The 230,686-nt window shown below is 63.0% G+C and carries 204 protein-coding genes and 5 tRNA genes (1 of these 209 only partly in view); 85 read left to right on the top strand and 124 right to left on the bottom strand.

Annotated features, from left to right (window positions below; genetic code table 11):
- On the top strand, positions 1 to 1,142 hold a 1,142-nt coding region (locus tag C1717_RS01500), incomplete at its 5' end, for an IS110 family RNA-guided transposase (protein ID WP_102371485.1).
- Between the two features lie 44 nt (positions 1,143 to 1,186).
- Here C1717_RS01500 and C1717_RS01505 read toward each other — a convergent pair.
- Entirely contained in the window at positions 1,187 to 3,700 is a 2,514-nt protein-coding gene (locus C1717_RS01505; protein WP_102371486.1) for a Sau3AI family type II restriction endonuclease, read from the bottom strand.
- 118 nt (positions 3,701 to 3,818) lie between these two features.
- Between C1717_RS01505 and C1717_RS01510 the strand changes: the two genes are divergently transcribed.
- Complete coding sequence (locus C1717_RS01510) at positions 3,819 to 4,229, top strand: peptide deformylase (RefSeq protein ID WP_102371487.1); 411 nt, start codon at positions 3,819 to 3,821, stop codon at positions 4,227 to 4,229.
- Positions 4,230 to 4,350: 121 nt separating this feature from the next.
- Here the strand turns inward: C1717_RS01510 and C1717_RS01515 are convergent, their stop codons facing one another.
- Positions 4,351 to 4,668 carry a hypothetical protein gene (locus C1717_RS01515; protein ID WP_146003643.1) on the bottom strand — a complete coding sequence of 106 codons (318 nt, stop codon included), beginning with the start codon at positions 4,666 to 4,668 and terminating at the stop codon, positions 4,351 to 4,353.
- 242 nt (positions 4,669 to 4,910) lie between these two features.
- Here C1717_RS01515 and C1717_RS01520 point away from each other — a divergent pair, with 242 nt between their 5' ends.
- Entirely contained in the window at positions 4,911 to 5,471 is a 561-nt protein-coding gene (locus C1717_RS01520; protein WP_102371489.1) for a ferritin family protein, read from the top strand.
- A gap of 337 nt (positions 5,472 to 5,808) precedes the next feature.
- On the opposite strand, the gene C1717_RS01525 is transcribed toward C1717_RS01520, so the two are convergent.
- The 7 genes from C1717_RS01525 to C1717_RS01555 all read right to left on the bottom strand — a co-directional run bounded on the left by C1717_RS01525 (position 5,809) and on the right by C1717_RS01555 (position 13,986).
- Positions 5,809 to 6,864: a hypothetical protein gene (locus tag C1717_RS01525; protein ID WP_102371490.1), complete on the bottom strand. Its 1,056-nt coding sequence runs from the start codon at positions 6,862 to 6,864 to the stop codon at positions 5,809 to 5,811.
- 199 nt (positions 6,865 to 7,063) lie between these two features.
- Positions 7,064 to 7,576: a hypothetical protein gene (locus C1717_RS01530; protein ID WP_102371491.1), complete on the bottom strand. Its 513-nt coding sequence runs from the start codon at positions 7,574 to 7,576 to the stop codon at positions 7,064 to 7,066.
- A gap of 237 nt (positions 7,577 to 7,813) precedes the next feature.
- A complete protein-coding gene (locus C1717_RS01535; RefSeq protein ID WP_102371492.1) occupies positions 7,814 to 8,284 on the bottom strand; it encodes a deoxycytidylate deaminase in 471 nt (156 codons plus the stop codon).
- 402 nt (positions 8,285 to 8,686) lie between these two features.
- Positions 8,687 to 10,318 carry an aminotransferase class I/II-fold pyridoxal phosphate-dependent enzyme gene (locus C1717_RS01540; RefSeq protein ID WP_102371493.1) on the bottom strand — a complete coding sequence of 544 codons (1,632 nt, stop codon included), beginning with the start codon at positions 10,316 to 10,318 and terminating at the stop codon, positions 8,687 to 8,689.
- Positions 10,319 to 10,401: 83 nt separating this feature from the next.
- Positions 10,402 to 10,962, bottom strand: a complete 561-nt coding sequence (gene thpR / locus C1717_RS01545; protein WP_102371494.1) for an RNA 2',3'-cyclic phosphodiesterase — start codon at positions 10,960 to 10,962, stop codon at positions 10,402 to 10,404.
- Between the two features lie 106 nt (positions 10,963 to 11,068).
- Positions 11,069 to 12,460 (bottom strand): zinc ribbon domain-containing protein, encoded by a 1,392-nt coding sequence (locus C1717_RS01550; protein WP_180965795.1) that lies wholly within the window; start codon positions 12,458 to 12,460, stop codon positions 11,069 to 11,071.
- Positions 12,461 to 12,555: 95 nt separating this feature from the next.
- The gene (locus C1717_RS01555; RefSeq protein ID WP_102371496.1) at positions 12,556 to 13,986 is read right to left on the bottom strand and encodes an amidophosphoribosyltransferase; all 1,431 of its coding nucleotides are present in this window, start codon (positions 13,984 to 13,986) and stop codon (positions 12,556 to 12,558) included.
- A gap of 249 nt (positions 13,987 to 14,235) precedes the next feature.
- Between C1717_RS01555 and C1717_RS01560 the strand changes: the two genes are divergently transcribed.
- Entirely contained in the window at positions 14,236 to 15,063 is an 828-nt protein-coding gene (locus C1717_RS01560; protein ID WP_180965796.1) for an HAD-IIB family hydrolase, read from the top strand.
- A gap of 90 nt (positions 15,064 to 15,153) precedes the next feature.
- Positions 15,154 to 16,092 (top strand): D-2-hydroxyacid dehydrogenase, encoded by a 939-nt coding sequence (locus C1717_RS01565; protein WP_102371498.1) that lies wholly within the window; start codon positions 15,154 to 15,156, stop codon positions 16,090 to 16,092.
- A 270-nt stretch (positions 16,093 to 16,362) separates the two neighbouring features.
- Here C1717_RS01565 and C1717_RS01570 read toward each other — a convergent pair whose 3' ends face one another.
- The gene (locus tag C1717_RS01570) at positions 16,363 to 17,958 is read right to left on the bottom strand and encodes a DUF2130 domain-containing protein (RefSeq protein ID WP_102371499.1); all 1,596 of its coding nucleotides are present in this window, start codon (positions 17,956 to 17,958) and stop codon (positions 16,363 to 16,365) included.
- A gap of 255 nt (positions 17,959 to 18,213) precedes the next feature.
- Here C1717_RS01570 and C1717_RS01575 point away from each other — a divergent pair, with 255 nt between their 5' ends.
- From C1717_RS01575 to C1717_RS01605, 7 genes are all read left to right on the top strand, one after another.
- Positions 18,214 to 18,960: a response regulator transcription factor gene (locus C1717_RS01575; RefSeq protein WP_102371500.1), complete on the top strand. Its 747-nt coding sequence runs from the start codon at positions 18,214 to 18,216 to the stop codon at positions 18,958 to 18,960.
- On the top strand, positions 18,953 to 20,587 hold the full coding sequence (locus tag C1717_RS01580; protein WP_102371501.1) for a sensor histidine kinase: 1,635 nt from the start codon (positions 18,953 to 18,955) through the stop codon (positions 20,585 to 20,587). The genes C1717_RS01575 and C1717_RS01580 overlap by 8 nt, the downstream gene beginning before the upstream one ends.
- 195 nt (positions 20,588 to 20,782) lie before the next feature.
- Positions 20,783 to 22,453, top strand: a complete 1,671-nt coding sequence (locus tag C1717_RS01585) for an amino acid adenylation domain-containing protein (protein ID WP_102371502.1) — start codon at positions 20,783 to 20,785, stop codon at positions 22,451 to 22,453.
- A gap of 102 nt (positions 22,454 to 22,555) precedes the next feature.
- Entirely contained in the window at positions 22,556 to 23,839 is a 1,284-nt protein-coding gene (locus C1717_RS01590; RefSeq protein ID WP_102371503.1) for a diaminopimelate decarboxylase family protein, read from the top strand.
- 78 nt (positions 23,840 to 23,917) lie between these two features.
- Positions 23,918 to 24,151, top strand: coding sequence for a phosphopantetheine-binding protein (locus tag C1717_RS01595; RefSeq protein WP_102371504.1), 234 nt, complete (start codon positions 23,918 to 23,920; stop codon positions 24,149 to 24,151).
- A gap of 115 nt (positions 24,152 to 24,266) precedes the next feature.
- Positions 24,267 to 25,868 (top strand): MBOAT family O-acyltransferase, encoded by a 1,602-nt coding sequence (locus tag C1717_RS01600; RefSeq protein WP_102371505.1) that lies wholly within the window; start codon positions 24,267 to 24,269, stop codon positions 25,866 to 25,868.
- 108 nt (positions 25,869 to 25,976) lie between these two features.
- Entirely contained in the window at positions 25,977 to 26,936 is a 960-nt protein-coding gene (locus C1717_RS01605; protein ID WP_102371506.1) for an SGNH/GDSL hydrolase family protein, read from the top strand.
- Positions 26,937 to 27,078: 142 nt separating this feature from the next.
- Here C1717_RS01605 and C1717_RS01610 read toward each other — a convergent pair whose 3' ends face one another.
- The gene (locus C1717_RS01610; protein WP_102371507.1) at positions 27,079 to 27,804 is read right to left on the bottom strand and encodes a copper homeostasis protein CutC; all 726 of its coding nucleotides are present in this window, start codon (positions 27,802 to 27,804) and stop codon (positions 27,079 to 27,081) included.
- Positions 27,805 to 28,010: 206 nt separating this feature from the next.
- Here C1717_RS01610 and C1717_RS01615 point away from each other — a divergent pair, with 206 nt between their 5' ends.
- The gene (locus tag C1717_RS01615) at positions 28,011 to 29,039 is read left to right on the top strand and encodes a 3-deoxy-7-phosphoheptulonate synthase (RefSeq protein ID WP_102371508.1); all 1,029 of its coding nucleotides are present in this window, start codon (positions 28,011 to 28,013) and stop codon (positions 29,037 to 29,039) included.
- A gap of 231 nt (positions 29,040 to 29,270) precedes the next feature.
- Here the strand turns inward: C1717_RS01615 and C1717_RS01620 are convergent, their stop codons facing one another.
- From C1717_RS01620 to groES, 12 genes are all read right to left on the bottom strand, one after another.
- On the bottom strand, positions 29,271 to 29,927 hold the full coding sequence (locus tag C1717_RS01620; protein ID WP_102371509.1) for an HAD family hydrolase: 657 nt from the start codon (positions 29,925 to 29,927) through the stop codon (positions 29,271 to 29,273).
- Positions 29,928 to 29,993: 66 nt separating this feature from the next.
- Positions 29,994 to 31,715 carry an ABC-ATPase domain-containing protein gene (locus C1717_RS01625; RefSeq protein ID WP_102371510.1) on the bottom strand — a complete coding sequence of 574 codons (1,722 nt, stop codon included), beginning with the start codon at positions 31,713 to 31,715 and terminating at the stop codon, positions 29,994 to 29,996.
- Positions 31,716 to 31,866: 151 nt separating this feature from the next.
- Complete coding sequence (locus tag C1717_RS01630) at positions 31,867 to 32,793, bottom strand: patatin-like phospholipase family protein (protein WP_245859347.1); 927 nt, start codon at positions 32,791 to 32,793, stop codon at positions 31,867 to 31,869.
- 143 nt (positions 32,794 to 32,936) lie between these two features.
- Entirely contained in the window at positions 32,937 to 34,175 is a 1,239-nt protein-coding gene (locus C1717_RS01635; protein WP_245859348.1) for an MFS transporter, read from the bottom strand.
- A gap of 190 nt (positions 34,176 to 34,365) precedes the next feature.
- Positions 34,366 to 34,845, bottom strand: a complete 480-nt coding sequence (locus tag C1717_RS01640) for a universal stress protein (RefSeq protein WP_102371511.1) — start codon at positions 34,843 to 34,845, stop codon at positions 34,366 to 34,368.
- Between the two features lie 100 nt (positions 34,846 to 34,945).
- Positions 34,946 to 35,533 carry a flavodoxin family protein gene (locus tag C1717_RS01645; RefSeq protein ID WP_102371512.1) on the bottom strand — a complete coding sequence of 196 codons (588 nt, stop codon included), beginning with the start codon at positions 35,531 to 35,533 and terminating at the stop codon, positions 34,946 to 34,948.
- A gap of 150 nt (positions 35,534 to 35,683) precedes the next feature.
- Entirely contained in the window at positions 35,684 to 36,877 is a 1,194-nt protein-coding gene (locus tag C1717_RS01650) for a M20 family metallopeptidase (RefSeq protein ID WP_102371513.1), read from the bottom strand.
- A 268-nt stretch (positions 36,878 to 37,145) separates the two neighbouring features.
- Positions 37,146 to 37,895 carry a 2-C-methyl-D-erythritol 4-phosphate cytidylyltransferase gene (gene ispD, locus C1717_RS01655; RefSeq protein WP_102371514.1) on the bottom strand — a complete coding sequence of 250 codons (750 nt, stop codon included), beginning with the start codon at positions 37,893 to 37,895 and terminating at the stop codon, positions 37,146 to 37,148.
- A gap of 27 nt (positions 37,896 to 37,922) precedes the next feature.
- Positions 37,923 to 38,984, bottom strand: a complete 1,062-nt coding sequence (gene disA / locus C1717_RS01660; RefSeq protein WP_102371515.1) for a DNA integrity scanning diadenylate cyclase DisA — start codon at positions 38,982 to 38,984, stop codon at positions 37,923 to 37,925.
- A 282-nt stretch (positions 38,985 to 39,266) separates the two neighbouring features.
- On the bottom strand, positions 39,267 to 42,020 hold the full coding sequence (locus C1717_RS01665) for an ATP-dependent Clp protease ATP-binding subunit (protein ID WP_102371516.1): 2,754 nt from the start codon (positions 42,018 to 42,020) through the stop codon (positions 39,267 to 39,269).
- A 246-nt stretch (positions 42,021 to 42,266) separates the two neighbouring features.
- Positions 42,267 to 43,904, bottom strand: coding sequence for a chaperonin GroEL (gene groL, locus C1717_RS01670; protein WP_102371517.1), 1,638 nt, complete (start codon positions 43,902 to 43,904; stop codon positions 42,267 to 42,269).
- A 51-nt stretch (positions 43,905 to 43,955) separates the two neighbouring features.
- The gene (gene groES, locus C1717_RS01675) at positions 43,956 to 44,243 is read right to left on the bottom strand and encodes a co-chaperone GroES (protein WP_102371518.1); all 288 of its coding nucleotides are present in this window, start codon (positions 44,241 to 44,243) and stop codon (positions 43,956 to 43,958) included.
- A gap of 489 nt (positions 44,244 to 44,732) precedes the next feature.
- Here groES and C1717_RS01680 point away from each other — a divergent pair, with 489 nt between their 5' ends.
- From C1717_RS01680 to C1717_RS01740, 13 genes are all read left to right on the top strand, one after another.
- Entirely contained in the window at positions 44,733 to 45,713 is a 981-nt protein-coding gene (locus tag C1717_RS01680) for a phosphoglycerate dehydrogenase (RefSeq protein ID WP_102371519.1), read from the top strand.
- 449 nt (positions 45,714 to 46,162) lie between these two features.
- Positions 46,163 to 46,789, top strand: a complete 627-nt coding sequence (locus C1717_RS01685; protein ID WP_102371520.1) for a bifunctional 4-hydroxy-2-oxoglutarate aldolase/2-dehydro-3-deoxy-phosphogluconate aldolase — start codon at positions 46,163 to 46,165, stop codon at positions 46,787 to 46,789.
- Between the two features lie 2 nt (positions 46,790 to 46,791).
- Positions 46,792 to 47,250 (top strand): PTS sugar transporter subunit IIA, encoded by a 459-nt coding sequence (locus tag C1717_RS01690; protein WP_102371521.1) that lies wholly within the window; start codon positions 46,792 to 46,794, stop codon positions 47,248 to 47,250.
- Between the two features lie 87 nt (positions 47,251 to 47,337).
- A complete protein-coding gene (locus C1717_RS01695) occupies positions 47,338 to 47,619 on the top strand; it encodes a PTS sugar transporter subunit IIB (RefSeq protein ID WP_102371522.1) in 282 nt (93 codons plus the stop codon).
- A 53-nt stretch (positions 47,620 to 47,672) separates the two neighbouring features.
- Complete coding sequence (locus C1717_RS01700; RefSeq protein WP_102371523.1) at positions 47,673 to 49,088, top strand: PTS galactitol transporter subunit IIC; 1,416 nt, start codon at positions 47,673 to 47,675, stop codon at positions 49,086 to 49,088.
- Positions 49,089 to 49,212: 124 nt separating this feature from the next.
- Positions 49,213 to 50,208 carry an NAD(P)-dependent oxidoreductase gene (locus C1717_RS01705; protein ID WP_102371524.1) on the top strand — a complete coding sequence of 332 codons (996 nt, stop codon included), beginning with the start codon at positions 49,213 to 49,215 and terminating at the stop codon, positions 50,206 to 50,208.
- Between the two features lie 59 nt (positions 50,209 to 50,267).
- Entirely contained in the window at positions 50,268 to 51,362 is a 1,095-nt protein-coding gene (locus tag C1717_RS01710) for an iron-containing alcohol dehydrogenase family protein (RefSeq protein WP_102371525.1), read from the top strand.
- Positions 51,363 to 51,504: 142 nt separating this feature from the next.
- Positions 51,505 to 53,145 carry a dihydroxy-acid dehydratase gene (gene ilvD / locus C1717_RS01715; protein ID WP_102371526.1) on the top strand — a complete coding sequence of 547 codons (1,641 nt, stop codon included), beginning with the start codon at positions 51,505 to 51,507 and terminating at the stop codon, positions 53,143 to 53,145.
- 9 nt (positions 53,146 to 53,154) lie between these two features.
- Positions 53,155 to 53,985: an HAD family hydrolase gene (locus tag C1717_RS01720; protein WP_102371527.1), complete on the top strand. Its 831-nt coding sequence runs from the start codon at positions 53,155 to 53,157 to the stop codon at positions 53,983 to 53,985.
- 2 nt (positions 53,986 to 53,987) lie between these two features.
- Positions 53,988 to 54,284: a UxaA family hydrolase gene (locus C1717_RS01725; RefSeq protein ID WP_219722247.1), complete on the top strand. Its 297-nt coding sequence runs from the start codon at positions 53,988 to 53,990 to the stop codon at positions 54,282 to 54,284.
- On the top strand, positions 54,277 to 55,455 hold the full coding sequence (locus C1717_RS01730; protein ID WP_102371528.1) for a UxaA family hydrolase: 1,179 nt from the start codon (positions 54,277 to 54,279) through the stop codon (positions 55,453 to 55,455). The genes C1717_RS01725 and C1717_RS01730 overlap by 8 nt, the downstream gene beginning before the upstream one ends.
- Positions 55,455 to 56,186, top strand: coding sequence for a ribulose-phosphate 3-epimerase (locus C1717_RS01735; RefSeq protein WP_102371529.1), 732 nt, complete (start codon positions 55,455 to 55,457; stop codon positions 56,184 to 56,186). The genes C1717_RS01730 and C1717_RS01735 overlap by 1 nt, the downstream gene beginning before the upstream one ends.
- A 452-nt stretch (positions 56,187 to 56,638) precedes the next feature.
- Positions 56,639 to 57,880 (top strand): amidohydrolase, encoded by a 1,242-nt coding sequence (locus C1717_RS01740; RefSeq protein WP_102371530.1) that lies wholly within the window; start codon positions 56,639 to 56,641, stop codon positions 57,878 to 57,880.
- 159 nt (positions 57,881 to 58,039) lie between these two features.
- Here the strand turns inward: C1717_RS01740 and C1717_RS01745 are convergent, their stop codons facing one another.
- Positions 58,040 to 59,215 (bottom strand): iron-containing alcohol dehydrogenase, encoded by a 1,176-nt coding sequence (locus tag C1717_RS01745; protein ID WP_102371531.1) that lies wholly within the window; start codon positions 59,213 to 59,215, stop codon positions 58,040 to 58,042.
- 300 nt (positions 59,216 to 59,515) lie between these two features.
- On the opposite strand from C1717_RS01745, the gene C1717_RS01750 reads away from it, so the two are divergent.
- The 4 genes from C1717_RS01750 to C1717_RS01765 all read left to right on the top strand — a co-directional run bounded on the left by C1717_RS01750 (position 59,516) and on the right by C1717_RS01765 (position 62,234).
- Positions 59,516 to 60,151: a TetR/AcrR family transcriptional regulator gene (locus C1717_RS01750; protein WP_102371532.1), complete on the top strand. Its 636-nt coding sequence runs from the start codon at positions 59,516 to 59,518 to the stop codon at positions 60,149 to 60,151.
- Between the two features lie 81 nt (positions 60,152 to 60,232).
- Positions 60,233 to 60,976 (top strand): zinc ribbon domain-containing protein, encoded by a 744-nt coding sequence (locus C1717_RS01755; protein WP_102371533.1) that lies wholly within the window; start codon positions 60,233 to 60,235, stop codon positions 60,974 to 60,976.
- Positions 60,977 to 60,984: 8 nt separating this feature from the next.
- Positions 60,985 to 61,281: a hypothetical protein gene (locus tag C1717_RS01760; RefSeq protein WP_102371534.1), complete on the top strand. Its 297-nt coding sequence runs from the start codon at positions 60,985 to 60,987 to the stop codon at positions 61,279 to 61,281.
- Positions 61,282 to 61,427: 146 nt separating this feature from the next.
- The gene (locus C1717_RS01765) at positions 61,428 to 62,234 is read left to right on the top strand and encodes an AIM24 family protein (RefSeq protein WP_102371535.1); all 807 of its coding nucleotides are present in this window, start codon (positions 61,428 to 61,430) and stop codon (positions 62,232 to 62,234) included.
- A 94-nt stretch (positions 62,235 to 62,328) separates the two neighbouring features.
- On the opposite strand, the gene C1717_RS01770 is transcribed toward C1717_RS01765, so the two are convergent.
- From C1717_RS01770 to C1717_RS01790, 5 genes are all read right to left on the bottom strand, one after another.
- On the bottom strand, positions 62,329 to 63,801 hold the full coding sequence (locus C1717_RS01770; RefSeq protein WP_180965798.1) for a lipase family protein: 1,473 nt from the start codon (positions 63,799 to 63,801) through the stop codon (positions 62,329 to 62,331).
- A 151-nt stretch (positions 63,802 to 63,952) separates the two neighbouring features.
- Positions 63,953 to 64,645, bottom strand: coding sequence for a vWA domain-containing protein (locus C1717_RS01775; protein WP_219722248.1), 693 nt, complete (start codon positions 64,643 to 64,645; stop codon positions 63,953 to 63,955).
- A gap of 111 nt (positions 64,646 to 64,756) precedes the next feature.
- Positions 64,757 to 65,887, bottom strand: coding sequence for a macro domain-containing protein (locus tag C1717_RS01780; protein ID WP_102371537.1), 1,131 nt, complete (start codon positions 65,885 to 65,887; stop codon positions 64,757 to 64,759).
- A gap of 30 nt (positions 65,888 to 65,917) precedes the next feature.
- Positions 65,918 to 66,541: a DNA-3-methyladenine glycosylase I gene (locus C1717_RS01785; RefSeq protein WP_102371538.1), complete on the bottom strand. Its 624-nt coding sequence runs from the start codon at positions 66,539 to 66,541 to the stop codon at positions 65,918 to 65,920.
- 14 nt (positions 66,542 to 66,555) lie between these two features.
- Positions 66,556 to 66,999 carry a hypothetical protein gene (locus C1717_RS01790; protein ID WP_102371539.1) on the bottom strand — a complete coding sequence of 148 codons (444 nt, stop codon included), beginning with the start codon at positions 66,997 to 66,999 and terminating at the stop codon, positions 66,556 to 66,558.
- A gap of 225 nt (positions 67,000 to 67,224) precedes the next feature.
- On the opposite strand from C1717_RS01790, the gene C1717_RS01795 reads away from it, so the two are divergent.
- On the top strand, positions 67,225 to 67,380 hold the full coding sequence (locus C1717_RS01795) for a rubredoxin (RefSeq protein ID WP_102371540.1): 156 nt from the start codon (positions 67,225 to 67,227) through the stop codon (positions 67,378 to 67,380).
- Positions 67,381 to 67,405: 25 nt separating this feature from the next.
- On the opposite strand, the gene C1717_RS10445 is transcribed toward C1717_RS01795, so the two are convergent.
- Complete coding sequence (locus tag C1717_RS10445; protein WP_146003645.1) at positions 67,406 to 67,717, bottom strand: hypothetical protein; 312 nt, start codon at positions 67,715 to 67,717, stop codon at positions 67,406 to 67,408.
- A gap of 182 nt (positions 67,718 to 67,899) precedes the next feature.
- Here C1717_RS10445 and C1717_RS01800 point away from each other — a divergent pair, with 182 nt between their 5' ends.
- From C1717_RS01800 to C1717_RS01820, 4 genes are all read left to right on the top strand, one after another.
- A complete protein-coding gene (locus tag C1717_RS01800) occupies positions 67,900 to 68,772 on the top strand; it encodes a tetratricopeptide repeat protein (RefSeq protein ID WP_180965799.1) in 873 nt (290 codons plus the stop codon).
- Between the two features lie 44 nt (positions 68,773 to 68,816).
- On the top strand, positions 68,817 to 69,515 hold the full coding sequence (locus C1717_RS01805; RefSeq protein WP_180965800.1) for a CpXC domain-containing protein: 699 nt from the start codon (positions 68,817 to 68,819) through the stop codon (positions 69,513 to 69,515).
- Between the two features lie 22 nt (positions 69,516 to 69,537).
- On the top strand, positions 69,538 to 70,497 hold the full coding sequence (gene gluQRS / locus C1717_RS01810; protein WP_102371543.1) for a tRNA glutamyl-Q(34) synthetase GluQRS: 960 nt from the start codon (positions 69,538 to 69,540) through the stop codon (positions 70,495 to 70,497).
- A gap of 559 nt (positions 70,498 to 71,056) precedes the next feature.
- A tRNA-Ser gene (locus C1717_RS01820) sits at positions 71,057 to 71,147 on the top strand.
- Between the two features lie 53 nt (positions 71,148 to 71,200).
- On the opposite strand, the gene C1717_RS01825 is transcribed toward C1717_RS01820, so the two are convergent.
- The 8 genes from C1717_RS01825 to rplM form a co-directional block, all read right to left on the bottom strand.
- Positions 71,201 to 73,666, bottom strand: a complete 2,466-nt coding sequence (locus C1717_RS01825) for a tetratricopeptide repeat protein (protein ID WP_102371545.1) — start codon at positions 73,664 to 73,666, stop codon at positions 71,201 to 71,203.
- 362 nt (positions 73,667 to 74,028) lie between these two features.
- Positions 74,029 to 74,487, bottom strand: coding sequence for an IS200/IS605 family transposase (tnpA, locus tag C1717_RS01830; protein WP_077071246.1), 459 nt, complete (start codon positions 74,485 to 74,487; stop codon positions 74,029 to 74,031).
- A gap of 292 nt (positions 74,488 to 74,779) precedes the next feature.
- Positions 74,780 to 75,238 carry an IS200/IS605 family transposase gene (gene tnpA, locus C1717_RS01835; RefSeq protein WP_077071246.1) on the bottom strand — a complete coding sequence of 153 codons (459 nt, stop codon included), beginning with the start codon at positions 75,236 to 75,238 and terminating at the stop codon, positions 74,780 to 74,782.
- A gap of 199 nt (positions 75,239 to 75,437) precedes the next feature.
- Positions 75,438 to 75,514, bottom strand: a tRNA-Glu gene (locus tag C1717_RS01840).
- Positions 75,515 to 75,543: 29 nt separating this feature from the next.
- Positions 75,544 to 76,272: a glucosamine-6-phosphate deaminase gene (nagB, locus tag C1717_RS01845; RefSeq protein ID WP_102371546.1), complete on the bottom strand. Its 729-nt coding sequence runs from the start codon at positions 76,270 to 76,272 to the stop codon at positions 75,544 to 75,546.
- A gap of 58 nt (positions 76,273 to 76,330) precedes the next feature.
- Positions 76,331 to 76,828 carry a PTS sugar transporter subunit IIA gene (locus C1717_RS01850; protein ID WP_102371547.1) on the bottom strand — a complete coding sequence of 166 codons (498 nt, stop codon included), beginning with the start codon at positions 76,826 to 76,828 and terminating at the stop codon, positions 76,331 to 76,333.
- A gap of 281 nt (positions 76,829 to 77,109) precedes the next feature.
- Positions 77,110 to 77,505, bottom strand: coding sequence for a 30S ribosomal protein S9 (rpsI, locus tag C1717_RS01860; RefSeq protein WP_102371549.1), 396 nt, complete (start codon positions 77,503 to 77,505; stop codon positions 77,110 to 77,112).
- A gap of 3 nt (positions 77,506 to 77,508) precedes the next feature.
- A complete protein-coding gene (gene rplM, locus C1717_RS01865) occupies positions 77,509 to 77,952 on the bottom strand; it encodes a 50S ribosomal protein L13 (RefSeq protein WP_102371550.1) in 444 nt (147 codons plus the stop codon).
- Positions 77,953 to 78,217: 265 nt separating this feature from the next.
- Here rplM and C1717_RS01870 point away from each other — a divergent pair, with 265 nt between their 5' ends.
- The gene (locus C1717_RS01870) at positions 78,218 to 79,357 is read left to right on the top strand and encodes a hypothetical protein (protein ID WP_102371551.1); all 1,140 of its coding nucleotides are present in this window, start codon (positions 78,218 to 78,220) and stop codon (positions 79,355 to 79,357) included.
- 572 nt (positions 79,358 to 79,929) lie between these two features.
- Here the strand turns inward: C1717_RS01870 and C1717_RS01875 are convergent.
- Positions 79,930 to 82,776: a phosphoenolpyruvate carboxylase gene (locus tag C1717_RS01875; RefSeq protein WP_245859351.1), complete on the bottom strand. Its 2,847-nt coding sequence runs from the start codon at positions 82,774 to 82,776 to the stop codon at positions 79,930 to 79,932.
- Between the two features lie 200 nt (positions 82,777 to 82,976).
- On the bottom strand, positions 82,977 to 84,290 hold the full coding sequence (gene hisS / locus C1717_RS01880; protein ID WP_102371552.1) for a histidine--tRNA ligase: 1,314 nt from the start codon (positions 84,288 to 84,290) through the stop codon (positions 82,977 to 82,979).
- Between the two features lie 189 nt (positions 84,291 to 84,479).
- On the opposite strand from hisS, the gene C1717_RS01885 reads away from it, so the two are divergent.
- Entirely contained in the window at positions 84,480 to 85,565 is a 1,086-nt protein-coding gene (locus C1717_RS01885; RefSeq protein WP_102371553.1) for a threonine aldolase family protein, read from the top strand.
- Positions 85,566 to 86,104: 539 nt separating this feature from the next.
- Here C1717_RS01885 and pyk read toward each other — a convergent pair.
- The 4 genes from pyk to C1717_RS01910 all read right to left on the bottom strand — a co-directional run bounded on the left by pyk (position 86,105) and on the right by C1717_RS01910 (position 90,557).
- The gene (gene pyk, locus C1717_RS01890) at positions 86,105 to 87,565 is read right to left on the bottom strand and encodes a pyruvate kinase (protein ID WP_245859353.1); all 1,461 of its coding nucleotides are present in this window, start codon (positions 87,563 to 87,565) and stop codon (positions 86,105 to 86,107) included.
- A 346-nt stretch (positions 87,566 to 87,911) separates the two neighbouring features.
- Positions 87,912 to 88,544, bottom strand: coding sequence for an HAD family hydrolase (locus C1717_RS01900; RefSeq protein ID WP_102371556.1), 633 nt, complete (start codon positions 88,542 to 88,544; stop codon positions 87,912 to 87,914).
- 126 nt (positions 88,545 to 88,670) lie between these two features.
- Entirely contained in the window at positions 88,671 to 89,606 is a 936-nt protein-coding gene (locus C1717_RS01905) for an AraC family transcriptional regulator (protein ID WP_102371557.1), read from the bottom strand.
- A 99-nt stretch (positions 89,607 to 89,705) separates the two neighbouring features.
- A complete protein-coding gene (locus tag C1717_RS01910; protein WP_102371558.1) occupies positions 89,706 to 90,557 on the bottom strand; it encodes a class II fructose-bisphosphate aldolase in 852 nt (283 codons plus the stop codon).
- Between the two features lie 317 nt (positions 90,558 to 90,874).
- On the opposite strand from C1717_RS01910, the gene C1717_RS01915 reads away from it, so the two are divergent.
- Complete coding sequence (locus C1717_RS01915) at positions 90,875 to 91,660, top strand: DeoR/GlpR family DNA-binding transcription regulator (protein WP_102371764.1); 786 nt, start codon at positions 90,875 to 90,877, stop codon at positions 91,658 to 91,660.
- A 131-nt stretch (positions 91,661 to 91,791) separates the two neighbouring features.
- On the opposite strand, the gene C1717_RS01920 is transcribed toward C1717_RS01915, so the two are convergent.
- From C1717_RS01920 to C1717_RS01935, 4 genes are all read right to left on the bottom strand, one after another.
- The gene (locus tag C1717_RS01920; RefSeq protein ID WP_102371559.1) at positions 91,792 to 92,727 is read right to left on the bottom strand and encodes a hexose kinase; all 936 of its coding nucleotides are present in this window, start codon (positions 92,725 to 92,727) and stop codon (positions 91,792 to 91,794) included.
- 160 nt (positions 92,728 to 92,887) lie between these two features.
- Positions 92,888 to 93,415, bottom strand: a complete 528-nt coding sequence (gene lacB / locus C1717_RS01925; RefSeq protein WP_102371560.1) for a galactose-6-phosphate isomerase subunit LacB — start codon at positions 93,413 to 93,415, stop codon at positions 92,888 to 92,890.
- A gap of 12 nt (positions 93,416 to 93,427) precedes the next feature.
- On the bottom strand, positions 93,428 to 93,856 hold the full coding sequence (gene lacA, locus C1717_RS01930) for a galactose-6-phosphate isomerase subunit LacA (RefSeq protein ID WP_102371561.1): 429 nt from the start codon (positions 93,854 to 93,856) through the stop codon (positions 93,428 to 93,430).
- 79 nt (positions 93,857 to 93,935) lie between these two features.
- Positions 93,936 to 94,700, bottom strand: a complete 765-nt coding sequence (locus C1717_RS01935) for a DeoR/GlpR family DNA-binding transcription regulator (protein ID WP_245859356.1) — start codon at positions 94,698 to 94,700, stop codon at positions 93,936 to 93,938.
- 288 nt (positions 94,701 to 94,988) lie between these two features.
- Here C1717_RS01935 and C1717_RS01940 point away from each other — a divergent pair, with 288 nt between their 5' ends.
- Complete coding sequence (locus C1717_RS01940; protein ID WP_102371562.1) at positions 94,989 to 95,327, top strand: PTS lactose/cellobiose transporter subunit IIA; 339 nt, start codon at positions 94,989 to 94,991, stop codon at positions 95,325 to 95,327.
- A 73-nt stretch (positions 95,328 to 95,400) separates the two neighbouring features.
- Here C1717_RS01940 and C1717_RS01945 read toward each other — a convergent pair whose 3' ends face one another.
- Positions 95,401 to 96,447, bottom strand: a complete 1,047-nt coding sequence (locus tag C1717_RS01945) for a LacI family DNA-binding transcriptional regulator (protein WP_102371563.1) — start codon at positions 96,445 to 96,447, stop codon at positions 95,401 to 95,403.
- A gap of 375 nt (positions 96,448 to 96,822) precedes the next feature.
- Here C1717_RS01945 and C1717_RS01950 point away from each other — a divergent pair, with 375 nt between their 5' ends.
- Entirely contained in the window at positions 96,823 to 98,697 is a 1,875-nt protein-coding gene (locus C1717_RS01950) for a lactose/cellobiose PTS transporter subunit IIB (protein ID WP_102371564.1), read from the top strand.
- Positions 98,698 to 98,826: 129 nt separating this feature from the next.
- Entirely contained in the window at positions 98,827 to 100,257 is a 1,431-nt protein-coding gene (gene lacG / locus C1717_RS01955; RefSeq protein ID WP_102371565.1) for a 6-phospho-beta-galactosidase, read from the top strand.
- 240 nt (positions 100,258 to 100,497) lie between these two features.
- On the opposite strand, the gene C1717_RS10950 is transcribed toward lacG, so the two are convergent.
- The 11 genes from C1717_RS10950 to C1717_RS02010 all read right to left on the bottom strand — a co-directional run bounded on the left by C1717_RS10950 (position 100,498) and on the right by C1717_RS02010 (position 110,725).
- A complete protein-coding gene (locus C1717_RS10950) occupies positions 100,498 to 101,007 on the bottom strand; it encodes an AAA family ATPase (RefSeq protein WP_425430936.1) in 510 nt (169 codons plus the stop codon).
- Between the two features lie 123 nt (positions 101,008 to 101,130).
- Complete coding sequence (locus tag C1717_RS01965) at positions 101,131 to 101,844, bottom strand: SIS domain-containing protein (RefSeq protein ID WP_102371566.1); 714 nt, start codon at positions 101,842 to 101,844, stop codon at positions 101,131 to 101,133.
- A gap of 187 nt (positions 101,845 to 102,031) precedes the next feature.
- Entirely contained in the window at positions 102,032 to 103,198 is a 1,167-nt protein-coding gene (gene nagA, locus C1717_RS01970) for an N-acetylglucosamine-6-phosphate deacetylase (protein WP_102371567.1), read from the bottom strand.
- A gap of 15 nt (positions 103,199 to 103,213) precedes the next feature.
- Complete coding sequence (locus C1717_RS01975; protein WP_102371568.1) at positions 103,214 to 104,380, bottom strand: SIS domain-containing protein; 1,167 nt, start codon at positions 104,378 to 104,380, stop codon at positions 103,214 to 103,216.
- Between the two features lie 80 nt (positions 104,381 to 104,460).
- The gene (locus C1717_RS01980; protein ID WP_102371569.1) at positions 104,461 to 105,192 is read right to left on the bottom strand and encodes a GntR family transcriptional regulator; all 732 of its coding nucleotides are present in this window, start codon (positions 105,190 to 105,192) and stop codon (positions 104,461 to 104,463) included.
- 112 nt (positions 105,193 to 105,304) lie between these two features.
- Positions 105,305 to 105,733 carry a PTS sugar transporter subunit IIA gene (locus C1717_RS01985; RefSeq protein WP_102371570.1) on the bottom strand — a complete coding sequence of 143 codons (429 nt, stop codon included), beginning with the start codon at positions 105,731 to 105,733 and terminating at the stop codon, positions 105,305 to 105,307.
- A gap of 101 nt (positions 105,734 to 105,834) precedes the next feature.
- Positions 105,835 to 106,449, bottom strand: a complete 615-nt coding sequence (locus C1717_RS01990) for a hypothetical protein (RefSeq protein ID WP_102371571.1) — start codon at positions 106,447 to 106,449, stop codon at positions 105,835 to 105,837.
- Between the two features lie 197 nt (positions 106,450 to 106,646).
- Positions 106,647 to 107,477: a PTS system mannose/fructose/sorbose family transporter subunit IID gene (locus tag C1717_RS01995; protein WP_102371572.1), complete on the bottom strand. Its 831-nt coding sequence runs from the start codon at positions 107,475 to 107,477 to the stop codon at positions 106,647 to 106,649.
- Positions 107,458 to 108,357 (bottom strand): PTS mannose/fructose/sorbose/N-acetylgalactosamine transporter subunit IIC, encoded by a 900-nt coding sequence (locus tag C1717_RS02000; protein ID WP_102371573.1) that lies wholly within the window; start codon positions 108,355 to 108,357, stop codon positions 107,458 to 107,460. The genes C1717_RS01995 and C1717_RS02000 overlap by 20 nt, the downstream gene beginning before the upstream one ends.
- 99 nt (positions 108,358 to 108,456) lie before the next feature.
- Positions 108,457 to 108,921, bottom strand: a complete 465-nt coding sequence (locus tag C1717_RS02005) for a PTS sugar transporter subunit IIB (RefSeq protein WP_102371574.1) — start codon at positions 108,919 to 108,921, stop codon at positions 108,457 to 108,459.
- Between the two features lies 1 nt (position 108,922).
- Positions 108,923 to 110,725, bottom strand: coding sequence for a glycoside hydrolase family 35 protein (locus C1717_RS02010; protein ID WP_102371575.1), 1,803 nt, complete (start codon positions 110,723 to 110,725; stop codon positions 108,923 to 108,925).
- Between the two features lie 541 nt (positions 110,726 to 111,266).
- On the opposite strand from C1717_RS02010, the gene C1717_RS02015 reads away from it, so the two are divergent.
- From C1717_RS02015 to C1717_RS02035, 5 genes are all read left to right on the top strand, one after another.
- Positions 111,267 to 112,415, top strand: a complete 1,149-nt coding sequence (locus tag C1717_RS02015) for an aldose epimerase family protein (RefSeq protein WP_102371576.1) — start codon at positions 111,267 to 111,269, stop codon at positions 112,413 to 112,415.
- Between the two features lie 43 nt (positions 112,416 to 112,458).
- Positions 112,459 to 113,646 carry a galactokinase gene (locus C1717_RS02020; protein ID WP_102371577.1) on the top strand — a complete coding sequence of 396 codons (1,188 nt, stop codon included), beginning with the start codon at positions 112,459 to 112,461 and terminating at the stop codon, positions 113,644 to 113,646.
- The gene (locus tag C1717_RS02025; protein ID WP_102371578.1) at positions 113,637 to 115,295 is read left to right on the top strand and encodes a UDP-glucose--hexose-1-phosphate uridylyltransferase; all 1,659 of its coding nucleotides are present in this window, start codon (positions 113,637 to 113,639) and stop codon (positions 115,293 to 115,295) included. Before C1717_RS02020 ends, C1717_RS02025 begins: the two co-directional genes overlap by 10 nt.
- A gap of 160 nt (positions 115,296 to 115,455) precedes the next feature.
- Positions 115,456 to 115,531, top strand: a tRNA-Thr gene (locus tag C1717_RS02030).
- 553 nt (positions 115,532 to 116,084) lie between these two features.
- Positions 116,085 to 116,330, top strand: a complete 246-nt coding sequence (locus C1717_RS02035; protein ID WP_102371579.1) for a type II toxin-antitoxin system RelB/DinJ family antitoxin — start codon at positions 116,085 to 116,087, stop codon at positions 116,328 to 116,330.
- Positions 116,331 to 116,470: 140 nt separating this feature from the next.
- Here the strand turns inward: C1717_RS02035 and C1717_RS02040 are convergent, their stop codons facing one another.
- Positions 116,471 to 117,874: a hypothetical protein gene (locus C1717_RS02040; protein WP_102371580.1), complete on the bottom strand. Its 1,404-nt coding sequence runs from the start codon at positions 117,872 to 117,874 to the stop codon at positions 116,471 to 116,473.
- A gap of 265 nt (positions 117,875 to 118,139) precedes the next feature.
- Between C1717_RS02040 and C1717_RS02045 the strand changes: the two genes are divergently transcribed.
- Positions 118,140 to 118,769 carry a helix-turn-helix transcriptional regulator gene (locus C1717_RS02045; RefSeq protein ID WP_102371581.1) on the top strand — a complete coding sequence of 210 codons (630 nt, stop codon included), beginning with the start codon at positions 118,140 to 118,142 and terminating at the stop codon, positions 118,767 to 118,769.
- A 316-nt stretch (positions 118,770 to 119,085) separates the two neighbouring features.
- On the top strand, positions 119,086 to 120,567 hold the full coding sequence (locus C1717_RS02050) for an ATP-binding cassette domain-containing protein (RefSeq protein WP_102371582.1): 1,482 nt from the start codon (positions 119,086 to 119,088) through the stop codon (positions 120,565 to 120,567).
- Positions 120,568 to 120,589: 22 nt separating this feature from the next.
- Here the strand turns inward: C1717_RS02050 and C1717_RS02055 are convergent, their stop codons facing one another.
- The 6 genes from C1717_RS02055 to C1717_RS02080 all read right to left on the bottom strand — a co-directional run bounded on the left by C1717_RS02055 (position 120,590) and on the right by C1717_RS02080 (position 125,748).
- On the bottom strand, positions 120,590 to 121,261 hold the full coding sequence (locus tag C1717_RS02055; protein WP_102371583.1) for a phosphate signaling complex PhoU family protein: 672 nt from the start codon (positions 121,259 to 121,261) through the stop codon (positions 120,590 to 120,592).
- On the bottom strand, positions 121,261 to 122,055 hold the full coding sequence (pstB, locus tag C1717_RS02060; protein WP_102371584.1) for a phosphate ABC transporter ATP-binding protein PstB: 795 nt from the start codon (positions 122,053 to 122,055) through the stop codon (positions 121,261 to 121,263). The genes C1717_RS02055 and pstB (C1717_RS02060) overlap by 1 nt, the downstream gene beginning before the upstream one ends.
- An 11-nt stretch (positions 122,056 to 122,066) precedes the next feature.
- Positions 122,067 to 122,876 (bottom strand): phosphate ABC transporter ATP-binding protein PstB, encoded by an 810-nt coding sequence (pstB, locus tag C1717_RS02065; RefSeq protein ID WP_102371585.1) that lies wholly within the window; start codon positions 122,874 to 122,876, stop codon positions 122,067 to 122,069.
- On the bottom strand, positions 122,873 to 123,808 hold the full coding sequence (gene pstA, locus C1717_RS02070; protein ID WP_102371586.1) for a phosphate ABC transporter permease PstA: 936 nt from the start codon (positions 123,806 to 123,808) through the stop codon (positions 122,873 to 122,875). The genes pstB (C1717_RS02065) and pstA overlap by 4 nt, the downstream gene beginning before the upstream one ends.
- Positions 123,801 to 124,700 carry a phosphate ABC transporter permease subunit PstC gene (pstC, locus tag C1717_RS02075; RefSeq protein ID WP_102371587.1) on the bottom strand — a complete coding sequence of 300 codons (900 nt, stop codon included), beginning with the start codon at positions 124,698 to 124,700 and terminating at the stop codon, positions 123,801 to 123,803. The genes pstA and pstC overlap by 8 nt, the downstream gene beginning before the upstream one ends.
- A gap of 91 nt (positions 124,701 to 124,791) precedes the next feature.
- Positions 124,792 to 125,748: a phosphate ABC transporter substrate-binding protein gene (locus C1717_RS02080; RefSeq protein ID WP_102371588.1), complete on the bottom strand. Its 957-nt coding sequence runs from the start codon at positions 125,746 to 125,748 to the stop codon at positions 124,792 to 124,794.
- Positions 125,749 to 126,102: 354 nt separating this feature from the next.
- Here C1717_RS02080 and C1717_RS02085 point away from each other — a divergent pair, with 354 nt between their 5' ends.
- The 3 genes from C1717_RS02085 to C1717_RS02095 all read left to right on the top strand — a co-directional run bounded on the left by C1717_RS02085 (position 126,103) and on the right by C1717_RS02095 (position 128,612).
- Positions 126,103 to 127,263, top strand: coding sequence for a hypothetical protein (locus C1717_RS02085; protein ID WP_102371589.1), 1,161 nt, complete (start codon positions 126,103 to 126,105; stop codon positions 127,261 to 127,263).
- Between the two features lie 121 nt (positions 127,264 to 127,384).
- Complete coding sequence (locus C1717_RS02090; RefSeq protein WP_102371590.1) at positions 127,385 to 127,609, top strand: hypothetical protein; 225 nt, start codon at positions 127,385 to 127,387, stop codon at positions 127,607 to 127,609.
- Positions 127,610 to 127,613: 4 nt separating this feature from the next.
- Positions 127,614 to 128,612 (top strand): VanZ family protein, encoded by a 999-nt coding sequence (locus C1717_RS02095; RefSeq protein WP_102371591.1) that lies wholly within the window; start codon positions 127,614 to 127,616, stop codon positions 128,610 to 128,612.
- 96 nt (positions 128,613 to 128,708) lie between these two features.
- Here C1717_RS02095 and C1717_RS02100 read toward each other — a convergent pair whose 3' ends face one another.
- Entirely contained in the window at positions 128,709 to 129,530 is an 822-nt protein-coding gene (locus tag C1717_RS02100) for a ZIP family metal transporter (protein ID WP_102371592.1), read from the bottom strand.
- Positions 129,531 to 129,697: 167 nt separating this feature from the next.
- On the opposite strand from C1717_RS02100, the gene C1717_RS02105 reads away from it, so the two are divergent.
- The 3 genes from C1717_RS02105 to C1717_RS02120 all read left to right on the top strand — a co-directional run bounded on the left by C1717_RS02105 (position 129,698) and on the right by C1717_RS02120 (position 132,377).
- On the top strand, positions 129,698 to 130,561 hold the full coding sequence (locus C1717_RS02105) for a putative RNA methyltransferase (protein WP_180965802.1): 864 nt from the start codon (positions 129,698 to 129,700) through the stop codon (positions 130,559 to 130,561).
- Between the two features lie 13 nt (positions 130,562 to 130,574).
- Positions 130,575 to 131,447 carry a LysR family transcriptional regulator gene (locus C1717_RS02110; RefSeq protein WP_102371594.1) on the top strand — a complete coding sequence of 291 codons (873 nt, stop codon included), beginning with the start codon at positions 130,575 to 130,577 and terminating at the stop codon, positions 131,445 to 131,447.
- A 627-nt stretch (positions 131,448 to 132,074) separates the two neighbouring features.
- Entirely contained in the window at positions 132,075 to 132,377 is a 303-nt protein-coding gene (locus C1717_RS02120) for a hypothetical protein (RefSeq protein ID WP_102371596.1), read from the top strand.
- A gap of 174 nt (positions 132,378 to 132,551) precedes the next feature.
- Here C1717_RS02120 and C1717_RS02125 read toward each other — a convergent pair whose 3' ends face one another.
- The 6 genes from C1717_RS02125 to C1717_RS02150 all read right to left on the bottom strand — a co-directional run bounded on the left by C1717_RS02125 (position 132,552) and on the right by C1717_RS02150 (position 136,437).
- Positions 132,552 to 132,776 carry an aldo-keto reductase family protein gene (locus C1717_RS02125; protein ID WP_102371597.1) on the bottom strand — a complete coding sequence of 75 codons (225 nt, stop codon included), beginning with the start codon at positions 132,774 to 132,776 and terminating at the stop codon, positions 132,552 to 132,554.
- 48 nt (positions 132,777 to 132,824) lie between these two features.
- A complete protein-coding gene (locus tag C1717_RS02130; RefSeq protein WP_219722250.1) occupies positions 132,825 to 133,649 on the bottom strand; it encodes a transporter substrate-binding domain-containing protein in 825 nt (274 codons plus the stop codon).
- Positions 133,650 to 133,808: 159 nt separating this feature from the next.
- Positions 133,809 to 134,615 (bottom strand): amino acid ABC transporter ATP-binding protein, encoded by an 807-nt coding sequence (locus C1717_RS02135; protein ID WP_102371598.1) that lies wholly within the window; start codon positions 134,613 to 134,615, stop codon positions 133,809 to 133,811.
- A gap of 2 nt (positions 134,616 to 134,617) precedes the next feature.
- Positions 134,618 to 135,292, bottom strand: coding sequence for an amino acid ABC transporter permease (locus C1717_RS02140; RefSeq protein WP_102371599.1), 675 nt, complete (start codon positions 135,290 to 135,292; stop codon positions 134,618 to 134,620).
- Entirely contained in the window at positions 135,285 to 135,563 is a 279-nt protein-coding gene (locus tag C1717_RS02145) for a hypothetical protein (protein WP_102371600.1), read from the bottom strand. Before C1717_RS02145 ends, C1717_RS02140 begins: the two co-directional genes overlap by 8 nt.
- Positions 135,564 to 135,702: 139 nt before the next feature.
- On the bottom strand, positions 135,703 to 136,437 hold the full coding sequence (locus tag C1717_RS02150; protein WP_102371601.1) for a zinc ribbon domain-containing protein: 735 nt from the start codon (positions 136,435 to 136,437) through the stop codon (positions 135,703 to 135,705).
- A 129-nt stretch (positions 136,438 to 136,566) separates the two neighbouring features.
- Here C1717_RS02150 and C1717_RS02155 point away from each other — a divergent pair, with 129 nt between their 5' ends.
- The 4 genes from C1717_RS02155 (at position 136,567) to C1717_RS02170 (ending at position 140,608) form a co-directional block, all read left to right on the top strand.
- Positions 136,567 to 137,292 carry a response regulator transcription factor gene (locus C1717_RS02155; RefSeq protein WP_102371602.1) on the top strand — a complete coding sequence of 242 codons (726 nt, stop codon included), beginning with the start codon at positions 136,567 to 136,569 and terminating at the stop codon, positions 137,290 to 137,292.
- A gap of 238 nt (positions 137,293 to 137,530) precedes the next feature.
- A complete protein-coding gene (locus C1717_RS02160) occupies positions 137,531 to 138,532 on the top strand; it encodes an ABC transporter ATP-binding protein (RefSeq protein WP_102371603.1) in 1,002 nt (333 codons plus the stop codon).
- An 84-nt stretch (positions 138,533 to 138,616) separates the two neighbouring features.
- Positions 138,617 to 139,492, top strand: a complete 876-nt coding sequence (locus tag C1717_RS02165; protein WP_102371604.1) for a hypothetical protein — start codon at positions 138,617 to 138,619, stop codon at positions 139,490 to 139,492.
- Between the two features lie 189 nt (positions 139,493 to 139,681).
- Complete coding sequence (locus C1717_RS02170; protein ID WP_102371605.1) at positions 139,682 to 140,608, top strand: sensor histidine kinase; 927 nt, start codon at positions 139,682 to 139,684, stop codon at positions 140,606 to 140,608.
- A 5-nt stretch (positions 140,609 to 140,613) separates the two neighbouring features.
- On the opposite strand, the gene C1717_RS02175 is transcribed toward C1717_RS02170, so the two are convergent.
- From C1717_RS02175 to C1717_RS02195, 5 genes are all read right to left on the bottom strand, one after another.
- Positions 140,614 to 141,867, bottom strand: coding sequence for an ATP-binding protein (locus tag C1717_RS02175; RefSeq protein WP_102371606.1), 1,254 nt, complete (start codon positions 141,865 to 141,867; stop codon positions 140,614 to 140,616).
- Between the two features lie 103 nt (positions 141,868 to 141,970).
- Positions 141,971 to 143,569 carry an ABC transporter substrate-binding protein gene (locus C1717_RS02180; protein WP_102371607.1) on the bottom strand — a complete coding sequence of 533 codons (1,599 nt, stop codon included), beginning with the start codon at positions 143,567 to 143,569 and terminating at the stop codon, positions 141,971 to 141,973.
- Positions 143,570 to 143,759: 190 nt separating this feature from the next.
- Positions 143,760 to 145,532: an Asp-tRNA(Asn)/Glu-tRNA(Gln) amidotransferase subunit GatB gene (gene gatB / locus C1717_RS02185; RefSeq protein WP_102371608.1), complete on the bottom strand. Its 1,773-nt coding sequence runs from the start codon at positions 145,530 to 145,532 to the stop codon at positions 143,760 to 143,762.
- Complete coding sequence (gene gatA / locus C1717_RS02190; protein ID WP_102371609.1) at positions 145,533 to 147,068, bottom strand: Asp-tRNA(Asn)/Glu-tRNA(Gln) amidotransferase subunit GatA; 1,536 nt, start codon at positions 147,066 to 147,068, stop codon at positions 145,533 to 145,535. It lies immediately after the preceding gene.
- Positions 147,069 to 147,374, bottom strand: a complete 306-nt coding sequence (locus C1717_RS02195) for an Asp-tRNA(Asn)/Glu-tRNA(Gln) amidotransferase subunit GatC (RefSeq protein ID WP_102371610.1) — start codon at positions 147,372 to 147,374, stop codon at positions 147,069 to 147,071.
- A 402-nt stretch (positions 147,375 to 147,776) separates the two neighbouring features.
- On the opposite strand from C1717_RS02195, the gene C1717_RS02200 reads away from it, so the two are divergent.
- Complete coding sequence (locus C1717_RS02200; protein WP_102371611.1) at positions 147,777 to 148,856, top strand: M24 family metallopeptidase; 1,080 nt, start codon at positions 147,777 to 147,779, stop codon at positions 148,854 to 148,856.
- Positions 148,857 to 148,943: 87 nt separating this feature from the next.
- Here the strand turns inward: C1717_RS02200 and C1717_RS02205 are convergent, their stop codons facing one another.
- Entirely contained in the window at positions 148,944 to 149,675 is a 732-nt protein-coding gene (locus C1717_RS02205) for a sulfite exporter TauE/SafE family protein (RefSeq protein WP_180965803.1), read from the bottom strand.
- Between the two features lie 222 nt (positions 149,676 to 149,897).
- Here C1717_RS02205 and C1717_RS02210 point away from each other — a divergent pair, with 222 nt between their 5' ends.
- A complete protein-coding gene (locus C1717_RS02210) occupies positions 149,898 to 151,004 on the top strand; it encodes an IS110 family RNA-guided transposase (protein ID WP_102371612.1) in 1,107 nt (368 codons plus the stop codon).
- Positions 151,005 to 151,385: 381 nt separating this feature from the next.
- On the opposite strand, the gene C1717_RS02215 is transcribed toward C1717_RS02210, so the two are convergent.
- Positions 151,386 to 152,600, bottom strand: coding sequence for an iron-containing alcohol dehydrogenase (locus C1717_RS02215; RefSeq protein ID WP_102371613.1), 1,215 nt, complete (start codon positions 152,598 to 152,600; stop codon positions 151,386 to 151,388).
- Between the two features lie 352 nt (positions 152,601 to 152,952).
- Here C1717_RS02215 and C1717_RS02220 point away from each other — a divergent pair, with 352 nt between their 5' ends.
- Both C1717_RS02220 and C1717_RS02225 read left to right on the top strand, forming a co-directional pair.
- Positions 152,953 to 154,032 carry a SirB1 family protein gene (locus C1717_RS02220; RefSeq protein ID WP_102371614.1) on the top strand — a complete coding sequence of 360 codons (1,080 nt, stop codon included), beginning with the start codon at positions 152,953 to 152,955 and terminating at the stop codon, positions 154,030 to 154,032.
- Positions 154,032 to 155,144: a hypothetical protein gene (locus C1717_RS02225; RefSeq protein WP_102371615.1), complete on the top strand. Its 1,113-nt coding sequence runs from the start codon at positions 154,032 to 154,034 to the stop codon at positions 155,142 to 155,144. Before C1717_RS02220 ends, C1717_RS02225 begins: the two co-directional genes overlap by 1 nt.
- Here C1717_RS02225 and C1717_RS02230 read toward each other — a convergent pair.
- Positions 155,141 to 155,764, bottom strand: coding sequence for a DUF3841 domain-containing protein (locus tag C1717_RS02230; RefSeq protein WP_219722251.1), 624 nt, complete (start codon positions 155,762 to 155,764; stop codon positions 155,141 to 155,143). The two genes, C1717_RS02225 and C1717_RS02230, sit on opposite strands and share 4 nt — an antisense overlap.
- Positions 155,764 to 156,345 carry a DUF3841 domain-containing protein gene (locus C1717_RS02235; protein WP_180965804.1) on the bottom strand — a complete coding sequence of 194 codons (582 nt, stop codon included), beginning with the start codon at positions 156,343 to 156,345 and terminating at the stop codon, positions 155,764 to 155,766. The genes C1717_RS02230 and C1717_RS02235 overlap by 1 nt, the downstream gene beginning before the upstream one ends.
- Positions 156,346 to 156,689: 344 nt before the next feature.
- On the opposite strand from C1717_RS02235, the gene C1717_RS02240 reads away from it, so the two are divergent.
- Positions 156,690 to 157,409 (top strand): TetR family transcriptional regulator, encoded by a 720-nt coding sequence (locus C1717_RS02240; RefSeq protein ID WP_180965805.1) that lies wholly within the window; start codon positions 156,690 to 156,692, stop codon positions 157,407 to 157,409.
- 853 nt (positions 157,410 to 158,262) lie between these two features.
- Here C1717_RS02240 and C1717_RS02245 read toward each other — a convergent pair.
- The 15 genes from C1717_RS02245 to C1717_RS02315 form a co-directional block, all read right to left on the bottom strand.
- On the bottom strand, positions 158,263 to 159,351 hold the full coding sequence (locus C1717_RS02245) for a C45 family autoproteolytic acyltransferase/hydrolase (RefSeq protein WP_102371619.1): 1,089 nt from the start codon (positions 159,349 to 159,351) through the stop codon (positions 158,263 to 158,265).
- 48 nt (positions 159,352 to 159,399) lie between these two features.
- A complete protein-coding gene (locus tag C1717_RS02250; RefSeq protein WP_102371620.1) occupies positions 159,400 to 160,989 on the bottom strand; it encodes a YfcC family protein in 1,590 nt (529 codons plus the stop codon).
- A 290-nt stretch (positions 160,990 to 161,279) separates the two neighbouring features.
- Positions 161,280 to 161,519, bottom strand: a complete 240-nt coding sequence (locus C1717_RS02255; RefSeq protein WP_102371621.1) for a putative Se/S carrier protein — start codon at positions 161,517 to 161,519, stop codon at positions 161,280 to 161,282.
- 9 nt (positions 161,520 to 161,528) lie between these two features.
- Positions 161,529 to 162,170, bottom strand: coding sequence for a sulfurtransferase-like selenium metabolism protein YedF (gene yedF / locus C1717_RS02260; RefSeq protein WP_102371622.1), 642 nt, complete (start codon positions 162,168 to 162,170; stop codon positions 161,529 to 161,531).
- Between the two features lie 95 nt (positions 162,171 to 162,265).
- Positions 162,266 to 164,173, bottom strand: coding sequence for a selenocysteine-specific translation elongation factor (gene selB, locus C1717_RS02265; protein WP_102371623.1), 1,908 nt, complete (start codon positions 164,171 to 164,173; stop codon positions 162,266 to 162,268).
- Positions 164,170 to 165,576 (bottom strand): L-seryl-tRNA(Sec) selenium transferase, encoded by a 1,407-nt coding sequence (gene selA / locus C1717_RS02270; protein WP_102371624.1) that lies wholly within the window; start codon positions 165,574 to 165,576, stop codon positions 164,170 to 164,172. Before selA ends, selB begins: the two co-directional genes overlap by 4 nt.
- Before the next feature lie 90 nt (positions 165,577 to 165,666).
- Positions 165,667 to 165,761: transfer RNA gene (locus tag C1717_RS02275), tRNA-Sec, on the bottom strand.
- Between the two features lie 218 nt (positions 165,762 to 165,979).
- Positions 165,980 to 167,023: a selenide, water dikinase SelD gene (selD, locus tag C1717_RS02280; RefSeq protein ID WP_102371625.1), complete on the bottom strand. Its 1,044-nt coding sequence runs from the start codon at positions 167,021 to 167,023 to the stop codon at positions 165,980 to 165,982.
- A gap of 108 nt (positions 167,024 to 167,131) precedes the next feature.
- Positions 167,132 to 168,283, bottom strand: coding sequence for a glycine/sarcosine/betaine reductase complex component C subunit alpha (grdD, locus tag C1717_RS02285; protein ID WP_102371626.1), 1,152 nt, complete (start codon positions 168,281 to 168,283; stop codon positions 167,132 to 167,134).
- A 9-nt stretch (positions 168,284 to 168,292) separates the two neighbouring features.
- Positions 168,293 to 169,834, bottom strand: coding sequence for a glycine/sarcosine/betaine reductase complex component C subunit beta (grdC, locus tag C1717_RS02290; protein ID WP_102371627.1), 1,542 nt, complete (start codon positions 169,832 to 169,834; stop codon positions 168,293 to 168,295).
- Positions 169,835 to 169,945: 111 nt separating this feature from the next.
- Positions 169,946 to 170,416: a glycine/sarcosine/betaine reductase complex selenoprotein A gene (gene grdA / locus C1717_RS02295; RefSeq protein WP_102371628.1), complete on the bottom strand. Its 471-nt coding sequence runs from the start codon at positions 170,414 to 170,416 to the stop codon at positions 169,946 to 169,948.
- 91 nt (positions 170,417 to 170,507) lie between these two features.
- Complete coding sequence (gene trxA / locus C1717_RS02300; protein ID WP_102371629.1) at positions 170,508 to 170,825, bottom strand: thioredoxin TrxA; 318 nt, start codon at positions 170,823 to 170,825, stop codon at positions 170,508 to 170,510.
- Positions 170,826 to 170,840: 15 nt separating this feature from the next.
- Complete coding sequence (gene trxB, locus C1717_RS02305) at positions 170,841 to 171,788, bottom strand: thioredoxin-disulfide reductase (protein WP_102371630.1); 948 nt, start codon at positions 171,786 to 171,788, stop codon at positions 170,841 to 170,843.
- 21 nt (positions 171,789 to 171,809) lie between these two features.
- The gene (gene grdH, locus C1717_RS02310) at positions 171,810 to 173,129 is read right to left on the bottom strand and encodes a betaine reductase selenoprotein B (protein ID WP_102371631.1); all 1,320 of its coding nucleotides are present in this window, start codon (positions 173,127 to 173,129) and stop codon (positions 171,810 to 171,812) included.
- A 14-nt stretch (positions 173,130 to 173,143) separates the two neighbouring features.
- On the bottom strand, positions 173,144 to 174,472 hold the full coding sequence (locus tag C1717_RS02315; RefSeq protein WP_102371632.1) for a glycine/sarcosine/betaine reductase component B subunit: 1,329 nt from the start codon (positions 174,470 to 174,472) through the stop codon (positions 173,144 to 173,146).
- A 431-nt stretch (positions 174,473 to 174,903) separates the two neighbouring features.
- Here C1717_RS02315 and C1717_RS02320 point away from each other — a divergent pair, with 431 nt between their 5' ends.
- A complete protein-coding gene (locus C1717_RS02320; protein ID WP_102371633.1) occupies positions 174,904 to 176,016 on the top strand; it encodes an IS110 family RNA-guided transposase in 1,113 nt (370 codons plus the stop codon).
- A 397-nt stretch (positions 176,017 to 176,413) separates the two neighbouring features.
- Here C1717_RS02320 and C1717_RS02325 read toward each other — a convergent pair.
- Together C1717_RS02325 and C1717_RS02330 are read right to left on the bottom strand one after the other, a co-directional pair.
- Positions 176,414 to 176,490, bottom strand: a tRNA-Arg gene (locus C1717_RS02325).
- Between the two features lie 96 nt (positions 176,491 to 176,586).
- Positions 176,587 to 176,940: a hypothetical protein gene (locus tag C1717_RS02330; protein WP_102371634.1), complete on the bottom strand. Its 354-nt coding sequence runs from the start codon at positions 176,938 to 176,940 to the stop codon at positions 176,587 to 176,589.
- Positions 176,941 to 177,095: 155 nt separating this feature from the next.
- Between C1717_RS02330 and C1717_RS02335 the strand changes: the two genes are divergently transcribed.
- Positions 177,096 to 178,109 (top strand): dipeptidase, encoded by a 1,014-nt coding sequence (locus C1717_RS02335; RefSeq protein WP_102371635.1) that lies wholly within the window; start codon positions 177,096 to 177,098, stop codon positions 178,107 to 178,109.
- A gap of 116 nt (positions 178,110 to 178,225) precedes the next feature.
- Here the strand turns inward: C1717_RS02335 and serS are convergent, their stop codons facing one another.
- The gene (serS, locus tag C1717_RS02340) at positions 178,226 to 179,509 is read right to left on the bottom strand and encodes a serine--tRNA ligase (protein ID WP_102371636.1); all 1,284 of its coding nucleotides are present in this window, start codon (positions 179,507 to 179,509) and stop codon (positions 178,226 to 178,228) included.
- Between the two features lie 165 nt (positions 179,510 to 179,674).
- Here serS and C1717_RS10550 point away from each other — a divergent pair, with 165 nt between their 5' ends.
- The 3 genes from C1717_RS10550 (at position 179,675) to C1717_RS02350 (ending at position 181,761) form a co-directional block, all read left to right on the top strand.
- Positions 179,675 to 179,845, top strand: coding sequence for a DUF6724 family protein (locus C1717_RS10550; RefSeq protein WP_180965806.1), 171 nt, complete (start codon positions 179,675 to 179,677; stop codon positions 179,843 to 179,845).
- A gap of 90 nt (positions 179,846 to 179,935) precedes the next feature.
- A complete protein-coding gene (locus tag C1717_RS02345) occupies positions 179,936 to 181,090 on the top strand; it encodes a hypothetical protein (RefSeq protein ID WP_102371637.1) in 1,155 nt (384 codons plus the stop codon).
- Between the two features lie 134 nt (positions 181,091 to 181,224).
- Complete coding sequence (locus tag C1717_RS02350) at positions 181,225 to 181,761, top strand: biotin transporter BioY (protein ID WP_102371638.1); 537 nt, start codon at positions 181,225 to 181,227, stop codon at positions 181,759 to 181,761.
- A 148-nt stretch (positions 181,762 to 181,909) separates the two neighbouring features.
- Here the strand turns inward: C1717_RS02350 and C1717_RS02355 are convergent, their stop codons facing one another.
- Positions 181,910 to 182,875 carry an SPFH domain-containing protein gene (locus tag C1717_RS02355; protein ID WP_102371639.1) on the bottom strand — a complete coding sequence of 322 codons (966 nt, stop codon included), beginning with the start codon at positions 182,873 to 182,875 and terminating at the stop codon, positions 181,910 to 181,912.
- Between the two features lie 326 nt (positions 182,876 to 183,201).
- Here C1717_RS02355 and C1717_RS02360 point away from each other — a divergent pair, with 326 nt between their 5' ends.
- Positions 183,202 to 184,977, top strand: coding sequence for a 1-deoxy-D-xylulose-5-phosphate synthase (locus C1717_RS02360; protein ID WP_102371640.1), 1,776 nt, complete (start codon positions 183,202 to 183,204; stop codon positions 184,975 to 184,977).
- A gap of 330 nt (positions 184,978 to 185,307) precedes the next feature.
- Here the strand turns inward: C1717_RS02360 and tnpA (C1717_RS02365) are convergent, their stop codons facing one another.
- From tnpA (C1717_RS02365) to C1717_RS02380, 4 genes are all read right to left on the bottom strand, one after another.
- A complete protein-coding gene (tnpA, locus tag C1717_RS02365; protein ID WP_077071246.1) occupies positions 185,308 to 185,766 on the bottom strand; it encodes an IS200/IS605 family transposase in 459 nt (152 codons plus the stop codon).
- Positions 185,767 to 186,058: 292 nt separating this feature from the next.
- On the bottom strand, positions 186,059 to 186,517 hold the full coding sequence (gene tnpA, locus C1717_RS02370) for an IS200/IS605 family transposase (RefSeq protein WP_077071246.1): 459 nt from the start codon (positions 186,515 to 186,517) through the stop codon (positions 186,059 to 186,061).
- A gap of 236 nt (positions 186,518 to 186,753) precedes the next feature.
- Positions 186,754 to 187,872, bottom strand: coding sequence for an aminotransferase (locus tag C1717_RS02375; RefSeq protein ID WP_102371641.1), 1,119 nt, complete (start codon positions 187,870 to 187,872; stop codon positions 186,754 to 186,756).
- A gap of 84 nt (positions 187,873 to 187,956) precedes the next feature.
- Positions 187,957 to 189,402, bottom strand: coding sequence for a basic amino acid/polyamine antiporter (locus C1717_RS02380; RefSeq protein WP_102371642.1), 1,446 nt, complete (start codon positions 189,400 to 189,402; stop codon positions 187,957 to 187,959).
- A gap of 503 nt (positions 189,403 to 189,905) precedes the next feature.
- Here C1717_RS02380 and C1717_RS02385 point away from each other — a divergent pair.
- Complete coding sequence (locus C1717_RS02385; protein WP_102371643.1) at positions 189,906 to 190,871, top strand: helix-turn-helix transcriptional regulator; 966 nt, start codon at positions 189,906 to 189,908, stop codon at positions 190,869 to 190,871.
- A gap of 62 nt (positions 190,872 to 190,933) precedes the next feature.
- On the opposite strand, the gene C1717_RS02390 is transcribed toward C1717_RS02385, so the two are convergent.
- Positions 190,934 to 191,146: a hypothetical protein gene (locus C1717_RS02390; RefSeq protein ID WP_102371644.1), complete on the bottom strand. Its 213-nt coding sequence runs from the start codon at positions 191,144 to 191,146 to the stop codon at positions 190,934 to 190,936.
- Positions 191,147 to 191,280: 134 nt separating this feature from the next.
- Here C1717_RS02390 and C1717_RS10555 point away from each other — a divergent pair, with 134 nt between their 5' ends.
- The 4 genes from C1717_RS10555 (at position 191,281) to C1717_RS02410 (ending at position 194,070) form a co-directional block, all read left to right on the top strand.
- Positions 191,281 to 191,823 (top strand): hypothetical protein, encoded by a 543-nt coding sequence (locus tag C1717_RS10555; RefSeq protein WP_180965807.1) that lies wholly within the window; start codon positions 191,281 to 191,283, stop codon positions 191,821 to 191,823.
- 240 nt (positions 191,824 to 192,063) lie between these two features.
- Complete coding sequence (locus C1717_RS02400; protein ID WP_102371645.1) at positions 192,064 to 193,143, top strand: 6-phosphofructokinase; 1,080 nt, start codon at positions 192,064 to 192,066, stop codon at positions 193,141 to 193,143.
- 370 nt (positions 193,144 to 193,513) lie between these two features.
- A complete protein-coding gene (locus C1717_RS10965) occupies positions 193,514 to 193,741 on the top strand; it encodes a LysR family transcriptional regulator (RefSeq protein ID WP_146003650.1) in 228 nt (75 codons plus the stop codon).
- Entirely contained in the window at positions 193,738 to 194,070 is a 333-nt protein-coding gene (locus C1717_RS02410) for a hypothetical protein (protein WP_102371646.1), read from the top strand. The genes C1717_RS10965 and C1717_RS02410 overlap by 4 nt, the downstream gene beginning before the upstream one ends.
- 45 nt (positions 194,071 to 194,115) lie before the next feature.
- On the opposite strand, the gene C1717_RS02415 is transcribed toward C1717_RS02410, so the two are convergent.
- Positions 194,116 to 194,661: a TetR/AcrR family transcriptional regulator gene (locus C1717_RS02415; protein WP_102371647.1), complete on the bottom strand. Its 546-nt coding sequence runs from the start codon at positions 194,659 to 194,661 to the stop codon at positions 194,116 to 194,118.
- Positions 194,662 to 194,980: 319 nt separating this feature from the next.
- Between C1717_RS02415 and C1717_RS02420 the strand changes: the two genes are divergently transcribed.
- A complete protein-coding gene (locus C1717_RS02420) occupies positions 194,981 to 195,682 on the top strand; it encodes an ABC transporter ATP-binding protein (protein ID WP_102371648.1) in 702 nt (233 codons plus the stop codon).
- A 12-nt stretch (positions 195,683 to 195,694) separates the two neighbouring features.
- Entirely contained in the window at positions 195,695 to 199,393 is a 3,699-nt protein-coding gene (locus tag C1717_RS02425; RefSeq protein ID WP_102371649.1) for an ABC transporter permease, read from the top strand.
- Between the two features lie 139 nt (positions 199,394 to 199,532).
- Here the strand turns inward: C1717_RS02425 and C1717_RS02430 are convergent, their stop codons facing one another.
- Both C1717_RS02430 and C1717_RS02435 read right to left on the bottom strand, forming a co-directional pair.
- Entirely contained in the window at positions 199,533 to 200,558 is a 1,026-nt protein-coding gene (locus tag C1717_RS02430; RefSeq protein ID WP_102371650.1) for an aspartate-semialdehyde dehydrogenase, read from the bottom strand.
- A 499-nt stretch (positions 200,559 to 201,057) separates the two neighbouring features.
- Positions 201,058 to 202,455 carry an aspartate kinase gene (locus tag C1717_RS02435; protein WP_102371651.1) on the bottom strand — a complete coding sequence of 466 codons (1,398 nt, stop codon included), beginning with the start codon at positions 202,453 to 202,455 and terminating at the stop codon, positions 201,058 to 201,060.
- A 96-nt stretch (positions 202,456 to 202,551) separates the two neighbouring features.
- Here C1717_RS02435 and thrC point away from each other — a divergent pair, with 96 nt between their 5' ends.
- From thrC to C1717_RS02455, 4 genes are all read left to right on the top strand, one after another.
- Positions 202,552 to 204,171 (top strand): threonine synthase, encoded by a 1,620-nt coding sequence (gene thrC / locus C1717_RS02440; protein WP_102371768.1) that lies wholly within the window; start codon positions 202,552 to 202,554, stop codon positions 204,169 to 204,171.
- A gap of 113 nt (positions 204,172 to 204,284) precedes the next feature.
- Complete coding sequence (gene thrB, locus C1717_RS02445) at positions 204,285 to 205,166, top strand: homoserine kinase (protein WP_102371652.1); 882 nt, start codon at positions 204,285 to 204,287, stop codon at positions 205,164 to 205,166.
- 190 nt (positions 205,167 to 205,356) lie between these two features.
- A complete protein-coding gene (locus tag C1717_RS02450) occupies positions 205,357 to 206,580 on the top strand; it encodes a YitT family protein (RefSeq protein ID WP_245859366.1) in 1,224 nt (407 codons plus the stop codon).
- 45 nt (positions 206,581 to 206,625) lie between these two features.
- Positions 206,626 to 208,854, top strand: coding sequence for a YgiQ family radical SAM protein (locus C1717_RS02455; protein WP_102371653.1), 2,229 nt, complete (start codon positions 206,626 to 206,628; stop codon positions 208,852 to 208,854).
- Positions 208,855 to 208,961: 107 nt separating this feature from the next.
- Here C1717_RS02455 and C1717_RS02460 read toward each other — a convergent pair whose 3' ends face one another.
- The 7 genes from C1717_RS02460 to pflB all read right to left on the bottom strand — a co-directional run bounded on the left by C1717_RS02460 (position 208,962) and on the right by pflB (position 215,292).
- Entirely contained in the window at positions 208,962 to 209,459 is a 498-nt protein-coding gene (locus tag C1717_RS02460) for a PIN domain-containing protein (RefSeq protein ID WP_102371654.1), read from the bottom strand.
- Complete coding sequence (locus tag C1717_RS02465; protein WP_102371655.1) at positions 209,443 to 209,766, bottom strand: type II toxin-antitoxin system RelB/DinJ family antitoxin; 324 nt, start codon at positions 209,764 to 209,766, stop codon at positions 209,443 to 209,445. Before C1717_RS02465 ends, C1717_RS02460 begins: the two co-directional genes overlap by 17 nt.
- Before the next feature lie 170 nt (positions 209,767 to 209,936).
- Positions 209,937 to 210,527 carry a ribosome biogenesis GTP-binding protein YihA/YsxC gene (gene yihA, locus C1717_RS02470; protein ID WP_102371656.1) on the bottom strand — a complete coding sequence of 197 codons (591 nt, stop codon included), beginning with the start codon at positions 210,525 to 210,527 and terminating at the stop codon, positions 209,937 to 209,939.
- 106 nt (positions 210,528 to 210,633) lie between these two features.
- Positions 210,634 to 211,452: a 5'-methylthioadenosine/S-adenosylhomocysteine nucleosidase gene (locus C1717_RS02475; protein ID WP_102371657.1), complete on the bottom strand. Its 819-nt coding sequence runs from the start codon at positions 211,450 to 211,452 to the stop codon at positions 210,634 to 210,636.
- Between the two features lie 63 nt (positions 211,453 to 211,515).
- Positions 211,516 to 212,322: a pyruvate formate-lyase-activating protein gene (gene pflA / locus C1717_RS02480; protein ID WP_102371658.1), complete on the bottom strand. Its 807-nt coding sequence runs from the start codon at positions 212,320 to 212,322 to the stop codon at positions 211,516 to 211,518.
- Positions 212,323 to 212,808: 486 nt separating this feature from the next.
- A complete protein-coding gene (gene grcA3 / locus C1717_RS02485; protein WP_102371659.1) occupies positions 212,809 to 213,060 on the bottom strand; it encodes an autonomous glycyl radical cofactor GrcA3 in 252 nt (83 codons plus the stop codon).
- Between the two features lie 150 nt (positions 213,061 to 213,210).
- On the bottom strand, positions 213,211 to 215,292 hold the full coding sequence (pflB, locus tag C1717_RS02490; RefSeq protein WP_102371770.1) for a formate C-acetyltransferase: 2,082 nt from the start codon (positions 215,290 to 215,292) through the stop codon (positions 213,211 to 213,213).
- A gap of 480 nt (positions 215,293 to 215,772) precedes the next feature.
- On the opposite strand from pflB, the gene C1717_RS02495 reads away from it, so the two are divergent.
- The 4 genes from C1717_RS02495 to C1717_RS10565 all read left to right on the top strand — a co-directional run bounded on the left by C1717_RS02495 (position 215,773) and on the right by C1717_RS10565 (position 217,880).
- Positions 215,773 to 216,807 carry an SPFH domain-containing protein gene (locus C1717_RS02495; protein WP_102371660.1) on the top strand — a complete coding sequence of 345 codons (1,035 nt, stop codon included), beginning with the start codon at positions 215,773 to 215,775 and terminating at the stop codon, positions 216,805 to 216,807.
- Between the two features lie 143 nt (positions 216,808 to 216,950).
- Positions 216,951 to 217,151, top strand: a complete 201-nt coding sequence (locus tag C1717_RS02500) for a type II toxin-antitoxin system antitoxin (protein ID WP_102371661.1) — start codon at positions 216,951 to 216,953, stop codon at positions 217,149 to 217,151.
- Between the two features lie 66 nt (positions 217,152 to 217,217).
- Positions 217,218 to 217,409: a hypothetical protein gene (locus C1717_RS10560; protein ID WP_180965808.1), complete on the top strand. Its 192-nt coding sequence runs from the start codon at positions 217,218 to 217,220 to the stop codon at positions 217,407 to 217,409.
- 15 nt (positions 217,410 to 217,424) lie between these two features.
- Positions 217,425 to 217,880 (top strand): hypothetical protein, encoded by a 456-nt coding sequence (locus tag C1717_RS10565; RefSeq protein WP_180965809.1) that lies wholly within the window; start codon positions 217,425 to 217,427, stop codon positions 217,878 to 217,880.
- A gap of 623 nt (positions 217,881 to 218,503) precedes the next feature.
- On the opposite strand, the gene C1717_RS02515 is transcribed toward C1717_RS10565, so the two are convergent.
- Entirely contained in the window at positions 218,504 to 220,702 is a 2,199-nt protein-coding gene (locus C1717_RS02515) for an ABC transporter permease (protein ID WP_102371662.1), read from the bottom strand.
- A complete protein-coding gene (locus tag C1717_RS02520) occupies positions 220,692 to 221,552 on the bottom strand; it encodes an ABC transporter ATP-binding protein (protein WP_102371663.1) in 861 nt (286 codons plus the stop codon). Before C1717_RS02520 ends, C1717_RS02515 begins: the two co-directional genes overlap by 11 nt.
- A gap of 233 nt (positions 221,553 to 221,785) precedes the next feature.
- Here C1717_RS02520 and vsr point away from each other — a divergent pair, with 233 nt between their 5' ends.
- The gene (gene vsr, locus C1717_RS02525; protein ID WP_102371664.1) at positions 221,786 to 222,718 is read left to right on the top strand and encodes a DNA mismatch endonuclease Vsr; all 933 of its coding nucleotides are present in this window, start codon (positions 221,786 to 221,788) and stop codon (positions 222,716 to 222,718) included.
- A 452-nt stretch (positions 222,719 to 223,170) separates the two neighbouring features.
- Here vsr and C1717_RS02530 read toward each other — a convergent pair whose 3' ends face one another.
- From C1717_RS02530 to C1717_RS02550, 5 genes are all read right to left on the bottom strand, one after another.
- Complete coding sequence (locus tag C1717_RS02530; protein ID WP_102371665.1) at positions 223,171 to 224,382, bottom strand: zinc ribbon domain-containing protein; 1,212 nt, start codon at positions 224,380 to 224,382, stop codon at positions 223,171 to 223,173.
- Positions 224,383 to 224,409: 27 nt separating this feature from the next.
- A complete protein-coding gene (locus C1717_RS02535; protein ID WP_102371666.1) occupies positions 224,410 to 225,051 on the bottom strand; it encodes an FHA domain-containing protein in 642 nt (213 codons plus the stop codon).
- Positions 225,052 to 225,063: 12 nt separating this feature from the next.
- On the bottom strand, positions 225,064 to 226,227 hold the full coding sequence (locus C1717_RS02540; protein ID WP_146003651.1) for a hypothetical protein: 1,164 nt from the start codon (positions 226,225 to 226,227) through the stop codon (positions 225,064 to 225,066).
- A 166-nt stretch (positions 226,228 to 226,393) separates the two neighbouring features.
- Entirely contained in the window at positions 226,394 to 230,149 is a 3,756-nt protein-coding gene (locus tag C1717_RS02545) for a hypothetical protein (protein ID WP_102371668.1), read from the bottom strand.
- 8 nt (positions 230,150 to 230,157) lie between these two features.
- A protein-coding gene (locus C1717_RS02550) for a hypothetical protein (RefSeq protein ID WP_102371669.1) crosses the window boundary here: on the bottom strand, positions 230,158 to 230,686 show its 3' portion. It continues 380 nt past the right edge of the window; only the last 529 of its 909 coding nucleotides appear in the window; the start codon falls outside the window, past its right edge; it ends in the stop codon at positions 230,158 to 230,160.

The raw sequence follows: 230,686 nt of genomic DNA on the forward strand, positions 1-230,686 counted from the left end.
GCCCTGCCGTAATAGGCCTCGACGTCGGGAAGTTCTCCCATTGGGCGTGCCACGTGACCAGGCAGGGCGAGATCCTCGCCAGCGGCCCCGTGGCCAACACCGAGCATGACCTGGACAGCCTGTTCGCCCGAGTGGATGCAGGGACGCTGGTCGTCGTCGACCAAGTGCGCAACATCGGGTCGCTGGCGATATCGAGGGCAAGGCTGGCCGGGCTGCCCGTCGCCTACCTGCCGGGAATCGCCGCCCACGGAGCTGCCAAGCTGTTCGCGGGCGACGCCAAGACCGACGAGCGCGACGCCGCGGTCATAGCCAAGACGGCGCTCGGCATCCCGGATTCGCTGCTGCCCGTGCCAAGGCGCGACGAGAGGCTCGAGGCCGCAAGGTCGATGGCGGCGCAGAGGAACCACATGGTCACCTGCTCCACCCGTGACAAGAACAGGCTCAGGAGCATACTCCTGGAAAGCTGCCCCGCGTTCGAGGCGCTGGCCGACCTGGCCGATCCCCATTGGCTGAAGATGATGGAGTCCCTGGGCGGCCCCTGGGGCATCCTGGATGCCGGCAAGCCTGCCGTCGGCGCCGTGACCCGCGGCGCGAACAGGGCGCGCATCGACGCCGCGCTGGCGGCGATATCGTCGTCGACGCGCCCGTCCGAATACCAGGTCATGGCAGAGAACCCGCAGGTCAGGATGCTTGCCAGGCGTATCAGGGAGTCCGCCGAGGAAGCCGCAAGGCTCGACACGGAGATAACGGCGCTGCTCGTCGAGGACGGCACTTACGAATGCCTGCTGACCATCCCAGGAATCGGCCCAAGGACCGCATCGGAGCTGGTGATAAGCATCGACATCGACGACTTCCCCGACCACGACCACCTCGCATCGTATTGCGGAATCGCTCCCAGGAACCGCCAGTCAGGCAAGTCGATATCGTCGGTGAGCGCCTCGCGCCAGGGAAACAAGAGGCTGAAAAACCTGCTCATCTTCTCCTGCAACTCGCTTAGCAGGAGCAGGGGCCGGTTCGGCGACTACTACCGCAAATGCAGGGATCGCGGCATGTGCCACGGAGAGGCATTGAAGGCGGTCGCCAGGAAGAGGATGAAGGTGATCTACGCGATCATGAGGGACAAGGGCCCGTACTCGGCCTAGCTAGCCAGAGCCATAGAAAAACGCCAGCCCGACAAGGGCTGGCGTCAGCATGCTCGAAAGCAGTGATCTTTGCCAACAAAATCAGTTGACAAAACTATAGGAACACCCCCCTCACTTGTAAGGATCGTGCGGGCAGGCGCATCAACCGGATCCGGAAACGCCATGGCCCCTTCCGAATATAGATATTCGAAGCCAGTTCGCTTGTTTACGCGAGGCTCCTTTTTCCCTCCCTTGAAGTATTGCCACTTCTCGAGTTTCTCGTCATCAACGTAGTATTCCTCAGGCACTTCCTCATCAGGCACAAGCACATCGCCCAAGGTCATCTTCGGGCCATCAAATACAGGGCTCATCGCGACCGTGACAACGGTCCCGCCCTGCATGCAACCGGCATTCTCGAAGGGAGACTGTTTGAGGCCTACACCAAATCTTTCTGAGTTCTCGTATGGATCGGAAAGCAGCTCTATGCACCGCATATCCCCAGAAATCTCCGCTGGAAACGCCTCGGCGATCACACCGTGCTCAATGCGGTCTTCCAGATTCCAGCCAGAATCAGCCTTCTCTGCATAGATGTAGACGCGGCGGCGCTTTTGCGGGAATCCGTACTGGGCGCCATTGACCACACGCCATTCGACTGCATAGCCAAGCGTTGCGAAGCACGAGAGGATGATGGCAAAGTCGCGGCCACGTTGCGAGGCGGGGCTCTTAAGCAAACGATCGACGTTCTCCAGCAAGACGAATCGAGGACACCCCTTCAGCTGCAAGAAGCGGTAGATGTCCCACCAAAGAACGCCTTTCTTGCCAACGATGCCCTCTGCTTGAGCAAGCGGTTTGGCAACGGAGTAATCCTGGCACGGGAAGCCTCCGACAACCATATCGACATCCGGAATGTCGATCGCGCCATCCTCGTATGCATCTAGCACAGCATGGATGTCCTGGTTCACAACCGAATCGTCACCGAAGCGCTTGCGATAGCAGCGAGCGGCAAACTGTTTGGTGAACGCTCCCGGCGGTTCCCACTGGTTTGCCCAAACCGTGGCGAACGGACCGGCGGCAGGCATATCGAACTCCGGATGATCCGGGTCTTGATAGCCCTCCAAACCAAGCCTGAATCCTCCAACGCCCGCGAAAAGCTCGGCTACCCTTATCGTATTCTTCGCCACTTCATCCCCTAAACCATGAGCGCGACGGTTCCTCGCGCTTCTTGAATCCGCCCGCTTAACTCTATCGATCTCTTCGCCGATGTAGCGCGCATTGATCCAAAAACATTTCTTTGTCGCTTCAGATCCATAGGGCGTGGGCAGTGTGTCTGCCTTGTTTCTGCCGTGCGGACGCACATGGCAGCACCGGTTTTCAGTCGAGGTTACCGAGCGCTCTGCATGACCGGCACGAACCCTGCGCTGCATCTCCTCGTAGCAGCGCTTCGCTTCGACGATATCAGCGTCGGGCATCTGCCAAAACAAGACCTCAGAAAGGTGAAACGTGCCGTGCTCGCGCCTGTCTTCTCGATAGATGACGAAGAGGTACTTTTGCCGCAGGTATCCCAAAAAATCGCTTTCCTCGAACGCGCGCTCCGCAAGATCGAAGTAGCTGAACGCCGGGAAGGAAATGGACTCCTTTGGAACACCGTTCCGCTTGAGCCTCATGGTCTTCGCCTTGATTCCCGCTTTCTCGAATTCCGCGATCTTAAGGTCTTCATCCACGCCAAGGATGTGCTTGGTTATAAGTGCGCAGAGATTTTTCGGCTTACGCCGACCTGCCCAAGAATAGCCGCAAACCTCTGCCAGCTCCTCCTCCGTCAAGCCGGAATATGGCTCGAAGCGACGCTTGACCAACTCGAGCAAATCGAGTGTTCCCTCATCACGCGTTCGACGAATGCTCTGGACGTGGAGCAGGTGGTTGAATGTCACCGTCATATAGGCCTGCTTGATCGCCCAGGCACGCGGCTTAGCCGGAATCGGCGAGTACGGCTGAGGGCGCCGATCTTTCGATGACGACGCCTTGGTCGCAGCTTCCAGATACAACGTATCTGAACCCGACAGCTCATGAGCTCTACCAGCTCGAATTTTATCGACGACCGTGTCCCAGTCGTGCTTGAACGTTGGTAAGTCCTCTTCGGGGATACCCCACAGCTCGACGATCTTTATGAGAAAGTCGACTGGATTAAGATCCTTATCGTATTGATAGGCCACGAGGAGAATGTGTCGAAGCTTCTTCTGCAAAGAGCTTGTTTCCCAAGTCTCACCCACCACGCTCATATAGTTAATGAGGCTGATGACCAGGCGTTCTTTCGCCGAGTAATCCCCGTTTCGCTTCACCTTGAGCGGTGTGGACTTGAGCTCAGTCGACACTTCGGCGAAATCGGGGTTTGGGTCGCTATTGTTGGCGTAGTGGAAGTAATACTCCTCAAGTGCATCGCCAAACGAGCCCTTGCGCTTATGCGAATCTTCAATATCGTCTAGATTGCATGCTTCGCGGAGCGTTTTGCCTTCGAGCTGCTTCGCATACTCAAGAATAGAGGCCAACGATGAGGCATCATAATCGGTATGCTCAACATGCATGATTAACTCCATAGAACATATGATCGATCAAGAAATTGTATCGATCGATCATATGTTCTATGTGGATCGCTCGTTGGATATGCTGCGAGGTACCACATGAAACCGGAAAGGAAGACCTATGATCAGGCCAATTGTCACTTCACCGATATTCCTGCGTCTTCCTAGCGAGGAGGCTACGCCGGAAGACGTAGCCCTTGGGCAAGATCTACTCGACACCCTTGCCGCGCATGCGCATGAGTGCGTGGGGATGGCAGCCAACATGATTGGCGTGCGCAAGCGGATCATCGTCGTTCAGGACGGCAGCGTCCCTCGCTTGATGTTTAACCCCAAGATTCTCGAACGCGCACAGGAATACCAGACCGAGGAAGGCTGTCTCTCGCTGACAGGCACACGGGTGGCGACGCGTTTCCAGCGAATCAAGGTGTGCTACCTCGACAGCGCCTTCAACGCGGAGACAGCGGTATTCACGGGTTACACCGCCCAGATTATCCAGCACGAAATCGATCACTGCGATGGGATCGTGATTTAGCTTTTCTCCGACCTTTATTCCATGTCCTTGAAAGAGATAATCTGTGGATGACGCCGCGCCGCATCCATCTTCGACATTCACTGCCTATCTGATAATCTGCGAATTAATTCGGGAGTCGCGCCTAGACGAAGAGGTTTACGCAGCCTACAAGCGCGACGCCCAGCACAACGGTGAATCCGAGCAAGAGCGCGCATCCAAACGCCACATTGCCGCAGCCAGATGATTGGCGAGAAGGCCTGCCGCCTAACCGCCTGCGCTCTTCTGTATGCCACGCATCGACCGCAGCGCCCTCCCACATGCTCACTTTGCGATCGTTGTTGATGTCGGGCAACATCGCAACCTCCCCGTTCGACTTATCCAGACTCTTTACCATGGCATGAGGACAGCTCTCGTTTATCGCCATGACCGGGAGACGAGTAAACGGAACCATCTCTGTCATGGCGGGCGCCCCGAGCGTGAGTAAAATCCCCATAGATGCTATTTGCAGCGAGCGGCATCCCCTTCTCCGATTCAGTAAGCGAGTTATCAATAGCAAACTTACTGTGAAGGAACTGCGCTCTTTTAGGAAACTGTCCTAATATGATGTCGGACTAGAAACATTTCGGCATAATGGCATCAACCCGCGACGCGATTCGGAAAGGTCCGAATACGTCGCATCGCCAACGTACAAAGGAGTACACCATGAAGTTCGTTTGCCCCGTTTGCGGTTATGTTGAGGAGTTCGACGGCGAGGAGCTGCCCGAGGGCTTCAAGTGCCCCCAGTGCGGCGTCTCCGGCGACCGCTTCATCAAGCAGTCCGAGACCGAGATGACCTGGGCCGCGGAGCACATCGTGGGCGTCGGCAAGCTGCCCGAGGTCTCCGAGGATATCGTGAACGACCTCCGCGCCAACTTCGAGGGCGAGTGCTCCGAGGTGGGCATGTACCTGGCCATGGCCCGCGTTGCCCATCGCGAGGGCTATCCCGAGATCGGCCTGTACTGGGAGAAGGCTGCCTACGAGGAGGCCGAGCACGCCGCTAAGTTCGCCGAGCTCCTCGGTGAGGTCGTGACCGACTCCACCAAGAAGAACCTCGAGATGCGCGTTGAGGCCGAGAACGGCGCCACCGCCGGCAAGTTCGACCTCGCCAAGCGCGCCAAGGCCGCCGGCCTCGATGCCATCCACGACACCGTGCATGAGATGGCCCGCGATGAGGCTCGTCACGGCAAGGCGTTCGCCGGCCTGCTGAAGCGCTACTTCGGCTAAGCAACTGCGCGGGGCATATGCCTCGTCCATCCGCAAAAGGAATACCGGGGCGCGCATTCCATACGGGATGCGCGCCCTTTTCTTTCCCGTGGATGAACCGCCGGCGCCTTCTGACCGTGCAGGCGCACTACCCCAGCTTTATCGCCTTGCCCTGCCACAACACACAGCCGATTTCCCGGCGCCTCCACGTGCGCGCAGACGAGAGCCCGTGCACGTCCTCGCGGATTAGCAACTATGCATTGTGGCAGAGCCTATTTCATAAGGCAGAAGGGCCGCTGCGCTTGCAACGGCCCTCCCTTATCAAGCTATGTTGAGGCGATGCGCCCGACGAAAGGGCTTACCAGCGGTTGCCGCCGCGATCGCCGCCGCGACCACCAAAGCCGCCGCGCCCGCCGCGGTCATCACGACCGCCGAAGCCACCACGGCCACCGCGCCCGCCGAAGCCGCCACGGCCACCGCGGTCACCGTAACCGCCGCGACCACCACGGTCGTCACGGCCGCCGAAGCCACCGCGCCCGCCGCGGTCACCAAAGCCGCCGCGGCCACCGCGATCGTCACGATGACCAAAGCCACCGCGATCGCCACCACGGCCACCTCGGTCGCCGCCGAAGCCGCCGCGTCCACCACGGTCGCCACCGCGTCCGCCGAAGCCGCCGCGTCCGCCGCGGTCGCCACCGCGACCGCCGCGATCGTCACGACCACCAAAGCCGCCACGGCCACCGCGATCGCCACCGCGGTCCTCGCGCTCCTTCTCGCAACCCATCTCGACCAGCGGGTCAATGACCTCGTCGAGCACCGAGATGAGCATGCGCGCAGAGTCGGAGGAGAGCTGCGGCACGAGCTTCTTGCGGCGGTTGCCGCGAGCCTCGGCCATCGCAACCGCGTCCTCGCTCGCGAAGACGACGATCTTGCGCATGTCGCCGTCCTCGGGCTCGATGCGGCCCACGATATCGTTCTTCTCGGCCTCAATCAGCAGCTCGTTGAGCACGCGCAGACGCATGCCCAGAAGATCGGCCATCTCCTTCTCCTCCATACGGGGCTTGAGGTCGAGAAGCCTAAGAGCGCGGACCAGGTCCTTGGTGCGCTCGGCCTCCTCGGCAGCCTCGTCGGCAAGGGATGCCTTGCGGTTGCGCAGCAAACGGGCAGCGCGGTTAATCTTGTCGAACAGTAGGTCATCGAGGTCCTCGGCAGGGATTTCCTTTTCCTCGCCGTCATCCTCGGCAGCATCCTCGAAGTCATCGTCGAGGTCCTGCTCGGCGTCATCATCGAACTCGTCGGTCTCATCCTCGATGGGGGCGACCTCCTCGAGCTCCTCGGTCTCGACGGCAGCTTCCGCGACCGTCTCCATTACGTCGTTCTCTTCCATGTTCTCGATCTCGCTGTACTCTGACATGCGTTCCTCCTGCGCCTTCCGGCGTCTCTCATGGGGCGTCCGTCGCCCCGCCATCTCAGGCCTCTCGGCCGTGCACCGAATTGTGCGTTCCTCAGTGTAGAGGTCGCGCACGTAAACGCCGGCAACAATCTTTTTGAACACGAAAGGAGAACAATCTCGGCAACCTCGAGCAAGCCCGCCGCCAAGAAGCGAAGCCTGCTTAGAAGGGCCGCACTACGATCATGAAGACGAAGGCCGCCGCGAACACCGCGATGGTAGCCACGTAGAGATTCCGACACATGCTGTAGGCTCCGTCGCGACCGAACCGCGCGATGACCTCGTCTGTGCCCTCCGCGCGCATCGCCGCAACGAGTTCATCGCGCTCGAGCACGGCGGCGCGCTCCGTCTGCACGCGCTCCGCCTCATCGCGACCGTAGAGGGCGAGCACAGCACCCGCGAGCTCGAACGGCTCGCCGGAGCGATACGCCGCCGTCATCTTGGCGAGGTGCCGCCAGCAAGTCACCACCGGGTACAACGATACCGCGCACGCGAAGAGCAGGTCCGAAAGCGGATCTGTAGCAGCTGCGATCAGCTCATGCCGGTTGCCCGCAGCCTCCACGAGGAGGGCGAAGACCGTGAGGAAAAACGCCGCGCCCACGTACCGCAGCACCTGACCTTTGAGTCCGGTGAACTCGCTCTCGCGCGGACCGATGATCGCGTTCAGCGCTTCCATACCTCATCCCGCCTTCTCATCTCAACCCGGCGCCCTTCCCACAGGCACCCTACGACCGCCGTCTTGCCCAACGTGCACCTTGCCTGGCGCGCCTCGGTTGACGCCCACCTTGCCCGGTACGAGCATTTGTAAAGAAATTACCCTGCTAGAGCCACCGGGACGTCACCGTATTGTCAGGTTTGTGTAAAGAAGCGCAGCCGCTCGTTCGGCAACTGGCGCGATGAGGCACCTCGATCGCTAGAGCTCCAGGTGCATGGGCCGGTATGAAATGCCGCAAGAATCGATGATCCGCTTCGAGATGAGGTTGTCCTCGGTGCCCTCGTACTTATCGTCGAGGTAGACCACCTCGCCGATGCCCACTTGCGCAAGGATCTTGGCGCACTCGTTGCAGGGAAAGAGGGTCACGTAGATGGTGGCGCCGCTCATGTCCTTGAGCGAACCACGGTAGTTGAGGACCGCGTTGGCCTCGGCATGCACCACGTAACCGTGCTTGTCGTTGAGCGGATTCTCCGAGACGCCCCACGGGAAGTCATCGTCATCCAAAGCGGAAGGCGTGCCGTTGTAACCCACCGAGAGGATGCGGTGGTTGGTGTCGGCGATGCAGGCACCCACCTGCGTGTTGGGGTCTTTGCTGCGCATACTCGCCGCCACAGCGACCCGCATGAAGAACTCGTCCCAGGAAATGACGTCGTTGCGCTTCTCCGACATAGCTTCCCCTTCGCTCCAGGCGGCAGATCGCCGCATTGCGTCAACTATGACGCATGCCGAGCCGCGATACAAGCACCGAATCCCATTTCGAACCCCGTCTCGAATCCCGTCTCGAATCCCGTCTCGAACCCCGTCCTACGAGCGCCTCCGTGGCGGGAACGCAACGGATCTTCCTCCATAGAAATCCGACTGGGATAGGAATCTAATTGGGACGGGAATCCGATTGGAATCTGCGGGCGCAATTTAGCAAGAAAAGGCCCCGTGAGGAGCCCTCTCTTGCTATTTCCTGCCCGCAGATTCTCTTTGGTCCAAACAATTCCTGATCCAAACGGCGCCTGGTCCAAACAGCGCTTTGCTCCCAGCAACACCTGGTCCGGACAACGCCGAGGCAGCGTTCTCCGCTTAGCTCTGGCGATAATGCTCGAAGAAGTCGGCGAGGTCGTCCATGGCCTCGCGCAGGACCTCCATGCGCGGCAGGTACACGATGCGGAAGTGATCGGGTTCGCCCCAGTTGAAGCCGCCGCCGCGAGTGATGAGGATGCGCTTCTCGTGCAGCAGGTCGAGCGCGAATTGCTCGTCGTCGGTGATATTGAACTTCTTGACGTCCATCTTGGGGAAGATGTAGAACGCAGCCTTGGGTTTCACCGCGGTGATGCCGTCGATGGCGTTGAGCCGCTCGTATACGAAGTTGCGCTGCTCATAGACGCGGCCACCGGGCACGACGTAGCCCTTCACGCTTTGATGCCCGCCGAGTGCCGTCTGCACGATGGACTGCGCAGGCACATTCGAGCACAGGCGCATGTTGGAAAGCATGTTGATACCGTACACGAAGTCGCGCATGCAACGCCTGTTGCCCGAAAGGATCATCCATCCGATACGGTACCCTGCGATCATGTGCGACTTGGAGAGGCCGGAGAACGTCACGCATGGCAGATCGGGCGCAAGCGAGGCGATCGAGGTGTGCTCGACCCCGTCCATGCACAAACGGTCGTAGATCTCGTCCGAGAAGATCATGAGCTGGTGGCGCCGAGCGACCTCGACGATCTGCTCCAAGATCTCGCGTGGATAGACGGCGCCGGTGGGGTTGTTGGGGTTGATGATAACAATCGCCTTGGTTCGCTCGGTGACCTTCCTCTCGATATCATCGATGTCGGGATTCCACTCTGCCTGCTCGTCGCAGATGTAGTGCACGGGCGTGCCGCCGGCGAGCGTGGCGCACGCGGTCCACAGCGGGTAGTCGGGGCTGGGAATCAAGATCTCGTCGCCGGTGTCGAGCAGCGCGTTCATGCAGAGCTGGATGAGCTCGGAAACGCCGTTGCCCGTGTAGATGCCATCCATGGAAACGTTGGGCAAGCCCTTGATCTGCGCGTACTGCATGATGGCCTTGCGTGCGGAGAACAAGCCTCGCGAGTCGGAGTAACCCTCGCAGTCGGGCAGCTGCTGGCGCATGTCCTGCACGACCTCGTCGGGTGTGCGGAAGCCGAACGGAGCCGGATTGCCGATGTTGAGCTTGAGAATGCGCAGGCCCTCGTCCTCCATGCGGGCAGCCTCGTCGGCCACGGGACCGCGGACATCGTAGAGGACGTTATCGAGCTTGGATGATTTATTGAACTGACGCATGGTGGTACTCCCTGAATTTGAACGCATGGACGCAGGTGCCTGAGGTGCGGTCGCAGACCGCGCGCTAGCTCGCGCGGACTCCGCCGCCGAGGGCATCGCTCCACCGTCCCACTCGGCATCATCGACGGGCCGCATCGCTGTACCGCTCTGGTACGTCGAACCATCCTCGGCAGTATCGGGGGCAGCCAGCCGGCCCTCCCCGCTCGCTAGCCAGCGGGCATCGACGCTAAGCAAGGCCGCGAGCAGCTCCATGACATCGCGGCGCGGCACGGTCTTGCCGCTCGCATATTGGCTCACCTGGCTTTTCCCAAGTTTCTTTCCACGCAGGGCGGCGGCATGGATCAGGTCCGCCTGCTTCATGCCGGCGTGCCCCATCGCATGCACCAATCGCTCAGAGAATCGCTGATCTGCCATGGCGCCTCGCTTCGCAAAAAGTTCAATTTGAACTGACATTGAACTACATGGTATCAGGAGTTCAATTTAATAGTTCAATTTAACTATTCTCCATTGAACCTCTGGATGGTGAGGCGCGCCTCGAGAGTCTTCGTGTAGAGCGGTTTGTACTGCGCGCCTCCAGGGGTGAGGGAGCTTTTGAAGAGCGTGACCGCAACTGCTTGGGAAGCTTCGGGAAAGACGAGCTCCGGCAGGGGGCCACGCGGGAGTTTGGCACGGCGCGCGAGCGTAATGTGGGGTCTGAACGCCTTGCGATCGAACGGGAGGTCGCGGGCGGCAAGCTCGGCGCGAACCGCTTCTGCCAAATCCATCAACTCCTGCGCAGTCGAGATACCGAGCCAAAGCGTCGCGTCGTGCGGTTTACCGAACTTGCCGAGCCCATCGGGTACGAGGGGAATGGCAGCGCGATCCACGGCGGCGTCGTCCAGCGCCGCCATGGCATCGCGCACCTGCTGCTCGTCCAGCTCGCCTAGAAACGCTAAGGTCAGATGATAGGTGTCGGGCTTCATGAGACGCCCGGAGATGCGGTCGCCAAGCTGGCGCGCGAGCACGGCAACCTGCGCGACCATATGATCTGGCAACTCGAGTGCGATGAACACCCTCATGCGATCCCCCTGAAACGCACGAGGCGGCGGGGACACGGAGCCTCCGCCGCCTGCTGGTGAACTATGCCGAAGCTTGGCGTAGATACGTGCGCGCCGCGTCTCCGCGTTAGTACGGAGCGTTGTAGCTAATGTACATGTCCGTGCCGTAGCCGTAATTGGAAACGCTCACGTACCAACCGCCCTCAGCGCCGTAGAAATCACAGGGGCCGGACACGGTGAGCTCGGAGAACTCGAAGTCGTACTGTTCAGCGTCGTTCAGGTACCCTTGGTCGGATTCAAAGCCGAACGCCTCAACAGCAGCATCCAGCAGCTCCTGGGTGGAGGCCGTACCATAGTCGGTCCCGGTCAGACCGAATGCCTGGGTAACGCCCAGGACCTGGGCAATGTAGTCCGCCTCCGCGATGTTTGTGGTGTAGGAGATGTTCACCCTCGAAACCGTGGCATCTGCCGGAACCTGATCGATCGACTCAACGTAGCTCAGGTCCGCATCGTTGGGCGTATCGAGGCCCACCGTGATGAACATGTCCGCCTCTCTCGCATTCGACGGCATCGCGGCCGGCGTACCGGAGAACGACACGTCGCAACTGCCGCTCTCGTACCCGTAGACGCTCGCGATCTCCAGTCCCAGGCCTTCGAGCTGGGTGCGGATGTCGGCAAGCGATTTGCCGTTGTAATACGTCGGCCCGCAATAGTCGGGCATGGTCACGTCGGCAGGGGAGGTCGTCACGGCACCCTGTGAATCCTGGGGCTCCTCCCGGGGCTGCTCCTCCTGTGTGGCGGGCTCGCTCGAGGAGCTGGTTGAGGAGGCATCGTCCGCCGGCTTGCCGATGCCGAGGGCGAAGAGGGCGATCGCGACCACGGCTAAGACGGCGATGCAGCCGGCAACGATCGCGATGATCTTGCCGGTGTTGCCCTTGGAACCCTGCTGCTCGAAGGTGGGCGGCTGCTGGGGCTGATCGGGCCACGATGCAGGCGGCTGCTGGGGCTGCTGGGACTGAGATGCCCATGGAGCGGGCTGAGTGGGCTGGTCTTGCGGGGCCCAAGGTGCGGGCTGCTCAGGCTGGGCAGGCTGTCCCTGCGGAGCCCAAGGTGCCGGCTGCTCGGGCATAGATGGCTGGGACGCCGTTTGGGCAGGCTGGTCCTGCGGCGCCCACGGTGCGGGCTGAGCTGGTTGCTCGGGAGCAGGAGCGGCAGGTTCGGGCTCGGGGGCAGCGAAGGGCGTCGGCTCGGCAACGGGTTCAGGCTCGGGTGCGGGCTCAGGCGTGGGCCGCGCCTCGGGCGAGACTGGCGCGACAGGTTCGGGGATGACCTGCGCCTCTGGCGCGGCAGGCGCAGGCTCGGGCGTGGGCTGCGCCTCAGGCTCGGGTGCGGGCTGAGGTGTGAACTCGGGAGCGGGAGACGGGGTGCCCATCGGGCCCGCTGCCGCAAGCGGCGCTCCGCACGTCGTGCAGAACTTGGCGCTATCGTCGTTGGGCGCTCCGCATCTTACGCAAAACATTGCTCCTCCTTGCATTCAGCCAGCGGCAGTGCGCCAGCACGGAACCGACTGATGCGCTCCGCCGCCTTATGACCGGGCAGCGGGGCACAGGAATCCTACTCTTTGCCGTCCCAACAGTACGTGCAGACCTTCGACGGGTCGATGCCGATCGCTTCGAGCATACCGGGCAAGCTCTGATAGCCCAAGCTGTCGAAGCCCAGCTGCTCGCAGATGCTCTTAAGCAGGCACTTGCCGCGCTCGGTCGAGCTGTCGGCGTACTCGTCGAGGTGCTCGTCCCCCTCGGGTCCCTCGAGCTCGCGCACCACGCGCCGCGCGATGAGGTCCTGGTCGGACTTGCCGCGCGAGAACGAGAGATATGGGCAGCTGAACATGATGGGCGGGCACGCAGAGCGCATGTGCACCTCCGCGGCGCCGGTCTCGTAGAGGAAGTCCACCGTGTTTCCCAGCTGCGTACCACGCACGATCGAGTCATCCACGAGCAGCAGACGCTTGTCGCGGATGAGCTCCGGCACGGGAATCTGCTTCATCTCGGCGATGCGGTCGCGCACCTTCTGGTTGGTAGGCATGAACGAGCGCGACCACGTGGGCGTGTACTTGATGAACGGACGCGCGAAGGTGCCACCGCACTCGTTTGCGTAGCCGATTGCATGCGGGGTGCCAGAATCGGGCACGCCGGCAACATAGTCGACCTCGGGCAACGTGCCGGCCATCGCCTCGTCACGCGCCATGATGTGACCGTTCTTGTAACGCATGACCTCGACGTTGACGCCCTCGTAGTTGGAGTTGGGGTAGCCGTAGTACACCCATAGGAAGGCGCAGATCTTCATCTGGTCGCCCGCCGGAGCGACGGTCTCGAAACCCTCGGGCGACACGCACACGATCTCGCCGGAGCCGAGCTCGTAGGCATCCTCGTACCCGAGCTTGTGGTAGACGAACGACTCGAGCGACACGCAGTACCCGTCGCCGTTCACATCGCGGCCGATGATCACGGGCAGGCGGCCCATCCGATCGCGCGCGGCATAGATGACGCCATCCTCGGTCATCACGAGCAACGTGAGCGACCCCTTGATGGCACGTTGCGCAAAGAGAATACCCTCTACCAGGTCTTCCTTTTGGTTGATGAGGGCGGCAACGAGCTCGGTATGGTTGACCGCCCCCGAGCTCATGGCCATGAACTGGGCACCGCCGCGCTCGAAATACTCCTCGATCAGCTCATCGGCGTTGTTGATCGCACCCACCGTAGTGATGGCGAACGTACCGTGATGCGAGCGGACGAGCAGTGGCTGGGGGTCGGTATCGCTGATGCAGCCGATACCGCTCGTTCCTTTGAACGTCTCGAGGTCCTTATCGAAACGCGAACGGAAGGGCGTGTTCTCGATAGAGTGGATCTCGCGGTTGAAACCACCCGTGCCATCGCAGAACACCATGCCCGCACGGCGCGTTCCCAGATGCGAATGGTAGTCGACACCGAAGAACACGTCCAGAACCACGTCGCGCTTGGAGGCCGCGCCAAAGAAACCGCCCATCGGACTCCCCTCATCGGAGTTGCAGTTGCTTGTCATTATACGTACACTCCAGCGGTTTTCGGTCGCACAAGTGAATCTGAAGCGGAACGCATGGCGACCAGTTGTCGCAGCGCATGGCCAGCAGCAATCGACCCGCTCAGCAAGGCAGCCGGCCGGGCTCTCCCCTGCTACACCTCGTGTACCTCAATGTCCGAACCGCACCCACGCGCTATAATCCCGCATGCCAGGCAACGCGGGAAAGGGAACGGCATGGCGGTATTCGACCGAGGGAGACGCATCGAGCTGGTGGCGTCAGACATGGACGGCACGCTCATCCACGAGGCCGGAGGGCTGCCCAGCGCACATGCCATCGAGCTCATCGAACGGCTCATGGACCACGGCGTGATCTTCGTCGCAGCGAGCGGCAGGCGCCAAGTCAACCTCGAGCGGCTCTTCGCACCCATCGCCGATCGCATCGGTTACGTGTGCGAGAACGGCGGCTTTGCCCAGTTCCGCGACCATCGACCCATGATCCGCGAGTTCGAGCAGGATGATATAGAAGAGATCTGCCGGCTAGGCGCCGAGCACGCCTGCCAGGCGCTCATCGAAGGGCCCTACACAAGCTATGCCCCCTCTTCCGATACGGACCTTCTGCGCTACATGCGCGAGGAAGTGGGCTACGAGATGCGCGCCATCGAGCACTTGGAGGACATCGACGAACCGATTATCAAGATCTCCTACTTCGTCGATCCAGCACGAACCAAGTCCGTCTGCGAGTTCTTCCAGCGCGAGTTCGAGGGGCGCTTCTCCGTCATGACCTCGGGGCCCATCTGGATCGACCTCGCACCGGAGGGCGTGAGCAAGGGCAGCGCCCTACGCGACCTGGGTCGGACCCTTGGCATCGACGTGGCGAACATGCTTGCCTTCGGCGACGAAGCGAACGACCGGGTGATGCTCGACACCGTGGGCCACCCCTACCTCATGGAGGGAGGCAACCCCGAACTCCGCGGGCTTAACGACCGCATCCGCCTGTGCTCGTCTGTCGAAGATGAGCTCGAACGGCTGCTCGCCGAAACCGAAGCCCGCGCAAACGCCTGATCCGACACCCTGCTCACAACCGGTTATCACCAGGTCGACCGAACGAACCGGCAGCTGGTCGGTACCCGCCTTCCCTGCGATAGGAGCCTCATGAATATCCTCGTGATCCCGCCGTTCAACACCGCGCAGAAGACCGTGCTCGAAGCGGGCGCGCCCTCGGCGACGTTTACGTATGCCGCGAAACCCGACATCACGGACGAGCAGGTCGCCGAAGCTGACGTCATTGTGGGAAACCTCCCGCCCAAACGCCTCGCCCACGCACGCCGCCTCCGTCTGCTGCAGCTCAATTCCGCAGGTTATGATGCCTATATGGCACCTGGGACCATTCCGGACGGAGCAGTGCTCGCAAGCGCCGTGGGCGCCTACGGTCAGGCGGTCTCCGAGCACATGTACGCGATGCTGCTTATGCTCATGAAGAACCTTGCCGGCTACCGAGACGACCAACGTGCGCACGCGTGGACGGACCGAGGCACCGTGGACACCATGGCGGGCTCGCAGGTGCTCGTACTCGGGGCGGGCGATATCGGACAGCACTTCGCGAAGCTTGCAAGCGCGCACGGCGCACATGTGACGGGCGTTCGCCGCCATGTAGGTACCGTGCCCGAGGGCTTTGAACGCATCTGCACCATGGGCGAGCTCTTCGACCTGCTCCCCCATGCAGACGCCGTCGTCTGCTTCCTACCCAGCGCACCGGAAACCCGCGGCCTTGCGGACAACCGGTTCTTCTCTACCTGCAAACACGGGGCATACTTTGCAAACGGAGGCAGGGGCGATCTCGTCGTACAAGCCGACCTCATCGCCGCGCTCGAATCCGGCCACCTCGCTGGAGCTGCGCTCGACGTGACGACACCTGAGCCCCTGCCCCAGGACGACCCCCTGTGGGACGCCCCGAACATCCTCATAACGCCGCACGTCTCCGGCCAATTCCACCTCTACACCGTACTCGACAACCTTGCGCGCATCGCCGCCGAGAACATCCGTCGTCTTTCTGCTGGCACGCCCCTGCTCAATGAGGTCACGCTCCCGTAGCGCTCAACCGCGCGTCGCGACGGGGCCTTCCCCGAAACAGCCATATTCCCGCATCTCGGCGCGCCGTATCTGGCCTCGTCCCATCGAGATCCCCCTGGATGGACAGAAACGGCTTCTCAAGGGCCGAAACCGTCCGAATAGCGGGATCTCGATTTCTGGGCCCGCCTCGAGATGCGGGAATATGGACATTCCGGACCCCCGGGAGCCCCCGGGCGCGCCCTCCCCGGCGGCCCCTGGGGGCACCGCCGCCCGAGATGGGCTCCCTGCGAATCAGTCGTCAAACTGCTCAGACCGCCGAGCTTCCTCGAAGGCGGCCTTCATGGTGGGGTTGCCGCGGGTGAGCTTCTTGATGGTGAGATCCTGTGCCTTGTCGTTCGCCAGGCGCAGGTTGCGGTCGCTCGAGAGCAGCGCGTCCTTGGTCTTTTGCAGATGGTCGATCGTCTTATCGATCTCGTCGATGGCCGTCTGGAACTTGCGGCTCGCAAGCTCGTAGTTCCGCGAGAATCCCTGCTGGAACTTCTCGAGCTTGGACTCGAAGTTGGTCACGTCCACGTTCTGCTGCCGAACGATGGCGAGCTCCTGCTTGTAGGTGAGCGCGTTCAACGCGGCGTTGCGCAAGAGCGTGATGAGCGGGATGAAGAACTGCGGGCGGATGACGTACATCTTGGGATAGCGGTAGCTCACGTCCACGATACCGGCGTTGTAGAGCTCGCTCTCCGGCTCGAGCAGGCTCACGAGCACCGCGTATTCGCAACCCTTCTTCGTGCGGTCGCTGTCGAGCTTCTTGAAGAAGTCCTCGTTCTTGTGCTTGGTGGCCGTGGTGTCGTTCTCGTTCTTCATCTCGAACATGATCGAGATGATCTCGTTACCCGCCTCATCAGCTTCGCGGTAAATATAGTCACCCTTGGAGGCGCGCCCGTCATCACCCACCACGGCGTCGTTGTCCTTCTCGAAGTACGCGTGCGGGAACGCGGTCATGCGCAGACGGTTGAACTCGGTCTCGCAGTGCTGTTCGAGCGTCTCGCCCACCATCTTGGTGGAAAGGCGCGCCTTCATGTCGCGCAGGCGCTCGATCTCCTCGTCCTTGTAGCGGATGAGCTCCTCGCTCGTCTTGCGAGCCCGGGCGAGCTCGAGCGCGTGAGAGGCCTCGAGCTGCTGGCGCTCGCTTTCGCGGAGGGTCTGCTCGCTCGCGAGCTTGGCGCGCGCCTCGTCGCGCTCGCGTTCCACAGCCACCACAGCCTGGGTCACTGCGAGCTTCTGAGCCGCATCACCTGCAGCAATCTGCTCCTTGAGCCGGGCGATCTCCGCATCCTTGGCAGAAAGCCCTTGCGCGAGCTCGCTGCGGGCAGCCGCGCGGGCGTTCTCGAGTTCGAGCGCGCCCTGCTGCGCCGCCGCCTCCATCTGCGCCTTCAGGCGCGCAATCTCGGCATCTTTGTCCGCAACGCCGCGGCTCAGCTCCTCGCGAGCCTTCGCCTGCTCGAGTTCCGCTGCAGCAGCCTGAGCCGCAAGCTTCGCCTCGAGCTCATCGCAGGCGCGCTGCAACTCGGCAAGGCGCTCCTGTGCCTCCTGTTTTGCCTCGGCCGCAGCCTTCTCCTGCGCAAGTTCCTGCTCGGTCGCCGCGGCGGCAAGCTTGGCCTCGAGCTCCGCGATGCGCGTCTCGCGCGAAGAGACCGTCTTCTGCAACTCGTCGCGCACCTGTTGCTGGGCGAGCTCCACCGCAGATGTCCGCTCGCGCTCCATGATCTCCTGGCGTTCGGCGAGCTGCCGGGCGAATTCCTCGTCGCGCACCTGGCGCACGATGTCGGCATAACCGCGCTCGTCTACCTGAAACACCGTGCCGCATTGAGGGCATTTGATCTCGTTCATGCCATCCTCCGTTCCCGCCCGCGGCGTGCACCGCGAGCGCCACTTCTCATCACGGCAAGCATACCGCGCCGTGCGGACTTCGCCTACGAACCCGCCCGCCGCTTCTCCACATCTGCTTAAGCATTCCTTCACCCGTCATGGAAAGCGGATGGCGCTCAATGGGGCAAGGAGGTGTCGCCGGTACAATCGAGGCGGGGAGATGGGGCAGATGCAGGGAGACGCAGATGCCGAACTACGGCTGTACGAGGAGGCATCATGGCAGAAACCGTGCTCATCGTTGAAGATGACCGTGATATCGTCGAGCTGCTGACGCTCTATCTATCGGGCAGTGGATACGAAGTCCTCACCGCTTCAGACGGCGAGGAGGCGCTCGAACGCCTTGCCAGGTCATCTGCGGATATCGCGCTCGTGGACATCATGATGCCGCGCATGAACGGCTACGACTTCATCAAAACCCTGCGCCAGACGAGCGACATCCCCGTCATCATCATCTCCGCGCGCTCGCATCCTGCCGACAAGATCGTGGGTCTCGATGCGGGCGCCGACGGCTTCATCAGCAAGCCGTTCGAGCCGCTCGAGGTCACGGCATACATCCGCGCGATGCTGCGCCGACACGCCGCAAGCGAACGGAGCGAAGGCGATGCCGGCAGCGAGGAGGGGCAGCAGCCCCACGCCGGTGCCGCACGGCAGGACGCTGGCGAACAGACCATGCGCGTCGGTGACCTCACCTTCGACACGAAGCGCCTTGTGCTCAGCAAGAACGGCGCACCCATCCCCCTCACAGCGGCAGAACTCAAGATCATGGCCGCCCTCATGGCAGCGCCGGGGCGCGTGTTCAGCAAGGGCCAGCTGTACGCATGCGTGAATGGAGAAGCGTATGCCGGCAGCGAGGGGAGCGTCATGGTGCACATCTCTAATATTCGCTCCAAGCTGGAGGACGACCCGCTGCGCCCCCGCTACATAAAGACCATCCGCGGCATGGGGTACCGGCTCGATGGCTAACGCGACACCGGACACCAACATGGGACTGCGGCATCGGATCTCCCGGCTTTGGCACGGCGTGCGCTCGAGCATCGCCGTGCGCTGCCTGGCATGCATCCTCGTCTACGCCGCTCTGCTGGCGCTCATACTCTGGGGCATCAACCGTGCTACCGAGCAGCTCTTCGACAACGCCTTCCCCTCGATGGAAACGGTCCTCGCATATTCGGACGACCTCGAGCGAGACCGCTTCGACGCGCTGCAGTCGAGCGACCTCGAGAACTGCAGGATCGTCATCTTCGATAGCGAGGGCACGCGCCTGTACGCATCGAACACCAAGGCGGCGGAATCCATCCGCGTGAGCGACCTCGCCCTCATCAGCGAATATGACGAGCGCATCTTCTACGAGGTGTTCCAGGAGACGACTGTCGACGGGGTGCATTACCGCATCATGCAGTGCACGTATGACGTGGACGATGGCTTCTCGAAGCGCATCACGGCATGGTGCGAACTCGACGAGGAGCTCAATATCATCGCGGGCACGCTCTTTGCCGATCGAAGCGCGCTCTCGCAGCGCGAGTTCAATTTCCTGCAAGGCGTATACAACGCGAAGATGTCCGTCGAGCGCGTGAGCTACCAGACGGTCGAAGGCGAGGACCGCATCCTGGTGCTTGCCGCGCCACTCGTAAGCGGAAGGCGCTATCAGCAGGTTGTGGACGACGCCAGCCGCCTGCCTCTCATCGCCGCACCCCCCGCGTTCATCGTCACCGTCGCCTGCGCTTGGTACCTGGTGCGCATCGTGAAGCGCGCGACCCTTCCGCTCGACCAGGCGATCGAGGCGTACCGACGCGGCGAGAAGCACCCGGAGGCGGCTGCGACCGTCCCCCTCGAGCTCTCCCCCATTTACGCCAACTTCACCGACCTCATGGACGAGCTCGATCGAGCGCGCGATGACCAGCAGCGCATCATCGCGGACATCTCGCATGACCTCAAAACGCCGCTCACGGTGATCTACGGCTACGCCACGGCCTTCCGCGACGGACGCGTCCCGCCCGATAAGACCCCGGAATACCTCCGCGCCATGAGCGACAAGGCCATCACGGCGAACGAGCTTATCGACACGCTGTTCGCCTATGCCAAGATGAACCACCCCGAGTTCGCGCCGCATCTTGAGCGCCGGCGCGTCGACGACGCGGTGCGTGCGATCGCGAGGGATGCGATGGATCAGGTCGAGCAGGCGGCGTGCACCCTGGAGGTCGTCGAGCCCGATGGGAGCGAAGACGCCCCGGCACCCTACGCGCTCATCGACGCATCGCTGCTTAGGCGCCTGCTGCTCAACCTCATCGGTAACGCGTGCACGCACAACCCGGAGGGCACCACGGTGTACGTGAGCTGGCGCGTCGACGAGGGCGAGGGACGTGCGATCGTAAGCGTCGCCGACACGGGAGCAGGCATCGCACCGGAGGTGGCCGACCGGCTCTTCGACCCCTTCGTCACCAAGAACACCGCGCGCACCGCAAAAGGAGGCACCGGGTTGGGTCTTGCCATCTCCCAGCGCTGCGCCGAGCTCATGCATGGGCAGCTGAGCCTCTCGACGCATCCTCCCCTACCGTGCGCAACCGAGTTCATCATCGAGCTGCCGCTGGCATAGGACGCGCTGAGCTGGAGAGCGCCGAGGACGAACTCGAAGCCGGAGCGGCGGCGTTGCCAGCAGCACGGCAGAAAGCAATCCCCGATGACGGACCGGCGCCGTGCAAGCTAAAGAAACCTTTAGCTTGCGCTCAGGGTTGCTGAAGCTTCGCCTTCCATACTGGGAACCAATCGAGGCCCAGAAAGGAAGGAAACTATGACCACGCATGCAGGCGGATCCGTTCGGGCAGCCCATCAGCCCGAACGCTACCGCGCAACGGCCCTGGAGCTCCTTGAGCGGAGCGCACGGCGAACGCCCGATGCAATCGCCGCCGTAGACGAGAAGCGGTCCTGTGCCTATGGCGAGCTCTTCGAGATGAGCCAGCGCGCAGGCAGTGCCCTCATCGCGCGGCGGGCGGGCGCGCCGGCCGAGGAAACCGCAGCGGCCGCACAGCTCGGCAGCGGTGTTCCGCGCGCCGTCATCCTCTTCATGGAGAAGCGCGTGGACGCCCTCGCCGCCATGATGGGTGCCCTCATGGCAGGCGGCTTCTACGTACCCGTGGACCCCATGGTCCCCGAGGAGCGTGCCGCGAGCATCTACGAGACAATCAGCGCCGGCAGCCCGGCTCCCATCGTGGTCACCTGCGCCGACACGGCGGAGCAGGCCCGTCGCGTATTCCCCCGCGCCACGATTCTGCGTGCCGAAGAGCTCGTCCGCCACGACGTCGATGATGAGGCGCTCGCCCGAGCAGCAGCATCGATCATGGGCAACGACCCTGCGTACGTGCTCTTCACCTCGGGATCCACGGGCACGCCGAAGGGCGTCGCCGTGAGCCATCAGGCAATCTTGGGGTTTATCGAGCCGTTCGTGGAAACCATGGGAATCCGCGCGCAGGACATCCTCGGCAATCAGGCACCGCTCGACTTCGACGTCTCGGTCAAAGACATCTACGGGTCGCTGGCCGCCGGTGCCACCATCCTCCTGTTGCCGCGCCGCCTGTTCAGCGCTCCCGCCGAACTCGTGGAAACCATCCGCACACGGCACGTGACCGTCATGATCTGGGCGGTCGCGGCACTCTGCCTGGTAAGCGGCCTGCGCGCACTCGAGGGCGCCGACCTGCCCGAGGTGCGCCTCGTGGGGTTCTCGGGCGAGGTCATGCCGCTCAAGCACCTGCACCGCTGGATGGCGTGCGCGCCGCACGCGACCTTCGTGAACCTCTACGGCCCCACCGAGGTCACCTGCAACTGCCTCTACCACGTGCTCGACCGCGAGCGCGGCTATGAAGACGGGATCCCGCTGGGCACTCCCTTCCCCAACCGGCGCGTCGCCGTGCTCGATAGCGAGCAGCGCCCCGTAACCGAGCCAGGCGGCGTGGGCGAGCTCTACGCGGGAGGCCCCTGCAACGCGCTCGGCTACTTCGCCAACCCCGAGCGCACGAGCGCGGCGTTCATACAGAACCCGCTCACCGATGCGCTGCCCGACACCGTGTACAAGACCGGCGATCTCGTACGCCTGAACGAACGCGGCGAGCTCATCTTCTGCGGAAGGGTGGATAACCAGATCAAGCATCAGGGACACCGCATCGAGCTCGAGGAGATCGACGCGGCCTTTGAGCGACAGCCCGGCGTGGACCGGTGCCGCTGCGCCTATGACGAGAAGCTCAAGCGCATCCATGCCTTCTTCGAGGGCACATCGGATGCAGGCGAGCTGCGGCGCGCCGTGGCGCGGCTCCTGCCCGTCCCCATGCTGCCGGCTTCGATCACCCCGGTCGATGCCATGCCGCTTACCAAGAACGGAAAGGTCGACCGACGCGCCCTCCTTGCACTCAAGCAGGGAATTAACCGCGGCGGAAGGCCGGCGCGCCACGAGGGGTGCGGCGTCGCATGATGCCGCACCCGCCCAGCCCCCGAACGTGCGCCGCACCGTTCGCCCACCACGCAAACCGTCTCCCCGGCGCCCAAGCGCCCGCGAAAGGAGCAAGAGACCATCATGACGACCGCGACAATCGCACCGACCATCACGTCCCCGGCAGACGACACGCTACGCGAGCTTGCCGGAAGCTTCGGCACACCGCTCTTCGTCTTCGACGAGCGAGAGCTCGCGCAGCGCGTCTCCCACCTGCGCAGCATGCTGCCCGAGCGCACCGGACTCTGCTTCGCCGCGAAGGCCAACCCCTTCGTGCTGCCTGAGCTCACCCCGCTCATCGACCGCCTCGAAATCTGCTCGCCGGGAGAGTACCGCATCTGCCAGGCGCTCGGCCTGCCGCACGACAAGATCGTCGTATCGGGCGTGCATAAGAGCGAGGAGATCGTGGATGCGGCCCTCTCCAATCCCACGCCGCCCGCCGCGATCACCATCGAGTCCACCGCGCAGCTCGACCTGGTGATGCGCGTCGCCATCGCCCGCGGCAAGCGCGCTCCCATCCTGCTGCGCCTCACGAGCGGAAACCAGTTCGGCCTCGACCGCGCCGAGCTCATATCGACCGTGCACAAGCTTCGCAAGGCCTCCTGCGTGGACCTGCTTGGCATCCAGTTCTTCTCGGGCACGCAGAAGACCTCGCTCAAACGCCTCCAGCGAGAGCTCGACGGGCTCGACAAGCTCGTGGCAGAACTCGGCGAGGAGCTCGGCTGGACCCCGTGCGAACTCGAGATCGGCCCCGGCCTGCCCGTCTCGTATTTCGAGGGCGATGCCTTCGACGAGGCGGCATTCATCGAGAGCTTCTCCGGCATGCTCGAGAACATGGCGTTCAGCGGCTCCATCACGCTCGAGCTGGGGCGCAGCCTCACGGCATCGTGCGGCACCTACCTCACGCGCGTGGTGGACACCAAGGTGAACGCCGGTCAGCGCTACGCCATCGTGGACGGCGGCATCCACCAGCTCGTGTACTACGGCCAGTCCATGGCCATGAAGCAACCGCCGTGCCATCTGCTCGACGCGGGCACGGCAGCGGGCGCGGTGACGGGTGCGACATCGGCGGGCGCGGCGGCGGGCGCAAGCGCGCCAGACAACGCCGCCGAGCCCTGGAACATCTGCGGCTCACTCTGCACGGTGAACGACATCCTCGCCAAGCAGCTCCCACTCGCCGGACTCGACACGGGCAGCATCCTTGCCTTCCGCTTTGCCGGCGCGTACTGCATGACCGAGGGCATCTCGCTGTTCTTGAGCCGCGACCTGCCGAAGGTGGTCGTCCTCAAGCACGACGGCGAACCGGTGCTCGTGCGCGAAGGCCTGCGCACCGACATCATCAACACGCCGCTGCACCCGCTGGGGTAACGGCGCCTGCAACAGCCAGGGCGCCCGCACGGCACCCCGCCATCAAACCTGCAAGCCATGAGTTGAAAGGACCTTATCATGGACGCGATTCTGGACATCCTGAACGAGCTCAATCCCGACGTCGACTACCGCGACCGCACCGACCTCGTCGATAGCCGAACCCTTGACTCGCTCACCATCATCACGCTCGTATCCGAGCTGGAAGACGCCTTCGACATCACCATCCCCGCCGTCGAGGTGGTGCCAGCGAACTTCAACTCGCTGGAGGGCATGTGGAAGATGGTCGAGCGCATGCGCGAGTCCGGGCTCTAGCAAGCTACGGCGGCTCTTCCCGCGCTTCGATGTGCGGGGCGCATCGCTGCCTGAACCCGCCGGATCGACCCCATCGCCCCTCCTTGCACCACAAACCCTTAGAAAGCCCGATGCCATGAAATCGTATTTCTCCCTCACCGTCCTGGCGCTGTTCCTGCCGGCGACCATGCTGTGCTATCAGCTCATGCCGCGCAGGCTGCGCTGGCTGGTGCTCCTTGCTGCGAGCTATATCTTCTTCTGGAGCATCAGCGGAAAGCTGCTGGTCTTCCTTCTCATCTCGACCGGCACCATCTGGCTCGCGGGCATCGGGCTCGACCGTCTGCTCCGCGAGCGCGCGAGCCGGCTCCGCGCCCCCGGGGCGAACCGCCGCGACATCAAGCGCCGCTATGCGCGGTACATGCGGTTTGTCCTCGCAGCGGGCCTCGTCGTGAACCTGAGCATGCTCTTTGCATTCAAGTACCTCAGCTTCGCCCAGCGCCTCCTGGCACCGCTCGCCACCCCGCTGCTCGCCCATGCGGGCATCACCTTCCCGCAGGAGGCGGTCGCCCTCGCCGCGCCTATCGGCATCTCGTTCTACACGCTGCAGGCGGTCTCGTACCTTATCGACGTGCACCGGCAGAGCATCTCTGCCGATCGCAACCCCGCACGGCTCGCCCTCTTCCTCTCGTTCTTTCCCCTCATCATGGAGGGACCCATCTGCCGTTACGGCGACACGGCGCAAGCGCTTTGGGCTGGCAGGCCCATCACGGCGGAGAACATCTCGCGCGGCGGCATGCGCATCCTATGGGGCCTGGCCAAGAAGGTCATCGTCGCCGACCGCGTCAACCTGCTCGTGAAGACGGTCTTCGAGCAGTACGGGTCATACGACGGCGGCGTGATCGCGCTCGCTGCCGTGCTCTACACCGTCCAGCTGTATTGCGACTTCTCCGGCACCATGGACTTCGTGATGGGCTGCGGACGCATATTCGGCGTGACGCTGCCCGAGAACTTCAAGCAGCCGTACCTTTCGCGTACCGCCTCCGAGTTCTGGCAGCGCTGGCACATCACCTTGGGCACATGGTTCCGTGATTACGTGTTCTATCCCCTCTCGCTCAGCAAGCCGGTGAAACGCCTGACCAGCGCGGCGCGCAAGGCGTTCGGCAACCGCATGGGACCGCTCGCGGCAAGCGGCGTTGCGCTTCTCGCCGTCTGGCTGGGCAACGGCCTGTGGCACGGTGCCGGCGGACAGTACGTGCTCTTCGGCTTGTTCTGGTTCGTCGCCATCTGGATCGGCGGGCTCACGGAACCGTTTGCTCAGGCTCTCTGCGAGCGGCTTCGCATCGACCGCGCGAGCATGCCGTACCGCGTGCTCCAGCATGTGCGCACCCTCGCCATCATATTCGTGGGAGAGCTCATCTTCCGTGCCCAAGGGGGCTCGGCTGCGCTCGGCATGCTCGGGAAGCTCCTCGGCGGGTTCACGCTCGAGTCGTTCGCCAACGGCACGGTGCTCGGCCTCGGCATGGACGCTGCGGACTTTGTCTGCGTGGGCATAGCCGTAGCGGTGATCGTTGCCGTCGGCATCCTGCGCGAGCGCGGCGTATCGCTTACCACATGGTTCTGGAGCCATAACGCCGTGACGTGGAGCGCCGCCGTATGCGCGCTCGCCATCATCGCGGTCATCTTCGGAGCATATGGTGCGGGCTATGTACCCGTCGATCCCATGTACGCCTCGTTTTAGGGGAGCACCCGCCACCGCCCCCGCGCGGGCCGCGTCCCGCGATGTCCCGTCCGCCCCGGCGCGGCAACGAGCCGCGTCCGCTAGAAACCTGCATCAAGGAGCCCTTCCATGCGCCTCCCCCAGCCTTTGCGCTTCGTGCTGCGCCTCTGCATAGCCGTCGCCATATTCCTCGGACTGCTCGCCATCACGTCGCGTATCGTGATGCCCAAAAACAACCAAGACGAGTTTGGCCAGATGGATTCCGCCGCGAACGGAATTCTCGGCGAGCCCGCCGATTCCATCGACGTGGTCTTCCTTGGAGACTCGGAGTCGTACACCGCCTTCTCGCCTTTGCAGCTATGGCACGAGCGCGGCATCACCTCGTACGTGTGCGGCACGGCGGGGCAACCGCTTCCCTATACGTACTCGCTCCTCGGCAAAGCGCTCTCCAAACAGAGCCCGAACGTCGTCGTGCTCGAGACGAACTGCCTGTTCAGGGATTTTACGCCCGGCTTCGCGCTGCTGCGCGCCGCACAGGATGCCTTCCCGGTGCTTGAATACCACAACCGCTGGAAGAGCCTGCGCGTCGAGGACCTCACGACCGCACCCCGCACCACGTGGACCCATAGCCTCAAGGGATTCTCCATCAAGAGGGACACCGTCGCCGCAGACGCCTCTGGCTGGATGGCTCCCTCCGACGAGCTTGCCGACATCCCGATTCTCAATCGTTGGTACCTCGAGCAGATCAACAGGCTCTGCCGAGAACATGGCGCGACGCTCGTCCTCGTGAGCACGCCGAGCACCGTCAACTGGAACACGCCGCGGCATAACCGCGTGGCGCAGCTGGCAGCCGACCTGGACATTGCGTACTACGACCTCAATACCGGCTCGACGAGGGTCGATATCGATTGGACCCAGGACACCTGCGACGGAGGCGACCACCTGAACATCAGGGGCGCTCAGAAGGTCACCACCGCTATGGGCTCGATTCTCGGCGAGCGAAGCGAGTTGACGAGCCATGCGGGCGACGGCGCGTACGTATCATGGGATGAAGCGTATGCGGTATACGCTCGGCAGCTGGAGCAATAGGGGCGCCTCCTCGGAGGCACCGCGGTATTCTTGGCGCTGCCGGGCTTGGCGACCTCGGTCAGGCACGCGTCGTTCGCGCTCCGCTGCTCCGAGGCTTCCTCGCCATGGCGCCGCCGCCTAACGGCCCGGCGGCCACGCCCCCTTACTGCTCGATCTTCACGATGCGCGTGCCGTGCACCTCGTCTACACCGAGCGCATGCGCCACATCGAGCGCGTTCTCGTAGCTGATTCCCGCACCGGGAAGGATGATGATGCGGCCATCCGCATAGGCGATGAGCTCGCGCAGGTGGTCGAGGTTCTCCTTGATGGTCGCGCTCTTGGGACCACCGTGCGTGAGGATGCGCGCGACACCCTCCTGCGCGAGAAAATCGATGGCATGAAGCTGCTCGTCATGATCGAGCTCGTCGAATGCCATATGGAACGTCACGTCGATGTTAGAACGCGCCGGACTACCGTCGCCAGCGAAGCTCCAGCTGCGTCTGTCGCGCATCCAGCGCACCGTGTTCATGAGGTAGCTCACCGCCGCGGTATCCACGGTATAGCCCTGGCCGTCCTCACGTTCCTTGAGGCATCCGAAGACAACGCCGTCGGTGCCGCACCGGCACGCCTGCTCGAGGTCGGTGCTCATCATGCGGAGCTCGTCATCGGTATAGACGAAATCTCCGCCGCGCGGGCGGATCATGGTCATCACGCGGGCGCCGTGCTCGTGCACATAGGCGACCGCCGCCTGGATCACACCGACCGTTGGGCCCGTGCCGCCCACCGCGAGGTTGTCGCACAACTCGATGCGCGCGGCACCCGCCGCGATCGCAGCCGGCACGGAGGTGAAGTTCTCGGCGCAAAACTCACGCAAGAGGCGATTGGACATGGCATAGCTCCTTGTCGTAGGTGGTCGCCCCTCAGGTTACCACGGTGCGCGGCGTTCAGCGCGCGGTCGCGTCGCGCGCCCCCGTACGATCTGGCGGCCTCGTTGGCGAAGTGCGCGAACTTCTTTGTTACAGATAGCGCATTCGTTTGCGACGCCGTAGACGCTCCCGCATAATAATGCTCCGTAACCGAAGCTAAGGGGTCTATATGTCCATGAAGTTCAAGCGCCTGCTGCCCATCCCCAAGGAAATCCGCGAGGAGATGCCGCTCTCCACCGAAACCGCAGCGAAGAAGCCTGCATTCGATGAGCAGGTTGCCAATATCCTCACTGGCAAGGACGACCGGCGCCTGCTCATCATCGGACCATGCTCGGCGGACCGCGAGGACTCCGTGCTCGACTATGCAGTACGCTTGGCAGATCTCGCCGAGCGCGTCAGCGACCGCCTCTTCATCGTCCCGCGCGTCTACACCAACAAGCCGCGCACCAAGGGCACCGGCTACAAGGGGCTGTTGCACAATCCCGATCCCGAGGGGCCCAGCGATCTGCTCGGTGGCATCAAGGCTATCCGCCGCATGCATCTGCGCGTTGCCGAAGAGACCGGCATGTTCACCGCAGACGAGATGCTCTACCCCACCAACTACCAGTACCTGATCGACGTGTTGGGTTATATCGCCGTCGGCGCGCGCTCCGTCGAGAACCAGGAGCACCGTCTCGTGGCGTCCGGCGTGACCATGCCGGTGGGCATGAAGAACCCCACCGGCGGCTCGACGAGCGTGATGCTCAACTCGATCTATGCTGCCCAGCAACCCCAGACGTTCATCTTCCGCAACTGGGAGGTTGAGACCACCGGCAACCCGCTCGCGCATGCCGTTCTGCGCGGATACATCGGCGACGACGGTCTCAACTACCCCAACTACCACTACGAATACCTCGAACGCCTTGCCGAGAAGTACACCGAGACCGATTTTGCCAACCCTGCGGTTATCGTCGATTGCAATCATGACAACTCCGGCAAGCGACCGTTCGAGCAGATTCGCATCAGCCACGAGGTCGCCGACTCAATGCGTCGATCCGAGACCATTCGCCATATGGTGCGCGGCTTCATGGTTGAAAGCTATCTTGAAGACGGCAACCAGCCAATCGACGGAGGAGTGTACGGCAAGTCCATCACCGACGCGTGCTTGGGCTGGGAGAAGACAGAACGCCTGGTGCTCGACCTTGCCGAGCGCGTGTAGCACCTGCCAGGCAACGCCCGCGCGCGACGCGCGTCGCTTAAGCGCGCGTCGCGCAGGCTTCCGCCTCGCAACTTTTCCAGAAGTGAGTGACTAAATCTCAAACCGGCGAGAAGCCATACTTTTGCTGACAACGAAATCGCAGGTTTCCGGTCATTCTGGTCTTGGCTTACTTAAGCATCCCGCGAAAAGTCACTCACTTCTGGATTCTTTGGCACGCGGCACGCGATTCCCTTATCCAAGCTCGCCGGTGCGCAGCAGGTCACGCACCTCAAGCAGACTCGAGCAGATGCGATGCGCGATGCGACGCATCTCTTCGCTGGGAGCTGCGAGGTCGGGAACCATAACGGTGCAGAATCCACCCGCAACGCCCGCGCGCACGCCATTGTAGGAGTCCTCGAGCACCAGAGCTTGGGACGGCTCGACGTCGATGCGGTGCGCCGCTTCCAAGAAAACATCGGGCGCGGGTTTGGCGTGCTCGACTTCCAAACTGGAAAGCACCACCGTAAAGTAGGAGCGAATTTCCGCCATGTCGAGGTGATGGATGATGTCTCGGCGCGTCGATGAGGAGGCGACAGCCATGGGCACATCCTGCTCATCGAGATACGCCAGCAGCTCATCGAGGCCTGGCTTCTTCTCGATCCCATGCTCGAAGCACTCTGCAGCCACCTCATGCCACACGTCCCAGATGAGCTGGGCATCAGCCTTCTCGCCAAACCACTCGCGCACCACGTGGGCGAACTCCGGTCCGGCAGTACCGCGTGCAGCGTCGGCTATTCCCTCCTTCATTGGCAGGCCCAATCGCGCCAGCGTAGGCTCCCAGCAAGCGCCCCAAACCTTCTCGGTATCGAACATGAGGCCATCCATATCGAAGATGACGCCAGAAAACATGGTTACCTCGCTCTCGTCATGCACCGAACCGCGACGCGTCCAGAATCGAGCGCACCGCGGCCTGCGCTAGATTCCACCCGCATCGCGTCGCCAGCGGTCGATGCACGCCCAAAGCTCCTGTACGCGCGGCAGCGCAAGCCCGCAAGGAACTTCCGCACGCGGGGCAATCTCCTTCCAACCCCGGCGCGCAACCCGTTCGAGCAGCGATGCGGCGACGTCCTGGGCAGAACGCGTCCCGTCGGCGAGCCTCCGCTCGATGATGACGCGCATAAGCTGAGCCAGGGCACGCACTTGCTCCGGGTCGACGAGCTGCTCGACGCGGCGGAGGTCGACCGATCCGTTTCCGACCGAGAAACCATCTAACCCCTGCGTGCGCACCTTAAGCGGCTTGCCTGTTCCACCGCGCCCAGCGCCGATTCGCGCTGCATGCCCGCGACCACCCACGAGCACGTCGCCTCCATCCAAGGTCGCCGCCGGCACCACACCACGCTCGCTGCAGACCTCGCGAACGCGCTTCGTGACATCGTGCGCGCGATATCGATCCATCTGGATCACGGTATCCGCCATCGGGAAGAACGCCCCCGAGCTCCCGACCACGATGATGCAGCTCACGCCCTGGTGTTCCCACAAGCTACGGACGCGCTCCACGAACGGGGTGATGGGCTCGTGGTCGGCAGCGACGACGGCTTCCATGAGCTCGTCGCGAACCATGAAATTCGTTGCCGAGGTATCCTCGTCGATGAGCAGCACGCGAGCGCCGGCATCGATCGCCTCTATGGTTGCCGCCGCCTGCGAGGTGCTACCGCTCGCATCGAGCGTCGAGAACCGTCCGGTATCGCTCCCATCGGGCAGGTTCGTGATGAACGGGGAGATATCGACCCCGGCAACTGGCCGGCCATCCTCTGAGCGCACCTTTACCGCCGTAGCGTCGGTGATGACGAACTCGCGGCCGTCACCGCCAACATGGTCGTATACCCCCTCTTGCAGCGCCTTGAGCAGAGTGGATTTGCCATGGAAGCCACCACCGACCACGAGCGTGACGCCGCAGGGGATACCCATGCCGGTCGTCGGGCCACGATGGGGCAAGTCAAGCGTGACGCGCAGGCTCTGGGGCGACTCGAACGGCACGGCGCCCTCAAGCGGCCGGCACGAAATGCCGCTTGCCCGCGGAAGAATCGAGCCGTCCGCCACGAAGGCCACGAGCCCGCGGCGGGCAAGCTCTGCACGGGCCCGAGCGCGGTCATCGGCAAGGTCGGCGGCCGCACGGGCGGAGGCAAGGGCCGCGCGGTCGCACACGAGCGCACGCTCGGCACAGCTCGGAATCAAATCGAATAGCATACGGTCGAGCGCACGGGCGTCAATCGTCCTGCCATGCGCGGGAAATCCCGCCTCGAGCCGTACGATCACCGCGCCATCCGCTGTCACCTCGCACGCCGAACGTGAAAATACCTCTGGCCCGGGCACACTCGTCGCTATGAGTCCGCTTTTACCCGAGCCCCGCACAACGTAGCTTGCCCGAGCAACCTCGGCAGCGAACCGACGCAGCAGCAAATCCTCAAGAGCCACCCTTCGATGCGACGCATCGAAAAGCTCGGGCGGGAAGGCAGCCGTCTCGGCATACACGCAGATGCTCACCTGCGAAGGAGCTGCAAAGGGATCGCCTTGCACATGGTCGATGGATAGCGCAAACGGTCCAAAATCGTACGAGCCTTTGAGCGACTTGTACGCCGGATAGCCGCAGCCGTCAATCGCTCGCAGCCGCCGTTCCAGATCCTCATCGGTCGCCATCACAATCCCCTGTCGACGCGCTGCGCCCCATCCAAGGCGCACCAACCGGTACCATGCAGTGCGTACCCATCGTACCCGATGCATCCACCCGCATCGGCGGGGCGGGCGCGGGACCCAGCGACGCGAACGGAAGCCTGCCTACGCGGATCCCTTAAGCTAGGTACCGCTTCAGCGCCGCGAACGTCGCCTCGCCGTCGCGCCGGCCCACCTCGTACACCTTATCGAGCACCGAGGGGTCCTTGAGCGAAATGGGAACCGCCACCGACTCGCTCGGCTTTATCACGAAGACCTTGCCCGCGCGCTCAAGTTCCGCCAGCTCATCCAACTGAGCGTTGTAGCGCACGTGACGATTCGCGAGCAGCTCGACAAGGCGCGGATAACGCCTGAGCAGCACGCGGAGCGCCGGCATGAGGCTATTCGGCTCCTTGCGAAAACCCGCGGGCTGCGTGCACACCACTACGCAGCGCTCGCATCCCTGGTCGAGCATCCAGCGGAACGGAATCGAATCGGCGGTGCCACCATCCAAGAGCTTGCGTCCTTCGAGCTCGACCGGTCGAGAGAGCGCGGGGATCGCCGACGAAGCGCGCATCCATTCGACGTCATCGCGGTCTCCCTGGTTGACGTCGTGGTAGATCGGCTCACCCGTCTCGATGTCGGTCGCAACGACCGTGAAGCGCATGGGGTTCGCAACGTAGGTTCCCGTGTCGAAGACGTCGAGCTCCCACGGCAGCGTGTCGAACGCGAAATCCTTGCTAAAGAAGTTCCCCGTGTGCAGAAGGCTCCCGAATCCGGCATAGCGCGGATCATTGCAGAAACGCTTGTTGTAACGAAGTGCACGCCCTACCTGGCACGACTTGTAGTTGCAGCCAAAGGTCGCGCCCGCGGACACACCCACGGCATGCGTAGCCCAGATCCCCTGCTCGATCCACACGTCGAATACGCCCTCGGTGTAGACCCCTCGAAAGCCACCGCCTTCGAACACCACGCCCGTCGTATGCGCGGGCGGAACGAAAGCCGGGCGCTCATCCGACGTGCGCACATCGGCGATTCGCAGATCCGTCGACTTGATGCCGCTCATTTCTCACTACCCATCTGGTTCCGCACCCTGGCCGCATGCACTGCCTGGATGCACACTCGATTGCCTGCGCAATCCCATCTCGATCCCGCTCGCCAGCGAAGCGGCTCGCACGCCATCGGTTGCAAAGCCGCCTCGGAGATCTCTCAGCCCTGCTCGCGCGCGCTGCGGGCACGCCGGCGTTCCAGCATGTAGGTAAGGCCCGCAAGACCCCATGCTGCCAGCGAAAACGCCGCACCCACAGCACCTACGTGCGCTATCCCCGGACCCGACACGACCACGCCGCCCATCGCTGTTCCAAAGGCGATGCCCATGTTGAAGGATGTCGGCTCGAGCGAGCTCGCGAGCGTGAGCGCCTTGGGGTGCCAGCGCATGGCCGAATGCATGAAGACCGAGACGCACGGGACCGACACGAGGTACATCGAAAGCCCCACGAGCAGGATCATCGCGACCCCGCCCACCGCGCTTCCGCGCAGCAGCCATACGGCAAGCAGGAGCAGCGCCTGCATGGGAAAGGTCACCGTGAGCGCGCGGATGCCAAACCGGGTATCCAACCAGCCGGAAAGCAGGTTGGAGAAGAAGCACGCCACGCCGTATGCCATGAGCACCGCACTTGCCGCGACGGCATCGAGCCCCAGCACCTCCTCGAGGTAGGGCGTCACGTAGCCGTACAGCACGTATACCGATCCCACGCCGAACAAGAAGATGAACACCGCGCAGGCGACCTGCGGCTCGCGGAAGAGCTCGATCTGCTCGCGCATGGTCGCCGGCGCATCGGTCGAGCCCGTGCGGGGTAGCACGGCGAGCAGCGCCACCGAGGAGGCCACCGCGAGCCCAAGCGACGCCAACATGATGAGCCGCCAATCGAGCGCGTGCGCGACGATCTTGCCAACCGAAGTGATGAACACCATCGCCACCGCAAACGACGCATATACCACCGAGATGGTCATCGACGAACGCTCTGCCCCCACAAGCTCGGGAATGTAGGTGATACCGAGCGCGAGCAGGCCGCCCGACACCGCACCGAGCAGCACGCGGGAAGCAAGCAGCAGCTCGAAGGTGGGCGCGAACGCCATAACGACGTTGGCGAGGCAGAAAAGCGTTGCGTAGGCAACGAGCAACGGATAGCGGCGAAAACGCCCGGTCACGATCGCGAGCGTAGGCGTGAGCACCGCATATGCGATCGAGAAGAAGCTGATGAGCTCGCCGACCCGAGCAAGCGGCACCCGGAACGCCTCGGCAAGCTCCGCCTCGATCCCGATCACCACGAACTCCGAGCAACCAAGGGAAAAGCCGATCACCACGAGCAGCGCCACGCATGCCAAGGCGCGACCGCGTGAGACGTTCGGCGTAGTGGATGCTGCGGAAGCAGATGATGTCGTCACAGATAATCCCCCCGATCGAAGATGGACCGAGGGGATTGTACAACGGAGAAAGCCGCCGCGAAACCGCGTTCTTCATGCGAGCGCCGGCCATAGCGCAGCGCGGGCGCAGCAAGCATTCCCGGCTTGCCGCGCACGAAGACCCGCTCGCAGCGACATGCGCCATGAGTCCCGCAAAGCTGCGCTCGACAGCCTACTTCACGGTAAGCACCGGAACATCGACGGAGCGCAGCACGCCGAAGCTCACGCTACCCAGCATACCGCGTAGAGCGCCGAGGCCGCGGCGCCCCATGACCACAAGGTCGATTCCGTGCGACTCGACGTACTCGGCGATACCCTCCACCGGAGAGGATGCCACGCCCGCGGTGACGACAACCTTGCAGGTAGCGCCATCGAGCGCATCGTCGACCGTTCCCTCCATATCGGTGCGTGCGCGATGCACGAGCGCGCCCATGATGTCATCGCTCTCGGTACGGTCGGGGTCGGAAAGGTACGAAAGGTCATCAAAGGCGTTCCCGGTAAGCGTCGGCGAGGTAAACGCGCCCGTGGCGACGATCGCCAACACATGCACCGTCGCCGTGGGATCATCCCCCACCATGCCCAACGCGATGTGCAACGCGCTCTTGGCGTGCTCGGACTCATCGTAGGGAACCAGGACGTTCTTGAACAACATAGCCGCTCCTTTCCCTCGCGGCGACCATCTTGTTCCGCTTATACCCGCATGCGGTCACGGCGCACGCGGCGCCGGACCGGAGCATCGACAGCCAGCGAACCTACAAGGGGTAGATGCCTTTGCCGAATTCGTACGCCTTCTCCAGGTGGTCCGTCTTATCGATCTGGGGCCCGTCGTTCGTCGAGCCGCAACCCCCAGCGAGCAGCATCCCGCGGTCGTTGAACCCGATGTAGTTGACAATTGCCTGGCGATAGTACGCAACGGCAAGCTCAAACGTCCAGAAGTTGTCATCCGCCGCAGTCATGAGCAGTGCGCTGTCATGGACGGGGTACTTCTCGTACCGGCCGTACGGCGGGTTGGGATCGCGCTGCGCGATGCAATAGAACCGCTCGATGAACGCCTTGAGACGCGCCGGTATGGTCCAGAAGTAGAGCGGTGCCGCAAAGACGATCAGGTCAGCTGCACGAATCTTGGGCACGAGGTCGTTGAACGCATCCTTCTGGATGCATGGCTTCTCGAAGCGGCACGCATTGCATCCCAAGCAACCGCGCACCTCGTTCTTGATAAGCGAAACGACCTCCACCTCATGCCCCGCGTCACGCGCGCCGGCACAGAAGCGCTCAACCAGCTGGGCGGTGTTTCCGTGCGCCCTACCGCCGCCTTGAACGACGAGGATGCTCTTCGCCATAACCCCTCCCTTGTCGATACCGCCATGTAGGGCGCGTACCACCAAGACCACCAATACCCCGGCATCCTGCGAACCGGACTGTGCCCAGGTTTGACGGACAAGAAGCAACCAGCCGACCTTAACCTAGGAGCGGCTGCCCATCTCGGTTGCCTACGAAAGCGCTTTGACCAAGAGCGCCATGAACAGCTCGATGTTCATGAGGTATCCGTCGATGGACATTTTCTCATTAGGCATGGTCGATTCGCCGTATTCGTCACCCATGGAGAAGTTCGGCATCGGGATGCCCGCAGCCTCCACGATATCCGAAGCATCCGACGCGCCGCCACGCGAGTAGGCCTCGGTCGTGCTGCCGGTTACCGCATGGAACGCCTCTTTGCACAAGCGCACGATCTCTTCGTCCTCATCGACCACGAGCGGCGGGTACTCCCCCATGATCTCGTACTCGTAGGTGTAGTCCTCCCCCGGATGCCGCACCGCGAGCTCGTCGAGCGCATGCTTGATCTGCGCATGGGCGTCAGCGATGGCTTCACCCGGCACGAGCCTGCGGTCGATTACCAGATGGCCCTCCGAGGGGTACATGTTCACCGTATTGCCCGAACCCATCATGGTCACCGAGAGCTTGGACCAAGCCTGGGTCGACTCGTCGAAATAGCTCACCTTCCGGCCAAACTCGATGAGAGCCTGCGCCGCGTTCACGGTCTTCTCGAGCGCATCGATATTCGGATGGGGCAAGGAGGTATGCTCGGTCTCGGAACGATACGTCACCCTGACGTTGATTCCACCGCAGTGCCGCACGAGGACGCGGCCTGACGTCGGCTCGGGATCAAGACCAAAGTCCCCTTGGATCAGTCCCTTCTCGAGCAGGAACTTCGTTCCAGCGTTGCCGGTGTTCTCTTCATCGGAAACCCAGGTCATAAGGATGCTGCCGACAGGGTCGAACCCCATGCGCTTAAGAAAGGTCGTCGCCATGACCGCTGCGCACACGCCGCTCTTCATGTCCACAGATCCGCGACCATACAGGTAGCCATCGACGATTTTGCCTGACCACGGTCCATAGAGCCCGGGGTCGCCTTCGACCGGCGGAAATACATCCATGTGACCGTTCCACACGAACCGCTTGCCCGGTTTGGAGCCCACCCATTCCGCAACGACGTTGGGACGGCCCGCCTCCTTCTCGTACACGCGCGGCTCGAACCCCTCGCGGTCCAAGAAATCGACCATCACCTCGCCCATCGCAGCCTCATCGCCGGTCACACTGGGCGTCTGCACGCACGCTTGAAAGAACCCGATCGCTTCATCGCGATTCCTCGCGACCATGTCCTTGATTTCTTCAACCGTTATCATGCTACCTCCCGATACCCATCGTCACCCTATCAGCCGGCATGCAGCAAAGCATCTGATAACAGCTTGCACCAATCCCGCCACCCATTTTTCCAGAAGTGAGTGGCTTTCTTCACACTCTCCCGAGTATGCCGCAACAAGACATCCTGTTTTCCTGCGCGTTTGCGCGCGTCACCACGATTGTACTTGGCACGCCCCGAAAAACGCACTCACTTCTGGACAAAATTGCTTCAAAGCGCGAAACAGGGCCCAGCAGCAGTGCCCGGCAGGATTATCGTGCGTGTATGCGGGCCTTGAGCATCGCGGTCACCAGCAGCAGGTCCTCCGGCACGGTGACCTTGATGTTGTCGCGCGACGTCTCGACGCAGCGCATCCGACCGCCGAAGCGTTCGACGAGTGATGAATCATCGGTCCCCACGAAGCCGGCCTCAACCGCCGCGGCATGTGCCCGTCGCATTGCATCGAGCCTGATGATCTGGGGTGTCTGCACCGTCCAGAACCTGCTACGCGGCGGCGTATCCTCGATGCCCCCGTCCGCGCCGACCACCTTAAGCGTATCGATCGCGGGCTGGCCGCAGACCACCCCATCGAGCCCCGGGTCCGCCAGCAGCTCCTCGATGGCGTGGTCGATCGCTTCGGGCGTTATGAGCGGGCGGGCGCCATCGTGAATCGCCACGATATCGAAGCCCGCCGGCACGGCATCTACTCCGGCATCAGTCGAATCCTGGCGTGTCGCCCCAGCGTTAGCAAAGGTCACCGGCGTCGTGAACGCAAACGGCGCAACGGCAAGGCGGCGCATCTCCTCGCGCCGTTCCTCCGGGCACACCACCACGATATGGCCCACATGCGCGGCGCGGTCGAACGCCTCAAGGCACCAAGACACAAGGGGGCGCCCCGCCACGTCGATGAGCTGCTTGCCCCCGGGATTGCCAAAGCGCTGGCCCGAGCCGCCGGCCACAACCACCGCGCAAACGCGCTGCGAGGACAAGCCGTCCCCATAGCTGGAATGCTGACCTCTCATAGGTATCACCAACCGTTCCGGCGTCGTCTATGCCCCCCGCTTGCCCTGCATGCGGTAGAGCGAATCCGCGAGGATAGTCGGGTTGTTCACGCCAAAATCACCCAAGCGCTCGGGGTTGTCCTTGATGTTGTCGAGCAGCTCCTGGAGCGAGCCGTATTCGTCGACGATGCGCTCGGCCACGCCATCGCGAACCACCGAGACCTGCGAAAGCGTGCGCAGGCCAAGCGGCGTCATGACAGCGTCCTCGTCGAGGTCGTCGTATCCCAACACCTCGGCCACCCGGTGCGGATTGGTAAGATCCTGCGCAGTCATCTTAGAGAACTGCTCGCGAATGCGCGCCGCGTTCTCCTCCGAGGAATCCGAAGCGTAATCGCGAATCATAAGGTTGTAGTCGTTTTCGATGGCGCTGCCCGCGAGCTGCTCGAGCTGCATGCGCACGAGCTTGCCCTGGCTGCCGAGCTTGACGATGCAGAACTGCAACTCCTCTTTAGCCTGCTGTAGGATCTCGAAGCTGGAGAAGATGTCCGTGATGTCGGCAAGCGTCACGTAGTTGTCGAGCTCAAGGGCGGTGAGGCGCAAGAGGGCGCGGTCGAGCGAGGAGCGCGTGGTCTGCAGCGTCGAGACGAGCTGGTTGACCTGCCCCATGACCTCGGAGACGGTCTGGATCTGGTACGACTTGCCGTGCACGTACACATTCACCACGCTGCGGCGCTCGGAGACCGAGATCACGATCGCATCGGTGAGGACGCTCATGCGCGCTGCGGTGCGATGCCTCATGCCGGTCTCGCTCGTCGCAAGCGACGGGTCGGGATTGAGGTGGAAGTTGGCTCGCAGAATCTGCGAGAGGCTCTCATCGATAACGATGGCGCCGTCCATTTTAGAAAGCTCGAACAGGCGGTTGCTGGTGAAGGAGATGTTCAGCGGGAAGCCGTCGTTGCCGGCGGCGAGCACGTTCTCCGTGTCGCCCACGCAGATGAGAGCGCCAAGATGACCTGCGATGATCATGTCGAGTGCGGTGCGGACGGGCTGCCCGGGAGCGGTAAGGCGAATGGCCTCGTTCATACGCTTCTGGATCTCGTTCTTCTCCAATGAGCTACCCCCAAACTGCTACGCAAACACACAGACAGTGTTATTTTCCCACGAGAGCAAGACCGGCAGCAGCTTCAACCTCATTTTCAACAGAAAGCAAGAACTAGCACCTCCCGCAGAGCGGAGAAGGGAGCCCGAGAACGGCGCCGCCGCGGTAGGTCGACCTATCGCGGCGGCGCGACAACATTCTTGACGTGGGCTCGCCGCCCACGGTGCGATGCGCCTGACGCGGCGGGCGCGCAGAGTCCAACGCGACCGATTACCGCCACCCGCAAGCGATCGCTACCGATGCGAGCCGCTGCCCACCTGTATGGCACCGCCGGGGCCACCACCCGCAAGCGCAGGCGTGCCGCCCGAGGAACGCGGGGCGGCCTCGAAGCTCTGCCCCAGCACGCCCGTCGGACGCGGCGCGGGGATCTCGCCCGTGCCATGGCTGAACACGAACGCACCGTCCACCACGTCGCAGAGCACCGTGTCTCCAACGCCCCATTCGCCCGCGAGCAGCTCCTCGGAAAGCGGGTCCTCGATGAGCCGCTGGATCGCGCGGCGCAGCGGGCGCGCGCCGTTGGTGAGGTCGGTGCCCTCAGCCACGATCTTGGCGATGGCGGAGTCGGTGAGCCGGATGTTCATGCCGTTGGCGATGAGCCGCTGGCGCAGATCGTCGACGAGCAGCTCGGCGATCTTGGTGAGGCTCTCGCCGGCAAGCTTCTGGAAGACCACGATGTCGTCCACGCGGTTTAGGAACTCGGGACGGAACAGGCGCTTGAGCTCGGACATCGCGCGGCTGCGGATCTCCTTGCCGGAGAGCCCCGCCTCGCCGGTGGTGCCAAAGCCCACGCTGGATTCCTGCGAGATCTCGCGTGCGCCCACGTTCGACGTCATGATCACCACGGTGTTGCGGAAATCGACCGTCTTGCCCTGGCCATCGGTGAGGCGACCCTCATCGAGCACCTGCAGCAGGATGTTGAAGATGTCGGGGTGCGCCTTCTCGATCTCGTCGAACAGCACCACCGAGTACGGGTGACGGCGCACGGCCTTGGTGAGCTGGCCGCCCTCCTCGTGGCCCACATAGCCCGGAGGGCTACCGATGAGCTTCGAGACCTCGTACTCGCTGGCGAACTCGCTCATGTCGAAGCTGATCAGCGCGTCCTTGCTGCCAAAGAGGTACTCGGCGAGCGTCTTGGCCAGCTCGGTCTTACCCGTGCCGGTGGGGCCGAGGAAGATGAACGAGCCACCAGGACGGCGCGGGTCCTTGAGCGGCGACCGACTGCGCCGGATGGCCTTCGCCACGGCGGAAACGGCTTCGTCCTGGCCGATGATGCGCGTCTTGAGCACCTGCTCGCAATTGAGGAGCCGGCGGCTCTCGTCCTCGGTAAGCGAGGAGACCGGCACGCCCGAGGTCACGGACACGATGTCGGCGATCTGTTCGATGCCGATGGTAACCGGCGCCGAATCGAGCTCGGCGTTCCAGGCAGCGCGCGCTTCGGAGAGCGCGATCTCGGCCTGCTGCTGTTGCTCTTTGAGCTCGGCAGCGCGGTTCATGTCGTCGCCTTCGGTCGCTTCTTCGACCGCAGCCTTGAGGCGCATGACCTCGGATTCAGCCGAGCGCACCGGCTCGGGGGCGCGATTGCGCGCGATCCGGGCGCGGGCCCCCGCCTCGTCGATGAGGTCGATGGCCTTGTCGGGCAGGTAGCGGTCCTGGATGTAGCGGGCCGAGAGGCGCGCTGCCGCCTCGACCGCCTCGGGCGCGTAGCGCACGTGGTGATGCTCCTCGTAGCGCGGCAGCAGGGCATTCAGGATCTTGACGGTGTCCTCGACGCTTGGCTCCTCGATGTCGATCGACTGGAAGCGCCGCTCGAACGCAGGGTCTTTGGAGAGGTACTTGCGAAACTCCTCCGCCGTGGTGGCGCCGATGATCTGGAACGCGCCCCGCGCGAGCACGGGCTTGAGCATGGAGCTCGCGTCGATGGATCCCTCGGCGGAGCCGGCGCCGATGAGCGTGTGCATCTCGTCGATGAAGAGGATCGCGTCATCCGCCTCGGTGCACTCCTGGATGACGCCCTTCAGGCGCTCCTCGAACTCGCCACGGTACTTCGCACCGGCAACAAGGCCGGGCAGGTCGAGCGACCAGATGTTCTTGTCTATGAGGTTCTCGGGCACGTTGCCTGCGGCGATCTCCTGCGCGAGGCCCTCGACGATGGCGGTCTTGCCCACGCCCGGGTCGCCCAAGATGAGCGGGTTGTTCTTGGTGCGGCGCGAGAGGATCTCCATCATGCGCGCGATCTCGTGGTCGCGGCCGATCACCGGGTCGAGCTTGCCGTCGCGCGCCTGCTGCGTGAGGTTGGTGCTGAACTGCTCGAGCAGCGATCCGTTCTCGCCCTTGCCGTGCGCGGCCTCACCCGAGAAGAACGGCAACCCAGCACCGGGCCGTCCAGACGCGGAACCTGCCATGGGGCGCTTGCCCTGGTCCTTGGAGGTGAGCCGCTCAACCGCCTGGCGCACCGACGCGGCCGTGACGCCTAGGCGCATGAGGATATCCATGGCCATGCAGGACGACTCATCCACGATGCCGAGCAGCAGGTGCTCGGTGGAGACATAGGTCTGGTTGTTCTCCCGCGCATGGCGGAAGCTCTTCTCCATGACGGTGATGACCTGTGGCGTGAACGCGAGCTTGCCGCCCTCGCCCTTGCTGTCCGCCGGAGCGGCGCCGGAAGCGGGGGCATCGGCGGGGGCTGCCGCCTGCCCGTCGGAAGCTGCCGCGTCGGGCGCGGCAGTGCCCTCGGCATCCGCCTGCGCATCGGGCGCGGCGGCGCCGGAGGCGGCGCCCTTCTTGGCCACGACCTCCTTGAGCTCGTCCATGATGTCGTCGTAGGAGATATCGAGGACGCGCAGCGCCTCCGCGGCGATGCCCTCGTCCTCCTTGGCGAGCGCGAGCAGCAGGTGCTCGGTGCCCACCTTGTTCGTGGAAAGCGCGATCGCCTCTTCCTTCGCCAGGGACATGACGCGACGCGCGCGGTCTGTGAATCTGTCTAACATGCTCGTACCTTCTGTCGTGCTGAACCGTGCGGGACGGCTCGACCGCGCGCCACGGCGCGTCGAACCGCATCAAACCCGTGTACCCATTGCCTATCGATACTAACAGGTCGCGCCGGAACGATACATGCCTCGAATGCAGGGGAGCCCCCGGCGGATTCTCCTGGGCGATTCCGCAGCCGCGAAGCGGCGAGGACCAGCGAAGAAGAACCGCCGGGGGCTTCCCGGTGAGAGTTTACAGCTCAGGGCTTAGTACATGCCGCCGCCCTGCGCGTTGGCCGTGGCGGACGCGATGGCGTCCTCAAGCGCGGTGTTCTTCGGCACGTCGGTCACCGTAGCCTCGGTGATGAGGATGAGCGAGGCGACGGACGCGGCGTTCTGCAGCGTGGTGCGGGTGACCTTGACCGGGTCGAGCACGCCCATCTTGATCATGTTGCCCCACTCGCCGTTGGCGGAGTTCAGGCCCTCGCCCGCGGGCAGGCTGGCGACCTTGTCGACCACCACGGCGCCCTCGAAGCCGGCGTTCTGGGCGATGGTCGCCACAGGAGCGGTCAGCGCCTTCTTGACGATGTCGATGCCGATCTGCTCCTCGGGGTCGGAGATCTCGATGCCCTCGAGCGCAGGAGCAGCATCCATGAAGGCCACGCCGCCGCCGGCGACGATGCCCTCCTCGACGGCAGCGCGGGTCGCCTGCAGGGCGTCCTCGACGCGGTGCTTGATCTCCTTGAGCTCGGTCTCGGTGGCAGCACCCACCTTGATGACGGCCACGCCACCGGAGAGCTTGGCGAGGCGCTCCTGAAGCTTCTCGCGGTCGAAGTCGGACTCGGTGTGCTCGAGCTCGGCCTTGATCTGAGCGACGCGGGCCTCGATGGCGGCCTTGTCGCCACCGCCGTCGACGATGGTGGTGTTGTCCTTGGTGACGGTAACGGACTTGGCGGTACCGAGCATCTCAGCGGTGATGTCGGCAACCTTGATGCCCAGCTCGTCGAGAGCAGCCTGGCCACCGGTAAGGGCGGCGATGTCCTCGAGCATGCGCTTGCGGCGATCGCCGTAGCCAGGGGCCTTCACGGCGACAACGGAGAGCGCGCCGCGGACCTTGTTGAGCACGAGGGTCGGCAGGGCCTCGCCCTCGATGTCCTCGGCGATGATGAGCAGGCTCTTGCCGGCGCGCGAGACAGCCTCGAGCACGGGCATGATGTCCTGGACATTGGAGATCTTCTGGTCGGTCATGAAGATGTAGGGATCCTTGAGCACGGCCTCCATGCGATCGTTGTCGGTCACGAAGTACGCGGAGACGTAGCCCTTGTCGAACTGCATGCCCTCGACCGTGTCGATCTGGATATCGAAGGTCTGGCCGTCCTCGACGGTGATGACGCCGTCCTTGCCCACGACGTCCATGGCGTCGGAGATCTTCTCGCCGACCTTGGGGTCGCCAGCGGAGATGGTGCCCACGGAAGCGATCTGCTCCTTGGTCTCCACAGGCTGAGCCTGCTTCTTCATCTCGTCGACCGCAGCGTTCACGGCCTTCTCGATGCCGCGACGGATGGCAAGCGGGTTAGCGCCTGCTGCCACGTTGCGCAGGCCGTCGTTCACGATGGCCTGGGCGAGCAGGGTTGCGGTGGTGGTGCCGTCACCCACGGTGTCGTTGGTCTTGGTGGCGACCTCCTTCACCAGCTGAGCGCCCATGTTCTCGATGGGATCCTCGAGCTCGATCTCCTTGGCGACGGAGACGCCGTCGTTGGTGATGGTCGGCGCGCCGAAGGAGCGCTGCAGGGCAACGTAACGGCCCTTGGGGCCCATGGTCACGGTCACGGCGTCAGCAAGCTTGTTCACGCCCTTGGCGAGCTTGGTGCGCGCTGCGGTGTCAAAAGTGATGTCCTTAGCCATCTTATATATCCTCCAGTACTAGTAAGTGATTCCGAATGCTCCGGCTGCGAGTTACTCGACGATCGCGTAGATGTCGTCGGCGCGCATGAGAAGGTAATCCTCGCCGTCGATCTTGACCTCGTTGCCACCAAACTTGCCGTAGATCACGGTATCGCCAGGCTTGACATCGATCGGCAGACGCTCGCCCTTGTCATTGAGCTTGCCCTCGCCCACAGCGATGACCTCGCCGCGCTGCGGCTTCTCCTGGGCATTGCTGGCGATGTACAGACCGGAAGCGGTCTTCTGCTCGGCAGCCTCGGGCTTGATCAGAACACGATCACCAAGCGGCTTAAGACTCATAGAAGGTTCCTCCTTCACCGGTTGCGCAGGCACCTTGCCTACCGCACCTCTGACTTACGTACGCCCTGAATAGTACCCATCTGTCTGAACTTATACAACGCAGGAGCAAAAAATCTTATTATTCGACACTTAGATTTTGTGAGTCATCTCGTTGCGTCTGGCACGAACGTCCGCGCGGCGCCATCGGAGGCCGTAGCTGCTCCCATTCGATATGGTCGACTGCTCGCCGCATTTTGCATGAGATACCGTCGCCTGCGTTCAAAAATTGAAAAGCCATTCGGGACATCGAAACGGCCCTGATCCCCTGCAGCCGTAATCAGCAAGAGTTTAGTAAGTCCAGAACGATCGCCGAGGTTTCAATCAGATAACAGCCCACTCTAGTAAATAATCCATCCCGCATTCATCGATAACATGCTACTGTACTTGCTTACAGACTCGCCGCGTCCGCGGGTAGTCATCTTCCCCACATCATTTTGAAAGACCCAAGCGATGGAAACCGATTCGTTCAATGTTGTCTCATTCGCCGCAACGTTCGGCGTATTCACGCGCGAGCCGCTCGAGCGCCTCGAGGCCGCCGGATGCAACGTCACCATCGTCGAGCACGACCACCCCCTCTCGCCCACCGAGATGATCTACCATGCGCACGAGGCCGATGCGGTCATCCTGGGCGGCGGGGGCATGAAGCGCTCCGTCATGGAGCGCCTCCCGCGCCTCAAGCTCATCGTGCGGCATGGCCGCGGCATCGACGGCATCGACTACACCACCGCCATGAAGTGCGGCATCACCATCGCCAACACCCCCGGCGTGAACACCGAGGAGACGGCCGACCTCACCTTCGGCCTCATCATCGACCTCGAGCGCCATATCACGCAGATGAACAACGAGTTCAAAAGCGGCATCTGGAAGAAGCGCGCCGGCCACAGCCTCTACGGCAAGACGATCGGCATCGTCGGCGTGGGCGAGATCGGCAAGGCGGTCGCGCGGCGCGCGATGGGCTTCGGCATGGACATCCTCGGCAACGACATCTGCCCGCAGGAGGACGCCGCCGCGACCGGGCTCATCTTCACGAGCCTGAACGACCTGCTCAAGCGGAGCGACATCGTCACCCTGCACGTACCGCTGACCTCCTCGACCGTCAACCTGATCGGTGCCAAGGAGCTCAAGATGATGCGGGAGAGCGCCATCCTCGTGAACACGTCGCGTGCCGGCATCATCCGCGAGACCGCGCTCGAGAAGGCGCTGCGCAGCGGCAGCCTCTACGGCTACGCGACCGACGTCTACAAGAACGAGCCCGGCCCCGCGCCGAGCATCGCCGAGCTCCCCAACGTGATCGTCACGCCGCACGTGGGATCGGCGACCTATGAGACGAACCTGCGCATGGGCATGGCGGTCGCGGACAACATCATCGCGGTCAAGAACGGCATGACCCCGCCGAACGTCGTGACGCCTTTGAGCCTCCTGTACGGATAGCGCACCCGCAGGCCCCATACCAATATATAGCGCCCGTCGCAGCCCACCGCGGACGCGCCCGGGCCATCCCGTCGAGCGGACTGCGATGACCTTTCTTCCCGATGCGCGAAGCAATGCGCCATCTTTCTAACTACTTAATTGTGTGCATTATGTGTACAAATTCTTATTCGTTCTAGTTTTATGCGTTTTTGACTCTTTTTTATGCAGTTCTGATTTAGCATTTTTAGTCTCCCGTTTTCCATCTTCATGATAAACGGTCAAATCTAATCGGTGAACGGTATCTTGCATTTTCATAAACTCGGCTACTAGCTGCGGTCTCCATATTCATTAAGGCAGTTACCTACCGTTCACGGATACCCAGTTGCACTTGTTCCCAAAAGTGTTGAAAATATGTGGTCATCTTCAGATAGTGAATGTAATTATGCATTTACTCAGAGAGAGGAGATGGCATGCTCGAAGAAGCGAGCAATTTCCCGAAGGTGACCGTCATCTTGCGCGGCTACACCTACGACCAGTGCCGTTGCGTGGTGCGCCAGCTCGTCGGCAGCAAGCTCAACGCCGTCGAAGTGGCCATGAACACGCCGGGCGCGGCCGAGACGATCGCCAAGCTCGTGCAGGAGTTCGGCAGCGAGGTCCACATCGGCGCCGGCACCGTCACCACGGTCGAGCGCGCCCAGGCGGCCGCCGCGGCGGGGGCGAAGTTCATGCTCTCCCCCATCAACTTCACCGAGGAGATCTTCGAGATCGCCCGCAAGGCGGGCGCCATCACGGTCCCGGCGGCCTACACCCCCACCGAGGTCATCAAGATGTTCGACATGGGCGCCGACATCGTGAAGATCTTCCCGGCGGCGTGCGCCACCCCGCGGTTCTTCTCCGACATCCAGGCCCCGCTCGACCGCATGCCGCTCATGGCGGTCGGCGGCGTCAACGGCAACAACGTCCAGGACTACTTCGACGCGGGCGCCGAGTTCGCCGGCATCGGCTCGGGCATCTTCGAGAAGGATGATATTCGCGCCATGAACGAGGACGCGCTCGCCGAGCAGATCAAGGCATTCGAGAACCGGGTTAGGTGGTAGACATGGCAGGACTGTTTTTCTCCGAGGACCTCGTGACGATCCTCGATAAGCCGGGCGACTTCGCCGCCGTCGAGAAGAGCATGGCCGACCGCATGTTCGAGGTCGGCGTGGTCAAGGACACCTACGCCGGCGCGATCGCCGAGCGCGAGAAGGGCTTCCCCACCGCGCTGGCCGTCGGCGAGGTGAACGTCGCCATCCCGCACTGCGACACCGAGCACGTCAACAAGGACGCCGTGTGCGTGGGCATCCTCAAGAAGCCCGTCGCCTGGCACCGCATGGACGACGCCGCGGCCACCACGGACGTGAGCCTCGTCTTCATGCTCGCCCTGAGCGAACCCCACGCCCACCTTCAGATGATCCAGAAGGTCATCGGCATCATCCAGGACCAGGAGCTCGCCAAGCAGCTCGTCGCGTGCGATCAGCACGGGGCCTTCGAGCTGCTGAAGGACCGCCTGGCCTAAGCGCCGCGCCCCCGCGGCACCAGATCGGCATATCCGGCTGGAGACCCAGCCGATACGCAAGGCAGACGCGACAAGAAAGGAAATGGCATGAAACGCGTACTGTTTGCCTGTGGAAACGGCATCGTGACCTCGACCATGGTCGCCCACAAGGTCGCCGACTACCTCGAGGAGAACGGCGTCGAGATCAAGTACGACCAGTGCAAGGTGCAGGAGGTCGCCGCCATCGCCGGTGATTATGACCTGGTCGTCACCTCGGGCCAGTTCAACGAGAACGAGATCAAGACCCCCGTCATCATGGCGATCAACCTGCTGACCGGCATCGGCGAGGACGAGACCCTCGAGGAGATCCTCGAGGCCTGCAGGGAGTAGCCCTAAGGGCTCAACGGCCACCCCATTCGCATCGTAACTAGAGGAGGAAATGCATGGACGCATTCGTCAACGGCTTTTTCGCTGCGTTCCAAGCGGTCATCGATGCCGGCGCCTACGTTATGCTGCCGATCATCATCACCGTGCTCGGCCTGGTCTTCGGCCTTAAGTTCAGCAAGGCGTTCAAGGCGGGCATCACCATCGACATCGGCTTCGCCGGCATCAACCTGGTCACCCAGCTCATGAAGGACCAGCTCGGCCCCGCCGCCCAGGCCATGGTCGAGAACTTCGGCGTGCAGCTCGACGTCCTCGACGTGGGCTGGAGCGCGCTTGCCTCCGTCGCCTGGGCGTCGCCCATCGTCCCGCTCATCGTGCTCGAGGTCATCGCCATCAATATCATCATGCTCGCGGTGCGCATGACCAACACGCTTGACGTCGACATCTGGAACTACCATTCGATGCTCACCTGCGGCGGCCTCGTGTTCTTCGTGACCGGCAACATCGTGTGGGCACTCGTGGCCTCCGGCCTCATGGCTGTCATCACCTTCAAGTTCGCCGACTGGTCGCAGCCGCTCGTGTCCAAGTTCTTCGGTATCCCCAACGTCTCGCTGCCGCACGTCCCCTCCGTGAGCTCGCTGATCATCGCCGCGCCGATGAACTGGCTGCTCGACCACATCCCGGGCGTCAAGGACATCGACCTCAACCTCTCCGGCGTCAAGAAGTACCTCGGCTTCTTCGGTGAGCCCTGGATGCTCGGCCTGATCCTGGGCTGCATCATCGGCGCCCTCGCCAAGTACGACATCGCCGGCATCTTCACCCTCGGCGTCTACATGTCCGCCGTCATGGTGCTCCTGCCCCGCATGACCGTCCTGTTCGTCGAGGGCCTCATGCCGGTCTCCAGCGCCGCCAGCAAGTTCTGCAAGAAGCGCTTCAAGGGTCGTGAGTTCAGCATCGGCCTCGACGCCGCCGTGGTCGTGGGCAACGACTCCGTCATCACCCTCGCCCTGCTCATGGTGCCGATCACCCTGCTGCTCGCCGTGATCCTGCCCGGCAACCACATGCTGCCGTTCGCCGACCTCGCGGTCATCACCTTCCGCGTCTGCATGATCGTGGCCCTCTGCCGCGGCAACATGTTCCGCTCGCTGATCATCGCCTGCGTCGTCATGACCGCGATCCTGTACGCCGGCACCGTTGCCGCCCCGTACATGACCGCCTTCGCCTCCAGCGCCGGCCTTGACTTCGACAGCCTGATCGCCTCCACCTGCGGCCCGTCGCTCACCATGAGCGCCATGCTCTTCTGGAGCTGCATCACCAACCCGGTCGTCTTCATCCCTGCCATCGTGGTCGTCTTCGCCGCCGTGTACTTCTTCATCGAGAAGAAGGTCGGCATGAACCGCATTCAGGCCTACGCCGAGGGCAAGACCCTCGAGGAGTACGAGGCCGAGCAGGCCGAGGCCGCTGCCGAAGAGTAGTCCCTCCTTCGAACGCATGGCCTAGCGACACACTCTCCCCAGTCAGCTCGCCATGCATCGGGCGGGCATCTGAATCCCAGGATGCCCGCCCGTTTTTTATCCGCAGACCGCAAGAAAGGCTCCCATGGACCAGCAAGCAAAGCACATCAGCATCGCCATCACCAACTCGTCGTCGTTCGGCTACGCGGTGCCCGAGCACATCGAGCGCCTCGAAAAGCTCGGAGCGGTGAAGCGCGTCGACGTCCCCGGTGACTGCCACGGGGCGGAGCTCGCGGAGGCCGTCGGCGACGCGAACATCATCATCTCCTCGGGCACCCCGCAGTTCGACAAGGAGTTCTTCGCGTGCAAGCCAGACATGCTCCTCGTCGCCCGTGACGGCCTGGGCTTCAACAACGTCGACGTCGACGCCGCCCGCGCCTGCGGCTGCTACGTCACCAAGGTGCAGAAGGTCGTCGAGCGCGAAGCCGTCGCCGAGTGCGCGGTCGGCGAGATGCTCGACCTCATCCGCCAGTTCAGCGCCGCCTCGCGTGCCGCCAACGAGAACCGCTGGCTCGACCGCGGGCAGTTCGTGGGCATGGAGCTGCGCGGCCGCACCGTCGGCATCATCGGCTGCGGCAACATCGGCTCGCGCGTCGCCGAGATCCTCCATCACGGCTTCGGCATGCGCGTGCTCGCCAACGACCCGGTGCATGACGACGAGTGGGCCCAGAAGAACGACGTGACCTACGTCGACCTCGACACCCTGCTCGCCGAGTCCGACGTGGTCACCTTCCACGCGACCCTGAACCCGACGTCGTTCCACCTCGCCGACGAGGACTTCTACAAGAAGATCAAGCGCGGCGCCTACGTGATCAACACTGCCCGCGGCGACATGCTCGACCAGGCCGCGACGGTCGCCGCCCTCGAGGACGGCACGATCTCCGGCCTCGCCATCGACGCCATGAGCGTAGAGCCGCCCGCGCCGGACGACCCGTTCCTCAACAACCCGCGCGTGCTCGTCACGCCGCACATCGGCGCCTACACCGTCGAGGCCCTCGGCGGCATGGGCGAAATCTGCGTGAAGAACGCCGAGCTCGTCGCCCGCGGCGAGAAGCCGGTGAACATTGTCTGGGAGCAGTAGGGGCTTTTTGTGGCAGACGGCCGCGACGCTGCCGTACCGACCTTTGGAGGTAATCCGACATGGCAGATCTATCAGCACGGGATTCCGCGATCAAGTTCGGCGCGGGCAGGTACCGCCAGGAGCGCAACCTCCTGCCCGAGCTCGGCGAGGAGATCGCCCGCTTCGGCAAGCGCGTGCTCATCATCGCCGGCACCCGCTCGTGGGCCGCAGTCGAGCCCAAGCTCGCGCCCAGCATGAAGGAGGCGGGCATCGACTGGGATCTCGTGATCTGGAAGGGAGCCTGCTCCGCCCAGGCGGCCAACGAGCTCGCCGAGCGCGCGCATGAGTTCAACGCCGACGAGGTCATCGGCATCGGCGGCGGCAAGAACATGGACCTCGCCAAGGCGACGGGCGAGCTCGCCGGCATGGGCGTCATCAACATCCCGACGTCCATCTCGCAGTGCGCCCCGTTCGCCTGCACGAGCGTCATGTACACCCCCGAGGGCGCGAAAGACGTCACCTGGCGCTACGCCCACGAGATCGACGCCTGCTACCTGGACCTCGATATCGTGGCCAAGTGCCCCGTGCGCTATGCCGCCGCGGGCATCCTGGACGCCATGGCCAAAAAGATCGAGATCTTGAACGGCCGTCCCTCGCTCGATGTCACCGACACCGACATCGACCTGTTCACCGCCTACAAGTTCGCCGAGTACACCTCAGACGTCCTCGACCGGCGCGCACAGGAGGCCATCGAGGCGATCCGCGCCGGCGAGGCCAACAAGGCGCTCGCCGACGTCGCGTTCATCAACGTGCCGGTGACCGGCATCATCTCCAACACCACGCGCGGCTACAACCAGACGCAGCTCGCGCACGTGTTCTACGACTGCACGCGCACGCTGTTCACGCGCGAGGTGGCAGACGTCGTCCATGGCGAGATCGTCGCCGTGGGCCTGTTCCTGCAGCTGCATTTCAACGGCCTTGAGCACCAGGAGGACGAGCTGAGGAAGCTCCTCGCCGACTGGAAGATGCCGCGTAACCTCTCCGACCTGGGCATAGAGCCCACCGAGGAGAACCTCGACGCCATCGAGGAGTACATCGTGAACTCGCGTCACTACAACAGCACGGACCCCGCCGACCGTGCACGGCTCCATGAGTCGATCCGCCAGATGATCTAGCCACATGGCTGCAGGGTGGCCGCGCGTCGCCCTGCAGCCCGCTGCCGGAGGGGCACGCGCCCGCGCGTCCCTCCGGCAGCGCCGCCATCCGCACAGGCCGGGTGGCGGCGGACTCTGGAACACCATTCGCACGGAGGTAGACATGAAGCGATCCATAGACAAGCTCGAGCCGTTCCAGCGGGCGATATCGAAGGCGCACCTGGCGTCGGCGGGTATCTCAATCGATTCCCTGCTCGACAGCGACCGCCCGCTCATCGCGGTGGCGAACAGCTGGAACGAGCTTTGCCCTGGGCACGAGCCCTTGCGCCAGCTCGCCCAAGAGGTCAAGAAGGGCATTCTCGAGGCCGGCGGCGAGCCCGTCGAGTTCAACACCATCGCGATGTGCGACGGCGTCGCGCAGGGGCACGCCGGCATGCGTTACTGCCTCCCCCACCGCGAGATCGTGACCGATTCGTGCGAGGCCATGATCGTGGGCGAGGGCATCTTCGACGGTGCGGTCTTCCTCGGTAGCTGCGACAAGATCATCCCCGGCATGCTCAACGCCGCGGCCCGCATCGACCTCCCCGCGGCGATCGTCACTGCGGGCCCCTGCTACGACGAGATCAAGCCCTCGGAGTCTAAGGCGCTGCGCGCCCGCTTCCTCGCCGGCGAGGCGACCGAGCGCGAGGTCATCGAGGGGACGCTGCGCTACTACACCGGCCCGGGCGTGTGCCCGTTCCTCGGCACCGCGAACACCATGGCCTGCCTCTCCGAGGCGCTCGGCATGATGCTGCCCGGCGGGGCGCTCCTTCCCTCCTCCACGAGCCAGCGCCGCTTCTGCGCGCGCCGCACCGGCGCCGCCGTCGTCGATATGGTCCGGCGGGGCATCAGGCCCTCGGACATCATGACCGAGCAGGCCATCCACAACGCGGTCGTGCTCCTTTCCTGCATGGGCGGCTCACTCAATGCGATGCTGCATCTCCCCGCCCTCGCACGGGAGCTGGGCCTCGAGCTCACCTGGGACGACATCGCCCAGGTGAGCTCATCGGTGCCCGTGATCACCAACATCGTACCCAACGGCGACATGAGCTGCATCAACCTGTACAAGGCGGGCGGTGTCCCGGCGCTGCTCAAGACCGTCGAGGAGCTCCTCGAGGGGGGCTGCATGACCGTCACGGGGAAGACGCTCGCCGAAAACCTCGACCGCGACATCGCGATCGACCGCACGGTGATCCGCACCATGGACGATGACGCCTCGGTCGCCAGCGGCATCCAGGTGCTCTACGGCAACCTCGCGCCTAAGGGCGCCCTCGTCAAGACCAGCGCGGTGCCCGAGGACCTGCATGTCTTCACCGGCACCGCGCGGGTCTTCGACTCCGAGGACGCCTGCTACGAGGCGTTCGGCCAGGGCACCATCGAGCCGGGATGCGCCGTGGTCATCCGCTACGAGGGCCCGGTCGGCGGCCCCGGCATGAAGGAGCTCCACCGCGTGACCGAGATTATGCGCGGCATCCCCAACTCGGGCGTCATCACCGACGGCCGCTTCTCCGGCGCGTCAGGCGGGCTCTCCATCGGCTACCTCTGCCCCGAGGCGGCCGCGGGCGGCCCCATTGCCCTCGTCCAGGACGGCGACCGCATCCACGTCGACCTCATGCGCAACCTCATCGAGCTCGAGGTCCCCGCAGACGAGCTCGAGCGGCGGCGCGCGGATCTCGAGCTCTCCGGGCACACCGTGGACCGCGGCCTGCTCCCACGCTACGCGCGCATGGTCGGCAGCGCGCGCACGGGCGCGGCCGTGCGGTAGAGGGCGGCCATGAGACTGATCTTCTCCGATATGGACGGGACGTTTCTCGCCGACGACAAGACCATCCCCGAGGGCAACCTGCGCGCCCTCGATCTCATCGCGCAGGCCGGCGACCGGTTCGTCCCCTGCACGGGGCGACTGTTTGACGGCATCCCCGCGTGCGTGCTCGAGCGCCCGGACGTCGAGTACGCGATCAGCGCGAACGGCGCCTGCGTGTCAAGTAAGACCGCGCAGGGCTGGCAGCTCGTCCATGCGCACGAGATGGCGCCCGAGACCATGCTCGCGGTCGCGCATGCCGTGGAGTCGATGGACCTGCTCGTCGAGTTCTTCACCGAGCACGCCATCTTCATCACGAGCGACCGCTTCGCCGCGTTCGACCGCTACTTCAAGGACACGCCGTTCTACGAGTACGCGCAGCGCACCCGCCGGCCGTATCCCGGCACCGTCGAGGAGCTGGTGGCCGCCTGCGCGCCCATCTTCCGCATGAACCTGCGCACCTACACGCCCCAGGTGAGCCGCGAGGCCATCCGCGCCCTCGCGGGCATCGGGGGCCTGCACGTCACGTCCTCGATCCCGCGCGCGGTCGACATCACCGTCGCCGGGGCGACCAAGGGGACGGCGGCGGCATGGCTCGCCGAGCGCCTGGGCGTCTCACTCGCCGATGCCATCGCGTTCGGCGACGCCAACAACGACAGCACGCTCCTCGCCGCCGTGGGCGACGGGGTGGCCGTGAGCAACGCCGATGACGACGCCGTCCGCGCGGCGCGCCATAGGACCTGTTCGAACAACGAGGCAGGAGTCGGGCGCTATATCGCCCGCCACTACGAGAAAGAGGACTGAACATGAGCAAACGAGGCCTGCGCATGGCCGAGGCCGACGACGTCGTGACCCTGCTCGGCGAGACCTGCGCCGGCGACACCGTCGACGTCATGGACAAGAAGACCGGTGCGTGCGTCGCGCACGTCGTCGCCAAAGACGACGCCCCGGTCTACCACAAGCTCGCCCTGCACGACATCGCCCGCGGCGACGAGGTGCGCAAGTACGGCGAGATCATCGGCGTCGCGACCGCCGACATCCCGCAGGGCGCCTACGTCCATGTCCACAACATCGAAAGCGCGAAAACGAGGAACCATGACTGAATTTCTTGGATACCCACGCCCGGACGGCACGTACGGCGTGCGCAACTATGTACTCGTGCTCTCCACGGTCGGGTGCGCCAACGGCACGGTGCGGCAGATCGCCGCGCAGGTGCCGGGCGCGGTCGGCGTCGAGAATGTCAAGGGCTGCGGGCAGATCGGCAAGGGCATCGAGATCATGAAGCGCTGCCTTGAGAACCTGCCCCGAAACCCCAACGTCTACGGCACGCTCATCGTGGGCCTCGGCTGCGAGAGCACCAAGCCCTACGAGCTGGCTGACAAGGTCCGCTCGGTGAGCCCCAAGCCGCTCGAGGTCCTCACCATCCAGGACGAGGGCGGCACCGATGCCTGCGTGGAGAAGGGCGTCGAGATCGTGCGCCGCATGGTCGAGGAGGCCCAGAAGGTCGAGCGCGTCGCCGTGCCGATCTCCGAGCTCATGCTCGCCACGAACTGCGGCGGCTCCGACGCCACCTCGGGCCTTGCGGCCAACCCGTCGCTCGGCTCGTGCAGCGACCGCATCGCGCGCGAGGGCGGCACCGTGCTCCTCGGCGAGACAACCGAGCTCATCGGCACCGAGCACATTCTCGCCGCCCGCGCGAAGGACGAGAAGGTCGCGCATGACGTCCTCATGATCATCAATGACCTCGAGCAGCAGTTCATCGATAACAACATCGATGTCCGCGGGGCGAATCCCACGCCAGGAAACATGAAAGGCGGCTTGTCCACGCTTGAGGAGAAGGCGCTTGGCAGCATGCAGAAGGGCGGGACCTCCCAGGTGAACGAGGTTATCCCCTATGGCTGCGTACCCACAGAGCACGGTCTCGTCATCATGGACACCCCGGGCTACGATATCGAATCCGTCTCGGGCATGACCTGCGCGGGCGCCCAGGTGTGCATCTTCACGAGCGGCCGCGGCACGCCGGTGGGCAGCGCACTCGTGCCGATGATCAAGCTCACGGGCAACCACCAGACGTTCGAGAAGATGGAGTCCAACATCGATATCGACACGTCGCCCGTCATCGACGGCACCTGCTCGGTCGACGAGATGGGCGAGCGCATCTTCGACGAGCTCATCGTGGTCTGCAACGGCAAGCGGACCAAGGCCGAGGAGCACGGCTTCGAGGACTTCGCGATCTACCACAACCAAGAGATCTGGTGCTACTGCGAACCGTAATGATTTCGCCGGCGCATGGCTTACACAAACGTTGCCATGCGCCGGTTTCCTTTTTTGGGGGTCTCATCATGCTCGAAACCGTTCAAATCAAGCCCTCGCTCACTTCGGCGGATCAGCTCGAACTTGGTTCCGCCATCGCCCGCATATCGCGCGCAGATGCTATCCATCTCAATATCACCGACGGACACTTCTGCCCGAACCTCGCCTTCGGGCCCGCCTTGATACGCGCTGTGAAGCGGCGCTCGCCACTTCCCGTCGAAGTGCATGTAATGGCGACCAACCCTGAAACCATCGTCCAATGGGCTCTTGACGCCGGCGCCGATGCCGTCATCTTTCCCATCGAATCGTGCACGAGCCCGCTTAGGCTTGCAAACCATATCAAGAGCACGGGAGCGCGGGCGGGAATTGCGCTGTCACCTGGCACATCGCCATCTACCATCGAGTATTGCATCGGACACTTCGATATGGTGCTGATCATGGGGGTGGAACCGGGCTTTGGCGGACAGGCCCTGATGGATACCACCTACGGAAAGGTATCCCGAATATACGAGTTGGCGCGCAACACCAATCCGCAACTCGACATCGCGGTCGATGGCGGCGTCAATAGGGGAAACATTGCACGTCTCGCCGCTTGTGGTGCCCGATCATTCTGCGCCGGCTCTTCGGTCTTTGGAACTGAGAGCCCCAACGGGGCGATTGACCGTCTCCGCGCCCTCGCCATGGGACGTTGATCGACAGAAATCCTATTCATTCCGGGTTACGGTGGTCGGTTCTCTCATCGGGGGGTAGACCCCTCTCGTCCCCCTGAGAACACGCAGGTAGGGACGACTCTCATTATCGGTCTACTCGAGTATTCCACCATCGACCACCGTAACTCGATGCGAGCAATTCAGCACTTCGTCGGAGCGGCTTAATTTGTGCATAGAACATGGATATCGGCCTCCAACCATGCATACGGCCCGGCGAAGCGCCGCAACCGGGCGAGCAATCCTTTGCGTTCGGAGCGGAATCGCAGCCTAAGGAGCTTGAATGCCGAAGCTGGCGACAGACATCGAGCCGCAGCGAACGGGCAACGGGTTATGCTGGCTGGCATCGAACAGGTTGCCTACAGGCGGAAATCCCATCTGAGGACTGCGAGCGTACAATACACTTAAGAACGATTAACGAACGAGGGGCGCAGCAAATGGACATCCATGCAACTAGGACCGACCAAGAGCCCGGGAGCGCAACGCGGCACATCCAGGCGCTCGGACATGCAGCCGAACCCTATGTCATCGAGCAGCGGCGATACTTCCACCAGCATCCCGAACTCAGTCTCCAAGAAGTCGAAACCACCGCAGCCATCGCCCGCGAGCTCGAAGCGATGGGGATCCCCTTCGAACAGCCGCTCGAAACCGGCTTGGTCGCGACGCTGCGCGGCACCGCGCCCGATGCCTACCTGCCCAACGGCGAGGCGCGCAGGCGCCTGCTCATCCGCGCCGACATCGACGCCCTTGCGGTTACCGAACGCACCAACGAGCCATTCGCCAGCGTGAACGATGGCGTCATGCACGCCTGCGGGCACGATTGCCACATCGCCATGCAGCTCGGCGCACTTAAAATCCTTTCGCAAATGACAGACGACCTCCATGGCGAGGTGCGCGCCGTGTTCCAGCCGTCGGAGGAGAACGGCGGCGGATCCAAGCTCATGATCGGTGCGGGCGTCTGCGACGGCGTGGACGGCGCCTACGCGGCACACATCTGGAGCGAGGTCGAGGCTGGCACCATATCCTGCGAACCAGGGCCCCGCATGGCCAACACCGATTGGTTCCGCATCGACATTAATGGCACCTCATGCCATGGCGCCATGCCGCAACGGGGCGCGGATGCCATCATCGCGGCGGCCGAGATCGTGAACAACCTCCAGACCATCGTGAGCCGCGACCTCAGCCCCTACGAGCCCGCCGTCGTAACCGTAGGCGAGCTCCATGGCGGCACGGCGCGCAACGTTATCGCGGGCACAGCATACCTAACGGGCACGGTGCGCACGTACAGCGACTCCGCCCACGAGGCGATGCCCCGGCTCATCGAGCGCATCGCTGTGCACACCGCCTCCGCACTGGGCGCCGAGGCCGAGCTCACCGAGTACACGGTCGCCCACGGCGCCGTGGTGAACGACGAGCAGGCGGCCAGACGTTGCCGGAACGCGATCGAAAAGGTTCTTGGCGAAGAGGCAATAGGGCACTACCGCGGCACGCTTTCCGGCGAGGATTATTCCGAGTACCTGCGCATCGTGCCGGGCGTGCTCGCCTTCGTGGGTACGCGTAATCCGACGATTGGCGCCACCTTCGCGCAGCACTCGTGCTATTACAAGGTCGATGAGTCGGTGCTTGCCAAGGGCTCTATGCTGGCGGCGCAATACGCCGTCGATTTTCTTGCGGAATGACGCGGCGGGCGAGGTTTCGGCCAATTCGTACCGGACTAGACTTCCACCAATTCATAGGCCTGCGACCCAAAGCCGATCGCCTCGGCGTGCTCGAGCGTATGCGCACCGTTGCGCCGCCCCGCCGGAAAACTGGTAGACAGGACGCAACAATAGCTTTATCTACAGGCTCTCGCGCAACACCTGGACGACCTCGTCGCGCGTGAGCGCATGGTAGCCGCCCTGCATGATGAGCGTGCTGTCGGCCACGTCCTCAACCATGTCCTCGGTCATACCGAGCTCGCCCGCGCTCATCACGCAGCCGATCTCGCGCATCCAGGCCTCCATGGCATCGAGGCCTGCGACCGCCAGCTCCTCCTCGGTCTTACCAGCCGGGTCCACACCCCACACGGCGGTCGCAAAGCGCGCGAACTTGGGCAGACCGTACGTCATGATGAAGCGGTAATACGGCAGCGCCACGGCGGAGAGCGTCATACCGTGCGTGGCGTCGGTGTGCGCACCGATTGCCTGACCGAGCATGTGGACCTCCCAGTCCGTGCTCTTGCCCATGGCGACGAGCGTGTTGAGCGCCCACGTGGCGCACCACATGATGTTGGAGCGCGCCTCGTAATCCTCGGGATTCTTAACCGCTGCGCGGCTCGCCACGATGAGGTTGCGCATGAGGCCCTCGGCAAGGTAATCGCTCGTGTTGTCGTCCTCACCAGAAAAGTACTGCTCGGTGATGTGGTTCATGATATCGAAGATGCCGGCTACCATCTGGTATTTCGGCAGCGTGAAAGTGAACGTGGGATTGAGCACGGCAAAGCGCGGGTACGCCTCGGTACTTGCGAACACGTGGCCAACCTTCATGTGCGTCTCGTGATTGGTGATGACCGAGCCGCCGTTCATCTCGGAGCCGGTTCCCACCATGGTGAGCACGGCGCCCACGGGCACGATCGGGCAAGCGGGCTCCTCGAAATCGACCCAGTAGGTCTGCCACGAATCGCGGTCGGCAGGAAGGTTGACGCTCACAGCTACGCCCTTGGCGTAGTCGATACACGAGCCGCCACCCACGGCGAGGATGAGGTCCACGTCGTTCTCGCGCGCGATGGCAATGCCCTCGTTGAGCTTCTCGACCGTGGGATTGGGCATGACGCCCGCGTCCTCCACCACGGTCTTGCCAGCTGCTTCGAGCGCGGCGATGACCTGCTCGTAGATACCGTTCTTCTTGATGGACCCGCCGCCGTAGACGAGCTGCACCACGGGACCGTACGCTTTGAGCTCCTCGGTAAGGGCATCCATGGCCTTATCGCCAAAGATGAGCTTCGTGGGGTTGTGGTAGGTGAAATTGCCGAGCATGATCTTCCTCTCGTTGCTATCGGGCGCGCGACGAGGCGGGATTTGCGTCCGCGGGGCGGATGCCTCGCCGCGCTGGGACTGCAGCCGACGACCATGCGGAAGCAAGCGAGGTCGGGATGCCTAGTTCCCGCATACTACGGTTCGTCGTGCTGCTCAGTAATAAAATACGTAACGTCACGTTAATTATAAATAGATTTGTTAACATTACTTCATTTAATTTACGGTTAACAAACGATATAATGACGTGCAAGCAGATCCCAGCATGCCCGCTGGGCATAGGAGAACCATAGAGAAGGATCCATGGCCGACTTCATTCGCGCGCGCAGCGACGAGCAAAAGGAACAGCGCCTTGCCGAGATCAAACGGGCGACGAGCGAGCTCTTCGAAGGTCACCCCTACCACGAGATAACGCTCACCACCATCGCAGATCGGCTCGGCTGGTCGCGCGCGAACCTGTACAAGTACACCAGCACCAAAGAGGAGATCTTCCTTCTGCTTGCCCAAGACCAGATGGACTCGTACTTCGATGCGCTCATGGCGGCGTTTCCCCAGGGTTGCGGCCTGGATGCGCCCGTCATCGCGGAGGTGTGGGCCGGAATCGCCAACGCACACCATCTGTATTTCCGCATTGGCGATATCCTTCTGACCATCGTCGAGACCAACGTCACGATCGATCGGCTCATCGCGTTCAAGGGCGACTACTACAAGCGCCACGATGCGCTTGCCGTGCGGCTGGCAGACCTCCTACACGAGGACGAAACGCGAAGCGCGTGGACGATCGAAGCCGTCTACACCCACGCAGTCGGCCTGGTATCGAGCTGCGCTAACAACCCGTTGGTTACCCAAGCGCTCGAAGCGCTGGGTATCGAGCGTCGAAACGTCGATTTCCGCAGCGAGATGCGCGACTTCATCCTCATGTGCCTCGAGCGGCGATAGCACGCCGGCGTCTCGCATGTGAGCGCCACAGGTTCGCGCTACACTGGAAAAGTTGATATACCTGCGACGAGCGGAGGATCCATGTTCTGCACCAACTGCGGGGCGCCGCTCACTCCAAACGCCCGTTTCTGCGTCACCTGCGGCGCACCGATTGCTCCTGCACCCGGCGGCATGGGCTCCCCCGCCCGCAGCGGAGGCAGCCCGGCGTATAGCAACGCCGCCGGCGCGGCATCCAGCAGCGCCTGGCAGGCGCCCGCTCCCGTGCCGCAAGCACCGGCAACGCCCGCTCCCGCCCCTCAAATCCAAACCCCCGCAGCGACGAGCCCGGCACCCGCCGCCCATGGCAGCGCAGCCATACTTCCCAGCTATCTGCAGACGGTCGCGTCGCGAATCGGCCAGGCTCCCCAGTTCATCCCCGAAGCCGGGGCATACCTCCTCGTTGCCGATCAGCGCGGAGCCTTGGCGGTGCAGATGCACAGCTACTTCTTCTTCGCCGCCAACGACCTCGCGGGCTACGCCCAGATGCAGGTCTATGCCGAAGCGTGCATGGCTTGGGCACGCAAGAACTACGAGGGGCTCCCTCGCGGCATGCAGAGCGGCCTTGCCGTTTACCCTGTCATGTTGCAGCATCCATTGCAGCCGGACGCACTCGCCTATGTGAAGCAGATCCCGGACAAGCATTGGGCCGCCTTTGAGCTGCCCGTGCTCTTCGACCCCATGACCGGTCAGCTCGAGCATCTCGACAAGACGCCCGTATGGGGCTTCGCCATGTGGCGCGGCATCAAGGCGTCCGCGCGGATGGTTCTTACCGGGTCACAGGGATAGGAGAGGCCATGGCGAGCAGAAAGCCCTCGGCGCGGGCACGCAAGATCGCCGCGTTCAAGGAAGAGCGCGCATCGAGCATGGACGATATCTTCGGTCGCGAAGAGCAGCGGCGGCGCGAGCGCGCCGCACAGCACGAGGCAGCCCTGCGCGAGAAGGCCTGCCTCTCCAAGAACCGCTACGCCACACGCGGCGAGGCAGAGGCCGCGATCCTCTCCTGCGCCGAGAACGGGCGCCGCGGCCTGCATTGCTACCGCTGCGACTACTGCGGCGGCTGGCACCTGACATCTAAAGCCCAACGCGACTAAGCGCTTCGACCCAACACGCCGCGACCGCACCCTAAACCCTCGGCAGCGCCATCCCGACCGTACGCCGCCCGAGGTGCTCGACGCCCCGCCCTCACACCGCGCCGTTGCTATACTTGAGGAACTTGCACCCGGGGATAGGAGCCTCAATGTCGTTTACCGTCTACAACTTCACCAATAATGACGATGTGAAGATCCTCCACCAGATGGGCCAATTCCAGGTCCTCCAGTGGGATCGCGACCTCTCCTTGGCGCCTTGGACCGCCCAGCAGGCATGGTTCGCCTCGCAAATGGACGTGCGGCGCCGTCAGCTCATCGCCAATCTCGACGGGCGCACCGGCGTGACGCTGCAGGCGGGCGCCATGCAGTGGACCGCCGGCCAAATCCAAGCCACGACCGGCGTGAAGGGCGCGGGCGACCTCCTGGGCAAGATGGTCCGCGGCGCGGTGAGCCAAGATTCCATGATCAAGCCCGAGTACACGGGCGTGGGCATGCTCGTCTGCGAACCCACCTGGCAGCACCTCTTGCTCGTGGACGTGGCTCAATGGGGAGGCTCGATCGTGCTCAACGACGGCTTGTTCCTCGCCTGCGACAGCACGCTGCAGCACGCCCTCGAGCGCCGTTCCAACCTCAGCTCGGCGGTTGCAGGCAACGAGGGCCTGTTCAACCTGCGCCTTAACGGCCAGGGCACGCTGGTGCTCGAATCGCCCTGTCCCCAGACCGAAGTCCTCTACATCGACCTGCAAAACGACGAGGTCAAGATCGACGGCAACTACGCGCTTGCATGGACGGCAGGGCTCCAGTTCTCGGTCGAGCGCTCCGGCAAGTCGCTCATCGGCTCCGCCATGGGCGGTGAGGGCTTGGTGAACGTCTACCGCGGCACCGGCCGCATCATGATGGCGCCGATGCAGGCAGCAACCAGCTACAACACGCTGGCAAGCCAGCCCACGAGCTAAACGCGGAAACGCACGGCTTCGCGATCTGAAACAAGGGACGCTACGGCAACCGATCGGTACCGTAGCGCCCCTTTTCCTTCTGGCATGAGCGAGGCTACTGCGTCTGGCGCAAGTCCCCGCCATCGATCGTTTGCATCCATGCGATATAGACGCCCGGGTAGTGACCGTACAGGATCTGCATGAGGTCAACGCCCGAGGTGAGGTCGTGTACGAGCGTTGCGAACGTCCCTACCGATACAAGGTCATCCTCGGTGGGCACCTCGCGGCTCAGGTCATCGATCAGGCGGTCGACGTTCTCGCGGTCCTCGGGCACGTAGGGACACGGCGCCCCTACGTTCTCCTCGAACGCAACCGCCATCTCCTCGTACATCTCATCGAATCCATCGTCACCATAGCCCGGCAGCCACAAATCATTGCCATAGCGAGAATATCCCCAAGACGCGAGCGGCATGCGCGGCACCATGTCGCTGGGGTTCATGATGTTGAAGATGTTGTCGTAGATGGGATCGGTGACGTTGGTGAACTCGGTGACCTCGGGGGTAGCAAAGGTATAGCAATAGATGCTGCCAAGCGGCGCGAGCGGGCGGAGACCCTCGGTCATGTCGTCGGCGTAGGATGCCGCAAGGTTTGCCGTCGCCGCACCGCGCGAGTGGCCACAAAACAGCAGGGCGACGTCATCCGTACCGCGATCCTGGGCGTCTTCGGTGATGCGGTCGGCGAGCTGCTCGACGATCTCGTTCGCAGCTTCCATGAACCCCTGGTGGTCGATGGCGTCCATCTGGTAATCGGCAGCGTCACCCATGTTGAAGTCACTCAACCATTCCGCCCCGTAGCTGCCGCGAACCGAGACCACATAGAGCGTTTTCTCGCTGCCATCCGGCCCCGCGATGCGCTTGCTCGCGATGGAGTAGGCCACCACGTCATCCGTTCCTGTGATAAAGTCGACGACCTCGTCGAAGATCTCGCTGCGATACTGGTAGGACGCCGTCGATATATCGTCGAATCCCAGCTGGGCAAAGGCGTTCTCCAGGTAGGCGGGCGCATCGGATCCGGCTTGGTAGTAGGAAGACTCCGCGTTCGCCACGGCAGAAAGCACCGAGCAGGTGGTCGCCAAATCGTGGTTATAGACCGTGGGGTCTTGGAAGAACCAGGCGTCATCCCAGCTGATCTCGGTCGAGACATGCTGTCCCTCGGTCGCAGCCAAGCTGGTAAAGTCCACGTGCGCGGTGAAAGCGCCCGCTCGCCCGGTGGAACCCTCGAGCTCGTGCGGAGTGCTCGGTGCGCTCATCGCGATGGTGCCGGCACGCTCTTCCTCGATCCTGCGATGCACCGCGATCGCGAGGATGGCACCGCCCGCAACGACCGCGACCAGGACTGCGAGGAGAGCGATCTTGAGCTTACGGCGACCTTTGTGCGGGCGCCGCGGATCGCCTCCGCCCGCATCATGGCGAGCCTCGGCGTTTGCAGCACCGACCTTGGAACCCGCTATATCGAAATTCGCCTCGCCTGCCGGCGAATCCATCGCATCGTCTTCGACGGGCAGGTTCCCATCTCTGGTCATCGTCATTCCACTCTCCAACGTCATCCCAAGGGGTGGCACAAAGCGCTCGATGATTTCCCCTACCAGAATACTGGATGGAGCCGAACGACGCACGTGACGCATCTTGCGCATTCGGCTCGGTTGCTGCCAGCGCCCGGGGCCGCGATGGCGGGCCGCGCTACCTGCCGCGGCGCTTGACGTCCTCGTCAAGGCCTATGCGCCAGCCCGCTTCATCAAGGTCGGCACCACGGCGGCAGGCACCCACCGCAATACTCGCTGCCTGATATACGGTTTCTGTGCCAAATCCGTCAGGCACGTACCCTGCCGCGCGCCCACGATCGATACCGAGTTTCTCCGCCTCCGCCACGACATCGATATTCGCGCCGATGAAGATGAACTCCCAGCCCATCTCCTGATGGCCCTCGATCATCTTTTTGACCCTGCGGTACGTATAGTCCCTGCTTGCGTTTTCCATGCCATCGGTCGTGATGGCAAACAGCACCTTATCGGCCTCGTAGCCCTTTGGCTGGACCTTCTGCACAAGATCGATGTGCTCGATGGCGGCGCCCACGGCATCGAGCAGCGCCGTGCACCCGGAGCACCGATACTGCTTGCGCGTGAGGCGCGGCACCTCGTCGATCGGCACGCGATCGAGCAGCACGTTCGAACGATTGTTGAAGGTTATGACCGAAACGGTGGCCTCGCCCGGCTCCTCGCGGTTCTCGGCGATCATCGCGTTGAAGCCGCCGATGGTATCCGCCTCAAGCCCCGCCATGGAACCGCTCGCGTCGAGGATGAACACGAGCTCCGCACGCAGCCCCGCGTCTTTTTGCTCCGATTCCCAAGCATTCATATTGATCCGCTTGCTCATGTGATGCCCTTTCTCTCAAGGTCCAGCTTGCACCTTGGAGATTACGCGGCTCGACCGCCCTCGAGGTAAACCGCCGAGCGACATCCGAGTATGCTGGGGGAGAGGCTGGATCTAGAACGATCCCACAAGCGGCTGATCGTAGGCGAAGAGGGCCTCGTTCAAACGGAAGATGTCGTAGATACCGCGCTCGATGAAGAAGCGTACGATCACATCGAACTTGCTGGTATTCGAGAGCGCGAGCCCCGCGCGCGCGAGCAGGTCCTGCGTCGCAGGCAGATCGAGCTCAAGCGCCAAGGCGAGAGCCACCGCCGTCGGCTTGGTCGGCCGGTAATCGGCCTTACTGCGGATCTTGGAGAACAACTGACGGCTCAGATTGGCACGGTGGTACACCTCGGCATCGGTCATACCGCTTCGATCGATGAGGGCGAGCACCGTCTCTGAGAACGAAGCATCGAGATGGTCGAGCAGAACATCGAGCTCACCATCTTCCAGGGATGCGGCACGGGACCCTCGCTTGCCAGCAGATGCGCCAGCCGCAGCTGGTGCCGCCGCTGCAGCTGGCGCCGCCGGTGCCACGTGTTTAGAAGCAGCGAGGAACGCCGCCCCATCACTGCGGAAGAACTCGGGCGCGGCAGCCTCGACGAGGGCGTCGAGTTCCCTTGCCACGTAAGATCCCCGCGTGGCGCCATGCCTTCTATGCGGGTTCCGCTCGACGTACTCATCATCTATGTACTCGCGGATGGCGTGTCCCAGGTCTGAACCCAAGCGCACGGCAGAGCGATCGAACACGACGAGCGTGACCTCGACGTCATCGTGCTCGGCAAGGAATGCCCGGGTCTCCTCGCGGGCGACGGCAAGTGCGCGATCCTGCGGGTATCCGAAGATGCCGGCAGAGATGAGCGGGAATGCCACCGAGCGCGCACCCAGCTCAAGCACGCGCTCGAAGATGCTCTGGTAGCAACTGTGCAGCGCTTGCTCCTCGCCATGGCCGCCACCCTGCCAAACGGGACCGACGGCATGGATGCACCAGCGCGCCGGCAAATCGAACGCGGGCGTGACCACGGCACCACCCGTGGGGCACCGGCCGATGGCATCGCAGGCGGAGCGCATCCGCTCGCGCCCGGCAGCGGCGAAGATGGCACCGCACACACCGCCGCCTTCTTGGAGCCCGGTGTTCGCAGCATTCACCACGGCATCCGCATGCACGCGTGCTATATCGTTCCTCACGATGGAAAATGGCATGGTCTACCTCACACTTTCTCGCGCTCCGCCTCAGGCGCCAAAGTAGCGGATGTCCTTCTCTAGGTACCGGCGCTTCTTGACCGTAGGATACGCTTCGTTGATCTCGCGGTAGCGCGGGCAATCCTCGCCATGGTCGTTGATGATGCCGCATGCCTGCAGATGCGAGTAAATCACCGTAGGACCCAGGAACTTGAAGCCGCGATGCTTGAGGTCGCGAGCGACACGCGCTGAAAGCCCGTTGCTCACCGGAATGTATCCTTGCGCATGCTTGTTGTAGAGGATAGTCTTGCCGCCGGAATAGCTCCACAGGTACGCGTCGAACGTGCCGAATTCCTCGCGAATTCGCTGGAAGCAGCGAGCGTTGCCAACGATCGCCTCGACCTTGCGACGGCTGCGAATCATGCCCGGCGTCTCGAGGATGCGCTCGATATCTGCCTCATCATAGGTGGCGATGCGATCGAACTCGAAGTTATCGAGGCACGCACGGAAGATCTCGCGCTTCTGGATCATCATGTTCCAGTTGAGCCCGCACTGCATGACTTCGAGCGTGAGGAACTCGAATTGGCCACGATCGTCGTGGAGCGGCGTGCCCCATTCCTCGTCGTGATAGCGGATGTTGAGCTCGCTCGTCGCATCCCAATCGCAATAGGCCATGGAATATCGCCTCCCTACGCGAACGGGTCGCGTCCCGCCCGTAGCGCATCGAGCCACGCGGAGAACGCCGCCCCCGGCGCCACGGGGTCGACCGCGCGCGTCGCCATGGGCTCGTACACATACCGGGCGTCGTAGCCGCCGCCCGCGACGTAGCGCCCGTAGAGCTGCGTCGGGCACGCGCGGCCGTGCTGCGCGCAGAGCGCCTCGAGCTCCGCGAGGTCCTTTGAGCCCAAGCCCATCACCTGGAAGAGCACGCGCCGGTCCGCGACCAGGGCATCGAGCCTCTCGATGCGCCCGGCCAGCTCGGCGCACGCGTTGAACGAGGTCATGCCGCCCTCGATGGCGCCGAAGATGAAGACGCGCGCCACGCCGCCTGAGCCCTCGAGCGCCTCGAGCACCAGGGACACAAGCCCGGTCTGGATGTCCATGAACGCGTCCTCGAAGGTCGTCTCAGCCATCGGTCCCCCTTTGCCGGCAGCACGCGGCGCCTCAGCGCACCTATCTGTTCATACCCCCGAGCGGGCCGGTTCACGCACGCAGCCGCCCGCGCGCGGGAACCGCCCGCCGCGCGAATCGTCCTTGACGCGGACCGACGCATCCTATGCACTTAGTAATGAGTATCGATAAGCGACCGCACGCCCTATCGCCGGGGCGCCCGCGCGTGGCCAGAGATTGGAGGGGCCATGAGATACGTCTGCTCGATATGCGGATACGTCTACGACGAGGAGCAGAAGGGGACGCTGTTCGCCGAGCTTCCGGAGACCTGGACCTGCCCGCTTTGCGGAGCGCCCAAGGCGCTCTTCGAGCCCGAGGCGGCGCCCGCGCGGCGCGCCTGGTGAACGAGGACCTGCTGCGCGAGGCCGGCTACATGCTCCCGCAGAGCGGCAACGCCCACGCCCTGCTCGAAGAGCTCGCAGCCCATCCGCTGAGCGCGGACTTCCCCGTCGAGGCTGCGACCAAGCTGCTCGAGCTCGTGCCCGACAACGACGCACCGGAAGCAGCACCCGATGCGGCGGGTGCCGAGCATCCCGCTCCGGACGCCCCCGCACCCGCCGATGCCCCCGCGGCCGATACGCCCCCGCCGCCGGCACCACCACGTACCGCTGCCTGCTCTGCGGGGCCGTCTTCGACTTCGAGGACGGCGTGGAGCCCGTCTGCCCCATGTGCGGGGCACACGGGGAGTTCCTCGAGGCGATCTAGCCCGCACGGCTCCACAGCGAAACCGCCACAACCAAGACGCCCCGGCCGGAGCAGCTCCGCCGGGCTCTGCCGTTCGCGGAATGCCGGCACCCGGTGCGCATTTTGTCCGCGCGGGACGGTATCGTTACCTCAAGGAATCGACCACCCGGAGGTGCACGATGAGCGAGGTCACCTATGCCGTCAGCCGCGAGGAGCTCGAGCGGCTCTCAAAGTTCGCAGATGTCCCGATGATCTTCCACGAAACGCCCGACAGCTACCATGACGAGGCGGAAATCGGCAACGCCCAGGACCTGCTCACCGAGCTCGCGCGGGCGGCGCTCTCCAGCGTCGGCGACGGGTTCGCACGGTTCGCGCAGGCGAATGCCGCGCGCATCCACGAGGCAGCCCGCTACAGCAACGGCATCGCCGAGGCACTGGTTCTCGGCTACCGCCTTGGCATCTCCGCCGGCAGCGCCGCCTGCATGAACGATCTTGGCGCCCTGTACTATATGGGCGAGCTTGTCGAGCAGGATTACGCCAAAGCTGCTGAGCTGTACGAGATGGCGATGCGCCACGGGTGCTTCCAGTCCGTCATCAACCTCGGCTACATCTACGAGTACGGCCGTACGGGCGAGCGCGACTTCGGCAAGGCGTTTCGTTTCTACGCACTCGCCGCAGCGCTCGCGCCTTCCTGCGAGGCAACCTACAAACTCGGCGACATGTTCAGTCGAGGCCAAGCGACCGAAACCAACCTGACCTTTGCCAAAGCGCTCTGGGAACGCAGCCTTGAGCTTGCCGAGAGCCCCGCGCTCGCCGCCCAGCCAGCGATACGCATCGCGCGCCTGCTCATAGACCCCAACTCGGCAGGGCTGGGCATCGAGCTCGACCCGTTGCGCGCGCTTTCGCTGTTCCAACGAGCCGAGGTGGGCTTGAGAATGGATATCGCAGATGGCCTGTACTACTACCGCAAGCGCTTGGCCGAGGCAATCAAAGGCCAAGCTCAGGCGCGCGCTATGCTCGACAGCGATTCGATTGAGGTTACGACGCAGTAGCAACTGAATAGCTGACCCAGCAAAGGATGCAAAAGGAGTCTCCAATGTCCCGCCCCTACCGAAGCGACATCACCTGCCCCGCCTGCGGCACCAACGGAGAAATCATCCTGTGGGAGAGTCTGAACAACGTGCTCGACCCCGATGAAGCGCAACAACTCATCGACGGGTCGCTCTTCAAGTACCGCTGCCCCCACTGTGGCGTCGAGACTGATGTGTTCTACCCATGCCTCTATCACGACATGAAAGGGCATGCGATGGTACAGCTCGTTGATGAAAGCAGCATCAAGCAAGCCATCGACATGCTCGATCACCTGCAATCGGATGTCATGTTTAGGAAGATGACCACAGAGGCGAATTACCAACATCGCCTAGTCACCTCACAAAATAGCCTGCGAGAAAAAGCGCTGATATTTAGAGATGGCCGCGACGATCGAGCCCTGGAGATTCTCAAACTCCTGGTACTCAAGCAGTTGGCGCAAAACGAAGCGGAATTCGAAGCGCTTGCAAATGATGCGGAGCTGTTATACCTCTGTCAGACCCCCGCTGGAAAGCTTGAGCTCGCGCTGTTCATCGTTCAGAAAGACGGGTCGTGGTCCAAGCCGCAAACGGTAGAGGTGCCACAGGATCTTTACACACGGGCAAACCAAATCGTCGATAGGCGCTCATGCCGCATCGAATCGACCTATATCATCGACCGAAATTGGGCATCCCAGATCCTACTCGCCAGCGAGGACGACGATTAACCTCTCGGCTATACTTGCGTTCATGGATACCGCTGAGAACAACTCGCGCAAGGTCGTCGGCAGGTTCGCTCCGTCGCCCTCCGGCCGCATGCATCTAGGCAACATCTACGCGTCGCTCGTCGCCTGGCTCTCCGCCCGCTCTGCAGGCGGCCTCATGGTGCTGCGCATCGAGGACCTGGACCCGCGCACGCAAAGCGGACCGTGGACGGAGCTTTTGATCCGCGACCTCGACTGGCTGGGACTTACATGGGATGATGGCCCGTTCTACCAGCACGATCGCATAGAGCGCTACGAGGAGGCCGCGCGCTCCCTCGTCGAGCGCGGCCTTACCTACCCCTGCTTTTGCACACGCGCCGAACTCCACGCCGCGAGCGCTCCGCATGCAAGTGACGGTACGCCCGTGTATGTAGGCACCTGCCGAAACCTTTCCCCCGACGAGGTCGCCCGGCGCAGTGCGGAACGCTCCCCGGCGACGCGCCTTATGGTCCCCGCCGCAAGCGACCCTGCAGGCGTCATCACCTTTACCGACCGCGTCTTCGGGCAGCAACGCCAAGAGCTCGCCCGCGATTGCGGCGACTTCCTGATTCGCCGCTCGGATGGCGTGTTCGCCTACCAGCTCAGCGTTGTCGTCGATGATGCCGAGATGGGTGTGAACGAGATCGTCCGCGGGTGCGACCTGCTAGCGTCCACGCCGCGTCAAATCTACCTGCAGCGGCTGCTTGGCCTCCCCGAACCCGCGTATGCCCACGTTCCCCTCCTCATGGCACCCGATGGCCGCCGTCTCTCAAAGCGCGACCGCGACTTGGACATGGAGGGCCTGCGCGAGCGCTTCCGCACGCCCGAGCGCCTGCTGGGATGGCTCGCAGGTATAACGGGAATCGCCCCAGATGCCGAACCGCGTACAGCAGAGGAGCTTGCGCGGATCTTTAGCTGGGACTCCATACGCGCTCATCGCGGGAACATCGCCATCGACCTCGCCTAGCGATACGGCCTCGTCGCCTATCCGAGACATTCCGCCGTGGGAGCTCATAGCCCGCCGCCAAAAGCGAAAGCCCTCCCTATCAAATCGCACCCCGAATCTTGGACAAACGGGACCAAGATTCGGGGTGCGGATCAACGAGGAGGCTTTCACAAATGCAGCGAGGCTTTTTTATTTCAACGAGCCAGCGGATCGCAGCAAAACTCGCAGCGGATTCCGCCTCGGCGAGCCAGTCGGAGCCCTTCTTCAACAGTTCGAGCGCCTTGGCGGTGGTTACATCTGGGATCGTCGTAGACACAAGGTTTCGGCAATCATGAACCCGCAGGTATCTGACTTGAACACCTTCGGTCTACTTGACGGGAAGGAAATGGACCACCGCCAAGACGTCCGAGAGTCCCGAACGACCCGTTTCAGCCGCGCCGGAGCTCGAGGTCATCTACGCGTAGCGCACGGCACCCGCCGGCATCACCTGCGTACGTTGTTCGACTTACGTAGTTCGCGTAAGTTCAAACTTCAATCTTGTGCGGACACGCCCTTATACGGTAATATGAGTGACTGCTACGGAGAGCTGACCGAGAGGCCGAAGGTGCTCGCCTGCTAAGCGAGTATTCCCCACAAGGGAATCTGGGGTTCGAATCCCCAGCTCTCCGCCAGCTGCGCTTTATACGAACCCCGCCTGGACCCATCCAAGCGGGGTTCGCGCGTTTTAGGGCTTGAGCGAGCGAGCAACCGCACCGAGCTCGTCGCTACCAAGCAGGAGCCACACCACGTACACGCACTCATACGCGAGCGCATAGAACCCGTTGTCCGTGAGGAGCACAGCAGCAGACCCGAGCTGCTCGACCGCCTCATGGCTCGGAGGCACGGGTATCCCCGCCGGCTCTATGATCTTGCGAGCCTCCTCGGCAGATGGCTTTTCGGTGCGGCCCATCTCGGCAAGCAGCTGGCCGAGCTCGAGCTGGGCCATCTCGCTCATCGTCTCCCCGCGCGGCACCGTGCGGTAGCACGCCATCGCCACGTCGAGCTGGCCGATGCGCCAGTAGGCAAACGCCATGCGGTACAGCAGATACGAGATCGAATCACGGTCCACGGCAACGCGCAGGCCGTGCTTCGCGACCTCGATCACCTCGTCGAAGCGCTCAAGGCGCGCTAGCACGTTCACCACGGCAGCATGCGCCAGCGTGGAGCTGCCGGCCATGTCGAGCATGCACCGGGCCTCCTCGAGCGCTCGATCGAACGCGCCGGCGCGGAAGTACATCGTCTCGAGCTCATGGTGCGCGAAGAACAGGGCATCGGGCACGCGGTGTATGCGCGCGACGCGGTCCTCCTCCCAAAGCGGAAGCAGCACCCTCCCCACCCTGCTCTGGCAGAACCTGCTGATGAGCGGTACGTCGCTCAAAAGCTCCTCGGCAGCACAGCCCGCCTCGAGCTCCTCGATCAGCTTGATGAAACCCTGCTCCGCTTGCGCTGGATCGCTTTGCACGAGCTCCTTGAGCTCCGCGAGGCGCTCGGAGCGGGCATCGGGTCCCGTCTCCATGACCTCGAGCTCACCGATGCGGTCCGCCATGAGCAGCTCGCGCAGCTCTTCTGGCAGCTCGCGGTCGTCCTCGGCAACCGCCGTATAGCGCATGCTGTCATCCGGGATCTCGAACGGGGCCTCCGTCTTAAGACCGCCGATGCGCTTGAGCGCTGGCTGCTGCTCGAGCGACGCTCCATCCACCTGCTTGGCAAACGGCACCAGCGATGCCAAGAACCCTGCGCGCTCGAAAAGATAGCGCTCTTCCTCGCCGCTCACGAGGTCTCGCACTGCGACAGTACAGCGGCGCATGGTGATTTTGGACGCAAACGCAGCCGCGGCGAGCGCAAGCACCATGCGGGCTGCGTACTCGGCAGCCATGGCCGCGCACTGCGGAGCATCGACGTCGACCCAACGCCCCTCGTCCAACTGATACAGCTCGTGAGGCATGGCACGACCGTCCGGGGCCGTGAAGCGAACGTTCAGTACCCCGTTCGAAGCATCGCAAACGAACTCATACTCTAGACGCACGATCGTGACGAGCTCCTCGACGAGCGTCGCGAAACGCGTGCGCGTATCCCACTCGCCACCCGGGCGGCATGAGACCTCGGCAAAATCCGCCCAGCCGTTACGCGTGACGGTACGGTCGATGCTGGTACCGACCCATGAGGTCATACCGCGCATCATGTGCTGGTCTATAAGCGAGCAAGCCTCCTCCGAAGGCGACGCCTCGACGCCCTCGGGTACCGAGCCGAACCTGTGCTCGACCGCGCACAGGCGGTTCAGAACGGCTTCCACCCCGAAGAGGAACAAGGTGTCATCCACCGTGATGCTCTCACGCGAGAAGTTGAGGTAGAAGCTATCCGTTCCGCGAATGTAGGCGAGCGATACCCACGCGGCTTCGGTGAGCTTGCGCAGGCGCTCAAGGTCTATGGCGGAAAGGAGGCGGCGGGCGAAGCGTTCCAGGCCGGAAGGTTTGGCTGCGCCGTCGATGCGGAACAGGGCCGCCTCGATGGCATCTGGCAGAGCTAAATCGTTAAAGCCCTCGAACAGCTGGACCGGCTCCGAGAGCGGCGTCGCGGCAAGCGAGATCGCGGGCGCATGGCCCCCTCGTGCCGCGCTGCGCCTGCCCTCGGGCCCGGACGCCTCATCTCCCGGCATGCACACCGGAGTCAGCCGGCTCGCGTCGATAACGCAGTAGCGCAGGTACAGCGAGGCAGCAAATGCACGATACCCCATGGTCCGGGAGGAGTTCCAGGTCTCGGTATCGCATACCTCGCGCATCACGCCCTTGAAGGAGCCGCGGTAGCGACTGTACGGCTCAAGCGCCTTGCTCCCATTGCGCACGAAGATCGTTCCGGAGAATCCGCGCTCATCAGGCACCAAGGCGAGTTCCGGACGCGCGGTCGGCTCCAAGGTGATGGGACCGCTTGCCGCGAACACCTCACCGAATTCGCTTACATACGCAAGTATTCTGGCACTCGTGTCGCCCTCGAACCGAACGATATAGCAAGAACCGTTCGCCGGAAGCGGGCAGGCGCCCCAGATCATGCCATAGCTTATGCCCTCGGGCTGCCCCGGAAGCACCGGTAAGCGCTTGCGCCGCGCAAGCAGCGGGATCTTATAGAGCTCTGAACCATGAGGTATGGAATCCATCGCGCCTACACCTCCTCGCCAGAGCGCTCCGGGCGGTGGCCGCCTCGCATTCCGGAAAGGCACGCGCCGCTTGCTCCATTGTGAACCCCGAGCATGGTCGCGCCGGCGACTATTTCGCGCTAGGTAGCTTTGGGCCGATGAACGCAGGCGGGCAGGGAGGCACGAGGCGCGCTGCGGGCACGAGATGGGCTACCGAACACGAGGCGAACCGAGCCTGAAATCAGGACCACCCGCATAGCGGGTGGTTTGCTCTTAGGGTGTAACCCTAGGGGCCCAGGCCAGGGACTCAAGTCCCTGGCCTGAACGAAGTTCAGGCCCGATAGCCCCTTGACTCGTGGCACGCCCGTCGAACGGGCGGGCCGCTACCCCCTACCGAACGGGTCCTCGTACTCCTTCACGCTCAGCCTGTCCAGCGCGATGTCGGCGGCCTCCTGCTCCCTGATGTACTTGGCGATCGTGGCCTCGTTCAGGCCGACGGTGGACACGTAGTAGCCCTCCGCCCAGAACTTCCTGTTCCCGAACTTGTACTTGAGGTTCGCGTGCCGGTCGAACATCATCAGCGAGCTCTTCCCCTTCAGGTAGCCCATGAAGCTCGACACGCTGATCTTGGGCGGGATGCTGACCAGCATGTGCACGTGGTCCGGCATCAGGTGCCCCTCTATGATCTCCACCCCCTTCCAGCGGCAGAGCTGCCTGAGGATCTCCCCGAGGTCCTTGCGGTATTGGTTGTATATCGCCTTCCTTCTATACTTCGGTGTGAACACGATGTGGTACTTGCAGAGCCACTTCGTGTGCGCGAGGCTGTTGGCCTTCTGCGCCATGGCTATCACCCTCCTCTTGGGGCTGGCGACCTGAACAATCACCATCCTAGGAGGAGGGCGGCCCGTTGCGTAGCATCAGTGGGATCCACCCGCGTAGCGGGTGGTTTTCAGTGGCGCGCTGCGCGCGCCACAGGGTTGATGACCCTTGAATCAGGACCACCCGCATAGCGGGTGGTTTGCTCTTAGGGTGTAACCCTAGGGGCCCAGGCCAGGGACTCAAGTCCCTGGCCTGAACGAAGTTCAGGCCCGATAGCCCCTTGACTCGTGGCACGCCCGTCGAACGGGCGGGCCGCTACCCCCTACCGAACGGGTCCTCGTACTCCTTCACGCTCAGCCTGTCCAGCGCGATGTCGGCGGCCTCCTGCTCCCTGATGTACTTGGCGATCGTGGCCTCGTTCAGGCCGACGGTGGACACGTAGTAGCCCTCCGCCCAGAACTTCCTGTTCCCGAACTTGTACTTGAGGTTCGCGTGCCGGTCGAACATCATCAGCGAGCTCTTCCCCTTCAGGTAGCCCATGAAGCTCGACACGCTGATCTTGGGCGGGATGCTGACCAGCATGTGCACGTGGTCCGGCATCAGGTGCCCCTCTATGATCTCCACCCCCTTCCAGCGGCAGAGCTGCCTGAGGATCTCCCCGAGGTCCTTGCGGTATTGGTTGTATATCGCCTTCCTTCTATACTTCGGTGTGAACACGATGTGGTACTTGCAGAGCCACTTCGTGTGCGCGAGGCTGTTGGCCTTCTGCGCCATGGCTATCACCCTCCTCTTGGGGCTGGCGACCTGAACAATCACCATCCTAGGAGGAGGGCGGCCCGTTGCGTAGCATCAGTGGGATCCACCCGCGTAGCGGGTGGTTTTCAGTGGCGCGCTGCGCGCGCCACAGGGTTGATGACCCTTGAACGAAACGAACCCGCGAAGTCGCGCTCCGCGGGTTCGTGCTTCTTGCATATGGTGCCCCCAGCGGGATTCGAACCCGCGATATCCACCTTGAAAGGGTGGCGTCCTAGGCCGCTAGACGATGGGGACAGCGCAGATGAGTATACCAGACTCACACGCTACTTGCACAGCGAAAGGGCAGCTTCATCGGCAACGACGATCACGTTGGGATGGAGCTGCAGGATGGAGGCGGGGCACTGCGGCGTGACGGGACCGTAGCACATGTCGTGGAGCGCCTGCGCCTTGTTCTCGCCCGACACAGCCATGACGATGAGGCGGGCGTTCATGATCGTCTGGGTACCCATGGTGTACGCCTGGCGCGGGACGTCCTCCTCACGCTCGAAGAGGCGTGCATTGGCCTCGATGGTGCTCTGGGTCAGATCGACGCAGTGCGTACCCTTGGAAAAGACCTCGTCGGGCTCGTTGAAGCCGATGTGACCGTTGCGGCCGATACCGAGCAGCTGCAGGTCGCAGTAACCGGCCTCTTCGACCATGCGGTCGTACTCGCTGCAGGCGGCGTCGGCGTCGGGGTTGGCGCCATCGGGCACATGGACGTTGGACGGGTCGATGTTGACATGGTTGAAGAGCTGGTCATACATGAAGTAATGGTAGCTCTGCGTATCCTCGTGCGTGAGTCCGCGATACTCGTCGAGGTTGTAGCTGCGCACCTGCGAGAAGTCGAGGTCGCCGTCCTCATAGCCCTTGATGAGCCGCTGGTAGGTGCCAATCGGGGTGGTGCCGGTAGCGAGGCCGAGCACCGTCGTGGGCTTCAAGATGATATGCGCACCGATGATATTCGCGACTTTCCGGCTCATGTCCTCGTAGTCGCGTACACGAATAAGCTTCATTCTAGGGTCCTTCCTATAGCCTTTCCACGGTCCTGCGGCCGCCTACCCAACCGATGCGTCATCGCTCCCGAGCGGTGAGGAGCTTCCCGAGCTCAGGGACCGTATCGCCCACGTTCCCCTTGATGCTCGAGAACTCAACCGAGTTGCAGATGAGAATGGGAGCAGTGATATCGTAGCCCTCCGAGCGGATCGCGTCACGGTCGAACTCGATGAGCACGTCACCCTTCTTGACGGAATCGCCCTCGGCAGCGCGCACCCTGAAGTGCCTGCCGTCGAGCTTGTAGGTATCGAGACCGATGTGGATGAGGACGTCGAGGCCCTCATTGGTGTGCAGGGCCACAGCATGGCCCGTGGGGAAGACCGCCTTCACCTTGCCATCGGAAGGTGCGACCACCTTGTTGCCGGTGGGCTCGATGGCAACGCCTTCGCCAAGCGAGCCAGAGGCAAAGGTGGGGTCGTTGACCTCCGACAACGGGATCACCTTGCCGGCTAACGGCGAGAGCAGCACATTGCGACGCTCGTGAAACCCCAGCGAATGTAAGAACGATTTAAACATGATCTCCCTTGACCGGACGATGCACGACGATGCAAGCCCACAGGTGCGATCGTTACCCCCTATCCTACCGCAAATCGGTGCGTCCGGCACCCTTGCCGCGAAGAGGCGGATCGAGCCTGCGGCAGTCCATCGGGACGCCGAATATGCGACCGTCATCCCGATCGATGCACGGGCCCGATCCCCGTTAGCAGCATGCAGAAGGCAGGACCAGCAGATAGAAAAACGGGGCCTGCCATAGGCAAACCCCGTTGGAACGCAAGGAGCGGATATCCCGCGAAACCTTAGCGCTTGGAGAACTGAGGCGCGCGACGAGCCTTCTTGAGACCGTACTTCTTGCGCTCGACCACACGAGCATCGCGAGTCAGGTAACCGGCCTTCTTGAGGTCGGCACGATAGTCGCCAGCGTTGAGCAGCGCACGGGCGATGCCCAGGCGGAGCGCACCGGCCTGGCCGGAGATGCCGCCGCCGTCGCACAGCGCGACGACGTCGAAGGTGCCCATGGTGTCGGTCACCTTGAAGGGAGCAAGAGCGCCGTCGAGGAGCTGCTGACGGCCGAAGTACTCGGCAGCATCGCGCTTGTTGACGGTCACCTTGCCGGTACCGGGAACGAGACGGACACGGGCCACGGCATTCTTGCGGCGCCCGGTGCCCTGGTAGACAACGGTGTTCTCAGCCATGGTTTATGCCTCCAACTCGATCTTGACGGGGTTCTGCGCCGCATGCGGATGCTCCGGGCCGGCGTAGATCTTGAGCTTGCCGAGCTGCTGGCGACCAAGGGTGGTCTTGGGCAGCATGCCGCGGACGGCACGACGGATGACCTCCTCGGGGTGCTTCTCCATCGCCGTGCGGAAGCTCTCAGCCTTGAGACCGCCGTTGTAACCGCTGTGGCGATAGTAGGTCTTGTGATCAGCCTTGTTGCCGGTAAGCTGGACCTTATCGGCATTGATGACGATCACGAAGTCGCCGCAGTCGGAGTTGGGGGTGAACTGGGGCTTGTTCTTGCCGCGCAGGATCATGGCGATCTGCGTGGCCAGACGGCCCAGCACCTTACCCTCGGCATCGATGAGGACCCAGTTGCGGGAGACCTCACCCTGCTTGGCGTAGTGAGTCGACTTTGAAATCACTTCGGACTCCTCCAATAAAACGTGTCGTAACAGAGATTCACGGGGCTCTGCAAATGACCGTAGAAGTATACCGCATCTAGCTGCCCGGTCAACGGTATTTCGCAGAGTTTCCGCATCCTGTGCCGCGCGGGACGTTCACCAATCACCCCCGTAGAATGGTCGATATTTCCCCATCTTCATATCGCACGATTTCTTAGTTTTTCTGCCATCGATTGCATTATTATTGCGATATCCCTTGTACCGCTGGTTTGCGGTAGAAGCCACCATGGACCTCCATGCGAACGATTGGACCGCCATGAGCAAAGCGAACGACCAAGTCCTGGCAGACCTCTTCAAAGTTGCCGAACAGGAGGGCTCGTGCCTGGTTAGCGACGATGCTGCCATCCGCGCTCTTTTGAACCGGCGCGTCTCCTCGGGCTCCGTCGTCCGCCCGATGCGCTCGCTCTTCGCGCGGCCGGAATATTGGAACGCTCTCAGACCGGATCAGCAGGCTCTCCACATCGTGCGCGGCCTGCAGAAGCTCCACCCCGACATGGTCTTTTGCCATGAGACTGCTGGCTTGGTGTGGGGGCTGCCCATCTCCTACCCGCGCCTCGCGACTATTCACGTTGCAACCACGCTGGAGAAGCGCCGTAGGTCGGAGGGGAGCATCGCCCGGCATATCGTTGGGGACGATGTCCAAGTGGTCGACGGCATCACGGTCACGCCGCTCGCGCGCACCACGTTCGACTGCTTGCGCACCAGCCCCTTCACCGAAGGGCTCGCCATAGCTGACCGAGCCCTCGCACTCAGCGGATCGAACCGCAGAGCCATGCACGCCGCGTTCCGCGAGTTCGGCACGCACCGCTTCGGCATCAACCGCGCCATCGGGATCATGAGCTATGCCGACCCGCGCAGTGAGAGCTGGTTGGAATCCGCTGCACGTGCCCTCATGATCACGCAGGGTTTCGCCCTTCCCGACCTGCAGGTCGAGCTGCCGCGTCCCGACGACCCGCAGCGCACCTACCGCGTCGATTACCTCTGGACCCTCCCAGGCGGCAGCAAGGTCATCGGCGAGGCAGACGGCATCAGAAAATACAACGATAATGCTTTTGGCCTTGGGCGCTCGGCCATCCAGATCCTTGCAGACGAGCAGCACCGCGAGGCGGAGCTCACGCTCTACGGTGCTCCAATCCTGCGCATCTCGCCTGAAGACGTGCTGAAACCTCAGCAATTCGTTGATAAGCTGACGCGCTACGGCATCCCCCGCTCTGAACGAGTCGCCACGGAGATCAAGCGTCTTGCATCGGTCAGCCCCCAATCCAAGCTCACCTATACGGAAGTGGCGGTATCACAGGAAACCATCGAGGGGTTCCTGCGGACCCAGCAGATCTGGAATGGCACCCAGTTGGAAGAGCGCGCTTGATGCCTAACGGTTTAGCCGCTGCTGACGTATGGCGGGGTGCATTCCCCGCCATTACGCCGACTCGCGTTCGCAGCCAGTTGACCCCGATATCGTCCGCCTTGATTTGATCTGCCCGTCTCTATTTCATATCTCTCGTAATTACTATTCATTTTTCACAGCTCATCGTATGTTTTCTCCATTTTTTATCTTCTTATCGTAACATATCTTTATTTTTTAATAAAATAATTATGATTCTTTACGATTAGGTTCTTGGATTTGAAGATTACTTACGACTCGATTGCCAATTCCGCAGAAATCCTACGATATCATTGCTAACAAATGCATTATTTTTACGACTTGATCAAAGAGCTTTGCAGATTTCCTACGATCACAATTCCAATACGTCGGCTTTGAGGATTCACAGATAGAAGACTGCAGAATTCCTACGATCGCCCGTGAACTCGCTGCGTTTCGAACGACAGAAGATCCTAAACGCAAGAAAGCCGCCTGCACGGATGACAGGCGGCTTTCAACGATCGAACGAAGCGAGCCGGCACCGAGCTAACGGCCCCGACCACGGTCGGTGGCGCCGATTACCCCGTATTCTGGAGCCCCGCGGAGACTCCGGTCACGGTCGAGAGGATGAGCGTCAGGTAGGCGGCTTTCTCCTCGGCGGAAAGCTCGTCTTGCTCAGCTCGGACTACGCGCAGGGCACGCACCTGCGCAAGCGAGAGCACATCGACATAGGGATTGCGCACGCGCACCGCACGCCCAAGCACGCGCCGGTGCTCGAGCGGCCAAGCATCGTCTACGATAGCGAGCACCCAGCGGCGCGTGAGCTGCATCTCGTCATAGACCTTGCGAGCCAAATCCTCGCGATCACCGAGTGCAAGGTACATCTTCGCGATGCGCCCATCGGTCTTGGCGATGGACATCTCGATGTTGTCGATGAACGTGGCGAACAGCGGCCATTCGCGATAGGCACGGCGTAAGAGCTCCAAGTCGCCCAGAGCCTCGCAAGCGCTGCCCAGCCCATACCATGCGGCAAGGTTGATACGCGCCTGCGACCAGGAGAACACCCACGGAATGGTGCGCAGGTCATCGAGGGACTGGGCGCCAAGCCCGCGCTTGGCCGGACGGCTTCCGATGGGCAGAAGACCCACCTCGGTAAGCGGCGTCACGATGGAGAACCAAGGCGCGAACTCGTCCGTGTTGAGGAGGTCGAGGTAGCGCTTATGCGAGACCTCGTTCAGGCGGTCTGCCATCTCGGCGTAGCGCTCGGTGGTCTCGGTATTCAGGCGCTCCACTGACGGCGCGGAGTTGAGCAGGGTCGCGGCTGCGACGCTCTCGATGTGCCGGCGCGCCAAAAGCGGGTTGCCATAGCGCGCAAAGATGATCTCGCCCTGCTCCGTCACCTTGAAGAAGCAGTTGACCGAACCCGCCGGCTGCGCGAGCACGGCGCGGTTCGCGGGACCGCCGCCGCGTCCCACAGCGCCTCCGCGGCCGTGCATCAACACCAGATCGATGCCGTTGCGCTCAGCCCATGCGGCAATGCGCGCCTGGGCACTGTGAAGCGCAAGCGTGGCAGTAGTGGGGCCGGCATCCTTTGAGGAGTCGGAGTAGCCGAGCATGACCTCCATGCGACGACCGGTCTTCTGAAGACGGTCCTGCACGGGCGGCAGCTCAAGCATCGCGTCGAGCACGTCCACGCAGCCCTCGAGGTCCTCGAGCTGCTCGAACAGCGGGATCACGTCGAGCGCAGGGACGTCCTCGGCATGCGCGAAAGCAAGGTTCGCCAGCTCGTAGACGTCAGCCACATGCTGAGCGCTCTTGGTAAACGAGATGATGTAGCGGCGAGCCATCTTCTCTCCGTAGCGCTTCTGGATCGACCCGATCGCGCGGAACGTGTCGAGCACCTCACGCGTCATGGGCGCGAGCTCGCCTTGTTCACCATGCAGTCCGTGCTCGCGAATATCGGCGAGCGCACGCTCGTGCACGAGGGAGTGCTGGCGGAACTCCATCTCCACCATATGGAAGCCGAAGGTCTCGACCTGCCAGATAAGCGTCTGAACCGGTCCGTATGCCGCGCGGACGGCACCGGCGGCGGCGAGCGAGCGCTGCACCACGCGCAGGTCCGCAAGGAATTCCTCGGCGCTGTGGTACATCGTGTCGGCGTTGCGGCGGATAGTGGCGTTGAGCCTGTCGGCCATGACGAGCATCACGGCGCGATGCGGCTCAGATGCAGAGATCCCTCGTGCGCGGGAGGTGAGCACCTCGCTCATCTCGACCTGATGATTCCAGAGGTTCAACAGCTCCTCGGAGGGTGCGGTGTAGCGCGCTTCGAGCGTGAGGTTGCGCCCCACGCGACGGCACTTGTCCTCGAGTTTCTCGAGTATATGCGTAGCATACTTCGCCGCAACCTCGCGAGACACCTTGGCCGTCACGTTGGGGTTGCCGTCGCGGTCCGACCCAATCCAGCTGCCCGGATGGAAGAACGCCGGGCACACAGGCGGTACCGTGCCCGCATACTCGCCGAGCACCCAGTCATCGAAGCGCCGATAGACCTCGGGAATGATGTCGAAGAGCGTGCTGTCGAAGATGTCGAGGACGGTGTCTGCCTCCTCAAGCGGCGTGGGCTTGCTCACCGATGTGGGCGAGGTCCGCACGAGCGCGTCGATCTCCTGCAGCAGGTGGCGTTCGTTCTCCACGAGCGCCGACCCGCCGAGCTCCCGGCGCTCATCGAGCAGTCGGGCGATGCGGCGAATCTTGCCCTCGACGGCCTTACGGCGCGCCTCGGTGGGATGCGCGGTAAAGACGGGATGGAACTCGAGCTTGCTGAGCAGCTGCGTAGCCGGACCGCCTCCCATCTCGTCGACGAGGCGGCTGTAGGCGACGGTGAGCTCGTTGGAAGGATCCACGAGCGCGTTGGGCGAGACCTCGCGCTCGCGCGCGCGCATGCTCTCGACGCGGTAATTCTCCTCGGAAAGGTTGGCGAGATGGAAGAACGACGTGAAAGCGCGCACCACTACCTGAGCGCGGTCGAGCGTAAGGTTGTCGATAAGCGCGACCGCATCGCGGAAGGCGTTCGCGCTCGAGGTGTCCTCCACGGGAATGCCCTCGTCATCGACGCGCTCGCCCGCGGCAGCCGCCCCCGGGTCCCCCTCATTCGCTTGGATGACGCTGTTCAGCAGCTGGTCGAAAAGGTTGCAGAGCTCAGGATCGTACTCGCGTAGCACCTTGCGCTCCAGGCGCAGGAAGATCTCCAAGCTCTCGCGCAAGCGGTCGGGAAGCTCGATCTCGGCATAGCTGCGGATAGCCGCGGCGGTCTCCTCGGAGCTCAAGATACGTACCGGTGGCACCTGCGCTGTGCCACTGCCAGCGCCACCGGCAAGCGTCTCGCGCCCAACCGTGCAGCTCCCTGGATCCATCGATTGTGACATAGGGTCCCCTTCTATCGAGGCGCACCCGGCGAGCGCGCCTCGCCACATTATAGGGAACCCAATCTAGCGGTGTATGAAGATACGCTGAGCAACACGGCAGTTACCGGAGCGTTATCGGCTGGAAACCTCAAACCAGCCGATGTTGCGCCCGGCGAACAGCGGGCACCCAGCAAGCGGCGATGCTCGCGACGCCGCCCTGATCACTGCGCGGCGCGCACCGCCTCGACGATTCCGTCGAGCGGCACCAGGCACTCCTCATGGCTCACCATGTCGCGGAGCTTTACCGCGCCTTGCGCGAGCTCGTCCCCACCAACGACGATCATCAACGTGGCCCCGAGCTTATCCGCCTGCTTGAACTGGCTCTTGAGGGAACGGCTCTGGTAGTCCGCCTCGGTGCGTATGCCCGCCCGACGCAGCTCGTGCGTGATCGCGAACACGCGCTCGCGCAGGTCGGCGCCGGCATTTGCAACGTAGACGCAAGGTTCCGGTTCGTCACCGAGCTCGACGCCGAATGCCTCTAGAGCAAGCATGGCACGCTCGAAACCCACGGCGAACCCTACGCCCGGGGTGGGTTTTCCGCCCTCGAGCTCCACGAGACCGTCGTAGCGTCCGCCGCCGCCGATCGAGCCCACGCCGGCACCCGGTGCCTCCACCTCGAAGACGGTGCGCGTGTAGTAGTCGAGACCGCGCACGAGCGTGGGATCCTCCACATACGCGATGCCTGCCGCATCCAGGTAACGCTTGACCTGCTCGTAGTGGGCGGCGCACTCGTCGCAAAGGTTGTCGGGCGCGAGCGGGGCATCCTTCATGACCTCGCGGCAGTGGTCGTTCTTGCAATCGAAAGCGCGCAACGGGTTGAGCTCAGCGCGCTCGCGGCACTCCTCGCAGATCTCGTCGGCGTGATCCAGGATGAACTGGCGCACCTTGTCGCGGTACGCCGGGCGGCATGCCGGGTCGCCCATGCTGTTGATGAGTAGGCGCAGCTTGGAAAGATCGAAGCCCAAACGCTGATAGAACTCCATGAGCATGATGATGCACTCAGCGTCGGCAGCGGGATCGGGCGCGCCGAGCCACTCGATACCCACCTGGTGGAACTGGCGCAGGCGCCCCTTCTGCGGGCGCTCGCCGCGAAACATCGCCTCGGCATAGTAGAGCTTGACAGGACTCGCACCCTGCGGCACCAGGTTGTTCTCCACCACCGAGCGCACCACGCCGGCCGTTCCCTCGGGACGCAGGGCCAGACGCTGCTTGGCCTTGAGCTTGGCATCCGTTCCCTCGGCAAGCACGCGCTCCAAATTGGCGCCGGAGAACACGCGGAACATCTCCTTGCGCACAACGTCGGTCGACTGGCCGATGCCGTGCACGAAAACGTCGACCTGCTCGATCGCGGGCGTCTCGACCGGTTCGAATCCGTAGGGACCGAACACCTCGGCGGCAACGTCCTGCATGCGCTGCCATGCGCGCATCTCCCGTCCGATTAGATCCTTGGTACCTTCTGCCTTCTGTGCCTGCATGGCTCGCCCTTTCCATCAGCGCGCGCAGCCGCCGGTATATCGGCCCGCTCATCCACGCCCGCGATAAGCCGTTTGGGCATCCATTATATGGAGCGGCACGCAGACCCGCAAACGAATAGTCCCATCGCGTCGCCAGGGCGCATGGTCGGTATACTGGAATGGAATGAACGCGCCATCCGAGGAGCAACCATGCAGCAGTACCGCAATGACTACAGTGAGGGTGCAGCGCCCCAAATCCTCAATGCGCTGGTGGCCACCAATGCCGAGCAGACGCCGGGATACGGTACCGACGAGCATTGCGCTCGCGCGGCCGAGCTCATCCGCGCTGAAATCGGCCTTTCCGATGCCGTAGTGCGCTTCGTACCAGGCGGCACGGCTGCAAACATCATCGCCATCGCATCGCTGACCGACGAGTTCGAAGGCCCCATCTGCGCCGCTGACGCACATCCCATGAACCATGAGGTCGGCGCGATCCAAGCCACGGGCCGCCGGCTCATCCCAACCGACGATGCCCTCGGCGTGGTAACGCCAGACGGCGCTGAGCGCGCCTGGCGCGCGTGCACAGCCACCGGCACGCACAACACGCGCCCAGCGATGGTCTACGCCTCGGACACCACGGAGCTTGGGCACGTGTGGACCGCTTCCGAGTTCGACGCGCTCTGCAACTGGGCAGACGGGCGCGGGCTTGCGGTCTACGTCGATGGAGCGCGCATGGCGAGCGCTATCGCCGCCGCAGGCAGCGATCTCGACATCGCGCACATCGCACGCCGCGCGACGGCATTCACGCTCGGCGGGACGAAAAACGGCATGCTCTTCGGCGAAGCGCTCGTCATCCGCACCGACACCGCGCGGGGAGCACGCGCGGCGGATCGGCTCCCCTACCTCATCAAGCGCACGGGCTCGCTCACTGCGAAGGGCCGTCTCATGGGCGTGATGTTCGAGGCTGCATTCGATTCTGCAAACGCCAACGATGCCGGAACGGTACTGTACTGGCAGCTCGCCCAATATGCCAACCGCTGCGCCACCATGCTCGCCGATGGCTTGGAGTCGCTCGGCTGGGATCCGGTCCTAGCCACCACGGGCAACCAGCAATTCTTCTGGGTCAATCCCGATACAGCCCAGCTTCTTAACGAGCGCTTTGGCTGCGAGCCGATGGACATGCCCGATCCCACCGGGCAGGGCAGAACCGTCGTGCGCTTTGTGACCAGTTGGGCAACAGACCCCGCCCTCATCGAGCAGGAGCTCTTGCCCGCCTGCCGCGAGCTTATAGCCTAGCCAAGCACCGGTTCGTCAGATTGCGGATCGCGACGGGATGCGCAAAGGACCTCAGACGGGAGACCGAGAGGCCAGGCAACGGAAAGGGCTTCATGCGCGCCGATCTCCTGCCTGGCCTTCTTCTAACGCTTCGGACTGGTCATCCAGCCCGCTTGCGATGCCCCTATCGACAAATATTATGTCAGGTATCGTAGGATATATTAATTCTTGTTGAGCATTACGTAAGATTTCTGCACTATTCTTCTAATATTTAAATTATTTCTACGATTTCATATCTATTTCTGCATTAGTTCTACGACTACCCATGACTGAATGCATTATTTCTACGACAACCACTTCTGATAATGCGCTTTTCTTACGATCCCCAATCTTGCGCACCCATCTCCTGCATGAGCCCTGCAGGGATGCATCCGATAGCCCCATCGAGGGCCCCATATGACGAAACGGAGCCCCTTTCGGGGCTCCGTCGGGTCTGAGCGCATGCTGTTGCAGTTTTTGCAACAGCACCGCCCGTGCATCGCCGAGTCTGTGGACGCAGCCTAGATCACCTGGGCGACGTAGACGACGTTCGTCGAGACCTCGCTGTGCTTCATATCGATCTTGAAGGCGGGGTCACCGGCGGTGACAACCACGAGGTCGCCCTTGTGCGCGGCACCCGTCTCGCGCGCCTCTGCCATGGCGTTGTCGACCACGTAGGCGAGGCTGCCCACGGTACGACCGTTAAGACGTGGCTCGACGCCCCAATAGACCGTCATCTTGCGCTGCGCCCACTCGTTGGGCGTCGTGGCCTGAATGGGAAGCATCGGGCGGAAGTTCGAAACCAGGCGCGCGGACTTGCCGGAGTTCGTGGGCGTGAGGATCGCCTTTGCGCCCACGTTGAAGGCCGTGGTCACCGCAGCGAGGCCCACGGCAGCGTTCACGATGTTGCGACCGGGTTCGACGGCGCTGAAGTCGAACGGCTTGTGCGCCGGGATGGTCGCCTCGGTGGTGAGCGCGATGCTCGCCATCATCTTGACGGCCTCGAGCGGGTACTTGCCCGCAGCGGTCTCGCCGGAGAGCATGGTGGCGTCGGTGCCGTCGTCGATCGCGTTCGCTACGTCGGTGACCTCGGCGCGCGTGGGGCGCGGGTTGCGGATCATGGAGTCGAGCATCTGCGTAGCGGTGATGACCGGCTTGCAGGCCGAATTGCACTTGGCGATGATTTCCTTCTGGATGGTGGGGCACACCTCGGGTGCGACCTCGACGCCCAGGTCGCCGCGGGCAACCATGATGCCGTCGGAGGCCTTCAGGATGTCATCGAAGTGGTAGACCGCGAGCGCGCACTCGATCTTGGAGAAGATGTCGACGTGCTCGCCACCGTTCTCCTTGCACAGCTTGCGAATCTCGTTCACGCCCTCGGCGCTGCGCACGAAGGACGCGGCGATGAAGTCGATGCCCTCCTCGAGACCGAAGAGGATGTCCTTGCGGTCCTGCTCGGTGATGGTCGGAAGCGAGAGCTTGGCGTTGGGGACGTTCACGCCCTTCTTCTCGCCCAGCTCGCCGCCGTTCTCGACGAGGCAATGGATGTCCTGCCCCTCGATCTTCTCGACCGTAAGACCGATGAGGCCATCATCGATAAGGATGGTACTGCCCTCGTGCACCTCGCGCGGGAGCTCGAGGTGGTCGAGGTAGAAGTGCTCGGAGGTGCCCAGGAGCTCCTCGGAGGTCTCGGCCGCGGTGACGACCACGTGCGAGCCGGCCTCGAGCGTGACCTTAGCGTGGCCCTCGAGGAAGCCGGTACGGATCTCGGGGCCCTTGGTGTCGAGCAGGATGCCCACGGGGATGCCGAGCTCGCGCGAGATGCGCTTCACGCGCTCCATGCGCATGTGGTGCTCCTCGTGGCTGCCGTGGCTGAAGTTGAAACGGGCGACGTTCATGCCCGCGAGGATCATCTCGCGCAGGATGTTCTCGTCGTCGCAAGCGGGGCCCATGGTGCATACGATCTTCGTGCGCTTTTTCATCCAATCCTCCATCTCGAGAAAAGCGTTGCAGAATCGAAGGCTTACAGAACACGATCACCACTGCCGCGTGCAGGACGCGCAGATGCAATCAGTGTAGCAAAAGCCAAAGGAGGGTGGCGCCGTATGGCAATATGCTGGGCCTATTCAAGCATATTCGCATGTTGTATGGCATTTTGGGTAGGCAGCGCCGGCAGAGAGCCGCCGGGGTGGGGCGGAACATGAGGGGAGCCCCCGCAGCGCCCTTGCCCGCGGAACCCATCTGGAGCAAGAGCGCTGTGGAGGCTCCCGGTTCGAAACCGTGCCGCGCGAGCGAGACCGCTCCCCACAAGAGGACGGCCCGCACCCGTTAGGGACGCCCCCATCCGGCCACCGCGAGCACATCGGCCGGGGCCTCAAGCACGAAGTCCGCGCCCTCGACCGGGTTTGCCGCACCCCACGTGGCGAACGCGAACGCAACTCCGGCGCGCTGGGCACACTGCCGGTCGTAGTCCGTGTCGCCCACATACAGCGCCTCGGATGCCGGGATACCCGCCCGGCGCAGGTACTCGAGCATGGGAGCCGGCGTCGGCTTGTGCTCGACCGTGTCCTCGACGAGGACCTTGATGTCGAAGAACCCGTCCAGCCCGAGGGGCGCCACCTCGTCGCGATACTCGCCGTGGCTGCGCGATGAAACGATGCCCAGCTCGGCACCGGCCGCATGCAGACGCTCGAGCGCCTCCCGCACGCCCGGGTACACGGTGATCGTGTCCGCCAGGGCACCCGAAAGCTCGGCCCACCGGTCGAGCGCCTCGGCGCTGTAGATGCCGAGACGCTCGAGAGTGACCTTACCGGCGAGCCCCATCGAGAATCGCAGCTCGTCCCTCTCCGGGACGGCACCGGTCATCTCCTCCACGAGCTGCTGAAGCGACCGCAGGGCGGATTCAGCCGAATCGATGAGCGTGCCGTCCACATCGAACACGATATGCTTGAAAGCTGCCATGCGCACCCCTTCTCGGTGGAAACCGGCATCGGATGTGCGCCGCGATCGACTCGCAGCACCATATCCACCTGCTGTATCTGCCAGTATGAAGGGTATGCCGACCGCCAACTAGGCACTATCCTGCCGCTAGCTATCCAATTCCCGCCAACGCGCGCGATATGCCGAAGGCGTGCAGCCCATGGCCGCACGAAACGCCGCGCCGAAGCGACTCGCCGTGGAGAAGCCGCAGCTCCGCGCGATGGCGGCAAGCGGCCTCGTCGTGAACGCGAGGAGCCTGCACGACTGCTCGATGCGATAGTCCCTGAGGTAGCGATGGGGGCTTGTGCCCATGCAGCTCTTGAAGGTCCGGTAGCAGTCGCGCTCGCTCGTCGCGGCGGCGCCCGCGATGTCGGCCACGCCAACGGGCTCGGCGAAATGCTCGTGCACGAAGCCCACCATCTGCTCGAGGCGCACGTCGCGCGGGGTGAGACGCGTCACGGACGGGCAGCCGAACAGGGGCCGCGCGCGCTCGAGCACCTGGCACCACAGCTCCGAGAGGACCGACCTCAACCGCAGTTCCTCCATCTGGAAGGGGGCGTCCTCGGCTCCCGCATCATACGGCGTGGAGAAGGAGCGGGCGATGAGCTCCAGAAACGCCGCGTCCTCCGGGCGGTCGGGATACCAGGCGAGCACGTCCACGCGGCGCTCCCCCACCAGGGGATCGATCGCGCGCGACCCGATGCGGCCACCCGGGTCGGCGAGCAGCTCCGGGCGGAAGATATGCAGAAGCTGCACCGTCCCCGGCTCGAGCGCCGTGGTCATATGCATGTAGCCGCTGTTCACGAAGCCCGCGGACCCTGCGGGGAAGACCGTCCGCTCGCTGATGGCGCGCGTCCGGTACTCGAGCGCGCCGCTCACCACGTAGAAGAGCTCGACCTCGCGATGCCAGTGCCAGGTGCACGAGCGACCCGGATAGCGGTCGAGCTCGGCGCGCTCGGCCACATAGGGCCAGTCGGCGGGCATGTCGGGAAAGAGCTCCTCTCTGCCGCCGCGTTCGAGCACGATGTGATCGGTATTCCTCATGGGGCAAGTATAGCAGCCGGCCGGGCGCGCCTGCACCCGGCCGGTATGCGCCCGGTGCCCGCATGGGGCGCCGGCTATCGATGCTTCAGGGACCCGCCTTTACGCGCGGCCAACGGAACCGAGGTTCTCCATGCGGACCTTCACGATCTTGGTGATCTCAGCCATGCCCGCCTTGCCCGGCTTCTTGGGATCGAACACGCCGGGGTTCTCGGCCATGAAGCCCTGATAACCCTTGGTGTAGGCCTGGCGCAGCTCGGTGGCGTAGTTGACCTTGCAGATGCCGTTCTTCACGGCCTCTGCCACCTGCTCATCGGGCACACCGGAAGTACCGTGCAGCACGAGCGGCACGTCCACGGCGGCACGAATGGCGCGCACGACATCCTGCTCGATGTGCGGGGTCTCGGTGTAGACGCCGTGCGCGGTGCCCACGCCGATGGCGAGCGAGGTGCAGCCGGTGCGCTCGACGAACTCACGCGCCTCCTCGGGATCGGTGTAGGGGTTCTCGCCCTCGACCGCCGGGCCATCGTCCTCCTTGCCGCCGACCTTGCCGAGCTCGGCCTCCACCGGCACGCCCATGGCGGCACCGGCGCGAGCGACGCTCGCGGTAAGGGCGATGTTGTCCTCGAAGGACTCATGGCTACCGTCGATCATGACAGAGGTGTAGCCGGTGCGGAAGGCCTGCATGCAGCGGTCGTAGCCGTCACCATGGTCGAGATGCAGCGCCACGGGCACATCGGTGCGGGCGGCAGCGGCGGCTACCATGCCATAGAAGTAGTCGAGGCCGGCGGTCTTGATGGTGCCGGGCGTGGTCTGCATGATCACGGGGGACTTGGTCTCCTCCGCGGCGGCGAGCACCGCCATGACGAACTCGAGGTTCTCGACGTTGAAGGCGCCCACGGCGTAGTGGTTCTTCTGCGCGTCGAGCAGCATCTCCTTAGTGGTTACCAGCATGGTGTCTCCTCTCTTCCCCGCACCGGGCGGTAGAACTTCAAGCGGTATTCTACGTGGGGCGCCTGCCGGCTGTCGACCGGATGCACGTCCTCGCAAGGGGTCGAAAAGCAAGAAAACGCAGGAGGTCTGCTGCCGCATGCGCCGGTCACCTGCGCCGTCCGGTGGGCATACGCCCGCAAGCGGCTGATACCGGATACATGGGGTCTGACACCCGCTGCATTTTCCAAAAACACAAGGAAAAGAAAAGCGTTATCTTGCTATTATCGAAAGCAAAGGAAACATATTATCTGCACATCTTGCGTATGGATTGGAGATGCATGCCCATTCTCTCTTCCGAGGAGCGCCGCTCCGCCATCCTCGAGCTTCTTGCCGGCGAAGCCTCCGTCCAGGTGGCGCAACTCGCCGAGATGTTCGGCGTATCGCGCGTGACCATCCGCTCCGACCTCGATGCGCTCGCACACGACGGCAAGCTGCGGCGCACGCACGGCGGCGCGATCTCGCTCTCCAAGACGCTTACCGTCTCGGTCCAGGACCGCCGCGTCAACGTCAACGCTGCCGCGAAGCGCGCTATCGCACGCACCGCTGCGCGCTTTGTGCACGACGGCGATTCGGTGCTCGTGGACTCAGGTACCACGGCGCTCGAATTCGTGCGCGCGCTTTCCAGCCACACCGGGGTGACCATCGTGACGGACGATTTCACCATCGCTGACTACATCGACCGCGCTTGCCCCGCACTCGACGTGCTCATTCTGGGCGGCAGCCTACGCAAGGGACACCGCTACATCACCGGTCCCCTCACTCTGCGCATGCTCGACATGCTCCGCCCTGACAAGGCGTTCGTCACGCCCACATCCTTCATCCCCGGGCGCGGCCTTATGACCAACAACCAAGAGATGGCCGAGCTCAAACGCGCGTTCCTCGGCTGCGCGGGCGAGACCTACGTCCTCATGGACGCCTCGAAGGTCAACGCCCCGGGCCTGCTGTGGTTCGGCACGCTGGCGGGCGTGGAGGCGGTCGTGATGGAGGCGGACCCCGACGGCTCCGTGGCGACCGCTGCCGAGGAGGCCGGCTGCCGGCTCATCATCGCACCGTCGGAAGCTTAAGATCACTGCGGGAGCACCAGCTTGTGCAGGGGTGCGGCAAAAAGCAGAGCGGCCCGCCGCGTCGAACAGCAAGCCGCCCCATCATTGTCCTCATCTATTATGGTTTCGCCCTAACGCTGGAGCCTCGCAGCCTAAAGCTCGACGACCTCGACAGCGCCGTAGACCGCATCCCACTGCTCCATGACCAGATGCCCCGTGCGCGGGTCCATGGCGTTCAACGTGCCGCAGGTATTGCCGCAGCGCAGGACCTCAGCCGGGCCCGCACCGGCAGCGATCGCGTGCGCAAAGCCGGCGATCGTTGAATCGCCGGACCCGGTCGCGTTCACGCACTCGATGCGCGGCGCCGTCACGCGCCAGGTCGTCCCCTCGTGGAAGGCAACTGCCCCGGCGGCGCCCATGGTCACGACGACCCAAGGAATGCCCGTGAAGCGCGCGTCGTTCTCAAGCGCTTGGCGCAGCGCCGGGAGGTCATCGGGCGTGAACGACGCGCCCAAAAGACCATTGACCTCGGTGAGATTCGGTTTGATGAGCGTGGGCTTGGTCGCAGCGGCAAGCGAGGCATCGAGCGCGGCGCCCGAGGTGTCAAGCAGCACGGGCTTACCCGCGTCGCGCGCGACCTTCACCATGTTCGCGTAGCAGTCCGCCGGAACCCCCTTGGGCAAGCTACCGGAGATCGTCACGCAATCCGCCTGCGCTACGAGGTCGGCGTAGTTCCCCATGAAGGCCTCGAGTTCCTCCGCGCTCACGGTAGGGCCGCTCTCAAGAAGCTCCGTCTGGTTGCCCTCGTGCAGGATGTTCAGGCAGATGCGGCTTTCACCGGCGATGGGCGTGAAACGGTGCGCGATGCCGTCTGCATCCATAAGCTCCCCGAGGTAGGCACCCATATGCCCGCCAAGGAGACCCGTCGCCACGACATCGTCGCCCAGCTGGACGAGCACGCGCGACACGTTCAGGCCCTTGCCGCCGGCGGTCTTGGCGGGGGTAACGCGGTTCACGTCATCGATGACGAGCTTATCGAGTTGATAGGCGGTATCGATGGAGGGGTTCATGGTAACGGTAAGGATCATGGGTGCTCCTACTTCCAAGCGGTTGGCATTCCACTCTGTTAGCTCAATTGTACCGTCGAGAACGAATCCCGCTGTCCGGAAGGAGCGGCGGGACGTCGGCAAAGCGCAAGAAAACGCAAGCGGTCCCCTGTGATAGTGCAGGCCTACGGCGATCTCTCGGTCAGTCGTGATACTCTCCGCGATCCCACTTCTCGATGAACTCGTCGAAGAAGTGCGGATCGGCCTGGGCCTCGGCGTCGGCCTTGTTCACGGCGTCGATCTTGGCCACGAGGGCGTCGCGCTCGGGGGTCGGCTCGTACCCGGCCTCGAGGAACGCGAGCATGATGTCGGCCATGAGGAACTCGCCGGTGATCTTGCCGCCGAAGCCGACCACGTTGGCGTTGAGCTCGCGGCGGGCGTAGAGCGCACTCGTCATGTCGCGGACCAGGGCGCAGCGGGCGCCGGGCACCTTGTTGACGGAGTTGGTGATGCCGATTCCGGTGCCGCAGAGGACCACGCCGAGGTCGGCCTTGCCGGAGGCCACGGCCTCGCCCACGGCCTTGCCGTAGATCGGGTAGTGGGTGCGGGTGTGGCTGTAGGTGCCGAGGTCCAGCACCTCGTAGCCCGCCTCCTCGAGGCGGTCGTGCAGGTACGTCTTCTCGTCGGTGACGATGTGGTCGCAGCCGAGCGCGATGATCTTCTTAGTCATGATTCGTTCCCCCTAGGCCATCTTGTTGAGCATGTCGACGCGCACTTGGTGACGGCCGCCGGCGTAATCGGCCTTGAGGAACTCGCGGGCGATCTTCTTGGCGACCTCGGGGCCCACCACGGCGGAGCCCAGGCAGACGATGCGGGAGTTGTTGTGCTCGCGGGTCATGTAGGCGCTGCGCTCGTCGGAGATGTTGGCGGCGACCATGCCCTTGACGCGGGTCGCGGCCATGTAGCTGCCCACGCCGTACGCGTCGAAGCAGAGGCCCTGCGAGCCCTCGTTCTCCAGCAGGTCGGCGGCGACGGCGCAGGCGGAATCCACGAAATCGGCCGCCGGGGTCTCGGACAGGTCCACGACCTCGTGACCGTCCTCGATCAGCGTCTCCTTGACGAGTTCCTTGAGCGGCATGCCAGCCGCGTCAGAACCGATGACAACCCTCATGTTGCCCTCCTTTACGTGCGCGCACCCGATATGCGCGCTTGGTTACCTTGCCCAGACACCGACGCCGCCCACAAAGAAGCTAGCAGATCACCTTAGTGAATTCCTCGACCTGCTGGCGCTTCTCGTCCGTAATCGAACCTTCGCAGATGAGCGCGTCGATGTTTGAAAGCCTGTAGAACGTGTAGAAGTCCCGCTGGCCGATCTTGCTTGAATCCGCCACAAGATACCTGGTATCCGCCTGGTCGAACGCGAGCTGTTGGAAGCGTCCCTCGTCCATATTGGAGGTGGAGACCGCGTCAAAGCAGATGCCGTTGGCGCCTATAAAGGCGACGTCTATGCCCAGAGTCGAGATGGCGTCCTCCGCCACGGGGCCCACAAACGCGGTGGTGCGCCTGCGGTACATTCCGCCGATGAGGCAGAGCTCATAGGTCTCGCTGGGTTCCAGCAGGGTGAAGATGGACTGCGAGTTGGTGATGATGCGCAGGTGACACGAGGGCAATAGCGGAACCATCTGCTCGATGGTGGTACCCGTGCCCAGGAAGATAGTCGAATCCTCCTCGACCAGGCCCGCTGCCGTACGCGCTATATCGATCTTCTCGCTCGCATGGCGGGCGCGCTTCTCGATATGGCTGTACTCGTGGCGGATCATCGAGCGGCGCTGCGAAGACGCGCTACGGGCTCCCCCGTGGACGCGAATCACCTCGCCGGTACCCGCCAGTTCCTCCAAATCGCGGCGAACAGTCATGTCCGACACGCCAAGGGCGTCCACGATCTCCTTGACGGAAACGGTGCCCTGGCTCTCGATAAGGCGCATGAGCCTATCCTGTCGTTCAGCTTTGATCACCACGTCCTCCTTTCACAGTTTCCAACATAGTCAAACATTTTTCAACATGCAAGAACTTTTTCAATTTTTGTAAAAAAATAAACGATTTCCCACGTAAACAGCCATACAAGACCGTTTACGGCAGTTTTTATGCCGCTCACACTGTAAATATCACGTATCATCTTGTTTGGCTTTGTTGAGATGGTATTGTTCGACTTGCCCGGATATTCCAACAGCAAGCAAAATTGCGCAACAAAATGAGCACGTGCTCATACTACGGGAGGAACTGCTCATACCACGGGAGGAACCATGGCATCAAAAGAAGAGATCTCGATGATCGGCTTTGAGATTGTCGCCTACGCTGGCGACGCCCAGACCGACCTAATCACCGCATGCGAAAAGGCAAGCCAAGGCGACATCGATGGGGCGCGTGCCCTTCACGAATCTGCAAAGCAAGCTCTTATCGACGCCCACGACGTCCAGACCAGGCTTCTCTCCCAGGAAGCCGGAGGCGGCGAAATGGAGGTCACCTTCATCATGGTGCATGCCCAGGACACCCTGATGACCACCATGCTGCTTGAGAAGCAGACCAAGTTCACCATCGATGCCTACCAGCGCATCGCCCAACTTGAAGCCAGGCTCGCCTAGCGCAAGGCGCCATCAAGCTTTTGAGACAACCCAACTAATGAGGGGGGCCGCTTCCGAGCGGCCCCCTCTTCATCTATATGCGATCAGCCACGGTGCCGCGCTCGACCAGCTCGCCCGGCAAACGCACCGCCTCGACCTTTGATTCTCTCGATAGCTGGGAGAAGAAGTAGTCGAACGTCTTTCGACCACGCTCGCGCATGTCGAAGCGCACAGTGGTCAGGTCATTGTGGGGCACCATGCCCTGCATGGAATCGTCCACGCCTATAACGCTCACGTCTTCCGGTACACGCCTGCCATGGGCGCGCAGCGCCATGATGGCACCCATGGCCATTTGATCGTTGGCCGCGTAGAGCGCCGTCATCTCAGCGTCTTGGACGAGCTTCTCGCCAAGCTCGTAGCCGCTGTCCGCAGTCCAATCCCCGTGTAGGGGCTCAACGACTTCGAGCCCCGCGCGCTCCAGCGAGTCTCGCCAACCGCGCGTCCTGAAATCCGCCGTAATCGAGTCTTTGGGACCGGCCAGGTGCCTGATCTGCGTATGGCCGCGCGAGCGAAGGTGGTCGACCACAAGCTGCGAACACCCGTATTGATCGGAGTCGATAGTGGTGCAGCGCGGGTGCTCCTTCATGGAGATGATGATGGTGGGCAGGCCGTTGAGCGGCTCGAACTCGTCAAAATCCTCGATGGTCCTGTTGGTGTTGAACACCATGCCGTCCACGGGGAGTTCCGCCAGGCGGCGCGCGGTGTCCCGCAGGCGCACGGACTCGCTCTCATCAAACTCGATCAAGGTGACGGCGTAACCGTACTCGCGGGCGGCCGACATAAGCCCCTCCAGCGTAGCGACGTTACCCGTATGGGTGATATCGAACATGCACAGGCCGATGCAGCCGTACTTGCCGCCGCGCAGCGACCTACCGGCAAAGCTGGGGTAGAAGCCAAGCTGGTCCATGGCATCCATAACGCGCCTTCGAGTCTCCTCGACCACGCACGCCTGCCCGTTGACCACGCGCGACACCGTCTGTCGGGAGACGCCGGCAAGCTTGGCGACGTCTGCCATGGACACCGCCCTGCCAGGCTTGTGCACTGCGGAATCTACCGCCGTCATCTTGTTATCCCGTTCCATCCAACGGCTCCCCTCGCATTGCGCATGCTCTCAGATTGATGCTCGAATTGCTGTTCTGGTAAATGTAGCATCAACCGAGCGCAGACTGAAGAGCACGTGCGCATTGGACGCAGGCTATCGTCTTTTCCGCGCACCTCTGTCTACGTCTATCCCGCCGCTTGCCGCCGATAATCGACCGCTCGCATCCCTTTACCCCCAACACCCTTTGCACCGCTATCAACTCATGTTAACGTGCTCATTGTAGAAATGAGCACGTGCTCATAACGAGTAACATCCGGGCAAACATACTCGTAAGCAGCGCAAGCTCGCCCTGGCAGCCATCTCTATCAGCACGTTTAGTGGCTGCAAAAGCAAAACCATGCAAACGGAGGGTCCATGGAAAAGCTCATAGCGTTCATCGAGAAAGGCAAGCCTTTCTTCAACGCCATCGCGCGCAACAAGTACCTCAAGGCAATTCGCGACGGCTTCATTTCCGTCATGCCCATCATCATCGTCTCCAGCATCTTTCTTTTGGTCAGTGCCGTCCCCAATGTCTGGGGCTTCTACTGGCCGGCAGAGATCAACGACGTTCTCATGAAGGCCTACAACTACTCCATGGGCATCGTCGGCATCTGCGCAGCGGCCACCACGGCCAAGCACTTCTGCGATGCGCAGAATCGCGACCTGCCCAAGAACAACCAGATCAACTTCATCTCGGTCATGATTGCATCGCTCATCGGTTTTCTGCTGCTCTCCAGCGACGCCATCAGCTTCACGGATAACGGCGTCTCCATCTCCGGCCTCGCCAACGGCTACATGGGTTCCAAGGGCCTGCTAACCGCCTTTATCTGTGCGTTCGCCACCGGCATCATCTACAAGTTCTTTATCAAGCGCAACATCACCATCAAGATGCCCGAACAGGTGCCGCCCAATATCTCCCAGACCTTCAAGGACATCATCCCCTTTGGCGTCTGCCTGCTCTTCTTCTGGGGCTTTGACTTTGCATTCCGCAACATCTTTGGCTTCTGCTTCGCCCAAGGCGTTATCCAGGTGTTCCAGCCGCTCTTCTCCGCGGCAGATGGCTATTTGGGCCTCGCCATCATCTACGGCGCCATGTCTCTCTTCTGGTTTGTAGGCGTCCACGGCCCCTCCATCATCGAGCCCGCAATCTCCGCCGCCCTCATCTCCAACCTCGAGCTCAACATGGCCATGTACCAGGCCGGCGAGCACGCAACCGCCGTCCTCACCAAACCGCTTCAGGATTTCGTCGTCGCCATGGGCGGCACCGGCGCCACGTTGGTGATCTGCTTCATGTTCGCCTTCCTCGCCAAGTCCAAAGAGATGCGCGCCGTGGGCCGTGCCTCAGCCGTGCCGGTTTGCTTTGGCGTCAACGAGCCGTTCCTCTTCGGCGCTCCCATGGTCTTGAACCCCATCTTCTTCATCCCCTTCATCTTCGCGCCCATCGCCAATATCTGGATCACCAAGTTCTTCATCGACGTCTTGGGTATGAACGGCTTCATGTTCAGCCTTCCCTGGACCACCCCCGCGCCCGTGGGCATCGCCATGGGCCTGGGACTTCAGCCCCTTGCGTTCCTGCTCATCCCCGCCCTGCTGATTGTCGATTTCCTCATTTATTTCCCCTTCTTCAAGGTGTACGACCGTGAGAAGTGCGCCGAAGAAGCCGAGGCCGATCAGGCTGAGGTCGCACAGCGCGCCGCCCAGAAGCAAGCAGCCATGAACGCGGCGTTCCGGGGCAAGGCAGACACGGCAAGCGTCGCCACCGGTGCCGTCGCCCAAGCTGCCGCGAGCATGGCAGCAGAGAAAAAGCGTGCCGCTGGCCAGCCTATGGACGAGGAATCTGCGGGTAACACCACCCCCGCTGCATCTGATAACGCCGTTGCCAGCGCCTCGTCCAGCACTATCGCCGCTGCGAGCGACCCCTATGCAGCGCTCAACGGCCGTCGTGTCCTGGTCCTGTGCCAGGGAGGCGGAACCTCCGGCCTGCTCGCCAACGCGCTGGCCAAAGCTGCCCGCGAGCACGGCATCGACCTTGAGACCGCAGCGGACGCCTACGGCAGCCATCTGGACATCATGCCGGACTTTGACCTTGTTATCCTGGCACCCCAGGCAGCGTCATACTTCGATGACCTCAAGGCCGACGGCGAGCGTATGGGCGTTGCCTGCTGCGTCACCCGCGGCAAGCAGTACATCGACCTCACCCGCGACGGCGAGGCATCGCTGGCATTTGTAGCCCAGCAGCTGGGCCTCTAGATCCCTGCGCGTGCAGTAGCGCACTCGAATAGAGCCCCCATTTCCGCGGTTCGGGAGCAGCACGCCCTGCCGTCTTCTCCCGAACCGCCCCTAACCCCTTTCAGCCCTTCAAACAAGATTGGATTCGCCATGAGTCACATCTCCCCCGCCGATACCTCCCAGCGCTTTCCCGACAACTTTGTTTTTGGTGGCGCCACCGCCGCCTACCAGGTAGAAGGCGCTTGCCAATCCCATGGCAAGGGCAAGGTCGCATGGGACGACTACCTCGCCCAGCAAGGCCGCTTCTCGCCCGAGCCCGCCTGCGACTTTTACAACCGCTACGATAGTGACCTCGAGCTGTGCGAGCGCTTCGGCATGAACGGCATCCGCGTCTCAATCGCCTGGAGCCGCATCTTTCCCAATGGCGGCGTGGGCGAGCCTAACGCTGAAGGCGTGGCCTTTTACCACAACCTCTTCGCCAGCTGCCGCGCCCACGGAGTCGAGCCATACGTGACCCTGCACCATTTCGACTCCCCCGCCGCGCTCTACGCCAACGGAGACTTCCTCAACCGCGACACCATCGACGCCTTTGAAGCGTATGCCCGCTTCTGCTTTGACGAGTACCCCGAGGTGACCCGTTGGTTCACGTTCAACGAGATCGCAGCGGCCACGCTCAACCGCTATGTCGAAGGCACCTGGCCGCAGGGCAAGAAGGGCTGCCTGCACGAGTGCCTGCAGGCCCAACACAACATGATGCTCGCCCACGCCCGCGCCGTCTTGGCCTACAAGCAGGGTGGCTATCCCGGAACGATCGGCGTCATCCACGCACTGGAATACAAGTACCCCTATGACCCCACCTGCCCAGGCGACATCCAGGCAGCCAAAAACGACGATGTTTTGCAAAACCGCCTGCTGCTCGACGCCACCTTCCGCGGCGACTATGCGCCCGATACGCTCCAGATCATCGAGCACCTCTGCCAGGCGAGCAACGGCTCAGTCGAGTTTTTGGACGATGACCTCTCGATTATGCGCCGCGCCGCGCAGCTCAACGACTGCCTGGGCATCAACTATTACCAAAGCCGTTTTCTCAAGGCGTTCGACGGTGAGACCGACCTTCATCACAACGGCACTGGCGACAAGGGTACCGGTCGCTGGCGCGTGGCGGGCGTGGGCGAGCGCGCCGTACGCCCCGGCATTCCCACCACGGACTGGGATTGGATTATCTATCCCAAGGGTCTGTTCGACCTTATGATGGATATTTCACTGCGCTATCCCAATTACAGGCAGCTGTTTATCACCGAAAACGGCATGGGTCGCAAGGACCAGCTTGTCGATGGCACCGTGGACGATTCCGAACGCATCGCATACGTCGAAGACCACCTGCGCTGGATCCTCAAGGCCATCGAATGCGGTGTCGACGTTGGCGGCTACTTTATGTGGAGCCTGCAGGACCAGTTCAGCTGGACCAACGGCTATAACAAGCGCTACGGCTTCTTCTATGTTGACTTTGAAACCCAGCAGCGCACGCCCAAGGCCAGCGCGTACTGGTTCAAGCGCGTCGCCCAGAATCACTGCCTGTAGGCATCGAATCACCTGTTAGTGCCGCATATCATTAAACGCATGCGCCCCCTGACGGGACGCGGGCGCAGTCGCTCACTTCGTGAAGGGAGGGGCTCGGCCCCAAGGGTCCGGATCGAGATGGACGCATCCCCATCACGGACGCGATATGGTCGCGGCTATATCGCGCGCAGGCTAGTCGTGGTACTCGCCGCGGTCCCACTTCTCGATGAACTCATCGAAGAAGTGCGGGCCGGCTTGCGCCTAGGGGTCGGCCTTGTTCACGGCGTCGATCTTGGCCACGAGGGCGTCGCGCTCGAGGGTCGGCTCGTACTCGGCCTCGAGGAACGCGAGCATGATGTCGGCCATGAGGAACTCGCCGCAGATCTTGCCGCCGAACCCGACCACGTTGGCGTTGAGCACGCGACGGAGCCAGGCACCCCAGCCCTTCATCTCCTGAAGCTCATCAAAAAACAGATAGATGCCCTGGCTGTTCTCTTCATCCGGATACAGATACCGGAATGTCTCGAGAACTCGGTCTCCTGTTTCAGGAGTAACCGGAGACAGACGGTCATCTTCGAAATCGAAGTAGCAGATGCGCTCCTTTGGAACGCCGCTCGCAACCAAGGCATCCATTTCTTGGAAAAGCCGATATGACTTTCCACTTCCGCGCATACCGGTGATGACCTTTACTAAATTCCCGCTCGGGGAGGCAGGATTCCACCTAGGGAAAGACGTCGCGGAACAATCGGTCGAAATAGATCGAGATCGAATTCCAAAAGTATGCTTGCTATGGTCTCATCCATGGCAGGCTCCACACGGTGCCAAATTGGTAACTTTGTCTTTCCACTTTACAATCATATTGGCAAGATAAAGTTGCCATTTAGTGAGTAGCCTCTAGTACTCGGCCAGACGATCCTTGAACTGGTCGAGGAGCTTCTGGTTGAACTCGGGGCCACCGTCCACGTTGGCGCTCATGTACAGAGGCGGTTGCACCCCGCGCTCGAGCAGGATGTCGAGCGACTCCATGACCGCGCAGTCTAGAAGCAGGCAGCCGGTGTAGAGCGAGGTGCCGCCCACCTTGGTGGCGATGCCCTCTACGTCGAGCGCCGCGTCGCCGAACGAGCTCTTGTTGTCGAGCACCACGTCCGCGCACTCGAAGAGACGCTTGCCGGTCTTGCTGCGTGAAGTTCCCGCTGCGGAGACCTCGACAGCGGTGACCGCGATCACCTTGATGCCCGCCTCCCGCGCGTGCAGGGCAAGCTCGACCGGCAGGGGATTGCGGCCAGAGTTGGAGATGAGCACCAGGCAGTCCTCGGGCCGGACGTCGAGCTTCAGCCAGAATTGATCGCCCACGCCGTCGAGCATCTCGTAGATGCCGAGCGCGGGCTCTCGGACGATCTTCGTCTGGATGTAGCCGCCCGCGCGGCCGCAGATCTCGAGCGCATTGGCATGGCTATGGCCCGAGCCGAACGCGCGGATGATGCCTCCGCGCTCGATGGTGTCCGCCATGATGAGGCCGGCCTCATGAATCTTCTCGTCCTGTCCCTCGGTCACCTCGTTCAGACGGCGGATGATCTCTGCCTTGAAGCGCTCAGCGATCTTGTTCATGTTCTCCCTTTCATGCCCTTCATAAGAATGCGGGACCCGGACGCTCCGGGCCCCGCGTGCTAGCGTTGGTTCTTTGCGCAGACGGACATGATGAGAGATGCCGCCGTGCACCGGACCCAGCCGATACAGCCATGCGCCGCCATGTGCGAGCGAGCCGCTGGACCCGCCCAACTGGCGATGCGCGACCCTATGCGACGAGCTTGCCGCCCACGTAGGTGGCCGCGAGCGTCATGTCGGCATTGAAGATGGTGAGGTCGGCGGCGCGGCCCGGCTTGATGAAGCCGCAGGCGCCATCGATGCGCGCCGAGCGAGCCGGAACCTCCGTCGCCATGCGGATCGCTTGGTCCGTAGTGACGATCTGCCAGTCGACCATGTTCTTCACGCCCTCGGCGAGCGTGAGCACGGAACCGGCGATGCCGCCCGTCGTGCCGTCCTCGTTCAGGAGGTAGCACAGACCGCCCTTCATGACGACCGGCAAGCCGCCGGACATATACTCGCCCTCGGGCATGCCGCCGCAACCGAGGCAATCCGTGATGAGGACGGTGTGCTGCCAGCCCTTGGCATCGACGAGTGCCTTCACGGCTTCGGGCACCACGTGCCGTCCGTCGCAGATGATCTCGGCGTACGTCCCGTTGGTGGTCATAGCGGCGCCCACGCAGCCCGGATCGCGGTGGTGAAGCGCGCTCTGACCGTTGTAGGTATGGACGAAGCAGGTCGCGCCCGCGTTGACCGCGGCGAGCGCCTCGTGGTAGCTGGCGGCGGAATGACCGATGCAGGTGGTCACACCCATCTCGTCGAGGGCGGCGCAGTACGCCTCCGCGCCTGCGTGCTCGGCAGCGAGCGCGCTCTTTACGATGCGACCGCCCGCGGCCTCCTGCCAGCGCTTAAAGACCTCGATCGAGGGCTCGATGAGGTACTTCGGGTTCTGGGCGCCCACCTTCTTCAGTGAGAAGAACGGACCCTCGAGATAGATGCCCCCTATGCGAGCACCCATGAAATCGTCCCCGCGTGCCTCGTCAGCCGCCGCAATGGCCGCACAGGACGCTTCGATCTCGTCAACCGCCTCGGTGAACGTCGTCGGCAGCCACGTCGTGGTTCCCGCCTGCGCCAGCGCGATGCTCGAATCGTCGATGCTCGCCGGATCGCGGTCCGTCGTGGCGTGGTTATGGAAGCCATGGATGTGCGTATCCACAAGACCGGGGCCCACCGTCGCACCGGGATACGCAACGATCTCGCATTCGGGACGCTCCGCGGTCCAAGTGCCAAAGGCGCCGTCCTGGATCTGGAGGTAGCCGCCCTGCGCCGTCGCGCCCGGAAGCACGAACCGGTCAGCGGAGATAGCGAAGGTTGCCATACGGCATCGCCCCTTTTAAGCCTCAAACGGATGGATGATGACGCCCTTGACCACACGGTTCACGGTACCGGTGGGGCTCGGGGTATCGGGCGTGTTGCCCACACGGACCGAGTTCAGCAGCGAGACAACCTGCGCGACCATGACGAAGGGCAGGGCGAGGTAGGCCTCGGGCAGCGCGGGCCTGCCAGCGAAGGTGAAGGACTCGCCGCAGAACAGCTCGCCTGCATCCTGCTGGACGGCGATGGTCTTCTGGGCGATCTCGTCGCCGGCAATCTCGTTCAGGATATCGAGATCGTATTGGCGGGTGTACGCATCGTTGTTCACGAAGACGAAGGCGAGCGTCTTGTCATCAACGAAGCTCTTGGGTCCATGGCGATAGCCCATGCAGCTATCCCACGACGTGGCAACCAGGCCGTGAGCAAGCTCGAGAATCTTGAGCTGAGCTTCCTGAGCGAGACCCACATACGCGCCAGAGCCCAGATAGGTGACGCGGTTGAAATCGCCCGCGAGGTACGCAGCGATCTCGCTCTCGCGCTCGACGACCTCGCGGCCCATCGCGGCAGCCTGCTCGACCCAGCCGCGCTTCTCTTCATCGGACGCCGGATCGAAGATGAGGGTGGAGAGCAGCGCCATGCAGCTGTAGCTGCCGGTCATCGCGAAGCCCTTGTCGTTCGCGCGCGGGATGAGCAGCGTCAGCGCATCGGGGTCGTCGGCGCTCTCGACGGCAAGGCGACCTTCGGGCGCGCAGGTGATGTTCAGGAACTTGATGTCGTTCACATAGGCGCGGGCGACCTCGACGGCAGCGAGGCTCTCGGGGCTGTTGCCTGAACGCGCGAACGAGACGAGGATCGTGGGATCCTCGGGACGAAGGAAGTCCCGCGGGGCGGAGACGATGTCCGTCGTCGCGATGGGCTTGAAGTCGTAGGCGCCCGTATCGCCAACATGGCGCAGGTAGGGCGCTACGGTGTCGCCGACGTAGTCGGACGTGCCGGCACCAGTGAAGATCACCGAGACGCGGCCATCTGCCATGGCCTTCGCGGACGCCAAGAACGCCTCGATGGCCTCCTTGTTATCGGTATAGATCTGGAAGGTGTCCTCCCAGAGATCGGGTTGCTGGAGGATCTCGCCGGTGGTGATATCGGCACCGAGCGCCTTGAGCTCCTCGATATCCTTCTCGAACATTGTCATCCTTTCTAGATGCTCACCGATCGCATGCGGACCGCGCTTCTCGCTGCCGCCCCTCGTGCCGGGATGCCCCGACCCTAATCGGTGCGGTGGTGGAACACCTTGTATTTGAACTGGTCGGCACGGGCAACTGAGAGCGTGTACTCCACGATCTCGTTGCTCACGTTGTAGGTTGTCCTCACGAGGTCGAGTACGGGAGCGCCCTCGGCAATCCCCAGGAGATGGGCATCGCCGGGTCGCGCGATGCTCGCGAAGAATTCCTCTTCTGCGACCTTGATCGTCTCGTGGTAGTCCTGCTCGATGATCTCGTAGAGCGGTTTGCTATCGAGAAGCGGTCGCTTCAAGGTGAGGAATTTGCGCATGGGCAGGTAGGTGCGCTCCACCATCATGGGGACATCGTCTGCGATGCGCAGGCGCTTGAGCTTGAACACCTTGTCGCCAACGCGCGCGCCCATGTGCTCGGCGATGTTGCGGTCGGCGACGAGCTCCCTGAACTCTAGTATGGTGGTGCGTGGGTTGCGCCCCATCGCGTTCATCTGGTCGGTGAAGCTGTACTGCTGCGAAAGGTTGGTGCTGCGTACGGAGCGGTCGGTGACGAACGTGCCGCGGCCGTGCTTCCTTACCACGAGTCCGAGCTGCTCGAGCTCTTGCAGCGCCAAGCGCACCGTGGTGCGAGAGAGCCCGTAGCGGCTGGAGAGCTCGCGCTCGGAGGGCAACAGGTCCCCAGGGCTGCACTCGTGCTCGATCTTCTCGGACAGGATATCGACAAGCTGGTCATACAGGGGCTGCCTGCGCAAAAACCCTGACATGCGGCCCCTCCTTCCTTTGCCCCGCGTACGCGGGGACCCTATCTAACATCCCATCCAAACTGAATCGAAAGCGTTGTGCACGTCGACGTTTCCGCACGCGGACCGAGGCGAGCTACATCTCGTCGTCCTCGTCATCCCCGACGGGCTCGAGCTTCTTGTGGCAGACAGCGGCCTGGCCGACCGTCACGGCCTGCTCGACCATCTCCGCAAGAGAGGCGGTCGAGAAATCGCGGGTCATGATGAGCTCGATGAGCATCGGCAGGTTGGTGCCGGCGATGACCTCGACGTCAGCGACATCCTGGGAGATGAGCATGGACTGGTTGAACGGGGTGCCACCGAGCAGGTCGGTGAACACGATCACGCCATCGGTCTCGGCACGCATGGCGGTGATGGCGGCACGGAGATCGTCGCCGAACGTGGCGGCCTGCGAGCCCTCGAAGGGCACCGCTTGGAAGGCCTTCTGCTGGCCAGCGACCATATCGACCGCGCTCTTGAGCCCCAGGGAGAAGTCCCCGTGTCCGGTGATGATGAAACCGATCATCTTAGTCCCCTTTCTTATCGTTTCTCCGATGGGCGGGGGCGCCCACCTTAACTGACCTTACGCCCGCGTTGCGACAGGTACGGCTCCTAGACGCGATGCGGTCACGAAGCGCTGGGAGATGCCGGTCCACCGGCATCGAGCTCCTTCATGAGCTCGACATAGCGACGGGCCGCCTTGCCATCGCCTGCGTTCTCATACTGCTTCGAGAGGAGGAAGTAGAGCTTCGCCTTGAGCGGCTTGTCCGCCTTGGCGAGCATCTGCTCCATCTTCTCGATGTAGTCGTGTCGTTTGCCGAAGACGATATCGTACGTGAGCTGGCAATCCTGGATGACCTGCTTCTCGCAGCGCTGCTTGACCTCGACCAGAAGCTCTTTGGCGCGAGTCTTATCCTCGATGGTGGCGAAGTAGTTGAACGCCATCACCACGAGCGCCGCCTGACGCTTCTTGGAATTGCGCATGCGGAGCATGATCTCGATCATGCGCGTGGCCATCTCCTCCTCGCCGCGGGCCTCGTGGACCATGAAGCGCAGGTAATACTGCTTGAAGGTGGTCATGAGCACGCGGGCGGGAAGCTTGTTGAGATAATCGAAGCACTCATCGTACAGGCCTGCGGAATAGAGCGCCTCGATCTTCATCTCGAGATAGCGCCTCAAGCCCTCGCTCAGGAGGAAGTAGACGACAAGGACGATGATGAAGACGAGAACCTCGGGTGCCACGTTACAACCTTTCAGACGACGAACGCTTTAGCGACATTGTAGGGAAAACGGGTACGCACCTCAGGGAGAATGTGGCATGGCTTTCGCCTTTGCCGTGAGGATGCGCACCCGTTTCACACGGATCTACGTGCTATGGCAACGATGCGGCGCCCGCGCCTTGAGCTCAGGCGCCGCATTGGAGGGAAACCCTTCGAGCCTTAGCCCTTCATGGCCAGGCCAAGGGCGCCGAGGACGATGCCAATGACCAGCACGATGAAGATTGCCTTGGTCGAGGTCATGCCCTTGCGGCCAAGGAGCCAGTACACGAAGCCGACGAGGGCAGCGGGCACGAGCTTGGGGCAGATCTGGTTCAGGATGTCCTGAACGTTCATGGTCACGCCACCGATGTTCGGCACGATGTTGAGCACGACGCCCACGTTCGTGGAGATGAGCGCGCCCACCATGAAGACGCCCATGACGGTCGCGGCATCGGTGATGGCGTTGAGCTGATCGCTCATCGTGGTGACGAGCTTCATGCCCTGATCGTAGGCGACATAGGTCTGCTTGCAGCGGAACCAGTCGACCACGATGTTGACGGCGATCCAGATGAAGATGCCGATGGGGTTGCCCTGCATGGCCATGTTGGCAGCGAGTGCGCCGAAGATGGTCGGAAGCAGCGAACCGAAGATCGAGTCGCCGATGGAGGCAAGCGGGCCCATGAGACCGGTCTTAAGGGACGCGACGGTCTCCATGCCCTCGAGACCCTCGGTCTCCTCGATGGCCAGGTCGACACCGGTGATGATGGTGTTCAGGAAGTTCGAGGTGTTGAAGAACGGCGAGCACTGGGTGCGGCAGGCGGTCTTCAGGGCCTCGGTGTTGTCCCCGTAGATCTTGCGAAGCTGGGGCAGGATAATCCAGAGGTAACCGGAGTGCTGCATGCGCTCGTAGTTCCAACCGGCCTGGAAGCCGATAAGGTTACGACGGTTGATCTGCTGGAAGTCAGCCTTAGTGAGCTTGTAGCCAGTGGTATTAGAGCTCATCTTCGTCATCTCCCTCCGCGCCAGCAGAGACAGCCGCAACGGGGGCGTTCTGATGCTGCTGATAGTAGATGTAAGCCAGAGCGAAGCCGATGAGGGCGATCGTCAGCATGGACAGGCCCTTGTAGGAGCCACCGACAAGCGCGGTTCCCTCGGGGAGGGTAACGGCGCCACCCAGGATCGCGACGTCGCCGGCAACGGTAACGATGCTGGAGAACGCGGTGCCGAGCAGGGCGGCGATCACGAAGCCGAGGATCAGGTAGGCGATGTGCTTCTTGACGGGCAGGTAACGCAGCAGGATGGCGAAGCCGACCGCGGGCAGCATGCCGCCAGCGAGGGTCAGGCCGTCGCCGAGCCACTTGAGGTCGCCGTCAAGTGCAACGGTGATGGCTTCTACCAGCGGCTGACCGAAAGCCAGAGCCAAGAAGACCGGGAGCATACGGCTGAGGCACCAAGAGACGGCACCCATCCAGTAATGGAAGTTGTACGCGCTCCAGTTCATCTTCTCAATATCGGCATCGCACGCATGGCCCCAGAAGGTGTTGGCCATACGGCCGGCGATGTCGGTGTAGACCAAGATGGCAGCCACGGGCACACCAATGACGGAAAGAGCAACCTGCCAATCCATATTGGCGCTTACCGCAAATGCCGTGGCGATGAGGGTGCCGGAGTTAGCGTCGATGCGGGACGCGCCACCGAAGGTGCCGACACCGAGAATTGCCATCTGCATGCTACCGCCGATCAGAAGACCCGTAGCCAGGTCACCCATGATAAGGCCCGTGATGAAGCCGGAGAACACGGCGGAGCCGGCGCTGGAGTACCAGTGCAGCTCGTCCATGATCTGGAATCCAGCGTAGATCGTGAGCAGAATGATCTGCCACCACTGAATCATGGTTTTCCTCCTTCTAACTAAAACCTCGAAACGTAACGTTCCTTAAGCTATGCGAAGCCGCGCATCTCCCCTCACGGCAAGGCATCAAAGAAAAGATGGTTAGAGCTTGAACTCGACCGGGTTGTCCTGCGGGGTGAGCTGGATGACCATGGGGATCCCCATGTTCGCGAGCTCGGCCAGGGCGTCTACGTCGTCCTGCCCGCAGTTGATGTTGCGGTTGTAGCTCTTGACGATGTCCATGCTGGTGATGTTGCCGAGGATGATCTGGTCGAACTTGACGCCAGCCTGGGCGAGCTTCAGATAGGTCTCGGGCTTCTTCACCACGATGAACAGACGCTGGGCGTCGTACTTGCCGGCGAGGATGTTCTCGGCGGCCTTGGCAACGGGAAGCACCGAAAGCTTGCAGGAAGCGGGCGTGGCCATGCGGAGGACCTGCTTCTGGGTGGCGTCCTCGGAGATCTGGTCGTCCACCACCATGAAGCGGCTCACCTGGCGAGCGTTGGCCCAGAGGTTGCCGACCTGGCCGTGGATGAGACGGAAGTCAATACGTGCACCTACGATCATGTCACTCAACTCCTTCTTGATCTAGATGACGAATGAGGGGCTCGGAGCGCAGGGAGATCGTGCCCTCGTACACGCCCTCGGTTTCGAACAGAACGAGCTCGTTCGTGCCGGCGTGGGTGAACCCGTGGGGAACGTAGAGCGTCATGATGGGACCAACTTCCCAGAAGCGCCCGACGTTCACCCCGTTCACGAACGCGCAGCCCTTGCCGAAGCCCGTGGTGTCGATAAAGGTGTCTGCGGGCTCATCGAGGTTGAACTCGAAGCGATGGAAGGCGGGCTGGCCCTCCACGAACCCGGCGGAGTAGTCGATGCCGGAAATATCGGTGAGCGGCAGGCAGCGCTGCTCCCATCCGGTGATGAAGTGCAGATCGACGCAAACGCCCGTGCGGATGCCCTTGTGCTGCGTGTCGGCCAAAAGCTTGTGGCCATAGCCCACGCGGCCCATGTTCTCCATGAGAATGTCCAGGCGGTTCTGCTCGGCGGGAAGAACGCACTTGATGTCCTCGCCGATATGCTCCTGGTACTGGGTGGCAACGCAGGTACCCTCCACGTAGACCTTGGCGCGGTCGCGGCCGTCGATCACGCGGATGCGCTCCTCGGCGTCCGGCGCGGTGTCGCGCTCGATCGTGGTGGTGTAGAGGGTGTAGCCATAGCTCTGACCCAGGTCCTCCATGGGCTGCGGATGCTGCGAGCAAACGGGCTCGGACAGCGCATCGAGCACGTTGAAGAGGCCCACGCGCTCCTTGCACGCGATGTCCTCGATGGCAACGGCCTTCTTGATGAGCGGTTCGGCCTGCCACGCGTCCGGATACAGCTCGTGGACCATGCGCTTAAGGCCGTACCACTTGTCGGTGGGGTTGCCCTCCTCGTTGAGCGGCGCATCGTAGTCGTATGAAGTGACCTGGTGGATGTCGTGCGTATGGCGTGCGGAGCAGGCGTTCATGAACCCGAAGTTCGTGCCGCCGTGGAACATGTAGAGGTTCACGCCGTCACCGATCTCCAGGCACTCGCGCACGCAGTCGACGAGGTCCTGGGCGTCGCGGCGAATCACGTTCTCGCCCCAGCGGTTGAACCAGCCATCCCAGAACTCCATGCACATGAGGGGCCAGTTCTTGCCATGCTCCTCGTGGAAGGCCTTGAGGGCGGCGAGGTTCTCGGCGGAACGCGAGCCGAAGTTCCCGGTGGCGAGCACGTCGTCCTCGACGAGCGTGCCGGCGCGCAGGCACCCGCGCCACGGGCCGTCGGAGGTGCAGAGCGGCACGTCCACGCCGCGCTCGACCATGAGGTCGCGGATGGCGCGCAGGTAGTCCTTATCCTCGCAGTACGAGCCGTACTCGTTCTCGATCTGCATCATGATGATGTTGCCGCCGTGCGTGATCTGGCGCTCCACCAAGATGGGCATGAGATGGTCGTAGTAGTTTGCCACGCGCTCGAGGAACTTGGGATCGCGCGAGCGCGGGCGCATGGTGTGGTCGCGCATGAGCCACGCCGGCAGGCCACCCCACTCCCACTCGCCGCAGATATAGGGCGAGGGGCGAGCGATGAACCAAAGGCCGAGCGAGGCCGCTTCGTCGATGAAGGCGGCGATGTCGTTGAATCCCGTGAAATCGAACGCGCCAGGTTCGGGCTCGATGGTATTCCACGTGAAATACGCCTCAACCGTGTTGAAGCCCATGGCCTTGAGATTGTAGAGGGAATGATGCCAATCCGAGGGGTGCACGCGAGACGGATGGATGGCACCCGAGAGAATCGTGAACGGCTCACCATCGAGCAAGAACGTATCACGTACCTCGAACGTATGCATGGTCCTCCTGACGACGCTCCCCGCCCCTCGCCCGGTATGCGACCGGGCATCGGAGAGAGCTAGATATCTCACGATGAGCCAGTATACACGTTCTCGTCATAAATATTGATAGATTGTGAAGAAACCTGTGAACGGTCTGTTTTGCGATGCGAACGGTAGTTTACGTTTCCGCAGTTAAACGTTAGGTATTAAGACATCATAAGACAAGAGTGAGTCATTTAGAGATGTCTAACTGGTAGTAACCACTCAACCACTCACGTCCTGCGATCGTCACAAAGCTGTAAGTACACGCGGCGCATTACCCCAGCGGACGTGCGCGGTTGCTCGTTGTCGGCGGTCGCGAGGCGCCCGCGTGCCTCGGAATCCCAAGAGGAGAGAATCCCGCGCCGCTCATCCCCCTACGCCTGCCGCGCGCCCTTCTCCCCCCGCCGTCTCGGCGCTACCGCGCTCATCCTCGCTATGAAGTGCGTTATCCTACTCCAATAACTGTCGGGAGAAGATCGGGGCGGATCGCGCCGCCTCGGGGTGGGAGGCGCATACCATGGTCGAATCGCAGCCGTTTGGACGCTACTTCCGGCCAGATACCTCCCCCACCGATGAGGACGGCAGCGAAGCGATCCTCTACACGATGCGCAACGATAGCCTCGTGGTGCGCATCATGGACCTCGGAGCAACCATCGTGGGTATCGAGGCACCCGATCGAGATGGCAACCCAACAGACGTGCTCCTCGGTTTCGACAGCGCGTCATCCTATTTCCCAACCGCTCAGGGCGCCTACTTCGGCATGACCATAGGGCCGAGCGCAAATCGCGTCGCAGGCGGCCGCGTGCCCATCGGCGATACCGTCTTTTGGCTCCCGCCCAACGAGGGGCCGAACAACCTCCATACCGACCCGCTTCTTGGTCTCCACGCGCGCCGATGGGACGCAGAGGTCGATCCTCATGCCGATGCCATCACGTTCGCAATCGCCCGGGACGAGGACCTCGGAGAGTTCTGCTGGCACGATGCGGACGGCAAGCTAAGGCGGGGCGGCCTTCCCGGCAACCGCGTCTTTCGCGTGCGCTATGAGCTCGAGGGCGCGTGCCTGCGCGTGAGCATGAGCGCCGACACCGATGCGCCGACGTTCATCAACCTCACGAACCATAGCTACTTCAACCTCGCGGGCGAGGGCTCGGGCACGGTGCTCGACCAGGAGATCCAGATCTTCGCCGAGCGATTCGTCGCGATCGACGACGCCTCGCTTCCCGACGGGGAGCTCCGCCCGGTAGCGGGCACGCCCTTCGACTTCCGCTCTATGAAGCCCATCGGCCGCGACATCGCATGCGACGACGACCAGATCGCGCATGGCGGCGGCTATGACCACTGCTTCTGCATCGACGGCTACGACGAGGCGGGTCTCGGTGCGCCACGGCGCGCCGTGAGGGCGGTCGACCCGGCAAGCGGACGCGGCATGGAGCTTTGGACGACGCTTCCCGGCGTGCAGCTCTACACCGGCAACTTCCTCCCCGCCTGCGACGGCGTGGATGCGCCGCAAGGCAAAGCCGGCCACGCGTACGGTGCACGCAGCGGGTTCGCCTTGGAACCGGAGTACTACCCCGACACACCCTCCCATCCCGGGTTCCCCAGCGCCATCTTCAAGCCCGAGCACCCGTACCGGGCGGTGAGCGAGTATCGCTTCTTCACGGTATGAACCGCATGCGCCCCAAACGGCGCATCGAGGAAAGGATGAGAACATGCCCGCATCGGAAAAAACCCTGGAAGATCTGTTTAGAGACCGGTTCGGCGGCGGTCGCGACCTGCTTGAGGCAACCGTCCCCGCCCGTTCCGAGATCGCCGGCAATCACACCGACCACGAGGGCGGAGACGTGATCGGCGGGGCGCTCGATGTCCAGGTGCATGCCGTCTGCGCGCTCAACGGCACCAACACGGTGCGCATCGAGAGCCTAGGCTACCAGCCCTTCAAGATTGACCTCGGCAAACTCGCCCCGCAAGAGAGCGAGCGCGAATCGACCGCTTCGCTCGCCCGCGGCATGGCGAGCGAGCTCGTGGCGACCGGCCGCGAACCGCTTGGATTCGACCTCCTGATGGAGAGCTCCATTCCCAGCGGCAGCGGGCTTTCCTCGTCAGCAGCCGTCGAGCTCGCTTTCGGCCGCGCGATGGAGGGGCTCTGGGAGGGTGAGCCCCTCGACGCCGTGACGCTCGCCAAGATGGCGCAGCGCACGGAGAACAACTTCTTCGGCAAGCCCTGCGGCCTGCTCGACCAGCTCGCCGAGGCGCTCGGCGGCCTCGCCCACATGAGCTTTACCAACCCGGAGACTCCCGCCACCGAGAAGCTCGCCCTCGACTTCGAGGATTACGGCTACGCCCTCGTACTCGTAAACGTAGGCAGCGACCACAGCGCGCTCACCAACGAGTACGCTGCCGTACCGAACGAGATGAAGCAGGTTGCCGCCGCCTTTGGCAAAGAGCGCCTGTGCGAAGTCGATCCTGCCGCCTTCGACGAGCGCGTAAACGAGCTGCGTCGCGACCTCGGCGACCGCCCGATGCTCCGCGCCCTGCACTATTGGTATGAGAACGACCTCGTTGCCCAGCGCTGGGAGGCGCTCAAGGGCGGCGACATCGACGCCTTCCTCGCGCTCACCCGCGCGAGCGGCGCGAGCTCGGCCATGTACCTGCAGAACGTCTCCGTGGGCGGTGCGCCCGAGCAGCCCGCCATGGTGGCGCTCGGCCTTGCCCAGCGCCTGCTCGAGGGAACCGGCGCCTGCCGCATCCACGGAGGCGGCTTCGGCGGCAGCATCCAGGCCTTCGTGCCCGTAGAGCGCGTCGAGCGCTTCATTGCCGGCATGGACGGCTGGCTCGGCAAGGGCGCGTCCCGTCATTACCGCATCGTGAGTGAGGGAGCTGGATACCAATGGCTGTAGAGACCGATACCCGCACCGCGCCCGCCCTCGTGGAGGACGTCGAGGCGCTCGTGCGCTATGCCGTGGCGAGCGGCATGCTCGCCCCCGAGGACGAAACCTGGGCGTATAACGCCGTTCTGGAATGCGTGGGCACCACCGGCCCCGGTGCGCCGCATGCCGCCGAACTGCTCGCCGACCAGTATGCCATCGCCCCCACGCGCGACCTGGGCGTGGACGAGAGCGTGACCATGTTCGAGCTGCCCGATTGCGAGGGCTTCGACCTCGAGGCCACGATCGAGCGCGTAGCCGCCGCCGGCGTGGCCGCTGGCCGCGACGAGGACACCCCGTCGGGCCGCGACCGCATCGCCACACGCGTGATGGACATCCTCATGCCGCGCCCGTCCGAGGTGAGCAACATGTTCGCCGAACTCTACGACGAGGAAGGCCCTGAGGCCGCGACCGACTGGTTCTACCGCCTGTGCTGCGACGCGCGCTACGTGCGCACCGCCGCCATCGCCAAGAACATCGCCTGGACCTCCCCCACCTCCTGGGGCGATCTGGAGATCACCATCAACCTCTCCAAGCCGGAGAAGGACCCCAAGGCCATCGCGGCGGCCGGTGCCGCCCCCGCTACGGGCGACGTCTACCCCGCCTGCCAGCTCTGCATGGAAAACGAGGGCTACCGCGGCCGCGGGGCGGGCGAAGCGCATGGGAGCCATCCGGCTCGCCAGAACCTGCGCATCGTGCCCGTCACGCTCGGCGATGAGCACTGGGGCCTGCAGTACAGCCCGTACGCGTACTTCAACGAGCACTGCATCGCCATGAGCGCCGAGCATCGCCTGATGCACGTCGACCGCGAGAACATGGGGCGCCTGCTGGACTTCGTCGACCTGTTCCCGCACTACTTCGTGGGCTCCAACGCCGACCTGCCCATCGTGGGCGGCTCGATCCTCTCGCACGATCACTTCCAGGGCGGGCGCCACGTCTTCCCCATGATGAAGGCGCCGGTCGAGGATGCGTTCGAGCTTGCCGGGTACCCCGGGGTGAGCTGCGGGGTGCTGCGCTGGCCGCTGAGCGTGCTCAAGCTCACGGGCACCGGTCGCGAGCAGCTGCTCGACGCCGCCGCGCACGTGCTCGACGTATGGCGCGGCTGGACCGACGAGGCCGTGGGCGTCATCGCCGAGAGCGACGGCGAGGCGCACAACACCATCACGCCCGTCGCGTGCCGCGAGGGCGACGGCTACGTGCTCTACCTTGCGCTGCGCTGCAACATCGCCACCGAGGAGCATCCGCTCGGCGTGTTCCACCCGCATGCGGAATGGCACCACATCAAGAAGGAAAACATCGGCCTCATCGAGGTCATGGGCCTGGCCATCCTCCCGCCGCGCCTGGTGGAGGAGCTCGGCGCCGTGGAGCGCATGCTCGTCGAGCATGCCGGCGAGCCGGAGGCGCTTGCCGCCGCGCTCGATGCCGACCCGCTGACCGCCTCGCATGCCGCATGGGCGCGCAGGCTCGCCGCGACGCACCCCGAGGTCTCCGCGGAGAACGTCGAGGAGATCGTGCGCGGGGGCGTGAGCGACGTGTTCGGCCACGTGCTCGAGGACGCCGGCGTGTACAAGTGGGATGCCGCGGGCCGCGCCGGCCTCAAGCGCTTCATCGACGCGCTCTGAGCTCGCGATGAAACGCTAACGCCCAGCTGCCCTTACCGCGTGCAGCTTCCCTAGTCGAATCTGCACGCGGTTCTTTGTATTTCTTTGCTACCGCCCTTGCGCGCGGGGCCGTTTCCACGTAATATTATCGGTCGCAGGCGATTATGTCTGCCCGTGGAACGCCAGCATAGCTCAGTTGGTAGAGCACCGCTCTCGTAAAGCGGGGGTCATCGGTTCGAGTCCGATTGCTGGCTCCAGTTGTTCGCCAAAGCCCGGTTCCGTTTGGAGTCGGGCTTTTTGCTACCGAACGCCTGCGGGCGGCGACTCCGCCTGCAAGGGCCTCTTTAGAAGAGTAAAGACGAGGATGCGCCACGGCATCAGGTGGAGCAGGGTCAGCGACCTTGAATCCACAACCGTTGCGCAAACCGATTGATCCCATCGAATACGAGCCTTGCCACCGCGCGAAGCTGGAGCGTCGCATCGTCTAGCGGAGTCGTCGCGTGTAGTTGCCACTAGAAAGCCGTACGCGCTTGCACCGATTGAAGGACAGAGCAGGAGATGGTTGGTGCGCGCATGTACCAACGCAAACGTTTTCGTGCTCATTTCCGCAGGTTCCGCATTCTCAAAGCCACAAGCTGGACGTTAGCAACCACATCTGAGAAACCGTCTTCAGGAGGCTCGTGCCGAACACGGCCGTCCCTACGTCCCTGCAAGGTTGGTTGCCGTCTTTTTTTCATCCTTCAGTTGTATATGAATTCACCAGTTTGGAAACAATTGATAACATAATTCAACATATTGTTGGAGGCTGTTATGAGCATACAACTTGCCACGCGCATTGAAGACGACGAGGCTGCGCGCTTTCGCGAGACGACTCGCTTGTTGGGCACGACGCCTGCCGATGCTATGCGTATCTTCATATCTGCGTTTAACGCCCATCGAGGTTTTCCGTTTGAGGTGCGACTTCCTGAGCCTAAGATCGAGGCTTTCGCTTCCGAGCGGGAGGCAGCAGAGTTCTCCGATCGCCTTGCGTTAAGGATGATGAATGATGCGCGGTGAGATCACTTTAGGACTCTTATAACTCGTTGCCGCAAAGCACAGAAGAAGCATCGTCTTGAACATCTCATGCTTAGACGCCAGCCTGCTCTCACATCCCGGAGTCACGAAGGCACTCCATGAGAAGTGGAGCAGGTTCAAATTCAGCTCGCAGTGATGAAGAACGTGTCTCCGTTCCCTTCGATAACGAGGCTCGCACCCGGCATCAGCCCGTCAAGACCCGTTCCCGTGAGGGGCAGGCGGCCCCTCCCATCGAGTTCGACAAGGTCCCCCTCGATCGAGAGGAGGGCGAACTCCTCGTCGAAGCCGGCCGAGAAGCCATCGGGGACGTCTCCGGGCGCACCTTCACCGATATAGCCCCACGCATAGCCCTCGAGCTTCTGCTCGTCGTCGATGAGCTTGGCGAGCAGGTTCATGCGGCGGGACTCGCCGACGCAGCGGAGGCAGCCCCCGTGCTCGTCGAACTGCCTGGCGACGTACACCGCCCGGTCGTTTCCAAGAAAGCGCGGCGGCACGGCGACCGTAAGGTCCTCCGCCACGATTACCTCGTCGGTCCCAAAGGGAATGTCTCTGGGACCCTTTCCTCTGCGAGAGAGTTCTGCGAGAAGTTCGCAGGCCGGCCCCGGTTCCTCCTCCCCGTCATCGTAACCGTAAACCGCCGGGCCTGGCCAGGCGGCGCCGAGCGCTGCAAAGTTTAGCTCGGATTCGCTGTGCTCCATCGCCCATTTCGTCACGTATTGGCCGAACCGAGAGTACGGGAGGATCCACGAGCCGTCTGCCGAGGCGCGCTCTGGGAGTTGCTCCGCGACGTCGATCCCCTCGGTGCGGAGGGCGAGCTTGGAGAGCGCCGAGCCGATGCGGCGCGCAGAACCCCCTTGTGCAACCCGCCAGATTCCCACGGAGGACACCAGACCGGGGAGATCGTAGTGGTCGATGGTTGCGGCGCCGAGCTCGTCGATGGCTCGTCCGGCAGCGAGGAGCAGGCGCCGGAAGAGCTCGAGCATATCTACGAGGGCGTGTAGACCATCGATGCTCCGGAGCATGTCATCCAAGCCGAAGCGCGTGGAACGCCTAGGTTTAGCAAGGAACTCGTCAAAGGCGTCAGCCGTTTTCCCCCATGCAGAAAGAGAGGCAAACACGTCTTCTGCCAACTGACCATCCTCGCCAACGCTCGCTACGGCCTGTGAGAACGGGAGGCCGAGCAGACGCAAGTCCCCATGGTCTTCCTCGTCGAACTCCGCCAGTCGCTTGAAAACGATCGATTCAACGTCCCCATCGAGCACCATGAGCTCCTTCCCGTCCGAGGCGCGAAAGACGCACGCCGAAGCGGCGATCTGCTCACGAAGCGGAAAGAATCGCTGGTCGGTGGGCGCAGCCTGCTCTGCTCGGCCAAGCAGATAGCATGTGAACCCGTTGATCATGTCCGGATCGATGAAGTGGGGGCGTTCGCAGCGGCTCCCCCTCCACGACTCAAGGGAATCACGCTCGTCCGGCCCGAAATCTTCCAAGCGGTATGATGTAAGGCCGATTGATGTCCGAATGCCCATGCTGCTTCCTCTCTCCCATGCCCGCTCTTTAATTGTTGCATCCCTGTCAAGGGCATGTCCCAAACGGAAGCCCTGCCGCCCCGCTTGCGCGCTGCGCTTCAAACAGCTTGTCATTTCCGCAGGTAGTGAGCACGTCAAGAACATTTGACGGCGTGATATGGCCTCGCCGTGCGCCATGTCCGCCCCTTTTGATGGTAGGCTTGCATGCGTCGTGGCACGCTCCTTCCTGACAGGGTCGCGCCGAAGACCTGAAAGGAGGGGCGCCATGGAGATCGGGCACCGTATCAAGAGCTACCGCACGCAGCTTGGCATGTCGCAGGACGCACTGGCCGAGCGCGTGTACGTGAGCCGCCAGACCATCAGCTCGTGGGAAAACGACAAGACGTACCCGGACGTCCAGAGCCTGCTCATCCTTTCCGAGGTCTTTGGGGCGACCATCGACGACCTCGTCAAAGGAGATGTGGAGGCCATGACCAAGACCCTCGATACCGATGCCAAGACCATGCTCCGTCTGGGCTTCGTGATGCTCGCGTTTTTGCTGCTCATGATCTTGGCGCTTGTGTGGGTAAGCGTGCAGCTCATCGTGTGGGACTGGCCCACCGAGCAGACCGTGCCCACCATCGTGCTCGCCCTTGTGCTGTGGGGCGTCGCCATGTTCGCCGCCGTGTGGTCAGAGCGGCTCAAGAAGGAGCACGACCTCGTGACCTACCAGGAGGTCCTGTCCTTCATGACCGGCAAGGACGTGGACCGTGCCACCGAGAAGGGCCGCCGCGAGCGCCTGATCCCCACGTGGATGAAGGTCATCCGCGCCGTCGGCACCATGCTTATCGCAGCCGCTATCGGCGCATTCGTTGGCTACAACGGCGCCGCCCTCATGGATCTGCTCCTAGGATAGAGAACGCCCTGGCGACCCGACCACACGCCGCTGCGAGGCAGCACGTCGCAGCGGCGTTTTACATGCCACGGCTCGACAAGCTGCCGGCACGCGCCTATACTGGCTGCGTCGACCGAGTAGGGCACACGCCCTGCAGCGCGTGTGGCGGCGCCATCGGATCGACGGAAAGGAACGTGAACGTGCGCATTCGCTAGACATCCTCGGTAGCATCAACCAGGCGACAAGCGGGCTCTCGCCCGTGCCGTGACGGCATCTGTCATCGCTTTCGGCACCCACGAAGCGGGCAGGCAGTCGCCCCGCATTCAAGGAGTCCAGCATGCAGCTCGCGCTTTCCCAGATCACGTATACCTATCCCTCTGCCGTCGAGCCCCTCTTCACCTCGCTATCCGTTACCTTCCCGCAAGGCTGGACCGCGCTTCTGGGCGACAACGGCTGCGGCAAGACCACGCTCGCCCGCATCGCCTGCGGCGAGCTCGTACCCGACTCCGGCTCCATCACCGGCGGCCTATTCAGCGTCCTCTGCACGCAGGAGACCGCGATCCCGCCCGAAGCGCTCTACGACTTCGCCACGAGCTACGACCGCGAGGCCCGCGAGCTGCGCGAGATCTTTTCCCTTGAGGACGACATGCCCTGGCGCTACGGAGAGCTCTCCTGCGGAGAGCAGAAGAAACTGCAGGTCGCGACTGCGCTCTGGCAGCGGCCGGACGTGCTCGTGCTCGATGAGCCCACCAACCACATCGACCACGACGCCCGCATCCAGCTAGCACGCGCCCTCAAGCGCTTCCGCAGCATCGGCATCCTCGTGAGCCACGATCGCGAGCTCATCGACGAGCTGGTCGAGCGCTGCGTATCGTTCGAGGCGGGCGGTCTCGTGGTGCGGCGCGGCGGCTACACGGCGGCGCACGCGCAGGCGGAGCATGAGCGCGCGACCGTCATGCGGGAGCGCGCCGCAGCGAAGGACGAGCTCGCACGGCTTTCGGTTGAGAGGGACCGGCGCGCCCACGAGGCGGCGCGCGCAGACGCCCGCCGCAGCAAGCGGCATATCGATCCCAAGGACAAGTCGGCGAAGGCGAAAATCGACCTCGCCGTCTACTCAGGTCAAGACGGTGCGCGCGGCCGGCTCGCAGCGCAGATGGATTCGCAGCTCGCGGCTGCTCAAGAGCGCCTGAACGCCGCCTTCGTGCACAAGCGCTACGACGGCGACCTCTGGATCGAGACGAACCCGAGCCCCCGCAAGACGCTCCTGCGCATCCCCGAGGCAACCATGCCCTGCGGCCCCGGCACGCTCGAGCTGCCCGAGCTCTACGTGGGCAACACCGACCATATCGGCATCGTGGGGCCCAACGGCGCCGGCAAGTCGACCTTCCTCGCACATGTGCGCGGCATCCTGGCCGAGCATGCCGCGGACCTCAGCGTCCTCGACATCCCACAGGAACTCAGCCCTGCCGACACTGAACAGCTCTTCGCGCGCATCAAGGGGCTCTCGAGCGCCGAGCGCGGGCGCGTGCTCTCCACGGTAGCGCAGCTCAACTCCGACCCTGACCGCATCCTCGAGGGCGGCCGCACGAGCCCCGGCGAGGCACGCAAGCTCATGCTCGCCACGGGTATCCTCGATGAGCCCGTCCTCATCATCATGGACGAGCCGACGAACCACCTCGACCTGCACTCCACGCAGGCGCTCGAACGAGCGCTCGCCGCCTATCCCGGTGCGCTCCTGCTTGTGAGCCACGACCGGGCGTTTCTGGCGGCATGCACCACGGCGACCTGGACGGTCCGCAACGGCAGGCTGCACGCGTAGGCACACCGCCCGCTTGTGTGAGCTATTCCGCCTCGGTCTCCACGGCGCGCTCGCGCGTACCGGTGGCGCGGAAGATCGCCCAGTCGGCGATGCGGACGGCGTCGTCGCCCATGCGCTCGAAGTACTTGGCAACCATGAGCAGCTCGGGCAGGTACTTGGCGCGCGTCTCGCTCGCCTTGATGAGGTCGATCACCACGCCCTCGGCAGCAAGGTACACGTCATCGATGTCGTCATCCATGGTGAAGACGCCATGGGCCTTGTCGACATCGCTGGTACGGAAGGCCTCGACAGCGTCTTCCACCATGGTGGCAACGCGCTCGGAGGCGAACTTCAGATGGTCACCGAGATTCGCAACGACCTCGGTAGGCAAGCTCTGCGCGAGTTCGGCAACGTCGCTAGCCTTCGCATCGATATGCGCGAGGTCGGAGACCATGCGGAACGTACCGGTGAGGAAGCGCAGATCGCCAGCGACCGGCTGCTGGAGAAGCATGGCGTCGAGGCAGGCATCCTCGATGGAGCCGCGCAGACGGCGCCCGGTCGTGCCGTTGTCGAGCACGTCCTGCGCAACGCTGGCGTCGCCGGCGAGCGCCTGCGCGAGCGAGCGGACATCCTCCGCCGTCTGGGCCGCGAAGCGGCCGAGGTTGCTGTCGATCTCGTCGAGCTGGTTGAAATACTTGGTACGAGTGCTGCTCATTAGCTGAACCTTCCCGTCAGATAGTCATTGGTGAGCTGCTCCTTGGGGTTGGAGAAGAGTTCCCTGGTGGGACCCGCCTCAATGAGCTCGCCCAAATAGAAGAAGCACGTCTTGTCAGCGACGCGCGCAGCCTGCTCCATGTTGTGGGTCACGACGACGACCGTGTGATCCTCAGAGAGCTGCATCATGAGCTCCTCGACCATGCTCGTGGAAATGGGGTCGAGAGCGGAGGTCGGCTCATCCATGAGCAGGACCGCAGGGTCGGTCGCGAGAGCGCGCGCGATGCACAGGCGCTGCTGCTGGCCACCGGAAAGGCCGAGGCCGCTCTTGTTGAGGTCGTCTTTAACCTCGTCCCACAGGGCGGCACGGGTAAGGCAGCGCTCGCAGATCTCGTCGCCCTCGGCCTTGGACAGGCGCTTCATGCGCTTGGGGCCGTAGAGGATGTTCTCGCGGATGCTCATCGGGAACGGGTTCGGGTGCTGGAACACCATGCCCACGTATACGCGCAAGGCGTTGGCGTCCATCTTGAAGATATCCTCGCCACCGAACTCGATCGTACCGTCGACCTTTACCGTCTCGACGAAGTCGCACATGCGGTTGAACGTACGCAGCAGCGTGGACTTACCGCAACCGGAGGGACCGATGAAGGCCGTTGCCCGGTTTTTGGGAATCTCGAGCGAGATGTGCTTGAGCGCCTGGAAATCGCCATACCACAGGTTGAAATCGCGGATGGAGATCATGCTCTCCACGCCCTCGATGCTGCGGTGGACGTCCTCGTTGATCGTAGTATCCATATGATTCTCCATCAGCCGAACCTACCCGTCAGATAGTCGGAGAGACGCTTGTCCTTGGGTGCCGAGAAGATCTGCTGCGTAGTCCCGGTTTCCACCATATCGCCTACGTAGAAGAAGGCGGTGCGGTCGGACACGCGCCCGGCCTGCTGCATGTTGTGGGTCACGATGATCTGGCAGAGACCCGTCTCGGAAAGGGAGCGGATGGTCTCCTCGATCGTGTACGTCGAGATCGGGTCGAGCGCCGAGCACGGCTCGTCGTACAGCACGACATCCGGCTTCATGGCAAGCGTACGCGCGATGCACAAACGCTGCTGCTGGCCGCCGGAAAGGGCATGGGCGCTCTGCTTGAGCTTATCCTTGACCTCATCCCAGAGCGCAGCCTGGCGAAGCGAGGTCTCGACGAGCTCGTCCTCCTCGTCCTTGCCGTGCAGGCGACCATGCTTCTTAGGCGCGAACAGGATGTTCTCGCGAATGGACTTGCGGAAGGGCGTGGGCTGCTGGAACACCATGCCGATGGACTTGCGGAGCTCGAAGAGGTTCTCTTTGGGCGTATTGATGTTGTGCCCGTGGTAGAAGATCTCGCCGCCGATCTTGCAGCGCGGGATCTCGCGGTTCATGAGGTTCAGGCAGCGCAGGAAGGTCGACTTTCCGCAGCCGGAAGGGCCGATGAGCGCGGTGACCTCGCCGGCATGGAACTCGAGGCTCGTCTTGTGAAGCGCCTCATGCGTGAGATCGTAGGTAACGGTGACGTCCTTGGTATAGAGGAGCGCTTCTTGCACGGCGGCCTGCCCGGTCGCCTGGTCTTGCGTCATCTCGGTCATTCGGCGGTCAACCTCCTAGCGAGGAACTTGCCCAGCACGCGGGCGAGCACGTTGAAGAGGAGCACGCACACAAGCAGCACCGTGGCGGTACCCCACACGATCTCGGTCGAGCCGGGGGTGGGCTCGGAGGTGAGGCGCCAGATGTAGACGGCAAGCGTGCAGGCGGGGCGGAAGATGTTGAAGGGGTTCGTGGGCGAGCTGAAGTTCAGCACGTTGCCGAAGTTCAGGCGGCTCGGCGCGGAACCCGAGGTGAAGATCAGAGCGGCGGCCTCGCCGAACACGCGGCCAGCGGAGATCACGATACCGGTGACGATGGCGGGCATGGCGGCAGGAAGCAGCACGTTGACCGTGGTCTCCCAGCGGGTGAGGCCCATGGCCAGCGCGGCGTCGCGCTGGCTGCGCGGCACGTCCTCGAGGGCCTGCTGAATCGTGCGGACCAAGATGGGGATGTTGAACATCGTGAGCGCTACCGCACCGGAGATGATCGAGATGCCCCAGCCGAGCACGACGACGAAGAACAGCGAGCCGAACATGCCGACTACGATCGAAGGCAGCGAGGACAGCGTCTCGATAGCGGTCTTCGCAGCGGAGGTCACCCAGTTATCGGGCGCGTATTCCACGAGGAAGATCGCGCCGCCCAGCGAGATGGGCACCGAGATGAGCAGGGTGATGAGCAGCATGTAGAAGGAATCGAACAGCTGGTAGAGAATGCCCGACACCTCTGCGCTGGACGGGTTGGTAAGGAACCCGGGCGTGAGCGCGATGCCGCCGCCGCGCACCAAGATGTAGATGATGATGGCCGCAAGCAGCGCCAAGACGAGGCCGACGATGGCGGTCAGGACGCCGGTGGCAATCTTATCCTGCGTCCCGATGCGCTTTACGTGCGCGGAAAGGTCGCGAGCTTCAGGAGCCGCGGTGGTCTGGTTAGCCATTCTGCTTCGCCCCCTTATGTCCGATGAGGTGGATGATGAGGATGAAGATGAGCGACATCACGAGCAGGATCAGGCCGAGCGTCCACAGAGCATGGTAGAACTCGGTGCCCGCGACCGCATTGTTGAGACCGGAGGTCAGCGTAGCGGTGAGGGTCGATGCCGGCGAGAGCAAGCCCGTGGGCATGTTGCGCTCGACGCCGCCGATGACCATCTGGACGGCAAGGGTCTCGCCGAAGGCGCGGGTCATACCCAAGATGACAGCGGTCATGATGGAGGGCGTAGCGCTCTTGAGAACGACGTGCCACACGGTCTGCCAGCGGGTGCAGCCCAGCGCGTAAGACCCCTCGCGGTACTCATTGGGCACGGCGCGCAGGGCGTCGATGGAAAGGGTCGTCACCGTGGGTAGGATCATGACGGCGAGCACGATGGAGCCGGACAGGATGCCCGCACCGGTGCCAGCGCTCGCGCCGAAAACCATACGCATGAAGGAGTTCACCACGTACAAGCCGAGCACGCCGTAGACGACCGACGGAATACCCACGAGCAGCTCGACGAGCGGCTGGAACACGCGGGTGCCGAAGCCCGGGGCGACCTCGACGACGAACATCGCGGAGCCGAGGGCGATGGGAAGGGCGAAGATCGTGGAGAGCAGGGTGACGGAGAACGAGCCCACGATCATGGGCAACGCGCCGTACATGTCCTGCTCGGGAATCCAGTGCTGCCCGGTTAGAAACGCGATGGGGTCGAAGCCGTCGACGAAGAACGTGGTCAGACCTTGTTCGGCGACCATGAAGATCAAGGTAACGACCACGACGGCCACGAGCAGCACGCATGCGCCGGTGATCCCCAGACCTATGTTCTCCAGCCGGCGCTTTGGCATGATGTTCGCCATGTGACGCCTTTCTCGAAACATGGAAAGGGGACCCCCGCGCGAACGGGGGCGCCCCTTCGTACCAACTATTGCTAGCTAAGCAGCGAACATGCTACTCGACAGGCGTGACGTTGCCGTCGACGTCCTTCTGGACCTGCATGTTGCTGACGGGGATGAAGCCCTGCTCGATGACGGTCGTGGACTGGACATCCTCGGACATGATGTACTCGATGAAGGCCTGGGTGATGGCAGCGGTGGCCTCGTCCTCATCGGAACGGGTGTACATGTGCTCGTAAGCCCAGATGTTGAAATCGCCGGTCTCGACGTTCTCCTGAGTGGGCTCGACGCCGTCGACGTTGAGCGCCTTGATGCCCTCGTTGGTCTCGTAGTAGTTGAAGGCGACGTAGGAGATGGAGCCCTCGGTAGCAGCAACCTGCTCGACGACGGTGCCCGAGGAATCGACCTCGGCAACCGGGGTGAAGTCAGCGGGGACCTCGGCGCCCTGGAGCACGGCGGCCTCGAAGGTGGCGCGGGTGCCGGAGCCGGCCTCGCGGTTGATGACGTTGATGGTGCCGGCGGTGCCGCCCACCTCGGACCAGTCGGTGATCTGGCCGGTGAAGATGCCAGCGAGCTGCTCGGTGGTGATGTCGTCGATGTCGACGTTGGCGTTCACGATCGGGCCCATGCCCACGATGCAGACCTGGTTGTCAACGAGGCCCTCGAGCTGGGACTCGTCGTCGACCTTCTCCTCGGCGAAGACGTCGGAACGGCCGATCTGGAGGGAGCCGTCGACGATACCGGAGATGCCGTCGCCGGAGCCGCCACCGGAGATGGCGATGACGACGTCGGGGTTCTCGGTCATGAACTCATCGGCAACAGCCTCGATGAGCGGCTGGAACGACGTGGCGCCACCGCAGTTGATGGTGCCGGAGAGAGCAGCGTCGGCGCCACCGGCAGCGGAACCCGAAGCAGGAGCGGAACCGCAACCAGCGAGGCCGAGGCCGGCAAAAGCAGCCACGCCACCGGCGAGGCCGAGGAACGAACGACGAGAGCAGGACTGATCGAACATGGATGATTCTCCTTCCGGAAATCCTCTACATTGCAGGCGCGGCAGTATGGCTCCCGCGCTTGTCGTTGAGGAATGTACCGCGCCGCAAGCGCGAGACAGGGGTTCGGAGGGAGGTTATTACAGGGGTCTTATCAACCATTACCCGGTGTGAACGACGAGTTTACATTCTGTTTACATTCGTTTCGCGCTCTATGCGGGAGCTTGACCCAAGGCCCTTACGGGGTCTGTCGTGCCAAGCGGCATATGGGCCGGCGCTTTCAGATCCGTCTTTACAAAACCATGATGCGCGCCGTGCCATGACCTGAGCGCGCGAGGGTAGAGTTGAGCCACCGATATGTTCGTGAAAGGCGCACCATGGCAGCTAACAGCACGCCCAGCAACAAGACCCTCGCCGCTAGGATCATGCGCCATGCTCTTCTATATACCTGTTGCGCCGCAGCGTTCGTGCTCGCGGGCAGCTTCCTACCCCCTGTGCTCATCCCCACCAACCCGGACGCGGCGTTTCGCCTCTCATCGGTCCTGTTCGCGCTGGGGCTCACCGCCTATCCGATCTTCTGTTCCGTCTCCGCTATCGTCGATACGATCCGGGCATACCGATCAGGGCAGACGGTCGAGATACCCCTTGCAGCCAAGCTCATCGCGCTCGCGCTCAGCCTGCTCTCCATCGCAGCAGCAGACGGCCTTGCCGATTCGGCCATGCGCAGCAGCGCGGCGGCCCGCGGCCACAGGCTTTCGCAGCATAGTTCGGCAACCTCGCGCCAGGCGTTTCAGGCGCGCATGGTCCTTAACATCCTCGTGCTTCTTATCCTTATCGGCATGAGCGTGACCTTCAGCGTGGTCGGAGACCATGCCCTCTTTGATGCCATGCTTTCATTCACCGCAGGTACTGCCTTCGTCGCACTGCTCATATGCGCGATTCTCCCCGGCGCCGTCATCATCAGCGGTCTCATGCGCGAGCGAGCGCGATTCAAGTCGCGCACGGCATGGTCTGCCGGCGAGAGACCCGTAGCCCCGGGGACGGAGGGCCTCTTCGCCCGCGATGACGAGAAGCGCCGTCGCTACCTTGCACTCCCCCGCACCGCTGCCTTGGTCGATATCGCCTTCCTCGTCATCATGGTCGCCATCTCCGCCATCGCGGCAGACCGGATAAGGCCCTTCCTCGAGTCCGCCCCGGCGCTGCGGTATCCCTTGATCGCGGTTACCGCCGCTTCGTTGTTCCTGCTCTTGCCCCTTCTGATGTGGTGGATGGACTGCTCGGGCAGAAGCCTCACCCAAACCATCGAGATCGACCCCGAGACGCGCAGCCTCGCATACACGCTCACCGCAGGCAGCGGTAGCGAGCGCAGCAATCGCTCGCTGTTGCTGACGCGCGTGCACTCGTATAAGGTGGGTCCGCGCTGCATCACCGTGCGCTGCACCTGCGACGACGGCAAGACGCGCACCATCTTCGCCCCGCGCACCTTCGCCAACGAGGACCGTTTCGTAACCGAGCTCGAACAGCTCCTCAGCGCATAACGGATTCGCAGGAAAACCGACAAAAGCCCCATCCGGGAATCTCGATTACAAAAGTGTCACCCAGGTGTAAGGCAAATCGATGGCACCGCTTGGCTCGTCTCCGCAGAATGAAGCTGTGAGGATGCAGACCCGAAAGGCGGTAGCAACCATGGGATGGCGCAACAGCAACCGTGAAGACAACCATCGAATCGACAGCCCGTATAACGCCACCGCGACCGATGACCACAAACCCGCCGGCGTAGGGAGCGCCATGCGCTCATGCGCGAGCCTCATCGCCTACATCGTCGCCATGGCGGCGCTCACCATCGGCATGCTCTGGATGCTCTGGAAGGTATCGGGACGGTAGCGCCATGGGGTTCATCAGCAAGTTTCTTGCGAGCTACTCGCGCAACTTCCTTGCCGCCGTCATGCTGTGGCCGCTCGCCTCGGCCGCGCTCACGCTGCCCATCCTCGCCTACCTCTATCACCGCGATGGGCGCCTGCGCTTCGCTTCGGTGGTGTCCACGTACCTGGCAGTTCTCTACCTCATGGGCCTCGGCTGCTTCACGCTCTACCCTCTGCCAACCGGCACCTCGGGCCCGGGCATCAGCTACGGCATTCCCTGGCAGTTGAACCCGTTCGCGCCCATCGGCGATTTCATGCGCGAAGGCGTCTCCATCTTGCCGCAGATCGTCTTCAACATCGTGCTCTTCATACCCTTGGGCTTCATCGCGGGGCGCCTGCTGCGCTGGGGAGCGGCGCGTTCGGTCATCGCGGGCTTGGCCGTCTCGTTCGCGATCGAGGCCGCCCAGGGCACCGGGCTCTTCGGCATCTACCCTTACGCCTTCCGCACCGCCGATGTCGACGACCTCATCTACAACACCGCAGGCGCGGCTTTGGGCTGGTGGTCGGCGCAGGCACTCGCTCGCATACTCCCGCCCGGAGCCCTCGCCGAGGAAGGGGAGGTGACCCATGAGCCCGGCTTTGTCCGCCGCAGCGTGGCATTCTGGCTGGACACCCTGATCGTGGGAATCATCTCGATGCTCGCCATCGGAGCGTTCGCGGTGCTCGCGCCGATGACCGTCGACCTCCTCGCGGATGCCGGGGGATCCTGGCAGCTCGCGATCTGCGCGGCGGTGTTCCTCTGGATCGAGGCCGTCATTCCGTGGCGCGAGCAAGGGTCCACGCCGGGAGGGCGCTTCGTGCGCATGAGCTGCGAGACCCGCGAGCGCACGGGCGCGCATCGCGCGGCGTTCATCGCCGTGCGCGCTGCGGTTCTTGGCGCGTCGTACCTGTTCTTTCCCATAGCGTGGCCGCTGCTCGCGCTCTTCTATCTGATCTGGCGGCAGATGCCCTACGACCTCATCTGAGATGCTCGGCACCTGATGCGCCGGCGCGGCCAGGGCGTCGGTACCGAAGGGCGGGATGCGCCGGCGCGGATGTCGCCGGCAGCGGAAGCGGCTGCCTCAGCCCAGCGCCACGTCGAGCACCATCATGATCACGAATCCCGCGATGACGCCGAGCGTACCCACATTGGAATGCTCGCCCAAATGCGCCTCGGGGATGAGCTCCTCGACCACTACGTAGATCATGGCGCCCGCGGCAAAGGCCAAGAGCCACGGCATGAACGGCGCGATCCAACCGCTCGCAAGCACCACGAGGATGCCGAAGATCGGCTCGACGATACCCGAGAGGCTTCCCATCGCGAAGGCCTTGAGCCGGCTTGCGCCCTCGCGCCTGAGCGGAAGGGAGACCGCCGCGCCCTCGGGGAAGTTCTGCAGGCCGATACCTGTGGCAAGCGCCACCGCCATACCCAGATAGGCATCACCGGCAGCGCCCGCTGTTTGCGATGCCATCGCAAAGAGAAGCCCCACGCTCATGCCCTCGGGGATGTTGTGGAGCGTCACAGCAGAAACCAGAAGCGTCGTGCGCTTCCAATCGCATTCAAGGCCCTCCGGCTCTGCGCTGCCGGCATGAAGGTGGGGCAGCAGCGTGTCGAGCACGATGAGAAAGGCGACACCGAGCAAAAAGCCGCCCGCAGCAGGTATCCAGCCGACCTGCCCGAGCTCCTCCGCCTGCTCGATGGCGGGGTTCAAAAGCGACCATACGCTTGCCGCGATCATCACCCCCGCCGCGAACCCCAAGAAGATATGGTGCGTGAGCTTGCCGCGCTCGGGGTCCTTGCCCGTGAAGAGCACCACCGCAGAGCCCGCCGTGGTCATGAGCCACGTGAAGCCGCAGCCCGCCGCAGCCCAGATAAGGCCGCGGACGATGGTTGATTCGAACATGCCAACTCCTATCATTGCTGCGGGCATGGTGCCGCGCAGAGCCGTTGCCGTATGGGCTCTTATTCCCCAGAGGACTGGCGGGCAACCCGCCGCACGAACGACGCGGGTGCAGGCGCGCCGCGCCATCCTGCGGTAAGATGCAGGGGAACGTCGAGGGGAGCGATCATATGGACCAACGGAAACTCATGCGCTTCACGCAGGGCGCAGGTCTCCTTTCCTGCCCCGTATGCGGAGAGCCGCTCCTCCTCGAAGACACGGCGCTGCGCTGCGCCGCAGGCCATAGCTTCGACATCGCGCGCCAAGGCTATGTGAATCTCCTCGCGGGCGCCCACCGCAGCCAGGGCTACGACCGCGCCTCCTTCGAAAAACGGCGCCAAGTCTTCTCAAGCGGCATCTATGACGACATCGCCCAGGAGGTTTGCCGCATCGTGGCCGATCTGGCAGAAGACAAGACCGCCGAGAACGACAAACCGCCGCGCGTGCTCGACGCTGGTTGCGGCGAGGGCTACTTCGCCCGCGCGGTTGCCCATAAGACCGCCGCCCAGGTGGCCGCCTTCGACATCTCCAAGGACTCCGTGCAGCTCGCTGCCGGGACGGATGCCGATGACGGCATCATCTGGTTCGTGGCAGACCTTGCCGCCATCCCCGTACGCGACCACACCATAGACTGCGTGCTCGACATCTTCTCGCCCGCGCACTACGGCGAGTTCCGCCGCGTGCTCGCGCCGGGCGGCTTTGTGGTGAAAGCCATCCCTACCGAGCACCACCTCCACGAGCTGCGTGAGCGCGCTTCCGGCCAGCTGGCCCACGACGACTACTCCAATGAGCGCGTTATAGAGCACTTCAAGGAGTCGTGCGAGCTCCTTGCGACGAGGCGCGTGACCCGCACGCAGGAGCTCGACCCCGAGGCGCTCGACGCGTTGCTTGCCATGACGCCGCTGCTCTTCCATGTGGACCGCGCCGCCATCGACTGGTCGGACGTGTGCGAGGTCACCGTCGAGGCCGACATCCTCCTCGGCCGCTTCACCTAAGATCGGAGCACCTATGGAGCTATCCACGCTCAGACGCTTCCTCATGATCGCTCGCGAGGGCACCATCTCGGGCGCCGCTGCGGCGCTGCACATCTCGCAGCCCTCGCTCTCGCGCCAGATGCAAGATCTGGAGCGCGAACTCGGCTGCACGCTCTTCATACGCGGCAAGCGCCGCATCGAGCTCACCGGCGAGGGCATGCGCCTGCGCGGCCGTGCCGAGGAGATCGTGGACCTTGCCGACCGCACCGAAGCCGAATTTCGCGTCTCGGGCGCGACCCTTGCCGGCGAGATTCGCATCGGCGGCGGCGAGACGCCCGCCATGGAGCTCGTCGCCGATGTGATCGCCGAGATGCAGGAGGCCTACCCGCTCGTGCGCTTTAGCCTGCAGAGCGGCAACGCCGAAGACATCGCAGAGCGGCTCGACACCGGTCGCATCGACTTTGGCCTGTTCATCGGCCATACGGACCTAGACCGTTACGAAGTTCTGCAGGTGCCCGCCCAAGATGTCTGGGGCGTCTTCATGCGTGCAGACGACCCGCTCAGCAAGCGCGACGGCATCACCCCAGCCGATCTGGAGGGACGCCCCCTCATCTTCTCGCGCCAAGCCAGCAGCGAGATGCGCGGATGGTTCAAACGCGACTTCGAGGACCTCGATATCGTTGCCACCTACAACCTGCTATATAACGCAGCGCTCCTAGCACGGCGAGGCATAGGATATGTGGTGAGCCTACAGGGCATCGTGGATGTTTCCGAGTCGAGCGGCCTCACGTTCCGGCCACTCGAGCCCGCGCTCACGGCGGACGTACGCATCGCTTGGAAGCGCTACCAGACCTTCTCCCCCGCCGCCGGCGTGTTTCTGCAGCGCATTCGCGCGCTGTGGGGCTAGCACGGGACGGCGGGGAACCAAAAAACACAGGAGGGCGCAAAGCGGGAAGGTGGGACGGCTGCTCCGCCTCGGAGCTCGCCAATCTCACGCATAAAAGCAGATCTAGCGTAACGAACTATCTCAAGGAGATCGAAGCCATCTGCCCCGCGCTGCTGAAGACGTCATGGCGTATTCGCATGTTAGGCAACCCAGGATATTCAAAGGATGAGCTCTTGGATATCTTCGAACCCTACCTAAGATCACCAGTTAAATCCGCGATAAGACTCGCTCGTACGGTTCCCCTTGATGCGCTGCTACCTTACGAGCCAAAACTGAGCGGAGAAAGCGCCCTGCCGTTCTTCTCCGACCTTGCACACGATCCATCTCAAGTGACACTCATGATGGGGCAGGACGACGTCGTGCAACTGAAAGCCAAACTAGGAAGTGCTTGGAGAGAGGCGGCTGGAACGAACGGGCACCGCTTATCATCGAGGAATGGGACTATCCCCTTGACACAACGTCGTCTCGCAGCCTCGCCGCCACGAAGCTGAAATGCGCCGATCCCTTCTCGCTCTATGCTGAGCTTATGAACCTGAATCAAGACGACGCGCGAATACATGACGCCATAGAGCAGTTGAGGGGGTACCTATGCCGATCGTAAACGGGATTGAAACGTTCAGAGACGCCATGGCAAACCACTCGGACGAGTACGTCCTCATAGGTGGAGGAGCGTGCAGTGTTCTATTCGATACCGCTGACATGTCGTTTCGCATAACCAAGGATCTTGACGTCATCGTGCTCACCGACGTCAAAGGAGGAGGCGGATTCGCGCATGACCTCTGGACGTTCGTAAAGCAACATAACTATGAATGCTGGAGAAAACCGGAAAAGCGCCGTCAACTTGAGGATGACCTGCGAACGCTTAAGCTGGTCTATCTTGGTGCATCCTGAAACAAGGCGTTTGTCCTTGCCCCATCAGACCGTACCCGCCGCAGGCGGCCCGGCGCCTAAGCGCCGAAGTACTCCGCGATCTGCGCCATGCGCGCGGACGCCTCGCCGCGCCCGTATTCGGACTCGTCGGTATAGTCGTACATGGGGTTCAAGCTGAACATCCCCAGATCCATCTCACCGGTAGCAATGAGCCGGCGCGCGATGCCGCCGTATGGCGCGGGCCATGGGCTCGAACGGCTTATCGTTTGAGGTCACGTAGTCGAAGTGGTTGATACCCGCCTCGATAGCCGCCTCAACGGTGCGCTCGATCTCCTCGGGAGAGCCCTCATGCAGGCTGCCCGTCCCAAGGCCGATCACACTTACCTTGTCGCCACCATGCGGCAATATGCGATATTCCATGGAAAACTCCTTCCAGGCGAACTACGTCGCCCACATCAATACTTCTCCCTAGGCAGCCGTGATGTCCATGCCAAAGTAGGTGTTGGAGATTTGGGCGAGCGTGCCGTCGGCGCGCAAGGCGTCGATCGCTTCGTTCATCGCCTCGCGAAGGCTCTCGGTGGCTTCCTCGCGGCGCAGCGGGTAGGCGATGTGGGTGGGCTCTGGCGCCATGGCGGCCACCTTGAGGTTCGCGTCGGGATGCTGGGCCATGTAGTCGTTGAAGACGACCTCGTCGTTCAGGGTCGCATCGATGCGGCCGGCATCGAGGAGCTCGATGGTGGCATTGAAGTCGTCCACGCCCGTGCAGGTGGCGCCGTGGCTCTCGGCGAGCGCGGCGTAGCTGCTCGCCAAGGTGTTCGCCGTCGTCTTGCCCTCGAGGTCCTCGAGCGAGGCGATCTCGTCGTTGTCGCCGCGAACGATCACGACGATGTTGTTGAATGCGTACGGCTCGGTGAAATCGTACTTCTCCTCGCGCTCGTCGGTCACGCTCACACCGTTTGCCATGGTGTCGTAGCGGCCGGAGTCAACGCCCGCGAGCAGACCGTCCCACTCGCCTTCGGCGAAGCTTGCCTCAACGCCCAGCTCGCTCGCAATAGCGCGGGCGACTTCGATATCGAAGCCGGTGAGCTCGCCCGCCTCGTTATGGAAGGTCCACGGCGACCAGGTCCCCTCGGTAGCGAAGATCATCTCGCCGCGGTCACGGATCTGCGCGAGCAAATCGCCCACTGCCTCGCCGGAACCGGAAGCCGCATCAGACCCGCATGCCGTGAGGCCGAGACCTGCCAGCGCGGTGAAGCCGGCGATGAACGTGCGCCTGTTGATGTTGGTGAGCATGGTTGAATCCTTTCATGACATTCATGGTTGAGATGCGCTGGGCCCCACCCCGCCCGATATCGATACCGCTTGGGATACCGCTTTGCCGTGGTGCCGCATGAACTGCCGTCGAGCGGATCGCCACGCGCCTGGGAACGAGCCCCGAGGCGATCGCGCGCCTTAGGCGTCGCCGTCGACCGTCTGCAGAAACGCCCGGACGCGATCGTTCGCAGGGCACTCGAAAAATTCCCGAGCGGGTCCCTCGGCGACGATTGCCCCGCCCTCCATGAAGACGATGCGGTCGGCGACGTTTCTTGCGAACGACATCTCGTGCGTGACCACGAGCATGGTCATGCCCTGCTCGGCGAGCTTGCGCATGGCAGCAAGCACCTCGGAGGTCAGCTCGGGGTCGAGCGCGCTGGTGGGCTCGTCGAAGTAGACGATCTCCGGATCGGTCGCCATGGCGCGGGCGATGGCCACGCGCTGCTGCTGCCCGCCGGAGAGCTGTGCCGGGTAGGCGTCGCAGCGATCGGCCATCCCCACCTGCTCGAGGCAGATGCGGGCGCGGCGCTCAGCCTCATCGGGAGGCATCTTGCGCGCCACCGTGAGACCCTCGGTGACGTTGCCCAGAACGGTCCGGTTGCGGAAGAGGTTATAGCCTTGGAACACGAAGGCGGTCTTGCGGCGAATCGCCGTGATATCGCGCGCCTTCATATGCACGAGGTCGAAGACCTCGCCGTCCAAGCAAAGCTCGCCGCCATCCGCCCGCTCAAGCAGGTTCGCGCAGCGCAGGAGTGTGGTCTTGCCCGAGCCCGAAGGCCCGAGGATGGCAACCACCTCTCCCGCGCGAACGGTCAGGTCGATGCCATGGAGCACCTCGGTACCGTCGAAGGCCTTGCGCACGCCCTTGAGGGCGAGGACCTCCGGCGCAGCGGGCGAGGCTTGGGCAACGACGCCAGACGTTGCGCAACCGATGCTCTCCGCCATTGCTACCCCCTCTCCATTCCGCGCGAGGCCAGGTACCGCTCGCCCACATGCTGGAGCCAGGTAAGTACCGTGGAGAACAGCAGGTAAATCGCTGCGACTTCCAGGTAGAGCGGCATAGATTCCCACGTGCGCGACACTACGCGCTGCGTTGCCATGAACATCTCGAGCACCGTGATGTTCGCCGCGAGCGACGTATCCTTCACAAGCGCGATGAGCTCGTTGGAAAGCGGCGGGAACGCCGTGCGGAGCGCCTGCGGCAGCACGATGCGACGCATGACCTGGCCATAGGTAAGGCCCACGCAATAGCCCGCCTCGAGTTGGCCCACCGGCACGCTCTCGATGGCGCCGCGTATGGTCTCGGCAGAATAGGCGCCGGTATTGAGCGAGAACACAATGATGGCGGCTGGGAACGGGTCGAGCATGATGCCCAAGTCGGGCAGGCCGTAGAACACCACGTAGAGCTGGACCAGAAGCGGCGTGCCGCGCACGATCCAGATGTAGAAGCGCGCGATCTGCGTGAGAACCGGGATGCGCGCGTACTGCACGAGCGCCGTCGCCGTCGCGATGACGAGCGCGATGGAGAACGAGATCACCGCGAGCGGAACGGTGGCGGTGAGCCCGGGGATGAGGATGGAGGTGAAGGAATCGGCCATGATGCCGAGCACGCGGTCACTCACGGCCCTCACCGCCCGCCGCGCTCGGATCTCCCGATGCCTCGCAGCACACCGTCCGCTCCGCATCCATGCGACATAGCACATGGTCGATGGCGTCGATGCCGCGTTGCTTCTTATGGACGTCGTCAAGCAGCTGGCGGCGTTGGTCTATGAGGACGCGCTTGGCCTCGCGCATGCGCCCCTCGACGCAAGCACTGGTCGCACGGGCAGTGGTGCTGGCATCGCAGGCGCAATCGCACAGGCAGCGCTCGACATCTTCTGATAGCTCGCCCATATCATCGCTCCCTTCGGTCTCGATGATACGGAGTGCGATCAAGTATGTAAAAGACCTATATCGTATAGCTTACCATGCATTTGATACATGATAGAGGAGCGGCACAATCGGTCCCCACGCAGCGGACGCGTTGCGGTCGCTAGTTGCAGAACATGGCTTTGCGCTTATCGAAATAGATCTTGCTGAGCACGATCAACCCGATCAGCCCTATAGCGTTACCGACAGCCGGGGCATCGATCAAGTCAGATAACCCTGCTCCGACTATCATCGCGAACAGCAGCGTGTACGCCAAGTTGGCGGCAAGGCTCACCCCAAGGTAGATGAGGTAGTGCAGCGGCGCATCGCGCTTGAAGCCCGACAGCTCGAACCGGATGAAGACCGCCGCAGCAGCGAGCACGAGCATGAACAGCCCCGTGACGATGTCGAGAGCCTGCAAGCCGCCAAACATCAGATAGACCGCACGGGCGCTGCCATCGTAGTTCATGCCAGTGAACAGGCGAATCGCATTGCCGAGAGCAAGCAGGGCGCTTGCGAACAGCTGAAACCAAATGATGAACTTGTACCAGTTCATGCCCAACGCTCCGGGATAGGGGACCTGGTTCGCGGCGTTCCACGACGGGGCAGGCTGCTGATTCCATGCACCGGGCGCAGGCTGCGGGCCGGGGATGCCGGGCATGGGCTGCGACCCCGCGGGCGCAAAGGGCTGGGGAGCCGGGGCACCGGGAGCCGGAATGGGCTGCGGCGCTGGGGCGCCAGATGCCGATCCGGTCTGCGAGGCGGCTCCGACCGCTGAAGCATTGCCCGTAGCGGCGCCGCACGCGGGGCAGAACGCAACGGAATCGGGAATCTGCGAACCACACTGGGAACAGAACATAAGCAACCTTTCTCCCCCGAACCTGAACGGGCATCCAGCGCGCAATCGAACGGCGCGCTCTTTGACAGTATACGACCGTGCGAGGCGGGAGCACGGCTATACTGTGGACGACCGACGAAAGGTGGGGCCATGCCGAACATCCGCATCCTTATCATCGAGGATGACGCCGACATCAATCAGATTGTGACGACCCGGCTTACGCAGATGGGCTACACCTGCACGCAAGCATTTTCTGGAAGCGAGGCACAGCTCCTGCTCAACCTTCCCCGCACGGAGGGCGCAGAAGCCAGCTGCCCGCTCCCTTTCGACGTCGTTATCTGCGACCTCATGCTCCCCGGCATGTCCGGAGATGAGCTGGTGGGCGCCATACGGGCGGTCGATGCGCAGATCCCCATCATCGTGACCTCCGCCCGCACAGCCCCCGCTGACAAGATCGACCTGCTCGGCATCGGGGCCGACGACTACCTTACGAAGCCTTTCGATCTCGATGAGCTCGTTGCGCGCATCGCGGTACAGCTCAGGCACCGCCATCGCGCTGCGGCAGAGGGACGAACCGGCGCTTTGCGATTTGGCGCTTGGGAGCTCGATCCCTCGTCGAAGACCTTCCACGTAGCAGGAGCCTCAATCGAACTCACGCGCATCGAGCTCGCGATCCTCGAGCTGCTCATGCGTCATCCCAGCCGTGTGTTCAGCAAGCAGGAGCTCTTCGAGGGCGCATGGGGAGAACCCTATGCCGCCGATGACAACACTCTGAACGTGCATATCTCGAACATCCGCGCCAAGCTGCGGCCAAGCGGCACGGACACCTACCTCAAAACCGTATGGGGCATGGGTTTTAAGCTTATCGAGCCATAGATCCCGCCATCAGGCATCGCCTTGCTTGACAGCACGACGCCGCGAGCCGCGAGAGCCACTCTGGAGAAGATGCCCTGCCCAGAGCATCGCTGCCCAGCGCGAACGTGGGTCTTGCAACGCCGGGCTTCTTAACCCTTTTCGGGCTTCTTTAACCTTTCTTTATCCTTGCTGAAGGCCTGCTAAAGAATCGCTCGCCATACTGGTAGCCAACAGGAAGCACCAAAGCGATTGGAGCGACATGAACGTCATCGAGCTGCACGACCTCTCCAAGGTTTACGGAGGCACGCGCGCCGTCGACCATTTGGACATGCACGTCGTGCAAGGAGATATCTACGGCTTCGTAGGCAAGAACGGCGCCGGCAAGTCCACCACCATGAAGATCGTAAGCGGGCTCTCGACCCCCACGAGCGGCACGGTCAAGATCTTTGGCAGCGAGATGCCGCGTGGCGGGCTCTCAAGCGCCTTCTCGCGGATCGGCACCCTTATCGAGCAGCCGGGCATCCTGCCCAACTTCTCCGCCCGCGAGAACCTCATGATGAAGGCCCTGTCCATTGGCGTTGCCCACGCCGCAGCCCAATGCACCGACCTCCTTAAACTCGTTGGGCTCGATCCCGCAAGCACGCGCAAGACCAAGAAGCTCTCGCTCGGCATGAAGCAGCGGCTCGGCGTCGCCTTGGCGCTCGTGGGATCGCCCGACCTTTTGCTCCTCGACGAGCCGTTCAACGGCATCGATCCCGAAGAAACCCGTGCGCTGCGCCAGGCACTCGTCCAGCTCAACCACGAGCGCGGCGTGACCATCGTCATCTCGAGCCATGTCCTCGACCAGCTCAACCGCATGGCAAACCGCTTCGGTGTGATCAGCGCGGGCCGCATGGTCCGCGAGTTCACCGAGGACGACCTGCACGCTGCATGCGGCAGCTCGGTACGCGTGAAGACGACCGACCCCACGCGCAGCCTTGCCGTCCTAGAAGAGCGGCTGGCAGGGATGACGTTCAGGGTCGAGCCGGACGGCGGCATCGTTATCACCGGAGGCAACGGGTCCCGGCCTGCGCGGGCGGCGTTCGGCGGGGCGGCAAGCGACGCCTCTACCACAGGCGCCCCCGCACCGGAAACGGTCTCGCGCGCGCTCGCAGAGGCAGGCCAAACCATCCTCGAGCTGACCGTGCTCGAACGCGATATCGAGGAATACTTCGTCGAGCTCATGGGCGGCGCGGATGGCGCAGCGACAAGGGGAAGATAGCCATGGCCTTCACGCTTCTCGACCTCGCCATCATCGGCGCCCTCTTCTATCTACTCGTTCCCACCGGGAAAGGCAGGTAACCCCATGCTGAACCTTCTCAAATCCGACCTGTACCGCATCACGCGCCCCCGCGGTTTGCGCGGAGCGTTCTGGCAGTATACCAGCGCCTGCACGGCCATATTCGTCCTGGTCTACATCACTTTCTGGTTTATCGCCAACGGGGACTTCTCCGCATCCGGCCTCCTCCTGATGTCCAACTATGCTAGCCCGAGCGCCATGCTCGGAGCCATCATTACCGACCTCGCGCCGCTCTTCGCGTGCTTCATCGTCGTCGAGCATGTTCTCGCCGATTTCAAAGAGGGCTTCGTGCGCACCCTCGTCTCAGTGCGTGTGGGACGCCTTTCGTACTTCGCCGAGAAAATCGTGGTCGCCGGCATCATGGCAGCGCTGTCAGCGGCTGTGCTCGCCATCCTTTCGCTTGCGTTGTGCGGCGCGGTCGGCGGCACCTTCACCGGATCGGATGACGTGCTTGGGTTCTTGGTATGGGTGCTCGCCCTCTGGCTGAACACCTGGGCGCTCGCTTCGCTCGCCGCGATGGTCGCCCTCATCACGCGTGTGCCGGTGTTGAGCTACGTCATGGCCTTCTGCTTGGGGTCGGCGGTCATTCCGCAGGGTCTAACCCTCGTCGCGAGCCTGATCTCCGCATTCGGCACACCAGTCCTTGGGGGCATCGCGCAGGGTATTGCCAACGTGATCGGTGAGCTCACCTATTGGATGCCGTCCACGCTCATCGTGGAGTTCGTCACCCCGGGAGCGTCGGCTCTGGCAGGATCCGGACTGGGTGACTTCGCCGCCATGCTCCCCGGCGGCGCGGTGACGCAAGCCATCGCCGCGCCCGTGATCTGGATCGCGCTGGCGATGGTCGTGACGCTCGCCGCCTCGAAGAACCGCGAGGTCTAACTTCGTCGCAACACCCGGCCCTGTCGCGCTGCCCGGCCACATCGGAACACCCGGCCCTGTCGCGCTGCCTGCTCGCATCGAGCGACCCAACCCGCTGTGCGACACGACCGCACCGCGATATCCGCTCACATGAGATGATACGGCTGCGGGGATGCCCGCAGCCGTCCGCGTTTCTCGAAAGGACCCCAGATGCTAGCCGCATTCCTACTCGTTGTAGGTGTATTTCTCGGCGTACTTATCGCCACCGCCACCTATGCGACCGAGCTCGGACGCATCGCGGCGTTCCTGCGCGGGCACGACCTGCATAGCAACGCACGGGTCACCGTATGCGCCCATGCCCCGGGAATCGCCGCCCTCATCGACGCCGTGAACAACGCGCTCGACCGCTCCACGCTCGAACGCGTGGATGCCCTGCGGGAACGCGAGGGCTTCCAGCGCGACCTCGCCGCTCTCTCGCACGATATCCGCACGCCGCTCGCCGGGGCTCGCGGGTACCTGCAGCTCGCCGCAGAAGAGGCCGACCCCGAAGCTCGGAACCATCAGCTCGGAGCCGCGATCGGTCGCATAGACTCCACGACCAGCCTGCTCGACGCGTTGTTCGCCTACACGCACTCCGCCGATCCGGACCTTTCCCTGGAGCATGACGCCGTCACCCTGCTCCCCCTTGCCGAGCGTGCGCTTCTTGCCCAGTACCCTGCCTTTGAGGAGCACGGTTGGGAGCCGCATCTCGAATGCGCCGATAACGCACTCGCTGCCTGGGCGGATGCAGGCGCCCTCGATCGCATCATGGGGAATCTGCTCGTAAATACCCTGCGTTACGGCTCAGCGGCACCCAAGGTGCGGATTTCACCTGAAAGCGCCGACCGGGTGCGCATCACGGTCGAGAACCCCGTCGCCAAGCCCGAGGCGCTTGATACCGACCGCCTCTTCGATCGGTTCTACCAAGCGGACAGCGCACGCGGCACAGCGGGCAGCGGCTTGGGCCTCGCCGTGTGTAAGAACCTGGCAGAGGCCATGGGAGCGACCATCGAGGCCCATCTTGCAGGGGATGTCCTCGCAATCGACCTCGTGCTCCCGCGCGTGCCGGAGCAGGCATCCCACGGCGGGCGATCCTAGGCCCGTTAGCGCTTGGCGCCGCGCTCCGTCCTGAGCAGCGCATCCACCAGCTCGTTGTCCTCGGGGTCGGGCGATCCCAAGGGCAGACCGCACGCCTCGAAAAAGTGGCTTCCTGCGAATTGCCGCGCCCTGAACGAGCCGTGCTCGCCGTCATCCAGATACCGCACACGGCTGCGGCAATCGGTCGTACCGCAAAAGAGCGGGCCATGGCTGCGCGCATAGCGCACGTACACCTCATCCGCCGACCACAACAGCACGCCAGCCATGTTTTCCAATTCGTAGGCGGTCGCATAGCGCTGCCAGGGCACGTCGCGACGGCGCACGTAACGGTCGAGCACCCCCGCCAGGCGCGTCACGCGTCGCAGGGTATCCGGGGCAGATACCACGTTGAACGAGGCGCCTGCATCGATGCCGCACAGGTCGTGCAAGCGCTCGAGCGCAACGGCTCGCTCTTGGCCTGCGAGGACCACCGCCGGCACCGTAAGCTTGATCGATTCATCGGGAAAAAGCTCTATGGCAGAATGCGGGACCATGCCGTCGAACGCGATTGAAGCGCGAAAGATGAGCGAGTCGTGCGCATGCTGCACGTGGCAATCGAGCCCCTGCGCAGCGAAGCACTCCGCCATGATTTGCGCCCGCGCGTTCTGCACCACGCGATCGGGCAGTTCCTGCCCGCCAGCCCCCAGGCGGTAGAAGTACAGGTCGAACAAAGGCACGGAATCGATGTAGTACACCGTGCGCCGGCAGAACTCCGATATGCGCTGCCACGAGCGCGTAGCCTTGTCGTAGAGCTCCACGAGCACGGACCCTGTCGCCGGACCGGACGTAGAGCCTTCGCGAACCTCGACGATGCCATCGGCCACGTAGGGCGGGAAGGTGCCTTCCTCCACCCGGACGACCACCACGCCCTGCTCGGGATCGGCTGGATCGGGGATGAAGCGGACATCGAACGGCGGCGCCGGGGAGATATGCCGGCGGCAAAGCTCGCCGATGATCTGGCCGTAGTCCGCGCTGAGCCGCGGGACGGGACGCACGCTCCGGTCAGCGTCCGCGATACCGATGACGAGCCAGCCTCCGCGCGAGTTAGCGAACGAGGCGATGATCTTGGGCAGCTTAGCCTTGACGCTGCCGGAGAACTCCTGCTTGAACTCGAGCAGGTAGCCCTCATCGTAGCTGGCGAGCTGGGCCATGTCGGCAAAGGTGACGGCAGAAAGCGGTTTGGGGTCGCCCTGATCGCCGCGGAACGGACTGAACACCATCGACCTCCAAGCAAGCTCGATTCGCGACGCGCGACATCATAACCCGGAGAAGACAGAAGCGGGCGAGGGCGCTTCGCCCCCGCCCGCTCACATGAACGCGATGCTACGCGGTCTTGGTGATGTACTCCGCATCGTAGAAGCTCAGCGGATTGACGTTGTAGCCGTCGACAGCAGCCGAGGTGGCGCCGAGCGAGACGCCGTGGCTGATGACCATCCACGGCAGGTCGCGCGCGACGATCTCCTCGCACTGCAGGTAGACCGCGTCGCGATCGTCGCCAGCGGGCGTGCCCAGGCCCTCGACGATCAGCGCATCGTACTCGGGGTTGGAGTAGTGGGCGATGTTCTGCGTGCCGGCGCTCGTGGCGAGCAGGTTCATGAAGTTGTCCGGGTCACCGTTGTCGGAGAGCCAGCCTGCCAGGCAGACGTCGTAGTAATCGGTCTGCTGGCGGTTCTTGTACGTAGCCATATCGTAGGCGACGATCTCCATGTCCACGCCGACCTCGGCAAGATAGCCCTGGAGCGTCTCGGCGAGGTTCTGGCCGTTCACGACGTTGTAGTCCTGAGCGTTGGTGTAGGTGAGCATCGTGATGTTGGTCACGCCCAGGTTCGCGAAGGTCTCGCGGGCGGCATCCGGGTCGTACGCCGGGCGCTCAAGATCCTGCGCATAGGGTGCCATCGACTCGGGCATGCAGGAGTGCGCGACCGTGGAGTACTCGCCGTAGAGAGTCTCGACCATCTCGTCGATGTTGATGGCCTGGCAGAACGCCGTGCGCGCCTCGAGGTTGGAGAAGATTTCGCTCTCCATGTTGAAGGCCATGTAGTTCAGGCTCGAGGCGTCCTCGATAACGCCCACGCCGCCGTTCTGCTCTACTTGGTCGATCATGGCAGGGTCCACGCCATCGATGATGTCGACCTCGCCGTTGCTGAGCGCGGTGACGCGGCTCGAGGGCTCGGGGATGAAGCGGTATACGATAGGCGAGCACTGAGGCATGTGCTCCTTGTCCCAGTAGTCCTCGAAGGTCTCCATCTGAACGTTCTCGCCCTTGGACCACGAGATGAACTTGTAGGGACCCGTGCCGCACGGATGCTCGTTCAGGTTGTTGTCGTACTCATCGAGGGCGGTAGGGCTCACGATGGGGGCGCCGAAGAGCATGGCGAGGTTCATCTTGAACGGCGTCGAGGCGGCGCGCATGTGCAGGACGACCTCGTAGTCGCCCGTCTTCTCGACAGAGGCGACACCCGTACCGGTGCTCTCGGACCCAAAGACGAACGAGGCATACGCCATGTCATCGGTGCGGTTGGGCTCGAGCTGGCGCTCGATGGAACGCACCACCGCGTCGGCGTTGAAGTCGGTCCCGTCGTGGAACTTGACGCCCTGGCGCAGGGTGAAGGTATAGGTCAGGCCGTCGTCGGAAACGCTCCAGTCCTCTGCCAGGCAGGGCTCGACGTCGGTGCAGTCGGCGTTGAACTTCAGGAGCCCCTCGTACATCTGGCTCATGATCGTGCCGGGGTCGGAGCTCGCGAGCGCCGGGTCGAGGCCGAGCGACTCGGTGCGGACGCCGTAGGTGAGCGAGGTCATCGCGGCGGAGCCGGCTTCGCTCGCGCGCTGGCTACCGCAACCCGCAAGCCCTGCAACGCCGAGCGCGCCCGTGGCGCCCATAGCCAAAAAGCCGCGACGCCCGCACATTAGCTGTGAATTCATAGTGTTCCTCTCGTCCGGGCACATAGGCACCCTCACCAATAAGCAGTATGGATTCGTCTACCCCAAAGTGTTCGGCGAAAAACACCCGGGCGAGCACCAAGCCGCTGAACGGTAGCATTGAGCCCCCGGGTGCATCGGCTAACTTACCCCCGGGCTTAGGACAGCCTCAGACTCAGACTCAGGCCGACCGTTAGCTCAAGCTGTTCCTCAAAAGCTCGTTGAAGAGCTTGGGGTTTCCGCTTCCCTTGCTCTCGCGCATGCACTGGCCGACGAGAAACCCGAGCACCTTCTGGTTGCCGTCACGGTACTGCTGAGCCTGCTCGGCGCAGCGCGCGAGCACGGTATCGACCACAGCCTGCAACGCTTCGGTATCGTTCACCTGGCGCATGCCGCGCTCGTCGACGATACGTTCGGGATCCTCGCCCGATGCCGCCATGAGTTCAAAGACCTCATGCGCCTGATTGCTCGAAACGGCATCCTCGGCGAGCAGACGAGCGAGCGCCGCCACCTGCGTGGGCGCGATGCCGCACGTGGCGACCGTCGCTTCAGGGCCGCGGGCGTTCAGGTAGCCGGCAAGCTCGTTCACGATGAGGTTGGCCACCGTCTGAGCGGCCTTGCCGGTCATGCCGGCAGCAGCCTCCTCGAAGAACGCACCGGAATCAGGGTCGCCCGCGAGCTGCTCGGCATCTGCGCGCTTGATGCCAAAATCGCGCTCGTAGCGATCGCGCTTGGCATCGGGTAGCTCGGGCAGCTCGGCGCGGCAATGGTCGATGAACTCATCCGTGAGGTCGAAGGGCGCCAGGTCGGGATCGGGGAAGAACCGATAGTCGTCAGCGGTCTCCTTGGTGCGCATCACCACGGTGCGCTTGCGGCTAGGCTCCCAGTGGCGGGTCTCCTGGTAAATCTCGCCGCCCTCCTCAAGCACCTCGGCTTGGCGGCATATCTCGTAGGCGAGGCCGTCGTGCAGGGCTTTGAACGAGTTGAGGTTCTTGAGCTCGGTCTTGGTGCCGAGCTTGGTCGACCCGCGACGACGCAGGCTCACGTTACCGTCGCAGCGCATGGAGCCCTTCTCCATGGAGCAGTCTGAAATCCCGAGCGTGAGGAAGATGCGGCGGAGCTTCTCCATGAAGAGGCGCGCCTCCTCGGGCGTACGCAGATCGGGCTCGGTCACGAGCTCGATGAGCGGCGTGCCGCAGCGGTTGTAGTCGATGAGGCTCTCCGTCGCGCCGCCTATGCGGCCCTCCTCACCGCCCACGTGCACCATCTTGGCAGCGTCCTCCTCCATATGGATGCGCAGGATGCGAATGGGAACGGTGTAGGAGCCGTCATCGCGACGCTCGGGCACGGCGAGCGATGCGGTGTCGTAGGAGGCGAGGCCGGCGAGCGCGGAAGCGGCGGGAGCGAGATCGTTCGTCCCGAGGTCCGCCGATTCCGCTTGAGCGTGAGATGGCTGGGACAGCTGACTTCGTCCCCGTTGCCCCGCCCCCTCGGGCAGGTCGCGCGCCATGCTCGCCGAGAGACCGACGGCACCGGCCGAGGCGCTCGCCAGGCTCTCGGCTTCCGCAGCGCCGAACGCGCATGCCGGGCGCTCCTCGGCTCCGCGACCAGAGACCTCCAAATCGAGGCGGCCGTGCATGCAGAAGGCGACGGGACCCTGTGTGGTCTGGAAGTTCTTGGCCATATCGGGATAGAAATAGTGCTTGCGGTAGAACATCGAATGCTTCTGGATCTCGCAATTCGTGGCAAGCCCCGCCTTCACGATGTACTCGATCGCGCGACGATTGGGAACCGGGAGCGCACCGGGCAAGCCCAGGCACACCGGGCACACATGCGTGTTGGGCTCGTCGTCGTGACTGAGCTTGCAGCCGCAAAACATCTTGGTTTCCAGCGTGGTGAGCTCCGTATGGATCTCGAGGCCGATCACTGCCTCCCAGTCCTGGAGCACCTCGTTGAGCTCGCGCATCTAGAGCTCACCTCCCTTCCCGGCGTAAACGGGCGCAACCGGAGCACCCGCCCCGTGCATCGCCGCAACCTCGCCCCAGACGCCCACCTTTCCCGCGTATGCCTGCTCGAGCGCCGAACCGAACGCGATGAGCCGCTCGTCTTTGAAAGCGGGCGCCACGAGCTGCGCCGCCACGGGCAGCCCGGACTCCGCACCGAGGCCCAGCGGCACCGTGATGCCACCGTTGCCGGCGATGTTGATGGATATGGTGAACAGGTCCGCAAGGTACATCTGCGTGGGATCGGAAATCTCGCCATGCTTGAACGCTGTGCGCGGGCTCGCCGGCATAAGGATCACATCGACCTGCTCGAATGCACGGCGATAATCCTCGGTGATGAGCGTGCGAGCCTTTTGCGCAGCGTAGTAGTACTTGTCATAGACGCCCGACGAAAGCAGGTACGCACCGAGCATCTGGCGGCGCTTGGCCTCCGCTCCAAAGCCGTGTGCGCGCGAAAGCGCGCTCTGCGCGGCGAGCGTGGCGCAATCGGGTTCCTGGTAGCCATAGCGAATTCCATCGAAGCGCGCAAGGTTGCTGAACGCCTCGGCAGGGCCGATGACGTAGTACGCGGCAATCGCAGCAGCGAGGTGCGGGAGGTCGACGTCGACAAGTTCGGCGCCCGCAGCCGCAAGCTCGGACGCAGCGGACTCCACGGCAGCGCGCACCTCGGACGTGAGGCCCTCGGCCTCCATGAAAGCGGGAATGATGCCAACGCGCTTGCCAGCGATATCGGTGCCAGCCTGCTCAGCGAACCGCGGAGCAACATCCTGAGAGGTGGAATCAAAGGGATCGTGCCCACCGGCAACGAGCGCATCCATGGCAAGGGCGACGTCTTCTACGGAGCGCCCGAAGGGGCCCACCTGGTCGAGCGAGCTACCAAAAGCGACCACACCGTAGCGCGATACGGCGCCGTACGTGGGCTTCATGCCTACTACGCCGCACAACGCGGCAGGCTGGCGGATTGAACCGCCCGTGTCCGAGCCGAGCGCAAGCGGGACCTCGCCGGCCGCGACCGCAGCCGCCGATCCGCCCGAGGAACCGCCCGGCACGCGCTCGGTATCCCACGGGTTGTTCGTGGGATGGAAGGCAGAGGTATCAGTCGAGGATCCAAAGGCGAACTCGTCCATGTTGGCCTTGCCCACCGGTATGCAACCAGCAGCCAGCATACGGGCCACGCAGGTCGCAGTATAGGGAGACTCGTACGACTCGAGCATCCGGGATGCGCAGGTGGTATGCGTACCCGTGAGGTTCATGTTGTCCTTGATTGCCAGCGGCACGCCTGCAAGCGGCGGGAGCGCAGCGCCTTTGGCACGCGCCTCGTCGATGCGCCGCGCCCGCTCGAGCGCGAGCTCGGGCGTCACCTCGAGAAATGCCTGGATCTGCGGCTCGCGAGCATCGATTGCCTCGAGCGCGGCGCGGGTGACCTCCGTTGCGGTAAACGAGCCGGCGGCGATGCCAGCCGAGATCTCCCGGGCGGAAAGGGCGTCGAATGAAGGCATCTACTCCTCCTCCCCCAAAATCGACGGCACGCGGAAGCTGCGGTCGCGCGAGCTCGCGGCGTTGCCTAAGGCCTCATCGATCGTGAAGCCGCGCTCGGCGTCCTCTGCATCGCCGCGCATGACGTTCGAGAGGCTGCCGATGGGATGGAACGTGGGTTCCACATCGGGCAGATCGTACGCGAGCACGGGCTCGAGCATGGAGACGGCGTCGTTCATGTACGACGTCATCTGGGCCAGCTCCTCCCCTTCCAGAGCGATGCGGGCGTAATCCGCTATCGCGCGCACGTCGTTTTCACTGAGTGCCATGGGCGCTCCTTCCGGTCAGTCAATCTGCACCATTATACGCAGCGGATTGAGCGCTGCATGAGCGCAACCGTCCCGAACGCGGAACCGAAACACGGGGCGCACGCTATCGCCTAGCGACGTTCGTCTGGACGGGCCTTCGTAGCGAGGAAGCGCTACGAGCTGCACCCTCGGCAAGCCTTTGTGCGCTTCCGACGCATTTTTTGGCCTCTAGACCGGTAGAACCGTGCCAAAACCGCACAGAGGTTCACGTGAGAACGATACGCGGGATGACTCGCGCCCGCCGCAGGGCGGCACGGGATGACTCGCGCCCGCCGCAGGGCGCGATGGCTCCAGATGGCGCCGCCGCCGTGCACTAACCTGCTAAACTTGCGTTGATGCAAGAACGATAACGCAGGAGGCACCATGGATACCGCACGCATCGAACGGGTACGGAGCAATCTTAAGCAGGCGGGTCTCACGCAGTTGCTCGTGGTCGATCCGCTCTCCATCTGGTGGCTCACGGGCTACTACACCGCGCCCATGGAGCGGTTCCTTGGCCTGTATATCGGACGCGAGGGCACCCCGACGCTTTTCGCGAACCGCTTGTTCCCCGATCCGTCGGGAACCGGAGCACATGTGGTGACCTTCTCCGACACCGAGGACCCCATCCCGCTTATCTCCGCTGTATGCGACGCCACCAGCCCGCTCGGCGTCGATAAGGAGCTTGCCGCGCGCTGGCTTGTGCCCCTAATGCAAGCGGGCGTCGCGAGCTCCTTTGTCCTCGCCTCGAGCGCCGTCGACGATGCTCGCGCCCTTAAGGACGCCCGCGAGCGCGAGCTCATGCGCGCTGCCTCCGCAATCAACGACGAGGCCATGGGCTGGCTTGCCGAACAGGTGCGACCTGGCGTGACCGAGCTCGAGGTCGCCGAAGGACTGCTGGGCACCTACCGGAGCTTAGGAGCGGAGGGCTACTCGTTCTCGCCGATCGTCAGTTTTGGCGCAAATGCGGCTGACCCCCATCACGCACCCGATGGGACGGTGCTCGCCGCTGGCGACATGGTCCTTTTCGACGTGGGCTGCAAGCGCTCGTGGTACTGCTCCGATATGACGCGCACGTTCTTCACCGCCGAACCGACCGACCACCAACGCGCCGTCTACGACGCGGTCCTTGCGGCAAACGAAGCGGCAGAGGCCATCGTGCGACCCGGCGTGACGTTTGCCGAAATCGACCTCACCGCGCGCCGCATCATCGAGGAGGCAGGCTGGGGCCCGCAGTTCAACCACCGCTTGGGGCACCAGATCGGCCTATCCGAGCACGAGCCCGGCGATGTCTCCTCCTCCCACGACGAGCCGGTGCAACCCGGCATGTGCTTCTCCATCGAGCCGGGCATCTACCTGCCGGGCGACATGGGCGTGCGCATCGAGGACCTCGTCATCGTGACCGAGGACGGCTGCGAGGTGCTCAACCGCTACCCCAAGGGCATTCAGGTTCTGGGGCACTAGGTCTGGCAGCGCAATCTCGAGCATGCGATTGATCGCTCAGCCGGCTGGGGCGATCCGTTGGCATCAGCCGGCTAGAGCGATTGCTGGTTAAAGCAATCCATTGAAGAGCTGCAAGACGCCGCAGGCACCGATCAGCATGTATGTGATCTTGCGGAGCAACTCGTCGTCGATCTTGGACTGGATCGCGTTCGCCGCCACAAGCCCCACGCCGATGCTTGCGCTCCCAAGCATGATGATGCCGAGCGCGTTCGGCGGGAAGGCGCCCGCCACCGCACGTACCACCGTGGTGTAGACGGCGTTGATGGAGAAGAACAGCTGAAGCGAGCCGAGCCGGGCCTCGCGCGTTTCGAATCGGTCGAGGAAATACACGACGAGCAGCGGACCGCCGATACCAAAGAGCCCGTCGCACAGGCCGGAAACGACGACGCAAAGCGCTCCTGCCGCCTTGCCCATATGGCGTTCTCCAAAGCGCTCGTGTAAGAACAGGTAATAGATGCTGAGCAGGATGAGAAAGAATCCAAAGGCACGCTTGATGAGCACCTGGTCGGTCGCGACAGTCGCGAAATACGCCGAAGACCCCGAGAGAACCATGTAGCAGATGAGCGGGAGAACGATTTGTTTCGGCTGGAGGCTCTCACGGTACTGAACCGTCATCGCGATGCTCAGCACCAAGAAGATGATGCCTGAAACGGCAGCGGCGCTGGGAACGGTGTAGAGCATAGGCAGCGCCATCATGAGCACGAGCCCCGCTCCGAAGCCTGTTACTCCCTGCAGCACCCCGCCAAGAAAGGCGGCGAGCGCAACCACGGCGTATTCCATCCGCACCCCCCTGCATTCATCTGCATGGTACCACGTCGCAAAGCCTCCACAGGAGGCATGGGGCACGGTGGCCGTCAGCGCCGTCGTAACGTCGGCAACCGCGCGAAGAGACGATATGAGCTGAACATTGAGCCCCTCCTCCTGTCGCAGGTCCGTGGGTCGGGCGACAATGGTCGTATCCCGCAACCGTGGCCGCGCGCCACATACGACAGAGGAGGGGCCATGTCCCATTATGTCACAGCCATCGGTCTCGACGTCCACGCCCGCAGCATCAAGGCCTTCGCCCTGAACCCGATGACAGGCGAGGCCGAGCGGGCCTCGTTCGGCTACGACCCGGCGGCGGTCGCCGAGTGGGCGCTCGGCTTCGAGTCCCCGAGGGCCGTCTACGAGTCCGGGGTCACCGGCTTCCACCTCTGCCGCGCCCTGCGCGCGCTCGGCCTGGACTGCGTCGTGGGCGCCGTCTCCAAGATGCAGCGGCCCGCCGCCGACAGGGGCAGGAAGACCGACAGGCGCGACGCCGAGTTCCTGGCGCGCCTGCTCGCGACCAGGAACGTCGTCGAGGTGTGGGTCCCCGACGAGCGCACCGAGGCCGCCCGCGACCTGTCGCGGGCCCTCGCCGACGCGCGCGACGACCTCCAGCGCGCCAAGCAGCGGATGTCGAAGTTCCTGCTGCGCCACGGCCACGTCTTCGACGAGTCGACGCCGACCGGGCGCAGGAGGGGCAACTGGACGCGCGCGTACTGGAAGTGGGCCGACGCGATCGAGTTCGACGAGCCCGATGACGCCGCCGCCTACGAGCACTACCGCGACTGCGTGAGGCGCTGCCAGGAGGCGCGCGACGAGCTGGCGGGGAAGGTCGCCGAGTCGGCCGGGAGGCCGGAGTGGAGGCCCGTCGTCGACGCCCTCAGGTGCGTGAAGGGCTTCGACGTCGCCACGGCGTTCCTGCTCGCCTGCGAGGCGGGCGACTTCTCCCGCTTCCCCACCGCCCCGTCCTTCGCGTCGTGGTGCGGCCTCACGCCCTCGGAGCACTCGAGCGGTGAGACGTCGTCGAAGGGCGGGATCACGCGGGCGGGCAACGCCCACGTGCGCTCCGCCCTCGTCGAGGCCGCCTGGCACGTGCCGATGTCCTCGCGCGACCCGAAGCCGCTCGCCCCGGGCCAGGAGGTCGCCCCCGCGGTGAGGAGGCACGCGACGAAGTGCAACCGCAGGCTCATCGACCGCAGGGAGGCGATGGCGGGGGCCGGCAAGCGCCCCGTCGTCGCCAACTGCGCCACCGCGCGCGAGATGGCGTGCTGGGCCTGGGCGATAGCGAGGATGGCCGCGGAGTAGCGGCCGCCCGAGCGAAACAGGGTCCGACCCCGGGGCCCGCCGCGTTCGAGGCCGTTGGGAGGCCACTCGAGTCTCTTTTTATGGGCAGCGGGGAACCGCCACGCCCGCCATACAGACTTCGGCCGAGGCCCCCAGCCGTAGCAACGAAATGCGCAGCCGACGAGGCCACGCGCGGATATTAGAATGCCGAACGTGCGTCGAACAGACACGCCCTCAAGCGGCGGCGCCCCCGGGTGAAGATAGGTAGGCCCGACCGGTCGCGGTAGCTCCGCGGGCGGTCGGGCCGGTTTTGCCTCTTGACAATGTTCAGCTCATATTAAAAAGGCCGGAGTCCGAAGACCCCGGCCTTTGCAGCTCTTGAAGCGATGAGTCGAGCGCGGCTTAGAAGTCCACGTCCACGTCGTTGTAGACGCACTCGAGGAGCTTCTCCATCTCCTCGGGCGTTGGCTGGCGCGGGTTGGAGCCGGTGCAGGCGTCGCCGATGGCGTCAACGGCGATGCGGGCCTTCTTCTCCTCGAACTCGGCGTAGTCGATGATCGACTCGTCGGCCTTGACGCCGCCCTTGCCGTAGTTCTTGATGCCCTGCGGGATGTCGATCTTGTCGTTGAGGTCGCGGATCATCTGAACGAGCGCTGCCACGAGCTCGTCCTCGGTCTCGCCGGCAAGATGGAAGACCTCCTTGGCGATGTAGGCATAGCGGCTCTTAGCGCGGGCATCCTTGCTGTTGAACTGGATGACCTTGCCGAGGTACATGGCGTTGGCGCAACCATGGATGATGTGGTCGCCGGTGAAGGCGGCACCGGTCTTGTGGGCCATGGAGTGCACGATGCCGAGCAGGCCCGAAGAGAATGCGATGCCGGCGATGCACTGAGCGTCATGCATGTGCTGGCGGGCTTCCTTATCGCCGGCGTAGCTCTTGGGGAGCCACTCGACGATCTCGCGCATAGCATAGAGCGCGTTGGCGTCGGTGTAGGCGGAGCCGGCGGTCGAGACGTAGGCCTCGATGGAGTGGGTCAGCGCGTCCATGCCGGTGTGAGCGCAGAGCTTGGCAGGCATGGTGTAGGTGAGCTCGGGGTCGACGATGGCCACGTCAGGGGTGATCTGGAAGTCGGCGATCGGGAACTTGATGCCCTTGGAGTAGTCGGTGATGATCGAGAAGGCGGTCACCTCGGTCGCGGTGCCGGAGGTGGAGGAGATGGCGCAGAAGTGGGCCTTGGTGCGCAGCTCGGGCAGGCCGAAGACCTTGCACATATCCTCAAAGGTGGTCTCGGGGTACTCGTACTTGATCCACATGGCCTTGGCCGCGTCGATCGGCGAGCCGCCACCGATGGCGATGATCCAGTCGGGCTGGAACTCGGACATCACGGCAGCACCGTTCATGACGGTCTCAACGGAGGGGTCGGACTCGACGCCCTCGATGAGCTTGACCTCGAAACCGGCCTCCTTGAGGTCGTTCTCGACGTCCTGCAGGAAGCCGCCGCGGCGCATGGAGCCGCCGCCCGTAACGATGACGGCGCGCTCGCCCTTGAGGTTCTTCACCTCATGGCGGGCACCCTCACCAAAGTACAGGTCGCGGGGGTTGGTGAAACGTCCCATAGCAATTGCCTCCAAACACGGGTCCTCCCTAGGACCCGAATACACACGGAGCCGCCCATCGGCTCCGTAAGGACCGAGTTCGAACGCCCGGCAGCATCGAGCCGGACGCACATTCCATCGCATATTCTACAACTCGAATCCCCGTTTTGTGCATGAAAGGGGCCGATTTTTCCCTATCGGCGCAATACTCTTGCGAACCCCGCGAATGCCTTTCCCTCCCATTCGCAAGCTGGCGCAACCGCTACCTCGGCTTGTTTATTTACCTGCTACGATGTGCTAATCTGTTTTGTTCAACCGGAGGTAGCACGCTCGCTGGGCACCAATGCCGACCCCGCTCGCGAAAGGAGGCGTGATGGCGTTTGACCCCATACAAGAAGACTGCCTGCGCCTCATTCTCGAGTCCATGCGACGCGATCGCATCTACCCGCTCGAAAATGCCCTCTACTTCGAGTCCTGCATGGCCTCGTTTAACGAGGACCCCGCCAAGCTCATCAATAACGACCGCGACCGGTCCTTCCACCTGGTAGCCAAGGCAACGCAAACCATCGATTACCGGTTCCCCTTCATCACCGATGACTCCGCCGCCGAGAAGGAAGCTGCCCAAGCCGAGGCGCAGCTGCGCGAGGCCTGCGAGCTCGATCCTCGCAACTGGGATGCCCGGCGCATGCTCGCCGCGCTCCAATCCGAGTCGAACGATACCTACGTTTCCTACCTCATCGATCATCGCGATGAGGTGGAGCGCGACCTTGAACGCATCAATTCCGAGGCAACCGACCCCTACAGCCGTGAGTTCGCCCGCGACCTTGGGCGCCGTCCGCTTATCCGGTGGCTTGCCGCCCTCTCGTCGCGCGCGCTCATCTCCGGTCGGTATCGACTCGCGCTCTCGGCTGCGGAGGAATGCCTCGAGTTCGCCGCGGACGATCCCGCCGATGTCCGCCACACCGCGCTGCTTGCCCTTGCAAAGCTCGAATGCTCCGCCGAGGACCTCGAGCGCTTCCAACGCAAGCACGCCGCGGCCCTGAGGCCCATGGTTGCCCGCGCCCGCCGACACCATCTCGCCGAAAAGGCGCCCGATGCTTGGGCTCTTCTGGCAGAGCTATCCGTAAGGTACCGCTCTTTCGACTTCGCCGGGGCAACACGCGCGCTCCAGGCGCTGCTCCAAGGCTATCCCAACGCGGCGCAGCCCCTCTACTATCAAGCCGAGTTCCCCGACGGGCTGTTCTCGCGCGTCAACGTGATCCCCGGCAGCGAGGACGAGCTCATCCTCGCGATCAGCGAGGCAACGCCCTTGCTGCAGGAAGGGTTCGGCGCTCCCGACAACGCCGGTCTTTCGGTGTGGATCGCCAATCACGAAGCTGTACGCACGGCGCTCGAAAACGAGGACGGTAGACGACGGGTAGCAGGCCGGCGCAGCTCGGGAGGCGAAAACTAATGGACCCCCGGCACTACGTCGCCGCTTATCTGGAGCGGCTCTACCTCGATGCGCATCACGACCTCACGCCAGCCGCTCGCGGGCTCGTCCACGAAGACGTCACAGCCCGCCCAGATAAGTACGCCTCGAGCGAACATGCGCAGGCCCTTGTTGCCTATGCGCAATGCCACACCCGCCTCATCACCGCTCTCGACCGCCTTGATGACCTTCCTGACGGCGAATTCGAGCGAAAGCGCGGAGAGCTCTTCGAGGAGGCGCGAATCGAATTCTTCAAGATCGCGGAAAACGATCGGCTCTGCATCGACGCGCGCCTCGTGGGAAACCTGCTGTCGAACATCCCCCTCGATGCCTGCATCAGCGAGCTCATGGATCTCGAACAGCGGTCCCACGAGTATCTAGCCGGCAGCGTCGAGGGCTTCTCCGACGAGGCCCCGCAGTTCTGGACCGATCGAGCCGTCGCCGCTTGGCTCGAGCGCCCCGGCTCGATGAATGCGTTCGACAGCGCGCCCACCGCAGATGAGCGCGCCAGATACGCTCGCGAGCGCATGACCGTAGCGGAGCCCGCGCTTATCGGCTGGCTCCACACGCTCGAGGCGATCTCGCAGCTGTGCTTGGCAAGCGCCCGCTATCACGCCGCCTCCGACTACGCGCGCCGCGTACGCCGCGCTGCCGGATATCCCAACCGTGCCGAGGGAACGGTGTTTCTCGCGCTGGCACGCCTCGAGGATGAGGATGGCTTCTTCACGTTCGCCCATGAGCTCGAAGCCGAAGCAGGCACCGACGCGCCGAAGCTCCTCGATGATTCCCCTTGGTTCCTGCTCGCGCGGACGCTCTTGCTCTACAAGCTCGGCAGGCGCAAGCCCGCCCGCCGTGCACTTCGCGATTTTGTCGCACGCTGCGATGGCGGCGCGTTCTTCCTCCTCAATCCCACGTATATGACGCCCTATCTACCGGTGAGGCCCGAGCCTCGCCATGCTTGGGGGCGCACCCATCAGGCCGTCTGGGAAGCAGACGGCATCATAGCCGACACGCCTGATTTCGCCGCATGGGCCGAGTCGATTGAAGGCGTCTACGACGAGTCCGAGCGCTTCGCCGACCGCAACGGCTTCTAAACCGCCGGCCTCTCGCCCGACGATACCGGTCGCACCTGCGAAGGATCCTCGCTAACCGGGATAATCTCTTGCACCCACGAACGCCGGAGTTCCCATACCGCTGCTTGCAGGTAGCAAGCGGGGCAACCATCTGCAGAGGAGAACAGGCGCTTCCAGCTCTCTTGCACGCGGCGTTTCTGCAGGGGGTAGAAAGGTGTTTCGAAGAGCACGCGGGTATCGGTGATACCCATGCGCTCGAGTTCCGCCCGAAAACGTTGGGCATCCGCCTCGCCTGCAGGGATATACGAGAGATTTAAAATCGCGTTCCACATACGAGAGTCGAACAGGATTACGCAACTGCAAGGAATCGCAAGCTTGAGTACATAGGAACCCGGACCAGCATAGAGGTTCGATTTATCGGCATAGAGCCAGATTGCAGACTCAGCACCTTCCGGCAGCTCCATCATCCGCGCGCTCTCGCGGCGGAAGAACCCATACGCCTCCCGGAACGCCCAAGCGCTCTTCGCGTACTTGCGCTCAACATATGCCATCTTGACCCGTGAGACACCATCGCGCTCCAGGGCATCGATGACCACGCGCTCCTGCGCCGACCAGAGCTCGATCATCTGCTCGCCCGCCATCATGCCCCCTCGCCGATCGTGTAGCCGCGCACCCAAGAGTTCCTGAGCTCCCAGCACAGGCCTAGGTTCTTTTCCATCGACTCCGCCGGGGTGAAAACGCGCTCCCAGCTACGCTGGATCTTGCCCTTGAGCGCGGGATGAAAATTGCCCAAAGGGCCTGTGACCACCAGCGACTCGTTCGCGATGCCCAGCCGCTCGAGCTCAGCATTGTGGGCCTCTTCATCAGCGAGATCCAACGGCACATACCAATTGTTTACTCGATACCCCCATCGATCGCCGTCGATGATCGCGATTTGGTCGCGCGGTATCTCGAGGTCGAACATCACCGTGCCCTCGGTCTCGCCAAGTTTCTGCGATTCGGTAAGCGCGATCCAAATGGGCAGGGTCGCATCCTCTGGATTGTTAGCCCCATGAGCACGGCATCCAGCGATGAGCCAATGATATAACCCGAGGTAGTGATCAGCGATGGAATCGTACTTCTCGCTCACGAACTCCTCCCGGGCATGGTAGATCCCCTCACGCTGAAGCGCATCGAGTACCGCTAGCCCTTGGCGCGTCCATGCGCGGACCATCTCGGCCATGGCCATCCCTTCTATCAAACGTTCCCTCGAGCCGATATATTGGCATTCGCATACTCAGGATAAGCGTGCTGCGTGTATCTAGGAGCGGCATATCGCCAAACGAATGCCTGCACCATTTCAACGGATGGAGGATGCTTTGGCGGTACTTTGCCGTCCCCGCGCCCTACATTACCGTTTCCGGATTATTTCCATTCGGCTAAACACGTGAACACTGCTTTAGCTTTACACTAATCATGATAGCTATTGAATAAGCACGGTCATTGATTCTGGTGCGCTACCGTTATTACGGACGCGACCGTCATACAGCCGTCATGTGTCAGCAGGCACTTTCGGGAGGAGGATGTATGGGCCGCAGAGAGTATTCTGATGAGGAACGTGCGCAGATGGTCGACATCTTCCTGCGCGCGACCCGCAAAATCATCGACTCTGAAGGTATCACGAGCGTCTCGATCCGCAAGGTCGCAACTGCCGCGGGGTATCACAGCTCGACGCTATACCTTTACTTCCGCAACCTCGACGAACTGGTCACCTTCGCCTGCATGGGCTACCTGGTAGGGTATTGCCGCAAGATGGCCGACGCCGCCTCGCAGATGAAGACCCCGCGCGACGTCTACTATCGCACCTGGGAGATCTTCTGCAACAGCGCGTTCGAGAACCCCCAGATCTTCCAGCAGCTCTTCTTCAGCGAGCATGTTCTACCCCTCGATGAAATGGTCAAGCGCTATTACAAGGTGTACCCGCATCAACTTGACAGCATGGACTCCTCCGTAACCGAGATGCTTACTGCCGGCGAGCTCGATGAACGCAATATCCATGTGCTGCGCCCCCTTGCCGCAGAGCTTGGCTACGACGAGGAAGAGACGCTCATGGTCAACACCATGACCACCTGTTTCTTCAAGCGGCTGCTCTCCGAAAGCTGCCGTGCCGCCGCATCCGGCGAAGGGCCGAACGCTGCCGAGCTTACAGCCGAGATGATCGAAGGCATTAACTTCCTCTTCAGAAACGCCACGGCAACGCGCGATATGCGTCGAGCCGCAAAACAGAAGAAGGATGCCGGCGAATAAGGCTTCATCAGGTCGCAACGACCCGCTCGCTTAGATTCTGGATATCTGCACCGTACAGCAGCTCACTCCAAGAAGATTTGCTCTACTTTTCTTAGGGCGATATCCATTCGTCCAAGATTTGAAGCCCCCATCCCAGCGCGATATCCACTCGCGTGAAATTTGCTACACATCTCTCGACCCTACGTCCACTCGCCCAACAATTGTTCTCCGAATGGAAGTTGAGCACCATTCAGTGAAATAATGAGTGATTTTTTATATACAGTATTTCAGCGAGTGTACCTGGATTTGCGTCACCACTGGTAGATTGCTTGCGCCCTGAGTTCGCAGAGGGGAAAACCCACTCATTTTTTCGACGAATGGGCTCGCATGCCCATTCGTGGAACTATTGGAACGCAAATTCCGTGCGACTGTAGGTCAATGCGCGAGCCTACTTGCGCAAGATATCAAAGCAGCTGAATCCGCGGGTTGTACACGGCAAGGCAAGCAGGTCAGCGCACATGGAGTAGCAAGGCAGGTACGTCAACCCACGCAGAGCGACAGTGCGGCAAGGTACGTAGGCCCGCTGTAGCAAAACGACCGGCATTCAGAACGAGAAGCGTGGCTTGGTAGGGGCGGAGCTCCAGGATCGAGCAGGTAAAGCCAAGACCCTGCAATCGTTTCCGATATGGATAGCACTCGCTGCGAGCTTCAATCTAGGAGGTAGTGGGTGTTGCGGCGCGACCATTTGCCCCTCCACCCATAAGCCGTCCTCACCGCCCGCTATAGAAAAGCGTCCCGGCTGCTAGAACGCAACCGGGACGCCGTCATCGACTAGGCGCGCAAGCGACTACGTCGAATCCACGAATCGAGACCCTTAGCGATAGGTATCGAATTCGTAGGTCATGTACGGATGCTCGCAAGCGTTGCCGAACGTGATGTGCATCTTGCCGGCCTCAAGCTCGTACACCTGAGCCGCGAACGTCTTTCGATACGGACGGTCGGCGCAGGGATGCACGCAAATGCCGTTGGGGAACCGGTCATGGCACTTGAAGAACTCCTTGGCCACATCGACGTCGATGTTGCCGTAGTTCTCCTTGAGCTGCTCCTCCATGAGCTCGCAGCGATCGAACGTCGTGGCAGAGACGGTCTCCTCCGGCTCGGGATCGCTGAAGCGGTTATGGTTGGTATGCGCCATGGTGGGCAGGCCACGCTGCACGTAGACAGCGTTGGGGAAGCACTCGACCTGGGCTACGTCACCGGACTTGTCGCCGATGCCGAACTCGTTGGGGATGTCATGCGGGATCGTCTGCAGGTAGTTCACGGCCTCCTCGGTCGAGGAGCACTCGAGCAGATGACGGATGATCACGCAGGTGGGCACGCCGCCCTCCTCGTTGAGCTTGCCGTTGTCGATGTAGGTCCACAGCACTGCAACGCCATCGTTGTTCATGCCCATATAGGCAGGCACGCCGGGATGGGTGTAGATGAGCTGCTCCTTACCCGTCTCGGGATCGACGTGATGCACCACGACGTCGAGCTGGTAGATCCACTCGATGAGGTCCTCGTCGTTGGTCTGGCCGATGACGGTCTGGCCGCCCTTGGTGGCCTCACCGGTGGCAAGGAACGAGGTGCACTTGCCGTCAACATGCTTGTCAGCGACGGTATCCACGGCGAACGACTTCTCATAGGCGGTGGTCATGGCGAGCACCTGGGCAAACGACAGGTCCGAGCCGTCCGCCATGCCGCGGACCTCATCGAGGACCTCAGGGGCCCACTTCTCGAGAATCGGCACGTAGCGACGCTCTGCGATTGCCTCCCAGTCGGCGTAGTCATAGCCCTGGTTCTTGTAGAAGGTGACCTGATTGTTGTAGTTCGCCTTCATCTGCTCGTTCATCTGCTCGCCGGCCTGCTTGCCGCGCTCGTAGGCGTTGCCTTCGACACGATACAGACGCTTGTACATTTCCATGTTCGCTCCTTTATAAGAACGATAGATTCCCTACCCTACTGGAAGACGTTAGCCTGCGATACCGATATACGGGGCAAGCATGAGTACCGCCAAGCCCGCAATGGTGACAGGGATGAACATCTTGGTCGCCACGGCAAGATACGTGGGATACGGGATGCCCGTAAGCTCGAGGACGCCCATCTTGGATGCCTCGGGGAACAAACCGGAAGCAGAGAGGTTCAGGCCCATGGTGAAGGCGGAGATGAGGACCATCTGGCCAGCCTCGGGGGAGACGGCGGTGCCGGCGAAGAGCGCCATGGCGACGGCGCCGAGGATGGACATCGTCATGCCGGCGACAGCCGAAGTGGACTGGATGGCGAAGCCGATGCCGAAGTACGCAGCGAAGGCGGCCAGGGCGAAGGCCCACATGGGCACGCTGGAGAGCGCATTCTGGATCCAGTAGACGAACGTGACCGACATGCCGTACTCGCTGGTGCCGATGATGGCGGAGATGCCACGGCAAATCGAGATGACGATGACGAGGGACACGAGGTCAGCGGCACCCTTGACGAACTCGTTCACGAAAACGTCCTGCGGGATGCGGTTGATGACCACGATGAGGATCGTAGCGAGCAGGAACACGACGCCGTACTCGTTGAAGTACCAATCACCGAACCAGGTGAAGCTGCCAGCACCGAGCAGATCGCTCAAGAAGGGGATGTTGGTGGAGAGGAACGTGGTCCAACCGTTGATGACGTCGTACATGGTTCCATCGCCCACCGGAATCGAGGCCCAGGGGAGGTAGCCCATGATGAGGAACACGACGACGAGGCCGAACACGATCAGCGAAGCGGCGTGACGTCCGTTCATCTCGGGGAAGGCATCGCTGTCGCCACCGGTCATGTCGCTCAGGTTGTTGATGCCCTCGACGTTGGCGATGGCGCTCGCGGAGGGATTGGCCTTGACCTTGGCGGCATAGCGCATGACGAGGAAGGTCCCGAGCGCGTACATGACGGCGAACAGCAGCAGGCGCATCGCGATGCCCGTGCCCAGCGAGAGCTCGGGGTTGCCGATGGCTGCAACGGCGGCACCGATGGAATAGGGGTTCACGATGGAGCCCATGTTGCCCACGGTCGCGCCGACGAAGATGATGAGGAAGCCGGTCAGCGCATCATACCCCGCAGTCACACACAGGGGGATGATGACGAACGCGTATGCCGGCAGCTCTTCCCAAGCGCCGTACACGGCACCCGTAATCGCGAAGAAGAACATGAGCGCCGCGATGAGCACGTTGCCCTTCAGGTGCTTGAGCAGGGCGCCCACGCCCGCGCTCATGGCACCCGTGTAGCTCAGCAGCGCCAGCAGGCCGCCCGAGATGAGGATGGCCATGCTGACAGCCGCGCCGTCAGAGAAGCCCTGGATAGGAGCGTACAGGATGTCCCAAAGACCCTTGGGATCGGTGCCGGCGTTCTCGATGACGTTGCCGTCGGCGTCGAGTGCAGCGTTGAAGATGATCTCCTGCGTACCGTCCTCAGCGGTGACCGCGACCGACGTGGGGACGAACCACGTCACGATGGCGACCGCAACAAGTACCATGAACAACAGTACGATGGCACTCGGCATCTTGAAATGCTTTTTCTCCTTTACTTCTTCTGCCACAATTGCCTCCTTTACCTGATCGGTACTTACTTCCCCGAACGTGTCGGAGTAAATTAATCACGTTCATTTTATACTCCACAAATGCTTCACCGAGGATTATGGGGTAAGCGGTAGCGGATATCCGGCAAACGGCAGGGACGGGCATCGTGGGCTCCAGTCCCTGCTAGAAGGCATTCTGATTGAAAGAAGCGCAGCTTGAGCGCCTATGGCGAATATGGATACGCGCACGTGACAACACGGTTGGCAAAGGCGAGCGTCAAACGTTTTAGCAAGAAAAATGAATTAGCATATCATAATTCGATGACGTATACGCCCTGCCAAGAGATCCCAGCAGCTTTGAGCGACGTGAGAATGGAATCCCGGTCTTCGGGAGCCGCTTTCCAAGCCAGGCCGCAGCCTGCGGTAATCTCACGAGGAACAGGTATGAGCCGCCCAGGAAGTCCCTCGGCATGACAATTCTTTTCGACTTGCATGGCATCAACCGCCGACGCGAACGATATGACGAGCGCCGGCGCCTTGGCGTGAAGCATCGCAGCCCCTTACGGCTTGACGATGCGGCGCGCCTGGCTGAGCTTCTCGACGATGACGTACATGTTGGTAACGTCGCCTACCGCGAGTTCATCGGTGATGCCGTAGTAATTCAGGCACGTGCCGCACGTGAGGATCTCCACCCCTTGCTCGGCGAAGGAGCGCAAGTCCTCAAGAGATTCCGAACCCGTGCAGGTAAGATGCGCGCCGCCGTTGTAGAAGAGGATGGTCTCTGGCAGGATCTCCTGCTGGCCGAGCACATAGATGAAGCTCTTCATGAGCGCTCCACCGAGCTCATCCGAACCAGACCCCATCGTCGCAGATGAGATCGCGACCACATATCCCGAAACGATGCCCGAAGCGCTCTCCGGTTCGGCAACCTCGCAGCTGACGGCGTCCTCCTCCCCCGATGCGACAGCCACGCCTGCACCGACCTCGATCGTCACGACGAACCGATCGTCTGCAATTTGCTCGGATGTAGCGGAGCACCCCTTCTCCTTGGCCATTTTGAAGAGGTTCTGGACAGCCACCTCGTTATCGACGGTCGTGGCAACCGTATCGCCCGCTGCGCTGCCACGCAAAGCCTTCAAGGTCTTCACCACCGGGATGGGGCAAGCATCACCCACTGCATCGACGTCAAAGCGCTCACTCATACGAACTCCTCCTTTGGTACGACCGGTTGCCTACCATACATCCCGCCGCGAACGAATGCGCCGCAGCATCGCCGCCGTGTCGCGGTGCCCAGCCCTCACCGCTGCTCACGGGGCGCAAGCAAAATACGCTTGTCGCCAACCATCTTCGAGATGCCCTTTGCATCGAACGCGTCGAGGATCTGCTGGGCGTACTTGCGCGACACGCCCGCCAAGGTCCTGAAGTCTCCGAGCGCGACGGCATCCGTATCCTTGAACATTCCGCGAAACATATCGAGCGCGCGCTGGTAGGCCGCATGCGAAACGCACGAACGCGCGGTGAGGAACACCAGGTCTCCCGTCTCACGCAGATGGGACACGATCTGTTTGAACGCCTTCGCGTTGCCCGGCACCGCCTCTTCGAGCTCGTCGAGCGTTGGAGCTTCGAGCCCCCTGCTTTCGACATAGACCATGATCTCGCGCTTGAGCCGCTCGTGCTCAGGGGTGAACGTGGGGGCGTATCCGGGCGTGTGCACGCGATCGCCCGCCGCCTCGAGCGCACCACAGGCGATGAACTCGGCAAGAAGCCTCTCGGCAATCGCAGCGTCGCTCGGGCAGAGCTGCTCGCGCACATCAGCCGCGCGCATGCCCGCCTCCAACGGGTGCTCTGCTTGATAGGCGCTTGCGGTCGCCACGGCGCGGCCCTTGAGCTCGCCTATCGCCGCATCAGAGAACGGCACGCCACCAAAGCGCGCGATCTTTCCCGCCGCCTCGAGATCTCCGAGCACCGCCTCAAGCTCGTCCGGGGAGGCGACGGCGTCGAGCGCAAGCTGCCCGAGGCTGCATGGGACGGCGCCCGCATCCATCGTCAGCTGCGCGACGCGCTCGGCAAGCGCGCCGTCAAGATGTTCCAAGCGCTCCTGCACCGCCGCGTCATGCCGGCGCAGGCGCGTCGCATGGCAATCCAGCACGCGACCGCCGCCTATGGTCACGAGCGGCGAGAGGAAGCGGACGATGAAGCGGTCGAGGTTGCGCAGGGCAAGCGGCTTCTCGAACGTGAGCTGCGCCCAAGACGTCTCCTCGGGGAGCAGCTCATCGCGGTCGAGCAGGCGCACGCGGGCGACCGTCTCCTGCGTCCCAGCGTACACGTGGACGCGTGAGGAATTGCGCACGCTGAACGGAGCGCTCGCGGTGAGACTGATGACCACGCTCGCCATCTGCGTCAGCGTGAGCGTACCCGGCGCTGCAAGGGTGCAGCCAATAGCCACCTGTTTCTGGTCCACGCCCGCGAGGTTCGCCGCGACGCGCATGCCCGCCTCGGACGACTTCTCGGAGATGCCGTGATTCTGCAGCTCGCGCACGCGCACACTCAGGCGCTCAGGATATACCTCAACGGTCTCGCCCACCGTGACCGAGCCCTCCGTGCAGGTACCGGTCACCACCGTACCGAACCCCTTGATGGTAAACGAGCGGTCGACGGGCATGCGGAAGGGCAGATCGAGCCGCTTGGGCGCAGCATGCTCAACCATACCCGCAACGAGCTGCTTGAGCTCGTCGATACCGGCGCCCGTAACGGACGACACCGCGATAGATGGCGCCCCCTCGAGGAAGGTCCCTGCCACCCGATCGCGTGTATCGGCTTCGACCATCTCGAGCCAATCGGGCTCGACAAGGTCGGCCTTGGTGAAGACGATGATGCCCGCCTGCACCCCCAGAAGCGAGAGGATATCGAGATGCTCTTGCGACTGCGGCATGAAGCCTTCGTCTGCCGCGACGACGAACAGCACCACATCGATGCCGGATGCGCCGGTCAGCATGTTCTTGATCAGGCGCTCATGACCGGGCACGTCGATGATGCTCGCCGTGAGCCCGTGTGCGAGCTCGAGCTGCGCGAAGCCGATTTGGATCGTGATGCCTCGGCGCTGCTCCTCGGCAAGGCGATCGGTGTTGGTGCCCGTAAGAGCACGGGTGAGCTCGGTCTTGCCATGATCGACATGGCCAGCGGTGCCGATAATCACGTGCTTCATCGCGCCTCGCCCCGCTCTCCCACGATGGCGCGCACCGTATCGGCGATGCGCTGGACGTCGCCCGCCATGAGCGTGCGCACCGAGAAGAGTACACGCCCCTCGGATACGCGGGCGACTATGGGATGGAGAGCGCATCTGAGCTTGCGCTCCAGGTCCTCTGCTGCCACGCCCTCAAGCGTGAGCGCCACGGCCCTCCCCTCGAGCTCGACACCCGGGAGCGATCCGCCGCCCACCTCGTCGGTAACCGGAAGAACTTGGGTCGAAGCGCCCGGAACATCGTCCAGAGCGGAGGCGAGCTCGTTAGCGCGAGGCTCGAGGATATCAGGTCCCTCGGCGATCATGCGCAGCGCCGGCACCTGCTCGCGAGCGCAAGCGGGGTCGAGCTGCCAGACGAGCGCCTGTTCGAGCGCCGCAAGCGAAAGCTTGTCGATGCGCAGCATGCGGGTGATCTGGTTGCGCTTCATGCGCTGGATCGCGTCCTGAGAACCCACGATAACGCCCGCTTGAGCCGATCCGAGCAGCTTGTCGCCCGAAAACGTAACCACATCAGCGCCCTCGGCAATCGCTCGGCGAACGACTTCGACATCGGTCAGGCCCAGCACCTCGCCCGGGAACAGAAGCGCCGAGCCCACGTCGTAGAGCACGTATGCGCCTGCGGGGTGCGCGATCCGCGCGAGCTCCGCGATGCCCACTGCCTCGGTGAAGCCGCACATGACGAAGTTGCTCGTATGCACCTTAAGCAGCGCCCGTGCGCCCGCCTCGACCGCACGCTCGTAATCGTAGGCATGCGTCTTGTTGGTGGTACCCACCTCTATGAGCTCCGCACCGCTCGCCGCCATGATCTCGGGCACGCGGAACGAGCCTCCGATCTCGACCAGTTCCCCACGCGAAACGGCAACCCGCTCATCAGCAGCAAGCGTGTTGAGCATGAGGAAGACCGCTGCGGCGTTGTTGTTGACCACCATGGCCGCCTCGGCACCCGTGAGCTCGCACAGGAGACGCTCCACATGTGCGTAGCGGCTGCCGCGCTTGCCCTTGGCGAGATTGTATTCAAGGTTGCTATAGCCGCTGGCTACCTGCGCCACATGGCGCGCCATGCGCTCGCCGAATGGCGCGCGGCCCAAGTTGGTATGCAGCACTACGCCCGTCGCGTTCACAACCGGTCTGAGGCTAAACGAGCCGCTCGCATCAAGCTGTGCCAACACGTTGCGCGCGATGGCTTCCTTCGTGGGCACCTCGGTTTCCGCACCTGCAAGCACCTGCTTGCGAATATGGTCAAGCTCCTGAGCGATAAGGTGCTTTACCTCAGGATATGATGTTCTCTCACAAGCTTGGGAGATCTCGGGAAGCGCTAAGAGCGCATCCATCTTGGGAATCCGGCGCAACACCTGGCCCACGTCCATACGGTCTCCCATCCACTCGCACGATCGATGCAAGGAGCCGGAATCTGCCTCCGGCAGAGCTATAGTGCAGCTGTCCGCGCGGTCGAGAAATGGCGGGAGCATGTGGGAATCGAACCCACCCGAGCAGGTTTCTACTCACACCGGTTTTGAAGACCGGGAGGCACACCAGTTACCTAAATGCTCCCCTAGCGCCCGCGCTCGCGACTGCGGCTTAACGATAATCGCGATGCGTCAATGTGTCAACGGCTGGTTATCGCGCATGGAATCCAGCTCGCCCTCACGTTCGATGGGCCACTTGCACGATTTTGCAGGAATCCCGAAACGTGCCGCACGAACGTGGGGGCAAACCAAGGGGCTCGTTCCAAGGGGGCTCGTTCAAGAACCTCCCTAAGACCTGCGTTCCCTATGCCCGCACGCGGACGCGGACGCCCTCGTACGGTGCAAGCGATCCCACAAGCGCCCCGGGAACCCCAGCGTCCTCCAGACGCGCCAGCAGCACCTCGGCATCTGCGGGCGGCAGGGCGAACAGCAGGCCACCGGATGTCTGCGGGTCAAACAGCACGTCCTCCATGCCCGTGGGCACATCCTCATCGAACGAGACGCCCGCTCCAAAATGGTCGGCGTTGCGGTAGGCCCCAGCGGGAATGACGCCCATGCGCGCCATCTCGAGCGACTCCGGTAGAAGGCGGAAGGCCCCCGCGCTCACCGTGGCGGAGAGGTCGCTGCCCTCCGCCATCTCGCACAGATGGCCCGCCAACCCGAAACCGGTCACGTCGGTGCAGGCGTGGACCGCAAGGTCGCCCGCGCATTCAGCCGCCGTACGGTTGAGGGTCCGCATGCTGTCGACCGCGCGCAGCACCGATTCCTCGCTAACGAGGTCGCCCTTGAGTGCGGTCATGATCAAACCGGTTCCCAGCTCCTTGGTGAGCACCAGGGCGTCGCCCGCGCGCGCCGAGGAGTTCTTGAGGATGCGGTCGGGATGAGCCATGCCGGTGACGCACATGCCGTATTTGGGCTCGTCGTCCGTGAGCGTGTGCCCTCCCGCGACGGTCACGCCGGCCTCGCGCGCCTTCTCGGCACCGCCTGCGATGATCCGGCCCGCCACCTCGACGTCGAGGCAGTTGGGGAAGCACAGGATGTTCATGGCCAACACGGGCGTTCCGCCCATGGCGTACACGTCCGAGAGCGCGTTCGCGGCGGCGATCTGCCCAAAGACGAACGGGTCGTCCACCATCGGCGGGAAGAAGTCAACCGTCTCGATGAGGGCGATGTCATCCGTCACCCGATAAACGCACGCGTCGTCGGAGGTATCGAGCCCCACGAGCACGTTTGGGTTATTCATGCTTGGAATCTCGCGCAGAACCTGAGCGAGGGCGCCTGGCGCCATCTTAGCGGCTCAACCCGCAGCCTTCGTCATCGACGTGAGCTTGATCTTCTTGGCGGTCATGAACCCTCCTCTCGCGTTAGGCGAAACTCCAGCAGGGCGCCGGGCAAGAGCCCAGCGCCCTGCGCGGCTCGCCGGAAGCGCACACACCCGGCGAACGTCGTCTTGATACTAGCCGATGTATCCAGCCTGGGTAAGCAGCTCCACGGCCTTGTCGTGGTTTGCCTCGCTCATCATCACCAGCGGGCCCGTGCAGCCCATGCCCGACTCGGCGTAGATCCCGGCGCGCCAGAGCACCTGCACGGCATCCTCGAGGTCCATGACCTCGATGCCGGGAATGCTCGCGGTGACCGGCTCGGCCGGAGGAGCGCTGACGGCCTCCTCCTCGGCGGGCTTCTTCTCAGCGGCACGTCGCTCGGCGAGGATGGCCTCCAAGCCTGCGGCGTCGGCGCGCGCGTACTCCTCCTCGGCGACTTTGAACACGCCGCCGCGCACAAGTTCACCCGCGAACTCAAGGGCATGCTCCACCACAGGAGCACCCGAAGCACGGGAGACGATGAGCACAAGCTTGTCGTAACCGCGACCGATACCCGGTCCGTAGCCAAAGCCGGTTGCCTCGAAGCTGCCGCCCGTCGTGAAAGCGGAGATCATCTTCGTGAGCACGTTGCCCGTGAGCGAATCGGTCACGAGGATGTCCGGCGTGCCGCGCAGCACGTCGTTGCCGCGCATGACGGCACCGCCATCGGCACGGGAGGACTCGGCGAACGTGATGGGGTAGCCGCCTTCAGCGAGCTTCTTGAGCGCGATCTCGGCTTGACGCGCGCCGTCGACGTTCAGGATGCCCACGGTGGGGTTCTCGTTGCCGAGGGCGCGAGCCACGATGATGCCGGCGATGGCGTTGAGCACCATGCCCTCGATGCGGTCTCCCGACGAGGTGCCGGTGGTGTTGGCGATGAGCATCTCCTTGCCCGTTGCCGGCGTCACCACACGGCCGACCGTGCTCACACCGATGGGGAACGGGTAGTGCATGGTGACGGCGCCATCCACCTCGCCAGAGGCGAGCAGCTCGTCCATCTTGACGTGGCCGGCTTCGTCATCGGCAACCGGCACGCAGGTGAGAGCGTCATCGGCAAGCGAACCGATGTAGTGCACGTCGATGCCCTGCTTAGCCGCAGCGCGGGCGGCGGCCAAGGAGTTCTCCTCACCGTGCTCGCTTCCCATGCCGGTGAGGGCGATGCGGGGGCGCGCCCCGTAACGCCCGCTCTCCAGACCCTCCGCCATCTCCAGGAATGCGGAGGCGATGGTCTTCTCTAAGCTTCCCATACGACGCTCCTACTCAGCCTGCTCGATCAGGGTGGCGGCGAACTCCCTCATAGCCTTGGCGATCATGGACTTGACCTCGGTTTCGGAAACGCCAGCAGCCTCGTCCTGGACGCCCTCGTTGCGCTTGATGAGCACGGAAACGCCGTCGAACAGGTTGGTCATGCGGCCCAGGAAGAGGGATCCCTTGCCGATGATCATCACGCGCTCCATATCGCCCGCAAGCATGGCGTCGCGCGCATAGCCGATCGATGGAACACCCGAGGGGATGTGGCCCTGAGTGGGAGCCCAACCCACGAAGCCATGCTGGCTCACGAAGTCAGCGAGCTGCGTGCGCTCGAGCTCGCCGCGCTTGACGCCCAGGGCGCCGATCATCTTGTAGTTCGAGGCCGGCACATCGCCTGCGCCCGCGAACTTGGTGATGTCGGGGTTCTGCAGCTCGGGCGAGAAGTAGTCGACGTCGGTCACCTTGAGGCCGGCGCGCTCGAGCGGATCGTAGACGAGCGAGCCGATGACCACCTGCGGCGCAGAGCCGGTGCCAACGGTATGGCGACCGAGCACCGAGAGATCGATCTCGGGGTTCACGCCGTCGTTCACGGTGACGAGCACCGCCAGGCCGGCGACCATGTCCTCGAGGATGGGCAGGCCCTTCTTGACGTGGTCCTTGCCGTTCATGCCGAGCTTGGCGGTGCAGCCGCCTGCCGTCACGGCAACGGTCTTATAGGCACCGGAAGCCACGAGCGCAGCAGCCTCGACGAGTGCATGGGTCGGCGCAGCGCAGAAGCCACGGACATCGGAGCCGGTCGCGGCGGTAAGGCCCGCGATCTCGGCAGCGGCCTTGGCGAAGTTGCCACCGCCGCGCTGGTTCATGTCGCCGCAGGCCTCCTCAGAGCAGTCGATGACGTACTCGATCTCGTCCTTGGCGATACCCGTGTTGTGAACGAGTGAGAGCAGGGAGAGGACCGAGGACGCCTTCTCGACGATGTTCTCGAGCATGATCTCGGCGGAAAGGTTCACGTCGATGTCGTGCGCAGGCTTCACGCAGCCAACGAGCTCGCCGCCAAAGCAGATGCGCTCGGCATGGTCGTCGGCAATGAGCTGCTCGATCTCGGAAGCATCGACGCCCTCGACGATACGGGCCATGATGCTCTCATCGATCACGGGGTTCTGGGCGAGCGCATCCTTATGGGCGGACACGAAGCCGCGCTCGAGCTTGACCAGATCGAAGACGTCGCACGCCTGCATGAGCAGGATGAACTCGTCCTCGGGCATCATCTGGCCGTAGGCACCGTAGCGCGACGTCTCGTCGCACGCCTTGTCGTACCAAGGCTGCTCGATCTCGGCGAGCTCCATCGGGGTCTTGTTGCCGATGTAGACCTGGTTGGGCCAGTATGCGAGCGCCTCGTCGAAGCTGCGCAGATGATTGGGCAGCTCCTTCAGATACTCGCTCTCCGGATTCACGATCCGCTCGGTCGTCTGGGTCGTGCCGTTCTCGATCACCATATCGGGGGTATGGGCGAGCACGTACCCGACTCCCTTGATAACGCTGTTCACGTTTGCACTCCTAGCTCTGTGTCTTGAAAGAGCAGCCGATCAATCCGGGAAGGGGCGGCGGCACCAGCCACCGCCCCCTTTGAAGCACGTCAAGCACCCGGTACTACTCTTTTAGAACTTGCAATACTGGTCGCGAATGGAGGTCATCTCGTTGATGATGTCATCAACGTCGAGGACCATCTCCATCATGCTCACCTGCTCGTCGTAGACGGCGTCATCGAACTCCGCCTTGACCTCAGGCTCAACAACGTGGTAAACCGCGAGTCCCAACTGGACTCCAGTCAACGGACCGGCATAGGTCGGGTCACCGTTGGTGACCGTCTCAGCAGCGAGGCCGGCAGCCTCACCGTCAGCGGCGCCAAGGAGAACGACGACGTTCTCGGGGCCATACTGCTCGGTGAACTCCTTCACACGCTTCTGATTCTCCAGGTCCATTGCACCTGCAGCGGTTCAAACAAAGCACTCTGTCGAAGAGAAAATTACTTCGGCACCCGCGCTAGCGGCACAGGCCGAGATGGCCTCGCCGGGGATGCCGTCGCGGTCGCCAATGACGACGCACTTCTTCCCAGCTAAGATGCTCATGTTCTCTCCACTCCCTTCCATTCTCCGTAGCTTCAGCCTAGTGGCCGTAGGCTCGCCGGGCCGCAAGCGACCCGGCGGCGTCCCGGTGCACCTAGACGTACTTCTGAATCATCGCCTCGACGTTCTCGGGCGTGGCGTCATCCTTGACGCACTCGTCGACCTTCTCGCCGTCCTTGTAGATAGCGATCACGGGCAGACCCAGGATCTTCTGGGAAATTGCCAGACGACGAGCCTTGGTGGTGTTGAGCTCGCAGAACTTGATGCTCTCGCCGTACTTCTCAGCGAACGCCTCGATGTGCGGATGAAGCGCGGCGCACGGCACGCAGCCGTCACCGAAGTAGTCGACGAGCACGTAGCCGTCGGCCTTCAGCACCTCGTCCTCGAACGTGTTCTTATCTACCTCGAGCATATCCGTTCCTCCTTTTTACGCGGACAGGTTGGAGATGTAGTGCTCGGCCTGCATGGCGGCAATGGCACCATCGGAAACGGCGGTGACCACCTGGCGCAGGCTCTTCTGGCGCATGTCGCCAGCAGCATAGACGCCCTCGATGTTGGTATGCATATCAGCATCGGTGAGCACGTAACCGCGCTCGTCCATGTCGATGATGCCGTCGATGAGCGAGGTCGAGGGCAGAAGCCCGATGAAGCCGAAGAGGCCGAACATGCCGTCCTCAGGGTCGGCCTCGATGGTGGTGAGCTCGCCCGTCTTGGTGTTCTTCACAACCATCTTGGAGAGGATGCCGTCGCCGTCGACCTCGTCGACCACGGTGTCCCACAGGAAATGGATCTTGGGGTTGGCGAAGGCTTTCTCTTGGATGGACTTCGCGGCACGCAGCTCATCACGACGATGGATGATCGTCACCTTGCGCGCGAACTTGGTGAGGTACATGGCCTCCTCGACGGCAGCGTCGCCACCGCCCACGACGTAGACCTCGAAATCCTCGAAGAAGGCCGCGTCGCAGGTCGCGCAGAAGGAGATGCCGCGGCCGGTGAACTCGGCCTCGTTCTTGCAGCCGATCTTGCGCGGATGGGCGCCCAGCGCCAGGATGACGCTCTTCGCCTCGTACTCGCCGTTATAGCCGACGAGCTTCTTCACGGGGCCCTCGAGCTGGACCTCGTTGATGGTATCGCTCACGCGCTCGCAGCCGAACTTCTCGGCCTGAGCGGTCATGCGGGCGATCAGCGAGGGACCGGACTCGCCCTCGAGCATCTGCCCAGGGTAGTTCTCGATCTCATCGGTGATGGCGATCTGACCGCCATCCTGGGCTTTCTCGATGATGAGCGTCTTGAGCCTGCTACGCCCAGCGTACAGACCCGCCGCGAGACCCGCGGGGCCGGCGCCCAAGATGATAACGTCGTACACCTCTGCCATGGACGAGCTTACCTCCCTGCCTTAGTACTTGACCTTGAAGACCGTCTGCTCGGTCACCGGTGTGGCGAGCGCGTCGAGTGCTACGCCCACGCGATGATAGCGCAGTTTCCACTGCTCCTCGGGCGAGGTGTTGGGATCGCCCAGAGGATAGGGGATTGAGATGGTGGGCACGATCCTGTTCGCGCCGACCGTCGTGGAGACCGGAACGAGATTGCACATGTGCACCACGGGGAAGCCGGCCTTCTCGAACTCTTTGACCATCGTTGCACCGCAACGAGTGCAAGTGCCTCAAGTGCTGCCGACGATAACGCCGTTCACACCGTCCTCCTTGAGGTACGGGATCATCTCGATGGCCATGCGCGACGCTTCGGCCTCGGTGGTACCGGTGCCCACGGTGGAATAGAAGTACGGGTGCAGGCGACCGATCTTGCCCTCGCGCTCGTAGGCGCGCATGGCGTCGACCGGCACGATCACGTTAGGATCGGCGTTGGCAGCCGCGGGATCGAAGCCCGCGTGAATGGTCTTGAACTTGCCAGCGTCCAGACGGTCCATATCGGAGATGTCATAGCGTCCCCAGCGCGTCGCGGACGCGGACTGGATGCGGTCGGGGTTCGCGATAGGCACGATACCACCGGTCGTCACGAGCGCGATGACGGAGGAGCCGAGATCCTTGATGGCATCGGCAACCGGCACGGTCTCCTTCTTGGGAATCACGAGCTCGGTCTTATACTCCTCGCCGCGAATCTTCTTGAGCAGCATCTGCACGCCGCGATAGGCAGCGGTGTTCTCGCGCTTGTCCTCGAGGTAGATCTCGTGGCGGATGCCGCGCGGGAAGTAGCCCTCGGCATCGGCGCCAAGCGTCTGCTCGCCAGCGAGCACCTTGTTGACATACCCAATCATCTTGGGAACGTCCTTGCGCATCTTGGCGGCACCGTCGCCACCCTTGAAGATCACCACGTCGCCCTTGAACATCTCGACACCAGGGTTCTCCTCGTTCATCGAGGTAACCGCAGGAACGCCGAGCTTCTCCTGGACAGCCTTGCAGATCGTGCCGCAGGCAACGCCGTAGCGACCGGCGCGGAACGCCGGACCGGCGACAAAGAAGTCGAACTCCTTGCCCTTGAGCATCTCCATGATGCGTGAGACGGCTTCCTCGGTATTGGAACCCATGAAGTTGTCGCCGCACACGATCGTGTGAGTAACCTCGGCATCCTTGAGGGCGCCGTTGATGGCCATGGACGGGCCCACAACACCTTCAACGATGTAGGGCTCGATATCGGCCTTATCCTCGCCACCGACACCACCGAAGAACTGGTTGAGGTAGCAGATTACCTTCTTCACCTAAGCGCACCCCCTTAGACTTCGACCATGGTCTTCACGGAGAAGCCAGAGATGTGGTCTCCACAGAACCAATTGTTGCCTTCCATGATGATGGAGCCGTCGTCGCGCGCGGACTTTCCGAGCACCTCATCATATCCCCACGAGCCGGACATGCCGTCGCGGTTCATGGCCTCCAGGTTGCCGATGACCGTCGAGCAGGCGGGAAGCTCGCTGAGCTCGGAGACGTTGCCCGTCGAGACAAGCGCCGTCATCTTCTCATCGAGGGTCACGAGCGGCTGCGAGCGGCCGTCGCGGCCGGTGCACTCGTTGGAGATGCCCACGACGGGGATGCCGGCGTCCTCGAGGATCACCTGGCAGCGCACATAGTCGGTATCGGGGTTGCCGTAACCCTCCTCGGTCACGAGCGCATAGTCGATACCCAGGTTGAGCGCCATGTTGCGCACCATGATGGCAGCGCGCTCCTTCTGATCGAGCGCAACGTTCAGCATGGAGAGGATCACGCCTACGAAGTTGATGGACTTCCCGTCCTCGGCGAAGAGCTCCTTGATGGTGGGGAAGTTCTGCATCTCGTAGGTCGACCACTTTGAGGAAGAGGGCATGAACGAACCCGAGATGAGAGCGCCGTCGAGGATCTCGGTGGGGCTCACGAAGGTCGGCAGGTACTTGTTCATATCCCAGCCGTACCAAAGGTCGTTATAGCCCAAAGCCTCCATCTGCGACTGCGGCTGCAACACGAGGGCGACGTTGGGCAGGTCCTTACGGGCTGGATCGCGCTTGAGCACCGGATCGACCACATAGGTCTCGGTCTCGTCAACCTCGACATCGCGGGCGATCTTGCCCAGATACTCGGCAAGACGGTGACCGCCCCAGCGCAAAGCGTGGTTGCACTTCTGCTGCTCATGGCGCTCGAAGTCCTCGTCGGTGTCGGCAACGAGGCAGATGTTGATGAGCTTCGACCAGTAGGTGTGCTTAGCGCCCTCCCCGCCCATATCGATGACGCCGTCACCGAATGAGCCGTACTCCTTGGCAACCACGGTCACGCAGCAGCCCTTGAGGGCCTTGAGCTCGCCGTCTCCCGCAGGCACCACGTCATCGGTGACACCGGGGAACAGACAACGGCCGTCCATGCGCACGCGCGGCTCGATCGTCTCGACCACGGGCACGATGCGCGTGTCATCGCCAGGGTGGGCGATGACGAGATCCACGTCGGTCAGATGCTCGTCGCACTCCTTGAGGTAGGCGATGGCGGCATCCTTGTCGATGGTGAGCACGCCGTTCTCGAACGAATCGGCATCACCGAACTGGACATCTTTGACATGGATGTTCCCAATCTCCAATTTCATACGCTTGCACTCCTTTCTTTCGAATCTACGGCTTACAACCTTCCTGATACATGGCGTATCGACACACTACGCCTGCTGACGCGATTTTATAATAATCGCGATTATTGAACAATGCCGCTCGCCGCCTTCTGTCCACCGCTAACCGACTTTCTTACAGTTCAACCAGCGTATTCCAGAAGGATCCCGTTAAGGATCGCGCCGCGGATGCATCTCGTACCTACCTACGGTGCGAGCCCACAACGCTAACCACATATGCACACGCATGCGCATGCGAATCCGTGGGCGTGAGTTGGTTTCGAAGACGATATGAGAAAGCCATTGGAGGGAAAGCCTCCCCGCGGCATGCCGGGTCGCGGGCTGGGCGGGAACAATGGCTGTGTATCGTCAGCCTGCGGTGCCCGCCGTACCGCACGCATGGGAGGAGGCTCCCCGTGTCCCATGTTACCTCCGTCGGCCTCGACGTGCATGCCCGCTCCGTCGCGGCCTGCGCCTTCAATCCCTACACGGGCGAGGTGAGGCAGAAGACCTTTGGCACCGACGCTCAGGAGATCGCCTCCTGGATAAAGGCCTTCGAGGACCCCAGGGCGGTCTACGAGTCGGGCCCAACGGGGTTCGCCCTGTGCCGCGAGCTCCGCGGGCTCGGCGTCGACTGCATCGTCGGCGCCGTCTCCAAGATGCAGAAGCCGGCGGCCGATAAGCGCCGCAAGAACGACAGGCGCGACGCCGCCTTCCTGGCAAGGCTCCTCGCCACCCACAACATCATCGAGGTCTGGATACCGCCCGTCGAGGTGGAGGCGGCGCGCGACCTGTCCCGCGCGCTGGACGATGCGCGCATCGACCTGCAGCGCGCGCGGCAGCGCCTCTCCAAGTTCCTGCTGAGGCGAGGATACGCCTTCGACGAGGTCGACGCGCTCGGTCGGAAGAGAGGGGCCTGGACCCGGGCTTTCTGGAGATGGGTCGAGGGCCTGCGCCCGCAGGAGGCGGCAGCGGCCCATGCGTTCGACCACTACGTCACCTGCGTGCGCTGCGCCGAGTCGGACAAGCGGGCCCTCGAGAAGCTGGTGCTTGCCGAGGCCCGGAGCGGAAGATGGAAGGATAGGGTCGGCGCCCTCGCCTCCATCAAGGGCATCGACGTCATATCCGCTTTCAGCCTCGCCGCCGAGGCGGGCCTCTTCAGCCGCTTCCCGACCGCGGGAGCCTACGCTTCCTGGGTGGGCATCACCCCTTCCGAGCATTCCAGCGGCGAAAGGGAGGCGCGGGGCGGCATCACCAAGACGGGGAACGGCGCCTCCCGCCGCGTCCTCGTGGAGTCCTCCTGGCACTATATGAGCTGCTCGCCCAAGCCCAAGGCGGCGCCTTCGGGATATGAGGTGCCGCGGCACGTGAAAAGCCGGGCAGACGATGCCACCGCACGTCTGGCGCATCGCCACGAATCGCTCAGGGCCGCCGGCAAGCGGACCTGCGTCGCCAACGTCGCCGTCGCCCGGGAGCTCGCCTGCTGGGTCTGGGAGATCGGCAGGCGGGCCGAGGGGACGCTCGGCTAGGCCCGGGCGATACAGACCTTCTTGCCGGATGCGCCTGCATATCGACGCATCGCCGGGACCGGCTCACGGCTTTTTTGATGGGCAGCCAGGCGAGGCGGCGCCCGAGGACAAAGACTGGGAGGTTTTCGAGCGACGGCCCCGGACGGAGAATCGGAATGCGGTAGGTGCGCAAAACATATGCCAGCTGAGCTAAACGCAAACAAAATGGCGCACGAGTCCGCGGATATTAGCCTGCCAGGCGAGCGACGACTAACGAGCATCTCATGCAGGCGAACCGGCGAGAAATAGTTACAGGTCCCGGAATAAAATCTGGGACCTGTAACGTCATGCCTCTTGACAATGGCTTTCTCATATTAAACATAAAGGGCACCCTCTCGGGTGCCCTTCAACCATCGGCTGGTGCGGCGTATAGGATTCGAACCTATGACGTTCTGATTCGTAGTCAGACCCTCTATCCAGCTGAGGTAACGCCGCAACGCACGAACTATAATGGCACTGGCCCCCGGGTTCGTCAAGCAACTTTTTCAAAAATTTCTGCGCACTACTCGCGCATCCGCCCCCAGCAGCGCATTATCCCTCGAATATGGGGCATTCGACCACCGAATAAGGCAGCTCGAGACGCTCAAGCAATCGCTCGATGCCGAGCGCTCCGTCACAATCACCAAAAATCAGAGTGAACATGCTACACAGCTGAGAAATCGTCTCCACGCGAAAGTAGTTGATGAGCTCCGCAGTTGAGCGAGGCGCGATCTGGATCTCTACGACACGGAGCGGGGAGCCAAAGCACCACGCCGTAAGCGCTCCTGCACTTGCTTGGTAGACGCAAAGACCGGCATCCTCCGTTGGGTAGCAGCCAATCAACAACCACTCCTCTTCATCTTGAGCGCGGAACAGAACGTGATTCAATCGCCTCGTCGCTTCCATACGGCCACTCCTTCCTACATCGGCTTGGCCATAGTCTATGTCAAAACTAGAACATGTGTTCGTGTTTCTTTTGTCAGCATTTTCGCAGATGTCCGCGCAAAATGCTATGGTGCATTACGGATGACCGACGAGCATCGAGCCTAAGGAGCCCCGCCATGCCTTATCCAGTTGTCGACCTGCACTGCGATACCATCGACCGACTCGCATGGCAGAAGCTTCCTGCAGAGTTCAAGATGGCAACCGGCGAGGACTACTACTTTCCCGGCGATTCCGAAAGCCCGTCGACCATTCGGGACCTCGCTCGCAACCATGGCCACGTCTCCCTCGAGGGCATCGGAGGCACGCCATGGGCACAGTGCTTCGCCTGCTACGTTCCCGACGCCCTCACGCCCGAGCAATCGCTACGCTTCCTCGAGTTCGTCCAGTCCTATCTCTCCGAGCAACTCGCCGCGCTCCCCCAGGTCCACGAGATCCGCTCAGGCAACGAGATCCGCCCCGTCCTCGAGGAGGGCGGCGTTGCCTGCATTCGCACCATCGAGAACGCGCGGCTGTTCGCGCACGACCCCGCACTCGTCGAGCAGCTCGCCCGCTCGGGCGTGCTCATGGCATCGCTCAGCTGGAATGCGCAGGGACCGCTCGCAAGCGGACATGATGTCGAAGATGCTGATGTGACGCCCATCGGCCTCGAGGTCATGCGCCGCATGGAGCAGGCGGGTATGGTGCTTGACGTCTCACATCTCAACGACGTCTGCTTCGCCACCGTCGCCCGCGTTGCCGAGCGCCCCTTCATCGCGAGCCACTCCAACAGCCGCGCCGTCTGCCGCCATCCGCGCAACCTCACCGACGCGCAGTTTGCCGAGATTCGCGATCGCGGCGGCATAGTGGGCCTCAACTATTGCTGCGACTTCGTGCGCGACGACGGCGCGCCCACGTTTGACGACTTCTCCCGACACATCGACCATTTTCTCGAGCTCGGCGGCGAAGACGTGCTGGCACTTGGGAGCGATTTCGACGGCTGCGATACCCCCACCTTCATCGCAGACGCTCGAACGATGCCATCGTTCCAAAGACTTCTTACGGACCGTTTTGGCGAGAAGCTGGCAAAAAAGATCTGCTACGAAAACGCCTGCGCATTCTTCGAACGCTGGGAGCAAGAGGGCAAGCGCTAAACCGAGTCCTACGACAGCGCGCATATTGTGCTCAACGAGAACGGGCCGCCCTCGTCGGGCGGCCCGTTTCGTTACACGAATTGCGGCGTTACGCTGCGTTTTGCAGCATCGGTTCGCTATCCGATGCGCTCCATCCCGCCCATGTAGGGGCGGAGCACCTCCGGAACGGTGATCGACCCGTCAGCGTTCTGGTAGTTCTCCATGATGGCGGCCATCGTGCGACCGGTAGGAAGACCCGAGCCGTTCAGCGTGTGCACGAAGCGCACGCCCTTGAAGTTCTCGGGGTCGCGATACTTGATGTTCGCGCGGCGCGCCTGGAAATCACCGCAGTTGGAGCAGCTGGAGATCTCCTTATAGGCGTTGTAGCTCGGCAGCCAGACCTCGATGTCGTAGGTCTGACGCGCCGAGAACCCGAGGTCGCCCGTGCACAGGCTGATCACGCGATACGGCAGACCAAGCTGTTGCAGAAGATACTCGGCTTCAGCCACCATGCTCTCAAGCTCGTCGTCGGATTGCTCCGGCGTGGCGAACTTCACCATCTCGACCTTGGTGAACTGATGCTGGCGAATGATGCCGCGCGTGTCGCGCCCCGCAGAGCCCGCCTCCTCGCGGAAGCATGGCGTGCCCGCGGTGTAGCGAAGCGGAAGCTCGGCGACGTCGATCACCTCGCCGGCATGGAGGTTGGTCAGCGCTACCTCCGCCGTGGGGATGAGGAACTGGTCGTCACCGGTATGGTAGGCATCGTCCTCGAACTTGGGCAGCTGGCCCGTGCCGTACATGATCTCGCGGTTCACGATCACCGGCGGGATGAACTCCTTGAATCCCCGCGCGATATGGGTGTTCAGGAAGAAGTTCTGAAGCGCGCGATCGAGCATGGCGCCTGCACCGGCAAGCACGGTAAAGCGTGCACCCGCAAGCTTGGAGCCGCGGTCGAAATCGAGAATACCCAGATCGGTACCCAGGTCCCAATGGGGCTTTGCCTCGAAGCCCTCGGCCGCGAAGTCGCGCGGAACGCCCCACCGGCGGCGCTCGGGATTCTCGGACTCATCTTTGCCTACGGGCGTGGCATCACAAGGGATGTTGGGCAGGTGAGCCATGAACTCGTTAAGCTCGTCCTCGAGCGCGCTGCGGCGATCGGCCAGGCCGTCGATCTTGTCGTTGACCTCGCGCACGGCCTCCTTGGCGGCCTCCGCCTCATCGCGCTTGCCCTCGCGCATAAGGGCGCCGATGCTCTTGGACGCAGCGTTGCGCGTAGCCTGCAGCTCCTCGACTTCGGTGATAACGGCGCGGCGCTCCTCGTCGAGTTCGAAGAAGTGCGCGCGGTCCCACGAGGTCTGGCGGTTTGCCATGGCGGCATCTACCGCATCGGGGTTCTCGCGAACAAACTTGATATCAAGCATGGTCCCTCTTTTCCAGCTGGATACATTCAAATGGCTTGACACGCTAGGGGCTCGTGCGCGCAAGCATGCTCTGGCAAGTATATACTTAATGGACGCCAAGGGCACCGAAGCTGCTGTTTTGGCTTGGCAAGAGCATGTCTTTTCACCTAGATTGCGAGAGCTCACATGGGCGATGTCTTTTCCTTTTTGTTCAACACCCGCGAGGGCCTGGCTGTCCTCTTCTTCGGCGGCATCGTCGTCGTCGCCATCATTGCGTTTGTGCTCGAGAAGCGCACGAGCAAGCTGTACGTCGATCGTGGACCCAAGCAGGACGGCGAAGAGGATAGCTTCTTCTAACGGCGCAGCGCTGCAGTCCATCCTCGTCTGCCACGCGCCTCAACCCGTCCCTTCCTGCTCATCAGTTGGCTGCGAGCGTTAGGATGCACTATGGCATGGAAGTTTTCGCGTTCCGAACCGGACATCGACCCGTTCAACGCACCCGACCCCGTCATGCCCACCGACGAGCCGTCCTTCGAGATGGATGTCGATGACGGCGCCGAACGGTTGAGGCGCCATGAGGAGGAGCGGGGGCTCCGCACGTGGACGAGCGCTCATGGCAGGCACAAGGGCATTTCCGGCGCGCATCTGTCGAACAGCAGAGCAGAAAGCCACCAGGCACAGGCGGCAGAGCTGTTCGGCGAAACCGATCATGCCGAGGATTCATGGCGAGCACGCGCGGCTGAGCAGGCAAAACGCTCCGCTCGAACAGCCCGCTCCTCACGCGCGAAGCATGATCGCCACGCCTGGCACCGGCGCTTCGCAGCGCAAGCAACCGAGGGCACCGAGGGCGCACGACGCTCCGCGATGCGACGCCTGCGCACCGCCGTCGCTTTAGCGGTGTTCCTAGGAATCCTGAGCGTGTTCCTCGCCCCGCTTCTCTCCATGTGCTCCTCCGTGCTCGACGATGTCCTCACTACGCGCGAAGATGTCGGCAACATCGATTTCGAGTTCGATATCGAGTACGACCCGAGTATCTACAGCCAGGTCTGCGACGACTTCGAGGAGCTCGCGATCACCGCAACCGAAGACCGCCTCAGCCAGATCGCCGCCGGAGAAGGCGGCTACCTCGAGCGCGTTTCGGCGGCTTTTTCCTCGACGTTCGAGGCATACGCTGGCGTCGCGGCCGAGGAAGCCGGCGTCGATGCCCAAGAAGTTGCAAGCTGGATGCTCGCGCACAGCAGCTATACCCTGGAGGATTCCACCAGCTACGGCAGCGCCACCCAGGAGGGGTTCGAAATCACGAGCTCGGTTTACTTCGACTTCTCGATGCCCGATGTGGATAATGTGGTGAGCGACCTGTGGCTGGACATGCAGTATCGCGATCCAGCTATCTTTACCGGCGATTCCGTATCGGACGAAGAGCGCGCGACGGCGCAGGCGGCGGTCGCCGCTCTCATCGCTCAAGACGGCAGAGCGCAGATGAACGAAACCTACACCTACATGCATTACGCAGGAACTTCCACCCTCGAAGGCGAGGAGCTCGAGCTCACCTTCGACGAGGACGCATGGGACGATTCCACCAGATGGATTTTTGATGCGTAGACACACGGGCAGCGCCCGCACCGTTGACCGAGCAAAACCAACCGAAGAACACGTGCAGTTGCGAACGGAACGCTAAGATGGGTGCGTCGCGAGCACTCATGCCCGCGCACCTGCACGCAATCGATAGGAGATTTATGAGAGCCGTCCAGATCGCCCGGTGCGGCTTGTGCGTCGCACTGCTTGCCGTGTCCTCTGCTATCAGCATCCCCTTGGGCCCGGTGCCGTTCACGCTGCAGACGCTCACGCTCGCCATGCTACCCGTCGCCCTCGGCGGCAAGGATGCCGTCATCACCGTGGCGCTCTACCTGCTGCTCGGCGGCCTCGGCTTACCCGTCTTCTCCGGGTTCTCCGGCGGCATCGCAAGCATCGTAGGTCCCACCGGCGGCTATCTCTGGGGCTTCCTCGTGGGCACCATGCTCGCAGCGGCCATTCTGCAGCTTCACATCATCCCCGAGCGCCTACGCGAGGTCCTCGCCGCGATCGGCATGCTGCTCGTGGCGTACACGCTAGGGACCGCGCAGCTCATGCTTGTGACGGGCATGGACCTCTTCGCCGCGCTCGCCGTAGCCGTGCTGCCGTTCATGATCCCCGACGCCATCAAGCTCGTCATCGGCGCTCAGCTGGGCCATTCCGTGCGCCGCGCGACCTCGACCCGCACCGCCTCGGCATAATCAGCCGTCCTGCCATTACGGACGCGCTCCATTGACAGAGATGTCCCCGCCACGCAGCGCGCAGCGGGGACATCTTGCATACAGGACCGCTTATCAGACAATCGCGCCAAAGGAAACGCTCCCTATGGCGGATCCTATGGCAGAGGCGCTAGTTCTGCGGCGTGACGGGCGGAACGTTTCCCTGATCGTTCGCTTCGGAGGCAGCGAGCATCTGCTCGAACATCGAGGCGCTCTCCTTGAAGTTGGAAGGAAGCACCACGGTGGAGCTCTTGCCGGTGCGTGCGAACTCGGTCATCATCTCGGTCCACTGCGTGTACATGAACAGCAGGTTCGCCTCATCGTTGGATACACCCGTCTCCTGGATGCTCTCGAGCGAGTCCTTGATGCCCACGGCGATGGCCTTACGCTGATTGGCGATACCCTCGCCGGCCTTCTCCATGGCTTCGGCCTCGGCGAGCGCCTCGGTCACGCGGCGGATGCGGTCCGCCTCTGCCAGATCCTGCGCAGCAGCCTTGGTGCGCTGCGCCGCATTGATCTGATTCATGGAATCCTCGACCTCGGCAGGCAACGCGATGCGCGTGATGAGGGTCGACACGAGCGTGAATCCGTAGGCGGCCATCTGCTCGGAGACGGTGGCGTTCACGTCCTGTGCGATGTCGTCCTTCTTGGCGAAGACCTCGTCTAACGTGTAAACCGGAATGGACGAGCGCAGGGCGTCGGTGATGAAGTCGCGCATTTGGGCAACCGGCTGCTGCAGCATGTAATAGCTCTTGTAGACGCCGGAATCTGCGGGACCGCGACCCATATCGTACGAAACGTGGTACTGGACGGAAACCTCGAGGCCGATGGTCACGTTGTCCTCGGTCTTCGCGTCGATGTCGAAGCCGTTTTTCATCGTACGCAGCGAAACCGTGGCGGCTTTGCGGTCAATCACGGGGATCTTGGCGTGGATGCCAGCGCCCACGATCCCGTTGAATTTACCCAACCGCTCGATGATGACCGCGTGCTGCTGCTTGACCACGAAAAGCGTGTTCGCCAGCACCACGATCACGATGACGAGAATAATGATGAACCCGAAAAGCCCGCCGATACCGGCCAAAAATGAACCGACCATAGGGTGTCCTCCTAACATCCGCGAGATGCGCTACGGGATAGCATAGCAGGTTTATGCAGTAGCCCCGTCGATACCGCGTAAGGGTTTCGCAGAGCTTCCCGGTTCGTCGCTGGGAGCTCTTCCCATCGCTCCGCCCACGTTCGGAAACTGCATGAAGCCGCTTCAACAGGCGGCGTTTACCGTTCAGCGCCGGCATGCCACCGTCTCCCTCGATTGTTCGCACACCCATCGCAGAGCATACACATTTCAGGACGATTCTTGTGAGAAACTAGATGTTCACGCTGAACTGACGGGGACGGGCTATAGATTTCGGAGCGCGGCGCGCAATGCTTTTGGAACACATCACATCACCTCGAGATGTCAAGGCGCTCGACGCCGAGAAACTCCCGCTTCTCGGCGATGAGCTCCGGCGCGCCATCATAGCGAAAGCCGCAGCGGTCGGCGGACATCTCGCTCCCAATCTCGCCGTGATCGAGCTCGCCGTTGCCCTGCACCGCGTGTTCGATTCCCCGCACGACAAGATCGTCTTTGATGTTTCGCACCAGTGCTACGCCCATAAAGCGCTCACCGGCCGCGCGGCAGCATTTCTCGATCCCGCCGCGTTCGATCTGGTATCTGGTTTCTCCAACCCGCATGAATCTGAGCATGACCTGTTTTCGATGGGACACACCTCGACCTCGCTGAGCCTCGCCTGCGGCCTCGCCAAGGCACGTGACCTCGCCGGCGAGGACTTCGATGTGGTCGCCGTCATAGGCGACGGGTCGCTCTCAGGTGGCTTGGCGTTCGAGGGACTCGACGCCGCCGCAGAGCTCGGCAGCGGCATCATCATCGTGGTCAACGACAATGACCAGTCAATCGCCGAAAATCATGGCGGCATCTACGGCAACCTGGCTGCGCTGCGGGAGAGTTGCGGCGGCGTCGAGAACAACCTCTTCTGCGCCATGGGTTTCGAGTACCACTATGTCGACGCGGGCAACGATGTGTTCGCGCTCGTGGATGCGCTCTCCGAGGTACGCGGCACCGACCATCCCGTCGTCTTGCACATCCATACCGTAAAAGGAGCTGGCTTCAAGCCCGCCGAAGACGACCCGGAGGCTTGGCACCATGTAGGGTCCTTCGATCCCACAACCGGCAAGAAGAGCAAGCTCATCGGCGGCGACGTCCCACGAGGCACCTACGCTGATCTCACCGCCGAACACCTGCTTGAGCGAATGGACGAAGATCCACGCATCGTTGCCGTTACCGCAGGCATGCCCTACGTCATGGGCTTCACGCCCGAACGCCGCATCGAAGCTGGGAGGAACTTCGTCGATGTGGGCATCGCTGAAGAGCACGCCATAACCTATTGCACGGCACTTGCGCGCGGGGGCGCCACTCCCGTATTTGGCGTGTACGGCGCCTTCCTGCAGCGTGCCTATGATGAGCTATGGCACGACTTATGCCTGAACGGCGCTCCTGCAACCATCCTCGATATCGGAGCCTCGGTTTATGGCGCCAACGCCGAGACGCATCTCAACTTCTTTGACATCGCCATGCTCGGCAGCATACCGGGCCTGCGACTATTGGCCCCCTCCTGCTGCGAGGAGTATTTCGCCATGCTCGATTGGTCGCTGAACCAACGCAGTATGCCGGTGGTGATTCGCGTGCCCGTCGGCCCCGTGGTATCACGCCCCGACCTTGTGGCGACGCCCGGGAGTACGGATTTCTCCGTACCGTCCTATCAAATTGTGTGCGAGGGCGAGGACGTTGCGATTCTTGCACTCGGCGCGTTCCTGCCTTTGGGCGAGCAAATCGCCGATGCCCTTGCGACTCGCGGCATTCACGCAACCGTGGTGAATCCCCGCTTCGCCGCCGAACTCGACGAGGTGTTCCTCGCTGAGGCGGCGGAGCGCTACCGCGCGCTTGTAACGCTTGAAGACGGCGTGCTCGAGGGCGGTTGGGGCGAGAAGGTCGCCCGGTTCCTCGCCGCAGACGATATACGCATCCGCTGCTACGGCATCCGCAAAGGATTCCCGGACCGCTACAAGCCCGAGGAGCTGCTCGCAGAAAACGGCATCACCGTCGAGGGCATCACCGCGGACATCGAGGGCATGCTCGCATAATTATCCAGTTGTGAGTGACTATATCTGACTTTGCCCAGTAGCCCCGTCATCTTGGTTCATGAAATGCCAGCTCACAGGCTTGCGGGAATGTCGGCTACTCCGAGATCCACACACGAGCCACTCACTTCTGGAAAAAGACCATGGCACCAGCCCTCGAACGCTCGCCGACGCCTGCTGGGAACCCAAAATCAGGACCACCCGCATAGCGGGTGGTTTGCTCTTAGGGTGTAACCCTAGGGGCCCAGGCCAGGGACTCAAGTCCCTGGCCTGAACGAAGTTCAGGCCCGATAGCCCCTTGACTCGTGGCACGCCCGTCGAACGGGCGGGCCGCTACCCCCTACCGAACGGGTCCTCGTACTCCTTCACGCTCAGCCTGTCCAGCGCGATGTCGGCGGCCTCCTGCTCCCTGATGTACTTGGCGATCGTGGCCTCGTTCAGGCCGACGGTGGACACGTAGTAGCCCTCCGCCCAGAACTTCCTGTTCCCGAACTTGTACTTGAGGTTCGCGTGCCGGTCGAACATCATCAGCGAGCTCTTCCCCTTCAGGTAGCCCATGAAGCTCGACACGCTGATCTTGGGCGGGATGCTGACCAGCATGTGCACGTGGTCCGGCATCAGGTGCCCCTCTATGATCTCCACCCCCTTCCAGCGGCAGAGCTGCCTGAGGATCTCCCCGAGGTCCTTGCGGTATTGGTTGTATATCGCCTTCCTTCTATACTTCGGTGTGAACACGATGTGGTACTTGCAGAGCCACTTCGTGTGCGCGAGGCTGTTGGCCTTCTGCGCCATGGCTATCACCCTCCTCTTGGGGCTGGCGACCTGAACAATCACCATCCTAGGAGGAGGGCGGCCCGTTGCGTAGCATCAGTGGGATCCACCCGCGTAGCGGGTGGTTTTCAGTGGCGCGCTGCGCGCGCCACAGGGTTGATGACCCTTGAATCAGGACCACCCGCATAGCGGGTGGTTTGCTCTTAGGGTGTAACCCTAGGGGCCCAGGCCAGGGACTCAAGTCCCTGGCCTGAACGAAGTTCAGGCCCGATAGCCCCTTGACTCGTGGCACGCCCGTCGAACGGGCGGGCCGCTACCCCCTACCGAACGGGTCCTCGTACTCCTTCACGCTCAGCCTGTCCAGCGCGATGTCGGCGGCCTCCTGCTCCCTGATGTACTTGGCGATCGTGGCCTCGTTCAGGCCGACGGTGGACACGTAGTAGCCCTCCGCCCAGAACTTCCTGTTCCCGAACTTGTACTTGAGGTTCGCGTGCCGGTCGAACATCATCAGCGAGCTCTTCCCCTTCAGGTAGCCCATGAAGCTCGACACGCTGATCTTGGGCGGGATGCTGACCAGCATGTGCACGTGGTCCGGCATCAGGTGCCCCTCTATGATCTCCACCCCCTTCCAGCGGCAGAGCTGCCTGAGGATCTCCCCGAGGTCCTTGCGGTATTGGTTGTATATCGCCTTCCTTCTATACTTCGGTGTGAACACGATGTGGTACTTGCAGAGCCACTTCGTGTGCGCGAGGCTGTTGGCCTTCTGCGCCATGGCTATCACCCTCCTCTTGGGGCTGGCGACCTGAACAATCACCATCCTAGGAGGAGGGCGGCCCGTTGCGTAGCATCAGTGGGATCCACCCGCGTAGCGGGTGGTTTTCAGTGGCGCGCTGCGCGCGCCACAGGGTTGATGACCCTTGAATCAGCCCGGGGCGCGATCGCACCGATCGCGCCCCGGGGAAATAATCGACAGATCCCATCAAGGGTCTAGTCGTACTCTCGCAACGTTTAATCGAACTCCCGTAACGCCTCGGAAAGGCGAACAAGGCCCTCGCGCAACGTCTGCTCAGGAGCGCAGTAGCCTAAACGGGCACCGCAGGGCAGCTCGAACCGACCGCCGGGGACGAGCAGCACGCCACGCTCGCGCAGGAGCTTGAGGCAGAATGCCTCGTCATCCATGGGGATGTCGAACTGGATATACGAGGTCGACACCCCCTTGGGCGCGACCCAGCGAACACGAGGCTCGCTGTCGACCCACGCCTGCGCGATGGCGCGATTCCCCAACACGATCGAACGGTTGCGCTCGAGGATGCGCGCGCGGTTGCGAAGCACGTGCACGGCAAGGGCGTCGTTGAAGATGCCGCCGCAGATGAGCGTATAGTCGCGATAGGTGCGGATGCGGTCTGCCACCTCGGCGTTCGATACCGTCCAGCCGATACGCGCCGCCGGGACGGAATACGTCTTGGAAATGCTGTTGGTCACCACGGCGCGGTCATAGAGATCCGCCATGGAAACGAACCTCTCGGTATCCTCGAGCGGTAGGTACACCTCGTCGGAGAGCACGTAGGCGCCCACGGAACGGGCGATCTCGACGATCTGCTCGAGCGTCTCGCGCGGCAGTACCGTGCCGAGCGGGTTCGAGGCGTTGTTGATGCAGATGAGCTTGGTGTCGGGACGGATCAGCCGCTCAAGCTCCGCGATGTCGGGCTGCCAGCCCAGCTCCTCGCGGATGTGCCAGTACTCGACGTCGGCGCCGAGCGTGCGCGGGATCTCGTAGAGCGGCTGGTAGGTGGGGTACTCGGCGATCACATGGTCGCCAGGCTCCACGAGCGTCATGAGCGCAAGAAGATTCGCGCCGGTCGCGCCGTTGGTCTGGAGGATATTGTCAGGCTCGACATTCTCATAGAGACCGGCGACCTCATCCTTGAACTCGGGCGACCCCTCGATCCAGCCGTAGTTCATCTTCTCGCGCCCCAGTTGCTCGTAGAAGCCCGCGCCGTCCGTGCCGTCGAGCCGCAGGATCTCGTCCATGGTGAGCGATGCTATCGTGGACTGGGCGATATCGACCGTGGCGCTCTTCTCGTGGACGTTGAGCCATTCCTCGACGCCGATGGTGGCGATATTCATACGTGTTCTCCTTCCTTGCAGGCCCCTCGCGGACCAGCCGCGCCGAGACGTCGGCCTCCGCCGCCCCGGCGCGATGACACTACATTACAAAGTAATGACACCCATGGCGAGCAGGACGAGCGCGAGCACTCCGAGCGCGGTTATAACCGCGATGCCCGCCTTGTCCACCGCGCCGAGGGAAAGACCCTCGGACCTGCGGCCCTGCACATACACCACGAACCCCGGAATGTATCCGACGCAGGTGAGCAGCAGGTACGACCAGCCATTGAAAACGACGCCCACCACGAGGAACACCGTCGCCACGAGTCCGATGGCGAGCTGCGCCCCCTGTTTGGCCTCGTGGGCGCTCTTCACCTGGTACGCTGCGGCAAGCGCCCAGGTGATGACGATGGCAACCGTGCACATCGAGTATGCGAAATCGTAGGCATCCTCGCTCACGAGCAGGACGATGAGGAACGCCTGCGTGCAGACGCCAACGACCACGAGGCTGAGCTGCGGGGCTCCCTTTGAGTTGAGCTTGCCCCAAGAAGCGGGCAGCAGCTTGCTTGCCGCCATCTCAGAGGTGGTCTCGGCGGGAAGCATCGTGAACGAGAGCCACGAACCCAGGATCGAGATGATGATGGCCACCGAGATGAACGCGCCACCCCAGCCAGGTGCCATATCCTCGAAGATGTACACCATGGCGGGATAGTCGAGCGAAGCGATCTCGGTGTAGGGCATGTACCCGTACGGCAAAACAGAGCAACCGATGTAGATGGCCAGCAAGCACGCCAGGCCGATCACCGTCGCCTTGCCTACATCGCTTTTGCGCTCCGCGCGCGACGACATGACCGTAGCGCCCTCGATGCCGACGAAGACCCAAAACATGATGATGAAGCAATTCATGATCTGCTGGGTGACATCACCGAGCGAGACCGCATCGGCACCCGCCTGACCAGCAGCCACAGCATTGTTGTACAGCGTGCCCCAGAAATCGGACGTGAAGACCCCCGCGTCGAACATGAAGACCGAGAAGACCACGAACACGGCAAGCGAGGCGACCTTGCAGACCATGACGACGGCATTGAGCACCGAGGCGCTCTCGACGCCGCGAATCACGAAGATCGTAAGCAGCCACATGACAACCGACGAGATCGCGATGCAGGGAACGGTGTTGCCCGCAAGGAACGCTGGGAAGAAGTACCCCACGGTGGACATCATCATGGTCGCAAAAGCCACGTTGCCCAACCATGCCGAGAGCCAGTAGCCCCAACCCGACACGAAGCCCGCAAAGGGCCCGAATCCTTCCTGAGCGTACGAGAAGATTCCCGGCAGATCAGGGCGCTGGGCTCCGAGATTGTTGAGGGAGAGCGCGAGCGCAAGGAATCCCACGCCCACGATAAGCCAGGCGATAAGCGCGCTACCAGGAGCCGCCACCTGCGACAGCTGGCCCGAAATCGCGAATGCCCCGGAGCCTATGCACGAACTCACCACCATGCCGATGAGGCCGAACAGCCCGATTCCCTTCTTGCCTTCCTTCGCCTCTTCCATGGGCGAACCTCCTTCCCCGCGACCGGATGGAATCCGAGCGCTTCAAATGCGGTGCCGCGCGTACGGCGACCGACGTTTGGACTACAGGCGGATGGGGCTCAGCGCGGCATCCATGCTGGGGGACATGGCACCCTCGCCCCGTCCGCCTCAATCCCATCCTCATCTCCCCCGGATGCACGCAAAAGGGCTAAACGGGTTGTATCCTTCGTTGTATCTTGGTTCTACGCAAGTCCAAAGCGGGACTAAACCCTTACTAAACCGCAGGTCATCGGCTGCGTGCTAGATAATCCGCCGCAGCGGACCGCCTGCCGAAACCGGCCGGCATCGTCCAAGCTGGCAGCAAGAAGGCAGGTAAGATGGATGGGTGCCGAGCACGGCAGGCGGGTGCGCTCCTTTCGACCGAATGGAACGCCGCACGATGCCCGAGGCCCACCGCACGCCGCGTGAGGCACACCGCGTTACCCGAAGCAAGCCGCATCACCCAAGAGGAAAGAAGGAAGCAATTGGCGTTCTTCGTATTGCATTTCACGTTCTTCATGCTCCTCTCCTCCATCCTCACCTCGGCAAGCTGCCTCTCCGCCTACCTCGTCTCCCGTAGGCGGCTCTTCCTGCTCGCAGCGATCGGCTTTTGCTTCTACTTCTTCGACATCGCCTGGGTGTTCCAAGACAGCTTTGTTTCCGCCGGCCGCCCATGGAGGCTCGATACCGTGTACCTCACGGTCCGCTCAGCCGCCACCGTGGTCTCGGGCGTGGGCTTCATCTCGTCGTTCTGGCTGCTCGTATGCGATTACCTTGCCGTCAAAAGCCGTCCGGTGAAAGCGGTGCCCTGCGGGATCTTCCTCGTGGTAAGCATCCTGTCGCTGTTCTTTCCACCCACGACAGGCCTAGGGCGGTTCGCTTTCTACACCACGCGAGCCGTGTTCCTGTTCTGGATCCTAATCTATAGCGCCATTCGCTATCTCAGAACAGCGAGCACCGAGGAGCGGACGCGCATGCGCCGGGGAATAAGGATCTACCTTGTTGCTTGGTTGCTCGGCATCAGCGTGGTCGTGGAAGACGCGTTCTACTTCCTAGACCCCAATGCCGGCGGCATCCTCATGGAGCTTCGAGCGGTCGCTCCCGAGCGCAACTACAGCGAGAACGCGCTCATGATCTGCTGCATGGCAGCAGCCTGCAAGAGCGCGTTCAAAGCCCTGTCGCTCAGGTTCGACAACCCACCCACAAAAGCCACGGAGCCTCAGGAGGCTTTCGCCGCGGAGCATCTGCCGCACTTTGGCAGGAGGTTCCACCTCTCACCGCGCGAGCTTGACGTGCTCTCCCTTGTCATAGCGGGCAAGGACAACCAAAATATCGCCTCAGAGCTGCAGTTGTCGCCAAGCACCGTGAAGGTTCACATGCATAACATCCTCAAGAAGACCGGGTGCAGCGACCGCAGGAAGCTGATACAGGAATTCTGGAAAGAGACCTGATGGCGCATGGGGGAAGTCCGCACGGAGCGGCTCCTTGCGAGGAGCGATATGGGTCGACTGCCTCAGGCGCCCGCGCCCGCTCCCTGCTGAAGCCACGACACGAGCCCGTCCAGATACCAGCGCTCGAAGCTCGGCCTGTACACGAACTCGGGCATAGCCCATGTTGGAACCGTTTTGGCTACCGAGACCTCCAGAGATCTGACCGCTTCGGCATCGACGAGCGACCCGGTGATGATGAAGCGACCCGGGTTCATGGATGCAATCAGCGAGCGCATGACGAACCAAATGCCATCACATACTGCCTCCTGCCGTCATCTGCCGACGCTTTACCTAACGTTGATGTCCCCCATACACGGTAGGTGTCATACTTGCCCCAAGATTGCGGGCGACCGTACGATTGGAGACGTTCATGGACAACCAGCCTAACGGGTATCAGACACCCAACGGATACCAACAGCAACCTAACCAACCCAGCGGGTATCAGCAACCCAACCAGCCCAACGGTTACCCGCAGCAGGGGCCCACGGTTGTCCCTTCCTCAGTTGATAACGTTGCGATGGGCACGCTCGGCGCCTTCCTGGGATCGCTTGTCGGCGTGGCGTGCATCGTCATTCTTGGCAGGATCGGCATCATCTCCGCGCTGTCCGGTGTCGTCATGGCGCTCTGTGCGCTCATCGGATACGAGAAGCTCGGCGGGGCACTCACCATCCGCGGCATCGTGATCTCCATCGCATTCATCCTGATCATGACGTTTGTGGGCGATTATATCGACTGGGGCTTCGTTGTATCCGAGCAACTAGGCTATGGGCTCTTCGAGGCGCTCGGCGATATCCCGCGCCTGCTGGAGCGCGGAATCATCGATACCGGCAACTACATGGGCAACCTCGTCCGGCTCTATCTCTTCGCCGCGATCGGCGCCGTGCCCACGATTCTTTCGTTCATGCGCAAGTAGCTGAACCCCGGATACCGGTAGCTGGGCCACGACGCCGTCGGAGAGCGACGCGGCGCGCAGTGCACCCGCAGGACATCTCTGACGCGCCCGGCTGATTTCGAGGCAACGTACTAAAGAGAGAAGCGCCGGAAACCCATTCTCGTGCGCTATCAGAACGTTAAACCCTCCGCATCTCGGTACCCCTTGCCGCGGCAAGGGGTACACTGGTTGACGCGTGTTTTTGGGAGAGGAAGGACTACTATGCTCCGTATCGGACTGCTCACGAGCGGCGGCGACTGCCAGGCGCTCAACGCGACTATGCGCGGCATTGTGAAGACGCTCATCACCAAGAGCCCGGAGCCCGTCGAGATCTACGGCTTCGAGGACGGCTACCAGGGCATGATCTACCGCCGGTACCGCAAGATGGACGCGCATGACTTCAGCGACATCCTCACACGCGGCGGCACCATCCTGGGAACGAGCCGCACGCCGTTCAAGCGTCTCGACATCCCCGAGGCCGATGGCGTGGAAAAGGTGCCCGCCATGAAGCAGACCTACCACGACCTCAACCTCAACTGCCTGTTCATGCTGGGCGGCAACGGCTCCACCAAGACGGCGAACCGCCTGTCTCAGGAGGGCCTCAACGTCATCGCGCTACCCAAGACCATCGACAACGACACCTGGGGCACCGAGATGACCTTCGGCTTCACGAGCGCCGTGGAGATCGCCACCAAGTGCATCGACGACATCCACACTACGGCGAGCTCGCACGGCCGCGTGTTCGTAATCGAGATCATGGGCCACAAGGTGGGCTGGATTCCGCTGTATGCCGGCGTGGCGGGTGGCGCGGACGTGATCCTCATCCCCGAGATCCCCTACGACATGGACAACGTCATCAAGACCATCGAGAAGCGCATGGCCACGGGCAGCCGCTTCACCATCATCGCCGTAGCGGAGGGCGCCATCTCCAAGGCAGACGCCAACTTGCCCAAGAAGGAGTACAAGAAGAAGGTTGCCGCGCGCACGAGCCCGTCCATCGTGTACGACATCGCCAAAGAGGTCGAGGCCCGCACCGGCCGCGAGACCCGCGTCGCCATCCCCGGCCACACGCAGCGCGGCGGCATCCCCGATGCTCAGGACCGCATCTTCGCGACGCAATGCGGCGTGGAAGCGGCACTCGGCTGCTTGGAGGGCGAGTTCGGTTTCATGGTGGCGCAGCGCGAACGCCGCATGTGCCGCGTGCCGCTCGCCGAGGTGGCAGGCAAGCTCAAGTACGTCGATCCCAACTGCGACCTTATCCGTGAGGCAAAGGCGCTTGGCATCAGCTTCGGAGATGAGTAGCAGGCGGCACGCATCCTGCAGCGCGTAAACGAAACGCGGCCAATGCAATTAATAAGCGGCTATTCGATGCCTCGACGCGGCGCCTTCCCCAGCGGGGGCGCCGCGTTTCGCGTTCTCGAGCGACTGAGAGGGGGAATTCGCACAGGACTTTTCCAGTTCGATCATCTTGGCGGTGGTTCTCGGGCAATTGAGTGACTAGCCAAAACGTGGACACTCCGGCTACCTGCGATGATTCTGCTCGCGCATCGCAGTGTACGCAACAGAATCGCAAACGACCACCGCCAAGACAGCCGAAGCGCAGCTGCGCAAGCAACCAGCAAGGATTGCACAATGAAAGAACTTCGCCCTCGCGAGATACAAGGTAGTTCCTTTGTTCATCTCGCAGCAAACGCTCAGCAACCACCTTGCTCGCTTGGAACGCTACTACGGCACCAAGCTCTTGGTGCGCGGCACAGAGCCATCGCTCACGCCTGCGAGCAGGCTCGTGCTTGATCACGCAAAACGGGTATGCGAGAGCGATCAAAACGCCTTGCGCATGTCGCTGAGCTTAACGGACGCGCGGACCTTAAACTGCTGGAACGCGTGCCCGTATGCATGATGGATAACCGCGTCGCCGATTATGTTCGCCGCGCCTATCAGTCCGCCGGCGCACAACCGAACACCGTTGTGACCGCATCGAATTTCAGAATCGGTTTTGAGATGTGCCTCGCAGGCAGCCCCGCTACCTTCACGACCACCACGAGCCTCATCGCCGATATGCAAGACCGACCGGATGATCTGCTGATACTGCCCGTCTATCTGGCAGATGAGCAGCTGGCGCTGCAGCTCTCGCTCAGCTGCCTCCCCTCCCGCCATCAAGCCCAGTTCACGAAAGAGCTCATGAACTTGATCGGCGAGTACTACCTGTCGATCGAGCAATTCAGCTGAATGGGTGCGCATCGACAGCGCGATTCGCTAGGGCAACGCGATTCGCTACGGCAGCACGGTACCCACGATGAGGTCGATGAACGCGCTCAGGGGTATGCGGTCGGGCGCGGTCATCCAGGCATTGATCGAGGCGAGCAGGCCACTCGCGTAGAACTCGCGTAGGAGCCGACGCTCATCCTCGGTGAGGGCGACCTCGTTTAGGATGAAGCGATCGAGCAGCGGCGTAATCACCGCTTTCAGGCGTTCGCTGAACGATGGGTCCCCGCTCATGAGGCGTGGCAGGTAGCCGTCGAACTGCTGGGCAAGCTCCACGATAAGACCCATGTGCTGCTTGAGGTTGAGCGTCTCATCATGCATGAGATGCTCGTTGACCAAGGTGCGCACCTTGCCGAGCACGCCCTCCTCGAACTGATCGAACAGGTCGTACACGTCGCGATAGTAGAGGTAGAACGTCGCGCGGTTGTAGCCCGCGCGGTCCGTTATCTCGCGGATGGTGATCTTCTCGATGGGCTTCTCCAGGTAAAGGGACCAGAACGCCTGCGTGAGATTCGCGCGCGTCTGCTCGGTTACCTGCGGCTGCTTGGTGGCCATCTCATCACCTTCCCATGATGAACGCATCTCAGATGGGCGCTCCCTGCGCCTTACGCTCATGCGCACCGTCCGCACGAAGCAGATCTTCTGCATGCACAAGCGCATCGGAGCAACGATCGCTCGACAATTTCCCCTGCAGTGTCGAGGGCTCCTCGAAGCGCCCCCTTGCCTCCACTATACTACGGTTAGACAACACGCTGTCGAGTGAATGTGCGGACAGCCATCGCACGACGCACGCGGCAAGCCGTCGACGCCACGAGTGCAAAGGCGGCTTTCAGGGACGTAGTCGTTCGCCACTGCCTGCTAGATTGGTTGCACCATGGCGTATATCGAATTCAACGATGTCATCAAAGCCTACGGAAGCGGCGAAACGCTGATTCACGCGCTCGACGGAGCGTCTTTTTCGGTAGAGCGCGGCGAGCTCGCCGTCATCCTGGGCGCGTCGGGAGCGGGAAAGACCACAGCGCTCAACATCTTGGGTGGTATGGATACCGCAACCTCGGGCACGGTCATGGTGGACGGCCGCAACATCACGCACGCAAGCGAGCGCGAGCTCGTCGAGTACCGTCGCACCGACGTGGGCTTCGTGTTCCAGTTCTACAACCTCGTGCCCAACCTCACCGCACTTGAGAACGTCGAGCTCGCGGCGCAGGTATGCCCTGATGCGCTCGATGCCGCGGAATCGCTCGCCAAGGTCGGCCTTGAAAACCGCCTGAACAACTTCCCCGCCCAGCTATCCGGCGGCGAGCAGCAGCGCGTCTCCATCGCGCGCGCCATCGCCAAGAACCCCAAGCTCCTCCTCTGCGACGAGCCCACCGGCGCGCTCGACTACCAGACCGGCAAGCAGATTCTGCAGCTCTTGCAAGACACCTGCCGGCACGACGGCATCACGGTGATCATCATCACGCATAACTCGGCGCTCGCGCCCATGGCAGACCGCCTCATCCGCTTCAAGAGCGGCCGCGTGACCGAGATGAGCCTGAATGCCCACCCCAAACCGATCTCCGAGATCGAGTGGTAAGGCGAAAAGCTCATGATCTCGGCGTTTCGCAAGGACATAGCACGCACCATACGGGGCAACCTCAAGCGGTTCGTGGCAATCGGCGTCATCTGCGCACTGGGCGTGGCGATGTTCTGCGGTCTACGTGCCTCGTGCACCGATTTGCGCAACGCTGCGGACGCGTTCTTCGACACGCAGAGGCTCTTCGACATCCAAGTCCTTTCCACGCTGGGCCTCGATGACGATGACGTCGCAGCGCTTGAAGAAGTCGAAGGCGTGAAAACAGCAGAGGGCACCTGGAGCGAGACCACGTACACGGATATCGACGGGGCGCGCGCCACGGTAGAGGTGAAAGCTCGTTCGTCGCAGGGGCTGAACGAACCCTTCCTCATCGAGGGGGACCTGCCTGACACCGCCGATGAGGTGGCAGTAACCCAAGAGTTCATCGATGCAAGCGGGCTGGAGATCGGTGATACCGTAGAGATTGCCGAGGCAGAAAACGAAGACGAAGCGGTCTTCGCGCGCCATCCCTATCGCATCTGCGGCATCATGGTCGATGCGATGGATGTGAGCAACCCCGAGCTCTCGTTCCGATCGAACTCAAGCGCCGACTACACCTTCATCACCTCACCCGAGGCTGTGGAGTCAGATACCTACACAGCCGTCTACCTGACCGTCGAGGGAGCAACCGCGCTGTCCACTTACTCGGATGCCTATTCTGAGTGCGTGCGCACGGTGACCGATCGCATCGAAGACGACATCCGCGCCGACCGCGAGGCTGCGCGCACATCAGCGGTCAAGGAGGAAGCCCAGGCAGAACTCGATGACGCGCGCGCCGAATACGAGGAAGAACGCACCGATGCCGAGGCGGAACTCGCCGATGGCTGGGCCGAACTCGAAGACGCCGCTCGCCAGCTGGGCGATGCGCTCCAGGAGATCGTGGATGGCCAAGCGCAGATAGACGACGGCTGGGCCGAGTACCACGAAGGCGAACAGGACATCGTCGATGGACGTGCACAGCTAGCCGATGGATGGGTGCAATTCGAGCAACGTACCATCACCGCTCGCGCGGAACTCGAAAGCACGCTGGAAGATGGTCACACGCAGGCGCTTGAGGCCGCCCGAACCCAGGCAACGGCAACCGTGGAATCGCAGATCGAGCAGATGCGCCCGATAATCGAGCAGCAGGCCATCGCCGCTTTTGAGGAACAAGAGGATGTGAAGCAGCTCCTCGCGTACCGCGAGGCCCTTGCCGCACAGCTCTCCCCCATTCAACAGCAATGGGGCACGCTCGATGCACTGGAAGCCGCCATCGAGCAAACGAGCGCCAATGTTGATGCTTACACTGCTGCAGAACAAGCGATTGATGAAATCAACGCCCAGATCGAGGAGATTGAGCTGCAGATCGCCGAACTCGATCAGACAGACCCTTCGTATGAGAGCACCAAGGCAGAACTGGAGAACCAGATCGTTGCGCTTGAAGGCCAGCGCGACGAGCACCAGGACACGATCGATGCCCTCGATGCGCAGACTGGCGGCCTTGATGCGCTCCAATCCCTGCTTGAACAGGAAACGAATGCAGCCGAACTCTGGGAAACGGTCAACTCCCTTGACGACGCCCTGGAAGAAGGGCGCCAGAAGGCCATCGATGCAGCCATAGACACCGCGCGCCAAGCAGCGCTTGACCAAGCCCTTCCTGCAGCCGAAGCGCAAGCAGAAGCGGAGTTCTCACAAATCGAAGAGTCCGCATGGCAAGCGTTCTACGCGGGAGTTGCCGAAGGGCGCGCAGAGATGGAGAGTGCCGAAGCCGAACTCGAGGCCGGAGCGGCGGCGTTGCCAGCAGCACGGCAGGCGCTCATCGACGCACAAGCGGAACTTGACCGCGGTCGCGCCGAATACGAGGACGGCATGGCAGAATACCTCGACGGCCTCGCGGAATGGCAAGACGGTCGCGCCGAGGCAGACGAGGGGTTCGCCGAGGCTGAAGCCGAGCTCGCCGATGCCCAAGCCGAGATCGACGACATCGACGCTGCGACCTGGTACGTCCAGACGCGATCTTCTCTTTCCAGCTACTCGTCCATCGCGAGCGACGCCGATTCGATCGAGGCGATTGGCACGCTCTTCCCCATCGTCTTCCTCGTGGTGGCGGCGCTCGTCTCGCTCACCACCATCACGCGCCTCGTCGAAGAGGAGCGTGGACTCATCGGCACGTACAAGGCACTCGGCTACCGTAACGGCGAGATCTTCTCCAAGTACCTCACATATGCGCTGGCAGCGAGCATTCTGGGCAGTCTCTTTGGACTCTTCCTCGGCTTCATCGCGCTGCCGGCATTCATCTTCACCATCTTCGACATCATGTACCTGCTGCCAAGCTACGGCTTCGCGTTCGAAGCGCTCTACGGCATCGGCGGCACGGCAATCTTCGTGGTCGCAATCGGTGGTACGGCGTACCTTGCCTGCCGTTCGGAAGTACGCCGCACGCCCGCCGAACTCATGCGCCCCAAGGCGCCCAAATCCGGCTCGCGCATCTTCTTGGAACGCATACCCGTCATCTGGCGGCGCCTCTCCTTCCTGAACAAGGTCACGGCGCGCAATCTCTTCCGCTATAAGCGCCGCTTCTTCATGACGGTCGCAGGCATCCTGGGCTGCACAGCGCTCATCGTATGCGGCTTTGCCATCAAGGACTCCGTAGCCGAGCTTGTTCCGGAGCAATACGAGCGCATATCCCATTACAGCATCCTTACGGCAACAGAGACTGCCGATCATAGCGATGCGCTGCGCGAGCTTGAAGCCGACGAGCGCGTCGAGGAAGTCATCGACATCTATATCGATTCGGCGACGATCAAATTCGGCAATGCCGAGGAAACCATCCAGCTCATCGTCGTACCCGATGACTATGCTGCGTCGAACGAGTTCTCGCGCTTCGTGAGCCTTTCCAGCCGCGACACGCAGGCAAGCATCGATTTGCCGGAGAGCGGAGCCGTCATCACGCAGAACGCTGCCGAGGTGCTCGGATTCGATGTGGGCGATACCATCGAGCTCCAGGATTCGCAACTTGAGCAATCCGACCTCAAGGTGGCACACATCACCCGCAACTACCTGGGCAACTATGTGTACCTTACGCGCTCGGCATACCTCGAGGCGTTTGGTGACCAGGCGAGCGCCCTCGATGACAACGGCGTGTTCCAAGCAAACGGCATGCTCATCCGCTGCAGCGATGTCGCTGATGCCGAGGCGTCGCTTACTGCCGATCTCTCCGACGACAGCCGCTTCCTTTCGGCCACCAGCACCGAGGAGCTCGCCGAGGATTTCTCGAACTCGTTCATGCTTATCAACGCCGTCGTGGTGATCGTGCTCGGCATGGCCGCGGCGCTCGCCTTCGCGGTGCTCTTCACGCTCTCGACCACCAACATCTCCGAACGCGAGCGCGAGCTTGCCACCATCAAGGTGCTCGGATTCCGCCCGAACGAGGTGCACCACTACGTGAACAAAGAGACCGTCATTCTCACGATCATCGGAATCGTATGCGGGCTGCCCTTTGGTTATATCCTCGGCGACTTGCTTCTGCATTCGCTCAAGATGCCATCGATCAGCTTCCTCACCGTGGTGACGCCGCTAAGCTATGCACTCGCCGCCGTGCTGCCGCTGGTATTCGCGCTCGCCGTGAATCTCATCACCAACCGCACGCTCAACCGCATCGACATGATTGAAGCGCTCAAGAGCGTGGAGTAACGAGCGCAGGGTAGCGTGGCCGTCGCTTTAGACGGCATGGTTTGCCGCGCCGCGATTTACGCAGCGCTGGATTTGCGCCGGCGGCAACATCGTCGAAAGAGCGATGGCTCGAGGCGAGATCTCCCGCCGGCCAAGCGCCCTATTGTGCCAGCAGCTTGAGAATCTGGACCGCGTTGGTCGCCGCGCCCTTGCGGATTTGATCTCCGCAGCACCAGAACGTGATTCCTCGATTCGGATTGGGATTCGAGATGTCGCGGCGTACGCGACCGACCCAAATCAGATCCTGGTCGGAAGTGTCGATGGGCATGGGATAGCGATCGTGCGCGCTCAGGGCGACGCGGTCGTCCACGAGCTTGACGCCCGGGGCGGCAGCGAGCGCCGCGCGCGCCTCGTCCACCGTGATGTCGCGCTCGAACTCAAGCGTAATGCTCTCCGAATGCGAGCGGAACACGGGCACGCGCACGCAGGTGCAGTTCACGCGCAGGTCGGGCAGATGCATGATCTTGCGACCCTCGTTTTGCAGCTTCATCTCCTCCGAGGTGTAGCCTTCGTCATCGAACCCGCCGATCTGCGGAATCAGGTTGCTCGCAAGCTGCGCCGCAAACGCCTTGGGTGCGGGAACCTCCTCGCCGCGGCCGATGGCCTCCATCTGCGCCTCGAGCTCAGACATGCCGGGAGCTCCGGCACCGCTCGCGGCCTGATAGGTCGAGACAACCATGCGCGTCACGCCGGCAAGCTGGTGTAGCGGCCAAGTCGGCACGAGGCCGATGATCGTTGCGCAGTTGGGGTTGGCGATGAGGCCCTTGTGGTTCAGAGCATCCGCGCCGTTGACCTCGGGCACCACGAGCGGCACGTCGGGGTCAAGACGGAAGGCATGGCTGTTATCGATCACGATGGCCCCGGCGTCGACTGCCTTGGGAAGCAGCTCGCGAGCGATGGCATCGTCCGCCGCGCCAAGCACAAAGTCGCATCCTGCAAACGCCTCCGGGCGCGCCTCCTGGATGGCAACGGACCGCCCTTGGAACTCCACCGTCTTGCCAACGCTGCGCGCGCTCGCAAGCAAACGCAGCTCACCAATGGGAATCTGCTGCTCGTCCAGGCACTGGAGCATCTGCGTGCCGACCGCTCCGGTCGCACCCAAAATAGCGATCGTGTACTGCTTCATGGAATCCTCCGGATCATCGGGCCGGCGCAGCGGTGGCAACGGCTCCCAGTGTTGGGCACCAGCCTAGCGCAGCAGTGTTTCAGCATGATAACGGAATGAAAGATTGGGCGCGCCGCGTTAATGCGCGAATGCCGTCAACAACATGAAGGTCTCTCGGCTGTCCGTACTCGCGCTGTCACCATCGTTCCCCTCGGCTTTCCCGCACTCCTGCGGCCGCCGTCATCCCCCTTGGCTTTCCCGCACTCCTGCGGCCACCGTCATCCCCTCGTATCTTTAGAATACCTAGCCTGCTGCTTGAAAATGTCCATTTCACCGCATCTCGAGATGCTTCCGCGCAGGGAGAATTCATCGAGATGCCGCTGGATAGCCAGATTAGGCCCCTGAGAGTCTGATTCTGTCCATTTTCCCGGACCTCGAGAATTGAAGCGTCACCGAGATGCCGGAGAATGGACATTTTGGCTTCCTCGCCGCCGGCCTGCCCCGGCTTCCTTGTCGCGACCTACTGCCCGCCCGTAAGCACCGCGGTCTCCGCCCGTGCAGCCTCCTCGGCACGCTTGAGATCCGAGAGCTCCAGCAGATGGTCACCATCAGAAAATGCCTGGTACACAGCGCGAATCGCACGCTCGAAATCCTCATCCCGCACGCCCACGATGATGTTGATCTCATCGGAGCCCTGGGCGATCATGCGAATCGAGATACCCTCCTGGCCGAGCGCGGCGAACAGGCTCCCCGACACACCGGGGCGCCCGATCATGTTGCGGCCAACGGTAGAGATGAGCGCGAGGTCGTCGACGACCTTGATCTTATCCGGCTTGACCTCGGTCTTGATGTCCGCGACGATCGACCACAGCGAGTCTTTGACGTCCTCGCCCTGCACCACCACGGCAAACGAGTCGATGCCCGACGGGATGTGCTCAATCGAAACGCGATAGCGCTCGAAGATCGAGAGCACGCGGCGGATAAGGCCCACCTCGTTGGACATATGGTCCTTCATGATGTGAACTGCCACGAAGTTGCGCTTGCCGGTCACGCCGGTAATGATGGGCTCGTCGGCAACGAAGTCCTCGCGGTCAGAGATGATGGTGCCCTGGTCCTCGGGATGGTTGGTGTTGAGCACTGCGATGGGGATCCCCGCCTCCATGACCGGGAACACGGCTTCCTCGTGCAGGACCGAGGCACCCATATAGGAGAGCTCGCGCAACTCGGCATAGGTGATTCGGCTGATAGGCTGCGGGCTCTCGACGATGCGCGGGTCTGCTGAGAGGAAGCCCGACACATCCGTCCAGTTCTCGTAGAGGTCCGCGCCCAGGCACTTGGCGAGAATCGAACCGGAGATATCGCCGCCGCCGCGATCGAGCAGCATGATGCGGCCCTCGCGCGTGGCGCCGTAGAAACCGGGCATCACAAAACCACCGGGGATGCCGCGCTCCTGGATGAGCTCCTCGGTGCGCGTCATCGAAAGGGTTCCATCGTGATGGAACGCAACGACGTCCGCCGCATCGAAGAACGGCAAGCCGAGGTACTCGGCCATGAGGCGCGCCGTGAAGTACTCACCGCGGCTCACGAGCTCCTCGGTGGAATATCCGCCCTGCTTGGCTCGCTCCGCGAACGCGGCGTACTCCTCGCGAATGGGGTAGCTGAGCCCCAGGTCATCGGCGATCGCGAAGAAGCGCTGGCCGATCTCGTCGAGCAGGTCGTCGCAGGAAACGTGATAGCGTACGTGCGCATTGACCAGGTAGAGCAGGTCCGTGACCTTAGAGTCGCTCTTGTAGCGACGGCCACAAGCCGAGACCACGATGAAGCGGCGGGCGGCATCGCGCTCGACGATGGAACGGATCTGCTTGAAATGCTTGGCGTCGGCGACCGAGGAACCGCCGAATTTTGCGACCTTTATCATGACGAGGAAGTTACCTTTCTGCTCGGGGTCACGGACCGCACGCAAGCTTTTGCTACCATGGGCGTGACAACAAGGGCGGCATTCGAGGAGTTTCGCATGAAACCGTATCATAGTACACGTTCGCGCACGATTTCATGCTCGGCCAAGGAGGCCGTGCGCCTAGGCATCGCCCCAGACGGGGGGCTGTTCGTCTCAGACGAACTCGAGCTGGAAAAACTCGACGTAAACGCGCTGGTTGACTCCGATTATCCCGACATCGCGCGCCGCGTGCTCGCAATGTTACTACCTGATTACACGGCAGACGAGATTGCCGCCTGCGTCGATGAAGCCTACCGCGGAACCTTTGCAAGTTCCGAGGTGACCCCCGTCGTGAAGCTCGACGGCATCGACGGCGATGCACGCGCGGAAAACGGGGGATCGAGCGCCGAGCCCGGCGATGACGCCTCATGCGCCCCAGGCGCCGAGCCCGACGGCGCGGCAGGCACCCCCTCAGACAGCCCGGCATCCTTCGTGCTCGAGCTCTTCCACGGCCCCACCAGCGCGTTCAAGGACGTGGCGCTGCAGATGCTCCCCCGCCTCATGGCACGCGCAGGCGCAGCCAGCGAGAACGCCGCCCCGACCGCTTCCGAGCGCATCATGGTCGTCACCGCCACCTCGGGCGATACGGGCAAGGCGGCGCTTGCCGGCTTTGCCGATGCCCCTGGTTGCGGCATCACCGTGTTTTTCCCCGCAGGCAAGGTGAGCCGCGTGCAGGAACTCCAGATGACCACGCAACCTGGCAGCAACGTCGCCGTCTGCGCGGTCCGCGGCAACTTCGACGACGCGCAGAGCGCCGTGAAGCGCATCTTCGCCGATCAGGACCTTTCCTCGCGCCTTGCCGAGCGCAACTGGACGCTTTCCAGCGCGAACTCCATCAACATCGGCAGACTCGTTCCGCAGGTCGTCTACTATGTCGCAGCCTACGCTCAGCTCATGCGCGCCGGCGCCATCGCGGCAGGTGATGAAGTCGAGTTCTGCGTGCCCACGGGCAACTTCGGCGATGTGCTCGCCGGGTACTACGCAAAGCTCCTCGGCCTCCCCATCGCCCGGCTCATTGTGGCGAGCGACGCCAACAACGTGCTCTTCGACTTCTTGACCACGGGCGTCTACGACCGCAACCGGCCGTTCTTCACCACCACCTCGCCTTCCATGGACATCCTCATCTCATCGAACCTCGAGCGCATGCTCTACCATCTCTCGGGAGGCGACTGCGAGCTCGTCGCCTCCCTTATGGCAGAGCTTGCCGAAAAGGGACGCTACGAGGCTCCCCCCGAGCTTCTTGCCCGCATCCAAGAGATCTTCGCCTGCGGCTGGGCGAGCGAGGCCGAGGTGGCGGCAGCCATCCGCGCCTGCTGGCAAGACCACGGCTACCTGATCGACCCGCACACCGCCTGCGGCTACCATGTGCTCGCGCAGCTCCCTGCCGCACCCACAGCCAAGGCCCGCGTGCTCCTGTCTACCGCGAGTCCCTACAAGTTCCCTCGCGCGGTCGCTGAGGCGCTCGGCATCGAGGTCCCGGCAGACGATTTTGCCTGCATGGACGTGCTCGCGAAGGAGACCGGCACCACCCCGCCCACTCAACTCGCCTCGCTCAAAGACGCCCCCGTGCTCCATGACGACGTGGTCGACATCGATTCGATGGGCTCCTTTGTCGAGCAAGCGGCGGCAAAGCTGTAACGCACAAGACCGGCTCCTGTGGCGGCGCCCGCCGCAAGCTCCGAGGCACGAAGCGCGAGGACTACACAACGGGAGATGGAGAACTGCGGCCTCTATCGAAAGGATCATCGGGAATGATCAAGATCACGGTACCCGCCACGAGCGCGAACCTCGGCATCGGCTACGATACGCTCGGCATGGCGGTCTCGCTCTATGCGCACTTCACCTTCGACCACGCCGACGAGCTCGTCATAACGGGGTGCCCCGAGGAGTTCCAAAACGAAGACAACCTGGTCTACCAGTCGTTTACGCAGGCACTGGGCACCTGGGGCGTTGACCCCTTCCCCATCGCGCTCGACATCCAGACCGAGATCCCCGTCGCACGCGGCTTGGGCTCGAGCTCGACCTGCGTGGTGGCGGGCATCATGGGCGCAGCGGCGCTCACCCGCCATACCGTCACGCGCGAGGAGCTCGTCGCCATGGCGACCGCTATCGAGGGCCACCCCGACAACGTCGCGCCTGCACTGCTGGGAGCCGCCGTCTGCTCGTTCACGCCGGCAGGCGAGCTGCCGCGCTGCCTGCGCTACGAGGTGAGCGATCGTCTGAGATTCGTGACGATCATCCCCCCGTACGAGGTCCACACGAGCGAGGCGCGCAAGGTCGTGCCGCAGGAGGTGCCGCTCTCGACGGCGGTATGGCAGATGGGCCGCATCGCCGGGCTCACGCGCGGGCTCGAGACGGGCGACACCAACCTCATCGCCGCCGCCAACGACGATCGTCTGCAGGAGCCGTACCGCCGCGAGCTCATCCCCGATTACGATGCCATCCGCCGCACCTGCCTCGAGGGTGGAGCCAAGACGCTCTGGATCTCCGGCTCGGGCTCCACGCTCATGGCCGTGACGGACGACACCATCGTGGCCAAGTTCTTGCAGGTGCGCCTGCGCGAGGAGTTCCCTTCCTGCGAAACGCATATCCTCACCTGCGATAACGCCGGGGCTCAGATCGAGTACCTGTAGCATAGGGGCACACGAGCTGCCTTAGCTCGACCCGCGCGCACCGCACGAACGGACTCCCCTTCCGCATGCTCGCCGCGCACTCGTCGCTTTGCCGTGGATTCGGCCACACGAACTATGAACCGCGCACGCTTCGCGTTATCTTGATGGCGTCAACCAACCCGAGGCGAACCCTATTTGGAGGGAGCAAGCGATGGCGGAGGAGCAGGCGCCGACGGCACCAACCGAGTCCGAGTCCACAGAAGCGTCCCGAGACGAGGCCTCGCAAGATATGGCCTCTCGACAACCAGAGCCTCCCGGCCCATCCGCCCGCTCATCCGCTAGAAGACAAGCGGCGACCGAAGCATCCCCCTCAACCGATCCATCTCCCTCAGAAGGGAACGATGCCGACATCTCCATCGAGCCTGACGAGGCGGCCATCGCCCGCGTGAAGCACCTTGGACGCTACGTGTTCGTGCGACGACTTGTCACGCTCTGCAGCGTTTTCATATCCGCACTGCTGCAAGCTTTCGTCATCCAAGCGTTCATCAACCCCGCCGGGCTGCTCTCGTCCGGCTTCACGGGCGTCGCCATCTTGATCGACCGCGTGACATCGCTCGTGGGATTCTCGTTCCCCACGCAGCTCGGCATGCTCGCACTCAACTTCCCGGTGGCACTGCTGTGCTGGAGATCCATCAGCAAGCGCTTCGTCATCTTCTCCATGCTTCAGGTGGCCCTCGCGAGTTTCTTCTTGCAGACCTGCACGTTCAGGCCCCTGCTCGACAGCACCGTGCTCATGGTGCTCTTCGGCGGGGTGCTCTATGGCATCTCCATATCGCTCGCGCTCAAAAGCGGCGCCTCCACCGCGGGCACCGATTTCATCGCGCTCATGGTCTCCAACAAGACAGGCAAGACCATCTGGGGTTATGTCTTCGCAGGCAACTGCATGGTGCTCGCGATCTTCGGCGCGATCTTTGGCTGGGAGTACGCGGCGTATTCCATCGTGTTCCAGTTCCTCTCGACCAAGACCATCGACAGCTTCTATCATCGCTACGAGCGCGTGACGCTGCAGATCACGACCGAACATCCCGAGCGAGTGTGCCACGCCTACACGTCGAACTTCCGACATGGGGTCTTTCGCGCTGACGGCGTGGGAGGCTACAGCGGCCGGCCGATGAGCCTGCTCAACACGGTGGTCTCGTCGTACGAGGCGAGCGATGTCATCAAGCTCGTGCGCACTGCCGACCCCCGCGCCGTCATCAACATCATGAAGACCGAGGACTTCGTGGGGAACTTCCACCGCACCGCCGTCGATGAGCCGCTGCCGACCGAGGTACCCGAGACCCCCAAGGAGGACCCGGTGCTCGATCTGCCGGAGCGCGTGCGCCACCGTGCGCTCCAGCGCGACAAGCGCGGAGCACGCGGCCACCGGCGCTGAGATAGGCATGCGACAATGGGGGCAGGAGACTGGAAAAGAGGAGCGATGGCACGCACGCCGGTGGAACAGGATCATACGAGGCAAGGGGGACGAACCCCGAAAGCGGTGACGAGCGCGAAAACCGGGAAGCCCGACAACCCGGGCAAGAAGACCCGACCGTCGAGCCGCACCGCGCGGAAGGGAAGCGAGGCGCTGGATCCCGCCGGGCCCACGGCGCTCGGCCTCACGCGCGCCGATTTCCTGCCGGTGACCCGCGCTGACATGGACGCCCGCGGCTGGGATCGGTGCGATTTCGTCTATGTGTGCGGCGATGCCTACGTGGATCACCCGAGCTTCGGCATGGCAATCATCTGCCGACTGCTCGAGGCGCACGGCTACCGCGTGGGCGTTATCGCCCAGCCCGACTGGCGCGATCCCGCGAGCATAGCCGTGCTGGGCGAGCCGCGGCTGGCGTTTCTCGTCTCCGCCGGAAACATGGACTCCATGGTGAACCATTACAGCGTGGCCAAGCACCGGCGCCGCACCGACGCCTACACCCCGGGCGGGAGGGCGGGCGCACGGCCAGATCATGCCACGGTGGTTTACGGCAACCTGATTCGGCGCACGTTCAAGAGCACGCCCATCATCATGGGCGGCATCGAGGCGTCGCTCCGGCGCCTCGCGCACTACGACTACTGGCAGGACCGCCTAAAGCGCTCCGTATTGCTCGACGCGGGCGCGGACCTCATCATCTACGGCATGGGCGAGCGCCCCATCATCGAGGTGGCCGACGCGCTCGACGCAGGACTTCCCATCGACCAGATCACCTACATCGACGGGACCGTCTACCGCACGCGATCGCTTGACGACGTCTACGACGCCGTTGTGCTGCCCTCCTGGGACGAGCTTGGGACCGACCCGCTCGTCTACGCCAAGAGCTTCAACACCCAATACCGCAACATGGACCCGTTTAGCGGCAAGCGCCTCGTGGAGCCCTACCCGCACGATGTCTACGTGGTGCAGAACCCACCCGCCAAGCCGCTCAGCCAAGCTGAGTTCGACGAGGCCTACGACCTGCCGTACACGCGCTCGTATCACCCCGACTACGAGGCGGAAGGCGGCGTACCCGCGCTCAAAGAGGTCAAGATGAGCCTCATCTCAAACCGCGGGTGCTTTGGCGAGTGCAGCTTCTGCGCGCTCACCTTCCACCAAGGGCGCATCGTGCAGACGCGCAGCCACGCATCGCTACTTGCCGAGGCGCGCCGCATCACCAAAGATCCCGACTTTAAGGGCTACATCCACGACGTTGGCGGACCTACTGCGAACTTTCGCCAACCGGCGTGCAAAAAGCAGCTCACGCGCGGAGCATGCGTGAACCGGCGCTGCCTGTGGCCCGAGGTCTGCCGCCAGATGGACGTCTCGCACGACGACTACGTGCACCTGCTGCGCGAGTTGAGCGAGCTGCCCGGCGTTAAGAAGGTCTTCGTGCGTAGCGGCATCCGCTTCGACTACGTCATGGCGGACCCCGATCCCGACCGCACGTTCTTGCGCGAGCTCTGCGCGCATCACGTCTCCGGCCAGCTCAAGGTCGCACCGGAGCATGTAAGCGACGCCGTGCTCTCCGTCATGGGCAAACCGAGCCGCGCCGTCTACGATCGCTTCGTGCGCGCCTATAGGGACATGAACCATGAGCTGGGACTCGACCAGTACCTAGTGCCCTACCTCATGAGCAGCCACCCGGGCAGCACGCTCAAGGAGGCCGTGGAGCTCGCCGAGTACTGCCGCGACCTGGGCTACATGCCCGAGCAGGTGCAGGACTTCTACCCCACCCCGTCCACGATGTCGACCTGCATGTACTACACCGGCGTGGACCCGCGCACCATGGAGCCCATCTACGTGCCCAAGACCGCGCACGAGAAGGCACTCCAGCGCGCCCTCATCCAGTACCGCAAGCCCGAGAACTACGACCTAGTGCGCGAGGCGCTGCTGAAGGCCGGGCGCGAGGACCTGATCGGCTACGGGCCCCGGTGCCTCATCAGGCCGGTGCGCCCGCACGGGGTGAAGTCGGGCAGGCACGCGGGGGCGTCCGGGCAACGCGGCGGCTCGCCCTCGTCTGCGACGCGGAAGTCCGGGCACGGGGCAGAGGGCGGGGCGCGCGCCGACCGCGCGAAGCACGAAGGCTCCAAAGGACGCTCAGGTGCACGAAGCTCGGAAACAAAGCGCGGGTCGAGCGCCGCCGGGCGCAACCGCGCCGGGCAGGGGCGCGAAGCCAACCGCGGCGGGCACAGGGGATAGCAGATACCCGCGGTCCCGGGTGCCAATCCTGCAAGTGCGAGCACTTCGCGCGCCGATTTCGCTCCGATAGCCCAACCCAACGAACGCAGTCGGCCGGGCGCAAAATGCTACTGCCCCGTATCGTCGGCCCACATCCGTGCCGCCTCGACCATATCGCGCGTGATGGCCACACCCGCATACGCTCGATGCCGCTCCCGACGCAGCCATTCGGCCACACCTGCAGGTGTCATAACGGGGATACGCGACCGAGCGAATCCGTCTACATCTCGCGTGATGATCCAGTCTGCCCCGATCTTCCTCGCCGCCTGCGCGACGAGGCAGTCCTCGAAATCGTCCCAACCCTCTTGAGCGGCGCGCACGATGTCGTTCCCGTCTATCGATGCGATATGCAGAAACGATGCCGAGGCGAGAAACGCCCGTTGGATGTCCGCCGACGGGACATGGCGAGAGAGCACGTAGAACACATCGGTAAACGACTTCGCGGACGCCCAGAGCTCGAACTCCCCATGCCACTCCGCGATACGCAGCGAGCTGCACGCCTCGAAGAACGGCTCGCGACAGCCGAAATAATCTATGAGCACGCAAGTATCAAGCAAGAGCTTCATACTCAGCCTCTCGCTCCGCCGCGATGTACGCCTTGTAGTCGCCGCCGATGGCGCTCCACGCGGAAGGGGGCACGCCTACCGTCGACTCGGCGATGGATGCCACCAGCGCGTCGAGCGATGCGGCATCGGGGGCTTCTTCTCCCTGGCCCCCGTCGCGAAGCTCGTCGCCCGGGAGACGATGCTTCACTATGACGTACTCATATGCGCTGCGGATGAGCTCGCTGGGCGACGACCCCAGCTGGGCGAGTACCTCGTTGCCCTGGCGACGGATCTCGGGCGCGATGCGCGCGGAAACAAGATCGGACATAGTTGCCCCCAAATGAGCGAAAGCGTGCTATATCCAATTGTATTACGTATTACAGTCACCTACAAGAACAAGACGTATTCCGAACCGTAAGCTTTGGATACCGTTCTTGTCGCTACGAATGTGATGCATAGGGGCGAAGCACTCATGGAAGCCCATGTGGGCAGGCACCCTTACAGGCAAGCCGCCTCGATGCGGCGCTTGAGCTCGTCGATACCCAGGCCGCTTTGCGAGCTCGTGACGATGATGTCCTCAGCAGGCACGGTGAGCTGGCGCTTGATCGCCGCGGCCTGTTTCGCCTGCTGGTTGCGGCTGAGCTTGTCGGCCTTGGTGAGCGCCACCACGAACGGGAACTCGCCCTCTTGAAGGAACTCGATCATCTGGTGGTCGAGGGCGCTCGGATCGTGGCGGATATCGACAAGCGAGACCACGAGGTTGAAGCTGCGCTCCGATTCGAAGAAGTCGCCGATGAGCCGCGCCCACCGGCCGCGCTCCGCCTTCGAGCGCTGGGCGAAACCGTAGCCCGGCAGGTCCACGAAATGCACGCCATCAGCCTCGAAGAAGTTCACGTTGCTCGTCTTGCCCGGCGTGCTCGAAACCTTGACCAGGCCCTTGCGCCCAAAGAGCTTGTTCATGATGGACGACTTGCCCACGTTCGAGCGGCCCACGAACGAAACCTCGGGGCAGGACGACGGCGGGATCTGCGAGACCGCGCCGTAGCTCGCGACGAACCGGGCAAGCTGGTAGTTGATGGAATCTGCCATGACGGGTCCTTTCGGGCTCAGGGTATTCGGGCTGATGCGGCATCGCGGGGCCTCCCGAGCAGCATTCCGCTGGGAGGACGCCGATGATGCGTGACGAACGCTGTCGCTACCGCTCCTCAGCTTCCAAACGGCGCACGATGCCAAGCGTAAGCGCGCTTGCCGAGCGAGCATACTCGTCAAGATCGAACTGTCGCTGCGAGAGCGCATCGTACGCCTCGTCGCAGTTGTCGGAGATCGCGCGGAGCACGAGGCACGCCGCCCCGTTTTTGGCAGCGATGTGCGCGACGGCGGCGCCTTCCATCTCGACGCAGTCGGCACTCGTCGCCTCGATCGCAGCGGCGCGCATCACGTCCCCTGTGACGAAACGGTCGCCTGTGGCGATTGTTCCGCGCAGATAGCAAGGTTGGTCATCGAGCGCCGGCGCAGTTGTCGCCTGCTCGGCTTCCGTCTGATGGGAGGTCTCGTCAGCATTGATTGTGCCCGCAGGCAATTCCTGTGCAGCGGCGTCGACGACACGATAGCCCTGCGCAAGAAGCTCCTCCTCTGCAAGCGCGACCAGATGCTCCGTCGAGGCAAACTCCTCGAGACCCGGGGCGGACTCCGCTATAAGCGCGGTATCGGTATCCAGGTAGCGCAGGCGCTCGCCCACAACAACGTCGCCGATGTGGAGCGCCGGGTTGAGCCCGCCCGCGATGCCGGAAAAGATCACGGTACCGGCTCCGTACGCGCTGATGAGGTGCTGGGTCGCTGCAGCAGCGTTCACCGTTCCCATGCCCGCCGTGCAAGCGACGATGCACACCGAACCCAATCGCCCACGCGCTACGGAAAGGCCCGCCTCATCGCTCTGCGAGCGCTGTTCGAGCGTCTCGTACACCTGGGCGACTTCTTTCTCGAGTGCCCCGATGATCGCAACCGTAAGGGCCATGGCCCACCTCTCCTCCTTGTGCCCGCGCAGCCATGCACGCCAGCATCCTTTGTCCGCGTGCCATTATAGCTGCTCGGCTTGGCGGACCTCCTTCATGCCGCGCAGCACGGCAGCGCGCAACTCGGGAATGCGCTCTTTGTCCATCTGCGGCACATCGTCCAGGCGGTAGGGGATTCCCAACTTCTCATATTTCACTACACCCATCGTATGGTAGGGCAGCATCTCAAGACCAACCACGTTGGGCCAGCGCCCGATCAGGCGCCCTAGGCGCATGCACTCATCTGTGGAATCGGTGTATCCGGGAACCACCACGTGCCTGATCACCGTCTCGATACCGCGCCGCGCGAGCTCGTCGCCGAACGCGACGATGCGCTCCATTCCGCGACCGGTGAGATCGCGGTGGCGCTCGGGGTCGGCATGCTTGATGTCCAGCAGCACCAGATCGCAATCATCGAGCACCGCAGCGGTGCGCTCCGGATGGTCGGGATCGAAAGCGTATCCACTGGTATCTAGGCAGGTATGAACCCGCCCGCGCGGACGATCGTGCATCTCGGCAAAGAGCGCAGCTAGGAAATCAGGCTGCAGGAGCGGCTCGCCGCCCGAGACCGTAATGCCGCCGTTGCGGTAGAACTGCCTGTTGTTCTCGAACAGCTCGACGATATGCTCCACCGAAACCCTGGTTCCGGCATTAATTGCCCAGGTATCCGGGTTGTGGCAATACGCACAGCGCATGGGACACCCCTGCACGAACACCACGAAGCGGATTCCCGGCCCGTCGACCGTACCCATCGACTCAAGCGAGTGAAGGCGCCCCAACGGAAAGCGCGAGCCCATTCCCGCATCAAGTGTGTTCAAATCGATATTCGCCATAGCATCCCCTCCCCACCAGGAGCGGCGTCCGGAATCGTTATACGTGGACTAGCATACCAGCGCGCGGCGTGCTCCACGCAATAACCCTCCAAGCAACGGCTCCGGTTCTACCGGCACGAAGAGGCCGCATGCCAACGCCGCCCCAAGAAGGAGCCGATTGCAGCAGCCCCTTGAAAACCCGCATCCAAACGACCGTTGTACACGCATTTGAAGAAAAGATACTCCCTTGAGAGCGACTCGAGCGTCTTGGCGGTGATTATTTGAAGCTCCTCCTTCTAGACAAGGCCGAAGGATTTGAAAACTCGCTGATAGATGATTTGCCCCTTATGGCTCTACTCAGCAAACCCGGTTACAACCACCGCCAAGATGCACGAACTGCTCGCAAAGCTGCTCGAGCACCACCCTGTTGCAAAAAAACAGGCGCACCGCTAGTGGTGCGCCTGCCTCGAAGCGAATTCGTTGGATGCAGCGGAAACCGCTCCCGTCCTACATGGCGTCGTGGAACGTACGGCTGATGACCTCGTCCTGCTGCTCCTTGGTGAGGTTGTGGAAGTTGACCGCGTAGCCCGATACGCGAATGGTGAGCTGCGGGTACTTCTCAGGGTGCTGCTGGGCGTCGATCAGCGTGTCGCGGTTGAACACGTTCACGTTAAGATGATGACCGCCCTTCTCGGCGTAGGCATCGATCATGTTGACCAGGTTATCGGCCTGAGCTTGCGAAACATCCTTCACCTGCATGGGATCCTCCTTCATGCGTTAATTGCTATAACAATAATAGCATTAGTTGATTGCTGTCACCGCGCGTCGTGATTTGCATCGCACGCCGGTGCCAGACGGGGCGCAACGGCGGCGGCACGATGGCCGCCCACCGCCGCGCATAGCAGCCCCTTAGCAGTCGCCGCAGCAAGGCGCCGGGTTCTCGAACGAGACCTCACCGAGGTCAATATCGCCGAAGAACACCTGGTCCTCCTTACCGAGCGCACCCGGGATAATCGAGAACGTGTTGGAAATGCCGTCCTGAGCATCACGGAACGGCAGCTTGGACACGCTGGAGAGCGAGGCGATAGCGCCGTGGGTGTCACGCTGGTGCATGGGGTTAGCACCCGGCGCGAACGGAACGCCGGCCTTGCGGCCGTCCGGCGTAGCGCCGGTCTTCTTGCCGTACACCACGTTAGAGGTGATGGTAAGGACCGAGGTGGTGGGCACGGAGTCGCGATACGTGTCGTTCATGCGGATGTACTCCATGAACTGGTGCACCACGTCGTGCGCGATCTGGTCGACGCGGTCGTCGTCGTTGCCGTACTTGGGGAAGTCGCCCTCGATCTCGAAGTCGACGATAACACCCTGCTCGTCGCGGACCGGGTGGACCTTGGCGTACTTGATCGCGGAGAGCGAGTCGGCCACGACGGAGAGGCCGGCGATGCCCGTGGCGAACCAGCGGTGCACGTGCTTGTCGTGCAGGGCCATCTGGATGCGCTCGTAGCAGTACTTGTCATGCATGTAGTGGATGATGTTCAGCGAGTTCACGTACACGCCGGCGAGCCACTGCATCATGTCGTTGTACTTGGCCATGACGTCGTCGTAGTCGAGCGTGTCGCCCTCGACCGCGCGGTACTTGGGCCCGACCTGCTTTTTGGAGACCTCGTCCACGCCGCCGTTGAGCGCGTAGAGCAGGCACTTGGCGAGGTTCGCGCGGGCGCCGAAGAACTGCATCTCCTTGCCGATGCGCATCGATGACACGCAGCAGGCGATCGCGTAGTCGTCGCCGTGGTAGACGCGCATGAGGTCGTCGTTCTCGTACTGGATGGACGAGCTCGCGATTGAGGTCTTGGCGCAGAACTCCTTGAAGGCCTGCGGCAGGTTCTTCGACCAAAGCACGGTGAGGTTGGGCTCCGGCGAGGTGCCCATGTTCTCGAGCGTGTGAAGGTAGCGGAAGGCGGTCTTGGTGACGAGCGTGCGGCCGTCGACGCCCATGCCGCCGATGGACTCGGTGACCCACTGCGGGTCGCCGGAGAAGAGGTTCTGGTACTCAGGGGTGCGGGCGAACTTGACCATACGGAGCTTCATGATGAAGTGGTCCACGAACTCCTGGATCTGCTCCTCGGTGAAGGTGCCGCGCTTGAGGTCGCGCTCGGCGTAGATGTCGATGAAGGTCGAGGTGCGACCCATGGACATCGCGGCGCCGTTCTGCTCCTTGACGGAGGCGAGGTACGCGAAGTACATCCACTGGATGGCCTCCTGCGTGTTCTTGGCCGGGCCGGAGATGTCGAAGCCGTAGAAGTCGGCCATCATCTTGAGCTCGCCGAGGGCGCGGATCTGCTCCTGCAGCTCCTCGCGGTCGCGGATGTTGTCCTCGGTCATGACCTTGGGCGTGGAGGCCTTCTGGGCCTCCTTGTCCTTGATGAGGTAGTCGATACCGTAGAGGGCCACGCGGCGGTAGTCGCCGATGATGCGGCCGCGGCCGTAGCCGTCGGGCAGGCCGGTGATGATGTGGGCCGAGCGGCAGGCGCGCATCTCGGGGGTGTACACGTCGAAGACGCCCTGGTTGTGGGTCTTGCGACGGTAGGTGTAGTTCTCGACCACGTCGGGATCGATGTGGTAGCCGTGCTGCTCTGCCGCCTGCACGGAGATGCGGATGCCGCCGTTGACGTGCAGCGCGCGCTTGAGCGGCTTGTCGGTCTGCAGGCCGACGATGGTCTCGAGCTCGGGGTGCTTGTTGTCGATATAGCCAGCCGGATGGCTCACGATGCCCGTGACCACCTTCGTGTCCATATCAAGGCAGCCGCCCCGCTCGCGCTCCTCGGTAAGCAGATTCATGACGTAGTCCCAGAGCTTCGTCGTGCGCTCAGTGGGGCCCGCGAGGAACGATCCGTCGCCCTCATAGGGGGTGTAGTTGCGCTGAATGAAGTCACGGACGTCGACCTCACCGGTCCACGTACCGCCCTCGAAGCCTTCCCATGCTTCCTGCATCGTGTAACCACGCTCCTTGAACGTGCGCCGCATGGCGAGCTTTTGCTTTCTCGCGTGAAGGAAGGATCGACCGAAGCGCATGGCATTCGCAGACACTGTGAGCAGCCGGGACCGCGTTATCCTTCTCGCACCGTTCGCAAGGCGAAATCCCACGCTCGCGCACGATTTCCAACCGTTCACCGAGAAAAATTACTCTTTTGCAGAGTACCACATGAACGCCTGCTAATTGCGCTCGCTGCAGGCAATTCATAGTTATCTAAACCAAACTTTTTCACCCATCGATGGTTCTCCAGCCAGCGGGCTCTCCAGCGCCGCTCGACCCCACCTTTATCGGTGAACGGTCGTTGACATGATTGCAATGTGATATCACAATGCAATCAGCATCGCAGAGGCGATGCACGGGAACGCTCCACCCGAGACACGACGGGGCGACGTCCGGGCTGTCACGCAAACGCGGGCGCATCTGTGAAAGGAACTCTCATGAGCGTGGAAAAGAAGATCAAATCTGCATCTGGTTGGGGCATGCTCATCGCCATCATCATCGCGTTCGCCGTCATCATCGCGGCATTCGTCCTGAGCGTCATCGGCCTCGCCAGCGCGGAAGACACCGGTGTCCCCGCAAGCCCGCTGTATGGTTGGGGGCTCGGGCTCAGCATCGCGGCGTTCTGCCTCATCTGGATTCCGGTGAGCGGCTTCTTCACGCTGCAGCCCGGTCAGGCGCGCGTCTGCATCCTCTTCGGTGATTACAAGGGGACCGTGCGCGATGAGGGCTTCCATTGGGCGAACCCGTTCTACAGCCGGAGTATGGGAGGCAACGCAAGCGCCGAGGAGACTACGGCGGAGGTGCTCAGCAAAAGCGGCCTCTCGCTCGGCAAGCAGATCAGCACGGCAACGAAGGTGTCCTCTGCGCTCTCGACCAAGATCTCCGTCCGCGCGCGCACGCTCAACGGTGAGATCCTGAAGGTCAACGACAAGATGGGCAATCCCATCGAGATCGCCAACGTCGTGGTGTGGCACGTGGCCGATACCGCCAAGGCCCTCTTCGACGTGGACAACTACGAACAGTTCGTTTCCACGCAGGCCGAAACCGCGCTGCGCCATGTGGCGAGCATCTATGCCTATGACCATGCCGAGGATTCGAGCGACTCGATGGATTCCATCACGCTGCGCTCGAATATCGAGGAGGTTTCGACGGCGCTCAAGCACGAGCTCACACAACGCCTGGCGCCCGCCGGCGTGGCCATCGACGACGCGCGTCTCACTCACCTCGCCTATGCTCCCGAGATCGCCCAGGCGATGCTTCGCCGCCAGCAGGCCGAAGCGGTCATCGCCGCGCGCAAGAAGATCGTCGAGGGCGCCGTCACCATGGTGGAGATGGCAGTCGACGAGCTTGGGCAGCATGGCAAGATCGACCTCGACGAGGAGCGCAAGGCGCAGATGGCCTCGAACCTCATGGTCGTGCTCTGCGGGGAATCAGAGGCAAAGCCCATCGTGAACACAGGCTCGTTGTACTAAGCGAGCGGCGGCGGAGCGCTCCTTTCGCACCCCTGTTTCGCGATGACGGGAGGCGCACAACCGGGACGCTCCGCGCATCTACTCGGGCCGGCAGGCTCGAAAGACGGAAGAGCCGCACGGGTTGACGTAAGTAGTTGAGTTGCATGGCACGTAAGCAGTATCCGCTCCGCATCGATCCTAAGATCTGGGAGGCCGTCCAACGCTGGGCGGATGATGAGATGCGCAGCGCCAACGGCCAGGTGGAATGGATACTGCGCGATGCCCTCAAGCGCGCGGGGCGCCTGCCCGCACCGAACGGCCGCCCATCAAGCGACGAGTCCGATGCGCTTCCGCGCGAATCGTAGTCCGTTCTCCGCACCCTGCTCGGAATCCCCTCCTATGCGTTCAATTGCCTGTTTGGATACCTGTTCATGCTGGTGATCGCCGGTGCGGCGAGCATATTCGGCCTTGATGGCATCTTGGGGTCGGGCGCCATCGACGGGGTGGAGATCTCCTCCGAAGATTACGTCGCTATCTCGGGACTCATCGCGAACATTCTGCCGTGGGTGTTCGTCTTCTGCAGCATCATGTGCCCCAGCGCCGCATGCTCCATCTCGATCTAGGGAAAGGGCTCCTGGGTGATGGGGACGGCTCCGTTGCCGCTACGCACGATCCTCGGAGCGAAGCTCGCCTCGAACGCTGCCCCCGTAGCGGCAACGATCGCCATAAGCGCGCTCATACTGCTGGCTGGCGGGCAGATCGACGCCATCGTCGCGCTCGAAGTGCTGCTTACGGGATTTGGTGCTTTCTTCCTCATGGTGAACATCGGGCTCTCGAGTGACGCGCGCAAGCCCAACCTTTCGTGGACGACTCCGAACGACGTGGTGAAGCGCGGATTCCCCATCACGGTCGTCGTAATCGGCGGCATGGCGCTCGCCTTTGCCGGCGGAGCCGCGAGCTTCGCGCTCTCGCTGACTTGGGGGACGATGGCGGGGACTGCATGGAATCTTGCGGTGGGCACCCTATGCCTCGCGACCGGTTGGCTCGTGTTCCAGCACACCTGCCGAATCGCCAAACCCTACCTTGTGCGCTGATCTCCGCCCAGCTCCATGAATCCGTGTGTTCGGCGTGAACGCTGACTAATCGAGCCGTAGCGAGGTACAAGTGAGATGGCATTCGATACACGACCGCCGGCCGTAGCAGCGCAAGGCGCAGCACCGGCGACACAGAACGGGAGCACATCGTATGCATCGTATGCACAAGCATTCCTCTCGCGAGGACTCGAAACCTGGGCCTGAACGCAGCGCGCATGACGTGACATCCTTCGCAGCGACGGCGAAACCCATCGCAAGCGATGGGCCTACGGTTTTTCCGCGCTCATCGGGCAGCGTGACGCGCATGCGCACCCCGCGCAGCCGAGCAGAAGATCAACGTGTGAACCTGCGCCGCGCCTACCAGTCATTTCTGCGCAAAGCCGGAACGACCCTCATGGAAGGCACCCGCGGCAATTCCGCATCGGACGCCGGCGGCGCGCCGACATCCGGATCGACCTCGTACCAGAGCTGGCCTGTGCGCCCCTACGCCGCATCGGTCTGACAGACTACCTCCCAAGCTGCAGAGACGTCCCTCCCCTTCCTCATCCTCTCTGCAGCGAGCAATGGCCCGGAGCATGAGCCCCGGGCCATTTTTGAGACGTAAGGGACGGGTCGGCTGAGCGCTACCAGCTTATGCGCACGCGCACCGCATCACGGATAATCCCGCGGCTCATCAAATAGGTAACGAAGAAGTAGCCACCGTATGCCACCAGGAAGATCAGCGCTGTGAAGCCCGCCGCACCGGCGATGGAGAACCCGCCGAACAACTCGACGAGATCGATGATCACCGAGAGCGCCACACACGAGTGCGCGATACCCAGCACGAGCGGGAACACGAAGAACACCGCCTGCTGCACGAGTACGGAGTGCGCGATGTCGCGCCGTTCGGTGCCGAGCTCGGAGAGAATGCGATAGTTACCGCTCGCATCTGCCACACCAGAGAGCTGCTGAATGGTGAGGATCGCCGCACACGCCACCACAAGCACGAAGCCAATGTAGATGGCCAGGTAGCTGATAAGGCCGTTCATGGAGTTGACGCTCTCGTACGTCGAGGTGCGCGTGGCCTCCATTCCCCACAGCGCCACAACCACTCCGTCATCGTTCGTGAGGTCGCCGTAGCTGCGGTACTCCCCCACAAAGGCGTCGCCCTCCTCAACCGAGACGCCCTCGGCATAGTCACCCAAGAAGTAGCTGTAGTAGAGCGGCAACCCGGCTTCCTCCACCAGCTCATCGGGTACCACGATAACGCCGGAGTTCATGCCCATCATCGCGTTCTGGAACACGCTTGCGTCGTAATCGACGGCATCTGCAGCTGGATGCAGCTCGTGACCAGCGAAATCAATCGTCACGCCCTCCTTCATGACCGCGTTGTACACATCGTTTATCGACGAACCCATATCGGAGGTGATGAGGTAGCCATCCTGACCGAGGTCGACCTCCTTGAATCCCATGAACCTCAGGTAGCGGTTGTAGTCGCTCTCCTTCGCGATGCCGAGCCCCAGCCCCGTCGCATCCGACGACTCCGTACCAGCAGGCAGCGGCATATCCACGGCGTCGCACAGCCCGTCGAGGGTCACGAGCGGCACCTGCTGGCCGATCGGCGTGGAGTCATACACGTCCAGCTGCACGGAGTCGCCGATGATCGACGCCAGGTCGAACGGGCGCGCCTCGGGCGTATCGGGAGCTACGGTGTCGACCGTACTTGCCGCGAGCACATCGATGGGTTCGGTTGCCACGTCGTAGCGGGCGGCTGCACCACCCTCCTGTCCAGAGGCATTCAGTTCCGCCGCAGACCTCTCGCCGATATACGAGATGATGCGCGAGTAGTCTGCGGGCGTACCGTGCTCGACGGTCTCGTTCATAACGCCCGCCAGCGACATGCCCGCGGTCACCGCGGTGATCGCCAAGAAGAGGATCATCGCGATCATGGCCATCGAGAAGCTTACGGTGTTCACCTTAGCCGCGAGCTGGCGCAGCGTCACCATGTTGAGGCCGCGCCAATAGAGATTCCGCGCTGCCTGCAGCACCTTGAGCAGGAAGCCCGAGAGCCCGAAGAAGAACAGGATCGTACCTGCCACAACGGTGATGGTTGTGACCAGAAACGCCTGCATGCCCTCCGGCGAGCCGTCGTAAGGCAAGCCGTCGTGAAGCAAACGAACATAGGCGACCACGATCGCCACCGCACCCACCACGAACACAAGGGCAGACAGCCACGGGTTCCGCACGCGGATGGCTTCGTTCCTGCGGCTCGCGCTCATGAGATCGATGATCCTCGCCCGTGCGACCACACGCAGGTTGAAGACGAGCGTCACCAAGAAGATCGCCACAAGGCAGCCGACGGTGAGCATGAACGCCGAGATCGAGAAGAAGAAGTGGAAGTCCGCGATCTGCGTTTTGAAGGTGCTCGCGGTGAAGAACACCATGAGCCACGACAGCCCCAAGCCGCAGGCGACGCCCAGCACCAATGCGGCAAGCGACACGAAAAGCGTCTCCATCGCCATGATGCGCGCCACCTGCCAGCGGCTCATGCCAAATACCTGGTACAAGCCGAATTCCTTCTTGCGCCGCTTCATGATGAAGTTGTTCGCATACACCATCAAAAAGCCCATCACGAAACCCAGGAACACCGTGAGGCCGCCTATGATTCCGCCGAGCGTCTCGCCCATTCCGGCGTTCTGTTCGGTGACGCCTGCGATGTCAACCTGGACCGAGATGGTGTTGAACGCGTAGAACACCGTAACGGCAAGCGTAAGCGTGATCAGGTAGACCAGGTAGTCCTTGCCTGCGCGACGCACGTTGCCCAGCGCGATCTTACAGAGCATCGGAACCCTCCCCACCCATCATGGCAACGACCTCCATGATGCGGTCGAAGAACTCCTGGCGCGTCGAGCCGCCACGGCGCAGCTCGGTGAAGATGCGTCCGTCGCGGATGAAGAGCACGCGATGCGTATAGCTTGCGGCGAAGCTGTCGTGCGTGACCATGAGCACGGTCGCCTTGAGGTTCTTGTTCATGGTCTCGAAGCTCTCGAGCAGCAGGCGCGCGTTCTTGGAATCGAGGGCGCCGGTGGGCTCATCCGCCATGATGATGGCGGGATCGGTCACGAGCGCGCGGGCAGCCGCGACGCGCTGCTGCTGGCCACCGGAGAGCTGATAGGGGTACTTGACGAGCGTATCGCGAATACCCAACCGGCCGGCGACCTCGTCCACCCGGCGCAGGACCTCCTTGGGTGCCACGCGACTGATGGTAAGCGGCAACGCGATGTTCTCGCGAGCGGTAAGCGTGTCGAGCAGGTTGGAATCCTGGAAGATGAAGCCGAGCTGCTCGCGACGGAAGCGCGTAAGCTTCTGGGACTTCATCCGCGTGATGTCCTCGCCGTTCACCAGCACGCTGCCGCTTGTCACCGCATCAATAGTTGAGACGCAGTTGAGCAGCGTCGACTTGCCGGAGCCCGAGGCGCCCATGATGCCCACGAACTCACCTCGAGCGACGGTGAACGAGACGTCGCGCAGGGCGTGCGTCACGTTATTGCGGCTGCCGTAGACCTTCTCGATGTGGCGCACGTCGAGCACCGGTGCGGCGGGAGCGGCGGGTGCGCCCTGCTGCGCGCCCGCGGGAGCGGCGGAGACGCCTCCAGTCGCAAAGTGGGCGAATGTCTTGGAATTCACTGGCATCTTAGGTCCTTTCCCTGTGCCCTAGCTTACCTCGTGCGCGAGCGGGTGCGGCCGGGGCGTGGACGGACGCGGTCGGGGACGCCGCACCGCTCGCAACCCTATCCTCGCAAGACGGGCGGCAGGCAGCCATCGATTTGGCTTACAGTTGGCTTGCAAATTCGTAAGGTGCGCAGTCTGCTATGCTTGCTTGTCGTAAAACGTCAGCGACACGGCGCAGGCGAGAGGAGGGGCCCATGCGGACGGTACACGTGGCGGCCGGCATAATCAAAGCGGGCGACGGCTCCGACCGCGTGCTCGCCGTCCAGCGCGGCTACGGTGAGATGGCAGGCCTCTGGGAGTTCCCCGGCGGCAAAGTGGAGCGCGGCGAGACCGCCCGCGACGCCTGCCGGCGCGAGCTCGCCGAGGAACTGCAGGTGCGCATCTGCGACTTGCGCGACTTCTACACCGTCGAGTACGACTACGAGGACTTCCACCTCTCCATGGAATGCTTCTTCTGCCGCATCGCCGAGGGCGACGAGCCCCGGCGCTCCGACCGCCAGCTCAAGCTCCGCTGGGTCGAGCGCGCCTCGCTCGCCAAGCTCGCGTGGATGCCCGCCGACATCGAGCTGGTGCGAGCGCTCGCCGCCGCCTCCCCTGCCGAAGGGACCGATGCCGAGGACGGGCAGCCGGCAGCAGGATGCAAAAGGTCCAAGCTCCTGGACGAGATCGATACCGCTGATCTCTCGGCGGACGAGACCGAGCTGGTGCGCCGCCGCGCCGCCATCCGCAAGTCCATGCAGGGAAACAAGCGCGCGGACACCAAGCCCGAGCTCATCGTGCGGCAGCGGCTGCGCGCCGCGGGCCTCACGGGCTACCGCCTGCAGTGGAAGAAGGCACCGGGTCGCCCCGACATCGCCTTCCCCGGCCGCAAGGTCGCCATCTTCGTGAACGGCTGCTTCTGGCACCGTTGCCCGCACTGCCACCCCTCGACGCCAAAGCGCAACACGGAGTTCTGGGAGGCGAAGTTCCGCCGCAACGTCGAGCGCGACCAACGCGCCCTCGCCGAGCTCGCCGAGCAGGGCTGGACCGCGATCACCATCTGGGAGTGCGAGCTCAAGCGCGACCGCGTCGACGAGACCATGGAGCGCGTCATCGAGCAGGTGCGTGCTGCCGAGCGCCGTCAGTGATCCCGCCGGTCCTCGGAGCGCTCCATCACTCCCACATCGTCTCTACACGCACCCCCGCTATGCACAGCGTCGCATAGATGCCTGAATCTATGCGCTTACCTGCTGGTTCATAAAGCCTTCAAACCAATGTAAGCCATTCTTAGGTTACGTGAGTGGGTGCGCTGGCCATAATGGTCACAAGCGCACGGGAGAGCAGCACCCCGGACGCTATCTAGGTGGTTGAGCGAGGAGGCCGCGCATGCTTTCTTCCAGAGACGCAGCTTGCACATGGTCACCATTGCAAACAGCCCAATGTGCGAACCATTTCTCCTTCCCCCCGACACAGAGATATGGCCTCCTCGTCTCCACCAACCGCTCGCACGACCAGCGCATCAATCTCCATCGCACCTGGAGCGGTGCGCTCGAACGGTTGAGCAAGCGCCCCACGGAACACGCGTCGACTCTGCTCTAGCCTATCGCACGTTCATGCTTGAACGTGCATACCGCCCGAACCAATACGAGCCGGCGCGCAACTTGACGGCAAGCGTGATGAAGAACACGAACAGACACAAAGCGTTGATAAGCGCAAAGGGCAACAGTGCGGAGAGCAGGTCCGCAAACGCCGCGTTGCCCAGCTCGCCCATGATGAGGTCCTCGATTATGCCCTCGGCACGGGGGATATGCTCGAAGATAACCGTGTGCATAACCCACCGCATGCACGCTATGAGCGCACTTGCCGCACCATCCGCCACCAACGTGGCGCTGAGGATCCCCGCAGGATGCGCCCAGCATGAGGCGGCCAGGCGCCTCATGGGGAACGCGTCGGAGAACGACCCGCTCGCCCCCAGATGCACTACCGTTGCCGTTGCCAAGGTTTCCATGGCGATCGCAGCACCGATGATCAGAATCAAGCTCAGGAATAGCACGATGATGGAGATTATATCGGGCATCACATCGGCCAAGGCGCCGATCGCGTCGGCCAAGATTCCAACAAGCACCGTCCCCACACCTGCAACCAACAGCAGAGAACTCCCGCCAAATATGCCCCACGACAACAGCGTGCTGCTGAAAAGGCGTGCTTGCGGTGTCTGGGAGCTTGCATACGCCGCCTGACGCCCCCATTCCAGCGCACTTCCGAATCCCGCCGCACAAACCACCGCGAGCAACGGGAGCCAGTAGGTCGGCACGATGGTGCAGAGGGCTCCGAGCGCGGCATACAACGCCATATGAGTTGCCACTTTCGGCATCGAGAGCACGTCTGCTATCCCCTGACCCAGGCAGCTGCGCTTCCGCTGTTCCGCCGGTACCCCCGAATAACCCGGCGCCACATATCCGCTCTGAGCTCCCACATTGCCCGGCTGCCCACTCAAGATCTCGCGGGCCGTTGCCCGTGCCGGCACAGAAGAGCCCGTAGCAGCAACTGTCGTCGCGCCAGGAGCCTTGCCCTGCGGCGACTCATGCAACGGAACCGGGCCCTGATGCGCTGCTGGCTCAGACCTGAGCACTGTTGTACGCGTATCGGGATCGAGCGGCTCTGCTTCAGCGAGAAGCGTGGTCTTGGCATCTGCCTCCCGCAGCTTGTCCGCCTCCTGCAGCTGGTCGCCGGACCCCGAGATACGCGCTCCGCACACGCAGCAGAAGGGCATGCCCCGCTCTACTTTCGCACCGCATTCTGGACAATACATAGCGCTCCCTTCCACGACGGATTGCGCTTAAGCCCTCACCACCGAAAAGTCCTCGTTACCCAAGGTAAGCCTGTCTCCAGGAGCCAACGCGACCCGTCCGCCCCGAGGCACGGGATTGCCGTTCACCCGCGTCCCGTTCGTCGAGCCGCAATCCTCGACCACATAGCCAGTGGCTTGCAGGCCTATGCGTACATGCACGCGGGAGATCGCGGAGTTCCCATCTATGCGAACGTCCGCAGCAGTTCCCTTGCCCACCGTGATGGGGAAGGTGCCAAGCGCGTAGGCGGTGCCGTCTTTGCGCTTGAGCACAAGGGCGTGACGAGCAACCGGCTTGGCGGGGTACGCGGGCGCAGCGGCGGCCGATGGCGCCGCCTGCCGAACAGGTGCCTGAGCGGCAGGAACCGGGCGAGCGGACGCCGGAGCGGCAGCCGGAGCCGCGTTCTGCCAGACAGGAGGGCGGACCGAAGCCGGAGGCATCGTTGGAGTCGTGGCCGGAGACGCCGCCGGAGTCGACAGCGGGACGGCGGTATTCGCCCCAGTCCCCGAGCGTGCACCCGAGACAGCCCCTTGCTGCGGATTTGCCGAGGCAATCCTCATCAACTTCGCCCCGCACCGGATGCAGAAGAAGTTGTCATCGCTGTTCTTAGCCCCGCATGTAGTGCAGAACATCGTTTACCTCCCTTATCGTGCGTCCTCGTATAGCGCCTCAGCTGACGCCTGGTCGCTCGCCACATCAACGGTGTACAGGCCTTGTTCCGCCACGAGGTAGAGCAGGCCGTCCTCCACCTCGATGCGCACGGTGGAGGGCCCCACTTCCCCCAGAACGGACTCGATCGCAGGCGCAAGGTCATGGGAGAAGCCCGTCGTCTCGGCAATCCAAGCAATCGCACCCGTGTTGGTCACCACGACGCATCCCGACGCATCGCATGCCGTGAGCCCCGCACTCGCGAGCTCGGCATACTCTTGGAATCCTCCCGAGAATTCCCTCCGGACAAACCGCACGGCGCCATCGGCACCCTGCTCGCCCTGGTATAACGAGGAGCCATCGCACGACGGGCACTGTGCAGCGCCCGATCCGGACAGAAGCGTCACGGGCGTCGCATCCGGTTGCCGTGCCATCGCACCGGCATACTCGTCGAGCCGCCATCCCGCGCCATCCGTAGCGTGCACCAGCAAGCTACCCTCATCCCAGAACAGCGAGAGGGCCGTCGCTCCAGGGTATGCGTGCTCAACCGGAGGAGTATCGAGCCGAGCAAGGTCTATCGCCACGGCCTTCGGGTCCTCATCAGGCATCAGGCACGCGGCGTATACCCAACCGTCGCGTACCAACATGTCGGTCAGCGTCCCGGTTGTCGCATACACCTCCTGCACAGCAGGGGCATCGTTCCCGCGCGCGCCAACCAGCCGCACGATCCGCGTGTCGCCCTGCGCCGCGCTCACCACTGCATACAAATCGTCCCCGGAGATGTTCAAGCAAGAAGCGGGACCTTCGTACACGCGCACGGGCTCGGCATCTTGCTGCGGGTCCTCGGCATCTGTCTGCGGCTCCTCGGCGACCTCCTGCTCATTCGCGCCATCGAGCGCGAGCCGCATGATCCCCGCGCCATCAGCCCAGTACACCACGCTGCCGTCGCGGATAACATCTCCGCCGCCGCGGGCGCCGGCGGCATCCGCAGGCATATCGCCTTCGAATGCAGCGTTGCCCGATCCCTCCGGAACAGCGTCATCGGGCGACGAGGCGCCGGCAGCGGCTTCCTCGACATCCTCCGCGCTGGGCGGGGTGCCCGCAGCGCAAGAGAAGAGCAAGGCCGCAAGCAGCACGCACCAGAGCACGAGGGCTGCCATACCCGCCCTGCGCAGAACCTTGGCATGGCCGTCAAGAGGGGATGCTTCCTCGGGCTCCGACGCATCCTGGCCGCGAGCCCGGCAATGCCACCGCTCCAAGGTTCACCCCTCCCAGCATCCAAAAAGCGCCCCGCACATGCAGGGCGCTTGTACCTCATGGTCTCATCTACTCGTCAGCTTGCTGCTTCTTGCGATACACCGCGAAGCCGATGCCCGCCACCGCAACTAGGGCGGCGACGATCGAGCCCGCAAAGAGCGGTAGGTTGCTCATCCACAGCACGATGGGATCGTCCGACACGAGCACGTTTTGAGCCACCAGTTCATCGGACTCGTTGCCCGCCGCGTCGAACACCACCACCGAGACCTCCTGGCGCTCCGCGCTGCCCGCAAGCACCACGTCGTACGTGGAGCTCTCGGCGAGCGCCTCGGCGTCGAGCTCTGCATAGGTCTCGCCGTTCACCACGATCTGCGCGTGGTCGAGCATGAGGTTATCCTCGAACATCACCTGCGCGGTGTACTCGGCCTCCTCGTAGCGGCCGTTGCTCTCGAGGTCGACGAAGCTCGCGATGGGCGCCGTATCGTCAACCGCGAAGTTGACCTCGGCCGTAGCGCCGGCTTCCTCGGCGTTCTTCCCCTCCATGGTGTTCTCTGAGATGTTCTGGGCGTTGTCGAGCGAGTGGAACAGCACGCGGTACACGCCGTCGGCATCGAACGTCGCCTGGCCGACGGTGTAGGTGTACTCATGCCAGCCCGTCGCAGTGCTGTGCGCGACCGTGTAGTCGGCATCGCGCTCGAGCGTGGTGTTCTCAGCGTCATGCGTGAGCTCGACCGCCGTCGCGGCCTCCTGCAGGCCGGACGGGTTGATTTCGGTCACCACGACGTCGATGAGCTCATCGGACGTGATGTAGCTCCCCAGCACAGCCCCCGTCTCGTCGGAGATCACGTAGGTCGAGCCAAAGCGGTTCACCGACCAGGTCATGGCCTCGGTCGCGGTGCTGCCCGCCAGATCGCGCGCCGTGACCGTGATGGTATACACGCCGTCGTTACCGCGGACGCTCGCAGGGTTGGTGTAGGTCACCGTCATATCGGTCGCCGTGGCCTCGGGGGTCGAGGCAGCATAGGGGTTGCCGCTCGCCGCACCCAGCACCGCATGTCCCACCTTGTCGACCACGATGGTCGTAGCCGGGTCGAGGTTCGTATCGTGCACCGAAGCCGTGGGGACGGCGTCGCCGGCATAGGCCGTCTGGTTCGCAACGCCACCCAGCTCGATCTCGGGCACCAGGGTGTCGACCACGAACTCGGGCGAAGCATACGGGGTAACCGCGTTGTTCGCGAGGTCCTCGCCTTCAACCGAGAGCGTGTACACGCCCTGGCCGGGGAAGGTCACACGCGCGATGTGCGTGTCGCCGTCGGAGCTCCAGGCGCCCACCTGCGGCTGGCCCACCTCAGAGCCGTTGCCGGGCTCTGCCGTGGTGCTGATGCGCATATGGTCTGCCGAGAAGTTATGCTCGGTCACCGTGATGGTCGCCGTGCGCGCACGGCTGTAATAACGGCCGTTCGCGACGTCGTTGTTATCGAAGCTCACCTGCATGACCGGCGCGGTCTTGTCGATGGTGAAGGACTCGCCGGCGGCCGTCGCCGTATGCCCCACGATATCCGATACCGCAAAGCTCGAGACCTCCCAGTCGGCGTCGGTGGTAAAGGGCAGCGTGTAGGTCCACACATTGCTGTTGGGGGCCGTCTCCGTGAAGTCGCTCGGATGGATGGCGAGCGTCTGGGAGCCGTTCTGGCTCACCGTGAACACGACCTGATCGTTGGCGAACTGCTGGGTGTAGTTGAAGAACGGGTCGTTCACCGTCACCGTGAGCGTGCGGTTCGTGCGGTAGTACGAGCCGTTCTGGGCGTCGGTGGTATCCCAGCCGATGCTGAGCGACGGGCCCGAGCTCTCGGCCACGAGCTTGGTGTACTCGATGGGGACATCGCGGCTCTGATCGGCCGTGGTGGTGAGCTCGTTGCCCGCATTGTCGCGCGCCGTCACCGTGATGTCGGCCGTATCGACGTCGCGGTCGCCCGCGATCGTAAAGGAGTAGAGCGGGTCGTTACGCGTAAGGCTGGCTTCGATGTCGGTCTCGCCGCTCTCGTTATCGTCGTAGGTGGCGGCAACCGAGTTCGCGTCCACACCCGACTGCAGAGCGGTGATGGTGTCATCGGTATCCGCCTGGTTGCCGTTCAACTCGTCGCGCAGCGTGAACTCGACGGCGATCTGCTGGTCGCCGAAGAGGTAGCCCCCGAAGCTCTGGGCGCGCTCGGCGGTTGCCTCGGCACCCGTAAGCACCGGGGCGAGGGTATCGAGCTGGTAGCCCACGCCGGTGACGAGCACGATCTCGTTCGTGGTGTCGTCGATGGCATAGAGCGACAGGCTATGGATGCCATCGCCCGCGGAGAGGGTGGTCGAAGTGAACGCATTGTGCGATGCGGGGACCTGTTGCGCGCCGTAGGCGAGGCCGTGCCCCTCCCACGCCACGGTAGGCACGGCCTTCACCCACGTCGTCGCAGCGTTTCCAGCCGTGAGGCTCACAGCGCCGGAGCCGTTCTCCGAGGAGAGCGTGAGGCCCGTGTCGCCCCAAGCGAGCTGCTTCATGGCCGCAACGGTCACGCTCGTGGGATCGGTCACGGTAAAGCTCGCGTAATCAGCTGCCGCAGCATCATTGCGCGTGAACATGGGCGTCAACGTCTGTGCCACGGCGCCCTGGCCGTCATAGCTGGCAAACGTGACGGCAGAGTAGTAGTCGGCCTCAGGAGCCTGCTCGCCCTGGGACTCGATCGCGGTCTTGATAGCCTGGTTCACCTCGGCGAGCACGGCAGCCTCCTGGTCTGCCTGCAGGCGGAACGGCTGCTCCGCAATGGTCAGCCCATCGAGCGAGAACGGCTTGACCTCGCCCACGGTGACCTTGGTGGTCTTACCGGTGGAGGTGCCGTCGGGGTAATACCACTCAACCGTGACCTCGCCACCGGCACCCACCTTAAGGCCCGTCGCGGTGAAGGTGCCGCTCTCGTAGGCGAGCGAGAAGGTGCCGTCCGGGTTGGTGTAGCCGCTGAACGGCGCGCCGTCGAGATACGGGGTGAGGTCGTTCACCCCGGCGACCGCCGCTGTTGCGGTCGAGCTGAACATGAGGGGGTCGGTCGTCGCGGTCTCGGCGGTGAGGTTCGCCACCTGGTCCGCCCAGTAGTCGGTGACCGAAAGGTTGACGGTAGCCGTGATGGTCCCCGCATATGCCTGGTCCGCAAGGGTCGCCTCGACCGTATCCGGCGCGGCGGACGGATCGGTCGCGCTCTTCTTGGTGTAGCTGTAGTTCACGGTGTAGCTGAAGCCCGTGCCGGAAACCTCGACGGCCAGCGGCGCGGTGGTGACCTTCTTGGCCGTGATGGTCGCCGCGTCATCGGAGAAAGCGATCTCGGCGTAGTCCGCCGCAGAGGCCTCGTCCGCGAACGAGATGCCCACGCCGGAAACCGCCTCGGTCGGGACGACCTCAATCGAACCCTCGACCAGCGTGTAGATGGACTCGGCATCCTCAGCGGCCAGGGCAGCTATCGCCTGATCGACGGCGAGCGTGACCGCACCCTGCTCCTGGGTAAGACCCTCGACCGCTGCCTGGACCTGGGTTTCGATGGCCGGCAGGTCGTATGCCTGCTCGCTCAGGTTCGCAAGCACGAGCTCGCCATCGACGAGCGGCTCCGCCCCTTCCGCAACATGGGTGTCGAGCTCGACCGAAAGGTTCTCGGTAAGCTCGACCTCGGCAGGCGCGGCAAAGGCCTCCGGGACAGACGCCACTGGCAGCAGCGGGATTGAAGCTGCTACCAGCAGAATCGTCAAGATGAGCGCCACGGGCCGGCGCAAGCGCTCAAACACCTTATGAGGCATGGTTCCCCCTATTCACCCAACGTATCGTCGGTATGCACAACAAGCACGTTCTGTTTCAGCTTAAAGCGGAATCCACCTGTCTTCTGTTGCTCAACACCTGTGCCGGCCGGTTGTGGCCTCGCTGCGTCCTCCGGGGCGGCAGCGCCGGACGCTTCGGGCGCGCGCGGCGGCCGAGCTCCGGACGCGGTGCCAGAACCATCGGACAGCAAGTCGGTCATCTGCTCCGAGGTCTCGCTCTCCGTGAGCTCCTCGGTCAGGTATTCAGAGGACTCCTCGTCTGGCGCGGGCGCGCTCAGGACCTCGGTCACGTGATCGGCATCGGCAGGAGCACCGGCGACGCCCGGCGCTGCGGTGGCACCAGGGGCGCCGGCATCACCCAACACGGTCGTGGGCGCATCCGAGTCGCTGGCCGCGCTACCGCCTATCAGACCGGTAGGCAGCTCGGACGCAGCCTCGGCGGCATCATCGAGCAGGCCGGTGGGCAGCTCGGAGATGGCCACCTCCTCGCCCATGCTCAAAATGTCCGTAGGGTACTCC

Origin of the sequence: Enorma phocaeensis (genome assembly GCF_900186505.1) — a bacterium.
In the GTDB taxonomy this organism is placed as follows: domain Bacteria; phylum Actinomycetota; class Coriobacteriia; order Coriobacteriales; family Coriobacteriaceae; genus Enorma; species Enorma phocaeensis.

Bases quoted from the DNA above. Each gene is read 5' to 3' on its own strand.
- selB (WP_102371623.1), bottom strand. From the start codon at position 164,173: ATGAAGCACGTGATTATCGGCACCGCTGGCCATGTCGATCATGGCAAG.
- C1717_RS02390 (WP_102371644.1), bottom strand. From the start codon at position 191,146: ATGCGCTCGCTGATTGCATCCATGAACCCGGGTCGCTTCATCATCACC.
- pflA (WP_102371658.1), bottom strand. From the start codon at position 212,322: ATGGCGAATATCGATTTGAACACACTTGATGCGGGAATGGGCTCGCGC.
- C1717_RS02050 (WP_102371582.1), top strand. From the start codon at position 119,086: ATGCAGCTCGCGCTTTCCCAGATCACGTATACCTATCCCTCTGCCGTC.
- C1717_RS01700 (WP_102371523.1), top strand. From the start codon at position 47,673: ATGGACGCATTCGTCAACGGCTTTTTCGCTGCGTTCCAAGCGGTCATC.
- C1717_RS02425 (WP_102371649.1), top strand. From the start codon at position 195,695: ATGATCTCGGCGTTTCGCAAGGACATAGCACGCACCATACGGGGCAAC.
- C1717_RS02160 (WP_102371603.1), top strand. From the start codon at position 137,531: ATGAACGTCATCGAGCTGCACGACCTCTCCAAGGTTTACGGAGGCACG.
- C1717_RS02210 (WP_102371612.1), top strand. From the start codon at position 149,898: ATGTCCCATTATGTCACAGCCATCGGTCTCGACGTCCACGCCCGCAGC.
- yedF (WP_102371622.1), bottom strand. From the start codon at position 162,170: ATGAGTGAGCGCTTTGACGTCGATGCAGTGGGTGATGCTTGCCCCATC.
- C1717_RS01910 (WP_102371558.1), bottom strand. From the start codon at position 90,557: ATGCTGGTAACCACTAAGGAGATGCTGCTCGACGCGCAGAAGAACCAC.
- C1717_RS01795 (WP_102371540.1), top strand. From the start codon at position 67,225: ATGAGATACGTCTGCTCGATATGCGGATACGTCTACGACGAGGAGCAG.
- serS (WP_102371636.1), bottom strand. From the start codon at position 179,509: ATGCTTGATATCAAGTTTGTTCGCGAGAACCCCGATGCGGTAGATGCC.
- C1717_RS02450 (WP_245859366.1), top strand. From the start codon at position 205,357: ATGGCGGAGGAGCAGGCGCCGACGGCACCAACCGAGTCCGAGTCCACA.
- C1717_RS01965 (WP_102371566.1), bottom strand. From the start codon at position 101,844: ATGAACAAGATCGCTGAGCGCTTCAAGGCAGAGATCATCCGCCGTCTG.
- C1717_RS10560 (WP_180965808.1), top strand. From the start codon at position 217,218: ATGCTGGTGATCGCCGGTGCGGCGAGCATATTCGGCCTTGATGGCATC.
- C1717_RS02105 (WP_180965802.1), top strand. From the start codon at position 129,698: ATGGACCAACGGAAACTCATGCGCTTCACGCAGGGCGCAGGTCTCCTT.
- C1717_RS02010 (WP_102371575.1), bottom strand. From the start codon at position 110,725: ATGCATACGTTCGAGGTACGTGATACGTTCTTGCTCGATGGTGAGCCG.
- C1717_RS02420 (WP_102371648.1), top strand. From the start codon at position 194,981: ATGGCGTATATCGAATTCAACGATGTCATCAAAGCCTACGGAAGCGGC.
- C1717_RS02375 (WP_102371641.1), bottom strand. From the start codon at position 187,872: ATGAATATCGCCACCATCGGCGTCGAGGAATGGCTCAACGTCCACGAG.
- vsr (WP_102371664.1), top strand. From the start codon at position 221,786: ATGCGGACGGTACACGTGGCGGCCGGCATAATCAAAGCGGGCGACGGC.
- C1717_RS01550 (WP_180965795.1), bottom strand. From the start codon at position 12,460: ATGTTTTGCGTAAGATGCGGAGCGCCCAACGACGATAGCGCCAAGTTC.
- C1717_RS02400 (WP_102371645.1), top strand. From the start codon at position 192,064: ATGCTCCGTATCGGACTGCTCACGAGCGGCGGCGACTGCCAGGCGCTC.
- C1717_RS02040 (WP_102371580.1), bottom strand. From the start codon at position 117,874: ATGGGCATTCGGACATCAATCGGCCTTACATCATACCGCTTGGAAGAT.
- C1717_RS01665 (WP_102371516.1), bottom strand. From the start codon at position 42,020: ATGTTAGACAGATTCACAGACCGCGCGCGTCGCGTCATGTCCCTGGCG.
- C1717_RS02015 (WP_102371576.1), top strand. From the start codon at position 111,267: ATGGTCGAATCGCAGCCGTTTGGACGCTACTTCCGGCCAGATACCTCC.
- C1717_RS02535 (WP_102371666.1), bottom strand. From the start codon at position 225,051: ATGTTCTGCACTACATGCGGGGCTAAGAACAGCGATGACAACTTCTTC.
- selA (WP_102371624.1), bottom strand. From the start codon at position 165,576: ATGGACGTGGGCCAGGTGTTGCGCCGGATTCCCAAGATGGATGCGCTC.
- grcA3 (WP_102371659.1), bottom strand. From the start codon at position 213,060: ATGCAGGTGAAGGATGTTTCGCAAGCTCAGGCCGATAACCTGGTCAAC.
- C1717_RS01775 (WP_219722248.1), bottom strand. From the start codon at position 64,645: ATGAGCAAGCGGATCAATATGAATGCTTGGGAATCGGAGCAAAAAGAC.
- C1717_RS02150 (WP_102371601.1), bottom strand. From the start codon at position 136,437: ATGTTCTGTTCCCAGTGTGGTTCGCAGATTCCCGATTCCGTTGCGTTC.
- tnpA (WP_077071246.1), bottom strand. From the start codon at position 186,517: ATGGCGCAGAAGGCCAACAGCCTCGCGCACACGAAGTGGCTCTGCAAG.
- C1717_RS01800 (WP_180965799.1), top strand. From the start codon at position 67,900: ATGAGCGAGGTCACCTATGCCGTCAGCCGCGAGGAGCTCGAGCGGCTC.
- C1717_RS02380 (WP_102371642.1), bottom strand. From the start codon at position 189,402: ATGGAAGAGGCGAAGGAAGGCAAGAAGGGAATCGGGCTGTTCGGCCTC.
- C1717_RS01585 (WP_102371502.1), top strand. From the start codon at position 20,783: ATGACCACGCATGCAGGCGGATCCGTTCGGGCAGCCCATCAGCCCGAA.
- C1717_RS01720 (WP_102371527.1), top strand. From the start codon at position 53,155: ATGAGACTGATCTTCTCCGATATGGACGGGACGTTTCTCGCCGACGAC.
- C1717_RS02255 (WP_102371621.1), bottom strand. From the start codon at position 161,519: ATGCTTCACGCCAAGGCGCCGGCGCTCGTCATATCGTTCGCGTCGGCG.
- C1717_RS01995 (WP_102371572.1), bottom strand. From the start codon at position 107,477: ATGACGAAGATGAGCTCTAATACCACTGGCTACAAGCTCACTAAGGCT.
- C1717_RS01745 (WP_102371531.1), bottom strand. From the start codon at position 59,215: ATGCTCGGCAATTTCACCTACCACAACCCCACGAAGCTCATCTTTGGC.
- C1717_RS01725 (WP_219722247.1), top strand. From the start codon at position 53,988: ATGAGCAAACGAGGCCTGCGCATGGCCGAGGCCGACGACGTCGTGACC.
- C1717_RS02410 (WP_102371646.1), top strand. From the start codon at position 193,738: ATGATGGATAACCGCGTCGCCGATTATGTTCGCCGCGCCTATCAGTCC.
- C1717_RS02330 (WP_102371634.1), bottom strand. From the start codon at position 176,940: ATGGAAGCGACGAGGCGATTGAATCACGTTCTGTTCCGCGCTCAAGAT.
- C1717_RS02315 (WP_102371632.1), bottom strand. From the start codon at position 174,472: ATGAAATTGGAGATTGGGAACATCCATGTCAAAGATGTCCAGTTCGGT.
- C1717_RS01945 (WP_102371563.1), bottom strand. From the start codon at position 96,447: ATGGAACGGGATAACAAGATGACGGCGGTAGATTCCGCAGTGCACAAG.
- ispD (WP_102371514.1), bottom strand. From the start codon at position 37,895: ATGAGAGGTCAGCATTCCAGCTATGGGGACGGCTTGTCCTCGCAGCGC.
- C1717_RS01615 (WP_102371508.1), top strand. From the start codon at position 28,011: ATGTCCATGAAGTTCAAGCGCCTGCTGCCCATCCCCAAGGAAATCCGC.
- C1717_RS02435 (WP_102371651.1), bottom strand. From the start codon at position 202,455: ATGATAAAGGTCGCAAAATTCGGCGGTTCCTCGGTCGCCGACGCCAAG.
- C1717_RS01705 (WP_102371524.1), top strand. From the start codon at position 49,213: ATGGACCAGCAAGCAAAGCACATCAGCATCGCCATCACCAACTCGTCG.
- C1717_RS01530 (WP_102371491.1), bottom strand. From the start codon at position 7,576: ATGGAAGCGCTGAACGCGATCATCGGTCCGCGCGAGAGCGAGTTCACC.
- trxB (WP_102371630.1), bottom strand. From the start codon at position 171,788: ATGGCAGAGGTGTACGACGTTATCATCTTGGGCGCCGGCCCCGCGGGT.
- C1717_RS01555 (WP_102371496.1), bottom strand. From the start codon at position 13,986: ATGGGCGGTTTCTTTGGCGCGGCCTCCAAGCGCGACGTGGTTCTGGAC.
- C1717_RS02235 (WP_180965804.1), bottom strand. From the start codon at position 156,345: ATGGCCGAGATGGTCCGCGCATGGACGCGCCAAGGGCTAGCGGTACTC.
- C1717_RS02090 (WP_102371590.1), top strand. From the start codon at position 127,385: ATGCAGACCCGAAAGGCGGTAGCAACCATGGGATGGCGCAACAGCAAC.
- C1717_RS02530 (WP_102371665.1), bottom strand. From the start codon at position 224,382: ATGTATTGTCCAGAATGCGGTGCGAAAGTAGAGCGGGGCATGCCCTTC.
- C1717_RS02055 (WP_102371583.1), bottom strand. From the start codon at position 121,261: ATGAGCAGCACTCGTACCAAGTATTTCAACCAGCTCGACGAGATCGAC.
- C1717_RS02135 (WP_102371598.1), bottom strand. From the start codon at position 134,615: ATGGCGGAGAGCATCGGTTGCGCAACGTCTGGCGTCGTTGCCCAAGCC.
- C1717_RS02005 (WP_102371574.1), bottom strand. From the start codon at position 108,921: ATGATCGTAGGTGCACGTATTGACTTCCGTCTCATCCACGGCCAGGTC.
- C1717_RS01515 (WP_146003643.1), bottom strand. From the start codon at position 4,668: ATGACAGAGATGGTTCCGTTTACTCGTCTCCCGGTCATGGCGATAAAC.
- gluQRS (WP_102371543.1), top strand. From the start codon at position 69,538: ATGGATACCGCTGAGAACAACTCGCGCAAGGTCGTCGGCAGGTTCGCT.
- C1717_RS02515 (WP_102371662.1), bottom strand. From the start codon at position 220,702: ATGCTCTGTAAGATCGCGCTGGGCAACGTGCGTCGCGCAGGCAAGGAC.
- C1717_RS02125 (WP_102371597.1), bottom strand. From the start codon at position 132,776: ATGGAATATCGCATATTGCCGCATGGTGGCGACAAGGTAAGTGTGATC.
- C1717_RS02345 (WP_102371637.1), top strand. From the start codon at position 179,936: ATGGCATGGAAGTTTTCGCGTTCCGAACCGGACATCGACCCGTTCAAC.
- C1717_RS01900 (WP_102371556.1), bottom strand. From the start codon at position 88,544: ATGGCAGCTTTCAAGCATATCGTGTTCGATGTGGACGGCACGCTCATC.
- C1717_RS01640 (WP_102371511.1), bottom strand. From the start codon at position 34,845: ATGTTGTTCAAGAACGTCCTGGTTCCCTACGATGAGTCCGAGCACGCC.
- rpsI (WP_102371549.1), bottom strand. From the start codon at position 77,505: ATGGCTGAGAACACCGTTGTCTACCAGGGCACCGGGCGCCGCAAGAAT.
- C1717_RS01540 (WP_102371493.1), bottom strand. From the start codon at position 10,318: ATGGCAGATCAGCGATTCTCTGAGCGATTGGTGCATGCGATGGGGCAC.
- C1717_RS02475 (WP_102371657.1), bottom strand. From the start codon at position 211,452: ATGGCCCTTACGGTTGCGATCATCGGGGCACTCGAGAAAGAAGTCGCC.
- C1717_RS01825 (WP_102371545.1), bottom strand. From the start codon at position 73,666: ATGGATTCCATACCTCATGGTTCAGAGCTCTATAAGATCCCGCTGCTT.
- C1717_RS02085 (WP_102371589.1), top strand. From the start codon at position 126,103: ATGGCAGCTAACAGCACGCCCAGCAACAAGACCCTCGCCGCTAGGATC.
- C1717_RS02175 (WP_102371606.1), bottom strand. From the start codon at position 141,867: ATGGTGTTCAGTCCGTTCCGCGGCGATCAGGGCGACCCCAAACCGCTT.
- C1717_RS02080 (WP_102371588.1), bottom strand. From the start codon at position 125,748: ATGTTCGATCAGTCCTGCTCTCGTCGTTCGTTCCTCGGCCTCGCCGGT.
- C1717_RS01575 (WP_102371500.1), top strand. From the start codon at position 18,214: ATGGCAGAAACCGTGCTCATCGTTGAAGATGACCGTGATATCGTCGAG.
- C1717_RS01590 (WP_102371503.1), top strand. From the start codon at position 22,556: ATGACGACCGCGACAATCGCACCGACCATCACGTCCCCGGCAGACGAC.
- C1717_RS02180 (WP_102371607.1), bottom strand. From the start codon at position 143,569: ATGAATTCACAGCTAATGTGCGGGCGTCGCGGCTTTTTGGCTATGGGC.
- C1717_RS01750 (WP_102371532.1), top strand. From the start codon at position 59,516: ATGGCCGACTTCATTCGCGCGCGCAGCGACGAGCAAAAGGAACAGCGC.
- C1717_RS01680 (WP_102371519.1), top strand. From the start codon at position 44,733: ATGGAAACCGATTCGTTCAATGTTGTCTCATTCGCCGCAACGTTCGGC.
- C1717_RS10555 (WP_180965807.1), top strand. From the start codon at position 191,281: ATGGACAACCAGCCTAACGGGTATCAGACACCCAACGGATACCAACAG.
- C1717_RS02540 (WP_146003651.1), bottom strand. From the start codon at position 226,227: ATGGCAGCCCTCGTGCTCTGGTGCGTGCTGCTTGCGGCCTTGCTCTTC.
- C1717_RS01765 (WP_102371535.1), top strand. From the start codon at position 61,428: ATGTCGTTTACCGTCTACAACTTCACCAATAATGACGATGTGAAGATC.
- C1717_RS01630 (WP_245859347.1), bottom strand. From the start codon at position 32,793: ATGAGCGGCATCAAGTCGACGGATCTGCGAATCGCCGATGTGCGCACG.
- C1717_RS01600 (WP_102371505.1), top strand. From the start codon at position 24,267: ATGAAATCGTATTTCTCCCTCACCGTCCTGGCGCTGTTCCTGCCGGCG.
- C1717_RS02415 (WP_102371647.1), bottom strand. From the start codon at position 194,661: ATGGCCACCAAGCAGCCGCAGGTAACCGAGCAGACGCGCGCGAATCTC.
- C1717_RS02245 (WP_102371619.1), bottom strand. From the start codon at position 159,351: ATGGAAATGTACAAGCGTCTGTATCGTGTCGAAGGCAACGCCTACGAG.
- C1717_RS01535 (WP_102371492.1), bottom strand. From the start codon at position 8,284: ATGTCGGAGAAGCGCAACGACGTCATTTCCTGGGACGAGTTCTTCATG.
- C1717_RS02130 (WP_219722250.1), bottom strand. From the start codon at position 133,649: ATGCTCACCAACATCAACAGGCGCACGTTCATCGCCGGCTTCACCGCG.
- C1717_RS02500 (WP_102371661.1), top strand. From the start codon at position 216,951: ATGGCACGTAAGCAGTATCCGCTCCGCATCGATCCTAAGATCTGGGAG.
- C1717_RS01975 (WP_102371568.1), bottom strand. From the start codon at position 104,380: ATGTTCGAGAAGGATATCGAGGAGCTCAAGGCGCTCGGTGCCGATATC.
- nagA (WP_102371567.1), bottom strand. From the start codon at position 103,198: ATGGCAACCTTCGCTATCTCCGCTGACCGGTTCGTGCTTCCGGGCGCG.
- pyk (WP_245859353.1), bottom strand. From the start codon at position 87,565: ATGAAAAAGCGCACGAAGATCGTATGCACCATGGGCCCCGCTTGCGAC.
- gatA (WP_102371609.1), bottom strand. From the start codon at position 147,068: ATGCCTTCATTCGACGCCCTTTCCGCCCGGGAGATCTCGGCTGGCATC.
- C1717_RS01875 (WP_245859351.1), bottom strand. From the start codon at position 82,776: ATGTCACAATCGATGGATCCAGGGAGCTGCACGGTTGGGCGCGAGACG.
- pstB (WP_102371584.1), bottom strand. From the start codon at position 122,055: ATGGATACTACGATCAACGAGGACGTCCACCGCAGCATCGAGGGCGTG.
- gatB (WP_102371608.1), bottom strand. From the start codon at position 145,532: ATGCGCGAGCTCAACGAGGTGCTCCAGGACTGGGAGGCAGTGATCGGC.
- lacA (WP_102371561.1), bottom strand. From the start codon at position 93,856: ATGAGGGTTGTCATCGGTTCTGACGCGGCTGGCATGCCGCTCAAGGAA.
- C1717_RS02460 (WP_102371654.1), bottom strand. From the start codon at position 209,459: ATGAAGCTCTTGCTTGATACTTGCGTGCTCATAGATTATTTCGGCTGT.
- C1717_RS02360 (WP_102371640.1), top strand. From the start codon at position 183,202: ATGCTTTTGGAACACATCACATCACCTCGAGATGTCAAGGCGCTCGAC.
- lacB (WP_102371560.1), bottom strand. From the start codon at position 93,415: ATGACTAAGAAGATCATCGCGCTCGGCTGCGACCACATCGTCACCGAC.
- lacG (WP_102371565.1), top strand. From the start codon at position 98,827: ATGAGTCACATCTCCCCCGCCGATACCTCCCAGCGCTTTCCCGACAAC.
- C1717_RS02205 (WP_180965803.1), bottom strand. From the start codon at position 149,675: ATGGAATACGCCGTGGTTGCGCTCGCCGCCTTTCTTGGCGGGGTGCTG.
- C1717_RS02545 (WP_102371668.1), bottom strand. From the start codon at position 230,149: ATGCCTCATAAGGTGTTTGAGCGCTTGCGCCGGCCCGTGGCGCTCATC.
- C1717_RS01755 (WP_102371533.1), top strand. From the start codon at position 60,233: ATGTTCTGCACCAACTGCGGGGCGCCGCTCACTCCAAACGCCCGTTTC.
- groES (WP_102371518.1), bottom strand. From the start codon at position 44,243: ATGAGTCTTAAGCCGCTTGGTGATCGTGTTCTGATCAAGCCCGAGGCT.
- C1717_RS02025 (WP_102371578.1), top strand. From the start codon at position 113,637: ATGGCTGTAGAGACCGATACCCGCACCGCGCCCGCCCTCGTGGAGGAC.
- C1717_RS01710 (WP_102371525.1), top strand. From the start codon at position 50,268: ATGGCAGATCTATCAGCACGGGATTCCGCGATCAAGTTCGGCGCGGGC.
- thrC (WP_102371768.1), top strand. From the start codon at position 202,552: ATGAAACCGTATCATAGTACACGTTCGCGCACGATTTCATGCTCGGCC.
- tnpA (WP_077071246.1), bottom strand. From the start codon at position 74,487: ATGGCGCAGAAGGCCAACAGCCTCGCGCACACGAAGTGGCTCTGCAAG.
- C1717_RS01580 (WP_102371501.1), top strand. From the start codon at position 18,953: ATGGCTAACGCGACACCGGACACCAACATGGGACTGCGGCATCGGATC.
- C1717_RS02155 (WP_102371602.1), top strand. From the start codon at position 136,567: ATGCCGAACATCCGCATCCTTATCATCGAGGATGACGCCGACATCAAT.
- C1717_RS02000 (WP_102371573.1), bottom strand. From the start codon at position 108,357: ATGATTCAGTGGTGGCAGATCATTCTGCTCACGATCTACGCTGGATTC.
- C1717_RS01985 (WP_102371570.1), bottom strand. From the start codon at position 105,733: ATGATCGGTTTCATCATCACCGGACACGGGGACTTCTCCCTGGGGCTC.
- C1717_RS01905 (WP_102371557.1), bottom strand. From the start codon at position 89,606: ATGAGGAATACCGATCACATCGTGCTCGAACGCGGCGGCAGAGAGGAG.
- C1717_RS01770 (WP_180965798.1), bottom strand. From the start codon at position 63,801: ATGACGATGACCAGAGATGGGAACCTGCCCGTCGAAGACGATGCGATG.
- C1717_RS01730 (WP_102371528.1), top strand. From the start codon at position 54,277: ATGACTGAATTTCTTGGATACCCACGCCCGGACGGCACGTACGGCGTG.
- C1717_RS01950 (WP_102371564.1), top strand. From the start codon at position 96,823: ATGGAAAAGCTCATAGCGTTCATCGAGAAAGGCAAGCCTTTCTTCAAC.
- C1717_RS01760 (WP_102371534.1), top strand. From the start codon at position 60,985: ATGGCGAGCAGAAAGCCCTCGGCGCGGGCACGCAAGATCGCCGCGTTC.
- C1717_RS01740 (WP_102371530.1), top strand. From the start codon at position 56,639: ATGGACATCCATGCAACTAGGACCGACCAAGAGCCCGGGAGCGCAACG.
- C1717_RS02520 (WP_102371663.1), bottom strand. From the start codon at position 221,552: ATGCCAGTGAATTCCAAGACATTCGCCCACTTTGCGACTGGAGGCGTC.
- C1717_RS02110 (WP_102371594.1), top strand. From the start codon at position 130,575: ATGGAGCTATCCACGCTCAGACGCTTCCTCATGATCGCTCGCGAGGGC.
- tnpA (WP_077071246.1), bottom strand. From the start codon at position 75,238: ATGGCGCAGAAGGCCAACAGCCTCGCGCACACGAAGTGGCTCTGCAAG.
- pflB (WP_102371770.1), bottom strand. From the start codon at position 215,292: ATGCAGGAAGCATGGGAAGGCTTCGAGGGCGGTACGTGGACCGGTGAG.
- C1717_RS01780 (WP_102371537.1), bottom strand. From the start codon at position 65,887: ATGCCATTTTCCATCGTGAGGAACGATATAGCACGCGTGCATGCGGAT.
- C1717_RS02225 (WP_102371615.1), top strand. From the start codon at position 154,032: ATGGACCCCCGGCACTACGTCGCCGCTTATCTGGAGCGGCTCTACCTC.
- C1717_RS02100 (WP_102371592.1), bottom strand. From the start codon at position 129,530: ATGTTCGAATCAACCATCGTCCGCGGCCTTATCTGGGCTGCGGCGGGC.
- C1717_RS02170 (WP_102371605.1), top strand. From the start codon at position 139,682: ATGCTAGCCGCATTCCTACTCGTTGTAGGTGTATTTCTCGGCGTACTT.
- C1717_RS01735 (WP_102371529.1), top strand. From the start codon at position 55,455: ATGATTTCGCCGGCGCATGGCTTACACAAACGTTGCCATGCGCCGGTT.
- yihA (WP_102371656.1), bottom strand. From the start codon at position 210,527: ATGGCAGATTCCATCAACTACCAGCTTGCCCGGTTCGTCGCGAGCTAC.
- hisS (WP_102371552.1), bottom strand. From the start codon at position 84,290: ATGCAGGCACAGAAGGCAGAAGGTACCAAGGATCTAATCGGACGGGAG.
- pstB (WP_102371585.1), bottom strand. From the start codon at position 122,876: ATGACCGAGATGACGCAAGACCAGGCGACCGGGCAGGCCGCCGTGCAA.
- C1717_RS01920 (WP_102371559.1), bottom strand. From the start codon at position 92,727: ATGATCCTTACCGTTACCATGAACCCCTCCATCGATACCGCCTATCAA.
- C1717_RS01645 (WP_102371512.1), bottom strand. From the start codon at position 35,533: ATGGCGAAGAGCATCCTCGTCGTTCAAGGCGGCGGTAGGGCGCACGGA.
- C1717_RS01850 (WP_102371547.1), bottom strand. From the start codon at position 76,828: ATGTTTAAATCGTTCTTACATTCGCTGGGGTTTCACGAGCGTCGCAAT.
- pstA (WP_102371586.1), bottom strand. From the start codon at position 123,808: ATGGCTAACCAGACCACCGCGGCTCCTGAAGCTCGCGACCTTTCCGCG.
- C1717_RS01605 (WP_102371506.1), top strand. From the start codon at position 25,977: ATGCGCCTCCCCCAGCCTTTGCGCTTCGTGCTGCGCCTCTGCATAGCC.
- tnpA (WP_077071246.1), bottom strand. From the start codon at position 185,766: ATGGCGCAGAAGGCCAACAGCCTCGCGCACACGAAGTGGCTCTGCAAG.
- C1717_RS01695 (WP_102371522.1), top strand. From the start codon at position 47,338: ATGAAACGCGTACTGTTTGCCTGTGGAAACGGCATCGTGACCTCGACC.
- C1717_RS01510 (WP_102371487.1), top strand. From the start codon at position 3,819: ATGATCAGGCCAATTGTCACTTCACCGATATTCCTGCGTCTTCCTAGC.
- pstC (WP_102371587.1), bottom strand. From the start codon at position 124,700: ATGGCGAACATCATGCCAAAGCGCCGGCTGGAGAACATAGGTCTGGGG.
- C1717_RS01940 (WP_102371562.1), top strand. From the start codon at position 94,989: ATGGCATCAAAAGAAGAGATCTCGATGATCGGCTTTGAGATTGTCGCC.
- C1717_RS02430 (WP_102371650.1), bottom strand. From the start codon at position 200,558: ATGAAGCAGTACACGATCGCTATTTTGGGTGCGACCGGAGCGGTCGGC.
- grdD (WP_102371626.1), bottom strand. From the start codon at position 168,283: ATGGGAAGCTTAGAGAAGACCATCGCCTCCGCATTCCTGGAGATGGCG.
- C1717_RS01790 (WP_102371539.1), bottom strand. From the start codon at position 66,999: ATGGCTGAGACGACCTTCGAGGACGCGTTCATGGACATCCAGACCGGG.
- C1717_RS02335 (WP_102371635.1), top strand. From the start codon at position 177,096: ATGCCTTATCCAGTTGTCGACCTGCACTGCGATACCATCGACCGACTC.
- C1717_RS02095 (WP_102371591.1), top strand. From the start codon at position 127,614: ATGGGGTTCATCAGCAAGTTTCTTGCGAGCTACTCGCGCAACTTCCTT.
- C1717_RS01690 (WP_102371521.1), top strand. From the start codon at position 46,792: ATGGCAGGACTGTTTTTCTCCGAGGACCTCGTGACGATCCTCGATAAG.
- trxA (WP_102371629.1), bottom strand. From the start codon at position 170,825: ATGCTCGAGGTAGATAAGAACACGTTCGAGGACGAGGTGCTGAAGGCC.
- C1717_RS02145 (WP_102371600.1), bottom strand. From the start codon at position 135,563: ATGGGCGAGCTATCAGAAGATGTCGAGCGCTGCCTGTGCGATTGCGCC.
- C1717_RS02350 (WP_102371638.1), top strand. From the start codon at position 181,225: ATGAGAGCCGTCCAGATCGCCCGGTGCGGCTTGTGCGTCGCACTGCTT.
- C1717_RS02045 (WP_102371581.1), top strand. From the start codon at position 118,140: ATGGAGATCGGGCACCGTATCAAGAGCTACCGCACGCAGCTTGGCATG.
- C1717_RS01620 (WP_102371509.1), bottom strand. From the start codon at position 29,927: ATGTTTTCTGGCGTCATCTTCGATATGGATGGCCTCATGTTCGATACC.
- C1717_RS01650 (WP_102371513.1), bottom strand. From the start codon at position 36,877: ATGATAACGGTTGAAGAAATCAAGGACATGGTCGCGAGGAATCGCGAT.
- C1717_RS02215 (WP_102371613.1), bottom strand. From the start codon at position 152,600: ATGGGACGTTTCACCAACCCCCGCGACCTGTACTTTGGTGAGGGTGCC.
- C1717_RS02355 (WP_102371639.1), bottom strand. From the start codon at position 182,875: ATGGTCGGTTCATTTTTGGCCGGTATCGGCGGGCTTTTCGGGTTCATC.
- C1717_RS02495 (WP_102371660.1), top strand. From the start codon at position 215,773: ATGAGCGTGGAAAAGAAGATCAAATCTGCATCTGGTTGGGGCATGCTC.
- C1717_RS02240 (WP_180965805.1), top strand. From the start codon at position 156,690: ATGGGCCGCAGAGAGTATTCTGATGAGGAACGTGCGCAGATGGTCGAC.
- C1717_RS01610 (WP_102371507.1), bottom strand. From the start codon at position 27,804: ATGTCCAATCGCCTCTTGCGTGAGTTTTGCGCCGAGAACTTCACCTCC.
- groL (WP_102371517.1), bottom strand. From the start codon at position 43,904: ATGGCTAAGGACATCACTTTTGACACCGCAGCGCGCACCAAGCTCGCC.
- ilvD (WP_102371526.1), top strand. From the start codon at position 51,505: ATGAAGCGATCCATAGACAAGCTCGAGCCGTTCCAGCGGGCGATATCG.
- thrB (WP_102371652.1), top strand. From the start codon at position 204,285: ATGATCAAGATCACGGTACCCGCCACGAGCGCGAACCTCGGCATCGGC.
- C1717_RS02195 (WP_102371610.1), bottom strand. From the start codon at position 147,374: ATGGCACTCAGTGAAAACGACGTGCGCGCGATAGCGGATTACGCCCGC.
- C1717_RS01805 (WP_180965800.1), top strand. From the start codon at position 68,817: ATGTCCCGCCCCTACCGAAGCGACATCACCTGCCCCGCCTGCGGCACC.
- C1717_RS01625 (WP_102371510.1), bottom strand. From the start codon at position 31,715: ATGGCGACCGATGAGGATCTGGAACGGCGGCTGCGAGCGATTGACGGC.
- C1717_RS01885 (WP_102371553.1), top strand. From the start codon at position 84,480: ATGCAGCAGTACCGCAATGACTACAGTGAGGGTGCAGCGCCCCAAATC.
- C1717_RS02465 (WP_102371655.1), bottom strand. From the start codon at position 209,766: ATGTCCGATCTTGTTTCCGCGCGCATCGCGCCCGAGATCCGTCGCCAG.
- C1717_RS01915 (WP_102371764.1), top strand. From the start codon at position 90,875: ATGCCCATTCTCTCTTCCGAGGAGCGCCGCTCCGCCATCCTCGAGCTT.
- C1717_RS01685 (WP_102371520.1), top strand. From the start codon at position 46,163: ATGCTCGAAGAAGCGAGCAATTTCCCGAAGGTGACCGTCATCTTGCGC.
- C1717_RS02230 (WP_219722251.1), bottom strand. From the start codon at position 155,764: ATGGCGGGCGAGCAGATGATCGAGCTCTGGTCGGCGCAGGAGCGCGTG.
- thpR (WP_102371494.1), bottom strand. From the start codon at position 10,962: ATGAGGGTGTTCATCGCACTCGAGTTGCCAGATCATATGGTCGCGCAG.
- C1717_RS01525 (WP_102371490.1), bottom strand. From the start codon at position 6,864: ATGTCAGAGTACAGCGAGATCGAGAACATGGAAGAGAACGACGTAATG.
- C1717_RS01560 (WP_180965796.1), top strand. From the start codon at position 14,236: ATGGCGGTATTCGACCGAGGGAGACGCATCGAGCTGGTGGCGTCAGAC.
- C1717_RS02200 (WP_102371611.1), top strand. From the start codon at position 147,777: ATGGATACCGCACGCATCGAACGGGTACGGAGCAATCTTAAGCAGGCG.
- C1717_RS02165 (WP_102371604.1), top strand. From the start codon at position 138,617: ATGCTGAACCTTCTCAAATCCGACCTGTACCGCATCACGCGCCCCCGC.
- C1717_RS02455 (WP_102371653.1), top strand. From the start codon at position 206,626: ATGGCACGCACGCCGGTGGAACAGGATCATACGAGGCAAGGGGGACGA.
- C1717_RS02220 (WP_102371614.1), top strand. From the start codon at position 152,953: ATGGCGTTTGACCCCATACAAGAAGACTGCCTGCGCCTCATTCTCGAG.
- C1717_RS01520 (WP_102371489.1), top strand. From the start codon at position 4,911: ATGAAGTTCGTTTGCCCCGTTTGCGGTTATGTTGAGGAGTTCGACGGC.
- C1717_RS01570 (WP_102371499.1), bottom strand. From the start codon at position 17,958: ATGAACGAGATCAAATGCCCTCAATGCGGCACGGTGTTTCAGGTAGAC.
- C1717_RS01565 (WP_102371498.1), top strand. From the start codon at position 15,154: ATGAATATCCTCGTGATCCCGCCGTTCAACACCGCGCAGAAGACCGTG.
- C1717_RS02035 (WP_102371579.1), top strand. From the start codon at position 116,085: ATGAGCATACAACTTGCCACGCGCATTGAAGACGACGAGGCTGCGCGC.
- C1717_RS01980 (WP_102371569.1), bottom strand. From the start codon at position 105,192: ATGTCAGGGTTTTTGCGCAGGCAGCCCCTGTATGACCAGCTTGTCGAT.
- C1717_RS01785 (WP_102371538.1), bottom strand. From the start codon at position 66,541: ATGGCCTATTGCGATTGGGATGCGACGAGCGAGCTCAACATCCGCTAT.
- C1717_RS02020 (WP_102371577.1), top strand. From the start codon at position 112,459: ATGCCCGCATCGGAAAAAACCCTGGAAGATCTGTTTAGAGACCGGTTC.
- nagB (WP_102371546.1), bottom strand. From the start codon at position 76,272: ATGAAGCTTATTCGTGTACGCGACTACGAGGACATGAGCCGGAAAGTC.
- C1717_RS01595 (WP_102371504.1), top strand. From the start codon at position 23,918: ATGGACGCGATTCTGGACATCCTGAACGAGCTCAATCCCGACGTCGAC.
- C1717_RS01505 (WP_102371486.1), bottom strand. From the start codon at position 3,700: ATGCATGTTGAGCATACCGATTATGATGCCTCATCGTTGGCCTCTATT.
- C1717_RS01870 (WP_102371551.1), top strand. From the start codon at position 78,218: ATGGACCTCCATGCGAACGATTGGACCGCCATGAGCAAAGCGAACGAC.
- C1717_RS02120 (WP_102371596.1), top strand. From the start codon at position 132,075: ATGCCGATCGTAAACGGGATTGAAACGTTCAGAGACGCCATGGCAAAC.
- C1717_RS10550 (WP_180965806.1), top strand. From the start codon at position 179,675: ATGGGCGATGTCTTTTCCTTTTTGTTCAACACCCGCGAGGGCCTGGCT.